Source organism: Sphingomonas flavida (assembly GCF_036663655.1).
Lineage (GTDB): Bacteria > Pseudomonadota > Alphaproteobacteria > Sphingomonadales > Sphingomonadaceae > Sphingomonas.
The window spans coordinates 1-220587 of sequence record NZ_JAXOJH010000006.1; the positions used below are offsets into that span (position 1 = coordinate 1).

General features: G+C 66.3%; 196 protein-coding genes, 2 tRNA genes, 6 pseudogenes and 1 riboswitch. Of the genes and pseudogenes, 110 read left to right on the forward strand and 94 right to left on the reverse strand.

Translation table 11 applies throughout. From position 1 onward, the window contains the following. Window positions 1–302: 302 nt before the first annotated feature. A tRNA-Ser gene (locus U1703_RS08415) sits at window positions 303–393 on the reverse strand. Between the two features lie 96 nt (window positions 394–489). Here U1703_RS08415 and U1703_RS08420 point away from each other — a divergent pair. Beyond that, window positions 490–1356 carry a peptidylprolyl isomerase gene (locus U1703_RS08420; protein WP_332785333.1) on the forward strand — a complete coding sequence of 289 codons (867 nt, stop codon included), beginning with the start codon at window positions 490–492 and terminating at the stop codon, window positions 1354–1356. Window positions 1357–1497: 141 nt separating this feature from the next. Here U1703_RS08420 and acs read toward each other — a convergent pair whose 3' ends face one another. Further along, entirely contained in the window at window positions 1498–3450 is a 1953-nt protein-coding gene (gene acs, locus U1703_RS08425) for an acetate--CoA ligase (RefSeq protein WP_332785334.1), read from the reverse strand. A 296-nt stretch (window positions 3451–3746) separates the two neighbouring features. Between acs and U1703_RS08430 the strand changes: the two genes are divergently transcribed. From U1703_RS08430 to U1703_RS08505, 16 genes are all read left to right on the forward strand, one after another. Next, window positions 3747–6272, forward strand: a complete 2526-nt coding sequence (locus U1703_RS08430) for a PAS domain-containing hybrid sensor histidine kinase/response regulator (protein WP_332785335.1) — start codon at window positions 3747–3749, stop codon at window positions 6270–6272. Between the two features lie 104 nt (window positions 6273–6376). Next, complete coding sequence (locus U1703_RS08435) at window positions 6377–8026, forward strand: MFS transporter (protein WP_332785336.1); 1650 nt, start codon at window positions 6377–6379, stop codon at window positions 8024–8026. Next, window positions 8023–9207: an HlyD family secretion protein gene (locus U1703_RS08440; protein WP_332785337.1), complete on the forward strand. Its 1185-nt coding sequence runs from the start codon at window positions 8023–8025 to the stop codon at window positions 9205–9207. Before U1703_RS08435 ends, U1703_RS08440 begins: the two co-directional genes overlap by 4 nt. Next, a complete protein-coding gene (locus tag U1703_RS08445; RefSeq protein ID WP_320453139.1) occupies window positions 9204–10592 on the forward strand; it encodes an efflux transporter outer membrane subunit in 1389 nt (462 codons plus the stop codon). Before U1703_RS08440 ends, U1703_RS08445 begins: the two co-directional genes overlap by 4 nt. Before the next feature lie 117 nt (window positions 10593–10709). Then, window positions 10710–11135 (forward strand): organic hydroperoxide resistance protein, encoded by a 426-nt coding sequence (locus U1703_RS08450; protein ID WP_320453138.1) that lies wholly within the window; start codon window positions 10710–10712, stop codon window positions 11133–11135. 76 nt (window positions 11136–11211) lie between these two features. Next, window positions 11212–11724, forward strand: a complete 513-nt coding sequence (gloA, locus tag U1703_RS08455) for a lactoylglutathione lyase (protein WP_332785338.1) — start codon at window positions 11212–11214, stop codon at window positions 11722–11724. 175 nt (window positions 11725–11899) lie between these two features. Next, entirely contained in the window at window positions 11900–13342 is a 1443-nt protein-coding gene (locus tag U1703_RS08460) for a methyl-accepting chemotaxis protein (RefSeq protein ID WP_320453136.1), read from the forward strand. Between the two features lie 85 nt (window positions 13343–13427). Next, on the forward strand, window positions 13428–13697 hold the full coding sequence (locus U1703_RS08465; protein ID WP_320453135.1) for an STAS domain-containing protein: 270 nt from the start codon (window positions 13428–13430) through the stop codon (window positions 13695–13697). A 13-nt stretch (window positions 13698–13710) separates the two neighbouring features. Beyond that, a complete protein-coding gene (locus U1703_RS08470) occupies window positions 13711–15912 on the forward strand; it encodes a chemotaxis protein CheA (protein ID WP_332785339.1) in 2202 nt (733 codons plus the stop codon). Further along, on the forward strand, window positions 15909–16790 hold the full coding sequence (locus tag U1703_RS08475; RefSeq protein WP_320453133.1) for a CheR family methyltransferase: 882 nt from the start codon (window positions 15909–15911) through the stop codon (window positions 16788–16790). Before U1703_RS08470 ends, U1703_RS08475 begins: the two co-directional genes overlap by 4 nt. Continuing rightward, window positions 16790–17806 (forward strand): protein-glutamate methylesterase/protein-glutamine glutaminase, encoded by a 1017-nt coding sequence (locus U1703_RS08480; RefSeq protein ID WP_332785340.1) that lies wholly within the window; start codon window positions 16790–16792, stop codon window positions 17804–17806. Before U1703_RS08475 ends, U1703_RS08480 begins: the two co-directional genes overlap by 1 nt. Further along, window positions 17803–18393 (forward strand): chemotaxis protein CheD, encoded by a 591-nt coding sequence (locus U1703_RS08485; RefSeq protein ID WP_320453189.1) that lies wholly within the window; start codon window positions 17803–17805, stop codon window positions 18391–18393. The genes U1703_RS08480 and U1703_RS08485 overlap by 4 nt, the downstream gene beginning before the upstream one ends. Window positions 18394–18422: 29 nt before the next feature. After that, window positions 18423–18800 carry a response regulator gene (locus U1703_RS08490; protein WP_320453131.1) on the forward strand — a complete coding sequence of 126 codons (378 nt, stop codon included), beginning with the start codon at window positions 18423–18425 and terminating at the stop codon, window positions 18798–18800. A 22-nt stretch (window positions 18801–18822) separates the two neighbouring features. Then, window positions 18823–19266: a chemotaxis protein CheW gene (locus U1703_RS08495; protein WP_320453130.1), complete on the forward strand. Its 444-nt coding sequence runs from the start codon at window positions 18823–18825 to the stop codon at window positions 19264–19266. Between the two features lie 80 nt (window positions 19267–19346). Then, window positions 19347–20360 (forward strand): chemotaxis protein CheB, encoded by a 1014-nt coding sequence (locus U1703_RS08500; RefSeq protein ID WP_320453129.1) that lies wholly within the window; start codon window positions 19347–19349, stop codon window positions 20358–20360. Next, window positions 20357–20662: a hypothetical protein gene (locus U1703_RS08505; RefSeq protein ID WP_320453128.1), complete on the forward strand. Its 306-nt coding sequence runs from the start codon at window positions 20357–20359 to the stop codon at window positions 20660–20662. The genes U1703_RS08500 and U1703_RS08505 overlap by 4 nt, the downstream gene beginning before the upstream one ends. Window positions 20663–20705: 43 nt before the next feature. On the opposite strand, the gene U1703_RS08510 is transcribed toward U1703_RS08505, so the two are convergent. The 4 genes from U1703_RS08510 to U1703_RS08525 all read right to left on the reverse strand — a co-directional run bounded on the left by U1703_RS08510 (window position 20706) and on the right by U1703_RS08525 (window position 27780). Continuing rightward, complete coding sequence (locus tag U1703_RS08510) at window positions 20706–21203, reverse strand: hypothetical protein (RefSeq protein WP_320453127.1); 498 nt, start codon at window positions 21201–21203, stop codon at window positions 20706–20708. A 264-nt stretch (window positions 21204–21467) separates the two neighbouring features. Beyond that, window positions 21468–24359, reverse strand: coding sequence for a TonB-dependent receptor (locus U1703_RS08515; protein ID WP_332785341.1), 2892 nt, complete (start codon window positions 24357–24359; stop codon window positions 21468–21470). A gap of 230 nt (window positions 24360–24589) precedes the next feature. Further along, entirely contained in the window at window positions 24590–25402 is an 813-nt protein-coding gene (locus tag U1703_RS08520) for a ferredoxin--NADP reductase (RefSeq protein WP_332785342.1), read from the reverse strand. Between the two features lie 86 nt (window positions 25403–25488). Then, entirely contained in the window at window positions 25489–27780 is a 2292-nt protein-coding gene (locus tag U1703_RS08525) for a TonB-dependent siderophore receptor (RefSeq protein WP_332785343.1), read from the reverse strand. A gap of 138 nt (window positions 27781–27918) precedes the next feature. On the opposite strand from U1703_RS08525, the gene U1703_RS08530 reads away from it, so the two are divergent. From U1703_RS08530 to U1703_RS08540, 3 genes are read left to right on the forward strand one after another with little or no spacing between them, the layout of a single operon-like run. Continuing rightward, entirely contained in the window at window positions 27919–28185 is a 267-nt protein-coding gene (locus tag U1703_RS08530) for a hypothetical protein (protein ID WP_332785344.1), read from the forward strand. After that, complete coding sequence (locus U1703_RS08535) at window positions 28182–29747, forward strand: PepSY-associated TM helix domain-containing protein (RefSeq protein WP_332785345.1); 1566 nt, start codon at window positions 28182–28184, stop codon at window positions 29745–29747. The genes U1703_RS08530 and U1703_RS08535 overlap by 4 nt, the downstream gene beginning before the upstream one ends. Next, on the forward strand, window positions 29740–30114 hold the full coding sequence (locus tag U1703_RS08540) for a DUF3325 family protein (protein ID WP_320453121.1): 375 nt from the start codon (window positions 29740–29742) through the stop codon (window positions 30112–30114). Before U1703_RS08535 ends, U1703_RS08540 begins: the two co-directional genes overlap by 8 nt. Here the strand turns inward: U1703_RS08540 and U1703_RS08545 are convergent. Further along, a complete protein-coding gene (locus U1703_RS08545; RefSeq protein WP_320453120.1) occupies window positions 30020–30955 on the reverse strand; it encodes a glutaminase in 936 nt (311 codons plus the stop codon). The two genes, U1703_RS08540 and U1703_RS08545, sit on opposite strands and share 95 nt — an antisense overlap. Window positions 30956–31069: 114 nt before the next feature. Here U1703_RS08545 and U1703_RS08550 point away from each other — a divergent pair, with 114 nt between their 5' ends. Continuing rightward, window positions 31070–32359: an MFS transporter gene (locus tag U1703_RS08550; RefSeq protein WP_332785346.1), complete on the forward strand. Its 1290-nt coding sequence runs from the start codon at window positions 31070–31072 to the stop codon at window positions 32357–32359. Here the strand turns inward: U1703_RS08550 and U1703_RS08555 are convergent. Then, the gene (locus U1703_RS08555; protein ID WP_320453118.1) at window positions 32317–33072 is read right to left on the reverse strand and encodes a DeoR/GlpR family DNA-binding transcription regulator; all 756 of its coding nucleotides are present in this window, start codon (window positions 33070–33072) and stop codon (window positions 32317–32319) included. The two genes, U1703_RS08550 and U1703_RS08555, sit on opposite strands and share 43 nt — an antisense overlap. Window positions 33073–33227: 155 nt before the next feature. After that, window positions 33228–36026, reverse strand: a complete 2799-nt coding sequence (locus tag U1703_RS08560) for a TonB-dependent receptor (protein WP_332785347.1) — start codon at window positions 36024–36026, stop codon at window positions 33228–33230. A 203-nt stretch (window positions 36027–36229) separates the two neighbouring features. Here U1703_RS08560 and U1703_RS08565 point away from each other — a divergent pair, with 203 nt between their 5' ends. Genes U1703_RS08565 through U1703_RS08575 form a run of 3 tightly spaced genes read left to right on the forward strand, consistent with a single transcriptional unit; the run spans window position 36230 to window position 39557 of the window. Further along, complete coding sequence (locus U1703_RS08565) at window positions 36230–37456, forward strand: histidine-type phosphatase (RefSeq protein ID WP_332785348.1); 1227 nt, start codon at window positions 36230–36232, stop codon at window positions 37454–37456. Between the two features lie 59 nt (window positions 37457–37515). Then, window positions 37516–38196 carry a response regulator transcription factor gene (locus tag U1703_RS08570; protein WP_332785349.1) on the forward strand — a complete coding sequence of 227 codons (681 nt, stop codon included), beginning with the start codon at window positions 37516–37518 and terminating at the stop codon, window positions 38194–38196. Next, window positions 38193–39557: a sensor histidine kinase gene (locus tag U1703_RS08575; RefSeq protein WP_332785350.1), complete on the forward strand. Its 1365-nt coding sequence runs from the start codon at window positions 38193–38195 to the stop codon at window positions 39555–39557. Before U1703_RS08570 ends, U1703_RS08575 begins: the two co-directional genes overlap by 4 nt. 94 nt (window positions 39558–39651) lie before the next feature. Here the strand turns inward: U1703_RS08575 and U1703_RS08580 are convergent, their stop codons facing one another. Together U1703_RS08580 and U1703_RS08585 are read right to left on the reverse strand one after the other, a co-directional pair. Continuing rightward, a complete protein-coding gene (locus tag U1703_RS08580) occupies window positions 39652–42072 on the reverse strand; it encodes a TonB-dependent receptor (RefSeq protein ID WP_332785351.1) in 2421 nt (806 codons plus the stop codon). A gap of 129 nt (window positions 42073–42201) precedes the next feature. Next, on the reverse strand, window positions 42202–44604 hold the full coding sequence (locus U1703_RS08585; RefSeq protein ID WP_332785352.1) for a DUF3772 domain-containing protein: 2403 nt from the start codon (window positions 44602–44604) through the stop codon (window positions 42202–42204). Window positions 44605–44848: 244 nt separating this feature from the next. Between U1703_RS08585 and U1703_RS08590 the strand changes: the two genes are divergently transcribed. The 7 genes from U1703_RS08590 to U1703_RS08620 all read left to right on the forward strand — a co-directional run bounded on the left by U1703_RS08590 (window position 44849) and on the right by U1703_RS08620 (window position 54549). Further along, on the forward strand, window positions 44849–46444 hold the full coding sequence (locus tag U1703_RS08590; protein WP_332785353.1) for a sensor histidine kinase: 1596 nt from the start codon (window positions 44849–44851) through the stop codon (window positions 46442–46444). Next, window positions 46441–46824, forward strand: a complete 384-nt coding sequence (locus tag U1703_RS08595; protein WP_320453111.1) for a response regulator — start codon at window positions 46441–46443, stop codon at window positions 46822–46824. The genes U1703_RS08590 and U1703_RS08595 overlap by 4 nt, the downstream gene beginning before the upstream one ends. After that, on the forward strand, window positions 46821–47567 hold the full coding sequence (locus U1703_RS08600; RefSeq protein ID WP_332785354.1) for a Crp/Fnr family transcriptional regulator: 747 nt from the start codon (window positions 46821–46823) through the stop codon (window positions 47565–47567). The genes U1703_RS08595 and U1703_RS08600 overlap by 4 nt, the downstream gene beginning before the upstream one ends. A gap of 218 nt (window positions 47568–47785) precedes the next feature. Then, on the forward strand, window positions 47786–50467 hold the full coding sequence (locus U1703_RS08605) for a TonB-dependent receptor (RefSeq protein WP_332785355.1): 2682 nt from the start codon (window positions 47786–47788) through the stop codon (window positions 50465–50467). After that, window positions 50467–51564, forward strand: a complete 1098-nt coding sequence (locus tag U1703_RS08610) for a phosphatidylinositol-specific phospholipase C1-like protein (RefSeq protein WP_332785356.1) — start codon at window positions 50467–50469, stop codon at window positions 51562–51564. The genes U1703_RS08605 and U1703_RS08610 overlap by 1 nt, the downstream gene beginning before the upstream one ends. A gap of 252 nt (window positions 51565–51816) precedes the next feature. Further along, the gene (locus U1703_RS08615) at window positions 51817–53328 is read left to right on the forward strand and encodes a DUF1800 domain-containing protein (RefSeq protein WP_332785357.1); all 1512 of its coding nucleotides are present in this window, start codon (window positions 51817–51819) and stop codon (window positions 53326–53328) included. A 9-nt stretch (window positions 53329–53337) separates the two neighbouring features. Next, window positions 53338–54549, forward strand: a complete 1212-nt coding sequence (locus tag U1703_RS08620; protein WP_332785358.1) for a DUF1501 domain-containing protein — start codon at window positions 53338–53340, stop codon at window positions 54547–54549. On the opposite strand, the gene U1703_RS08625 is transcribed toward U1703_RS08620, so the two are convergent. The 3 genes from U1703_RS08625 to U1703_RS08635 all read right to left on the reverse strand — a co-directional run bounded on the left by U1703_RS08625 (window position 54487) and on the right by U1703_RS08635 (window position 56730). Further along, window positions 54487–54990, reverse strand: a complete 504-nt coding sequence (locus U1703_RS08625; protein ID WP_332785359.1) for an Rrf2 family transcriptional regulator — start codon at window positions 54988–54990, stop codon at window positions 54487–54489. The two genes, U1703_RS08620 and U1703_RS08625, sit on opposite strands and share 63 nt — an antisense overlap. A gap of 391 nt (window positions 54991–55381) precedes the next feature. Beyond that, window positions 55382–56170, reverse strand: a complete 789-nt coding sequence (locus U1703_RS08630) for a glutaminyl-peptide cyclotransferase (protein ID WP_332785360.1) — start codon at window positions 56168–56170, stop codon at window positions 55382–55384. Continuing rightward, window positions 56167–56730, reverse strand: a complete 564-nt coding sequence (locus tag U1703_RS08635; protein WP_320453104.1) for a helix-turn-helix domain-containing protein — start codon at window positions 56728–56730, stop codon at window positions 56167–56169. Before U1703_RS08635 ends, U1703_RS08630 begins: the two co-directional genes overlap by 4 nt. 113 nt (window positions 56731–56843) lie before the next feature. On the opposite strand from U1703_RS08635, the gene dapF reads away from it, so the two are divergent. After that, window positions 56844–57779, forward strand: a complete 936-nt coding sequence (gene dapF / locus U1703_RS08640; RefSeq protein WP_332785361.1) for a diaminopimelate epimerase — start codon at window positions 56844–56846, stop codon at window positions 57777–57779. 108 nt (window positions 57780–57887) lie between these two features. Then, complete coding sequence (locus tag U1703_RS08645) at window positions 57888–58712, forward strand: oxygenase MpaB family protein (protein WP_332785362.1); 825 nt, start codon at window positions 57888–57890, stop codon at window positions 58710–58712. Window positions 58713–58787: 75 nt separating this feature from the next. On the opposite strand, the gene U1703_RS08650 is transcribed toward U1703_RS08645, so the two are convergent. The 6 genes from U1703_RS08650 to U1703_RS08675 all read right to left on the reverse strand — a co-directional run bounded on the left by U1703_RS08650 (window position 58788) and on the right by U1703_RS08675 (window position 63405). After that, a complete protein-coding gene (locus U1703_RS08650) occupies window positions 58788–59708 on the reverse strand; it encodes a winged helix DNA-binding protein (RefSeq protein ID WP_332785363.1) in 921 nt (306 codons plus the stop codon). Between the two features lie 142 nt (window positions 59709–59850). Then, window positions 59851–61365 (reverse strand): NAD(P)(+) transhydrogenase (Re/Si-specific) subunit beta, encoded by a 1515-nt coding sequence (locus U1703_RS08655; RefSeq protein WP_332785484.1) that lies wholly within the window; start codon window positions 61363–61365, stop codon window positions 59851–59853. An 8-nt stretch (window positions 61366–61373) separates the two neighbouring features. Further along, window positions 61374–61673 carry a proton-translocating transhydrogenase family protein gene (locus tag U1703_RS08660; protein ID WP_332785364.1) on the reverse strand — a complete coding sequence of 100 codons (300 nt, stop codon included), beginning with the start codon at window positions 61671–61673 and terminating at the stop codon, window positions 61374–61376. A gap of 1 nt (window position 61674) precedes the next feature. Beyond that, the gene (locus U1703_RS08665; protein ID WP_332785365.1) at window positions 61675–62130 is read right to left on the reverse strand and encodes an endonuclease domain-containing protein; all 456 of its coding nucleotides are present in this window, start codon (window positions 62128–62130) and stop codon (window positions 61675–61677) included. Next, entirely contained in the window at window positions 62127–63254 is a 1128-nt protein-coding gene (locus U1703_RS08670) for an NAD(P) transhydrogenase subunit alpha (RefSeq protein WP_332785366.1), read from the reverse strand. Before U1703_RS08670 ends, U1703_RS08665 begins: the two co-directional genes overlap by 4 nt. Window positions 63255–63258: 4 nt before the next feature. Further along, entirely contained in the window at window positions 63259–63405 is a 147-nt protein-coding gene (locus U1703_RS08675) for an aa3-type cytochrome c oxidase subunit IV (RefSeq protein ID WP_320453097.1), read from the reverse strand. A 244-nt stretch (window positions 63406–63649) separates the two neighbouring features. Between U1703_RS08675 and U1703_RS08680 the strand changes: the two genes are divergently transcribed. Continuing rightward, the gene (locus tag U1703_RS08680; protein WP_332785367.1) at window positions 63650–65071 is read left to right on the forward strand and encodes a sigma-54-dependent transcriptional regulator; all 1422 of its coding nucleotides are present in this window, start codon (window positions 63650–63652) and stop codon (window positions 65069–65071) included. A 134-nt stretch (window positions 65072–65205) separates the two neighbouring features. Here U1703_RS08680 and U1703_RS08685 read toward each other — a convergent pair whose 3' ends face one another. Continuing rightward, window positions 65206–66090, reverse strand: a complete 885-nt coding sequence (locus U1703_RS08685) for a bestrophin family protein (RefSeq protein WP_320453095.1) — start codon at window positions 66088–66090, stop codon at window positions 65206–65208. Between the two features lie 304 nt (window positions 66091–66394). Here U1703_RS08685 and thiD point away from each other — a divergent pair, with 304 nt between their 5' ends. The 8 genes from thiD to U1703_RS08725 all read left to right on the forward strand — a co-directional run bounded on the left by thiD (window position 66395) and on the right by U1703_RS08725 (window position 74536). Continuing rightward, on the forward strand, window positions 66395–67222 hold the full coding sequence (gene thiD / locus U1703_RS08690) for a bifunctional hydroxymethylpyrimidine kinase/phosphomethylpyrimidine kinase (RefSeq protein ID WP_332785368.1): 828 nt from the start codon (window positions 66395–66397) through the stop codon (window positions 67220–67222). Between the two features lie 72 nt (window positions 67223–67294). Continuing rightward, on the forward strand, window positions 67295–67891 hold the full coding sequence (gene rnhB, locus U1703_RS08695; RefSeq protein WP_332785369.1) for a ribonuclease HII: 597 nt from the start codon (window positions 67295–67297) through the stop codon (window positions 67889–67891). A gap of 397 nt (window positions 67892–68288) precedes the next feature. Then, the gene (locus U1703_RS08700) at window positions 68289–69443 is read left to right on the forward strand and encodes a site-specific DNA-methyltransferase (RefSeq protein ID WP_320453092.1); all 1155 of its coding nucleotides are present in this window, start codon (window positions 68289–68291) and stop codon (window positions 69441–69443) included. A 141-nt stretch (window positions 69444–69584) separates the two neighbouring features. Further along, window positions 69585–70640, forward strand: a complete 1056-nt coding sequence (gene folP / locus U1703_RS08705) for a dihydropteroate synthase (protein WP_332785370.1) — start codon at window positions 69585–69587, stop codon at window positions 70638–70640. Window positions 70641–70691: 51 nt separating this feature from the next. Continuing rightward, on the forward strand, window positions 70692–71453 hold the full coding sequence (locus U1703_RS08710) for an exonuclease domain-containing protein (protein WP_320453090.1): 762 nt from the start codon (window positions 70692–70694) through the stop codon (window positions 71451–71453). 78 nt (window positions 71454–71531) lie between these two features. After that, window positions 71532–73031, forward strand: a complete 1500-nt coding sequence (locus tag U1703_RS08715) for a sensor histidine kinase (protein ID WP_332785371.1) — start codon at window positions 71532–71534, stop codon at window positions 73029–73031. Further along, a complete protein-coding gene (locus U1703_RS08720) occupies window positions 73032–73475 on the forward strand; it encodes a response regulator (RefSeq protein ID WP_332785372.1) in 444 nt (147 codons plus the stop codon). Window positions 73476–73489: 14 nt separating this feature from the next. Further along, the gene (locus U1703_RS08725) at window positions 73490–74536 is read left to right on the forward strand and encodes a sensor histidine kinase (RefSeq protein WP_320453087.1); all 1047 of its coding nucleotides are present in this window, start codon (window positions 73490–73492) and stop codon (window positions 74534–74536) included. A gap of 255 nt (window positions 74537–74791) precedes the next feature. Here U1703_RS08725 and U1703_RS08730 read toward each other — a convergent pair whose 3' ends face one another. Both U1703_RS08730 and gyrB read right to left on the reverse strand, forming a co-directional pair. Beyond that, window positions 74792–75553, reverse strand: coding sequence for a class I SAM-dependent methyltransferase (locus tag U1703_RS08730; RefSeq protein ID WP_332785373.1), 762 nt, complete (start codon window positions 75551–75553; stop codon window positions 74792–74794). Between the two features lie 65 nt (window positions 75554–75618). Continuing rightward, window positions 75619–78111, reverse strand: a complete 2493-nt coding sequence (gyrB, locus tag U1703_RS08735) for a DNA topoisomerase (ATP-hydrolyzing) subunit B (protein WP_320453085.1) — start codon at window positions 78109–78111, stop codon at window positions 75619–75621. 184 nt (window positions 78112–78295) lie between these two features. Here gyrB and U1703_RS08740 point away from each other — a divergent pair, with 184 nt between their 5' ends. After that, complete coding sequence (locus U1703_RS08740; RefSeq protein ID WP_332785374.1) at window positions 78296–78676, forward strand: hypothetical protein; 381 nt, start codon at window positions 78296–78298, stop codon at window positions 78674–78676. A gap of 92 nt (window positions 78677–78768) precedes the next feature. On the opposite strand, the gene recF is transcribed toward U1703_RS08740, so the two are convergent. The 3 genes from recF to U1703_RS08755 form a co-directional block, all read right to left on the reverse strand. Further along, a complete protein-coding gene (recF, locus tag U1703_RS08745; protein WP_332785375.1) occupies window positions 78769–79812 on the reverse strand; it encodes a DNA replication/repair protein RecF in 1044 nt (347 codons plus the stop codon). A gap of 149 nt (window positions 79813–79961) precedes the next feature. Continuing rightward, window positions 79962–81077 (reverse strand): DNA polymerase III subunit beta, encoded by a 1116-nt coding sequence (gene dnaN, locus U1703_RS08750; protein ID WP_332785376.1) that lies wholly within the window; start codon window positions 81075–81077, stop codon window positions 79962–79964. Between the two features lie 150 nt (window positions 81078–81227). Beyond that, complete coding sequence (locus U1703_RS08755; protein ID WP_320453081.1) at window positions 81228–81836, reverse strand: outer membrane protein; 609 nt, start codon at window positions 81834–81836, stop codon at window positions 81228–81230. Between the two features lie 145 nt (window positions 81837–81981). Here U1703_RS08755 and U1703_RS08760 point away from each other — a divergent pair, with 145 nt between their 5' ends. The 4 genes from U1703_RS08760 (at window position 81982) to U1703_RS08775 (ending at window position 85449) form a co-directional block, all read left to right on the forward strand. Continuing rightward, complete coding sequence (locus U1703_RS08760; RefSeq protein ID WP_320453080.1) at window positions 81982–82638, forward strand: histidine phosphatase family protein; 657 nt, start codon at window positions 81982–81984, stop codon at window positions 82636–82638. Further along, a complete protein-coding gene (locus tag U1703_RS08765; RefSeq protein WP_320453079.1) occupies window positions 82635–83099 on the forward strand; it encodes a hypothetical protein in 465 nt (154 codons plus the stop codon). Before U1703_RS08760 ends, U1703_RS08765 begins: the two co-directional genes overlap by 4 nt. A 169-nt stretch (window positions 83100–83268) precedes the next feature. Further along, window positions 83269–84477, forward strand: a complete 1209-nt coding sequence (gene rlmN / locus U1703_RS08770; RefSeq protein WP_320453078.1) for a dual-specificity RNA methyltransferase RlmN — start codon at window positions 83269–83271, stop codon at window positions 84475–84477. Window positions 84478–84687: 210 nt separating this feature from the next. Continuing rightward, a complete protein-coding gene (locus U1703_RS08775; protein WP_332785377.1) occupies window positions 84688–85449 on the forward strand; it encodes a sulfite exporter TauE/SafE family protein in 762 nt (253 codons plus the stop codon). Here the strand turns inward: U1703_RS08775 and U1703_RS08780 are convergent. From U1703_RS08780 to U1703_RS08790, 3 genes are all read right to left on the reverse strand, one after another. Then, window positions 85437–85883 carry a hypothetical protein gene (locus U1703_RS08780; RefSeq protein ID WP_332785378.1) on the reverse strand — a complete coding sequence of 149 codons (447 nt, stop codon included), beginning with the start codon at window positions 85881–85883 and terminating at the stop codon, window positions 85437–85439. The two genes, U1703_RS08775 and U1703_RS08780, sit on opposite strands and share 13 nt — an antisense overlap. A gap of 415 nt (window positions 85884–86298) precedes the next feature. Then, entirely contained in the window at window positions 86299–86832 is a 534-nt protein-coding gene (locus tag U1703_RS08785; protein ID WP_332785379.1) for a DUF3617 domain-containing protein, read from the reverse strand. Between the two features lie 104 nt (window positions 86833–86936). Continuing rightward, window positions 86937–87557, reverse strand: a complete 621-nt coding sequence (locus tag U1703_RS08790; RefSeq protein WP_320453074.1) for a flavin reductase family protein — start codon at window positions 87555–87557, stop codon at window positions 86937–86939. Window positions 87558–87582: 25 nt separating this feature from the next. Between U1703_RS08790 and U1703_RS08795 the strand changes: the two genes are divergently transcribed. Genes U1703_RS08795 through U1703_RS08805 form a run of 3 tightly spaced genes read left to right on the forward strand, consistent with a single transcriptional unit; the run spans window position 87583 to window position 90332 of the window. After that, the gene (locus U1703_RS08795; RefSeq protein ID WP_332785380.1) at window positions 87583–88329 is read left to right on the forward strand and encodes a cytochrome b/b6 domain-containing protein; all 747 of its coding nucleotides are present in this window, start codon (window positions 87583–87585) and stop codon (window positions 88327–88329) included. Further along, entirely contained in the window at window positions 88326–89069 is a 744-nt protein-coding gene (locus tag U1703_RS08800; RefSeq protein WP_332785381.1) for a molybdopterin-dependent oxidoreductase, read from the forward strand. Before U1703_RS08795 ends, U1703_RS08800 begins: the two co-directional genes overlap by 4 nt. Before the next feature lie 18 nt (window positions 89070–89087). Further along, window positions 89088–90332 carry a class I SAM-dependent methyltransferase gene (locus U1703_RS08805; protein ID WP_332785382.1) on the forward strand — a complete coding sequence of 415 codons (1245 nt, stop codon included), beginning with the start codon at window positions 89088–89090 and terminating at the stop codon, window positions 90330–90332. A 126-nt stretch (window positions 90333–90458) separates the two neighbouring features. On the opposite strand, the gene U1703_RS08810 is transcribed toward U1703_RS08805, so the two are convergent. Continuing rightward, window positions 90459–90875: a hypothetical protein gene (locus tag U1703_RS08810; protein ID WP_332785383.1), complete on the reverse strand. Its 417-nt coding sequence runs from the start codon at window positions 90873–90875 to the stop codon at window positions 90459–90461. Further along, window positions 90872–91303, reverse strand: a complete 432-nt coding sequence (locus tag U1703_RS08815; RefSeq protein WP_320453069.1) for a protein tyrosine phosphatase family protein — start codon at window positions 91301–91303, stop codon at window positions 90872–90874. Before U1703_RS08815 ends, U1703_RS08810 begins: the two co-directional genes overlap by 4 nt. 157 nt (window positions 91304–91460) lie before the next feature. Between U1703_RS08815 and U1703_RS08820 the strand changes: the two genes are divergently transcribed. From U1703_RS08820 to U1703_RS08850, 7 genes are all read left to right on the forward strand, one after another. Beyond that, window positions 91461–92480: an NHL repeat-containing protein gene (locus tag U1703_RS08820; protein ID WP_332785384.1), complete on the forward strand. Its 1020-nt coding sequence runs from the start codon at window positions 91461–91463 to the stop codon at window positions 92478–92480. A 48-nt stretch (window positions 92481–92528) separates the two neighbouring features. Then, window positions 92529–93701, forward strand: coding sequence for a lycopene beta-cyclase CrtY (gene crtY / locus U1703_RS08825; RefSeq protein WP_332785385.1), 1173 nt, complete (start codon window positions 92529–92531; stop codon window positions 93699–93701). Continuing rightward, window positions 93698–95173: a phytoene desaturase gene (locus U1703_RS08830; RefSeq protein WP_332785386.1), complete on the forward strand. Its 1476-nt coding sequence runs from the start codon at window positions 93698–93700 to the stop codon at window positions 95171–95173. Before crtY ends, U1703_RS08830 begins: the two co-directional genes overlap by 4 nt. A 318-nt stretch (window positions 95174–95491) precedes the next feature. Then, complete coding sequence (locus U1703_RS08835) at window positions 95492–95788, forward strand: ArsR/SmtB family transcription factor (protein WP_332785387.1); 297 nt, start codon at window positions 95492–95494, stop codon at window positions 95786–95788. Beyond that, window positions 95770–96426 (forward strand): SdpI family protein, encoded by a 657-nt coding sequence (locus U1703_RS08840; RefSeq protein WP_332785388.1) that lies wholly within the window; start codon window positions 95770–95772, stop codon window positions 96424–96426. The genes U1703_RS08835 and U1703_RS08840 overlap by 19 nt, the downstream gene beginning before the upstream one ends. Window positions 96427–96449: 23 nt before the next feature. Continuing rightward, window positions 96450–97406 (forward strand): alpha/beta hydrolase, encoded by a 957-nt coding sequence (locus U1703_RS08845; RefSeq protein ID WP_332785389.1) that lies wholly within the window; start codon window positions 96450–96452, stop codon window positions 97404–97406. A gap of 74 nt (window positions 97407–97480) precedes the next feature. Continuing rightward, window positions 97481–98386: a hypothetical protein gene (locus U1703_RS08850; protein ID WP_332785390.1), complete on the forward strand. Its 906-nt coding sequence runs from the start codon at window positions 97481–97483 to the stop codon at window positions 98384–98386. Window positions 98387–98418: 32 nt separating this feature from the next. Here the strand turns inward: U1703_RS08850 and U1703_RS08855 are convergent, their stop codons facing one another. Then, on the reverse strand, window positions 98419–100245 hold the full coding sequence (locus U1703_RS08855) for an ABCB family ABC transporter ATP-binding protein/permease (RefSeq protein ID WP_332785391.1): 1827 nt from the start codon (window positions 100243–100245) through the stop codon (window positions 98419–98421). Window positions 100246–100388: 143 nt separating this feature from the next. On the opposite strand from U1703_RS08855, the gene U1703_RS08860 reads away from it, so the two are divergent. After that, window positions 100389–100619, forward strand: a complete 231-nt coding sequence (locus U1703_RS08860) for a hypothetical protein (RefSeq protein WP_332785392.1) — start codon at window positions 100389–100391, stop codon at window positions 100617–100619. A gap of 56 nt (window positions 100620–100675) precedes the next feature. Here the strand turns inward: U1703_RS08860 and U1703_RS08865 are convergent, their stop codons facing one another. The 4 genes from U1703_RS08865 to U1703_RS08880 all read right to left on the reverse strand — a co-directional run bounded on the left by U1703_RS08865 (window position 100676) and on the right by U1703_RS08880 (window position 103751). After that, window positions 100676–101626 carry a phytoene/squalene synthase family protein gene (locus U1703_RS08865; protein WP_332785393.1) on the reverse strand — a complete coding sequence of 317 codons (951 nt, stop codon included), beginning with the start codon at window positions 101624–101626 and terminating at the stop codon, window positions 100676–100678. Further along, window positions 101623–102204 carry an LOG family protein gene (locus U1703_RS08870; protein ID WP_332785394.1) on the reverse strand — a complete coding sequence of 194 codons (582 nt, stop codon included), beginning with the start codon at window positions 102202–102204 and terminating at the stop codon, window positions 101623–101625. Before U1703_RS08870 ends, U1703_RS08865 begins: the two co-directional genes overlap by 4 nt. 87 nt (window positions 102205–102291) lie before the next feature. Then, window positions 102292–103224: an alpha/beta hydrolase gene (locus tag U1703_RS08875; protein ID WP_332785395.1), complete on the reverse strand. Its 933-nt coding sequence runs from the start codon at window positions 103222–103224 to the stop codon at window positions 102292–102294. Window positions 103225–103466: 242 nt separating this feature from the next. Then, window positions 103467–103751, reverse strand: coding sequence for a CsbD family protein (locus tag U1703_RS08880; RefSeq protein WP_320453056.1), 285 nt, complete (start codon window positions 103749–103751; stop codon window positions 103467–103469). 183 nt (window positions 103752–103934) lie between these two features. Here U1703_RS08880 and recQ point away from each other — a divergent pair, with 183 nt between their 5' ends. The 5 genes from recQ to U1703_RS08905 all read left to right on the forward strand — a co-directional run bounded on the left by recQ (window position 103935) and on the right by U1703_RS08905 (window position 108665). Then, the gene (recQ, locus tag U1703_RS08885; RefSeq protein ID WP_332785396.1) at window positions 103935–105704 is read left to right on the forward strand and encodes a DNA helicase RecQ; all 1770 of its coding nucleotides are present in this window, start codon (window positions 103935–103937) and stop codon (window positions 105702–105704) included. Window positions 105705–105714: 10 nt separating this feature from the next. Beyond that, window positions 105715–106227: a GNAT family N-acetyltransferase gene (locus U1703_RS08890; RefSeq protein ID WP_332785397.1), complete on the forward strand. Its 513-nt coding sequence runs from the start codon at window positions 105715–105717 to the stop codon at window positions 106225–106227. Window positions 106228–106574: 347 nt separating this feature from the next. Next, complete coding sequence (locus U1703_RS08895; protein WP_443025785.1) at window positions 106575–107366, forward strand: sterol desaturase family protein; 792 nt, start codon at window positions 106575–106577, stop codon at window positions 107364–107366. Beyond that, on the forward strand, window positions 107281–107709 hold the full coding sequence (locus tag U1703_RS08900) for a DUF2141 domain-containing protein (RefSeq protein ID WP_443025783.1): 429 nt from the start codon (window positions 107281–107283) through the stop codon (window positions 107707–107709). The genes U1703_RS08895 and U1703_RS08900 overlap by 86 nt, the downstream gene beginning before the upstream one ends. A 71-nt stretch (window positions 107710–107780) precedes the next feature. Then, a complete protein-coding gene (locus tag U1703_RS08905) occupies window positions 107781–108665 on the forward strand; it encodes a MipA/OmpV family protein (RefSeq protein WP_320453052.1) in 885 nt (294 codons plus the stop codon). A gap of 210 nt (window positions 108666–108875) precedes the next feature. On the opposite strand, the gene U1703_RS08910 is transcribed toward U1703_RS08905, so the two are convergent. Next, the gene (locus U1703_RS08910; protein WP_320453051.1) at window positions 108876–109382 is read right to left on the reverse strand and encodes an Ivy family c-type lysozyme inhibitor; all 507 of its coding nucleotides are present in this window, start codon (window positions 109380–109382) and stop codon (window positions 108876–108878) included. Window positions 109383–109443: 61 nt separating this feature from the next. Between U1703_RS08910 and U1703_RS08915 the strand changes: the two genes are divergently transcribed. Continuing rightward, on the forward strand, window positions 109444–109926 hold the full coding sequence (locus tag U1703_RS08915; RefSeq protein WP_332785400.1) for a DUF1810 domain-containing protein: 483 nt from the start codon (window positions 109444–109446) through the stop codon (window positions 109924–109926). Here U1703_RS08915 and U1703_RS08920 read toward each other — a convergent pair. Next, a complete protein-coding gene (locus U1703_RS08920; protein ID WP_332785401.1) occupies window positions 109916–110296 on the reverse strand; it encodes a hypothetical protein in 381 nt (126 codons plus the stop codon). The two genes, U1703_RS08915 and U1703_RS08920, sit on opposite strands and share 11 nt — an antisense overlap. Window positions 110297–110407: 111 nt before the next feature. On the opposite strand from U1703_RS08920, the gene ung reads away from it, so the two are divergent. The 4 genes from ung (at window position 110408) to U1703_RS08940 (ending at window position 112044) form a co-directional block, all read left to right on the forward strand. Then, window positions 110408–111103, forward strand: coding sequence for a uracil-DNA glycosylase (ung, locus tag U1703_RS08925; RefSeq protein ID WP_332785402.1), 696 nt, complete (start codon window positions 110408–110410; stop codon window positions 111101–111103). A gap of 83 nt (window positions 111104–111186) precedes the next feature. Then, window positions 111187–111498, forward strand: coding sequence for a zinc ribbon domain-containing protein YjdM (locus U1703_RS08930; RefSeq protein ID WP_332785403.1), 312 nt, complete (start codon window positions 111187–111189; stop codon window positions 111496–111498). A gap of 37 nt (window positions 111499–111535) precedes the next feature. Continuing rightward, a complete protein-coding gene (locus U1703_RS08935; protein ID WP_320453046.1) occupies window positions 111536–111781 on the forward strand; it encodes a type II toxin-antitoxin system Phd/YefM family antitoxin in 246 nt (81 codons plus the stop codon). 2 nt (window positions 111782–111783) lie between these two features. Then, window positions 111784–112044, forward strand: a complete 261-nt coding sequence (locus tag U1703_RS08940; RefSeq protein ID WP_320453045.1) for a Txe/YoeB family addiction module toxin — start codon at window positions 111784–111786, stop codon at window positions 112042–112044. A 30-nt stretch (window positions 112045–112074) separates the two neighbouring features. On the opposite strand, the gene U1703_RS08945 is transcribed toward U1703_RS08940, so the two are convergent. Beyond that, complete coding sequence (locus U1703_RS08945; protein ID WP_332785404.1) at window positions 112075–112212, reverse strand: hypothetical protein; 138 nt, start codon at window positions 112210–112212, stop codon at window positions 112075–112077. 305 nt (window positions 112213–112517) lie between these two features. Between U1703_RS08945 and U1703_RS08950 the strand changes: the two genes are divergently transcribed. Continuing rightward, window positions 112518–112970 (forward strand): hypothetical protein, encoded by a 453-nt coding sequence (locus U1703_RS08950; protein WP_332785405.1) that lies wholly within the window; start codon window positions 112518–112520, stop codon window positions 112968–112970. A 10-nt stretch (window positions 112971–112980) separates the two neighbouring features. Here U1703_RS08950 and thiC read toward each other — a convergent pair whose 3' ends face one another. From thiC to gluQRS, 9 genes are all read right to left on the reverse strand, one after another. Beyond that, entirely contained in the window at window positions 112981–114828 is a 1848-nt protein-coding gene (thiC, locus tag U1703_RS08955; RefSeq protein ID WP_332785406.1) for a phosphomethylpyrimidine synthase ThiC, read from the reverse strand. 45 nt (window positions 114829–114873) lie between these two features. Further along, window positions 114874–114964: riboswitch (TPP riboswitch) on the reverse strand. Window positions 114965–115181: 217 nt separating this feature from the next. Then, complete coding sequence (locus U1703_RS08960; protein WP_332785407.1) at window positions 115182–116201, reverse strand: ferritin-like domain-containing protein; 1020 nt, start codon at window positions 116199–116201, stop codon at window positions 115182–115184. 35 nt (window positions 116202–116236) lie between these two features. Continuing rightward, window positions 116237–117193 (reverse strand): ferritin-like domain-containing protein, encoded by a 957-nt coding sequence (locus U1703_RS08965; RefSeq protein WP_320453184.1) that lies wholly within the window; start codon window positions 117191–117193, stop codon window positions 116237–116239. Further along, window positions 117186–117392 carry a hypothetical protein gene (locus U1703_RS08970; RefSeq protein ID WP_332785408.1) on the reverse strand — a complete coding sequence of 69 codons (207 nt, stop codon included), beginning with the start codon at window positions 117390–117392 and terminating at the stop codon, window positions 117186–117188. The genes U1703_RS08965 and U1703_RS08970 overlap by 8 nt, the downstream gene beginning before the upstream one ends. Next, entirely contained in the window at window positions 117389–118366 is a 978-nt protein-coding gene (egtD, locus tag U1703_RS08975) for an L-histidine N(alpha)-methyltransferase (RefSeq protein WP_332785409.1), read from the reverse strand. Before egtD ends, U1703_RS08970 begins: the two co-directional genes overlap by 4 nt. 2 nt (window positions 118367–118368) lie before the next feature. After that, window positions 118369–119640: an ergothioneine biosynthesis protein EgtB gene (egtB, locus tag U1703_RS08980; RefSeq protein ID WP_332785410.1), complete on the reverse strand. Its 1272-nt coding sequence runs from the start codon at window positions 119638–119640 to the stop codon at window positions 118369–118371. A gap of 39 nt (window positions 119641–119679) precedes the next feature. Next, the gene (locus U1703_RS08985) at window positions 119680–120243 is read right to left on the reverse strand and encodes a cob(I)yrinic acid a,c-diamide adenosyltransferase (protein ID WP_332785411.1); all 564 of its coding nucleotides are present in this window, start codon (window positions 120241–120243) and stop codon (window positions 119680–119682) included. Window positions 120244–120247: 4 nt separating this feature from the next. Continuing rightward, complete coding sequence (locus U1703_RS08990) at window positions 120248–120475, reverse strand: twin transmembrane helix small protein (protein ID WP_058733595.1); 228 nt, start codon at window positions 120473–120475, stop codon at window positions 120248–120250. Window positions 120476–120485: 10 nt separating this feature from the next. After that, entirely contained in the window at window positions 120486–121337 is an 852-nt protein-coding gene (gene gluQRS / locus U1703_RS08995; RefSeq protein ID WP_332785412.1) for a tRNA glutamyl-Q(34) synthetase GluQRS, read from the reverse strand. A gap of 110 nt (window positions 121338–121447) precedes the next feature. Between gluQRS and U1703_RS09000 the strand changes: the two genes are divergently transcribed. Both U1703_RS09000 and U1703_RS09005 read left to right on the forward strand, forming a co-directional pair. Continuing rightward, entirely contained in the window at window positions 121448–122014 is a 567-nt protein-coding gene (locus U1703_RS09000; protein WP_183952556.1) for an HNH endonuclease, read from the forward strand. Window positions 122015–122071: 57 nt separating this feature from the next. Beyond that, window positions 122072–122491 (forward strand): EF-hand domain-containing protein, encoded by a 420-nt coding sequence (locus U1703_RS09005; protein WP_320453037.1) that lies wholly within the window; start codon window positions 122072–122074, stop codon window positions 122489–122491. Between the two features lie 10 nt (window positions 122492–122501). On the opposite strand, the gene U1703_RS09010 is transcribed toward U1703_RS09005, so the two are convergent. Next, window positions 122502–123119 (reverse strand): DUF1826 domain-containing protein, encoded by a 618-nt coding sequence (locus tag U1703_RS09010; protein WP_332785413.1) that lies wholly within the window; start codon window positions 123117–123119, stop codon window positions 122502–122504. Between the two features lie 159 nt (window positions 123120–123278). Continuing rightward, window positions 123279–123743 carry a metal-independent carbonic anhydrase family protein gene (locus U1703_RS09015; RefSeq protein WP_332785414.1) on the reverse strand — a complete coding sequence of 155 codons (465 nt, stop codon included), beginning with the start codon at window positions 123741–123743 and terminating at the stop codon, window positions 123279–123281. A gap of 258 nt (window positions 123744–124001) precedes the next feature. Here U1703_RS09015 and ppc point away from each other — a divergent pair, with 258 nt between their 5' ends. Together ppc and U1703_RS09025 are read left to right on the forward strand one after the other, a co-directional pair. Further along, entirely contained in the window at window positions 124002–126677 is a 2676-nt protein-coding gene (gene ppc, locus U1703_RS09020) for a phosphoenolpyruvate carboxylase (RefSeq protein ID WP_332785415.1), read from the forward strand. 1 nt (window position 126678) lies between these two features. After that, window positions 126679–127086 (forward strand): OsmC family protein, encoded by a 408-nt coding sequence (locus U1703_RS09025; RefSeq protein WP_332785416.1) that lies wholly within the window; start codon window positions 126679–126681, stop codon window positions 127084–127086. A gap of 136 nt (window positions 127087–127222) precedes the next feature. On the opposite strand, the gene U1703_RS09030 is transcribed toward U1703_RS09025, so the two are convergent. The 7 genes from U1703_RS09030 to U1703_RS09060 all read right to left on the reverse strand — a co-directional run bounded on the left by U1703_RS09030 (window position 127223) and on the right by U1703_RS09060 (window position 133037). Further along, a complete protein-coding gene (locus U1703_RS09030; protein ID WP_332785417.1) occupies window positions 127223–127579 on the reverse strand; it encodes a chorismate mutase in 357 nt (118 codons plus the stop codon). A gap of 73 nt (window positions 127580–127652) precedes the next feature. Then, complete coding sequence (locus tag U1703_RS09035; protein ID WP_332785418.1) at window positions 127653–128300, reverse strand: FMN-binding negative transcriptional regulator; 648 nt, start codon at window positions 128298–128300, stop codon at window positions 127653–127655. Further along, entirely contained in the window at window positions 128297–128794 is a 498-nt protein-coding gene (locus U1703_RS09040; RefSeq protein WP_332785419.1) for a methylated-DNA--[protein]-cysteine S-methyltransferase, read from the reverse strand. The genes U1703_RS09035 and U1703_RS09040 overlap by 4 nt, the downstream gene beginning before the upstream one ends. A 49-nt stretch (window positions 128795–128843) precedes the next feature. Next, window positions 128844–129236 (reverse strand): acyl-CoA thioesterase, encoded by a 393-nt coding sequence (locus tag U1703_RS09045; protein WP_332785420.1) that lies wholly within the window; start codon window positions 129234–129236, stop codon window positions 128844–128846. Next, window positions 129233–129838, reverse strand: coding sequence for a DedA family protein (locus U1703_RS09050; protein WP_320453028.1), 606 nt, complete (start codon window positions 129836–129838; stop codon window positions 129233–129235). The genes U1703_RS09045 and U1703_RS09050 overlap by 4 nt, the downstream gene beginning before the upstream one ends. After that, the gene (locus tag U1703_RS09055; protein WP_332785421.1) at window positions 129814–131883 is read right to left on the reverse strand and encodes a S9 family peptidase; all 2070 of its coding nucleotides are present in this window, start codon (window positions 131881–131883) and stop codon (window positions 129814–129816) included. The genes U1703_RS09050 and U1703_RS09055 overlap by 25 nt, the downstream gene beginning before the upstream one ends. A gap of 50 nt (window positions 131884–131933) precedes the next feature. Beyond that, the gene (locus U1703_RS09060) at window positions 131934–133037 is read right to left on the reverse strand and encodes a glycoside hydrolase family 43 protein (RefSeq protein ID WP_332785422.1); all 1104 of its coding nucleotides are present in this window, start codon (window positions 133035–133037) and stop codon (window positions 131934–131936) included. 131 nt (window positions 133038–133168) lie between these two features. On the opposite strand from U1703_RS09060, the gene U1703_RS09065 reads away from it, so the two are divergent. Continuing rightward, window positions 133169–134959: an aminopeptidase P family protein gene (locus tag U1703_RS09065; protein ID WP_332785423.1), complete on the forward strand. Its 1791-nt coding sequence runs from the start codon at window positions 133169–133171 to the stop codon at window positions 134957–134959. Between the two features lie 320 nt (window positions 134960–135279). Here the strand turns inward: U1703_RS09065 and U1703_RS09070 are convergent, their stop codons facing one another. Continuing rightward, on the reverse strand, window positions 135280–139893 hold the full coding sequence (locus U1703_RS09070) for an NAD-glutamate dehydrogenase (protein WP_332785424.1): 4614 nt from the start codon (window positions 139891–139893) through the stop codon (window positions 135280–135282). 80 nt (window positions 139894–139973) lie between these two features. Beyond that, the gene (locus U1703_RS09075) at window positions 139974–140819 is read right to left on the reverse strand and encodes a PAS domain-containing protein (protein ID WP_332785425.1); all 846 of its coding nucleotides are present in this window, start codon (window positions 140817–140819) and stop codon (window positions 139974–139976) included. Window positions 140820–140942: 123 nt separating this feature from the next. On the opposite strand from U1703_RS09075, the gene U1703_RS09080 reads away from it, so the two are divergent. Continuing rightward, window positions 140943–141018: transfer RNA gene (locus tag U1703_RS09080), tRNA-Thr, on the forward strand. 150 nt (window positions 141019–141168) lie between these two features. Further along, window positions 141169–142386, forward strand: a complete 1218-nt coding sequence (locus tag U1703_RS09085; protein ID WP_332785485.1) for a tyrosine-type recombinase/integrase — start codon at window positions 141169–141171, stop codon at window positions 142384–142386. A gap of 31 nt (window positions 142387–142417) precedes the next feature. Here U1703_RS09085 and U1703_RS09090 read toward each other — a convergent pair whose 3' ends face one another. After that, complete coding sequence (locus U1703_RS09090; protein WP_332785426.1) at window positions 142418–142948, reverse strand: helix-turn-helix transcriptional regulator; 531 nt, start codon at window positions 142946–142948, stop codon at window positions 142418–142420. 201 nt (window positions 142949–143149) lie between these two features. Between U1703_RS09090 and U1703_RS09095 the strand changes: the two genes are divergently transcribed. Together U1703_RS09095 and U1703_RS09100 are read left to right on the forward strand one after the other, a co-directional pair. Continuing rightward, window positions 143150–143398: a helix-turn-helix domain-containing protein gene (locus tag U1703_RS09095; protein ID WP_042485091.1), complete on the forward strand. Its 249-nt coding sequence runs from the start codon at window positions 143150–143152 to the stop codon at window positions 143396–143398. 2 nt (window positions 143399–143400) lie between these two features. Further along, a complete protein-coding gene (locus U1703_RS09100) occupies window positions 143401–144732 on the forward strand; it encodes a type II toxin-antitoxin system HipA family toxin (protein WP_332785427.1) in 1332 nt (443 codons plus the stop codon). On the opposite strand, the gene U1703_RS09105 is transcribed toward U1703_RS09100, so the two are convergent. The 7 genes and pseudogenes from U1703_RS09105 to trbJ all read right to left on the reverse strand — a co-directional run bounded on the left by U1703_RS09105 (window position 144729) and on the right by trbJ (window position 150239). Continuing rightward, window positions 144729–144962: a DNA-binding protein gene (locus tag U1703_RS09105; protein WP_332785428.1), complete on the reverse strand. Its 234-nt coding sequence runs from the start codon at window positions 144960–144962 to the stop codon at window positions 144729–144731. The genes U1703_RS09100 and U1703_RS09105 overlap by 4 nt on opposite strands. After that, entirely contained in the window at window positions 144959–145189 is a 231-nt protein-coding gene (locus U1703_RS09110; protein WP_332785429.1) for a DUF2274 domain-containing protein, read from the reverse strand. The genes U1703_RS09105 and U1703_RS09110 overlap by 4 nt, the downstream gene beginning before the upstream one ends. Window position 145190: 1 nt before the next feature. Then, window positions 145191–146366 carry a TraB/TrbI/VirB10 family type IV secretion system protein gene (locus U1703_RS09115; protein WP_332785486.1) on the reverse strand — a complete coding sequence of 392 codons (1176 nt, stop codon included), beginning with the start codon at window positions 146364–146366 and terminating at the stop codon, window positions 145191–145193. A 47-nt stretch (window positions 146367–146413) separates the two neighbouring features. Further along, entirely contained in the window at window positions 146414–147250 is an 837-nt protein-coding gene (trbG, locus tag U1703_RS09120) for a P-type conjugative transfer protein TrbG (protein WP_332785430.1), read from the reverse strand. Then, window positions 147247–148065, reverse strand: coding sequence for a conjugal transfer protein TrbF (gene trbF / locus U1703_RS09125; RefSeq protein ID WP_332785431.1), 819 nt, complete (start codon window positions 148063–148065; stop codon window positions 147247–147249). The genes trbG and trbF overlap by 4 nt, the downstream gene beginning before the upstream one ends. A gap of 3 nt (window positions 148066–148068) precedes the next feature. Next, window positions 148069–149353 (reverse strand): annotated as a pseudogene (trbL, locus tag U1703_RS09130) (P-type conjugative transfer protein TrbL). Window positions 149354–149486: 133 nt separating this feature from the next. Further along, window positions 149487–150239: a P-type conjugative transfer protein TrbJ gene (gene trbJ / locus U1703_RS09135; protein WP_332785432.1), complete on the reverse strand. Its 753-nt coding sequence runs from the start codon at window positions 150237–150239 to the stop codon at window positions 149487–149489. Window positions 150240–150601: 362 nt separating this feature from the next. Between trbJ and U1703_RS09140 the strand changes: the two genes are divergently transcribed. Continuing rightward, a complete protein-coding gene (locus tag U1703_RS09140) occupies window positions 150602–151687 on the forward strand; it encodes a serine hydrolase domain-containing protein (RefSeq protein WP_332785433.1) in 1086 nt (361 codons plus the stop codon). 301 nt (window positions 151688–151988) lie between these two features. Here U1703_RS09140 and U1703_RS09145 read toward each other — a convergent pair whose 3' ends face one another. From U1703_RS09145 to U1703_RS09180, 8 genes and pseudogenes are all read right to left on the reverse strand, one after another. Further along, window positions 151989–153299 (reverse strand): type II toxin-antitoxin system HipA family toxin, encoded by a 1311-nt coding sequence (locus tag U1703_RS09145; RefSeq protein ID WP_332785434.1) that lies wholly within the window; start codon window positions 153297–153299, stop codon window positions 151989–151991. Then, window positions 153289–153627 (reverse strand): helix-turn-helix transcriptional regulator, encoded by a 339-nt coding sequence (locus U1703_RS09150; RefSeq protein ID WP_332785435.1) that lies wholly within the window; start codon window positions 153625–153627, stop codon window positions 153289–153291. Before U1703_RS09150 ends, U1703_RS09145 begins: the two co-directional genes overlap by 11 nt. A gap of 282 nt (window positions 153628–153909) precedes the next feature. Next, window positions 153910–156363 (reverse strand): annotated as a pseudogene (gene trbE, locus U1703_RS09155) (conjugal transfer protein TrbE). Between the two features lie 13 nt (window positions 156364–156376). Further along, window positions 156377–156658, reverse strand: coding sequence for a VirB3 family type IV secretion system protein (locus tag U1703_RS09160; protein ID WP_332785436.1), 282 nt, complete (start codon window positions 156656–156658; stop codon window positions 156377–156379). Next, window positions 156655–156996, reverse strand: coding sequence for a TrbC/VirB2 family type IV secretion system protein (locus U1703_RS09165; RefSeq protein ID WP_332785437.1), 342 nt, complete (start codon window positions 156994–156996; stop codon window positions 156655–156657). The genes U1703_RS09160 and U1703_RS09165 overlap by 4 nt, the downstream gene beginning before the upstream one ends. Beyond that, the gene (trbB, locus tag U1703_RS09170; RefSeq protein WP_332785438.1) at window positions 156993–157997 is read right to left on the reverse strand and encodes a P-type conjugative transfer ATPase TrbB; all 1005 of its coding nucleotides are present in this window, start codon (window positions 157995–157997) and stop codon (window positions 156993–156995) included. Before trbB ends, U1703_RS09165 begins: the two co-directional genes overlap by 4 nt. After that, window positions 157994–158437 (reverse strand): YlcI/YnfO family protein, encoded by a 444-nt coding sequence (locus U1703_RS09175; RefSeq protein WP_332785439.1) that lies wholly within the window; start codon window positions 158435–158437, stop codon window positions 157994–157996. Before U1703_RS09175 ends, trbB begins: the two co-directional genes overlap by 4 nt. A 3-nt stretch (window positions 158438–158440) precedes the next feature. Next, window positions 158441–160507, reverse strand: a pseudogene (locus U1703_RS09180) (conjugal transfer protein TraG). Between the two features lie 816 nt (window positions 160508–161323). Here U1703_RS09180 and U1703_RS09185 point away from each other — a divergent pair. The 4 genes from U1703_RS09185 (at window position 161324) to U1703_RS09200 (ending at window position 167576) form a co-directional block, all read left to right on the forward strand. Beyond that, complete coding sequence (locus U1703_RS09185) at window positions 161324–161878, forward strand: RNA polymerase sigma factor (protein ID WP_332785440.1); 555 nt, start codon at window positions 161324–161326, stop codon at window positions 161876–161878. Next, window positions 161871–162869 carry a FecR family protein gene (locus tag U1703_RS09190; RefSeq protein WP_332785441.1) on the forward strand — a complete coding sequence of 333 codons (999 nt, stop codon included), beginning with the start codon at window positions 161871–161873 and terminating at the stop codon, window positions 162867–162869. Before U1703_RS09185 ends, U1703_RS09190 begins: the two co-directional genes overlap by 8 nt. A gap of 58 nt (window positions 162870–162927) precedes the next feature. After that, window positions 162928–165471: a TonB-dependent receptor domain-containing protein gene (locus U1703_RS09195; RefSeq protein ID WP_332785442.1), complete on the forward strand. Its 2544-nt coding sequence runs from the start codon at window positions 162928–162930 to the stop codon at window positions 165469–165471. 68 nt (window positions 165472–165539) lie between these two features. Beyond that, a complete protein-coding gene (locus U1703_RS09200; RefSeq protein WP_332785443.1) occupies window positions 165540–167576 on the forward strand; it encodes an Atxe2 family lasso peptide isopeptidase in 2037 nt (678 codons plus the stop codon). Here the strand turns inward: U1703_RS09200 and U1703_RS09205 are convergent. The 3 genes from U1703_RS09205 to U1703_RS09215 all read right to left on the reverse strand — a co-directional run bounded on the left by U1703_RS09205 (window position 167565) and on the right by U1703_RS09215 (window position 170104). Next, entirely contained in the window at window positions 167565–169169 is a 1605-nt protein-coding gene (locus U1703_RS09205) for an asparagine synthase-related protein (protein ID WP_332785444.1), read from the reverse strand. The genes U1703_RS09200 and U1703_RS09205 overlap by 12 nt on opposite strands. 119 nt (window positions 169170–169288) lie before the next feature. Continuing rightward, window positions 169289–169909 carry a lasso peptide biosynthesis B2 protein gene (locus U1703_RS09210; RefSeq protein WP_332785445.1) on the reverse strand — a complete coding sequence of 207 codons (621 nt, stop codon included), beginning with the start codon at window positions 169907–169909 and terminating at the stop codon, window positions 169289–169291. Window positions 169910–169972: 63 nt separating this feature from the next. Further along, on the reverse strand, window positions 169973–170104 hold the full coding sequence (locus U1703_RS09215) for a benenodin family lasso peptide (RefSeq protein ID WP_332785446.1): 132 nt from the start codon (window positions 170102–170104) through the stop codon (window positions 169973–169975). A 105-nt stretch (window positions 170105–170209) separates the two neighbouring features. Here U1703_RS09215 and U1703_RS09220 point away from each other — a divergent pair, with 105 nt between their 5' ends. Next, the gene (locus U1703_RS09220; RefSeq protein ID WP_332785447.1) at window positions 170210–170533 is read left to right on the forward strand and encodes a hypothetical protein; all 324 of its coding nucleotides are present in this window, start codon (window positions 170210–170212) and stop codon (window positions 170531–170533) included. A gap of 561 nt (window positions 170534–171094) precedes the next feature. On the opposite strand, the gene U1703_RS09225 is transcribed toward U1703_RS09220, so the two are convergent. Continuing rightward, the gene (locus U1703_RS09225; protein ID WP_332785448.1) at window positions 171095–181423 is read right to left on the reverse strand and encodes a beta strand repeat-containing protein; all 10329 of its coding nucleotides are present in this window, start codon (window positions 181421–181423) and stop codon (window positions 171095–171097) included. 937 nt (window positions 181424–182360) lie between these two features. Between U1703_RS09225 and U1703_RS09230 the strand changes: the two genes are divergently transcribed. Further along, complete coding sequence (locus U1703_RS09230; RefSeq protein ID WP_332785487.1) at window positions 182361–182921, forward strand: phage tail protein; 561 nt, start codon at window positions 182361–182363, stop codon at window positions 182919–182921. A 52-nt stretch (window positions 182922–182973) separates the two neighbouring features. Here the strand turns inward: U1703_RS09230 and U1703_RS09235 are convergent, their stop codons facing one another. Then, the gene (locus U1703_RS09235) at window positions 182974–183267 is read right to left on the reverse strand and encodes a DUF6916 family protein (protein WP_183951951.1); all 294 of its coding nucleotides are present in this window, start codon (window positions 183265–183267) and stop codon (window positions 182974–182976) included. Between U1703_RS09235 and U1703_RS09240 the strand changes: the two genes are divergently transcribed. Next, window positions 183266–183811, forward strand: coding sequence for a GNAT family N-acetyltransferase (locus U1703_RS09240; RefSeq protein WP_332785449.1), 546 nt, complete (start codon window positions 183266–183268; stop codon window positions 183809–183811). The genes U1703_RS09235 and U1703_RS09240 overlap by 2 nt on opposite strands. 66 nt (window positions 183812–183877) lie before the next feature. On the opposite strand, the gene U1703_RS09245 is transcribed toward U1703_RS09240, so the two are convergent. Then, the gene (locus U1703_RS09245; RefSeq protein ID WP_332785450.1) at window positions 183878–184954 is read right to left on the reverse strand and encodes an NAD(P)/FAD-dependent oxidoreductase; all 1077 of its coding nucleotides are present in this window, start codon (window positions 184952–184954) and stop codon (window positions 183878–183880) included. Then, a complete protein-coding gene (locus U1703_RS09250; protein WP_332785451.1) occupies window positions 184951–187911 on the reverse strand; it encodes a LodA/GoxA family CTQ-dependent oxidase in 2961 nt (986 codons plus the stop codon). Before U1703_RS09250 ends, U1703_RS09245 begins: the two co-directional genes overlap by 4 nt. Before the next feature lie 266 nt (window positions 187912–188177). Here U1703_RS09250 and U1703_RS09255 point away from each other — a divergent pair, with 266 nt between their 5' ends. The 6 genes and pseudogenes from U1703_RS09255 (at window position 188178) to U1703_RS09280 (ending at window position 192263) form a co-directional block, all read left to right on the forward strand. Beyond that, entirely contained in the window at window positions 188178–189434 is a 1257-nt protein-coding gene (locus U1703_RS09255) for a cysteine dioxygenase (RefSeq protein ID WP_332785452.1), read from the forward strand. A 132-nt stretch (window positions 189435–189566) separates the two neighbouring features. Further along, complete coding sequence (locus tag U1703_RS09260; protein ID WP_332785453.1) at window positions 189567–190007, forward strand: helix-turn-helix domain-containing protein; 441 nt, start codon at window positions 189567–189569, stop codon at window positions 190005–190007. 52 nt (window positions 190008–190059) lie between these two features. Continuing rightward, window positions 190060–190404, forward strand: a complete 345-nt coding sequence (locus U1703_RS09265) for a hypothetical protein (RefSeq protein ID WP_332785454.1) — start codon at window positions 190060–190062, stop codon at window positions 190402–190404. Window positions 190405–190443: 39 nt separating this feature from the next. After that, window positions 190444–190890, forward strand: coding sequence for a hypothetical protein (locus U1703_RS09270; protein WP_332785455.1), 447 nt, complete (start codon window positions 190444–190446; stop codon window positions 190888–190890). 47 nt (window positions 190891–190937) lie between these two features. Then, a complete protein-coding gene (locus tag U1703_RS09275) occupies window positions 190938–191246 on the forward strand; it encodes a hypothetical protein (RefSeq protein WP_332785456.1) in 309 nt (102 codons plus the stop codon). A gap of 57 nt (window positions 191247–191303) precedes the next feature. Continuing rightward, window positions 191304–192263 (forward strand): annotated as a pseudogene (locus U1703_RS09280) (IS481 family transposase). On the opposite strand, the gene U1703_RS09285 reads toward U1703_RS09280, so the two are convergent. After that, window positions 192260–194383, reverse strand: coding sequence for a peptidase domain-containing ABC transporter (locus U1703_RS09285; RefSeq protein ID WP_332785457.1), 2124 nt, complete (start codon window positions 194381–194383; stop codon window positions 192260–192262). The pseudogene U1703_RS09280 and the gene U1703_RS09285 sit on opposite strands and share 4 nt — an antisense overlap. A 1-nt stretch (window position 194384) precedes the next feature. After that, window positions 194385–195446, reverse strand: coding sequence for an HlyD family secretion protein (locus U1703_RS09290; protein WP_332785458.1), 1062 nt, complete (start codon window positions 195444–195446; stop codon window positions 194385–194387). A 1117-nt stretch (window positions 195447–196563) separates the two neighbouring features. On the opposite strand from U1703_RS09290, the gene U1703_RS09295 reads away from it, so the two are divergent. The 6 genes from U1703_RS09295 to U1703_RS09320 all read left to right on the forward strand — a co-directional run bounded on the left by U1703_RS09295 (window position 196564) and on the right by U1703_RS09320 (window position 201828). Next, window positions 196564–196746 carry a hypothetical protein gene (locus U1703_RS09295; protein WP_332785459.1) on the forward strand — a complete coding sequence of 61 codons (183 nt, stop codon included), beginning with the start codon at window positions 196564–196566 and terminating at the stop codon, window positions 196744–196746. A gap of 56 nt (window positions 196747–196802) precedes the next feature. Next, window positions 196803–197963 carry an MvdC/MvdD family ATP grasp protein gene (locus U1703_RS09300; RefSeq protein ID WP_332785460.1) on the forward strand — a complete coding sequence of 387 codons (1161 nt, stop codon included), beginning with the start codon at window positions 196803–196805 and terminating at the stop codon, window positions 197961–197963. 108 nt (window positions 197964–198071) lie between these two features. Next, window positions 198072–199237, forward strand: a protein-coding gene (locus U1703_RS09305) for an IS3 family transposase (RefSeq protein WP_443025784.1) whose coding sequence is annotated in 2 segments (ribosomal slippage) — window positions 198072–198333 and window positions 198333–199237 — 1167 coding nt in all. Because the reading frame shifts where the segments join, the coding sequence is not laid out codon by codon here. Window positions 199238–199593: 356 nt separating this feature from the next. Continuing rightward, window positions 199594–199761, forward strand: a complete 168-nt coding sequence (locus U1703_RS09310) for a hypothetical protein (protein WP_332785462.1) — start codon at window positions 199594–199596, stop codon at window positions 199759–199761. A gap of 410 nt (window positions 199762–200171) precedes the next feature. Continuing rightward, window positions 200172–200891 (forward strand): HEAT repeat domain-containing protein, encoded by a 720-nt coding sequence (locus U1703_RS09315; protein WP_332785463.1) that lies wholly within the window; start codon window positions 200172–200174, stop codon window positions 200889–200891. Window positions 200892–200895: 4 nt separating this feature from the next. Beyond that, entirely contained in the window at window positions 200896–201828 is a 933-nt protein-coding gene (locus U1703_RS09320) for a hypothetical protein (RefSeq protein WP_332785464.1), read from the forward strand. A gap of 625 nt (window positions 201829–202453) precedes the next feature. Here U1703_RS09320 and U1703_RS09325 read toward each other — a convergent pair. The 9 genes and pseudogenes from U1703_RS09325 to U1703_RS09360 form a co-directional block, all read right to left on the reverse strand. Continuing rightward, window positions 202454–203011 (reverse strand): recombinase family protein, encoded by a 558-nt coding sequence (locus tag U1703_RS09325; protein ID WP_332785465.1) that lies wholly within the window; start codon window positions 203009–203011, stop codon window positions 202454–202456. Between the two features lie 272 nt (window positions 203012–203283). Beyond that, entirely contained in the window at window positions 203284–204180 is an 897-nt protein-coding gene (locus U1703_RS09330; RefSeq protein ID WP_332785466.1) for an aspartyl protease family protein, read from the reverse strand. Between the two features lie 48 nt (window positions 204181–204228). Then, on the reverse strand, window positions 204229–204450 hold the full coding sequence (locus U1703_RS09335) for a helix-turn-helix domain-containing protein (RefSeq protein WP_332785467.1): 222 nt from the start codon (window positions 204448–204450) through the stop codon (window positions 204229–204231). Then, window positions 204450–204953 (reverse strand): hypothetical protein, encoded by a 504-nt coding sequence (locus U1703_RS09340; RefSeq protein WP_332785468.1) that lies wholly within the window; start codon window positions 204951–204953, stop codon window positions 204450–204452. The genes U1703_RS09335 and U1703_RS09340 overlap by 1 nt, the downstream gene beginning before the upstream one ends. A gap of 237 nt (window positions 204954–205190) precedes the next feature. After that, window positions 205191–205538 carry a hypothetical protein gene (locus U1703_RS09345; protein ID WP_332785469.1) on the reverse strand — a complete coding sequence of 116 codons (348 nt, stop codon included), beginning with the start codon at window positions 205536–205538 and terminating at the stop codon, window positions 205191–205193. Window positions 205539–205602: 64 nt separating this feature from the next. After that, window positions 205603–205794: pseudogene (locus U1703_RS18975) on the reverse strand (GntR family transcriptional regulator); the annotation flags it as partial. Further along, on the reverse strand, window positions 205791–206681 hold the full coding sequence (locus U1703_RS09350; protein ID WP_332785470.1) for a phytanoyl-CoA dioxygenase family protein: 891 nt from the start codon (window positions 206679–206681) through the stop codon (window positions 205791–205793). The pseudogene U1703_RS18975 and the gene U1703_RS09350, both read right to left, overlap by 4 nt. Next, window positions 206678–207286, reverse strand: a complete 609-nt coding sequence (locus U1703_RS09355) for an acyl-homoserine-lactone synthase (RefSeq protein WP_332785471.1) — start codon at window positions 207284–207286, stop codon at window positions 206678–206680. The genes U1703_RS09350 and U1703_RS09355 overlap by 4 nt, the downstream gene beginning before the upstream one ends. A 54-nt stretch (window positions 207287–207340) precedes the next feature. Then, window positions 207341–208033 (reverse strand): LuxR family transcriptional regulator, encoded by a 693-nt coding sequence (locus U1703_RS09360; protein ID WP_332785472.1) that lies wholly within the window; start codon window positions 208031–208033, stop codon window positions 207341–207343. Between U1703_RS09360 and U1703_RS09365 the strand changes: the two genes are divergently transcribed. The 12 genes and pseudogenes from U1703_RS09365 to U1703_RS09415 all read left to right on the forward strand — a co-directional run bounded on the left by U1703_RS09365 (window position 207998) and on the right by U1703_RS09415 (window position 217517). After that, window positions 207998–208336, forward strand: coding sequence for a hypothetical protein (locus U1703_RS09365; RefSeq protein ID WP_332785473.1), 339 nt, complete (start codon window positions 207998–208000; stop codon window positions 208334–208336). The two genes, U1703_RS09360 and U1703_RS09365, sit on opposite strands and share 36 nt — an antisense overlap. 73 nt (window positions 208337–208409) lie before the next feature. Then, window positions 208410–208469, forward strand: a pseudogene (locus U1703_RS18980) (transcriptional regulator domain-containing protein); the annotation flags it as partial. Window positions 208470–208479: 10 nt separating this feature from the next. Continuing rightward, window positions 208480–209163 carry a DNA -binding domain-containing protein gene (locus U1703_RS09370; protein WP_332785474.1) on the forward strand — a complete coding sequence of 228 codons (684 nt, stop codon included), beginning with the start codon at window positions 208480–208482 and terminating at the stop codon, window positions 209161–209163. 55 nt (window positions 209164–209218) lie between these two features. Continuing rightward, complete coding sequence (locus U1703_RS09375; RefSeq protein ID WP_332785475.1) at window positions 209219–210118, forward strand: HEPN domain-containing protein; 900 nt, start codon at window positions 209219–209221, stop codon at window positions 210116–210118. A gap of 365 nt (window positions 210119–210483) precedes the next feature. Beyond that, complete coding sequence (locus U1703_RS09380) at window positions 210484–211440, forward strand: ArdC family protein (RefSeq protein ID WP_332785476.1); 957 nt, start codon at window positions 210484–210486, stop codon at window positions 211438–211440. Further along, window positions 211437–211841 (forward strand): DUF2958 domain-containing protein, encoded by a 405-nt coding sequence (locus U1703_RS09385; protein ID WP_332785477.1) that lies wholly within the window; start codon window positions 211437–211439, stop codon window positions 211839–211841. Before U1703_RS09380 ends, U1703_RS09385 begins: the two co-directional genes overlap by 4 nt. An 834-nt stretch (window positions 211842–212675) precedes the next feature. Further along, window positions 212676–212975: a DUF736 domain-containing protein gene (locus U1703_RS09390; RefSeq protein WP_219018253.1), complete on the forward strand. Its 300-nt coding sequence runs from the start codon at window positions 212676–212678 to the stop codon at window positions 212973–212975. 127 nt (window positions 212976–213102) lie between these two features. Then, window positions 213103–213333 carry a helix-turn-helix domain-containing protein gene (locus tag U1703_RS09395; RefSeq protein ID WP_332785478.1) on the forward strand — a complete coding sequence of 77 codons (231 nt, stop codon included), beginning with the start codon at window positions 213103–213105 and terminating at the stop codon, window positions 213331–213333. After that, a complete protein-coding gene (locus U1703_RS09400; protein WP_332785479.1) occupies window positions 213330–213911 on the forward strand; it encodes a S26 family signal peptidase in 582 nt (193 codons plus the stop codon). Before U1703_RS09395 ends, U1703_RS09400 begins: the two co-directional genes overlap by 4 nt. Then, complete coding sequence (locus tag U1703_RS09405) at window positions 213899–214510, forward strand: lytic transglycosylase domain-containing protein (RefSeq protein WP_332785480.1); 612 nt, start codon at window positions 213899–213901, stop codon at window positions 214508–214510. Before U1703_RS09400 ends, U1703_RS09405 begins: the two co-directional genes overlap by 13 nt. 573 nt (window positions 214511–215083) lie before the next feature. Continuing rightward, window positions 215084–217048 carry a relaxase/mobilization nuclease RlxS gene (rlxS, locus tag U1703_RS09410; RefSeq protein ID WP_332785481.1) on the forward strand — a complete coding sequence of 655 codons (1965 nt, stop codon included), beginning with the start codon at window positions 215084–215086 and terminating at the stop codon, window positions 217046–217048. Between the two features lie 202 nt (window positions 217049–217250). Continuing rightward, entirely contained in the window at window positions 217251–217517 is a 267-nt protein-coding gene (locus U1703_RS09415; RefSeq protein ID WP_332785482.1) for a hypothetical protein, read from the forward strand. A 268-nt stretch (window positions 217518–217785) separates the two neighbouring features. On the opposite strand, the gene U1703_RS09420 is transcribed toward U1703_RS09415, so the two are convergent. Continuing rightward, window positions 217786–220398: an AAA family ATPase gene (locus U1703_RS09420; protein ID WP_332785483.1), complete on the reverse strand. Its 2613-nt coding sequence runs from the start codon at window positions 220396–220398 to the stop codon at window positions 217786–217788. Window positions 220399–220587: the final 189 nt, after the last annotated feature.

Below are 220587 nucleotides of genomic sequence, written 5' to 3' on the forward strand. Positions count from 1 at the left end.
CCATCCATGGCCTATGGAACGCCATCGGCCGCATCCTCGACCTCTACTCACCACAGGAATGTGCCAACTACTTCGCCGCGTGCGGATATGATGCAGACTGATCGAAAACCGCTCTAGAAAACGGCCAAAAATATCTGCGGAGCCGAGCGCCCACTATCTGAGTAAGAGAGAAAACTAGGCGCAAAAAAGGGTGTTACCCTTCTGGCATCGGCCACCCGAACCACGACGTGGGTACGAATGTGGGGCCTGCCGCCGACGCTCAGACATTTTCTGAGCAAAAACAATAACTTACGGAGAATAAATGGCGGAGCGGGAGGGATTCGAACCCTCGATACGGTTTTGCCGTATACTCACTTTCCAGGCGAGCGCCTTCGACCACTCGGCCACCGCTCCGCATGAGTCCATGCCTGGAACACGCGCCCCTAATGCGCTTCGCGGCCTCGCGCAAGCGATTGCGTGGGACGCCGGGCTGGGGCAGTCTTGGCCCCCATGACGATCGCGCTTCTGCTGGCCGCGCTTCTTGCGCAGGCCTCGCCCGCCCCCGCTCCGCCTGTACAAGCTGGCGATCCCCTGCCCGGCGACTGGATCGCGGTGCCCGATGACGAGATCCTGGTCTTCACCCTGTCCAACGGACGGACGGTGACGATGCGGTTGGCGGCCGGGCAGGCCCCGGTGCATGTCGCCAACATCCGTGCGCTGGCGCGGGCGCATTGGTGGGATCAGGGGACCAGCGTGTACCGCGTGCAGGAGAATTACGTCGCGCAATGGGGCGATGCGACCGAGAAGAAGCCGCTGCCGACCGGCATCGTCGCCAATCCCCCGGCCGAATATGACCGCCCGGGCAGCAGCGCGGTCGCGCGGTTGAGCAAGCCCGACCCTTACGCGACCTGGGCGGGGTATAGCCGCGATGGCTGGCCACTGGCGGGCAACGGCACGCGCGAGTGGATGCCGCATTGCTACGGCATGGTCGGCGTCGCGCGCGACCTGGCGCCCAGCACCGGCACCGGGGCCGAACTTTACACGATCATCGGCCAGTCCCCGCGCGCGCTGGACCGCAATATCGCGGTGGCCGGGCGGATCGTCGACGGCATGGACGCGCTGTCCACCCTGCCGCGCGGCACCGGCGACCTGGGTTTCTACAAGGACGAAGGGCAGCGGCTGGCCATCGTCTCCGCACGGTTGGCGAGCGAAATCCCGGCCGGGCAGCGTCCGCGTTACCAGTATCGCGAGACGGTATCCCCGCGCTTTGCCGCGTGGATCAAGGCGCGGGAGAATCGCAGGAACGACTTCTTCACCGTGCCTGCGGGGGGCGTGGATATCTGTGCGGCCTTGCCGCCGGTCCGCAAGGCGCCTTGAGGGTTTAGCGTGGCCTTCGACTTCGCTCAGGCTGAACGGAGCGAGGGAGTAAGGCCCATCATACCAAGCTCCGTTCAGCCTGAGCGACGTCGAAGACCAAGGGAATAGGGGGCCGCCGGATAACCAGCGGCCCCGTCCCGGTTACGCCGCCTTTTTCCCCGGCTCGATCCGGTTGGCAACCAGGTGATCCACCACCGCCGGATCGGCCAGCGTCGAGGTATCCCCCAGCGCATCGACCTGATTCTCGGCGATCTTGCGCAGGATGCGACGCATGATCTTGCCCGAGCGGGTCTTGGGCAGGCCCGGCGCGAACTGCAACGCGTCGGGCGTGGCGATCGGTCCGATCTCGCGACGGACCCACTGGATCAGCTCGCTACGCAAGCCCTCGTCCTCCTCGACACCCGCGTTCGTCGTGACGAAGGCATAGATGCCCTGCCCCTTCACGTCATGCGGCATGCCGACCACGGCGGCCTCGGCGACCTTCGCATGGGCGACCAGCGCAGATTCGACCTCGGCGGTGCCCATCCGGTGGCCCGACACGTTGATGACGTCATCGACCCGGCCGGTGATCCAGTAATAGCCGTCCTCATCGCGGCGACATCCGTCGCCGGTGAAGTATTTCCCCGGATAGGTGGTGAAGTAGGTCTGGAAGAAGCGGTCATGATCGCCCCAGACGGTACGCATCTGCCCCGGCCAGCTATCGGCGATGACGAGGTTGCCCTCCACCGCGCCGTCCAGCACCTTGCCCTCGGCATCGACGATCTGCGGCAGCACGCCTGGCAGCGGCAACGTCGCCGAGCCGGGCTTCAGCGCCACCGCACCGGGAATCGGAGCGATCATGTGGCCGCCGGTTTCGGTCTGCCACCAGGTGTCGACGATCGGGCAGCGCCCCTCGCCCACCACCTTGTAATACCATTCCCAGGCTTCGGGATTGATCGGCTCACCGACCGAACCCAGCACGCGCAAGCTGGAACGGTCGGTCTTTTTCACCCATTCGTCGCCCTCGCGCATCAGCGCGCGCAGGGCCGTCGGCGCGGCATAGAAGGTCGCGACCTTGTACTTGTCGACGATCTGCCAGAAGCGGCTATGGTCCGGGTAATTCGGCACGCCCTCATACATCAGGGTCGTCGCGCCATTGGCCAGCGCGCCGTAGACGACATAGCTGTGCCCCGTGACCCAGCCCACATCCGCGGCACACCAGAAGATTTCACCCTCCCGGTAATCGAACACATGCTGATGGGTATAGGACGCCCAGAGCAGGTAACCGCCGCTGGTGTGCAGAACGCCCTTGGGCTTGCCGGTCGATCCGCTGGTATAGAGGATGAACAGTGGGTCCTCCGCCCCCATCAGCTCGGGCGCGCAGTCGGAGTCGGCGGCATCGACCAGATCGCCATACCATTGGTCGCGACCGTCCTTCATCGTCACGTCGACGCCGCTGTGGCGGACGACGACGACATGGTCGACCGCCACGCCGTCATGCTCCAGCGCGGCGTCGACATTGGCTTTCAGCGGCACCGCCTTGCCGCCGCGACAGCCGCCATCGGCGGTGATGACGATACGCGAATCGCAATCGACGATGCGGTTGGCCAGGCTCTCGGGTGAAAAGCCGCCGAACACGATCGAATGGATCGCGCCGATCCGCGCGCAGGCCAGCATGGCGAAGGCCGCCTCGGGGATCATCGGCAGATACAGGGTGACGCGGTCGCCCTTCGCGACGCCCAGCCCCTTCATCGCATTGGCCAGGCGACAAACCTGCTCGTGCAGTTCGCGATAGGTGATGCGGCGATCGGTGCCGGGCGCATCGCCTTCCCACAGGATCGCGACCTGGTCGCCGCGCGTTTCCAGATGCCGGTCGATGCAGTTCGCGGCGACGTTCAACTGGCCGTCGGCGAACCAGTTGATGCGGAAATCCGCCTCGTCGAAGCTGGTGTCCTTCACGGTGGTGAAGGGCGTGATCCAGTCGAGCCGCTGCGCCTCCTCGCGCCAGAATCCATCGGGGTCGGCCTTCGCCGCTTCATAGGCGCGTGCATAACCTTGCGCATCCATGGACGCGCTATCGGCCCATTCGGGAACGGGGTGAACATGGGCGCTCATGTCGATCTCTCTCCTGTCTTTTGCCTGATCCTTAGCAGTCCAACATGGCACCTGCCTATCGGCTCCATGACAAAGTGCTTCCCGGGTCGGGCGGGGCGTCAACCTGGCACGGCAAAATGTCACCGCGTTGACGACCGATATTCACAATGTCGGCGCGGCGGCATCAAGACGACGCGGGGGAGGCCCGACAATCTGATCCACCTGGGGCAAGATATGGATCACCCCCTCTATTCCTCGTGCCCAAGCAACGCTACAGCGGCTTATCGTCAGGTTTCGAAGGGGGGGACGGAACGAGCATGACCGCGACTGCCCACGGCCCGACCGACATACCAGCCGGTTTCGCCGCTGTTCTGGCGCGAAGCGGCGAGATGGGACGGTTGATCGCGGGTTTCGACTGGTCGGCCACCCCGCTCGGGCCGATTTCGGACTGGCCGCAGAGCCGTCTGACCGCGATCGGGATCGTCCTGGCATCCTCGATCCCGATGGCGACGATATGGGGGCCGGAGGGCATCCTGATCTACAATGCCGGTTACGCCGCCTTTTCGGGCGACCGGCACCCGGCGATCCTGGGCTGTCCGCTGGTCGAATGCTGGCCGGAGGTGGCGGCCTTCAACGCCGAGGTGATCGCCGCGGGCCTGGGCGGGCGCACGCTGGCGTTTCGCGACCAGGCGATGCTGCTGGGACAAGGGGGCGCGACCGAACAGCACTGGCTGGACCTGGACTATACGCCGATCGCCGACGAGCACGGCCACCCCTCGGGCATCATGGCAACGGTGATCGACAGCAGCGCGCGGATGCGCGACCGGCAGGATCGCGAAAACGCCCTGTCCGCCGCACGCGAGAGCGAGGCGCGGTTCCGCAACGTCGCCGACCATGCGCCGATCGTCATGTGGGTGACCGATACCGGGGGGCGCTGCACCTATATCAACCGCACTTGGACGTTGCAGACCGGGCAGCCTGTCGGCGAAGGGCTGCATTTCGGCTGGGCCGCGATGCTGCACGCCGACGACCGCGACATGGCCGAGCGGGCATTTCGCGATGCCATGGCCGACCAGCGCCCGTTCCAGATCGAGTATCGGCTGGCCCAGGTAGAGGGCGGCTATCATTGGGTGATGGTCACCGCCATTCCGCGCTTCGACGATGACGGCACCTTCCTGGGCATGATCGGATCGGTCGTCGACATCGACGAGCGCCGCCGCGCCGAGGCGGCGTTGCGCGACATCAACGCGGTGCTGGAGCGCCGGGTGATGGAGGCGCTGGCCGAGCGCAAGCTGTTCGCCGACATCATCGATTCGACCGGCACGCTGGTCCAGGTATTGGGATTCGACCACCGCTATCTGGCGATCAACCGCGCCGCCGCCGAGGATTTCGAACGGCTGTTCGGCATCCGTCCACAGATCGGCCAGCACAAGGTCGAGGCGATGGCCGGGCGGCCCGAAATCCTGTCGGTGATGCGCGATTACTGGACGCGCGCGCTGGCGGGCGAGGAGTTCGCGGTCATCCAGGCGCTCGACGATCCGGCGGGGGAGCGGCACCATTACGAGCTGCGCTTCAGCCCGCTGGTCTCGGCGGAGGGGACGCCGATCGGTGCGTACCAGTTCGCGACCGACGTCTCGGAGCGGCTTGCGCAGCAGGAACGGCTGCACGACATGGAAGCGCAGCTGCGTCAGAGCCAGAAGATGGAGGCGGTGGGCCAGCTGACCGGCGGCATCGCGCACGACTTCAACAATCTCCTCCAGGTGGTGGTCGGCAATCTGGAAATGCTCGACCGGCTGCTGCCCACCGACGAGCATCCGCGCGCCCGGCGGGCCGCGACCAATGCGATGACCGGGGCCAAGCGCGCCGCGACGCTGACCCAGCGGCTGCTCGCCTTTTCGCGGCGCCAGCCGCTGGCCCCGCAATCGGTCGATACGCAGCGGCTGGTCGACGGGCTGTCCGACCTGTTGACCCGGACGCTGGGCGAACAGGTCAACCTGACCGTCGCGAGCGCGCCCGGCCTGTGGATGGTCGAGGCCGATCCCAACCAGCTGGAAAGCGCGATCCTGAATCTGGCGGTCAATGCGCGCGATGCGATGCCGCATGGCGGCACGCTGGCGATCACGATGCGCAACGCCACGCTCGACGGACTGGCGACGATGGCGGCGGGGCCGGTGCCCTATCCCACCGATCCGGGCGATTATGTCGCGATCGACGTCAGCGACACCGGCACCGGCATGGACCGCGCGACGCTGGGCCGCGTGTTCGAGCCGTTCTTCACCACCAAGGAAGTGGGCAAGGGCACGGGCCTGGGCCTGTCGATGGTGTACGGCTTCGCCAAGCAGTCGGGCGGACAGGTTCAGATCGAATCCAAGCCCGGCGAGGGCACCTGCGTCACCCTGTTCCTGCCGCGCTTCGATGGCGTCGCCCCGCCGATCGAGACCGTCGCCCCGGTGTCGCGACCGACCCACGGGTCCGAGACGATCCTGGTGGTCGAGGACGATGCCGATGTCCGCGCCTATTCGACCGAGGCGCTGCGCGAACTGGGCTATGACGTGCTGGAGGCGGAGGACGGCGCGACCGCGCTCGCCCTGCTCGAGTCGCCGGGCGCCAGCGAAATCGCGCTGCTCTTCTCCGACGTGGTCCTGCCGGGCGGCATGACCGGCGCGGACCTGGCCTCGGCGGCGCGGGCGCTCCACCCCGAATTGAAGGTGCTGTTCACCACCGGCTATGCCCGCGACGTGATCGTGCATGGCGGACGGCTGGACGCGGGCGTGGCGCTGATCACCAAGCCGTTTGACTTCGCCGACCTGGCCGCGCGTATCCGGGCGATGCTCGACGGGTAAGGCTTTGCCGGGCGGGACGGGGGCGCTGCAACCGGGTGTCATGGATTATTCCACACCCGATTCATCCTCTTGCGCGTTTGGCGCGGGGGGACGAAAGGACGGGGATGGCATCGCGGTTTCGGCATTTCTGGAGCGAGGAGGAATGGTCCTTCGCTCCCCATGAGAAGCCGACCATTCCGGGATCGCCCGGCAATTTCGACCATCCCGGACGGCGGCGGCTGGCCTATGGCGTCATCGCGGTCCTGATCGGGCTGACCGGCGGGCTGGGCAATGCGCTGGTCCAGGTCAACACGATCCAGCTTCAGGGCGCATTGGGGCTCGACCCCACAGAGATCGCGTGGCTGCCGATCGCCTATGTGATGACCAACGCGTCGATCAACCTGCTGCTCATCAAGTTCCGCCAGCAATTCGGCCTGCGCCCCTTCGCGCTGGTGTTTTCGGGCCTCTATACGATCCTGGCCTTTGCCCATCTGTTCGTGCGCGACTTTTCGACGGCGATCGCGGTGCGCGCGGCCAGCGGCATGGCGGCGGCGGCGCTGTCGTCGCTGGGCATGTATTACATGATGCAGGCGCTGCCCGCGAAGTGGCGGCTGAAGGCGATCGTGCTGGGCATCGGGGTGCCGCAATGCGCGACACCGCTCGCCCGGCTGTTCTCGCCCGACCTGCTCGCCATGTCGCAGTGGCGAACACTCTATTTGTTCGAATTCGGGCTGGCGGCGATCAGCCTGGCCTCGATCATCGCGCTGCGCCTGCCGCCGACCCAGAGGCAGAAGGCGTTCGAGCCGCTCGATTTCCTGACCTTCGCGCTCTACGCACCCGCCATCGGGCTGTTCTGCGCGGTGCTGGGCCAGGGGCGGCTGGTCTGGTGGACGCAGGCCGCGTGGATCGGCTGGGCACTGGTCATTGCCATTCCGCTGCTCGCCGCCGCGCTGTGGATCGAGCATCACCGGGCCAATCCGCTGCTCAACACGCGCTGGCTGGGGTCGATGGATATCGTGCGCTTCGCGATCGTCACGATCATGGCGCGCATCGTCTTTTCCGAACAGAATTTCGGTGCCGTCGGCCTGCTCACCACGCTGGGCCAGAACAACGACCAGTTCGGGACGCTGTTCACCATCGCCTTCATCGCCTCGGTCGCCGGGGTCGTCGCCAGCGCGGTGACGCTGGACGTGACGCGGCTGACCCACCCGGTCATGTATGCGATCGGGCTGGTCGCCATCGCCGCCTATGCCGACAGCTTCTCGACCAACCTGACCCGCGCGCCCGAGCTGTATGCGACGCAAGCGGTGATCGCCTTTTCGACGACCTTCTTCCTGGGCCCGTCGCTGCTGTTCGGCATGACCCGCGCCCTGCAACAGGGGGCGGGCCACGTCATCAGCTTCATCGCGCTGTTCGGAATGCTCAATTCGGTGGGTAGCCTGGGCGGGACAGCCTTGCTCGGCACCTATCAGACGATCCGCGAAAAGGCGCATAGCGCCGCCATCGTGCAGAATATCGACCCCACCGACCCGCAGGTGACGCAACGGATCGCGGCGGGCGGTGCGCGGGTGTCGGGCGTGGTCGGCGACCCGACGCTTGCCCGCGCGGAGGGTGCCGCGCTCCTGTCGCAGACCGCCACGCGCGAGGCAAATATCCGGGCCTATAACGACGTATTCCGACTGGTCGCCGCCCTGGCGGCCGCCGTCACCCTGTTCCTCGCGCTGCTGACCTGGCGGCGCGCACGCCGCGCCCGTGCGGCCGAGGCCAAGCCATGACCGACACCCGTTCGCCCGTATCCCCCACCCCGATGACCGAGGCCGCCGCCGCCGAGGCGGGCGTTCCCCCGCCCGGCCCCGCAACCGGCCCGACCCCAGCGGCGCCGCCTGCCATAGCCTCGGGCTGGCGGCCGCCATCTGGTGGATGGCGATCACGCGCGTTGATCGCGCTGCTCGTGATCGGCGGCATCGCGGCGGTGCTGGCCGCCTGGCGGCTGCCGCCCTTTTCCAGCGCGATACAGTCGACCGACAACGCCTATGTTCGTGGCCGCACCACCGTGATCGCGCCGCAGGTCAGCGGCTATGTCACCGCCGTCACGGTGAAGGATTTCGAGACGGTCCGCGCCGGCCAGCCGCTGGTGAAGATCGACGACCGCATCTATCGCCAGCGGGTGGACCAGGCGACCGCGCAGGTCGAGGCGCAGGCCGCCACCCTCGCCAACAGCCGCCAGACCCAGGCGTCGCGCACCGCCAGCCTCGCCGCCCAGGATGCCGCCGTCGCCAATGCCGAGGCGCAGTTGATGCGCGCGCGCGCCGACATGGCGCGGGTCAACGACCTCGTCACCGACGGATCGGTATCCTTGCGCGAACGCGACCAGACGCTGGCCGCGCTACGCCAGGCGCAGGCGCAGTTGCGCCAGGCCCAGGCCGCGCGCGAGATCGCCCGACAGGATGTCCGCACCGTCCAGGTTGGGCGCGGCGGTCAGCAGGCCGGCGTGTCGGGGGCCGAGGCCGCGCAGAAACTGGCCCAGATCGACCTGGCCAACACCATCGTCCGCGCTCCGGAAAACGGCCGCCTGTCCGAAGTCGGCGTGCGGCTGGGCCAATATGTCACGGCGGGATCGCAACTGATGTTCCTGGTGCCGCCCGAAACCTGGGTCATCGCCAATTTCAAGGAGGCGCAGACCGCGCGCATGGCGGTGGGCCAGCCCGCCAGCTTCACCGTCGACGGCTTGAGCAATGCCCGGCTGAAGGGGCATGTCGAGCGGATCTCACCCGCCGCCGGGTCCGAGTTCGCGGTCTTGAAGTCGGACAACGCCACCGGCAACTTCACCAAGGTGCCGCAGCGCATCGCCGTGCGCATCCGCGTCGATGCGGGCCAGCCGCTCAGCCAGCGGCTGCGCCCCGGCATGTCGGTCCAGGCCAGCGTGGACACCTCGGGCGGGCCGACCGTGCGATGAAGGCGACGGCCCTGCCTCTTGCCGCCGCGCTGCTGCTGGCCGGGTGTATCGGCCCGCGTCCCGCCGCCCCGGCCGCCAGCGCCGTCGTGCCGCCGCCCGCCTGGCGCACCAGCCTGGGCCCCGGCAGCCCGATCGCGGCCGATTGGTGGCAGGCGTTCGGCGACCCGCAGCTGACCGCGCTCGTCACCCGCGCGCTGGCCGACAGCCCGGATCTGGGCAGTGCGGCGGCGCGTGTCGAGGAGGCGCGGGCCCAGGAACGGCTCGCCCGCGCGCAGCTGTCGCCCAATGTCTCGGCGGGCCTGCCGCTGTCCGAGGGGCGCAGCGTCACCGCCTTCGGCACCGGGTTGGACCAGCTGGGCGCGCAGCCGCTGGTCCAGGCCAGTTATGATTTCGACCTGTTCGGCCGCTTGCGCAACGCCCGCGAGGCCGCACGCGCGCAGTTGCTGGCAACCGAGGCCGCGCGCGATACCGTTCGGCTGGCGCTCGCGGCCGGGGTCGCCAGCGGCTATGTGACGCTGCGCGCGCTCGACCACCGGCTGCACATCGCCGAGGAGACGCTGGCCGCGCGTGACGATGCGCTGCGCATCGCGCGGCGCCGGGCCGAGACGGGTTATACCTCCAATCTGGAATTGCGGCAGGCGCAGGGTGAATATCGCGCCACCGAACAGCTCGTCGCCGCCGCACGGCTGGCCGTCACGCGACAGGAGAATGCGCTGAGCGTCCTGATCGGCGGCACGCCGGGGCCCATCCCGCGCGGCCTGGCCATCGACCGGCTGGTCCGCCCCGCCATTCCCGACGGTCTGCCCGCCGACCTGCTGCGCCGCCGCCCCGACCTGTTCCAGGCCGAACAGGCGCTGGTCGCCGCCGACCGCTCGCTCGACAGTGCGCGGGCGGCGATGCTGCCCAGCCTGGGGCTGACCGGCACGGCGGGCGTGGTGCTGTCCAGCGCGCTCCAGAATCCAATCACCGTCTTTTCGATCGGCGGCAGCGTGCTGGCCCCGATCTTCGATGCGGGCCGCCTGCGCGCACAGGCCGATGCCGGTGCGGCGCGGCGCGACCAGGCCGCCTATGCCTATCGCCGCACCGCGCTGACCGCGTTTCGCGAGGTGGACGACAGCCTGGCCTCGGTCCGGCGATCGGGCGAGCAGGCGGTGGCGCTGGCCGGGCAGCGCGCGGCGCAGGCGGATGGCCTGCGCATCGCCTCCAACCGCTACCGCGCGGGCTATTCGGGCTATATCGACCAGCTCGACGCGCAGCGCGGGCTGCTCAACGCCGAACTGGCGCTGGCCGAGGCGCAGGCCAATCAGCTGACCGCCTATATCACCCTGTATCAGGCGATGGGCGGCGGCTGGTCGGCGGACGCGATCCGCGCCACCGCGCGATAGGTCGCACGCCCGGGGACGATGGCCGCAATCGCTTTCAGTGAGCGATACGGGTCATGGAACGCCAGCGGCCTTGGCGCGCTGACCCCTGCGAACCGAATGAGCAATGGGAGAGCCGATATGGGCGTGAACGTAATCTACAAGACGAAGGCTACGGCAACCGGCGGTCGTGACGGTGCGGCGCGTAGCGAGGATGGCTCGGTCGACGTCAAGCTGGTCGTGCCGAAGGAAATGGGCGGTCCGGGCGGCGAAGGTGCCAACCCGGAAAAGCTGTTCGCCGCCGGTTACTCGGCCTGCTTCCTAGGCGCGATGAAGGCGGTTTCGGGCAAGGAAGGCGTGCGTGTGCCGCAGGACGCCACCGTCACCGCCGAAGTCGGCTTCGGCCCGCGTGAGGAAGGCGGTTATGGCATCACCGTCGACCTGCTGGTCGACCTGCCCGGCGTCGATCGTGCCGAGGGCGAGAAGCTGATGCACGCTGCGCATCAGGTCTGCCCCTATTCCAACGCGACCCGCGGCAATGTGGATGTCGGACTGACGCTCGCCTGAGCCCCGACGCCACCCTTTCCGAAGCCCTCCGCCCGCTCGCCCGGCGGAGGGCTTTGTCTTTCCAAAGGACCCGATGATGACCCGCCCGACCGGCACCGAAAGCTTTGCCCTCAACCAGACGATGCTGCGCATCCGCGATCCGAAGCCCTCGCTCGCCTTTTACCAGGACGTGCTGGGCATGACGCTGCTCCAAAAGCTGGATTTCGAGGAGATGCGCTTCTCGCTCTATTTCCTCGCCTATCTGGCGGATGGCGAATCGATCCCCGAGGATCCGGTCGAACGCGCGCATTTCATCTTCGACCGCGAGACGACGCTGGAGCTGACCCATAATTGGGGCACCGAGTCGGACCCCGATTTCCAGGGTTATCATGATGGCAATGCCGATCCGCGCGGCTTTGGCCATATCGGCATCAGCGTGGCCGATGTCGCCGAGGCGTGCGCACGATTCGATTTGCTGGGCGTAACCTTCAAGAAGCGGCCGCAGGACGGCAAGATGAAGGACATCGCCTTCATCATCGATCCCGACGGATACTGGATCGAAATCCTTTCCGCCTCGGGAATGACGCAAAGCCTGACCACCGCACGATAATTCAGAAACGACGCATAACTGCCCCTTCTCCGGGCGTGGTCCATATGGAAACCGGATATTTACTCGTCCTGTCCATAATGGTCACTCACACCGGAGGACGGGGCGAATCTCCCCCATCTTCCGTCCGCACCGAGCGCTCCCGCTCGCAAGCCGGTTGTTGGAGAGGTCCGCCGTTATGTTGTCCTGGTTTGCCAAGACGGCCCCCATTCGTCTGAAATTCGACGTTCTGACGATCGTCTACACCGGTCTCGCGGCCATCGGCCTGGGCGCGACCATGATGGCGAGCGGTGGCCTGGTCCTGACCCCGCCGGTCATCGCCGCCGCCGCCGTCCTGGTGCTGTCGTTCGTCATCATGCGCGTCAGTCGCAAGCTGATCTGCGATCCGTATGTCGGCAGCGTCGTGGCGATGGAGGCCCTGGCGGCGGGCGACGTCAGGCAGGACGTCCTCTACACCGATTATCGCGACTGTATCGGCCGCATGGCCAAGGCCATAAAGGTGTTCCAGAGCAACGCCGCCAAGGTCCAGGAAGCGGCAAAAGCGCAGGAGATCGTCGTCGAAGCGCTGGGCCGGGGCCTGAGCGAATTGGCGGACGGTAACCTGACCGAAACCATCCATGCGCCATTCCCGGCAAACTATGACAAGCTGCGCACCGACTTCAACCGCGCGACCGATTCGCTGGCCCGTGCCATGGGCTCGGTGACCGTCGCCACGCATGGCATCAACGCAGGTGCCAACGACATCCGCCAGGCGTCGGACGACCTGTCGCAGCGCACCGAGCAGCAGGCCGCCAGCCTGGAGGAAACCTCGGCCGCGATGGACGAGATCACCTCGACCGTCCGCCAGACCGCCGAGGGGGCCAACCGCGCCAACCGCGCCGTCGCCGATGCCCGGATCGAGGCGCAGCAGTCGGGCGAGGTCGTGCGCCGCGCCGTCACCGCCATGGCCGGAATCGAACGCGCCTCCAGCGAGATTTCCGAGATTATCAGCGTCATCGACGGCATCGCCTTCCAGACCAACCTCCTGGCACTGAACGCCGGTGTCGAGGCGGCACGCGCCGGGGACGCGGGCAAGGGCTTCGCGGTCGTCGCCTCCGAAGTGCGCGCCCTGGCGCAGCGCTCGGCCGACGCCGCCAAGGACGTCAAGTCGCGCATCCTCGCCAGCTCCGAACAGGTCGAATCGGGCGTCGGCCTGGTCAGCGAGACCGGCAAGGCGCTGGAGCGGATCATCGGCCAGATCACCGAGATCAGCACGCTGGTCGAAACCATCGCCAGCTCGGCCGAAAAGCAGGCGATCGGGCTTCAGGAGGTCAACACCGCAGTCTCCGCGATGGACGGCGTGACCCAGCAGAACGCCGCGATGGTCGAGCAGGCGACCGCCGCTGCCCGCTCGCTGGCGGTCGAGGCCGACGGCCTGGCGCGCGAGATCGCCCGCTTCCGCATCAACAACCAGCCGGAGGACCGCTTCGTGGCCCCCCAGCCTTCCGCCCAGCCCGTCCATCAGTTGCAGCAGCGCGCCGCCGCCGCCGGGCGCCGCATCGCCCAGACCGCGCGCGCCGTACCCTCGTCGTCGGGCAATACTGCCCTGGCGGTGAACGGCGACGACTGGACCGAATTCTGACCCACCGGGCGGGGTCTATCCCCGCCCCTTTCGACGCATCCGCCTTTCCGTTTCCCGTTCCCGCCAGCCCGTCCGGAGCCCGACCATGTCGACCCTGTCCCTCGCCCCCGTGCTCGACACCGCCGCCGCCGCGCCGCTGCGCCAGGCGCTGCTCGACCTGATCGCATCGGGCGATGCCGTGTCGGTCGACGGGTCGCAGGTGGCGCAGGCGGGCCAGGCCTGTCTCCAGGTGCTGGCCAGCGCGCAGGCCATGGCCGCGTCGGTCCGCGCCGATTTCGAACTGCACCACCCATCCGAGCCGCTGGCTTCGATGATCGCGCTGGCGGGGCTCGACAGCCTCGTCGCAGCCGCCTGAAGGGGCCGACCCGATGAACCTCGACGAAATCCAGCAGATTTTCTTCCAGGAGTGCGAGGAAGGTCTCGGCGCACTGGAAACCGCCTTTGACGACCTGCGGCGCGGGCGACAGGACGACGAGACGATCAACACCGTGTTCCGCGCGGTCCATTCGATCAAGGGCGGCGCCGGGGCGTTCGGGCATGAACGGCTCCAGCATTTCTCGCACCATTACGAAACCGTCCTCGACCTGATCCGCAACGGCACGCTGCCGCTGGGGCCCGCGCTGATCGACCTGATCGTCGCGGCCTATGACACGCTGTCCGACCATGTCGCCGCCGCGCGGGGCGAGGGCGCGCTGCCCGCCGACCAGCCGATGCTCGATCGGCTGGAGGCGGCCGCCAATGGCGATATCGGCTCGGGCCCTGCCGATCTGGACGATGACGCCGCCGAGCCGGTGGCCGATGCCGCCCCGGCACTCGACGATTTCGACTCGCTGTTCGCGATGCTCGAGGAGCCGGAGTTCGCCGCCCCGGCCGAACCGGTGATCGCCGAGTGGATCGTCACCATCCATCCCGGTCCGCGCGCCTTCGACCACGGGGCCGAGCCCATGCTGGCGCTGCGCGAACTGGTTCGCATGGGCGGCCGGACGCTGGGCGCCGACCTGTCCGCGCTGCCGCTGCTCGACGGGCTGGATGCCGAACGCTCCTATCTGGGCTTCACCATGGCGCTGCCCGGCACGACGGACGAAGAGGATATCCGGGCGGTCTTCGACTTTGCCGATCCGCATTGCCGCCTGACCGTCACCCGCGCCGACGCCACGCCGGTCGTACCGGTCGAGGCCGAGCCCGAGCCCGTCGTCATCGCCCCCGTGGTCGAAGCCGCGCCGGTCATCGTCGCCGCGCCCACGCCCGTCATCACACCCGCGCCCGCCCCCACACCTGCTGCACCGGTTCCGGTTCCGGTTCCGGCTCCGGCTGCGGCACCCGCCGCTGCCGCAGTGGCCGAAACCGCCGGTGGCCCGCGCGTCGCCGCCACCCAGACGATCCGCGTCGACCTCGACAAGCTGGATCGCCTGGTCAACCTGGTCGGCGAGCTGGTCATCACCCAGGCGATGCTGGCGCAGCGCCTGTCCGAAAACGAGATGGGCTCGATCCCCGAGCTGTCCGACCTCGACCACCTGACGCGCGAGCTGCAGGATTCGACCATGGCGATCCGCGCCCAGCCGATGAAGACAGTGTTCAGCCGCGTGCCGCGCATCATCCGCGAGCTGGAGGTCGAGACCGGCAAGCGCGTCCGCCTGGAAGTCGAGGGCGAGATGACCGAGGTCGACAAGACCGTGGTCGAGCGTATCGGCGAGCCGCTGACCCACCTGATCCGCAACGCTGTCGACCATGGCCTGGAAACCCCGGCCGATCGCAAGGCGGCGGGCAAGGACGGCGAAGGTGTCGTCACCCTCTCGGCCGCGCACCAGTCGGGCCGAATCGTCATCACCGTGGCGGATGACGGACGCGGCATCGACCGCGCGCGGGTCAAGGCCAAGGCGATCGAGCGCGGCATCATCGCGCCCGACGCGCCGCTGTCCGAGGAAGAGATCGACAATCTGATCTTCGCCCCCGGCTTCTCGACCGCCGCCGTCGTCTCCAACATCTCGGGCCGCGGCGTGGGCATGGACGTGGTGCGCAAGAACATCCAGGCGCTGGGCGGCCGCATCGGCATCCAGTCCGAACTGGGCAAGGGGTCGAGCTTCTCGCTGAGCCTGCCGCTGACGCTGGCCGTGCTCGACGGCATGATCGTGACCGTCGGCGACCAGACCTTCGTCATTCCGCTGACCCATATCGTCGAGAGCCTGCGCCCCGGCATCGACGAGGTGCATGTCGTCGGCGGCCAGTCGCCGCTGCTCGACGTGCGCGGCACCTATGTCCCCGTCCACCGCGTCGGCGAGCAGCTGGGCGTGACCGGTGCGATCGCCCAGCCCGAAAAGGCCGTGCTGATCGTGGTCGAAAGCGACCAGGGCCAGGCGGTGCTGATGGTCGATTCGATCCAGGACCAGCGCCAGGTCGTGGTGAAGAGCCTGGAGGCCAATTACCGCGCCATCCATGGCCTGGCCGGTGCGACCATCCTGGGTGACGGTCGGGTCGCGCTGATCCTCGATGTCGACGCGCTGATCGGCCGCTGGCGGCGTGACGGGCGTGGCTCGGGCGCGGCGGCCTTCCTCGAAAACCTCGCCGCATGAGCGCGCTTGCCGCCCTGACCGGTCGCGGTGGCGCGCCGACGCCCGACCGCGAGATGGAGTTCGCCTTCTCGGCGGCCGACCACCGCGCGATCGCCGACCTGATCTATGCCGAATCGGGCATCCTGCTGCCCGAGAGCAAGGCCAAGCTGATCTATGGGCGGCTGGCCCGGCGTCTGCGCGCCTGCGGGCTGAACGACTTTCCCACCTATCTGGCGCTGGTCGAAAGCGATGCCGAGGAACGCGCCCGCGCGGTTGACGCGCTGACCACCAACCACACCTCGTTCTTCCGTGAAAACCACCATTTCGAACATTTCCGCGACAGCCTGTGGCCGGAATTTCGCCAGCGGCTGGCCGGTGGCGGGCGGGTGCGGATCTGGTCCGCCGCCTGCTCCAGCGGTGAGGAACCCTATTCGCTGATGATGACGATCGCGGGCCAGGACCCGCGCGCCGCCGAAAAGCTGGCAAGCCAGGATTTCCGCCTGCTGGCGACCGACCTGTCGCCCAGCGTCATCGCGACCGCGCGTGCGGGACGCTATGCGCTGGACACGACGCGCGCGATGCCCGCGGCGATGCGCAGCGCCTGGTGCCGCCGTGTCGGCGAGCAGGAGGAACTGCATCCCGCGTTGCGCGCGCCGATCGCCTTTCGCGAGCTGAACCTGCTGCGCGGGTGGCCGATGAAGCGGCCGTTCGACGTCATCTTCTGCCGCAACGTCATGATCTATTTCGACGATGCCACCAAGGCACGGCTGATGGGCCGCTTCGCCGACCAGATGGTCGCGGGCGGTATCATCTATATCGGCCATGCCGAACGTATTCCGACCGAGGTCGCCGACCGGTTCCGCTGCATAGGCCGCACCGCTTTTCAGAAAGTCTCCTGATGGCCATTCGAACGCTGATCGTCGACGATTCCCCCACCATGCGGGCACTGATCGCGGGCATGTTGAGCCGCGATCCCGATATCGAGGTCGTCGGCGCCGCCAACGGCCCGCACCAGGCGCGCGAGATGATCAAGGCGCTGGACCCCGATGTCATCACGCTGGACGTCGAGATGCCCGACATGAACGGCCTCGACTTCCTGGAACGGGTGATGCGGTTGCGCCCGATGCCCGTCGTCATGCTGTCGACACTGACCCAGGCGGGGGCGGACACCACGATCCGCGCGCTGGAGCTGGGCGCGGTCGAATGTTGCGCCAAACCGGCGGCGGGATGCGTCGACCGCAACCTGGTCGCCAGCGTGAAGGCTGCGGCGGGCAGCCGTCGCATCCGCCTGAACGATGCCCCCGCCGCGGCACCGGTGCCCAGCGTGCATTTCGAGCCGCGCGCGAAATCGCTGATCGCGATCGGCGCATCCACCGGCGGGGTCGAGGCGCTGATCCAGGTGTTGAGCGGCTTTCCGGCCAATTGCCCGCCGACCGTCATCGTCCAGCACATGCCAGCGACCTTCACGACCAGCTTCGCCGCGCGGCTCGACCGGCTATCGCAGCCGACCGTGGCCGAGGCGCGGCACGGCCAGCCGCTGCTGCCCGGCCATGTCTATCTCGCGCCCGGCGGCACCCATCACCTGGAGATCGGCGGCAGCGAGGGCCAGTATCGCGCGCGCCTGATCCCCGACGATCCCACCAGCGGCCACCGCCCGTCGGTCGACCGCCTGTTCCAAAGCGTCGCCAAGGTCGCCGGTCCCCATGCCGTCGGCGCGATCCTGACCGGCATGGGCCGGGACGGTGCGCAGGGGCTGCTGGCCATGCGCGGCCAGGGCGGCTTCACCATCGGCCAGGACAAGGAGAGTTGCGTGGTCTACGGCATGCCGGGCGTCGCGCAGGAAATCGGCGCGGTCGCGCGCCAGTTGACGCTGACCCGCATCGGGCCCGCGCTGATCGACCGGTGCCGCGCATGATCGCGGTCCCGCCCCTCGCCACCGCGCGCCCGATCACGAACCTGGCGCAACGCGACGGCCTGCGCCGGGTCGCGGTGATCCAGGGAGAGACCCGCGTCAGCCAGGACAAGGAGATCGTCCTGACCACCGTCCTGGGCAGTTGCATCTCGGCCTGCCTCTACGATCCGATCGCGGGCGTCGGTGGACTGAATCACTTTTTGCTCGCCGAACCGGGCATGGGTGAAACGGATCCTAAATCCATGCAGCGCTATGGTGTGTATGCGATGGAAGTTCTGATCAACGCGATGATGGCGCTCGGCGCACAGCGGCACAGCCTGAAAGCCAGGCTGTTCGGCGGTGCGATGATGCGTGACGGGTTCCGCGACATCGGCACCGCCAATGCGCAATTCGCGCGCCGCTTCCTGGCGGACGAGCGAATCGCGCTGGTCGGTGAGGATGTCGGCGGGGTCAGTGCGCGCCGCGTCGAGTTCCGTCCGGCGCTGGGCCTTGCCCGGTGCCGCCATGTCACCGACGCGCTGGCCCCGCCGCCACGCGTCGCCCGCCCCACCCCGCCACCCGCCGCAACCGGCGACGTGGAGTTCTTCTAATGACCCAGATTCTGTCGAAAGGCCCCTTCGTGTCCCAGACCATCATGACCGTGGACGATTCGCCCAGCATGCGAATGCTTCTGCGCGCCGCGCTGACCGATATGGGGTATCAGGTGATCGAGGCCGAAGACGGCATCCATGCGCTCGATACGCTGGACGGCGTGACGCCCGCCACCGCCCCCGACCTGGTCATTACCGACATCAACATGCCGCGCATGGACGGGTTCGGCCTGATCGAGGCGTTGCGCCGCCAGCCGGGGCATCGCAACCTGCCGATCCTGGTGCTGACCACCGAAAGCTCCGACGAGAAGAAGGCGCGCGCGCGCGAGGCCGGGGCGACCGGCTGGATCGTGAAGCCCTTCAACCCGGAAAAGCTTGCCGCGGCCATTCGCCGCGTGCTGCACTGATCCCCACGCCCGAGGAACCGACATGTCCCGTCAGCTCATCACCTTCCAGCTCGGCGACCAGATACTGGGCGTCGACATCATGGCCATTCGCGAAATCCGCGCCTGGTCGCCCGCCACCCCGCTGCCCAACGTGCCCGCCTATGTGCGCGGCGTCGTGAACCTGCGCGGCGTGGTGCTGCCCGTCCTCGACCTGCGCCATCGGCTGGGTTGGGGCGTCACCGATCCCAGCGCGCGCCACGTCATCATCGTGGTGCGGATCGGCGACCAGCTCCAGGGCCTGATCGTCGATGCGGTCAACGACATCGTGACCATCCCGCCCGAATCGATGCAGCCGCTGCCCGACATGGGCGACGCGACCGCGGCCCATTATCTGGAAGGGCTGGCGACGATCGAACAGCGCCTGATCCTCATCCTGGCGCTCGACCGGCTGACCGACAGCGTGGGCGTGACGGCCGAGGCGGCCTGATCCCCTTCTCCCTCTTCTCTCCTGCCGCGAAGTCTCGCTCTGCGACGTGACGGCGTATCCGTCTTGGAAGGTAATGCGTAATGGCCGACGTAAAGGTTCTGGTGGTCGACGACTCGCTGACGATGCGGGTGCTCATCTCGGGTGCGCTGGAGCGGATCAAGGGCGTGACGGTGGTCGGCGCAGCGGACGGCGCGGCCGAGGCACGCCAGATGGTCGATAAATATCGGCCCGAAGTCATGACGCTGGACGTCGAGATGCCGGGCATGAGCGGCCTGGAATATCTGGCCGAGATCATGGAATCGCGGCCCATGCCGGTCATCATGTTCTCGACCCGCACGGCGGCGGGCGCGGCGGAATCGATCGAGGCCCTGCGGCTGGGCGCGATCGACTGTTTCCCCAAGCCCAAGGTGGCGGTGCAGGCGGAACTCGACGCGATCATCGGCAAGCTGGGCAAGCGCATCAAGTCGGCGCGCAACGCCGACCTGAAGCGGACCACGGCAAGCACGCTGCGCCATGCGAAATCGGCACCGCCGTCGCCGATGAACTGGAACGGTCGCGTCCTGGCGATCGGCGCGGACGCCGCCAACACCCCGGCGCTGTTCGAGCTGTTCCAGAGCTTCCCCGACAACTGCCCGCCGACGCTGGTCGTGCAGCAGATGACCGCCGGGCTGCTGACCCCGATGGTCGAGAAGCTGCGCGAGCAGGTCGCCCCCAAGGTCGTCGAGGCGACCGACGGCATGAAGGTCGAGCAGGGCACCATCTATTTCGCGCCGCAGGGCGAGACGCATATGGTCATCGACCGCTGGCCCGAGGGCACGATCCGGCTGCTCCCGCGCGAACCGGTATCGGGCGAGCGGCCGTCCATCTCGCTCCTGTTCGCCTCGGTCGCCAAGGCGGCTGGCAGCAACGCGCTGGGCGTGCTGGTCGCACTGGACGACGAGGACGGATCGGCGGGTCTGCGGGCGATGCTGGCGGGTGGTGCCTATGCCATCGGCCGTACCGGGACCGATTTCACCCTGTCCAAGGGCGCGGTGTCGCAGCCGGTGGCGCGCGACGCGATCGCCGCCAACGTCATGAAGCTGTGCAGCAAATGACCCCGGGCGCGGGCAATGATGCGCCGGAGACCGTCCTGGACGGCGCTCTGGCGCTGGCGCTGGCCGACGAGCTGGTCGAATTGACCCGCGCGCTGGCCGACATGGCCTTTGAACTGGGCAGCGATGCCGACACGCTGCGCCGCCATATGGTCAGCATCCAGTCGGTCGACCGGATCACCCAGACCCAGCTGGCGATCGCCGACATCCTGCGATCCGACGCGCCCGTCGCGCGGCGGATCGATGGGGTTACGCTGGAGACGCTGGCCCAGCGCCTGCGCCACCGCATCGCCCAGGCGGCCTGACCGCGCCCCTCTGCCCCCTACCGCCTGACCCTTTGTCAGGCACTCAGTCCGTCGGCCCCGTCATGTCGCGGGTCGTGATGCGTTCGATCATCGGGCGCATGGTGTTCAGCCATTGGCGGACATTGGCACGCGCCCCCTCGCTCAGGCTCAGCAGCGCCAGGCGACGATCGGTGGGATGCGGCGCGCTTTCGAACATACCATTGGCCACCAGCATGTTGATCCAGCGGACCGCGGTCGTGCGCGGCACCCCGGACGCGCGGTAGCAGGCACTGGTTTCCACCGTCCGCCCCGCTTCCTGTTCCAGGAACACGAACAGCAACATGTCGAAGGCCGGATCGGCGAACAGCTCGGCGTCGAAGAAGCCGCCTATGCCCTCGCGCGCCGTGCGAATGATCCGACCGATATCGGCGGCGGTGATCCGCGCCTCGGTCTCGTTGCGGACCATCGATTCCACCACGGCCAGTTCGTCACGGATTCGGCGAAGGCGATCGTCGATCCCCGACGGCCCATGCCCTCCCAGTGCATCGTCGCGGTTATTCATGATCTCCGCACTCCGGCCCATATATGTTGTTCCCCCCACAGGCAGAGATTTGAGATGCTTGTAGCGTTGCCGTTTCCTATTCCGATTTTGGCACGTCGTCGCAATTCATCCGTGAAGGCGATGGCATTAAAATTAGGCTAGGTTAACCAGAAACTTCTCCGGTTGCCCCTTTATGCGATCCCGGATCGGAGTAATCTTGCGGAAACCGGGCCTTGCAATTCGCGCGATATGCCGGGCCGCATATGGAACATGCGGCCCGACGCCTTAAAAGAACAGCTTGCGGACCGACAGCCGCACCGTCCGGCCCAGCGGATCCAGATAGCCCGGCTGATAGCCGATCGGCACGGTGCCAGTCGAATCGGTGACCCGCTGCCGCTGGTTGAAGACGTTGTCGACCACCAAGCTGACCCGCGTACCGCGCAGCCAGGGATGCTTCTTCAGAAGCTCGAGGCGCTGCCCCAGATCGGCGAACAGTCGGAAATCGACCGTCGCCAGGCTGCCAAATTCAAGCGGATTGGGATTGCCCGGCGTGCCGCCGTTCACCCGCGTCGCGCTGCGCCAGTTGCCCGACAGCCGCAGGCCGAGGCCGTTATTGGCATAGCCCGCCTGCGCCTCGACCTGATGGCGGGAGGTGCCGCCGCTCGACCCGATCGCATCGCCGCGCAGCAGGTCCAGGTCCGGCCCGCCATCGGCGACGATGACCCGGTCGGCAAAGGTCCAGGTGTGATAGAGCGCGAATTGCACCCGGCCGCCACCGCCGCCCCGGCCCCCGCCAAAGCCGCCGCCACCACCACGGAACCCGCCACCCGGACCACCGGGGCCACCTGCCCCCGGCCCGCCTGCGCCCGGACCACCGGGACCGCCCGGAGGCGGGGCGTCGCCGGGGCCGCCCTGTGCGTCGCGTCGCGGACCTTCGCCGCCGCCCGGACCACCTTCGCCTCCGCGCCGACCGGGGAAGTTCAACCCGGCAAAGGGATTGGGCCCGCTCCCGGCGCGAAACGCCTCGATCTCCTTCTGGATCTTCGACTTGATCGGCTTGGAGAAGTTCAGGCCCCAGCGCAGTTGCGACCGCTCGGTCCGTGCGAAGTTGATCGGGCGCGAATCCACGCGCAGCAAATTGCCGCCCGCATCGCGGGTGAAGCGATCGGGGAACGCCTCCTCGATCGCGGCGGTCGGCGTCGGGAAGGACGCGATCGGATCGTCGGTGTTGATGCGGTAGTAATTGGCGGTCAGGTTGATGTCGCGGGCTTTCCACGGCTTGACGTTCACGCCCAGCTTCATGACGTGGCGATTGTCGGCGACCAGCGCGGGGTTGCCGCCGGTCACCGCGGTGATCGTCGCGGTGGTGCCGCGCACATAGTCGAACAGGCGGACATTGGGCGTGGTGATCGTCGGATTGCCGAGCTGCTGCGCGGTGGGCGCATCCTCCTGATCGGCCCAGGAGGCCAGGAAGCGAACCCCCTCAAGCGGCGACCAGTTCGCGCCGTAACCGATCGTGGTCAGCGTGCCGAAGTCCGACAGGTGGTCGGCCCCGGCATTCACGTTGAGCGACAGATCGCCGATCGCGCCTAGCACCTGGCGGTCGCGATTGGCGATGGGGAAGTCCAGATTGACCTGGCCGTTGACGATGTCGCGCGACACCCCGCCCGTCTGGGTGATGCCGAACCGGGTCGACTGGCTGGAGAAATCGCTCGTCTCGCCGCCCAGCTTGACGCTGGCCTGCACGTCACCAGCGGGCAGCGCGAAGACCCGGCCGTTGAGCAGCGCATCCACCTCGCCGGTGGACGAGGTCGATCGGGCGAAGTTGCGCGCCGCCAGACCCAGCGCGTCGAGCGGGCCGTAAGGATTGGCGGTCGGATCGCCTGCGTTCAACCGCGCCTGGAGGCCCGTGATATCCAGCCCCGTATCGGTCGCCACGCGGCTTTCGGCACGGTCGTACGATCCGGTCAGCGACCAGCGCCACTTGCCGATATCGCCGTTGAACGCCGTGCCCAGATGCGCGGTCAGCCCGGTATTGTCCTGGACCAGCGGACCATAGGCATTGGTCAGGCGGCTGATCGTCGCCGTCGTGGCGAAGGGCGAGTAGGGATTGCCGACCGGCAGGACCAGATTGGCCGAGGGCAGGCCGTTCCAGCTGTTGCTTTGCGTCGTCTGCACCTCGGCATTGAACGAGGCGGACACCTTGTCGAAGATGTTGCGCGCATAGACGACATTGGCGTCCCATTGCCGCTGCGCCGATTGCAGCGTGCGATAGGGGGTGACGTCGGTCGCGGTCGCGGGACTGCCCGCCAGCTGTGCCAGCGTCGGCGCGGCGCTCAGCCCGCCGGGCACGCCGACGGTGCTGGGGTTGGTTCCGGTCAGCGCGGCGAGGCCGGGGTCGGCGGTGACGATGTTGCCGCCCAGCGAAGCGTTGGAGGACGGCGCGATGATGCCGCGTTCCGCCTCGGTCAGGCGCGAGGTTTCCGAATAGTCGGTGTGGATGCTCAGCCGCTTGTCCTTGCGGATCTGCAACCAGTCGAGCTTGCCCTGGCCGGTCGCCGAGCCCCCTTGCGTCGGCACCGTCCCGATCGCCTCGGCCGCCAGCGAGCGGAAGCGCGGGCGCAGGACGAAGTTCACCACCTTCTGATCGGCGCGGTAGCCGTATTTCAACGACACTTCTTCGGGCAGGATGTCGACGCGCAGGATCGCCTCGGTCGGCAGGTCGCGGATTTCCTGGAAGCCCGCGATACGGCGACCGTTGAGCAGGATCACCGGCGAGCCGCCACGCCCGCTGGTCGTCTGCGGCGCCAGTTCGGTCAGCAGGTCGGCGACGCTCGACACGCCGTAGGCGCGGACGTCGGCGGGGCTCAGCTGCTGTTCGGGCGGAATGTCGCCGGGCACCTTGCCGGGTTCGCGGCGCGCGGTGACAACGACGTCACCCTCCTCGGCGCCTTCGTCCTCCGCCTCGGGCTGTGCCTGCGCCTGAGAGCCGCTGCGCGCGGCCTGTGCTTGCGTGGCGGGGGTCGCGGTGGCCGAACCGGCCGCGTCCTGGGCCGTCGTCGCCGGACCTGGGGTGGCGGGCGGCGTGGTGGCCGGCTGGGCGGGGGGCGTCGCCATCTGCGCCTGCGCGATCGCGGGCATCGCGCTCGCCAGCATCAAACCCGCCCAAAACCGCATGTCCGTCCCTTTTCCCATTATGCCAGGGCTTGGGCGTTAGGACGCAAATGTCGCACAAATGTGCCGCCGAGAGGCACAAATGTCGCGAGAGGGCGGCGAACCGTGATTCCTCCCCCATAGGGGGAGGGGGACCATGCGAAGCATGGTGGAGGGGTGTCGACCTATCGAGAGCGGGACACCCCTCCGTCAGCGCTATGCGCTGCCACCTCCCCTTGCAGGGGAGGAAAAAGTTAGCCCGCGAACGCCTTTTCGATCACATAGGCGCCCGGCTGCGCGTTCGAGCCTTCGGGGAAGCCCATTTCCTCGAACTTGGCGCCCAGCGACTTGATCATCTCCATGCTGCCGCACATCATGATCCGGTCGGTTTCCGGGTTGAAGCCGTGCGCGCTGGGCAGCCCGGCGAACAGGCGGCCATCCTCGATCAGCGCGTCGATGCGGCCCGACGTGTGGAACGGTTCGCGCGTGACGGTGGGGACATAGTGGAACTTCTCCGCCGCGACGTCGCCGACCAGGGGATCGTCGGCCAGCTTGGCCGCCAGCTCGTCATGGAACGCCAGGTCGCTGACCCGGCGGACCGAATGGACGATCACCACCTCGTCGAACATGTCGTAGATGTCCGGATCGCGCGCCACCGACAGGAAGGGCGCAAGGCCCGTGCCGGTCGACAGCATGAACAGCCGCTTGCCCGGCAGCAGCGCATCGGCGACCAGCGTGCCGGTGGGCTTGCGGCCCAGATAGATATTGTCGCCCGGCTGGACCTTTTGCAGCTTGCTGGTCAGCGGGCCGTCCTCGACCTTGATCGACAGGAAATCGAGCTTCTCGTCATAGGACGGGCTGGCGACCGAATAGGCGCGCAGCAGCGGCTTGCCGTTGTCCCCCTGGAGCCCGATCATCACGAACTCGCCCGAGCGGAAACGGAAGCTGTCGGGGCGCGACACCGAGAAGGAGAACAGATGCTCGTTCCAGTGATGGACGCTCTGAACCGTCTCGACGCTCAGCGCCGCGGTCGGGGTCAGTTCGGGCAGGGCAGTATCGGTCGACAAACCTCAAAACTCCTTTGCGCCCCCACCCGCCGATCGTCCGGCGGGAGGGGCGAACATGGTCGTGTTCGAATGAATCGGATGCGCCCTTACCAAGAATAGCGCAGGCTGCCTACAAAGGTCCGCGATGCCCCGTAATAGCAGCCATTGTTGAAGAAACAGCTGGTGATGTGGCGCTTGTCGAACAGGTTGGCGATGTTGGCGGTCAGGTTCAGCCCCGCCATCGCCGGGCTGACCCGGCCGAGATCGTAACCCAGCATCAGGTCGGCCAGCCAGTAATCGGGCGAGGCGAACCGGCGGACGACCGTGCGGCCTGCCGATACCGTGGTCGCGGTGCCGTCCGATTCGCCGACATAACGCACGCCCGCCCCCAGGCTGAGGCCGCCCAGCGCTTGGCCGACGCCCGCCTTGCCCAGGTCGTAGGACAGGAAGCTCGACGCGCTCCATTGCGGCACGCCCAGCGGCCGGGTGCCGGTGACGCCGCTCAACTGGTCGCCGGTGCCAACCACGGGCGATCCTTGCGTCACGCGCGGGTCGTTATAGGTCGCGGCGACCACTACGTCGAAGCCGGGCGCGACCGTCCCGCGTCCGTCCAGTTCGATGCCCCGGATGGCGACCTCGCCGATCTGCACCTGCGCATTGGTGGGCACATTACCGGTGCCCGCGCGCGGATCGGCGACCGGCACGTTGCGGCGGCGCAGGTCGAAGGCGGACAGGGTGAACAGCGCGGTGGTGCCGCGCGGCTGGTATTTCAACCCGGCCTCATATTGACGACCGGTGACGGGGATGAAGTTGCTGCCATCGGCGGTCGCGCCCGCCTGCGGCTCGAAGCTCTCGGAATAGCTGACGAAGGGCGAGAGGCCGACCTTCGTCTCGTAGAGCGCGCCCAGCCGCGTGGTGAAGGCGGTCTGATTCAGCCGTGTCGCGCGGTTTGTGACCAGATTCCGTGTCGTCTGGTTGTACGTGTCCCAGCGCCCGCTGGCGATCAGTTGCAGCCCGCCGATCGCGATCTGGTCCTGCAGGTACACACCGACCTGATCGCGCTTGGTGTAGTTGTGCGTCTGGTCCATCGGGAAGGTCGGCAGCGGCACGCCGTAAACCGGTGCGAACAGGCTGAGGTTCGGGATGTTGAACACCGGGTTCGCATTCTGCCCGGTATAGAATGCCTGATAATTCTCGCCGCGATTATGCTGCCAGTCGACGCCGCCCAGGATGGTGTGACGGACGGGCCCGGTGTCGATCTTGCCGACCAGGTGATTGTCGATGGTGAAGGTCTGGAACGCCTCGTCCGACCCTCCCCCGCCGCGCTGGAGCGTCGAGAAGTCGCTGTTGGCGTTCGTCCCCGTCCCGCGCGTGACATAGCCCGAGCCGTAGATCTGCCGATAATGCAGCCCGATCGCCAGATAGCGCGCATTGGTCGTCCAGCTCAGCCGGTCGTTCAGGTCATGGCGGAACAGGATCGTCGCCGATTTCTGGGTCCGGTCGAACGCTTCGTACGAAGGCTCGGACGTGTTGAAATCGACCGGCAACACCCCGAACGGATTGGGCAGCGCCGAGCCATAGACCGGAACGCCGCTATAGGACCCCGATTCGGGATCGCGCTGATAATTGAGGATCAGGGTCACGCTGGTCGCCTTGTCGGGCGCGAAGGTCAGCATGGGCCGTGCATAATAGCGGCGATTGGCAGTGTTCTGGATGAAGCCGTCCGACTCCTCGGCACCCGCGATCATGCGGAACAGCCAGCGTTCGTCGGCGTCGAGCGGCTGGTTGACGTCGATGCTGGAGCGGAGCAGCGCGTAATTGCCCGCCGCCAGTTCGATCCGCCCGCCCGCGCCCGCATAGGGCAGCTTGCTGGTCAGGTTGATCAGGCCGCCCGGCGTGCCCGAGCCATAGGTGACGCCCGCCGGGCCCTTCACCACATCGACCGATTCGACCAGATGGAAGTCGACCTGCGGGCTGGCATAGACCCCGCCGAGCAGCCGCATCCCGTCCATGAAGATGCCGGGCGCGAAGCCGCGCAGGAACAGCTGGTCGTAGCGGGTGGCGACGTTGCCGCGCTGGTTCGGCGCGACACCCGCGACATAGCCCAGCGCCTGGTTGATCGACTGCGCGTTGCGACGGGTCAGTTCCTCCTGGTCGATGACCGCGATCGTCTGCGGCGTGGCGATCAGCGGGATGTCGGTCTTGGTGCCCGACGCCGCGCTGCGCTTCTCGCGTTCGCCCTCGACCACGATCTCCTCGTGGCGCAGCCGCTGCGGATCATCGTCGGCGGGGGCCGCCACGATCCGGTCGGGCAGGTCCCGGGCCTGGGCCGGAAGCGCATGGCCCAGCATCGCACCCGTGGCACAGGCCGCCAGCAACGATCCGCGAAAAGCTCGCATTAATTTTCTTCCGCTATTGATAGTGACTATCAACTGCTGCTAGGAGCATGTCATCAACATGACAAGGGGCAAACGTCGTTGCCATCGCGCCAAGCCATTGACGAACAAGCCGAACGCCACTGGCGGACGGGATTCGCCATGGCGTGGCGCTGGGTCACGGCGGTAGTCGGCGGTTATGGATTCGCCTGCACCGCCGCGATGCTGACCGCGCGTATCCTGCCCGCCACCGATCCGCTGGCGCGGGTCGAGGTGACGGGCTGGCCGATGATCCTGTCCTTCCTGGTCTATGCCGGAATCGGGCTCTGGTCGCTGCACGAGGCGCGGCTGGCACGGGTGAGCGCGGTCGTCTGGGGCGGCGCGCTGGTCATGGCGGCCCTGCTGAAACTGCTGGGCGTGCGGCCGTGAGCGAGGCGCATACGGGGCCGCAGCGGGCGCTGCGCCAGACCATGGCCTGGGCGCATGGCTGGCTGGGGCTGATCGCTGGGTGGATCCTGTTCACCATGTTCCTGACCGGCACGGCGGCCTATTTCCGCCCCGAAATCACCCAGTGGATGCAGCCCGAGATCCGCGCGACCGCGGCGACTCCGGCGCAGGCAGCCAGCTCGGCGGTGCGCTATCTGGCGCGAACCGGGGCGGACGACCTGCAATGGTATATCTACCTGCCCGACGCGCGCACGGTCGTGACCCGCGTCTTCCGCGTCCCCGCCAAGCCCGATCCCAGGGCGCGCGGCAGCGAGCTGGACCTCGATCCCGTCAGCGGTACGCCGCTGACCGCGCGCGATACGCGCGGCGGCGAGCATTTCTATCGCTTTCACTTTCAGCTCCAGCTGCCGCACCCCTGGGGCCGCTGGCTGGCGGGGATATGCGCGATGGCGATGCTGGGCGCGATCATCTCGGGCGTGATCACCCATAAGCGCATCTTCGCCGACTTCTTCACGCTGCGCTGGAACAAGGGGCAGCGCAGCTGGCTCGACGCGCACAATGTCTCGGCGGTGCTCGGCCTGCCCTATCATGCGATGATCACCTATACCGGGCTGATCACCCTGGTGACCATGTACATGCCGTGGCCCGTGATGGTGAACTACGCCAAGCCCGCGCAGTTCGCACAGGCGGCGTACGGCACGCCCGAAGACCTGCCCGCCACCGGCGTGCGCCGCCCGCTCGTCGCGATCGCACCGCTGGTCCGCGATGCCGAGCAGCGGCTGGGCGGCCCCGCCACCCGCGTCATCATTCAGAATCCGGGGGACAGCGCCGCGCGCGTCACAGTCGCGCTCACCACGCGCGGCGCGATCAGCGCGCGCACGCCGACCGTCACTTATGACGGTGCGACCGGCCGGTTCGTGGCGCGCAGCGGCGACCCCGCCTCCGCGATCCAGACCTCGGGCGTCATGCTGGGCCTGCATCTGGCGCAATATGCCTCGACGGGCCTGCGCTGGGCCTATTTCGTGCTGGGCCTGACCGGAGCGGCGATGGTGGGCACCGGCCTGCTGCTATGGACCGCCAAGCGGCGCAAGCCGGGCACGACGCCGTTCTTCGGACTGGTGCTGGCCGAACGGCTGAACATCGCGGTCATCGCCGCCTTTCCCAGTGGCATGGCCGCATTCCTGCTGGCCAACCGGCTGATCCCCGCCGAGATGGCCGGGCGCGCCGATGCGGAAGTGTCGGCGATGTTCTGGACCTGGGGGCTGCTGGCCCTCGCGCAGCTCGGCCTGCCGGCGCGGCGCGCCTGGACGCTGTTGTTCGGCCTTGCCGCCGCACTGTGGGCAGGAATCCCGGTCGTCAACGCGCTGACCACCCCGCGCTGGTTCCTGCCCTCGCTGCTCGACGGCGACCGGTTGTTCCTCGCCTTCGATCTCGCCTGCCTGGCCATCGGCATCGGCTTTGCCGCCGCCGCCCGGCTCAGTGCCCGCCCCGCCCCCAAAGCCCCCGGCCGGTCGCGCCGGTCCATGGAGCCCGCCCATGCTTGATACCATCGCCCTCTGCTTCGTCGGCTTCTGGCTGCTCGCCGCCGGTTCCTATCGCCATGCGCGCGAGGCGGGGACGTTGCACGATGCGCGGTTGCGCGGCGGGCTGAAGCTGCTCGGCGCGGCGGCGCTGCTGGTCGCGCTGTCGGCCTGCGGCACGGGGATCACCGGCGAACGGATCGTGCGGATGTTCGGAGCCGCCTCGATCGCGGGGGTCGCGCTGAACCTGCTGCTGTCGGTGCGCGCTGCGGCGGCGTTCGCGCCGCTTCGCGCGATCAACCGGCTTGCGGGTCGAACACGGACCAGCCCGTCCGCTGCACCAGCCGTTCGAGCGCCAGCGTACCAAGCTGTGAATTCCCGCGCGCGTTGAGCCCGGGCGACCAGACCGCGATCGAGGCACGGCCGGGCACGATCGCCAATATGCCGCCGCCCACCCCCGACTTGCCCGGCAGGCCGACGCGGAACGCGAACTCGCCCGAGCCGTCATAATGGCCGCAGCTCATCATCAGTGCGTTGATGCGCCGCGCGCGTTGCGGTGACACGACCGAGCGTCCCGTCCCCGGATTGACGCCCCGCGCCATCAGATAACGCCCGGCCAGCGCCAGTTGCCGACAGCTCATGGCCAGCGCGCAGAAGTGGAAATAGACGCCCAGCACCCGCTCGACCGGGTGATGCAGATTGCCGAAGGCGCGCATATAATGCGCCAGCGCCTGGTTGCGGTGGCCCGTCTCCATTTCGGCTTGGGCCACGGCGGCGTCGATGACGATGTCGTCCTCCCCCGCCAGCGCGCGGACGAAGCGCAGCATCTCGCCGATCGCCTCGCGCGGTTCGTGATTGCCTAGCAGCATGTCGGCGACGACGATCGCGCCCGCGTTGATGAACGGGTTGCGCGGGATGCCCTGCTCCGTCTCCAACTGCACGATCGAGTTGAACGCGGTCCCCGACGGCTCGCGCCCTACCCGCCGCCATAGCTGGTCGCCGACCGCGCCCAGCGCCAGGGTCAGCGCAAAGACCTTGGAAATGCTCTGGATCGAAAAGCTCTGCTCGGCATCGCCCGCCAGATGGCACTGGCCGTCCGCCTCGACGATGGCGATGCCGAAACGGTGCGGGTCGATATCTGCCAGCGCCGGGATGTAATCGGCGGGTTTGCCCCGATCGGGGGCCTCCGCCATCTCGGCTGCGATCTCGGCGACGATGGCGGACAGGTCCATGGCCCCGTGGTGCCGTGCGGGCGCGGCTTTGTCGAGCCGCCGCGAACCCGTCACAAACCCGCGCTAGGGCACGATCGCTTCCTCCCAAAGCACTGACGGACCGACAACAGCATCATGCGCGACAGGGACACGACCCCGCCCGCCCCCGGATTCTGGACGCTCGCCCGCGTCGAGGGGTGGGAGCGTTGTGCGATCCAGGGTGCGAAATCGCTGCTCACTCTGTTCCTCGTCACCGACCTGTTGGGGCGCGGCGGTCCGGTCATCGGGCTGGCCGCACTGCGCGCTGGTATCGAGGGGGTGACGGGCGCGCATGGCGACATCGCCTTCGCCTCGCAGCTTTACGGTCTGTACGGTGCGCTGACCTATCTGGTCCTGCCGATGGGCGGATGGATCGCCGACCGGAGCGGGCGGCGGCGGCCCGCCATGTATGCGGGCGCGGTACTGATGACGCTGGGGCTGCTGGCGCTCGCCAGCCGCACATGGGCGCTACCGGGGCTGGCGCTGCTGATCGGCGGCATCGGCTTGCTCAAGGGCAATCTCGCCGCCGAGGTGGGGGCGCTGCGCGGGCGAGCGGCGGGTGAGCGGCTTTACGCGGCCTATCTGGCGTTCCTGAACGGCGGCGCGCTGCTGGGACCGTTGATCGGCGGATGGTTGGCGCTGCGCTTCGGCTTCGCCGCCGCCTTTGCCGTGATGGCGGCCAGCATGATCGCGGCGATGCTGACGCTGCGCACCGCGCCGCCGGTCCGCCTGAGCGAGGCGCACGAGACGGACCGCCACCACACCGACTGGCCGCGCGTCATCCTGGCCATCACCGCCGTGACCCTGTGCTTCTGCGCCTATGAACAGCTGACCAACATGGTGCTGCTGTGGGCGGAGCAGCGGGTCGACCTGACGCTGGGCGGGCTGACCATCCCGCCGACCTGGCTGGCGGCGGCGGACGGATTGTTCACCATCGCACTGGCGCTGCTGGCCTATCGCCTCTGGCCCCGCCTCTCCCGAGAGCCGGGCGCGGCGCACAAACTGGCGGCCGGGGGGATCGCGATGGCGCTGGCCTATGGGCTGCTTGCAGGACTGTCGGGGGGTGCGCAGATCGGGCTTCCCGGTCCACTCTGCGCGGTGCTGCTGCTGTCGATCGGCGTCGTCCTGTCCTGGCCCTCCGCGCTGGCGATCGTCGCCGCCGCCGCGGCCCCGTCCCGGCGCGGGCTGATGACCGGGCTATTCTATCTCCACGGCTTCGTCGCGCATCTGGTGGTGGGGCAGTTGGGCACGCTCTATCCGCGCATGGACAAGCCGCATTTCTGGTTGATCCATGCCGGTTTCGGGATCGCGGGCACCGCCGTCGCGCTGCTGATCCCCCGGGCTCAGGCGACCACCACCTCCACCGCGGCCAGCGCTTCGGCATAAGCGGGCGACAAGGGCGCGTCGGTCACCAGCATCGCCACCGCGTCCAGCGCGGCGACCTGGATCGTGCCGGGCCGGTCGAACTTGCTCTGGTCGGCGGCGATCAGCGTGCGGCGCGACCGCGCGATCATCATCCGGCACACCGCCGCCTCACCCGCATGATAGTCGGCAAAGCCATGGTCGAGATTGACCGATTCCACCGACAATATGGCGAGCGCGGGCGTGAACATGCTCAGATACTCGCGCGCGGTGGCGTCGAAACAGGCGCGATATTCATAATCCATCTCGCCGCCCGCCAGCATGATGCGATTGTCGTTGCGCCCGCCCAGTTCGGCGGCGACGCCGACCGCATTGGTGATGACGGTCAGCCCCTGGTGATCGCGCAGCGCCCTGGCGACATAATGGCCCGTCGTGCTGGCATCGAGATAGACGGCCTGGCCGTCCGCGACGACTTCGGCGACGGCGGCGGCGATGCGCTGCTTGGCCTCGGCATGGCGTTGCAGGCGGGTGGCGAAGGAGCCCTCGTTCTCGACCTTGGCGATGCGCACCGCGCCATGCGCGCGCACGACCGTGCCCGATGCCTCCAGCACGCGCAGCTCGCGCCGCACCGTCTCCTCCGACACCGACAGCGCCTCGGCCAGTTCGCCGATGCCGTGGAACCCGCCTTCGGCAAGGTGCGCCACGATCTCATGCTGGCGGCGCTGGCGTTTCATCATGTCGGGCAGATCCTATCGTTCGGCTCATGCTAACGTGCGACCATGTGGTCAGGAACCCCGCACAAAACCGCCGACGACACACGGAGGTGCCGTCGGCGCAGGTGCGCTCCGGTGCCCACGGGGGGCGCGAACACCGGATCGGGGAGGGTATAAGTTCAGAAGGCGTAGGTCAGGTTGAGCATATAGATACGCCCCGTCTCGACATAGCCGCCCTTGCGGTCGTTCGAGAGGTACGCCTTGCGCTCGCTGGTCGTCGCCCAATAGCTGTGTTCGTTGAACAAATTCTGCACCGATACGCCGACCGTCAGGCCCGAGGGCAGGACATAGTTGACGATCAGGTTCGAAATGGTCGTCGGCTGGATATACGTGTCGGGACGGCTGGAGCGCAAGTCGTACAGGCGGTCGCCGGTATAGTTGTAGTTCCACTCCGCCGACAGCGGGCCATGGGCATAGAATAGCGCGGCATTGTACATGATCTTCGGCGCCTGGGTCATGCGCTGGTCGCGCATCTGGCCATTGACGAAGACCCGCGCATTGGCACGCTGCACCGTGACATTGGCCTGGAGACCCAGCCCGTCGAGTAGCCCCGGCAGACCTTTAAGCGAATAACGACCGAACAGCTCGACGCCGTAGATCTTGCCGGTGGCATTGGTGGTCAGGCTCGACACCTCGACCCCGCCCTGCTGTTCCGACTGGGGATTGCCCCAGATATTGTAGTCGCCGCTGGCGTTGGTGGTGCCGGTCGCGAACAGGACGTGGTTCAGATCCTTGTAGAAGGGGCTGATCGAGAAGAAGTCGGTGCCCTGCCCCTTATATTCGACCGAGGCGTCGTAGTTCCACGAGGTCTGCGCATCCAGGTTCGGGTTGGGAATGAACACCCCCGTCACCTCGCCCAGGTCGTTGCGCGAGACGCTGGTCGGGCCGAGCAGCAGGTCGAAGGCCGGGCGCGAATAGCTCTTCCGGATCGACGCGCGGATGACCATCGCGTCATTGGGCCGGTAATTGGCGATGATGCTGGGCAACCACTGGTCGTAATCGCGGCTCGAGGTCGCGAAACCGGCCGTGTTGCCCCGGTCCTGCCAATAGGTGCCCTTGAACCGGTTATATTCGTAGCGGACGCCCGGCACGACCTGAAGGTCGCCGAACTGCATCGTCGCCATGACATAACCCGACAGCCGGTTCTCACGCCCGTCGAGCCGGTTTTCCTTCAGCTTGACCGGGTCCAGCCCGGCAATCTTCGGGCTGGAAAGCTGGCGGACCTGGTTCTCGATGTAATTGGTGTCGATCAGGAAGATCGGCACCTGCGCGGCGTTGTTCATGAACCCGCCGAGCAGTTGGCCGGGCAGCGAGGTCAGGACCGGGCCAGTCGCGGCATAACGCGGCGAATTGCTGCCGTCCGCATTGGGGAAGGTATATTGCAGTGCGCCGTCATCACCCAGCGCGTTGGCGTAGCGCTTGGCATCCTCGACCTTGGCACCCGCCGAGATCGACACCAGCCCCTGGTCGGCATGATGCCAGGTGGTGTCGAACTGCCCCTCCAGGCGGCGTTCCCAGGTATTCTCGAACTGCTGGGTGACATACCACTGACGCAGCTTGGACAGGTCGGTCAGGTAGGCGCGCGCGGCGTCGGTCAGGACGACCTGCGGGAAGGTGCGCTGCCCGATCGAGGTGACCATCCGGTACGCCGCCGTGCCGGTATTGTCGGCGGTGCCGATATAGGGACGACCCGCAAAACCCGACTGGATGCGCAGCGGATAATCCTGCGACCCGCGCGAATAGGCACCGTGATAGTCGAAGGTGAAGTCGCCCGAGCGGGTCTGGCCGCCCAGCTTGGTCGTCACCAGTTCCTGCTTGCTGTGCTCGGTGCGGAAGTAATGCGTCGCGGTCAGGCCGTAATCGGCGCGGTATCCGGCGGCGTCGTACGAGCCGTTACTGGGGTTCGGGTTGATCTGGTCGGGGGCCAGGCTGGTCTGGCGCAGCGCGGTCTGGTCCATCCAGCTCTTGAGGTTGTACCGGCCATAGGTGGAGTGCAGGTACAGGTCGGTGCCTTCGCCTTTCCAGTCGAGGTTCAGCGTACCGCCCATCCGCTCGATACGGTTACGGAACGACTGCCACTGGGCACCGCGCGCGAACAGATTGTCGAGATTGTCGCGGATCATGCCGGGGATGTTGTTGTTATACTTCTCCCAGTCGTGCTGGACCGCGGTCGACTCGCCCAGCACATGCTTCAGGCCGTAATAGGCCGAGGCATAGATGCCGAAATCGCCGATACGCTGCGCCGTCTCGACCTGCGCGGTGCCACCCCAGGGATCCTGGTGACGCGCATCGGCGCGGCCCGCCAATTGGCCCTGGAGACGGATCTGGGTGCGATGATTGGGCAGGTCGAAGGCGGTGATCGGCACCATGTCGATGATGCCCGCGATCGCGTCGCCGTCATATTTGGCGGTCGGCGCCTTGTCGACGCGCACCGTCTGGAGCGAGAAGGGCGACAACAGGTTCATCGAGATGGCGCGGGTGCGCGCATCGGTCTGCGCCAGCCGCACGCCGTCGAACGAATAGGCGTTGTACGAGGTGTCGAGACCGCGGATCGAGACATATTGCGCCTCGCCCGTCGCCGCCGCGTTGCGCGACTGGTCGACCGACGAGCTGATGCCCGGCAGGCGGGTCAGCAGGTCGGCCAGGTTCTGCTGCGGCTGGAGGCGCAGTTCCTCGCCCGAGACGACGGTTGCCAGCGACTGGCTGCGCAGCTGTTCGTCCTGCGCATCGACGATGGCCTGGCGATGCCCCTTGACCACCACCTCTTCGCCGGTCTGCGGATCGGGTTCCGTCGTGACCGGCTCGGCGACGACGGGCGCGACGGGATCGGCGGCGAAGGCCGGTGCGGCGACAAGCAGCGTGGCGGCCGTGGTGCACAACAGGCGCACGACATGCGCCCGCTTGAACGAAGCGGTCATGGTATTTCCCCCTGGAACGATCATGCTGGCGGCGCCTCGGGGCGCCTTCGATGGCTCCGCTAGGGACCGCCTGTGACAGCGCGATGACTTATTGACCGAATTTTGATGACTTCGGAACTTTATGTCGGAAGCACGGCCTGCCTGTCATCACCTGCCCGGCAATGTCACAGTCCTGACCCGGAAATGCGCCAGGGACATGGGCGATGACCGTCCTTTCCTCCACCGCCCGTTCGGTGCGCTGCGCACTCGCCCTCCTCCTCCTCGGTGGCGCGGCCGCCGCCGATGCCCGGACCACGCCCCCCGCGCCGGCGGATATGACGCTGGACCGCGTCGTGATCCTGATGCGCCACGGCGTCCGGGCACCGCTGGACGGTGAAGTGCCCAAGGGCACCCGGACCGCCGCGCCATGGCCGCACTGGACGACTCCCGAAAGCCAGCTGACCCCGAACGGCGCCGCCGCGCTGGTCGTCGAGGCACGTGCCGACCGTGCCGACTGGGTCGCACGCGGCCTGCTCTCCGCCAGCGGCTGCCCGGCGATCCGCATCCGCACCAACAGTTCGTCGCGCACGATCGCGAGCGGTGAGGCCTATGCCAGGGGTTTCGCCCCCGACTGCGCCATCGCCGTCGCCCACAACCCGATGGACCAGGTCGACCCGCTGTTCGAACCGCTGCGCGCCCGCGCCACGCGCTTCGATGCGGCGGCGGCGGTGGCCGATATCGACCGCTTTACCGGCGGCATGGACGCGCTCGTCGCGCGCCACCGCGACGGGCTGCGCCTGCTGGAGCGGGTGCTGGGTTGCCGCGAGGCCAAGGGATGCGATCCGGCGGGACCCGCCCGGCTGACCCCCTCGGCCGACGGGCATGGCATCGACCTGACCGGGCCGATCCGCACCGCCTCGGGCACCGCGCAGGTCCTGCTGCTGCAATATGCCGAAGGAATGCCCCCCTCGGTCGGCGGCCTGCCGGTTGATGCGACGGTGCTGACTCGGTTGGGGGCGCTGCACGCCGCGCTGTTCGACGTCTATTCGCGTTCGCCCTATATGGCCGCGCACCAGTCGGCGGCGTTCGGGCGGCACATGATCGCCGCGCTGACCGCCCGCGACGATGCCAAGATCGACATGCTCGTCGGCCACGATACCAACGTCACCGCGCTGGCCGCGCTGCTCGGCTTCGATCTGGTTGCGCCGGGCTATGCGGCCAATGACGCGGCACCGGGCGGCGCGATCCTGCTCAACCGCTGGCAGGACCGTTCGGGCAAGTCCTTCGTCACCGTCACCTATCGCACCCAGTCGCCCGCGCAGATCCGCGCCCATGCCGGTGCCGTCACGGTGACGCCGGTGCAGGTGCGCGGCTGCCCGGTCGCGGCCCCCTGCCCGCTCGACCGCTTCGTCACGCTGTTCGGGGAGCGTCTGGCTCCTTTGGCGGGGTAAGGCTTGCCAGCGCGCATTTGCCCGGTAGGGCGGATGCAGTCACGCTTTGGAACATGCCCATGAGTCTGCACCTGCTGTTGGTCGAGGACGACACCGCCTATGCGCAGGGGCTGGCGGCCGAGCTGCGCGCGCTCGGCCACCGGATCGAGCATGTCGGCGACGGGCGGCTGGCGCTGGCCGCGATGGACCGCGAACAATATGACACGGTCATCCTCGACCGGATGATGCCGCGCCTCGACGGGCTGTCGGTGGTCGAGGCGCTGCGCGCACGCGGCATCACCGTGCCGGTCATCATGCTGACCGCGCTGTCCATGGCCTCGGACAAGGTCGACGGGCTGGAGGCGGGGGCGGACGATTACGTCGTCAAGCCGGTCGCCGCCGAAGAGCTGAACGCGCGCATCCATGCGGTGATGCGCGGCCGCCGCTGGACCACGAGCGAGAACGACACGATTCGGGCGGGCGACGTGGTGGTCAGCCCGGCCAGCTTTCGCGCCTGGCGCGGCGGCCAGCCGATCACGCTCGCCAATCTGGAACTGAAGCTGCTGGCCGAACTGGCCCGCCATGCGGGCGAGGTGCTGACCCGTGCCATGCTGATCGAACGGGTCTGGGGCTATGATTTCGAGCCGGAGACGAACATCGTCGACGTCTATATCCGCCGCCTGCGCATCAAGCTGACCGAAGGCGGCGGCGCCGACCCGATCGAGACGATACGCGGGATCGGTTATTCGCTGAAACCATGACCGCGCGCGCGATCCGGCGAATCTCGCTGCCCGGCCTGACCCTGGCCGTGCTGGCGCTGTTCCTGATCGCGACGGTCGCCACCGGCATTTCCGTCCTGGCGACCAATCGCATGACCGTGGCGCATCTGGTCGACCGCCGGGTCGATGCCATCGCCGACCTGGTGCTGGAACGCGATCCGGGCGAAGGCCTGCCCGGCACCGATATCCTGCTGGCGCGGATCGACGCGCTGTCGCGGCAGCGCGATACCGGCGATGTCGGCCTGGCGTTGACACGTGCCGACGGCCGGTGGCTGGGCGGCAATATCCGGCTGCGCCGCAGGCTGCCCTCGGGCCGGTCCGATCTGCGCACCGACGACGGCATCATCGGCCTGTCGCATGGCCGGGCGCTGGTGCGCGATGCGGGCGCGGGACGACGGCTGATCGTGGTGGCGGAAACCGAACCGTTCGACAGCTATCGGGAGATGCGCACCCGCAACTACCTGATCGGCTTCGGCTCGATCATCCTGGTCGTGCTGGGCGGGATGACCGCCTTTGCCCTGCTGGTGGCGCGCCGCATCGGCGATCAACGCGCCACGGTCGACGCGATCATCGCGGGCAATATCCGCCACCGTGTGCCGGTGACCGGATCGGCCGACGAGTTCGATCGCCAGGCCGCCGCCTTCAACCGGATGCTCGACCGTATCGCCGAGCTGATGGAGGCGATGCGCGGCCAGTCCAACGATATCGCCCATGACCTGCGCACCCCGCTGGCCCGATTGCGCGGGCAACTGTCCGCCATGGTGGCCGATGCGCGCGACGACGACCAGGCGACCCGCGCCGCCGCCGCGCTGGCGCAGTGCGACACGCTGCTCGCCATGTTCGCCGCGCTGCTGCGCATCGCCGAGATCGAGGGCGGTGAACGGCGTGCGGGCTTTGCCCCCTTCGACCTGTCGGCGCTGGTCGAGGAGACCGCGACGATGATGATCCCGGTCGCCGAGGATGCCGGGCACCGGTTGCGCGTGGCGGTGGACGTCGCGATGCCGGATTTCGTCGGCGACCGGCAATTGCTGACCCAGGCGCTGGTCAACCTGATCGGCAATGCGATCAAATATGGCGCGGCGGGCGGTGCGATCCGCGTGTCGCTGGACGCTAGCGAGGACGATGTCGCCCTGCGTATCGCCGATGACGGTCCCGGCATCCCGCCCGAGGATCGCGCCCGGGCGCTGCGCCGCTTCGGACGGCTCGATTCGTCGCGTGCGCAGGCGGGGCATGGCCTGGGCCTGCCGCTGGTCGCGGCGATCGCGCGGCTGCACGGCGGGCGACTGGTGCTGGACGATGCGAAGCCGGGACTGGTTGCTTCGCTGATCCTGCCGGGACGCTGACCTTCCTCCCTCTCCTGCAAGGGGAGGAAGGATCGACAAAAAAAGGGCCGCCCCGAAGGGCGGCCCGAAAGTCGGGAAGGGAACCCGATCAGGTTTAGAAGCGAACCGTACCCTCCAGGCCGATGGTGCGCGGCGGGTTGAAGTTCGCATAGTCGCCCAGCGTCGCGGCGTTGGCGGCCGAGCGGCGATAGATGAAGGTGTTGTTGAGCAGGTTGCGGCTCCACAGCGAGATGGTCATCTTCGTGCCGTTCTCGGTGAGCGGCAGGTCGGCCAGCGCGATGCGGCCGTTCATCACGAACGTCTTGTCGGTCCGCGTCGTCTCGTTCTGGAAGCTGTAGACCGGGTCGGCATAGTTGCCGTCCAGGTGGAAGCGGACCTTGGCCTCCGAACCCACCAGCGGCACTTCATAATCGACATAGGCCGAGGCGGCGTTGCGCGGCGTATAGACCACGAACACCTGGGTCAGCGCGCCGCCCAGGAAGGGGTTCGGCGTCGCCGGCACGTTGGTATAGGTATAGGCATAGGACGCGCCGACCGTCATGCCCTCGATCGGGTTGGTGGTCAGGTCGGCCTCGACACCGCGGATCTTGGAGGTGCCCGGCGCATTGCGGGTTTCCTCGGTGTGCAGGTTGTAGGTCGGGCTCGCCGGGTTGGTGTCGACATTGTCGAAGTCGATCTGCGTGCCCGTGCGGTCCATGATGTACCCGGCCAGGTTCAGGCGGACGCGCTTGTCGAACAGGTCCATCTTCGACCCGATCTCATAGGCCTTGACCGCTTCGGCACCGAACGCCGCGAAGGTCTGCGACCGGTCATTGGCACCGCCCGCGCGGTAGCCGGTCGAATATTTCGCATAGAGGTGGACGGTGTCGCTGGCGTCGAACGCCGCGGTCACCATCGGATCGAAGCGGCTGTTGTCGAAGGTGAACGGGAAGTTGGTCGACTTGCCCTGCACCAGGTACAGCGTACCGTTGCGCTTGTCCTTCGTGTAGCGGCCACCGACCGTCAGGTGGAAGGCGTCGAAGCTTTCCGGCGTATAGGTCGCCTGCGCGAAGGCGGCATAGCTATAGGCGCGGGCGAAGCTGCCGCGTTGCAGGAACAGCGAGCCCGGCGCCCAGCCCTGGTTGCCCGAGGTGACGGTGCCGGTCACGATCGGCGACAGGACGGTATAGCCGGTGCCGTCGGCATTCCACTGGTTGCTCGACGGGGTCGCCGCCGTCTCGCGCGCATTTTCGGTGAAGTAGAACAGGCCCGCGACGTAATCGAGCTGCGGCAGGCTGCCCACCGCCTGGAATTCCTGGCTGAACTGATGCTGCTGCATGAACGAAAGGCTGTAGCGGCTGAACTTGCTGTTCGGCAGGAACACGGTGCGGTGCGCGCCGCCCGAATTGTCCCACTGATCGGTCGAGACACCGCGCCATGCGGTGATCGAGCGCAGCTCCAGGCCCGGCGCCACGTCATAGTTCAGCTTGGCCGAGAAGCCGTGGGTGCGGTCCAGGCTGTACTGCTGCGGCACGCCGATATCGGCGGTCTTCATGCGGTTGTCGCCCGACACCACGACCAGCGGCGACAGCGGCGCGATGGTCCCTGCGGGCAGCTTGCCGCCATTGGCGTTGATCTGCGCCAGCGTCGCGACGGGCAGGCCGCGCGGGTTATAGTTGACGAGCTGGCTGTAGAAGGGCGTGTTCTCGTCCTTGGCCTGATCGTAGGACAGTTCGGCCGAGAAGCCGTCGACCGGCTTCCAGACGGCGGCGACATGGCCGCCGACGCGGTTAAACGCGCCCCAGCCCACGCTGCCCGGCAGCGGGTTCTTCACGAACGGGTTCTGGTGCTGGATCACGCCGTCCAGCTTGATCGAGATATTGTTGAACTCGGGCAGGTTGACGTGCGCGGCGGTGTTGTACGCGCCGTAATTGCCGAAGCCTGCGGTCAGCGAGCCGCCGAACTTGCCGGTCGGCTTGGCGGTGACGATCGACAGCGCGCCGCCCTCGGTATTGCGGCCGAACAGCGTGCCCTGCGGACCGCGCAGCACTTCGACGCGCTCGATGTCGAACAGCGCGGCGTTCAGGCCCTGTGAGCGGCCGACATAGACGCCGTCGAAATAGACGCCGACGCCGGTGTCGCGCGCGGTCTGGTTCTGGTCGAAGGGCACGATGCCGCGGATACCGACGGTCAGCGCCGACTGGCGCGCCTCGAAGGTGGCGACACGCAGCGACGGCACCGTGCCGTCGGCCAGGTCGAGCAGGCTCTGGACGTGGCGGTCCTTCAGGACGGTCGGATCAATGACCGAGATCGCGATCGGTGTCTTTTGCAGGCTGGTCTCGCGCTTGGTCGCGGTGACCACGATTTCCTTCAGCTGGCCGCCATCGGCGGGATCGGCGACCGTCGGATCGGCGGCGGGCGCGTTGGTCGCGGTCGGATCGGCCGGCTTGGCATCGGCGGCGAAAGCGGGTGTGCCCGCCACGGCCAGAAGCGCGGTGCCGCCCAGCAGCGCAGCGCGAATGAAGTTGCTGTTCATGGTCTTGTTGTTCCTATCCCCCGATCGACCTGCCGGTCGTCGCTAGCCGCGCGGATAGGAGGGCTCGAAGAAGCTGGTGTTACCTTTCTATGACCAATCCCAACTTGTTCATTTCATCTTGGTTTCATCTTACCCCGCCTGGGCCGGGCTGCCATGGGCGGCCGTCCCGCTATGGCGCACCAGCTCCATCTTCTGCGGCAGGGTGCCGATCTCGATGCCCTTGTCGCGCAGCGCGGCGAGGAGCGCGAACAGGACCGCGCTGCGCGTGCCATAGGCGGCGCGCGGGCTTTCGACATGCGCCAGGCAGTTGAAGTGGATGCGCCCGTCGATGATCGAGTCGATGAACGCCTTGGGCATCGGATCGGTCAGCACCGCGGCCTCGGCCGAGAAACAGTCGAGCACGATGCCACGCACCAGGTCGGCATCCGTCTCGATCGGCACCGAGAACTGAATCTGGATGCGCCCCAGCGGCCCGGCCAGCGTCTTGTTGAGGACCGACTTGGTGATCAGCTCGGAATTGGGGACGATCAGCGTCGAATGGTCCGCCAGCTCGATCTCGGTCGACCGTACGCTGATCCGCTTCACATCGCCCTCATCGGTGCCGACGCGGATCAGGTCGCCGATCTTGATCGGCCGCTCGGCCAGCAGGATCAGGCCGGAAACGAAATTCTGGGTGATCGCCTGAAGACCGAAACCGATGCCGACCGACAGGGCGGACAGCAGCAGGGCGATCCGCTCCACCCCGATGCCGAGCGAGGCGAGCGCCCAGATGACCGCCAGCGCGATGCCGATATAACGCGCGACCAGGCTGACCGAGTTGCGCCCCGATCCGTCCAGGTCGGTGGCGGGCAGGTAACGCTGCTCCAGCCAGCGCATGAACGCGCGCACCAGCCCCAGCCCGACGAGCAGCACCGCCAGCCCGCGCAGGATCGCGCCCGGCGAGATCCAGACATTGCCGACCTTGATCCCGTCGGCGACCGCCGCGAGCTGGTCGAAGATGGCGCCCGGATTGCCGCTCGCCCCGAACGGACGCAGGAACATGCCGAGGGCGAGCAGGACCAGCGCCAGCCGGACGATACCCGACAGGACCAGGCCGAACTGGTCGACCATCGCGCCGCGAATGCCCAGCGCACGGGTCAGGGTGACGCCGATCCGGCTGTCACGCACGAAGACGGTGGTCGCGATATCGTCGGCCGCGACCAGCATCAGGTATAGCGCCGAGCCGAGCAGCACGGTCCAGCCGATCATCAGCGCGACGAAATAGCTGAACCAGATATAGCCGATGACCAGCGCCAGCCCGGCGATCACCACCGCGACCCAGGCCAGCAACGCCGCGACGCTCAACCCCGCGCTGACGCCCGCACTGGTCGTGTCGTTCTGCGCGGCGCGGCGGGCGCGGATACGGCCCAGCACGACCAGCGTCGCGACGATCAGCAGCAGGTGGAACAGCGCCATCGTCGCCTGCGTCGCGACCGTGGCGCTGCGGCTGCTGCCGATCGCCAGTTCGAACGCGCCGATGACGGCGGTGGCGAAGGTCAGGACCGTCAGGCCCCAGGATAGCGGCCGCAAGCGCGCCGCGGTCTCGTCGTCGATCGGCGCGATCCGCCAGGACGGCTGGCTGCGCATCAGCACCGCACCGGTCACGGCGGCGGTGAACCCCGCGATCCCGGTGGCGAAGACGAATCCGTTGAGGAAACCGGTCCAGCGTTGCGGCAGCAACCCCGACCAGCGCAGTCCCTGGACCAGCACGAAGGCGGCGGCGAGCGGACACAGCGTGCCCACCGCCACCCGCCAGAAGGTATAGGCCGAACGGCGCACCCGGCTGGGCGGCGCCTCGGCGATCAGGCGGCGCTGCGCCAGCCGGTGCGCGGCCAGCCGGACCGGGCCGAGCAGCAGGATCGCCACCGCAAAGCCCAGCAGCGCGTGCCACGGCACGCCACCGCGCCATTGCCGCGAAATCTGCTCGTGCCCCTGTTGCAGGAACAGGCCGACCCGGCGCAGGTCGCGCGGCGCCTGGTCCAGCACGACGATCCAGAATCCCGGGCTGAGCGGCGACGGCGCCTTGGTCGACAGCTTTTCGCTGAACTGTTCGGCCTGGCTCTGGTCGATCTCGTCGACCAGCTGCCCCGCCTCCACCCCGGCCAGCCGCCCCCGCTTGATCGCGGCGTCCAGCGTGGTGCGCAGACTGCCCAGGCTCTTGCGCTGGGCACTCAGCTCGGGGGCCTCGATCTCGCCGGGGGTGACGGGACCCAGCCCGGTGATCCGCGCATTCACGAGCGCCAGCTGCTCGGACAGGTCGGAGACGGCCTGGGTCGTCACGTCCTTCGCCCCCTGCGCCCGGTCCCGCAGCGCGCGGCGATCCGCATCGTCGACCTGCTGGTCGAGCGCGTGGTCGACCGACCGCACCTCGATCTCCGCCTCGGCGATCTTGGCGGCCGAAGCGGTCGCCGGATTGGCCGGCGATTGCGCCTGCACCCGCCCCGCCACCGCCAGCACCGCCGCAAGCGCCAGCAGCAGCATGACGATCGGCAACAGAGTGCGCCGGAGACGGAAGGAAGACGGAAGCGATATGGACATGGACCGGCCCGGAATTGCGGAGCCCCGGCTCATAGCCCGGCGCGCCGCGACAGGCGAGAGGCAGCCGGTTTGCCCTTTCCGTATCCCGCGCTAGAGCCGTTTGTCCGGGCCCGTGCGATTGCCACCTGATCCGATTTCGGGTGTATCAAGGAGCCCGCACCCGTCGGGATCGTTGGGAGTGTTCGGGAATTTTTGGCGCATGACTGATCTCGCTTCGCTCCACGGGCACACGACCCTGACCATTCCGCCGACCGGACCGGGATCGCATGACGCGCATGTGCTGGCGGGCATCAATCGCATCCTCCAGGAAGCGCTGCGTGCCTCGACCGAGGAGGAACTGGGCCGATTGTGCCTGGAGGTCGCCGAGGACCTGACCGGCGCGGCGTTCAGCTTCTTCGGCGAACGGCGCGAGTCGCATGACCGGCTGGACCATATTGCGATCAGCGAGCGCGGCTGGGCGGCCTATGAAGGCGCGGACCCCGTACTCCGCCAGCGCCAGTTGCCCAACGGGCTGAACATCCACGGCATTTTCGGCCAAGTCATCCTTCAGGACCGCAGCCTGATCGTGAACGATCCGGCCAGCCACCCCAACCGGGTCGGCACGCCCGAGGGGCATCCGCCGCTGCACAATTTCCTGGGCGTACCGCTGCGCCGCGACGGCGAGACCTTTGCGATGTTCGCGCTCGGCAACCATCCGACCGGCTTTACCGAGCGTGAGCGGGCGATCGCCGAGGAACTGGCCCCTGCCATCGTCCAGGCGCTGTTGCGCAAGCGTGCCGAGGTCGCCTCGCGGGACAGCCAGCGCCGCCTGCTGACCCTGATCGAGGGGATCCCGCAACTCGTCTGGACGGCGACACGCGACGGGCAATGGACCTGGGTCAGCCCGCAATGGGTCGCGATGACCGACCTCAGCGTCGAGGAGAGCCTGGGCCATGGCTGGCTGGCGGCGGTCCATCCCGACGATCGCGACGCCGCGCGCCGCTATTGGGAAGGCGCTGGCGAACATGGCGATCTGGCGATGGAGGGGCGGCTGCGCCACGGCCAGACCGGACGGTATCGCTGGTTCAAGACGCGCGCGACGCCGGTGCGCGACGATCATGGCCGGATCGTCGAATGGTTCGGCACCTCGACCGATATCGACACGCTGCGCCGCCTGCGCGAACGGCAGGAAACGCTGGTCGCCGAGCTTCAGCACCGGGTGCGCAACATCCTGACCATCGTTCGGTCGATCTTCACCCGCACGGTCGAGAATGGCGGCCCCATCGACGAGATCGCCGACCATTTCCGCGGACGGCTCGATTCGCTCGCGCGGACGCAGGTGGTCGCGACCCAGACACGGTCGGGCCGGGTGGACCTGGAAAACCTGATCCGCGACGAGCTGCTGGGCGTCGGCGCGATCGAGGATGACCGGTTGTTGATCGAGGGCCCCGATGTCGCGCTGCCCGCCGATACGGCGGAATCCCTGGGGTTGGCGGTTCACGAACTGACCACGAACGCCCTGAAATACGGGGCGCTGCGCCATTCCGCCGGGCGGCTCACCGTCACATGGGATATTGAACCTAAATCAAATGGCGAATGCGAACTGATTGTAAAATGGGATGAAACGGGTGTACCAGCGATGCCGGTCCCGCCGGTACGCCAGGGATTCGGGACCGAACTGATCCGCGAAGCCTTGCCCTATGGGCTGGGTGCGCGGACCAGACTGGACTTTCGCGGTGGTGGCGTATCGTGCCTGATAACGCTACCATGGATAAGTGACGACGCCGACGCGTCGAACCGGAGCCTAGAGGGATGAACCGCCAATCGCCGCTGGCCGACAAACGGATTCTCGTCGTCGAGGACGAGTATTTCATTGCGCGCGATCTGGAGCGGGCCCTTCGCGCCGCCGATGCGATCGTGATCGGGCCGGTCGCGACACTGGAACAAGGCCTGACCCTGGCCGAGACCCAGCCGCTCGACGCCGCGGTGCTCGACGTCAATCTGGCAGGCGAGCGGGCGTTCGAGATCGCCGACAGGCTGTCGGCGCGCGATGTGCCCTGGACCTTCCTCACCGGCTATGACGAATGGGCCCTGCCCGCCGCCTATCGATCCGCCCCGATCGTTGCCAAGCCCTTTCAGGCCGATCGCGTCATCCGCGCGATCGGCGCGCTGATGCCCGACAAAGGACGCGCATGACCCGCCCCCTCTCGATCGGCATGACCGCCGCCAACACCTCCGACGACCTTTTCGCGCCCGGCCTGCGCCGGCTGTCCGCCCTTGCCACGCTGGAGGCGTCCGACCTGGCATTGTTGCGCACCGCGATGGAGACGCCGCGCACCTATCCCGTGCGCCATAGCTTCCTGACCGTAGGGCGGCCGGTCGCCGAGCCGCTGATCGTGCTTCAGGGCTGGGCCGCGCGGGTGCGCATCCTGCCCGATGGGCGGCGTCAGTTCATGAGCTTCTTCCTGCCCGGCGACGTGATCGGCGCGACATATCAGGCGATGCCGATCGCCACGGCCACCGTCGTCGCACTGACCGAGTGCACCGTCTGCACCGCGCCGCGTGCCCCCGCCGGATCGGGCCTGGCACAGGCCTATTCCGTCGCGCGGGCGCTCGACGAGGCTTACCTGCTGGGCCATGTCGTCCAGTTGGGCCGCCTGAACGCGCAGGAGCGGATCAGCGATTTCCTGCTGGAAATCTACGAGCGGCTGTCGCTGGCGGGGCTGACCGTGGGCGGCAGCTTCGAAATGCCGCTGACCCAGGAAATGCTGGCCGACGCACTGGGCCTGACCCCGGTGCACGTCAACCGCATGATCCAGCAGGCACGGCGCGACGGCGAGCTGATGTGGAAATCGGGCCGCGTCCTGCTGCGCGATCCCGAGCGCACCGCACGGACCATCGGGCGTCAGAGCCCGCAGGTCACCGGCGCAGGGCGCTGAGCCGAAACCACCTGCACCGCCGCATCCGGTCATGGCCCCGCCTCGCCCCTTTCGGCGCGGGAGGAACATCGTTTCATGGCCATTCACCACATAATGATGATTTGGTGCACGAACCGCACCAATTTCATACCAATGTCATCAATATTTCGCCAAGCTGACACCATCCAACCCTAACGCCCCCACAGAACCGGCAGAAGAGCCGATGGGGGACCACGATCATGCTTACGTTTCGCAGCCTGCTGAAGGCTTCGGTTTCGCTCATCCTGGCGACGGGCCCGCTCGCTGCGCAGGCGCAGGACACCAGCGCCACGGCCGCCGCCGCGCCGCAGGCCGCGGAGGCGGCCGATGGCCAGAATGACGAGATCGTCGTCAACGGCACCTATGCGCGCAGCCTGGCGGCGGGCATCGAGACGAAGCGCCGCGCTGCTTACGGCGTCGACTCGATCAGCTCGACCGATATCGGCAAGTTCCCGACCCAGAACGTGGCCGAAGCGCTGCAGCTCGTCCCCGGTGTCGCCATCACCCGCCCGCGCGGCGAAGGCCTGTATGTCAGCGTGCGCGGCCTGGGTCCGCAGTTCCAGAACACGCTGATGAACGGCCGCACCATCGCGCTGAACGACCTGATCGAGAATGGCGGTGCGGCCGGGCGTCAGTTCCGCTTCGAGATGCTGCCCGCCGAATTCACCTCCAGCATCGACGTGGTGAAGACCCCGACCGCCGACATGAGCGAAGGCGCGCTGGGCGGCAATATCGACGTCAAGACCTTCCGCCCGTTGGAAGTCGGCAACAAGACGACCGTCAACATCCGCGGCACCTATACGACCCAGACCAAGGACGTGCGCCCCAACGTCACCGTGCTGACCAGCGCGAAGAATGGCGACGGCACCTTCGGCATCCTGGCGGGCGCGCAATATTGGGGCAAGACGGTCCGCAACGACCGCTTCATGAATTTCGGCTGGCTGCTGAACCGCTATACCGATGCGGCGCGCGGCGGCGCGCCTGCGGGTCTCTATTCGCCGACCCGCACCCGCCCCACCGTCGAAACCGAGGACCGCAAGCGCATCTCGGGCATCGTCTCGGCCCAGTGGCAGCCGACGCCGGAATTGCAGACGACGCTGGACGTGGTCGCCACCCGCCTGGACGTCGCCTATGACGAGTTCGGCCTCGATATCTATCCGGACGACGTCAACGTCACGATCGGCGGTGTCAAGCAGCTGCCGACCGTGCTCCAGCCCGGCTATACCGTGGTCGGCGACACGATCACCAAGGCGACGATCGCCAATGCCCGCTTCATGGCGACGCGCGAGTACAGCCTGAACCGCCACGACCTGCTGACCATCGGCCTGAAGCAGGCTTGGAATCCCGATCGCTGGCATGTCACCGCCAACGTCAACTGGTCGGCCGCGCACAGCTATCACCCCGACTACCGCACCGGCACGGTGCGCAGCCGCGCCTATTTCATCGCGCCGCTGACCTATGACGCCAGCGCCGGCTATCAGAACATGCCGACCCTCTCGACGCCGGTCGACCTCACCAATCCGGCCAATTACAAGCTGTTCCAGTTCAACATCGCGCCCAAGGACAGCAAGGACTGGGATTTCTACTCGCGGCTGGATGTCGCCCGTGACTTTGACGGCTTCCTGTCCAAGTTGCAGGCGGGTGGCGAATATCACTGGCGCAAGCGCGACTATTTCCGCCGCGATTACCTGATCGACACCGGCACCAACCAGCCGCTGACCAATTACGGCGCGGGCGCGTATCAGCAGATGCCTTATGACGATTTCCTGAAGGGCGTCGACGGCAACGGCATCCGCAACTGGCTGGTGCCCGTCACCCAGGCCTATGTCGGCAATTTCTTCACCCCCGCGATCCAGGGCCAGGCGCTGTCGCTGGGCGACCGCCGTTCGTCCTTCGTCGTGTCGGAAAAGATCGCCGCCGCCTATGTCCGCGCCGATTACCAGTTCAATGCCGGCGCCGTGCCCGTCACCGGCAATGTCGGGGTCCGCTATGTCCATACCGATCAGGTGGCGAGCGGCACGCTGACCCTGGGCAGCGCCTTCACCCCGGTCAGCTATCCCAAGACGTTCAACAACGTCCTGCCCAGCTTCAACCTGCGCGCCGACCTGTCGCAGTCACTGGTCGGTCGCCTGGCCGCCAGCCGGGTGCTGACCCGCCCCAACGTCACCGACACCGCGCCGCGCATCACCGTGTCGACCGACGCACCGACCGCCAGCGGCGGCAACCCGCAGCTCGTGCCGTTCCTCGCCACCCAGTTCGACGGGTCGCTGGAATGGTATTTCGCGCCGTCGGGGATGCTGTCGGGTGCCGTCTTCTACAAGGCGATGGACAACTACATCACCCAGGACAATACCGAGATCACCATTCCGGGTCGCGGCATCGTCCGCCTGTCGACCTCGGTGAACGGCGGCAATGCCAAGGTGTATGGCGCGGAAGCCGCGTACAGCCAGGTCTTCACCTTCCTTCCCGCGCCGTTCGACGGCTTCGGCGTGCAGGGCTCCTATACCCATACCGAGGTGAATGCCGACTACACGGCGGGTTCGCGCAGCATCAAGGACCAGCTGATCGGCCTGTCGAAGAACAGCTTCAACCTGGTCGGCTTCTACGACAAGGGGCCGCTGTCGGCGCGGCTCTCCTATGTCTGGCGCGACAAATATCTGTCGAGCACGGGCAGCACGGTGCAGGCCCCCACCTATGTCGCCGCCTTTGGTTCGCTCGACGGCCAGCTGTCGGTGCGCGCCGCCGAAAACCTGACGCTCAGCCTGGAAGGCATCAACATCGCGGGTGCGCATCAGAACACCTATAACGACAGCGATCTGCGCTTCGGTGAGATCAACTATTACGGCCGGACGATCCTGTTCGGCGTGCGGGCGGAGTTCTGATGACCAAGGTCTTCCTCACTTTGGCGGCGGTCCTCGTGACCGCCGCCGCCCCGGCCCCGCAGAAACCCCTGCGGATGAACGACATCCAGGTCGTCGGCTCGCACAACAGCTACAAGAAGCGGATCGCGCCCGCGGTCTTCGCCGAGCTGGAGCGCCGCGACCCGAAACTCGCCGCCGCGCTGGATTATGACCACCTGACCCTGGCGCAGCAGCTCGACCGGGGCGTGCGCCAAGTGGAGATCGACATCTTCGCCGATCCCGAAGGGGGTCGCTTCGCGCATCCGATGGGCGAAAAGCTGGCCCGGGCGGCGGGCGAACAGACCGGCTTCGACGAAGCGGCGATGATGAAGCCGGGCTTCAAGGTCTTCCACATCCCGGAAGTCGACTATCGCTCCTGCGGCACCTTCAAGCAGTGCATCGGCCAGATCGACGCCTGGTCGCGCGCACATCCGCGCCACCTGCCGATCATGGTGACGATCAACGCCGCCGACCGGCCGATCAACAAGCCCGGCGTCACCGATCCGCTGCCGCTGACCGCGCCGCTGCTCGATGCATTGGATGCCGAAATCCGCGACGTGCTGACGCCGAACCGGATCATTACCCCCGACGACGTGCGTGGGAACGCGAAGAGCTTGCGTGAAGCCGTCACGACCAGGGGCTGGCCGACGCTGGAGAGCGCGCGCGGGAAAATCTACTTCGTGCTGGATACCCCATCGGATGTGTCCGATCGCTACCGCGCCGGGCACCCTTCGCTGAAGGGCCGTCCGATCTTCGGCTGGTACGACACCGACCAGCCCGAGGCCTCGGTCGAGATCGTCGGCGATCCGCGCACCGAGGGCGCCAGGATCAAGGCGTGGGTGAAACAGGGCTTCATCGTCCGCACCCGCACCGATGCCGACACGGTCGAGGCGCGCGCGAACGACCACACCCGCCAGCAGGCCGCGATCGACAGCGGTGCGCAGGCGGTGTCCACCGATTACTATCCCGGTGCGCCGACGCGGGCCTGGAACAAGGGATTCACCGTTACCCTGCCCGGCGGGGTGATGGAGCGGTGCAACCCGGTGACGCGGGCAACGGGCTGCAAGCTGCCGAAGTGATACCCCTTCCTCCCCTCGAAGGGGAGGTGGCAGGCGCAGCCTGACGGAGGGGTGTCCCGCTCTCGAGCGGGCGACACCCCTCCATCATCCTTCGGATGGTCCCCCTCCCCTTTCAGGGGAGGAAAAGGTGGAGGACCGCTGACGCCCTTTTCATCTCCGGGCAAGCCGGGGTTCAGCCTCTTTGCATCACATTAGTCTCCGACGAAGCCTGCGCCCATTCGATCGGTGCCGGGCAGGAACGGAGAGCGGTGCATGGTGCGAACCGCGAGCCTTTGGATGTTGGTCCCGGCGCTGGTGACAGCCATGCCCGCTTACGCCGCCGATCCGGCGCGCGACGCCGCCTGGGCGGAACGGCTGGGTTGGGGTCCGTCCGCCGCGCCCGTCACCGGCCCCGCGCCGGGTAGCGACGCCTGGCTGCGTGACCAGCTCGACGGCCGCATCGATCCCCTGCCTCCGGCGGTCCAGGCGCAGATCGACGCCATGCGCATCTCGCGCGAACGGGTGGCCGCGCTCGTCGTCGAGACCGACGCGATGCAGCGTGACCTGAAGGCGATCACCGACCCGGACCAGAAAAAGGCCGCGCGTGAAGCCTATCAGAAGGCGATGAACGGGCTCGCCGACGAGGCGCGGCAACGCTTCGTGCTGCGCGCGCTCTATTCGCCCGACCAGTTGCGCGAGCGGATGACCTGGTTCTGGTTCAACCATTTCAACGTGCAGGCGGGCAAGCGCGACATTCGCGCGATGGTCGGCGATTATGAAGAGACGATCCGCGCCCATGCGCTGGGCCGTTTCCGCGACCTGCTGGAGGCAACGCTGCGCCACCCGGCCATGCTGCGCTATCTGGACAATGACCAGAATGCGCGAGGAAAGATCAACGAGAATTATGCGCGCGAGATCATGGAGCTGCACTCCATGGGCGTCGGCTCGGGCTATAGCCAGCAGGACGTGCAGGAGCTGGCGCGCATCCTGACCGGGGTCGGCGTCGACCAGAAGCCCGATGCGCCCAAGCTGAAGCCGGAGCTTCAACCGCTCTACATCCGCGCCGGATTGTTCGAGTTCAATCCGGCGCGCCACGACTTCGGCACCAAGCATTTCCTGGGTCACACCATCCAGGGCTCCGGCTTCCACGAGGTCGAGCAGGCGCTGGACCTGATCGCGGAGAGCCCGGCGACGGCGCATCATGTCTCGCTGAAACTGGCGACCTATTTCATGGGCGACGATCCGCCGCCCGCCCTGGTCGACCGGATGGCGGCGACCTTCCGAAAGACCCATGGCGATATCGCCGAGGTGCTGAAGACCATGATCCGTTCGCGTGAGGTGTCGGGCTCGCTGGGCAGCGGGTTCAAGGATCCGGTCGGCTATACGCTGTCGGCGGTGCGGCTGGCCTATGGCGACCGGACGATCACCAATCCGCAGCCGGTGGTCGGCTGGATCCGCCAGATGGGCGAAGGGCTGTACGACCACGAGACGCCCGACGGCTATGACCTGTCGAGCGCCGCCTGGTCCGCGCCGGGGCAGATGGCGACGCGGTTCGATATCGCGCGACAACTCGGCAACGGCGCGGCGCGGCTGTTCCAGGCCCCTGACGCCGCGCCCGGAACCCCGCCGCCGCCCGCCACCGTGCCGGTGCTGAAGGATTCCCCCATCGTCGCCGCGCGGATGCCGATGCTGGGCAAGCCGACCCTGGCCGCGCTGGCCCAGGCGCGGTCGCCCGCCGAGTGGAACGCGCTGTATTTCTCCTCGCCCGAATTCATGCACCGATAGGAGGATGTCATGATGATCCCCCATTTGCACCGCCGCGACCTGTTGAAGGGTGCCGCCGCGCTCGCCCCCATGGTGATGGCGGGCCGCGCCTTTGCCGCGCCGCAGGCGGGCAGCCGATTGCTGGTCGTGTTCCTGCGCGGTGCCTATGACGCGGTGAACATCGTGGTGCCCAGCACCAGCGACTTCTACCGCCAGTCGCGCCCGACCATCGCATTGCCCAGGCCCGATCCGGCCAACCCCAATGCCCCCTTGCCGCTCGACGCCGATTGGGCACTGCACCCGGCGTTGAAGGACTCGATCCTGCCGTTATGGCAGGCGAAGCAGATCGCCTTCGTCCCCTTCGCGGGCACCGACGACATGAGCCGCAGCCATTTCGAAACGCAGGACACGATCGAGCTGGGCCAGCCGGTCGGTGGCCACCGCGATTACGGCTCGGGCTTCATGGCGCGGCTGGCGGGGATCCTGGGCACGGCCGAGAAGCCGATCGCCTTCACCGATCAGTTGCCTTTGTGCTTCCGGGGCGGCGATGACCCGATCCCCAACCTCGCGCTCGCCAATGTCGGCAAGCCGATCGACCAGCGCCAGGCCGCGCTGATCCAGAGCATGTATGCCGGGCACCCGGACCTTGCCCGTTCGGTCAGCGAAGGCTTCACCGTCCGCGACACCGTGTACAAGACGCTGGACCAGGAGATGAAGGCCGCCAGTCGCGGTGCCGTCTCGGCCAAGGGCTTTGCGCTATCGGCGCAGCGGATCGGCACGTTGATGCGCGACCAGTTCAACCTGGCCTTTGTCGATGTCGGCGGCTGGGACACGCATGTGAACCAGGGCGGCGCGACCGGCTATCTGGCCGATCGAATGGGAGACCTGGGCCGCGGCCTCGCCAGCTTTGCGCAGGCGATCGGCCCCGATGCGTGGCGCACCACCAATGTCGTCGTCGTGTCGGAGTTCGGTCGCACCTTCCGCGAGAATGGCGATCGCGGGACCGACCATGGCCATGGCAGCATCTATTGGGTGATGGGCGGCGGCGTGTCGGGCGGACGTATGGCAGGCGAGCAGGTCGCACTGTCCGCCGCCACGCTGAACCAGAATCGCGACCTGCCCGTGCTGACCGACTATCGCGCGCTTATCGGCGGGTTGGTGTCACGCCAGTTCGGCCTGTCAGCCGACCGCCTGGCGACGCTCTTTCCCGATGTGCGTCCGGCGGATCTGAATCTGGTCTGATCCACTCGCGCCCCCGTTCCCGGCCCGGCCGTGGATGTCGTCCAGCACGTCGTCCAGCGTCAGCCCGGCCAGCTTGTCCTCCAGCGCCTCGCGCACCGGGGTAAGCATCGACTCCAGGCTGGCGGTGATGTGCCGGTCGATCAGCCCCTCACCCTGTGGCGGCTGACGGTGGAAGGCGAAGAAATTCCGGTCTTCGACCGCCTGGTACACATCGACCAGACGGATATCGGCGGACGGCTTGGCGAGCATCGCACCACCGCGATTGCCGAGTTGCGAGCGCGTCAGCCCCGCCGCCGCCAGCCGCAGCAGCAAGGCACGCACCACCGCCGCGTTGGAATTGACGCTGACGGCGATATCTTCGGACCGCAGGGGTGTCTCGCCATGTTCGGCCATCAGGGCCAGCATATGGAGCGACACGACGAATCGGGTACTGGTCGGCAAGTAACGGCGCTCCTCAACAGACGCAATTCCGACTGGATTTCCCGAATGATCGGGCCCTGATCGCGATCGTCATGATTCATCATGACGACTGGCGAACCTATAATCCATGTTATTTTGTGCTGTTCCACGACGGTAACGTCCGAGGCGGCCCAGATATCCGCGCATTTTTTGAACAGGATGGCCGGGACGGTCGGTGGCGCCGTGATAGGAGACAGGTCGGAACATCGCTACCAACTTGGACCGGTGCGACTGCGGATGTTCGAATTACGCCTTAGGTCGGCCTGAAACGCGGTGCACGAACGGCGTCAGAGCCAAGTCCGCCGCGACAGAGCGGAAGCAGCCCCCTTCATTCCTTCCTTGCAAGGGGAGGTATAAAACCGAGCCCCCTGCCTCAGCGGCCCGGCAATCGGATCTCGAACAATTCGGGCCAGTTCTTGCCGGTCACGAAGATGCGATGCTTCACCCGATCATAGGCGATGCCGTTGGCGACCGAGTCGCGATCGGTCAGCCCGACCCGCGCGATCAGGTCGCCCAGGTCGACCACGCCGACCACCGCTCCGCTGCGCGGGTCGATCCGCACGATATAGCGGGTCATCCAGACATTGGCCCAGATCTCGCCGTCGATATATTCCAGCTCGTTCAGGTTGCGTAAGGGGCGCCCGTCGACCGTCACGTCCAGCGTGCGCGCGACCGCCATCGTGGCGGGGTCCAGGAAGCGCAGGCGCGGGCTGCCGTCCGACAGGATGATCTGCCGCCCGTCATCGGTCATGGCCCAGCCTTCGCCGTCATAGCGCCATTCGCCGGTCCGCTTGAGCGCCGGGCGGCTCCAGCGGAAACCGCGCCCGCCATGCCAGGTGACGCTGCGCAGCTCGCGGCCCCAGGCGACGATCCCTTCGCCGAACAGCCCGTCGGGCACCGTCGCGCTCTTCAGCGTCCGGCCGGTCGCCAGATCGACCTGGCGGATGACGCTTTGCCCCTCGCGCCCCGTGCTTTCGTACATCGCGCCGTCGGCGATCAGCAGCCCTTCGGTAAAGGCGGTGGTGTCGTGGGGATAGGCACGGACCAGCTCGGGCTTGACCACCGGGGGGGGTGTCGGTGTGGCGGGCGCGGTCTGGACCGCCTGTTGCGCGGCGGCGGGCAGGGCCAGCGCGAGCACCAGCGGGAGAAAGGCGCGGATCACAGCGTACGCACCAGCCGCGCGACCCGTGCGATCCAGGCGGGGGCGGGCACCGCCACGCCCGCCGCTCCCGGTTCCAGCGGCAACAGGTGCAACGCGTCCGGCAGCAAACCCGCCAGCCGGGCAAAGACATAGCCACCGGCGGGGCGGGGCACGAGGATATCGCGATTCATGGCGTCGGCGAACCTATCGGGGCCGAGCGGCTCGCACCAGAGCTCATCGCCCGCGCGATAATCGCCGACCGCCCCCGTGACCGTCACCGCCAGCATGCCCGGCGTCGCGCACGGAGGCGAGATGGCGCGGGCGCTGCGCGGTGCCACCGCCCCGCGCGGACCCAGCAGGGCGGCGACGGGCAGGGTCTCGCGCACCGGCATGGTGACCAGGTCGGCGGTGGTACAGCCCAGCGCCGCGGCGATCCGGTTGAGCCAGGGCAGCGAGACGGTTCGCGTTCCCATCTCCAGCCGACCGATCGTCTGCGGCGTGGTGGGCGGGCAACAGGCGCGCGCGACATCGTCCAGCGTCATGCCCTTGGCGCGGCGCACCTCGCGGATCGCGGTAATCATCGCCTCTTCCCCTCCATCGCCCCTTCCGCGCCCACCCGTCCCGCTTCTGCCCGTCTGGCGAAGCTGCGCCGGCTGGGCTAAGCGCCGAACCCTGTCCTGTCGGAGTTATCGCCATGCGGTTCGAGATCGTCAAATGCCACGGATCGGGCAATGATTTTCCGATGATCGACGCCCGCGCCCTGACGCTGAGCGATGCCGAATGGGCCGGCGTCGCACGCGCGCTGGCGGATCGGCGCGGGCCGGTGGGCGGCGACGGTCTGCTCCTGCTGGTGCCGGGCGACGAGCGTGCGGCGTTCGGCATGGTGATGCGCAACAGCGACGGCAGCGAGGCGGAAACCTGCCTCAACGGCGTGCGCTGCGTCGCGCGCGCGGGCTTCGAGGCGCTGGGGATGGAAGCGGCGACGGTGCGGCTGAAGACCTCGCACGCCGATGCCGTCCACGACGCCGATCTGGCACCCGGCGTCTATACGGTGCGCGAGACGGCCGGGCCCGCCGGGCTGTCCACCGCCGCCTGGCCGATCGTCGGTGCGCCCGACACGTTGATCGACGCGGTGCTGCCGATGCTCGATCCCGAACGGCGCTTCACCGCCGTCACCATGCCCAACCCGCATCTCGTCCATTTCACCGGGACGGTGAACGAGGCCGAACTGGTCCGGCTGGGCACGCTTTGTGAGGCCGCCCCCGACTGGCTGCCCAACCGGGCGAACGTGTCGTTCGTCGAGGTGCGCGGCGATGCGCTGTTCGTGCGCACCTTCGAGCGCGGGGTCGGGCTGACCGACAGCTGCGGCAGCGCGATGGCCGCGTCGACCTATGCGGCCTGCCTGACCGGACGGATCGCCTGGGACGTGCCGACCGTGGTGTTCAACCGCGGCGGCCTGGTGCGGGCCTTTGCGCGAGAAGACGGGATGGTCACCCTGTCGGGCAACGCGACCTATGAATGGACGGGCTCGGTGGAGGTCGACCTGGCCAGCGAGACGGCCAGCGACCTTATCGTCGACCAGCGCTTTCCCCATGAAATCGCCGCATGGGAGGCCGCCAAGCGCGGGTGACGCGCATTCTTTCCGCCATCCGCATCGATAGAGCCGGGCGTTAAAGACGGTTGGGAACAGCCCCACCCCGCTCACGCAACACCCCGCCCTCCGGCGCGTTCTTCACACATGCTCCCAGTGCGTCGCCAGATCGCCGACCAGATACGCGACGTCGTCGGGTCGCGCGAACTCGACCTGACGCGACCGTCGGGCGACGACGGGCTGTTCGGGCCGGGTTCGGCGACCTGGGTGGTACACGGCGACTTCACCGCGATGATGGCGGGCGGCATCGCCTCGCTGCTCGTCCAGATGCTGCACCCCGCCGCGCTGGCCGGGGTATGGGATCATAGCGGTTTCCGCCATGACATGGCCGGACGGTTGCGCCGCACGGCCGGGTTCATCACCGTCACCACTTACGGCGCGACCGACGCTGCGGAGCGAATGATCGCGCGGGTGCGGGCGGTGCATGACCGGGTCGGCGGCACCCTGCCCGACGGCACGCCCTATTCGGCCAACGATCCGCATCTGCTCACCTTCGTCCACGCCGCCGAAGTGGACAGCTTCCTGCGCGCGCATCGCACCTATCGCGATCCGGATTTCCCCGATGCCGAGGCGGACCGGTATCTCGCCGAGATGGCGTCGATCGCCCAGCGGCTGGGGGCTGAAAACGTGCCGGAGGACCGTCATCAACTGGCGAAGTTCCTGGACTCGATCCGGCCGGAACTGCGCGTCGATGCGCGGACACGGGCAGTGGCGCGCACGCTGCTGAACCAGCCCGCGCCCAGCCCCGCACTGGCCCCGGTCAGCGCCTGGCTGACCCAGGCGGGTATCGCGCTGCTGCCCGACTGGGCGGCGAGGCTGCACGGGCTGGACGGTTACGGCGCGGTCCGCCCGGCGATCCGGGCGGGTACGCGGCGGCTGGGCGGTGCGATCCGCTGGGCACTGGCGGGATAACAGGCGGCCGGGCCGATCGCCGGGGCAGGACCAGGCCTCCGGCGGTATCTGCCAAAGCGCGCACATCCGCCAGCGCTACAAGGCCCCCAACCGCCGCAATGCGACCAGATAGGCGCGCATCCCCTCCAGCGCGCGGTCCGTCAGCACCATGAAGGCGCGGCGGCGGTCGGCCGCGTCGGGTTGGCGGGCGAACAATCCCGCCTCGGTCATCCGGCCGATCCAGCGCAACGCAGTCGTCGGCGCCACGGCGGCGGCAATGCACAGGCTCGACACCGACACGCGATTATCCTCCAGATGCGCGGCATACAGGTCGAGCAGCATGTCCCATGCGGGCTCCTCGAACAGGCCGCTGCCGAACAGTCCGTCGCGCAGGCGGCGCACCCGGATCATCCGGCGGACCAGTTCGGCGTCGCCCGGCTGCGCCTTGGCGGGGGCGGCGTGAAAGCTCTGATGCCGGTCGCCGACACCGCCGCGCCGATCCTCATCCTCCTGCACCGATAGGCGGGCCAGCGCCTCGGCGATCCGCGCAACCTCGGCGTTCAGCCGCCGGAGCCGTTCGGTTTCCCCCTCGCGGAAATGCGCATGCACCATGGTCGCGCCGCCGTTGCTCGCGCCCGCAATCGCCAGCGCCGCGACCAGTTCGAGCTGGCTGGCATCGCACAAATGGGACACGCGCGGGCCGATCAGCGTCGCGGCGACCAGATCGATGTCCTTGGTTGCCAGGCTGACCACGACCGGCAGGTCGAGCGCGGTCGCCACCGCGTCGATCCGGGTGAGCGCGAAGTCCATGGCCGAAGCCTCCGCGCCATGCGTATCGACCAGCAGCAGCGGTCGCCCGGCCTGCTGCCCGATCTCGTCGGCCACGTCCGGCCAGGCGATGTGGCGCAGCACTCGCCCGCCCGCCTGACGCACGAGATCGCTCGTCGCGCCGGCCAGTGCGGACACGCCGATCGCCACGACCGCAAAGCCGCCGCCATATAGATCCTGTTCGTCCATGCCGCTCCCCCGCACGCCCGCAAGACGGGCGCGTCCTTGCTTCCCGTCGCGAAGATGGGACGGGCGCGCCGCATCGGCACGCCCCCCTTCCTCGCGACCGAAACCGACGTCCGGGAGTCGACGTCGGCTTCGAATCAGTCCCTCAACCGAGGGCCTTGACGATCTCTTCGACCATCTTCTTGGCGTCCGCCAGCAGCATCATGGTGTTGTCGCGATAAAAGAGTTCGTTATCGACCCCGGCATAGCCGACGCCGCCCATCGAACGCTTGATGAACAGCACCGTCTTGGCCTTTTCCACGTCGAGCACCGGCATGCCGTAGATGGGCGAGGATTTGTCGGTCTTGGCCGCCGGGTTGGTCACGTCGTTCGCGCCGATGACGAAGGCCACGTCGGTCTGCGCGAATTCGGCATTGATGTCCTCCAGCTCGAACACCTCGTCATAGGGCACGTTCGCCTCGGCCAGCAGGACGTTCATATGGCCGGGCATCCGCCCCGCGACCGGGTGGATGGCATATTTGACGCGCACGCCCTCCTTCTTGAGCAGGTCGCCCATCTCGCGCAGGACATGCTGCGCCTGGGCCACCGCCATGCCGTAACCGGGGACGATCACGACCTGTTCGGCCTGGGACATCAGGAAGGCCGCGTCCTCCGCGCTGCCGCGCTTCCACGGCCGGTCGATCGCCGCCGCAGCCCCGCCCCCCGCATCGCTCGCGCCGAAGCCGCCCGCGATCACGCTGACGAAGCTGCGGTTCATCGCCCGGCACATGATATAGGACAGGATCGCGCCCGAACTGCCGACCAGCGCGCCGGTCACGATCATTGCGGTATTGTGCAGGGTGAAGCCCATCGCGGCGGCGGCCCAGCCCGAATAGCTGTTCAGCATCGACACCACGACCGGCATGTCCGCGCCGCCGATGGGCACGATCAGCAGGAAGCCGATGACGAAGGACAGGAGCGTGATCGTCCAGAATATCCACGGCGCCTGGTCGCGCGTGAACATCGCCACGAGGAGGACGATCGCCCCCAGCAGCCCCGCGTTCAGCGCATGGCGGCCGGGCAGCAGGATCGGCTTCCCCCCCATATTGCCGTTGAGCTTGAGGAAGGCGATCACCGAGCCGGAAAAGGTGATCGCGCCGATCGCCACGCCCAGCGCCATTTCGACCCGGCTGACGACATGGATGCTGGCAAAGGGCTGGCCGATCATCGGGACGACCATGTCGGCGATGTCGAAGGCGACCGGGTTCAGGAAGGCGGCGCAGGCGACCGCGACGGCGGCGAGGCCGACGAGCGAGTGGAAGGCGGCGACCAGCTGCGGCATCGCGGTCATCGCGATGCGGCGCGCGGTGGTGATGCCGATCGCCGCACCCAGGCCGATGGCGGCGAGGATCTCGAAAGCGGCCGTCCAATCGATCAACAGATCATGCGGATTGCCCGGTGGCCAGGCTTCGGACCGCATCGGCACATGCGTCACCAGCGTCGTGACCACCGCGATGGTCATGCCGATCATGCCGAAGCGGTTACCCCGCTGGCTGGTCGTCGGGCTCGACAGCCCGCGCAGCGCCAGGATGAAGCACACCCCCGCCACCAGATAGGCGAGCGAAACCCAGGGGTTCGCGGCAACGGCCTCGACCGCAGGGGTGAGCGGCGCGGGCGGCACGGGGGCGATCACGAGCGCTTCTCCTTCTTGCGATACATGGCGAGCATCCGCTGCGTCACCGCAAAGCCGCCGAAGATGTTGATGCTGGCCAGCACCACGGCGCCCAGCCCCAGCCACTTGGCCACGCCTGATCCGGTCGCCCCGGAGGACGCGGCGGCGGCGATCAGCGCGCCGACGATGATCACCGAGGAAATCGCGTTGGTCACCGCCATCAACGGCGTATGCAGCGCGGGCGTCACTGACCAGACGACATAATAGCCGACGAAACACGCTAGCACGAAGATCGACAGGATTGAGATGAAGTCCATGCTATTCCTCCCCGGAACGGGGAGGGGGACCACTCGCCGACGGCGAGTGGTGGAGGGCGGCCGCCGCCAGCGAGACGATCGAGGCGGCAACCGCCTCGGCATCGCGCAGGATGTCGGCGGCTCCGATCCGCATGACCCTGTACCCGTTATCGTTCAAATATCGGTCGCGCCCCGTGTCGCGGACCAGGCGTTTTTCGACGCCGTGAATGGCACCGTCGACTTCGATGATCATGCGCGCTTTCGAACAATAGAAATCGGCGACGTAGCATCCCATCGGATGTTGTCGTCGGAAGCGCAGACCGCCGGGAGAACCGCGAAGCTGTTGCCAGAGCATGACCTCCGGCAACGTCATCACCCGCCGCAACTTGCGGGCCAGTGATACTTCGGGACGACGTATTGGCCGCACGCCCCCTCCACCGGCTTCGCCGGTCCCCCTCCCCGTTCCGGGGAGGATCATTGCGAGAGCCTCGGGTTCACCACTTGGCCACCCCTGGTCAGCCGGATCGCATCGCCGATCTCCGCGTCCAGCACGGGCCGTCCGGCATCCTTGTCCCAGAAGGCCGCCAGGAAATTGTGCAGGTTGCGCGCGAACAGAGCCGAGGCGTCCGCCGCCAGGCGACCGGCCATGTTGCGGTGGCCGACGATCGTCACGCCGTGGCGCTGGACGACCTCGCCCGGCACCGCGCCCTCGACATTGCCGCCCGCTTCCACCGCCAGGTCGATAATGACGCTGCCCGGCCGCATCGTCGCGACCTGCGCATCCGTCACCAGGCGCGGCGCGGGGCGGCCGGGGATCAGCGCGGTGGTGATGACGATGTCCTGCCTGGCGATATGCCCGGCGACCAGTTCCGCTTGCGCGCGGCGATATTCCTCGCTGGTCTCGCCAGCATAGCCGCCGGTGCCCTCGCCCTCGATGCCCGCGACACCCTCTACGAAGATCGGCTTGGCGCCCAGCGACTGGATCTGCTCGCGCGTGGCGGATCGCACGTCGGTCGCCGACACCTGCGCGCCCAGCCGCCGTGCGGTCGCGATCGCCTGGAGCCCCGCCACGCCGACGCCCATCACGAAGACCCGCGCCGCCGGGATCGTGCCCGCCGCCGTCATCATCATCGGGAAAGCGCGGCCATAGGCGCTCGCCGCCTCCAGCACCGCCTTGTAACCCGCCAGATTGGACTGGGACGACAATATGTCCATCGACTGGGCGCGGGTGATGCGCGGCATCCAATCCATCGCCAACGCCTCCAGCCCCGCCGCCGCATAGGCCGCCACCGTCTCCGTCCGACGAAACGGGTCGAACGCACCGACCACCCAGGCACCCGGTGGCAGGCCGCCCAGCGTCGCGGGATCGGGCGCCTGCACCGCCAGCACGATGTCCGCGCCCGCCAGCACCGCCGCCCGGTCGGCCAGCATCGCCCCCGCCTGCTCGTAATCACCATCGGCGATCCCGGCGGCGACCCCGGCGCCCCGCTCGACCGCCAGGGTCGCGCCGAGTGCGATCAGCTTCTTCACCGTCTCCGGCGTGGCGGCGACGCGGGTTTCGCCCGCTACGGTCTCATGAAGGACCGCGATCCGTAAGCCCACGGGATCAGGCGATCAGCCAGAGGACGATCGCCACCAGAATGGCGACCGCGACCGCGCCCCATTTCAGCATCCCGATCATCAGGCCGTAGGTGGCGACATGCGCCTTCATTTCGCCGGTGCCTCCCGGAATGCCGGTGTCGTTGCCCGCCATGATCCTCACCTCCGCTTGTCGTTCGTGCGAAACCGTTACCCGCCCGCCTGTCCTGTCCGAAGCTTATTCACCGCCCCGGACGGATCAACCCCGAAACGTGCCGATCCGCCCCCGCGCGGCCCGCACCGCGAAAAGAAAATGCCGCCGGCCCGGTCATGCGCCGCGAAAAGAGATTGTCCCGAATTAACGCAGATTTTAACAAAGTTGCGGTATACCGCCCTGAATTGGGACCACAGGACATATTATGACGCGCAACGGCCAACGTCTGCTGCTGCTGATCGATGACGAACCGGCCCAGCGTCGGCTGATCACCGCGCTGGCGCAGCGTGGCGGCTGGCGCACCCTGTTCGCCACCGATGCCGATATGGCCGCCTCCGTCCTGGAATCCGCCCAGGGGCGCGAACTCGATGCCGTCCTGATCGATCACTGGGCCCCCGGCACCGATGCGACGCAGATGATCGCCGATGTGCACGCGCTGCGCGCCGACCTGCCCATCCTGATGCTGACCGCCAACGACTCGGTGGCGCAGGCGGTGGCGGCGATGCGCGCGGGCGCGACCGACTTCCTGGTCAAGCCGCTGGCCCCCGAACGCCTGCTCGCCGCGCTGGAGGCCTGTGTCGCGGGCCAGACCAGCGGCGAGCTTCGCCCGCTGACCGAGAAGATCCCCGCGCTCCTCGCCTTTGACGAGATCGTCGGCGACACGCCGGAATTCCGCGCCGCACTCGGCGTCGCGGCCAAGGCGGCGCGCGCCCGGGTCGCCGTCCTGATCGAGGGCGAGGGCGGCGTCGGCAAGGAATCGCTGGCCGAGGCGATCCACGCCGCCTCCCCCCGTGCCGAACGGCCGATGATCCGCGTTAACTGCGCCGCGACCGCCGCCAACCTGCTCGACAGCATCATCTTCGGCCATGAGGAAGGTGCCTTTGCCGGGGCGTTCGAACGCCGCATCGGCAAGATGGTCGAGGCGGACGGATCGACCCTGTTCCTGGACGAGGTGTCGGGCATGCCGCTCGAAACCCAGGCGCGGCTGTTCGAAATGCTGCAATCCGCGACGATCGTGCCGCTGGGCGCGCGCCACGCCCGCGAGGTCGATGTGCGCATCATCGCGGCCACCGATGGTCGCCTGCTCGAGGCGGTCGAGGCCGGGCGGTTCCGCGAGGACCTGTATTACAAGCTGAACACCGTCCATGTCGCGGTGCCGCCCTTGCGCGACCGCGCCGCCGACGTCCCCGCGCTGACCCGCCACCTGCTCGGCCGGATCGCGCAGCAGCCGGGCCTGCGCCATCTCGACATCACCGACGACGCGCTCGACCTGCTGCGCCGTTACGACTGGCCCGGCAATGTCCGCCAGTTGCAGAACGCCCTCTTCCGCGCCGCCGTGCTGTGCGAGGGCGATGAACTGACGCCCGCCGACTTCCCGCAGATCGCCTCGCTCGGCGACCGCCCCTCGGTCAGCGCGAGCAGCGGCCAGGCAGCGCATAATGGCGGCATCAACCTGTTCCGCCCCGACGGCAATCTGCGCCCGCTCGAGGATATCGAAGCCGATGTCATCCGCCTGGCGATCGGCCATTATCGCGGCCGCATGACCGAGGTCGCCCGGCGGCTGGGGATCGGCCGTTCGACGCTTTATCGCAAGCTGGGCGAACTGGGCATCGACAACGCTGCGTAAAGATTATTCCTCCCCTGCAAGGGGAGGTGGCAGGCCGTCAGGCCTGACGGAGGGGTGTCACCCTCTCGATAGCGACACACCCCCTCCACCAGCTTCGCTGGTCCCCCTCCCCGTACCGGGGAGGATTTAACGGCTTACCACAGCACCCCGTCGACCGGCTTCATCGGCTCGGGTGCCGGATCGCCGATCGACTGGAGCAGGTCGATCTCGATCGTGCGGCACATCGCGCTCAGCGGCAGGTCGTGGACCGTGTCGCTGAACGGATCGACCAGGTCGTCGCCGATCTGAAGCGCGGCCAGGAACATCAGCCCCGCGATCGACGAGCCCACCGGCGTCGCAAAGCCCAGCGTCTCGACCAGGCCGATCGGCAGCAGCACACAGAACAGCCGGGTAAAGAAGGCCGGGATGAAGCGATACTGGTTGGGCAGCGGCGTGTTCTTCAACCGCTCCATGCCGCCTTGCGAGTTGGCGATGTCGACCAGCACCGATTCCATCTGCGTCTGCTGGATGGTGTCGAGCCAGCCGCGACGCTGCGCATCGGCAATGCGGCGGCCGGTGCCGTCGAGCAGGCCGTTGGCGGTGTTCGTCCGCTCGAGCGCGGGCTCGGCCTCGCCCTGCGACAGGAAACGCAGCACCTCGCCATCGACCGGCTGCTTGCGCAGCTGACAGCGTAGCGCATTCACATAGGCGATCTGACGCAGCACGATCGAACGCTTCAGGTCATGCGCCTCAGGCTCGGGAAGGAAGTTGCGCGCGCTACGGGCGATATTGCGCGACGCGTTGATCATCAGGCCCCAGAGCTGCCGTCCCTCCCACCAGCGCTGATAGGCCGAGTTGGTCCGGAAACCCAGGAACAGCGCAAGCGCGGTGCCGAACAGCGTCAGCGGCAGCGAGGGCGCCTTGAACGGCAGGACATAATAGGCAACCGTGACGATCACGTCCCAGATGAACAGCCCCAGCAGCGGCCGCCAGACTTCGGCGATGATGATGCGGGTACGTGGTACGGCGTCGACGATCAAATCCGGTCTCCCTTATGCAACCGTCCGGTCAGGCGTCCAATCAGGTCTAAGGTCGCAGCAACGCGACAAAGTCGGGTTGGATGCGTCATCGAAATAATACTGCACCGCAACATGGAAAGGTGCCGGGGGCACCGGAAACGAAACGTTACGAAAGTGCCAGCACCTGCAGCCCAGCCGTTGCGATGGGCCGCCGCATAAGTACTTCGCCTGGCTCGCTTTCCGCTGGAACGGCCGATCACCGCGCCTCGATGGGGCCGTTGCGCGACTTGCCCCTGGGGGTTCGAAAAGGCATGGCGAAATTCTTATGTCCGTGCCGTCCCCCGCCCGCATCCTGATCGTCGCCGGTTCCGATTCCGGGGGTGGGGCGGGCATACAGGCGGATATCAAGACGGTCGCGATGCTGGGCGGTCACCCCATGACCGCGATCACCGCGATCACCGCGCAGAACACGCTGGGCGTCCAGGCGGTGCACCCCGTCCCCACCGCCATGGTCATGGCGCAGATCGACAGCGTGCTGGCCGATATCGGCGCGGATGCGGTCAAGATCGGCATGATCGGATCGGCGGAAACCGCCCATGCGCTGGCCGACCGGCTGGAAACGCTGGCGCTGCCCGTGGTGTTCGATCCGGTCATGATCGCCACCAGCGGATCGGTGCTGGCGGATGCCGACGTGATCACCGCGTTCCGCCGCTTCCTGGGCCTCGCCGCGCTGACCACGCCCAACCTGCCCGAACTGGCCGCGCTGGGCGGCGAAGCCATGGTGCGGCACCAGACCGCCGCGCTGCTGGTCAAGGGCGGGCATGGCGAAGGCCCGGTGATCGAGGACCGGCTGGTCCAACCCGAGGGCGAGCAACGCTGGCAGCATCCCCGGCGCGAGACGACATCGACCCACGGCACCGGCTGTACGCTGGCCAGTGCGATCGCGACCGGACTGGGCCAGGGCCTGCCGCTGGCCGATGCGGTCGACCGCGCCGTCGCCTTCGTCCAGGCCGCGCTCGCCGCCGCGCCCGGGCTGGGCCAGGGTCACGGGCCGATGGGCCATGGGCTGGGCATGGTGCCCTTCTACCACCTGCTCGCCGCGATCAGCCGCGAAGGCTGGGACGCCGCCGCCTTCGCCGCGCGCTGGGGGTGATGATGCTTGCTCCCTGCGAGGGGAGGAATGGGCACCTTCCCATCCCTACCGCACGGCGATAGAGCCGCCGCCATGGTCGATCACAGTTTTCCCGCGCCCCTGTGCGGCGTGGACGAGGCGGGGCGTGGGCCGCTGGCGGGCCCGGTCGTCGCGGCCGCCGTCATCCTGCCCGCCAGGGATGTTCCCACCGGCATCAACGATTCCAAGAAGCTGACCGAAAAGACCCGCGCGCGCCTGTATGCCGAAATCCGCGCCTGCGCCGTGGTCGGCGTCGGGGTGGTCCACCCGGAAGAGATCGACCGGCTCAACATCTATTGGGCGACGATGAAGGCGATGACGCTGGCGGTCGATGCGGTGGTCGAGACGTTGGGATGCCACCCCGCGCATGTGCTGGTCGACGGCAACAAGCTGCCCAAATGGGATTACGCCGCCACCGCGATCGTCGGCGGGGATGCCAAGTCGCTGGCGATCGGTGCCGCGTCGATCGTCGCCAAGCATCTCCGGGACCAGATGATGATCGAAGCGGCGGCGGAGTGGCCCGCTTATGGCTGGCATTCCAACAAGGGTTACGGCTCGGCCGTGCATCTGGCGGCGTTGCGCGAACATGGGCCGACGCCGCTCCACCGCCGCAGCTTCGCGCCCGTGGCGCAATGTTACCTCGACCTCTAGGTGTTTTATCCAGCCAAGCTGAAGCACCACCCCGGCGGAGGCCGGGGTCCAGTTGGGGGTGCGGTTGTGACGATCCAGTGCGCTTCGTCGCCGAAGCCTTCGCAACTGGACCCCGGCCTTCGCCGGGGTGGTAGGGCAATGGTTCAGGGCAGGTGGATCAAACTCTAATTCCTCCCCATCGGACGAGGGGAAGGATTTTAAGGCCAAGGCGAGTCACCATCGCCACACCCCCACTCCCTTGGGGGCAAAGTTATCCACAGCCCCCATATCTGCCACACGCCCGCAGGATTTCCCCGAATCTGGCGGAATCCCGCGAGTCGCGCTTGCGAATCGCCTCTTGACGACCGACTCGTTCCGGGTGGATGCGAGGGTTCGAGGGTAGAAGGAACGGCAAACCATGGGGGTCATCCAGACGGTGGGACGACCAATTGGGGGACGACCGATCGCGGCACGGCCGATCGCGGCGGAGCGCGAGGATGTCTTGCCGCTCGACCAGATCCTGATGGGCGACTGTATCGCGGCACTCCGCTCGCTGCCCGACAAGTCGGTCGACATGGTCTTCGCCGACCCCCCCTATAACCTCCAGCTCGGCGGCGAGCTGTTCCGCCCCGATGGCAGCCATGTCGATGCCGTCACCGACGCCTGGGACAAGTTCGACACCTTCGCCGCCTATGACGCCTTCACCCGCGCCTGGCTCGCCGAATGCTACCGCGTCCTGAAGGACAATGGCTCGCTCTGGGTCATCGGCAGCTATCACAACATCTTCCGCGTCGGGACCGCGGTGCAGGATCTGGGCTTCTGGATCCTCAACGACATCATCTGGCGCAAGTCGAACCCCATGCCCAATTTCAAGGGCACCCGCTTCACCAACGCACATGAAACGCTGATCTGGGCGTCGAAGGGCGAGAAGGCGAAATACACCTTCAACTATCGTTCGATGAAGACGCTGAACGACGAGATCCAGATGCGCTCGGACTGGGAATTCCCGATCTGCGGCGGTCAGGAACGGTTGAAGAAGGACGGGCACAAGGTCCATCCGACCCAGAAGCCCGAGGCGTTGCTGTACCGCATCCTGCTCGCCTGCACCCGGCCGGGCGACGTGATCGCCGACCCCTTCTTCGGCACCGGCACGACCGGCGCGGTCGCCAAGCGGCTGGGCCGCCGCTGGATCGGGATCGAGCGCGAGCCGACCTATTGCGCCGCCGCCATCGAGCGGATCGAGGCGGCCCTGCCGCTGGACGAAAGCGCGCTGGCCACGATGCAGAGCCCCAAGGCACAGCCCAAGGTCGCCTTCGGCACGCTGGTCGAGAACGGCTATCTCCTGCCCGGCCTGCCGCTGATGGATGCCAAGCGCAAATGGCGCGCAACGGTGCGGGCCGACGGATCGCTGCTGTCCGAATGCGGCCAGGCGGGGTCGATCCACCGGCTGGGCTCGCTGCTCCAGAACCGGCCGACCTGCAATGGCTGGACCTTCTGGCATTTCGAGCGCGAGGGCGCGCTGAAGCCGATCGACGCCATGCGCCAGACCTGGCTGCTGGCGACGCAGCCCTGACCCCTATTCCTCCCCTGTAAGGGGAGGTGGCAGGGCGAAGCCCTGACGGAGGGGTGTCGCGTTATCGAGAGGGTGACACCCCTCCGACGCGCTGCGCGCGCCACCTCCCCTTCCAGGGGAGGAAATTATAGGAACAACCCCATGCATCTGCGCCCGGTCCAATTCGTCGACACCCCCATCGGGCTGGAGGATGGCAGCGTCGCCCGGCTGGCGGGCGGGATGCAGTGGTTCGCCGCCTATGAAGTCCGCGAGGGGGCCAGCCGCCGTATCGTTCCCGTCGCCCGCTTCGCGCAGGACCTCGGCGGCTCGCCCCGTGCCGAGGCGCTCCACGCCGCCTTCACCGCCCCCCGTGCCCCCTGGGTCGTTGGCGAGCGCACCCTGCGTTTCGACCAGCCGCAGGTCGCCGCGATCCTGAACGTCACCCCCGACAGCTTTTCCGATGGCGGCAAGCATGTCGGCGATCCGGCCGCGGCGGCGGACAGCGGCATGGCGATGGCGGCACAGGGCGCGGCGGTCATCGACCTGGGCGGCGAGTCCACCCGCCCCGGCGCGGCCCTTGTCTGGGAAGGCGACGAGGTCGCCCGCACCGCTCCGGTCATCGAGCGGCTGGCCAGGGGTGGCGCACTGGTGTCGATCGACACGCGCAAGGCCGCCGTCATGGAGGCGGCGCTGGCGGCCGGCGCGGGCATCGTCAACGACGTCTCGGCATTGCTGTGGGACGACCGCGCGCTGGAGGTGGTGGCCAGGGCGGGCTGCCCGGTCGTCCTGATGCACTCGCCCGACCCGGCCAAGGGGGGCCATGGCCGCGTCGGTTACGGCGATGTCCTGACCGAGGTGTTCGACTGGCTGGAGGCGCGCATCGCGGCGGTCGAGGCGGCGGGCATCCCCCGTTCGCGCGTGATGGTCGATCCCGGCATCGGCTTCGGCAAGTCGCTGGCCGACAATCTGGCGCTGATCAACGGGCTTGCCATCTTTCACGGGCTGGGATGCCCGATCATGCTCGGGGCCAGTCGCAAGCGGATGATCGGTGCGCTGTCGAATGAGGCACCCGTCGATGCCCGGCTCGGCGGATCGCTGGCGCTGGCGATCAAGGGCGCGGAGGCGGGCGTGCAGTTGATCCGCGTGCATGACGTAGCGGAAACCGTGCAGGCGCTGCACGTCTGGCGCGGACTGCGCGACCGTGCCCTGATGGGATAGTGGCGGGACAATCCCCTCGCTTTTCGGGGCCCAAACGCCCACATAGGCGCGATGCAACGTCCCCAGCCCCAGATTATCCGTGTCATCGACCTGGAGACGACCGGACAGGCACCCCCGACCCACGGCGTATGCGAGATCGGGTGGCAGGACGTGGCGCTGGGCAAGGATGGCCGCTGGGAACTGGAGGGCGAAGGGGGCAGCATCCTGGTCAATCCGGGCCGCCCCATCCCGCCCATCACCCAGGCGATCCACCATATCCTGGACGAACAGGTCGCCGATGCGCCCTGGTGGCACGACGTCGCGCGCCGCGTGCTCGATCCCTGGCCACGCCGCCTGGCATTGGCCGCGCACCGTGCCGATTTCGAGCAGCAATATTGCACCCCCGCCATGACCCAGTCCGCCGACTGGATCTGCACCTGGAAATGCGCGCTGCGCCTCTGGCCCGACAGCCCCAGCTTTTCCAACCAGGTGCTGCGATACTGGCGCAAGCCCGCCGGGCTGGTCCATGAGCGCGGCCTGCCCATCCACCGCGCCTTTCCCGACGCCTATGTCACCGCCCACCACCTGCGCGACCAGTTGAACGAGGCGAGCCTGGCGCAGCTTCTCGAATGGTCGCGCATCCCCGGCCTGTTGCCGCGCGTCCGCTACGGCCCCGATCGCGGCAAGGACTGGCGCGAGATCGACGAGGACTCGCTGATCGGCTTCCTGTCCGACCGCGACCCCGATGTCCGCTTCACCGCCGAGACCGAGATGGCGCGGCGGCGCGGCGGCGGTCATGTCGGGCGGCCGAGCCCCCAGGAACTCCTGCTGTAATCGCTGCGAGAATTGTAGTCGTAATGCTGACGTAACGGCTCTGGCTTCCTTGCCTGTCCTCCGATAAGGCATGGCGCCATGAAGGGGTCTTCTTCCGACGCATCGGCCGAAAATCCTATCGGTCGTATCCTGATCGCCGCCATGGCGATCGGTTTCCTGGCGCTGCTCGTGGCGGCGGGCGCGGCGGGCTATGTCGTGCGCCAGACGAACCGGCACAGCGACTGGGTCGTCCACACATACCGCGTCGAAAGCGTGCTGATCGAAGTCCGCCGCCTGGCCGAACAGCAGGAGACAGCCCGGCGAGGCTATATGCTGGCCGGAAGCCCCGCTTTCCTCGACAGTTTCGAACGCGCCCATGACGAACTGATCCCGCAGGTCGCCGAACTACGCCGCCTGACCGCCGACAATCCGCGCCAGCGCGTGCCGATGGCGATGGTCACGCGGCGTCTGGCCGAGATCGACGCGGCGCAGCGCCGGACCAACGCGCTGGTCCAGCAGGGGCGCGGCGCCGAGGCGCTCGCCCGGTTCCGCGCCGACAGCGGCCTTCAGCGGATGATGAAGCTGCGCGGCGTGTTCGACACCATGGCGGGCGAGGAACGCCGCCTGCTCGCGATCCGCGACGCCGAACAGATCGCCAGCCGCCAGACCTTCTCCACCGTGATGGCGATCGCCGCGCTGCTGTTCCTGGCCGTCGTGATCGTCACCTTCCTGACCATGCGCCGCTACACCCGCGACCTTCATCGATCGCGCAGCGCACTCGCCTCGCTCAACGCCACGCTGGAGGAGCAGGTCAAGGAACGCACCGCCGACCTGGCGCTGGCGAACGAGGAGATTCAGCGCTTCGCCTATATCGTCAGCCACGACCTGCGCTCGCCCCTGGTCAACGTCATGGGCTTCACCGCCGAACTGTCGGCGGCGACCCAGCCGCTGTCCGCGCTGATCGACCGCGCCGAGGTAGAGGCACCGCACATCGTGACCGAGGAGGCGCGGCTGGCCGCGCGCGAGGACCTGCCCGAGGCGATCGGCTTCATCCGCACCTCGACCGCCAAGATGGACCGGCTGATCAACGCCATCCTGAAGCTCAGCCGCGAAGGCCGCCGGGTGCTGGCGCCCGAGATGATCGCGCTCGACCAGCTGGTCGAACAGATCGGCGATTCGATCCGCCACGTCATCGACGATCGCGGCGTCACCCTGACCGTCGAGCGGCCGATGCCGGTCGTCGTCAGCGACCGGATCGCGCTGGAGCAGATTCTGTCCAACCTGATCGAGAATGCGACGAAATACCGCCACCCTGCCCGCGCCGCCGAGGTGCATGTCTCTGCACACGAGACGCCCGGCCGGGTGATCGTGGCGGTGCGCGACAATGGGCGCGGCATCGACCCGCGCGACCATCAGCGCATTTTCGACCTGTTTCGCCGATCGGGGCAGCAGGACCAGCCGGGCGAAGGCATCGGCCTGGCCCATGTCCGCGCGCTTGCCTATCGCCTGGGCGGCACGATTTCCGTCGAATCCCAACTGGGAGAAGGGGCGACCTTCTTCCTGTCGCTTCCCCCCTCCCTATCCATCGAAGGTGCCTGAATGAACGACCATCGCTCCGTGGGCATCGTCATGATCGAGGACGATGAGGGCCATGCCCGCCTGATCGAAAAGAATATCCGGCGCGCCGGAATCCTGAATGACATCCGCCACTTCACCGACGGCACCACCGCGCTGGAATATCTGTTCCACGCCCCCGACGGCCCGGCCAAGAGCGGCCCGGCGCTGGTCCTGCTCGACCTGAACCTGCCGGACATGAGCGGCACCGACATCCTGGCGAAAATCAAGGACGAGGGCAGTCCGCTCCGCCGCGCGCCCGTCGTCGTGCTGACCACCACCGACGACAAGGTCGAGATCCAGCGCTGCTACGACCTGGGCTGCAACGTCTATATCACCAAGCCGGTGAATTATGAGAATTTCGCCCAGGCGATCCGCCAGCTGGGCCTGTTCCTGTCGGTGATCCAGGTGCCGGGGGTGGAGGGCTGACGCCCGCCCCGCCCATGACGGATGGTCCGGCACCCCATATCCTCTACATCGACGACGACGACGCGCTGCGGCGGCTGGTGTCGCGGGCGCTGGGGCGGCTGGGATATGACGTGGCCTCCGCCGCCTCGGGCGAGGATGGCATCGCGATGGTGGCGGCGCAGGCGGCCAGCGGTGGCTTCGATCTGGTCGCGGTCGACCATTACATGCCCGGCATGGACGGGCTGGAAACGCTGGCCGCGATCACCGCGCTGCCCGATCCGCCCCCCGTCGTCTATGTCACCGGATCGGACGAGGGGCGCATCGCCGTCGCCGCGCTGAAGGCCGGAGCGGCCGATTATGTGGTGAAGACGGTCGGCGAGGATTTCTTCGACCTGCTGTCCGCCAGCTTCACCCAAGTGCTCGACCGCGCACGGCTGGAACGCGCCAAGGCCGCCGCCGAGACCGAACTGCGCGCGACCAACGCCCGACTGGAGGCGATGCTGAGCGAGGTGAATCACCGGGTGGCCAACTCGCTGCAGCTCGTCTCGGCGATGATCGGGTTGCAGAAGGGTGTGCTGGCCGACGACCGCGCGCGAGAGGCGCTGGAGGATACGCAACGCCGCATCCGCGCGATCGCGCAGGTCCACCGGCGGCTCTATACCGCCAACGACGTCGAGCAGGTCGACCTGCGCGACTATCTGGGCGCGCTGGTCGAGGAACTGGGCGAAAGCTGGTCGAGCGACATGCTGCCCCGCACGCTGACCCTGACCGCCGACCCGATCCGGGTGAAGACCGACCGCGCGGTGTCGATCGGGGTGATCGTCACCGAACTCGTCACCAATGCCTGCAAATATGCCTATCCGGACGGCACCGGCGAGGTCCGCATCCGCCTGACCCAGGGCGACGGCCATTGCCTGCTGGTGGTCGAGGACGACGGTTGCGGCATCGCGGAGGGACAGAAACCGCAAGGCACCGGCCTGGGCGCCAAGCTGATCCGTGCGATGGCGAAAAGCCTGCAGACCGAGCTGGAATATGATCCCGCGTATCGCGGCGTGCGGGCGATGTTGCGACTGCCGCTATAGGATTTGCGGTTTCGTGGGGGCTGGCCGCTCCCCTCCCGCAAGCGGGAGGGGCTGGGGGAGGGCATGGAGTCTCACCGAGCCAGCACTTGTGGCCCTTGCCCCTCCCCAACCCCTCCCCCTGCCGGGAGAGGGGCTTTTGAGTTTGGCATTACGCCCCTTCGACGGACTGGGGGACTTTTACGCCGGTCCAGCTCCCTTCCCGCAGGCGGGAGGGCAAGGGGTCTCACCGAGACCGGCCTCCCCGCCCTGCTGGCCTCAGGGCTTGCGGAACTTGTAGACGAACTGGTCGGTCCGCCCGCGAATGGCCGGGTCGAAGACGTTCTTGGAATGGTCGTCCGCCGGATTGCGCAGCACCTTGCTCTCCCCGACGAAGCGGAAGCCGACCGACTGGACCTGCCGCTTGACGTAATCGGGATCGATCCGGTGGGTGGTATTGGTGTTGGCCAGCCCCTTGCCCACCGCATCGGCGTGGTCGATGATGACATAGGTGCCGCCGGGCTTCAGCGCCTTGAACACTGCCTGGTCGAACGCACGCAGTACCGGTTCACCCGCATTCTTGTTGGCGACGTCGTGATAGTTCTGCACGGTCCAGAACAGGTCGACGGGCTGTTCGGCGGCGGGGAGGTTCACGCCCTGCACCTGCGCGGTGACGTTGGCGAGGTTACGGCCCTGGAGCGCGCCCAGCGTTCCTTCCGCATATTTCTGCGCAGCGGCGGGCCAATAGGCAAAGACGCGCCCCTTGGGCCCCACCACGCTTGAGAAGATGCCCGTCCAATAGCCCTTGCCCGGCAGGTAATCGATCACCGTGTCGCCCGGCTTCACGCCGGAAAAGGCGATGACCGCCGCCGCTTGGCGTCGCTCGTCGTCCCCCGCCTGGTCCGCACGCGCCGGAGCGGCGAGGGCGGCGGAGACATAGGCCGGAACGACGGCGGGCTTGGCCGGCGTGGCAGGCTTTTGCTGCGCCACTGCGACGGTCCCGCCCGCCACCAGCATCAGTCCCAGTGCGATCGCCTTCATGCCTGCTCTCTCCTTGACCTGTTCCACCCCGCCGCCCCGCCCGAACGGGGGGCGGGGCGTTTGGCTTACACGTCCAGGTTCGCCACGTTCAGCGCATTGTCCTGGATGAATTCGCGGCGCGGTTCGACCACTTCGCCCATCAAGCGGCTGAACACCTCGTCCGCCGCGGCGACATCGTCCGAGGTCACGCGCAGCATCGAGCGGACCGCCGGATCGAGCGTGGTTTCCCACAGCTGCTCGGCATTCATCTCGCCCAGACCCTTGTAGCGCTGGATCGCCAGGCCCTTGCGGCCTGCGGTCAGGATCGCCTCGAGCAACTGGCTCGGCCGCGCCACGCGGGTTTCGCCCCGCGCCAGCGTCGTGGCGTTGCCGTCCTCATCGGTCGGCACGACATCGGCCGACGGCTCGGCTGCGGCACTGCGCAGCGGGACCAGCTTGGCGGCGTGGGTGAAGCTCTCGGCCTGTTCGGCGGCCAGGCTGTGCAGCTTGCGCGCCTCGGCCGAGGCGATGAAGCTGGCCTCGACGATGTGGTGATCGGTCACGCCGCGCCACAGCCGCTCGAAATGGACGCCGCCATCCTCGGTCAGCCGCGCCGACCAGCGCGCCTCGTGATCGCCCGATTCCAGACGGCGCGTGGTTTCGACCACCGTCGCCATGCGTTGCTCGCGGGTCAGCACCGGATCGAGCGCACCCGCCAGCGCCAGCACCTCGATGATCGAGGCGTCATAGCGACGCGGCACATAGCGCATCAGCGTGCGCATCCGCCGCGCATGGTCGACCAGCGCCTTCAGGTCGTTGCCCGAACGTCCACCGCCCGGCCCTTCCAGCACCATCGTCGCGACGCCGCCCTCGACCAGATACTCGTCGAGCGCGGTATCGTCCTTGAGATAGACCTCCGACCGCCCCTTGGTCGCCTTATAGAGCGGCGGCTGGGCGATATAGAGGTGCCCGCGCGAGATCAGCTCTGGCATCTGGCGATAGAAGAAGGTCAGCAGCAGCGTGCGGATATGCGCGCCGTCGACGTCTGCGTCGGTCATGATGACGATCTTGTGGTAACGCAGCTTGTCCGCGTTGAAATCGTCGCGGCCGATGCCGGTGCCCATCGCCTGGATGAGCGTGCCGATTTCCTTGGACGAGATCATGCGGTCGAACCGCGCGCGCTCGGTGTTCAGGATCTTGCCGCGAAGGGGCAGGATCGCCTGGAAATGGCGGTTGCGCCCCTGCTTGGCCGAGCCACCGGCCGAGTCACCCTCGACCAGGAACAGTTCGGACTTGGCGGGATCGCGCTCCTGGCAGTCGGCCAGCTTGCCGGGCAGCGAGGCGATGTCCATCACGCCCTTGCGTCGGGTCAGCTCGCGGGCGCGCTTGGCGGCCTCGCGCGCGGCGGCGGCGTCGATCACCTTCATGATGATCGCCCGCGCGTTCTGCGGATTTTCCTCCAGCCAGTCGGCCAGCTTGTCGGCGATCAGCGATTCCAGCGGCTGGCGCACCTCGGACGAGACCAGCTTGTCCTTGGTCTGGCTGCTGAACTTCGGGTCGGGCAGCTTGACCGAGACGATCGCGGTAAGCCCCTCGCGCATATCGTCGCCGGTCAGCGTGACCTTCTCCTTCTTCAGGAGGCCCGACTTGTCGGCATAATTGTTGAGCGTGCGGGTCAGCGCGGCGCGGAAGGCCGCGATATGCGTGCCGCCGTCGCGCTGCGGGATGTTGTTGGTGAACGCCAGGACGTTCTCGTAATAGCTGTCGTTCCACTCCAGCGCGACGTCCATGCCGATCGCATCGCGCTGACCATGGATGGCGATGGGCTCGGGGAACAGCGGCGACTTGGAGCGGTCCAGCCACTTCACGAAGGCGGCGATCCCGCCCTCGTAATACAGCTCGATCGTCTTGGCCTCTTCATGCCGCGCATCGGTCAGGAACAGGCGAACGCCCGAGTTCAGGAACGCCAGCTCACGATAGCGATGCTCCAGCTTGGCGAAGTCGAACTCGGTGATCTTGAAGGTCGACGGGCTGGGCAGGAAGGTGACGCGGGTGCCCTTCTGCCCCGGCTCGGACTTGCCGACCACCTTCAGCGGCGCGACCGCGTCGCCGTGCGCGAAGCGCATGTAATGCTCCTCGCCGTCACGCCAGATGGTCAGGTCCAGGAACTCGGACAGCGCGTTGACCACCGACACGCCGACGCCGTGCAGGCCGCCCGACACCTTGTAGGCGTTGTCGTCGCTGGTGTTCTCGAACTTTCCGCCAGCGTGGAGCTGGGTCATGATGACCTCGGCCGCCGACACGCCCTCTTCGGGGTGGATGCCGGTCGGGATGCCGCGGCCATTGTCGGTCACGCTGACCGATCCGTCGGCGTTCAGCTGGATGTCGATGCGGTCGCAATGCCCCGCCAGCGCCTCGTCGATCGCATTGTCCGACACCTCGAACACCATGTGGTGGAGGCCCGAACCGTCGTCGGTGTCGCCGATATACATGCCCGGCCGCTTGCGCACCGCGTCGAGGCCCTTCAGCACCTTGATCGAGGAGGCGCCGTATTCGTTCGTCTGGGGGGTATCTGCCATAGCAAGTATATAGGAATTACCGCCCCCCAAAGAAAGCGAAATGGGAAGGCGGGCGGCCCTTTCACCGGGCGCGTTGCGACAGGTGACGGAGCTGGGTCGCTGACGGTGTTTTCATCGCGCGGAAAGGCGTGCACGAGGGGTGCGTGCCTATCGTTCGAGACCTGATCGGCATGGGAGATTCGTGATGACGTCCAAGGCCCTGACCCTCGCGATCCTGGCGGCGGCCTGCACCGCCGCGCCGCTCTGCGCCCAACTGCCCAAGCGCGATTATCCGAGCTGCAACCTGACCCAGCAGCGCCGCCTGCGCGCACCGACCGGCGGAGCGATCCACGACAGCCGCCAGGCGCATATCGCGATGCGCGCCAATATCCTGCAGGCCGATATCGGCAACGCCCGCAAGGCGCGTCGCCTGAACCAGCCACAGGCGCAGATGCTGTGGAAGGAGGTCGAGCGCATTCGCCGCGACGCGGATCGCTTCGTGACGAAACAGGGGTTTCTGAGTGGGGGCGAGACCGCGAGCTATGACCGGGCGCTGGATGCGGTGGCGATGAAGATGTGTCGGTAGGCATCGGGGCGGTCGCCCCGGTAACGCCCCCTCCCGCAGGCGGGAGGGGATGGGGGAGGGCCAGGTGCCTCGCAGAGCCTGAGGTTCGAATTTCAGAACTCCACCCGTGTCGCCACCCCCGGCACATCGGTGAACAATGCGGGCTCGGTCCCGGTCATCCACACCTGCCCCCGTCCCGCCAGCCGCGCGAACAAGGCGGCGCGCCGCGACGGGTCGAGATGCGCCGCCACCTCGTCCAGCAGCAATACCGGCGGCACCCCGCGCTGTTCGGTGACGAGGTCGGCATGGGCCAGCACGATACCCAGCAGCAGCGCCTTCTGCTCGCCGGTCGAGCACAGGGCCGCCGCCTGCCCCTTGGCGACATGGGTGACCAGCAGGTCGGCGCGGTGCGGGCCCACCAGGGTCCGGCCCGCCGCAGCGTCGCGTCGTCGCCCCATCGCCAGCGCATGGGCGAACACCGCCGGATCGACCGCCTCCCCTTCCAATGCGAGCGAGGCACGCGCGAACACACTGTCGGGCGCCGCGGCCAGCCGTTCGTCGAGCGCCGCCACCGCCTCGACCCGAGCGGCATCGATGGCCGCGCCATGCTCCACCATCCGCGCCTCCAGCGCGGTCAGCCAGTCGGGATCGACCGCCCCCTCCCCCGCCAACAGCCGGTTGCGTTCACGCATCGCCGCGTCATAGCGGGTCGCGTGCATCCCATGCGCCGGCTCCAGCGCCATGACCAGCCGGTCCAAAAAGCGCCGCCGCTCCGACGCGGGCTCGACGAACAGCCGGTCCATCGCCGGGGTCAACCACAGGACCGACAGCCACTCGGCCAGCGCATTGGCGCTCGTACCCGCGCCCTGCACCCGCACCACCCGCCGCTCGGGGGAAGAGGCCAGCGCGCCGGTCGCCAGCTCGACATCGCCCTCCAGCGTCGCGGCAACGCCGAAGCCACCCTTGCCCCCCTGCCGCGCCATCGCCGACAGTGCTGCGCGGCGCAGCCCCCGACCGGGCGCGAGCAGCGACACCGCTTCCAGCACATTGGTTTTCCCCGCGCCATTCTCGCCGGTCAGCACGACGAACCCCGCACTCGGAAAGAGTGCGAGGTCGGCATGATTGCGGAAATCGGTCAGGACGAGGCGGGTGAGCATTGTCACCGCCTTAGAACATCCTCCCCAGCATGGGGAGGTGGCAGGCCGCAGGCCTGACGGAGGGGGGCATCCTCACAGGTCGCCCGTTGCGGCGATCCCCCTCCACCACCCTTCGGGTGGTCCCCCTCCCCGTGCCGGGGAGGATGACATCACACCCGCATCGGCATCAGCACGTAGAGCGCAGGCGCCTTGTCATTCTCGCGGATCAGGGTCGGCGCGGCGGCGTCGGCCAGGTGGACCTCGACCAGGTCGCTGTCGATCTGCGCCAGGATGTCGAGCAGATAGCGGCTGTTGAAGCCGATCTCGAAGCCCAGCGCGGTATATTCGCCGGGCACTTCCTCGGACGCGGTGCCGTTTTCGGGGCTGGTCACCGACAGGGTGATCCGGTCGCGGTCCAGCGCCATCTTCACCGCGCGGGTCTTCTCGGTTGCGATGGTGGACACGCGGTCAACGCCCTGCATGAACGCCTTGGGGTCCAGCTTCAGGATCTTGTCGTTCGCGGTCGGGATGACGCGGCTGTAATCGGGGAAGGTGCCGTCGATCAGCTTGGAGGTCAGGATCGCCTGGCCCAGGTCGAAACGGATCTTCGTGCCCGACAGCGACACGCCGACCGAACCGTCCACCTCGTCGAGCAGCTTGCGCAGCTCAGCCACGCACTTACGCGGCACGATCACGTCGGGCATCTCTTCGGCGCCGCTCGGACGATCGATGGTGACGCGCGCCAGACGGTGGCCGTCGGTGGCGGCGGCCTTCAGTACGGGCGCGCCGTTATCCTCGGCGACGTGCAGGAAGATGCCGTTCAGATAATAGCGCGTCTCTTCGGTCGAGATGGCGAAGCGCGTCTTGTCGATGATCTGCTTGAGCAGTTCGACCGGCAGTTCGAACTGGGTCGGCAGCTCGCCCTCGGCGATCACCGGGAAGTCGTCGCGCGGCAGGGTGCCGAGCGAGAAGCGCGCGCGCCCCGCGACGATGGTCATGCGGCCCTCGGCGGCGGTCAGCTGGACCTGCGCGCCCTCGGGCAGCTTGCGCGCGATGTCGAACAGCGTGTGCGCCGACACGGTGGTCGAACCCGGCTGGTCGACCGCGGCCGCCACGCTGTCGTTGATCTGCAGGTCCAGATCGGTCGCCATCATGCGCAGCTGGCCCTCGGCCGTCGCCTCCAGCAGCACGTTGGAGAGGATCGGAATCGTGTTCCGCCGCTCCACCACCGACTGGACATGGCTCAAACCCTTGAGCAGCGTTGCGCGTTCGATCGTCGCCTTCATCTCGAAATCCCCCGCCGGAACGACCGCATGGTCCGATACCGATAGTGATAAATGGCCTTGGTTCCTACCCGCGAAGAAGGGGCCGGAGCAAGGCTCCGACCCCTCCAACATTGGGGTAAAACCACCGTTAATGTGGAAAACCCATCTTCGTCAGAAGCGCAGGCCCAGACCGGCCATCAACTGGTGGCGGTTCGGGTTGATGCCGACGCCGTCCAGTTCGTCATAATGCGAGTAGCGATACTCGCCCTTCACGAAGGTGTTGGGACTGATCGCATATTCCAGGCCGGCACCCAGGCGATAGCCCCCGACTTCCTGCGAATTGACGGTGGTGACGCCCGCCGTCGTGTAGCGCGCATCGAACTTGGCGTTGGTGTAACCGGCCTTCACATAGCCCATCGCGACCGGCGAGATGACATAGCCGACGCGCGCACCGGCATAGAGGTCACGGCCCGCACCCAGGCGGAACTCGTCACCGGGAACGCGGATGCCGTTGCTGCGCGTGTCCGAGCTGCTGCCCGAAATCTCGCCCTCGGCGCCCAGCACCACGGGACCTGCCGGAAGGTCGTAGCCGATCGCCGCGCCATAGAGCACGCCGTCGCTCGAACTCTTGTCCTGACCCTGACGATCGTTGAGGCTGTCATAGCCGATCAGGCCCTCGACGCGCAGGCCGGTGAAGGGCTGTGCGGTCTGCGCGGCGGCGGGGGCCGCCGCAGCGACGGCCGCCGAGGTCGCCAGGGCGGCGAGCATGAGCTTACGCATACACTATACTCCATTACTGTACCGGCCGCCGTTACATTCGGCGGTCGCTGCACCAATGGCGGGAAAGCGCCGACGTTGCATGAACCTCAGCTAAACAGGAAAAAGCGTTGCATGACGGCAACAGCCGGGACAGGTACGACGGGCCATGACCACCCGCCCCGCCCCGCCCGCACGCCCGACAGCCCGCAGGGGCCGCGACTATATCGCCCGGCATGGCGAGACGGTGTTCAACCGGATCGGACGCATCCAGGGCGACCGGGTCGAACTTCACACGCCGCTGACCCGCAAGGGATTCGCGCAAGGAGAGGTGATCGGCAAAGTCCTGCACGACCGGCTGGGCGATGCGCCTGCGCTGACCTTATGGTCCTCGCCCGCGGGCCGCGCGCTTCAGACGCTGGCGGTGATCGCCGAGCATCTGACGCTCGACTGGCACGATACCATCCATGACGTCCGGCTGATCGAGCTGGGCTTCGGCAGCTGGGGCGGACAGCGTTTCGCCGATCTGGTCGCGACCCATGGCCCCATCGTCCATCAGCACGGCATGGCGGTGGCAGCACCGGACGGCGAAAGCTATGCGGCGATGGCGGCGCGGCTGTCCGACTGGCTGGCGGACACCGCCGAACATGACGGCGACCGGCTGATCCTGATGCACGGCCTGTCCAGCCGGGTGCTGCGCGGGCTGATGCTGGGGCTGCCCGACGATTCGCTGTGCGGCGTGCCGGTGGCCGAGCGCCTGCCGCAGGGGTCGATCGTGATGATCGAGGGCGGCGTGGAGATGGTGATCCACCGGGCCGCACCATGAAGCGGCTGGCGCTGTGCCTGGCACTGGTCGCCGCACCCGTCTTCGCGCGCCAGACGATCGGCATCTACAAGGGCTGGGGCGCGTTTCGCGATCCCGATCGCTGCTATGCCATTGCCAAGCCGGTGCTGGCGAATGGCCGGCCCGACGGATTCGCCAGTGTCGGCACTTGGCCCGCCAGGCGGTTGCGCGAATCCTTCCACGCCCATCTGAGCAGCCCGCGCGACCGCGCCGCGAGCGTGACGCTGGCGATCGGCGAGCGGCGCTTTCCACTGGTCGGCTCGGAGCGCGACGTCTGGGCCCCCGACGCCGCCACCGACCATGCGCTGGTCACCGCGATGCGCTCGGGCCGCAGCATGAGCGTCTCGGCGGTCGACCCACGCCGCCGCCCCTTCGCCGACACCTATGCGCTGGCGGGCGCGGCGGCGGCGATCGATGCGGCGACACTGGCGTGCGTGGGGTGAACTTCAATCCTCCCCGGCACGGGGAGGGGGACCATGCGCAGCATGATGGAGGGGGGATCGCCCCACGGGACACCCTGTGTGGAAGGCCCCCTCCGTCAGCGCTCCGCGCTGCCACCTGCCCTTGCAGGGGAGGATGGAAATCGCCGCGATTTTGCGCTATGGCTGCGAGATGCAGACAGTTTCGGCCGCCCTCATGCCCATTCCGGGGCACATCGATCCCGTGCCCGTCCCGCGCGGCGTGCAACCGCGTCCCGATGGTCGCGTCGACCTGATCGGCCTGACCAAGGACCAGTTGCGCGAGGCGTTGCTGTCGGGCGGCATGGAGTTGAAGCAGGCCAAGCTGCGCTCGAAGCAGATCTGGCACTGGCTCTATAATCGCGGGGCGGTCCGCTTCGCCGACATGACCGACATCGCCAAGGCGCAGCATCCCTGGCTGGAGGAACGCTTCGTCATCGGCCGTCCCGAGGTGGTCGAGGCGCAGGTGTCGAACGACGGCACGCGCAAGTGGCTGCTCCGCTCCGCCGACGGGCAGGATTACGAGATGGTGTTCATCCCCGACGCCGATCGGGGAACGCTGTGCGTGTCGAGCCAGGTCGGCTGCACGCTGAACTGCCGCTTCTGCCACACCGGCACGATGCGGCTGGTGCGCAACCTGACCGCGGGCGAGATCGTCGGCCAGGTCATGCTGGCACGCGACTCGCTTGGCGAATGGCCCAGCCAGCCCGAGGGGCGGATGCTGACCAACATCGTCATGATGGGCATGGGCGAGCCGCTGTACAATTTCGATGCGGTGCGCGATGCGCTGAAGCTGGTGATGGACGGCGATGGCCTGGCGCTGTCCAAGCGTCGCATCACCCTGTCGACCAGCGGCGTCGTCCCGATGATGGCGCGTGCAGGCGCGGAGATCGGCGTGAACCTCGCCGTGTCGCTGCACGCCGTGACCAAGGATGTGCGCGACGAGCTGGTGCCGCTGAACAAGAAATACGGCATCGAGGAACTGTTGCAGGCGTGCGCCGACTATCCGGGCGCCAACAATGCCCGGCGCATCACCTTCGAATATGTGATGCTGAAGGACAAGAACGACTCGGACGCCGATGCGCACGAGCTGGTCCGTCTGCTGCGCCATTACGACCTGCCCGCCAAGGTGAACCTGATCCCGTTCAACCCCTGGCCCGGCGCCGATTACGAATGTTCGACGCCCGAGCGTATCCGTCGCTTCTCGGACATCGTGTTCGAGGGCGGCATCTCCGCACCGGTGCGCACTCCGCGCGGGCGTGACATCGATGCGGCGTGCGGCCAGCTCAAGACCGCCGCCGAGAAGAAGAGCCGCGCGCAGCTCGACCGCGAAGCGGAAGAGAAGTTCGCCGCACTGGGTTAGGCGTTTTCCTCCCCGGTAAGGGGAGAGGGTCCAGCGAGGCTGGTGGAGGGGTGTCGCTATTGGCGAGGAAACGGCCCCTCACGACCGGTGCCCCCCTTCGTCAGGCCTTCGGCCTGCCACCTCCCCTTAAAGGGGAGGAATGTCTTCATGCGCTTGAACCGTGGCCAGCCATAAGGCATTGCTGCCCAGCACCATGCGACACGCCCTCCTATGATCGACTGGACCTTTTTCGCGCTCGCCGCCGCCGGGGGCTTTGTCGGCGGCGCGATGAACGCGCTGGCGGGGGGCGGGAGCTTCTCGACCATGCCGACGCTGATCGCGCTCGGCCTGCCCTCCACCATCGCCAACGCCACCTCCAACGTCGCGCTGCAACCCGCCGCGATGGCCAGCGTCTGGGCCTATCGCCAGGGACTGGAGCCGGTCATGGGGGTGACCATGCGCCGGATGGCGGCGCTGACCTTCGTCTTTGCCTTGCTCGGCAGCATCCTGTTGTTCCTGACGCCGCCGCGCGCGTTCGACCTGATCGTGCCCTGGCTGCTGCTGACCGCCACGCTGGCGATCGCGGGCGGGCGACATGCCTCGGACTGGCTGGCACGGGTCGCCAGGCCGGGCCCACGCGCGCTGATGGGCGCGCAGGCGGTGCTGGGCGTCTATGGCGGCTATTTCGGGGGCGGCATCGGCATGATGCTGACCGCCGCCTGGGGGTTGTTGTCGGGGCGCAACCCGGCGCAGCTGGCCGCGCCGCGCACGCTGATGCTGGCGACGGCCAACGCGGCGGCGACACACGTCTTCGTCCTGACCGGCATGGTGGCCTGGGGCCCGTGCCTGCCGATGCTGGCGGGCGGCATCGTCGGCGGCTGGAGCGGCGCGCTGATCGGGCGCAAGCTGCCCGCCGGGCTGATCCGTGGCTGGACGCTGTTGCTGACCACGGTGACCACGGCGGTGTTCTTCTACCGAGGCTATATCGCCTGACGAATGGGGGGCAGCACCCGGGCCAGCGGTGCGTCCCGTTCGGCGGCCAGCGCGCGGATCGCGATCTCTTCGGTGCGCAGCCGTGGCCGGATCATCTTGCCCAACTCGGCGGCACTCTGACGATAGCCGGACCAGTCGCGGATGATCGCATCGTTCGGCCAACGCGACACGAAGGCCGATATCTGCTGGCGATAGGCGGGCGTCGTCGCCTGCACCGCCAGCCATGCCGCGCCGCCGGAGGTATGGGCCAGCCGCTCGGCGGTCGGGTTGACGACATTCAGCATCCATGCCGTCCGCTCACGGCTGATCCTGGAAATCTGCCAGCGGACCTGGCTGATCGCGACCGGATCGGCCTCGATCGCGCCGCACAAAGCACGGTGATCGTCCATGGCGCGGGTGAGAGCATTGTGCAGTTCAAGCCATTGGTGGAGCATGGACAAGGCCTTGGACAGTGGGAACCGGGTCCGGCCATCGGCGGGACAGGCGGTCCGTTTACAATGGCGGTGGAATCGGCCCACTCCCGGCCGTTCAACCTCGTCATCACGCCCCCGGAGCCCCCCTCGGCAACGGCGTGCGGCATTCTGCTATCCGATCATCGATTGCCTCCTGAGTTCATCGGTCGGTCTGACCGATGAACCTCAAGCAACCTTTAACGGCGGAAGATCGCTTAGACCTTTCGTATCCTTAAGCCGCGTCGCGTGGATTATACGCTGAGCCCCGCCAGGTCGGACCGGCATTCGGATGCCTCCAGCGCCGTGATGAGTCATAGGCCGGCGCAGCGGTGAAGCGGTCGTTAGCGGCGGCGATTGGCCGGGGTCGGAACGGCGGTCCCGACCCCGGCGCAGCAGCTTATCGCGCCGCGTCGCACTCGCCGATGCGGCGGCCTTCGGTGTGCACCTTCTGCGACATCGCATGGGCGCCCGACATCTCCATCTCCTGATCGGTGGTGAAGCTAGTTTCGGTGAAGGTGCCCTTGGTCTTGCTGTGCATCGTCATGTCGCCGGGCATCTTGCAGGTCAGCTCGCTCTCCACCTTGCCGCCCGCAAAGGTCGAGCTGGTGACGGTGCAGTCCGACTGCGCACCTTTCAGCAGTTCGGCGGGGCCCTTGGCGGCCTGTTCGGCGGTCAGGCAGATATTGTTGGTCTGCGCCGGGGGCGTCGAGCTGACGCCCTTGGGCATGTCCTTCATCTTCAGGTCGCTGACCTGGGTCTTGACCTCCCACTTGCCGGGCTGGAGCTTGGCCACGGCCGAGCCCGCGCCGGTTTCGGTCTGCTTGACCTCGCCGGTCGCGGCGTTCGACGTGACCGTGGTCGAACCGGTCTTCTGGTCGCACGCCGCCAGCGTCAGGGCCGCGGTCGCCATCAGGGGAATGAACAATTTCATGCGCGTCTCTCCTCCATCGCCGGGCCCTATGCGTCATCGCGTACCCGACAGATGGAGAAGGATCGTCCTGGCGGGGAATTCGTTCCATCCCCGCATCGTATCGCTCAATCGGGTCGTCGCATCTCGAACCGGGCCGCCTCGGTCACCTCGAAATAATCGGCCGGGCCGCCACCGCGCAGGATCGGGCGCGCCCGTGCCGTCTGATAGACGCCATTGTCGATCAGGTCGGCCGCGATGTGGATGCCCACCGCCTCGCCGATCACCAGCCACTGGTCGAGTTCACGCCCCTCCTTCGTCTCCAGCCGGATCAGCTGGGTCAGGCGACATTCGAAGGAGACCGGGCTTTCCGCGACACGGGGTGCCGCCACCAGCTGCCCGTCCACGGCCGTCACGCCCGCCAGGCCGAACTCGTCCACCTGCGCATCGACCGCCGCCGCGCTGGCGTTCATCGCGTCGGCTAGCGTCATGGTGGCGAGGTTCCAAGTGAACATCCGGGTTTCGGCGATATTGGCGACCGAATCCTTCCACCCCTGCGACGAAAAGCCGATCAGCGGCGGGCGATAGTTGAAGACGTTGAAAAAGCTGTAAGGTGCCAGATTGTTGACGCCCGCGCCCGACCGGCTGCCGATCCAGCCGATCGGGCGCGGCGCGACAATCGCGTTCAAGGGATCATGCGCCAGCCCATGACCGTTGACGGGTTCGTAGAAATGCCAGTTGTCGATCATGGATGGTCACCGAAAGGGAGTTGGAATGGAAGCGGGAACGCCGACCGAGCCGGAAAGGGCCCCGCCAGGCTCACCGGAAACGCCGGGCACGGTCATCCGTCGCCATGGATGGGGGACACGAATCTGGCACTGGGTCAATGCGGTGGCGGTGCTGATCCTGCTGGGCTCGGGGTTGGGCATCTCCAACGCGCATCCCAGGCTCTATTGGGGGCGGTACGGTGCCAATTTCGATCCGGCCTGGCTGACGCTGCCGCATTTTCCGGCCTGGCTGACCATCCCGGCGCGGTACAATCTGGCGATCTCGCGGCGCTGGCACCTGTTCTTCGCGCTGGTGCTGGGCTTCGGCCTGCTCGCCTATATGATCGGCGGCCTCATCAGCCGGCATTTCCAGCGCGACCTGCGCATCCGGGGCCACGAGCTGCGCCCGGCGGCGATCTGGGCGGATTTTCGGCGACATCTGGCCTTTCGCTTCCACGATCCACGGGATCCGCGCGCCTATAACCTGTTCCAGAAGCTGAGCTATGCCGGGGTCCTGTTCGTCGCTCTGCCGCTGGCCATCCTGACCGGCATCGCGCTGTCGCCGGGCATGAACGCGGCCTGGCCCTGGGTGCTGGACGTGCTGGGCGGGCGGCAGTCGGCGCGCTCGATCCACTTCATCACCGCGACCGCGCTGGCGCTGTTCCTGATCGTCCACCTCGTCCTCGTCATCCTGGCGGGGCCGCTCAACGAATTGCGTTCCATGATAACCGGCCGCTGGAGGGTGCCCGAATGATCCGGCGTCGTACGATTCTCACCGGCGGAGCGGGGCTGCTCCTGGCGGGCTGTGACAAGATCATCGAGCAGCCGACCGCGCGCAAGATCCTGTTCGCGGGCGAGGACATGCACAAGGGCCTGCAACGCGCGCTGATGGATCGTGGCGCGCTGGCCCCCGAATATCGCCGCGACCAGATGTCGCCCTATTTCCGCACCAACGGCACCCGCAATCCCGGCACGCCGCAATATGCCGCCATGCTCGCCAACCGGTTCGAGGATTGGCGGCTGGCGGTCGGCGGGCTGGTCGGCAAGCCGCTGTCCCTGTCGCTGAAACAGATCGGCGAGTTTCCCGCGCGTCGCCAGATCACCCGCCATGACTGCGTCGAGGGGTGGAGCGCGATCGGCGAATGGATGGGGCCGATGCTGGGCAATATCCTGAAGGCCGCCGATATCAGCACCCGCGCACGCTATATCGTGTTCACCTGCGCCGACCTGTATGGCGGACAGCCCTATTACGAATCGCTCGACCTGATCGATGCCTTCCATCCCCAGACGATCCTGGCCTGGGGGATGAACGGACGGATGCTGGACGTCGGCCACGGCGCGCCGCTTCGCCTGCGGGTCGAGCGGCAGCTGGGGTACAAGCACGCCAAATACCTGATGCGGATCGATGCGGTCGAGAGTCTGACCAACATAGGTTTGGGCAAGGGCGGCTATTGGGAAGACCATGTCGATTATGACTGGTATGCGGGGATTTAAGACACTAGTCGGTGCCATATGGCGCTGATCGATCTCTTTCTGTCGCGCGCGGTCCGCAAGGGCCGCCTGTCCCTCACCCATCATGACGGCACCGTCCGCGAGTTCGGCACGCCCGAACCGGGCTATCCCGATGTCGCGATCCGATTTACCGACCGCCAAGTCGCCGGGCAGATCGTGCGCAACCCGGCACTGGCGGCGGGCGAATCCTTCATGGACGGCCGCCTGGTCGTCGAGAAGGGCGATGTCCGCGACCTCGTCGAACTGCTGACCGCCAACGACAAATGGGAGGCGGGCCGCGCGAACCTGAATCCCTCGCGGTTCGTCCGGGCGGCGGGCGCGATCAAGCACCGGATCGACCGGATCAACATGGAGCGGCGGTCGAAGAAGAACGTCGCGCACCATTACGACCTGTCGGCCACGCTCTACGAACTCTTCCTCGACACCGACAAGCAATATAGCTGCGCCTACTTCACCGATCCGCAGAACGATCTGGAGCGGGCGCAACGCGACAAGAAGGCGCATATCGCCGCCAAGCTGGCGATCGCGCCGGGGATGCGGGTGCTCGACATCGGTTGTGGCTGGGGCGGCATGGCGCTGTACCTGCACCAGAAATGCGGTGCCGAGGTGCTGGGCGTCACCCTGTCCGAGGAACAGCTGAAGGTCGCGCGGGCGCGGGCCGAGGCACTGGGCGTGGCGGACAAGGTGAAGTTCGAGCTGATCGACTATCGCCGCGTCACCCCCGAGGCGTTCGGCGGGCGATTCGACCGCATCGTGTCGGTCGGCATGTTCGAGCATGTCGGGCCGCCGCAATATCGCACCTTCTTCCGCAAGTGCCGCGACCTCCTCACCGAGGACGGCGTCATGCTGCTCCACACGATCGGGCGGCTGAACGGGCCGGGCGTCACCGACGACTGGACGACCAAGTATATCTTCCCCGGCGGCTACAACCCGGCCCTGTCCGAGATCGTCCGTGCGCAAGAGGGCCTGCGCATGTTCCTGACCGATGTCGAGGTGCTGCGCTGCCATTATGGCTGGACGCTCGACATCTGGTACGACCGGACGGTGGCGGCCAGGGACCGCATCATCGAGCTGTACGACGAGCGCTTCTATCGCATGTGGCTGTTCTATCTGGCGGGCGCGGGCGCGGCGTTCCGCAATGGCGGGCTGTGCAACTATCAGGTGCAGCTGACGCGTGGGCGCCTGTCGGTGCCGGTCACGCGCGATTACATGTACGAGGGCGAACGCGCGCTGCGGGACGGCTGATCCTATTCCTCCCCGTAAGGGGAGGGGGACCAGCGAAGCTGGTGGAGGGGTATCCCGCAATCTAGAGGGGGGACACCCCTCCGTCAGGCTGACGCCTGCCACCTCCCCTGCCAGGGGAGGAAAGATTTAGCGCGGTGCCAGTCGCCTTATATCCAGCACATCCACCCCGGCCAGCGTCACCGGGCCCAGGCGACCGCCCGTCTCGGCGATGATGCCCTCGGCGGTCGCGCGGACGCGGGTCCAGGGCAGTTCCTGCACCACCAGCCGCCGTCCGTGCAGCTTGACCGCCGCGACGCGCCCGTCCTGCGCCACCGCCAGCGCACCCTGCCCGTCCGCGCCGACCACGGCACCGGTCACGGCAAAGCCCGCCAGCGCAGCCTCGGCCGCCGCCGCCACATCCTCGGGCGAGCCGACGCGCCGGTCGCGACCACGGCGGAACAGCCACATGATGCCGCCCCCGCAAAGGACGACACCGGCGCCCAGCCCGGCCAGTGCCCAGCCCGCCGTGGCGCCCGACAACAAGCCGCCGAGGGGCAGGGTCATCCGGCCGCGTCCGCCAGCGTTTCCAGCGTGGGGCGCAGGCCGGACAGGTCGTATCCCGCCGCTTCGGCCTGCATGACGATCAGCGTCGGGTTGCGCCCGGCCTTCGCTGCCGCCAGCGCCCACAGGTTGCAGCTGCGCGTGCCCGACCGACAATAGGCGAGCACCGGCCCCTTGGCCTCGACCAGCGCCTGGGTCATCTGGTCGACCATCTCGTGGCTGAACCCGCCCGGCGTCACCGGGATCGCGGTATAGGCCAGGCCATGGTCCTCGGCGGCGGCGCGAATCGCATCGCCGGTCGGCTGGCCCGGCTCTTCGCCATCGGGACGGTTGTTGACGATCGCGGTATATCCCGCCGCCTTGATCGCGGCGACATCCTCGGGGAGGATTTGGGGAGCGACGGCGACGCTTTCGTTGAGTGGGCGGATCATGCAGCTCACCTATTCAATGGGCCGTTTCACCGCAACGGGTGGCGCAACCGGTTCTTCACAAAAGACGCATCAACCCGCGCATGGCTCCACCCCCGCACGGAACATCCGGGCCCTCCCCTCGTCTGGCTTGCGAAGCATCGTTCAAAGGAGCCGCCCCATGTCGCTGATCGACCGCCGTCAGGGTCTTTGGGGCCTGGCCGTCCTCGGGCTTGCCTCGACACTGCCGCTTGCCTGGCGGCGTGCACAGGCCGCGACACCCGCCCGCGAACTGGCCGTGGTGGAAAAGGGGGCGGGGCGCGTCGCCTTCTACAGCGTGCCCGACGGGCGTCTGCTCGGCAGTGTTACGCTGGGGTCGCAGCCGCACGAGATGGTCGCCGACTCGGCTGGCCGCTTCGCCTATGTCGGCGGCTATGGGGTCAAGGGCTGGCAGTTCGGCGGCGATGGCGGGCATCAGCTCTGGGTCATCGACCTGGCGACGCGCAAGCTGGCACGCACCATCGACCTGTCGCCGCATCGCCGCTGGCACGGGATGCGACTGGACGCGAAGGGCCGCCTGTATGCGCTGTCCGAGAGCGACAGCCGCCTCGCCCGCTTCGACACCCCCGCCACCGCCGAGGGGCCGGACCGGATGATCCCGGTCGGCGGCGCACGCAGCCATTATTTCGTGGTGAAGGCGGACGGCAGTCGCGCCTTCGTCGCCGACACGATGAGCGGCCTGGTCATCATGATCGATCCCGACGACGCCAGCTTCGCCCCCGTCAAGCAGCATATCGGCACCGCGCCCGAAGGGCTGGCGCTGAGCCCCGACGAGCGCACCCTGTATGTCATCGACCGCCCGGCGGGGGTGCTCCACGCGCTCGACGCAGCGACACTGCGCCCCCGCGCGCGCACCACGCTGCGCGGCGAAGCGGTGCGGGTGGTGGTGCAGGCCGATGGTCGCCTGATCGTGTCCAACACCGCCGACAAAAGCCTGACCCGCCATTCGCCGACCACCCTGGCCGAGGAAGCACGCCTGCCGCTGCCCGCCGCCGCACCGGGGCTGAACCTACCCGCCGGAGGGTCGATCCTCTATGCCGCGCTGGAGACCAACCGGATCGCCATCATCGACCTGGCGGCGTGGAAGGTCACCGGCGGTTTCGCGACGGGCGACGCGCCCGACACCGCGGTCCTTCTGTAATGGCACCAGGCCTTTGCCTTGGCCCCGCTTTCCGGTAGCGGTGGACCGATGGCTGCCAAAATCTCCTGCGACGTCGCGATCATTGGCGCGGGCCTTGCCGGTGGCCTGATCGCGCTTGCGCTGAAGGCGCGTCACCCCTCGCTCGACGTGCGTCTGGTCGATGGGGCCGAGACGATCGGCGGCAACCACCTCTGGTCCTTTTTCGGCAGCGACGTCGCCAAGCGTGATCGCTGGATCGTCGAGCGGCTGGTCGCCCATGCCTGGCGCGACTACGACGTCGCCTTCCCGGCGCATTCGCGCACGCTGAACCAGACCTATTACTCGATCGAGAGCCATCGCCTCGACACCGAGGTCCGGCGCGCCCTGCCCCCGGAGGCGCTGATCCTGGGTCGCAAGGTGCTGGCCGTGTCGGCGACCGCCGCCGTCTTCGCCGATGGCGACCGGGTCGAGGCGACCGGCGTGATCGACGCGCGCGGGGCTGGCGATCTGTCCTTCCTGTCGTGCGGCTGGCAGAAGTTCGTCGGGCAGGAACTGCGCCTCGAACGGCCGCACGGCACGCCGCGCCCGGTGGTGATGGACGCCACCGTCAAGCAGCTGGACGGCTATCGCTTCGTCTATACCCTGCCCTTCACCGATGACCGGATCTTCGTCGAGGATACCTATTACTCGACGTCCGCCGAGCTGAATCGCCGCGCCATCGTCCAGCGGATCGAGCGTTATGCCGACAGCCGCGGCTGGACCACCGCCGAGGTGCTGCGCGAGGAAGCGGGCGTCCTGCCGGTCGCGATGGGCGGCGATTTCGACGGTTACTGGCGGAGCGGAGGCGCGCGGACACCCAAGGCCGGGATGCGCGCGGGGCTGTTCCATCCGACCACCGGCTATTCGCTGCCCGATGCGATCCGGATGGCCGCGATGCTGGCCGAGCGGCGCGATTTCGCAGGCGTCGACCTGCATGACGCGACCTATCGCATGGCGCGCGACGCCTGGGACGCACGCGGCTTTTACCGTATGCTCGACACGATGTTGTTCAAGGCGGCAGAGCCCGATGAGCGATACCGCGTTCTCGAGCGTTTCTATCGTCTGTCGCCCGACCTGATCGGGCGTTTCTATGCGGGGCAATCGACCATGGCCGACAAGGCACGAGTTTTGACCGGACGGCCACCGGTGCCGATCCTTCGCGCCATCGCGGCGCTGCGAAGCCAGTCGGGAGGCCGTGCATGAAGAGCGCGGTCGTCATCGGATCGGGTTTCGGCGGACTCGCGCTGGCCATCCGCCTGCAATCGGCGGGCGTGCAGACGACCATCGTCGAGGCGCGGGACAAGCCGGGCGGGCGCGCCTATTATTGGGAACGCGACGGTTTCACCTTCGATGCTGGACCCACCGTCATCACCGATCCGGCCTGCCTGGAGGAACTCTGGGCGCTGACCGGCCGGTCGATGTCGGAGGATGTGCAGCTCGATCCGGTCCACCCCTTCTACCGGTTGAACTGGGTCGACGGCACCAATTTCGACTATAGCAACGACGACACCCAGCTGCGCGCCGAGATCGCCAAGCTGAACCCCGACGATATCGCCGGGTACGGCAAGTTCCTGGACTATGCCGAGGGCGTGTACCGCGAAGGCTATGAGAAGCTGGGCCATGTCGCGTTTCTCGACTTCGCCTCGATGATCAAGGCGGCGCCGGCGCTGGCGAAATACCAGGCGTGGAATTCGGTCTACGCCATGGTGTCGAAATTCGTGAAGTCGGAGAAGCTGCGCGAGGCGCTGTCCTTCCACACGCTGCTCGTCGGCGGCAATCCGATGACGACCAGCGCGATCTACGCCCTGATCCACAAGCTGGAGCGTGACGGCGGCGTCTGGTTCGCGCGCGGCGGCACCAACCGCCTGGTGGCGGGGCTCGTCGCGCAGTTCGAGCGGATCGGCGGCGTGATCCGCCTGGGCGATCCGGTGACGCGCATCGAAACGCTGGGCGACCGTGCGACCGGCGTCGTCACCAAGAGCGGCCTGACCATCCAGGCGGATGCGGTCGCGACCAATGCCGACATCATGCACAGTTACCGCGACCTGCTGTCCGACAACCGATCGGCCCGGCGAACGGTCAACCGGCTGGAGCGCAAGCGTTACTCGCCGTCGCTGTTCGTCGTGCACTTCGGCATCAAGGGCGCATGGCCGGGCATCCCGCACCACATGATCCTGTTCGGCCCGCGCTATAAGGGTCTGTTGAGCGACATCTACGACACCGGCGTGCTGTCGGAGGACTTCTCGCTCTATCTCCACCACCCGACCGTCACCGATCCGAGCCTTGCGCCCGAGGGACACTCGACCTTCTATGCGCTGGCCCCGGTGCCGCACATGGGCAAGTTCCCGATGAACTGGGACGAGGTCGGCCCGATCCTGGAAAAGCGTATCCTGGACGAGGTGGGTCGTCGCCTGATCCCGGATATCCACGAGCGGATCGTGACCAAGTTCCATTACGCGCCGTCGGACTTCGCGACGGACCTGAACGCACATATGGGCTCGGCCTTCTCGCTGGAGCCGATCCTGACCCAGAGCGCCTATTTCCGGGTCCACAACCGCGACGATTCGATCCCGAACCTGTATTTCGTCGGGGCGGGCACGCATCCCGGCGCGGGTATTCCGGGCGTGGTCGGTAGCGCCAAGGCGACCGCCGGGTTGATGCTGGAGCGGCGTTAAGGCCAAGGGTGTCGTGTTTTGCGAGGGTGGATTGTCCTCGCGAACGGGGACGCCCTTCCGTCAGGCCTGCGGCCTGCCACCTCCCCTTACAGGGGAGGAATAACCGACCCTTTGGTTCACGGCATCGAGCGGACCAATACTCCCACCATCCGTTCCGCCTGAGCGAAGTCGAAGGCCAAGGCATGACCTCTCCTCACACCTAGTCGTGATCGGGGGGCGTGGCCTTCGACTTCGCTCAGGCTGAACGGAAGGTGGGACGAGTGTAACCAGCGCCAATTTAGCCTTCCCACTAATTAGCCATCATGCTAAATACCGGTCATGGACCCGGTGTTCGAAGCCCTCGCCCACCCCACGCGCCGTGCCATTCTGGAGATGTTGCGCGGCGGGGGCCTGTCGGCGGGGGCCATTGCGGATGCCTTCGACGTGTCGCGCCCGACCATGTCCGCGCATTTCGCCAAGCTGAAGGCCGCCGGGCTGATCCAGGCCGAGCCGCAGGGCACGACGATCATCTACACGCTCAACCTGTCGATGCTCGAACAGGTGGTCATGGGATTCATGACCCGGCTCGGCGTCGGCGAGGAGAAGGAGGGCATGTCATGTCGTTCCGTCCGCTGATCGTCGCCTCCGCCCTGGTGTCGGGCGGCATGGCGCTGGTCTCCGCCATCGCGCTCGGCAAGCTGCCGCCGGGGGCGATGCTGCCGATTCATTGGAACGCCGCCGGTCAGGCCGATCGGTTCGGCGAAGCGGGCTATGCGCTGTTCCTTCCCGTCGCCCTGACCATCGGCGTCTCCGCGATCCTGGCGGCGACACCCCGGATCGAGCCGTTGCAGGAAAATCTGGCAGGCAGTGCGCCGTTGCTGCGTACCGTCTGGGCCGGGTGCCTGGCGCTGTTCGTCGGGGTGGAGGCGATGGTCGCGGGGCCCGCCCTGGGCTGGACGCCCTCCGCCACCCTGATTCCGGTCGCGATGGGGCTGTTCCTGATCGCGATCGGCAATACGCTTCCCAAGTCGCGACCGGGCTTCTTCATCGGCATCCGCACGCCCTGGGCGATCATGGATACAGACAACTGGATCGCGACGCATCGGCTGGGCGGATGGCTGTTCGTCGGCGCGGGGCTCGTCGTCATCCTCGGCACGCTGCTGCCCATCGGCGACGATGCGAAGACCGGCATGGTGCTGTCCGCGATCCTGACGGCGGCGGTCGTGCCGTTCCTGTTTTCCTACATGCACTGGCGGGCCAGGCATCCGCGCTGAGTCGGGTTCGAAGGGGGATTTCCATGCCGTTGATGACGCTGTTCGCCGCCCTGCTCGCCGCCGCCACGCCGATGGCCGACCGCGATATATCCGCGCCCGGCCCCCAGGGCCTGCTGAAGGGCAGTTGGACCGGACCGGAGGGCGCACAGGTGCCGGTCGTGCTGATGATCCCCGGATCCGGCCCGACCGACCGCGACGGCAACAATCCGCGCGGCCTGAAGGCGGCCACGCTCCGGTTGCTGGCCGAGGGACTGGCCGCCAGGGGCATCGCCAGCGTGCGGATCGACAAGCGCGGCATGTTCGCCAGCGCCGGGGCGGTGCCCGATCCCAACAAGGTGACGATCGACGATTATGCCGCCGATGCGCGCAGCTGGATCACCGCGATCCGCGCCAAGACCGGCGCGCGCTGCGTGTGGTTGCTGGGCCATAGCGAGGGCGGGACGGTCGCGCTGACCACCGCCGCCGCCAGCGCCGATGGGTTGTGCGGCGTCATCACCGTCTCCGCCCCCGGCCGGCCGTTGGGCGAGGTGATCCGCGCGCAGCTCCACGCCAATCCCGCCAATGCGCCGCTGCTGGCCGAGGCCGACCGCGCGATCGACTCGCTGGAGGCCGGGCGCACCTTTCCGGGCACCGGGCTGACCCCGCCGCTGCCGATGCTGTTCGCCGATCCGGTCCAGCCCTTCCTCATCAACGCCTTTGCCAAGAACCCGGCTAGGCTGGCCGCCGCCGTCACCAAGCCGATGCTGATCGTGCAGGGCGAGGCCGACCTGCAGGTGACGGTCGAGGACGCCCAGAAACTGAAGGCCGGTCAGCCCAGGGCGACGCTCGTCCTGCTGCCCGGGGTCAGCCATGTGCTGAAGGTCGTGGAGGGTGACAGCCGGGGTGCCAATCTGGCGACCTATGCCGACCCCAACCTGCCGATCGCACCGGGCGTCGTCAGCGCGGTGGCGGAATTCATCGAGAAACATCCGAATCGGTAATAGACCGGATCGGTCATGATCCCGACATGATTGCCGATGATTGTTACCCGGTCGTCACGACACCGGGAGAGATCATGATGCGCCGTTCCTTCGCCTGCCTGTTGCTGGCCACGCTCACGGCCGCGACGACGCCCCCGGCCGAGCGGGAGATCGCGCCGGACGGCAAGGCGACGCTGTCGATCAACGGCACCGCGCGCACGGTTCGGATCGATCCGGCCGCGCCGGGGATTCCTATCATCACCAACAGTTTTGCCGAGGCGGCGGGCATGAAGCCGGGCATGATCGAGGTCGAGTTCAGGGTCGGCCCCACCCGGATCGACGGCAAGACGGCCGTGGCGCAGATCCAGGCAGGCACCGGCGCACCCTATAAGCGGCGCATCGCCTTTGCCGACCGTCCCTTCGCGCCGGGTTTCGACGGTGTCTTCGGCCCGGCCAGCCTTCCCGATCCGGTCGTTCGCTTCTACCTGCGCGATCCCCAGCCGGGCGAGCGCATCACCACCCTGCCAATGGTCGGCGGCGGCGGCCTGTTCGGCGACTGGGGTTCACGCTATGTCGTCGTTCCGATCGAGGGCGAGCCCATGCGCGTGATGCTCGATCCCCATGACGCGCAGAGCAGCACCAATGCGGGCGGCGCGGTACGGCTGGCGCGCGCCTATCGCGGCCAGTTGACCGGCGCGACGACCCAGCAGGAGGTGGCCTTCGGCATCGCGCGCCCGCTGCGCAAACTGGTGTTGCAGACGCCGGTCGCGATCGGTCCGTTCGTGATGACCGAACTCAACGTGCGCACCGTCGACTTCGGCAGCACCGCGACCATCGCCGATGCCGACGCGCCGGGCGACCCGGACGAGGTGGTGGTGACCGGCAAGGGCAAGCATGATCCGAAGAAGGACTGGCTGTCGATCGGCGCGGACCAGCTTCGCCGCTGCTCGTCGATCACCTTCGACAAGCCCGCCAGGCAGGTGCGGTTGAGCTGCCTGTAACGGCGTTCCTCCCCTCCCAGGGGAGGAGCGCATCACGCCAGCACCGCATCCTCGTCCGCGGCTTCGACCTCGGCGGCCTGGCGCGCCCACATCTCGGCGTACAGGCCGCCCCTCGCCAGCAATTCGCCATGCGTGCCGCGCTCGGCCACCTGTCCGTCGTCGAGCACCACGATCTGGTCGGCATGGACGATCGTCGACAAGCGGTGCGCGATGACCAGCGTGGTGCGGCCCCGCTCGATCGCCTGCAACGTCGCCAGGATATCCGCCTCGGTCCGGCTGTCGAGCGCGCTGGTCGCTTCGTCCAGGATCAGGATCGGCGGATTCTTCAGCAGGGTGCGGGCGATCGCCACCCGCTGCTTCTCGCCACCCGACAGCTTCAACCCGCGCTCGCCGACCCGCGTCGCATAACCCTGCGGCTGGCGTTCGATGAAATCGGCGATCGCCGCGCCCTTCGCGGCCCGCTCGACATCGCTCTGGTCGGCGCCCTCGCGACCATAGGCGATGTTGTAGCCGATCGTCTCGTTGAACAGCACCGTGTCCTGCGGCACGATACCGATCGCCGCGCGCAAGCTGTCCTGGGTGACGGCCGCGATCGGCTGTCCGTCGATGGTGATCGCGCCCTCCTTCGCCTCGTAGAAGCGATAGAGCAGCCGCGCGAGCGTGGACTTGCCCGCCCCCGAGGACCCCACCACCGCGCAGGTCGTGCCCGCCGGAATGTCGAGGCTCAGCCCCTTCAGGATGGTCCGATCGGGGTCGTAGCCGAACACGACATGGTCGAACCGGACATTCCCGCCGGTCACGCGCAAAGCTGGCGCGCCGGGGGCGTCGACGACCTCGGCGGGCGTGTCGATCAGATCGAACATCGCCCCCATGTCGATCACCCCCTGACGGATGGTGCGGTACACCATGCCGAGCAGGTCGAGCGGCCGGAACAACTGCGACAACAGCGTCGACACCAGTACCACGTCACCCGCCGATGCCGCACCCTTGCTCCATTCGCGCACGACCCAGGCCATGGCGAAACCCAGCATCAGGCTGGTGATCAGCGCCTGCCCGACGTTCAGCCAGGCGAGCGAGTTTTCCGACTTGGTGGCGGCCCGCGCATAGGCGGCGACGCCGTTTTCGTAGCGCCGGGCCTCACGCTCCTCGGCGTTGAAATATTTCACCGTCTCGAAATTCAGCAGCGAGTCGACCGCATGGGCGACCGCGCCGGTATCCAGGTCGTTCATCTGCGTGCGCAGCGCATTGCGCCAGTCGGTCACCTTGCGGGTGAAGCCGATGTACAGGACGACCATCACCATCGTCGTGACGACCAGGACGGGCCCGAAACTGCGCCCGAAGATGGTCAGCACCAGCGCCAGTTCCAGCACCGTCGGCGCGATGTTGAACAGGAGGAAATACAGCATCGTGTCGATGCTCTTGGTCCCGCGCTCGACCACCTTGGTGACCGCGCCCGTCCGCCGCTCGAGATGGAAGCGCAGCGACAGGCGGTGCAGGTGGCGGAACACGTCCGCCGACAGCCGCCGGGTCGCGTCCTGCCCGACCATCTCGAACACCGCGTTGCGCAGGTTGTCGAACAGCGTCGTCGCGAACCGCGCGCCTGCATAACCGACGACCAGCAGTATCACGAGGGTCAGCGCGCCCCGGTCGCCCCCCGCCATCCGGTCGACCGCATATTTGAACGTATAGGCCGCACCCAGCACTTGGACGAGCTTCGACAGGACGACCAGCGCCATCGCGCCGACGATCCGCACCCGCAGCGCGGGCTCCCCGGCGGGCCAGAGATAGGGAAGAAAGCGCCGGAGCGTCGGGATCAGCGGCCGATCGGGCGAACCGGCGGTGGGGTCGATAGGGGGCATGTGTCCCCCATGTCGGACGAAGCGCGGTCAACTTCAATGGGAACTTGACCAACGCAAAAGGCAAGAGGCCCTGCGGACGGCCATCCGAAGCCCGGAACAACCTGGCGCATGGCCACGTTTCACCTTCAACTGGAGGCGGTTAGATGGAACCGATTTTCTACGTGATGGCGATCTTGGGCTGCGGCGACGGCAGCATCGATTGCACCGAGACGCGCATGGTCCCCGCCCGTTACCAGACGATGGCACAATGCCGCGCCGACCTTGCCAACCGCATCGCCGCGAACACCGACGTGCCCTATCCGGTAATCGGTGCCGACTGCCGCCGGATGGGCGCGCAGATGGCCAAGGCAGAGCGCAAGCCGCTCAAGGGTTGAGGGGCAATCTTCGGGTGTGCACTTCGACTTCGCTCAGGCTGGACAGAGGCCCGAGCTTACCGCGGCCGGGTCCATAGCGTCGGATCACGCGGTTCGATCCGCATCTTCCCCCGCCGCGCCGCCTGGATGCTCGCCCGCGTCATGAAGCCCAGTTTTTCCAGCTTGCCGGTCCCCGCCCGCACGTCCCAGGCCCCTCGCCCGCGCCGTGCGACCTTGCGCCCAATCGCGCCGTAGATCGCCGCCGCCGACAGCACCGCCCAGGCCGATCGATAGGACAGAGCGGGCGTCCCCATCCGCGCGCTCGCCTCGAACATCGCCGCGCGGTCGGTTAACCGCCGCGCCAGCGCGCTCAGCCCCGGCCGGTGCGAGGGCGCCATGATCGCATCGGGCGCGATGCTCTTATAGGCCAGCCACTGGCGCGGCAGATAATGCCGCCCCGCGCCCGCATCCTCGGCGATGTCGCGGGCGATATTGGCCAGCTGAAACGCCATGCCCAGGTCACAGGCGCGGTCGAGCGTGGCCTCGTCATCGGGTGACACGCCCATCGTCACCGCCATCATGCAGCCGACGACACCCGCGACATGATAGCAATAGCGATAGAGATCCTCCTCGGTCTCCGGCCGCCAGTCCTCGGTATCCAGCGCGAAGCCCGCGATCAGGTCGCGGGGCCAGCGATGCGGCATCCCGGTCTCCGCCACCACGACGCGCAGCGCATCGAAGGCCGGATCGCCGACCACCTGCCCAGCCAGCGCCTTCTCGGTCTTTTCGGTCAGCTCGATCAGCCGCGCGGGCGCATCGGCCACCCGCGTCATGCCATGGCCATGATCCTGGCCATCGGCGATATCATCGCAGCGACGGCACCAGGCATAGAGCAGCCAGGCGCGCGCGCGCGTCTCGGGATCGAACAACAGGCTGGCCGCCGCAAAGCTCTTCGAGCCCTTGGCGATCGAGGCCCGCGCCGCCGCCACCAGCACATCGCGCTCGGTCGGGACGGCGGTGTCGCTCACAGGTCGTCCGCGTTCATGCGCACGATCGGCTGGGTCGGCACATGCGCGCCCATCCGGTCGAGCAGGCCGTCGAGCGTGCTATCGACGATCAGCAGCTCACGGTGCTGCGGCCGCAGGAAACCGACCTCGCCCATCTTGTCCCAGAAGGCGACGAGATGATCGTAATAGCCGCCGGTGTTGAGCAGCCCGACCGGATCGGCATGATAGCCCAGCTGCGCCCAGCTCAACGCCTCCCACAGCTCGTCCATGGTGCCGGTGCCGCCCGCGATGGTGATGAACCCGTCGGACAGGTCGGTGAACGCCTTTTTGCGTTCGTGCATGCCCGGCACGACATGCAGTTCGGTCAGGCCGCGGTGCGCGACCTCGGCATCGACCAGCGCCTGCGGGATGATGCCGATCACCTCGCCACCGGCCTCCAGCGCCGCATCCGCCACCGCGCCCATCAGGCCCAGCCGCCCGCCGCCATAGACGACGCCGATTCCCCGCTCCGCCAGCCCGCGCCCGACGGCACGCGCAGTCTCGATATATTGGGGGTCGGAGGGGGTCGCCGACCCGCAGTAAATGGCCAATCGCTTCATGCGGCAAGCGCTAGGCCATGGGGCCGGGTGGGGCAAGCGGGGTTGCGGCCTGTCGAACGACACCCCGCGTCGCGCCGTGACCTTTGCCTATAGCATCCCGGTATCGCGCAGCCACTGCACGGCCTGCCCCGGCCATTCCCGCGTGACCGGAGCATTGTTCGGCCGCATTCCGAACGCATGGCCTCCCTTGGCATAAAGGCGCATGTCGACCGGCACCCCCGCATCGTTCAACGCCAGCGCATAGGCCATGGGCTGGCGGATATTGTCGGTGGGGTCGTTCATCGCATGGATGATAAGCGTCGGCGGCGCCTTGGGGCTGATCTTCACCCAGGGCCTCAACTCCAGGCTGTTCCGCCCCTTGCTGTCGTCCAGCATCCGCGCGGTATAGGCGACGATCGCGAAGTCGGGGCGCGGCGACAGCCGGTCGGCAGCGTCCCGCAGCGGATAGGTGCGCGCATCCGTGTTGCTCATGTTCGCGACGAGATAGGCTCCGGCCGAAAAACCGATCGCGCCGATCCGGTGCGGATCGATACCATAAGCGGAGGCGCGTTCGCGCAGCAATCCCATGGCGCGCTGGGCATCTTCCAGGCCGAGCAATATCCCGGGCCGCTGCTGCCGCCCATCGACCCTCGGCCAGACTTGCGGCGTCCGGTACTTCAGCATGGCGCAGGTCATCCCCTGACGAACCACCCAGTCGCAGATTTCGGTGCCTTCCAGATCGGTTGCCACGGCATAGAAGCCCCCTCCCGGTATGACGAGCATCGCCGTCCCGGTGTTTCGCCCGCGAGGACGATAAAGGGTCATCGTCGGACGCGTGACGTAACTTGCCCAATGCCACTTCCGGCCACCGACCAAGGGGGAACCGTTGCCCGTTGCCTCGGGATGATCGCCGCTGTCGGGCTTGGCCAGCGGCACATCGGCGGCCCAGAGCGGTATCTGCGTGCCGCCGTCGGTCGGCTGCCACACGCCCTCGCGCTCCACCTTGGGCACCGCGACCGGCTTTTCGACCTGACCGGGCATGTTCCCGGCGAAACCGATCATGAGAAAAGGGGCGATCCATCCAAACCGCGTCACTTCCGTATCTCCCGCGCCGTGATACGGCCCCTCCGGCCGCATCGCCGGAGGCTTTGCTATCGGCCGGTGACGACATCGACAAATCATGCGTTATCGGGGCAGATCGGAATTTATCTCATGGCGTCGCCCATGGAAAAAGGGCGGCGCGGACCCGCCGCACCGCCCCTTTCGGACGCTGGTAGCCCGGCTTACTTGCCGCGCAGCGTGTTCAGGATCGCGAGGCCCAGTACACCACCCAGCGCCGCCGAGGCGAAGGGGCGATCCTTCACGAACTGACGCGCCTGGTCCAGCAGCGGACGAACCGACTGGTCGACGCTGGTCTTGGCATCGCCGAACGCCTTTTGCGCCTTGCCGCCCAGCTGCTCGCCCTTGCCCTCGGCTTCCATGGTCTTGTCGCCCAGCATCGCGCCCATGCCCTGCTTCACCTTGCCGCCGAAGTCGGTGGCCGCACCATTCATCGTGTCGGTGTTCATGGAACATCTCCTCTTTCGGTTTCGGAATACGGAGGTTCAGAACCCCCGGAGAGGGCGGATGTTTCCAGGTATCGTCATACTATCGACGCCCGGCGCTTCCTGCCCGGTCGGCCGCGTCTTCAAACGCTCGAAAACCGCCCCCCGCCCTTTCCCCGCCCCGACACCCTCGCTACATGCACGCCGATGGTCGTCGACCCCCTTGCCAAGCTCCACGAAGTTTTCGGGTACAACCAGTTCCGGGGTGTGCAGGAACAGGTGGTCGACCGCGTGCTGAACCGCCAGCGGACGCTGGCGGTGATGCCGACCGGTGCAGGCAAGTCGCTCTGCTATCAGCTGCCCTCGGTGATGATGGAGGGGTGCTGCGTCGTGGTCAGCCCGCTGATCGCGCTGATGCACGACCAGTTGCGCGCGGCCGAGGCGGTGGGCATCCGCGCCGCCACGCTGACCAGTGTCGACCAGAACCGGGCCGAGACGATCGCCCGCTTCCGCGACGGCCAGCTCGACCTGTTGTACGTCGCGCCCGAGCGCGCTTCGTCCGGGCATTTCCGCGAACTGCTCGGCTCCGCGCCGCTCAGCCTGTTCGCGATCGACGAGGCGCACTGCGTCAGCGAGTGGGGCCACGACTTCCGCCCCGACTATCGCCTGCTCGAGCCGTTGATGGATGCCTTTCCGGAGGTGCCCCGGCTTGCGCTGACCGCGACCGCCGACGCGCATACCCGCGCCGACATCGCCAAGCAGCTGGGCATCCCGGTCGAGGGGATGATCGTCTCGGGCTTCGACCGGCCCAATATCCGCTATGCGATCAGCCCCAAGGCCAATGTGAACCAGCAGATCGCGCGGGTGGTCGCCGACACGCCCGGCCCCGGCATCGTCTATGCCCAGACGCGCGCCGCGACCGAGAAGCTGGCCGAGGCGCTGGCGCGGACCGGCCGCCCGGTGCGGGCCTATCATGCCGGGCTGGACCCCGCCGTGCGCGCGAAGAACCAGGCGGATTTCGTGGCGTCCGAGGATATGGTGATCTGTGCCACGGTCGCCTTCGGCATGGGCATCGACAAGCCGGACGTCCGCTTCGTCGCCCATGCGGGCCTGCCGAAATCGATCGAGGCCTATTATCAGGAAACGGGGCGTGCGGGGCGCGACGGCGATCCGTCGGTGGCCCATCTGTTCTGGGGCGCCGACGACTTCGCCCGCGCAAGGCAGCGCATGGCCGAGGTCGAACCCGAGCGGCAGGCGGGCGAGCGCACCCGGTTGGCCGCGCTGGGGGCGCTGGTCGAGACGGGCGGGTGCCGCAGGCGTATCCTGCTGCGCCATTTCGGCGAGGACCTGCCCGAGGATTGCGGCAACTGCGACAACTGCCTCGGGTCGCCCGACGCGGTCGATGCGACGACCACCGCGCAGAAATTCCTCTCCGCCGTGTTTCGGACCGGCCAGATGTTCGGCGCGGGGTATATCGAGCAGGTGCTGACCGGCCAGTCGAACGAGCGCAGCCTGATGAACGGGCATGAGGCGCTGTCGGTGTGGAATATCGTGTCGGGCGACGAGGTCGCGCTGTTGAAGCCCGTCCACCGTGCGCTGCTGCTGCGCGATGCCCTGCGCACCAATCCTCATGGCGGGCTGGAATTCGGCCCCGCCGCGCGCGCGCTGATCAAGGGCGAGGCGCGGTTGTCGCTGGTCGTGCCCCCCAAGCGCGAGAAGAAGGGTCGCCGCGCCGCACCGGTTGCCGCCAATCCGGCCGACAATCCGCTGTTCGAGGCGTTGCGCGCGAAGCGGCGCGAGCTGGCGCAGGAAGCCGGGGTGCCGCCTTACGTCATCTTCCACGATTCGGTGCTGCGCGACATGGCGGCCCAGCGGCCCACCGGCCGCGCGGCGCTGTCGCTGCTGTCGGGCATCGGCGCGCGCAAGCTGGATGCGTATGGCGAGGCGTTTCTGGCGGTGATCCGCGACGCGAGCTAAGCTGCGGCGCATGAGCGCCCCGACCCTGACCACCGAGCGGCTGACCTTGCGCGGCCATCACCCCGACGATCTCGACGCGCTGGCCGCGATGTGGGCCGACCCGGCGGTGTACGGGATGATCGGCGGCAAGCCGCGTGCGCGCGAGGATGTGTGGATTCGCCTGTTGCGGTCGGTCGGCTGCTGGACGGTGTTCGGATATGGCGCCTGGGTGGTATGCGATCGTACGACGGGGCAGGTGGTGGGCGACATCGGCCTGCTCGAGTCGCGGCGTGCGATCGCGCCCGAGCTGACCGTGCCCGAGGCGGGGTGGACGCTGGTCCCGGCGGCGCAGGGCAAGGGCTATGCGGGCGAGGCCATGAGCACGGTGCTCGGCTGGGCGGAGGCGCAGGGGATCGGGCGGACCTGCTGCATCATCGATCCGGGGAATATGGCTTCGATCCGGCTGGCGGAGAAGCTGGGTTACGGCGCGCCGGTCGAGGGGGTCTATCACGACCGGACGATCCTGATTTTCCACCGGGGGTGATCCTCCCCTTGCCCAACCTCCGTTCGCACTGAGCGAAGTCGAAGTGCACGGGATGCGCTCGCCGATAGGGTGAGGCGTAGGCTTCGACTTCGCTCAGCCTGAACGGAGGTGGAGGTCGTGTTCGCGTGGAGACGCGGAGGGGAAGCCCCCGACCGACAGGCCATCCCATCATCGACGGTGCGGCACAGGCGAACGCCCAATGGACGCCCAAGGCCGCCGCCCTTCCGAACCTCTCCGCGCCCCCGCGCGAACAAAAGGCCGCGCATCCGAGGTTCACGGTTCAAGCCCCGCCTCCGATAGGGTACAAGGCCCCCGTGACGCTTGCCCTGATCCTGTCCGCCATCGCCATGACGCTGATCGTCGGTGTCCGCTATCTGCTGGCATCGGGGGCGTTTGCGCTGGCGACGCGGGCGCGGCATCCGAACCTGTATGCCGGGCTCGATCCGCAGATCCGACGCGAGATCTGGTGGAGCCTGGCCTCCGCCGCGATCTACGGCGTGCCCGCCGGGATCGTCGCCTGGGGCTGGCAGAATCGCGGGTGGACCCAAATCTATGCCGACCTCCACAGCTATCCGCTCTGGTACTGGCCGGTGTCGGTGCTGCTGTATCTCTTTGCGCACGACACCTGGTTCTACTGGACGCATCGCTGGATGCACCGCCCGGCCGTCTTCAAGGCCGCGCATGCCGTCCACCATGCCAGCCGCCCGCCGACCGCCTGGGCCGCGATGGCGTTTCATCCGATCGAGGCGGTGACCGGCGCTGTGGTAATTCCGCTACTCGTCTTTCTGATTCCGATTCACATCGGCGCGCTCGGCTTGGTCCTGACGATCATGACCGTTATGGGCGTGACCAACCATATGGGATGGGAAATCTTTCCCCGTTTCATGTGGCAGGGGCACCTGGGGGGGTGGCTCATCACCGCCAGCCACCACCAACGGCATCATGAGCAATATGGGTGCAATTATGGACTCTATTTCCGTTTCTGGGACCGAGTATGTGGAACGGACCGGGGCCTTGGCGACTTCGCGCGTGCCCATGCGCAGGCCGCGCGGCGTGGCGCTGCTGCTGGCCGCCCTGCCCCTGACCGCCTTCCCGCTGATCGGCGCGGCACCGGTCAGCCGGCTGGACATCGGGATTGACCAGCTTCGCTCGACCAAGGGGCTGATCCGCCTCTGCCTGACCGCCGATCCGGACAATTTCCCCGCCTGTGTCGACGATGCCCGCGCCCTGACCCGTTCGGTGCCCGCCGGGCAGCGCGGCCTGCACCTCGACGGGTTGCCGCATGGCAATTATGCCGCAGCGGTCATCCATGACGAGAACAGCAACGCCAAGCTCGACACGCTGGCCGGCATCCCCCGCGAAGGTTTCGGTTTTTCGCGCAATCCGGTGATCCGCTTCGGCCCGCCGCGCTTTGCCGCAGCGCGCTTCACGCTCGATTCTGTGGCCGAAACACAACAGATCAAAATGCGTTATATCTTCTAGGCTTCGGCGCCGGAGCGAAATCGTTACCGTGGCGTTGCATTTCGGATAATCCATTCAGGGAGTTTTCCGTCTTGCGCCTTTTCCCGCGCGTTTACGCCCCGCTGATCGCCATGGGCGCGCTTTCCCTGTCGGTGCCTGCCATGGCGCAGGACACATCCGTCCCCACCAGCCCCGCCGCTGCCGAAATGACAGGCCAGCTGGGCAAGAACACCATTACCGTCGGTCTGGCGGCGGCCTATCTGCCGGATTACGAAGGGTCGAACGACTATCAGTTCACCCCCGCCCCCGCCGCGCTCGCCTATATCGACGGGCATACCATCACCTATATCGGCAACCGCCTGTCGGTCGACCTGATCGGCGACAAGGCGAATCGCGACTGGGATATCCAGGCGGGACCGATCGGCGTCGTGAACCTGGACCGCACTGCCCCCTCGCAGATCGACGACAGCCGCGTTCGCGCGCTGGGCAAGATCGGCGCGGCGGTCGAGCTGGGCGGCTATGTCGGCATCGGCAAGATCGGCGTCGTCACCAGCCCCTATGACCGCCTGTCCGTCTCGCTCAGCTATCGCCACGACGTGACCGGCGTGCATGACAGCGGCATCTGGCAGCCATCGGTCAATTATTTCACGCCGCTGTCGACCAAGGCGGCGGTCGGGCTGTTCGCCACCGCCGAGCGGGTCGGGCGTGGTTATGCCCGTCGTTATTACTCGATCACCCCCGATCAGAGCGCGGCGAGCGGCCTGCCCGTCTATAATGCGCGCGGAGGGTGGAAGGACTGGTCAATCGGCGGCCTGGCCACCTATTCGATCACCGGCAACCTGCTGAAGGGTTGGAAGGTCGTCGGCGGCCTGACCTATGGCCGGGTGGTTGGCGATTTCGGCGACAGCCCGATCGTGTCGCAGGCCGGATCGCGCAGCCAGTGGCTGAGCGCCCTGGGCTTGGCCTATACGTTCTAAGTATCCGGAAAGGCTCCGGCAGAGCGGTATATCCACCGCTTCGTATTCTCCCCTCCCGCAAGCGGGAGGGGTTGGGGGAGGGCATGGGGTCTCACCGAGCCTTTCGCCTGTGGCTTTCCCTCCCCCATCCCCTCCCGCCTGCGGGAGGGGCGTGCTTGAGTTGAGGCGCTGCCCCCCTTCCAACCTGTCGCAGTCGGAGAAACCGTAAGCCTACGGGCATTCCCCCGGCTGGGTCACCGGCGCGCCGCCCATATACCATTGGCTGTGGTCGCCCATCGTCTCGCGGTCGTGATAGCAGACCCGCGCCTTGGACGATTTCAGATTGATCTCGACCATCCAGTTGTTGTCCGAACAGTCATGCGGGGTGCAGCCATGCGCGCCGATCGCCTCTTCGCCGCGGCGGAAGATTGGCACCGTCACCGCGCCGCGCGACATGATCCGCTTCACCAGTTGCTGATCACCCACCGCGTCGTGCAGCGCGCTTGCCACTTCGGTACGGTCGAAGAAGGTCACGCCGTCCACCGCGTCGCCGGGATAATGGCCGATATAGGCGGTCAGCGGGTTGACCTGCGCCACGCCGGGCATCGGTGTCGGCCGTGCAGTGCCGGGCGGGGTGAAGTTGCCGGGCGCGACATCCGAATCGGAATCCCCGCCACCGCCGCCACACGCCGACAGCGCGAGGAGAGCCAAGGGGGCAAGGAAGGCGAAACGGCGCATTGCACTCTCCTGGGACAGTCTTGTCACGGAACGCTTCGACGTCATGGCCGGTTGCCAGCTCATGACCCGTCCGCCCGATCATGATGCCGCGCTCGCCCGCTTTGTCGAGGCGCAAACGTCCACTTATTCCAACGCGATCGCCGAATTGCGACGCGGACGGAAGCAGAGCCACTGGATGTGGTTCCTGTTCCCGCAGATCGCCGGGCTGGGCCGCAGCCCGACCGCGCAATTCTACGCGATCCGCGATGCGGCAGAGGCGCGCGCCTATCTGGCGCATCCGCTGCTTGGCCCGCGCCTGCACGATGCATTGGACGCGGCCATGGCGGCACCGGGGTCGGCGGAGGCGATCTTCGGCGCGATCGACGCGATGAAGCTGCGCTCCTCGCTGACCCTGTTCGCCGCCGTGGCCGCCGATCCGGCGCCGTTCCGCGCCGGGCTCGACCGGTTCTTTGACGGACAGGCCGACGATGCCACGCTGGCCAGGCTCGACCGGCCGGGCGGCGACGCCCCGCACGGTCGAGCTCCTGGCGCGGTTACTTCTTGATCGTGACCGGGCCCGGGCCGGTGACGCTGGCCGACTGGTCGGCGGTCAACACGATCGACCACTGGGTCGTATCGTCGCAGACGGCGTTCCAAGTCGGGTTGCCGTTGGTCGGTGCCGCCTCCTGCATGGCGGTGATCGACTGGCAGCTCGCCCCCGACGGCCCGGCATCGCGGATCGCGCGGAACAGGGTGCCACGACGCTGGCCCTCGGGCAGGGCGCGGATCTTGGCGCCCAGCGTGTCGGCGCTCATTTCGGTGCCGTTGGCCGTCGCGGTCGCCGCGACATTGGTGGCGGGTTCGCTCGACGAGCCGCATGCCGCCAGCGGCAGGGCCGCGGCCAAGACGGCCAGGGCGATCGTGGAACGCTGCATGATCCTGTTCCTCCAGATAGGCGGCCGCCGGAATGGCGACCATATCGGTTGCATAACGATTATGACCGACGCCGGTTGCGCCAGTCGACCACCAACGGCAAGACAATCCGCATGAGTGATATCCGCTTGCACGAAAGCTGGCTCGAGCCCCTGCGGTCCGAGTTCGACGAGCCCTATATGCAGGCGCTCAAGACCTTCCTGGCCGAGGAACGCGCCAGCGGCCAGCGCGTCTTTCCCCGCCCCACCGAGTGGTTTCGCGCGCTGGACCTGACCCCGCTGGACCAGGTGCGCGTCGTGATCCTGGGGCAGGACCCCTATCATGGCGAGGGTCAGGCGCATGGCCTGGCCTTTTCGGTGCAGCCCGGTGTGCGGCCGCCGCCCAGCCTGGTCAACATCTACAAGGAAATGGCGACCGACCTGGGGCTGACCCCGCCCGCCCACGGGCTGCTCGACCATTGGGCGCGGCAGGGGGTGCTGCTGCTCAACTCGGTGCTAACCGTGCGCATGGGGCAGGCCGCGTCGCATCAGGGGCGCGGGTGGGAGCGCTTCACCGACGCCGTGATCCGCGCCGTCGCCGCCAGGCCCGAACCGGTCGTCTTCATCCTGTGGGGCGCCTATGCCCAGAAGAAGGCGGGGTTCGTGCGCGAGATGGGCGCGGGGCGGCACTGCGTCCTGACCTCCGTCCACCCCTCGCCCCTGTCGGCGCGGGGCGGCTTCTTCGGATCAAAACCCTTTTCCAAGGCCAACGCCTTTCTGGTCGAGCATGGCCGCGAACCGATCGACTGGGCGTTGCGGCCGCTGTCCTGAATTGCATCTGTAATCACACTGGCATCATTTCGACCGAGCGCGCATAGCGCCGCCATTCCCCTATCGGACAAGGAAGACGCGCAATGGCCGACGACGAATATGTGTATGACGAAGCGACCGGCGAATGGATCAGCGCCGCCGACGCCGCCGCAAAGGGCGGGACGGCCAGCGATGACGATGCGATCGTGGTGCGGGACTCGGTCGGCAACGTCCTGAGCGACGGGGATCAGGTGACGCTGATCAAGGACCTGACCGTCAAGGGCGCAGGCCAGACGTTGAAGCGCGGCACCCTGATCAAGTCCATCCGCCTGACCGGCGACGCGCAGGAAATCGACTGCAAGTTCGACGGGATCAAGGGGTTGGTGCTGAGGGCGGAGTTCGTGCGGAAGCGGTGAGGTTGACGTTCGGCATAGCGTAGGAGAGCATGGCCCCATGCAGGCAGTCTCCTATGACGAAGCGGCCGAAAATCTGGAGGCGATGATCGACAAGGTCGTCGCCGACCGCGCGCCCATGGCGATCACCCGCCAGCGGGGTGAAGGCGCCGTGCTGATCTCGGCCAGCGAATGGGCGTCGATCGAAGAGACGCTGTACCTGCTGCAATCGCCCAAGAACGCCGAACGCCTGCTGGACGCGGTGCGCGGGTTCGAGGCGGGCGACGAAGGCGTGCCCTTTCCGTGAGAGTGGCCTTCTGGCCAACGGCGTGGGACGATTATCGCCATTGGCAGGACCATGACGCCAAGCTCTGCGACAAGCTCAATGCCCTGATCGAGGAATGCCGTCGTCACCCGTTCAAGGGGACCGGCAAGCCCGAACCGCTGGGCGGCAACCTGTCAGGCTGGTGGTCGCGCCGGATCAGCCATGAACATCGGCTGGTGTACCGGGTCGCGGGCAGCGGTGACGAGCAGGTGCTGCAAGTGGCGCAGTGTCGGTATCATTATTGAGCCGACGTCTTACGACGTCGGCTCAATATTTTACCTGTTGTCGTTATCGTTCACCGGGATGCGGAATGCTTGCCCGTTGGGCTTGCAAATCCGCTTCCCGTTCCGAAGCGTGATGCACTGACGGAAGATATACATCTTGCCGTCGTCACGCATTGCCTGATCGGCCATGGAACGTCTCCGTGATTGGATTGGGGTTGACCCAAGCGTCGGAGCATGCGATTCTCAATATGCTACTACAGAGGTTTCGCGTCGCATCGACGTTGAGCCAACGGGAAGGCCGGCCGAAAGGTCGGCCATCTTCGCTTCTCCGGCATTGCCGGGCTTCCATGTTGAGCTTCTGGGCACTCCTTAAGATTCTGATAACCCGACTCATACATACATCACGCAGCACTCACGTCAACACTCTTTCGAGTCCAAATCTTGTAAAGTGTGACTATTAGCCCTTATTAGGCATTGGCTGCGAGGAAATGAGCATGGACGAGCTTCTGCGCCAAGCATATGAACGCCGAGAGAGACTTCGTCAGGAACTCAAACTGGTGGAAAATCTCATTGCGGATTATCTGCGACTCGAGGCTCACACTCTAAATCGCACAGACCACGCGAATTACGAGCTATCCCTAGAAGCACCTGAGTCTGCGCGTCACCGCTTGACAGGCGCAGAGCTCAAAAACGTGATGGATGCGGCCGAAGCGGTTATCGCCGAGGCGGGTAAGCCGCTATCGCGCCGTGAGCTGATGGATCGGCTCGAAAGCCGGGGATTTCATTTTCCAGGCACCGACAAAACCAAGGTTTTTGGCACAAACCTTTGGCGCTCAAAGCGCTTCTTGAATTTGAAGGGAATAGGATATTGGCCGAAAGGAGTTCCCCTTCCGGCCAAATATCAATCCTTCGAGAAGCGGCATTCAATGTTGTCTGATTCAGACTGATTAAACAGCCTCATTCCGCCGGCAGGTAAACCTCCCCGCCCTTCTCGCGGAACCGTTCGCTCATTTCCTGCTTCCCCGCCTCGGCGTCCTCGGCCGCGACGAAGGTTTCGACCGGCGCGTTCTGCTTGGCCGCGAATTCCCGAACCTCTTGGGTAATCTTCATCGAGCAGAATTTCGGGCCGCACATCGAACAGAAATGCGCGGTCTTGGCGCCCTCCGCCGGGAGCGTCTGGTCGTGGTAGGATTCCGCCGTGTCGGGGTCGAGCGACAGGTTGAACTGGTCGCGCCAGCGGAACTCGAAGCGGGCGCGGCTCAGCGCGTCGTCGCGCATCTTGGCCGCCGGGTGTCCCTTGGCCAGGTCGGCGGCGTGGGCGGCCAGCTTGTAGGTCACCACGCCGACCTTCACATCGTCGCGGTCGGGCAGGCCCAGATGCTCCTTGGGCGTGACGTAGCAGAGCATCGCCGTGCCGTACCAGCCGATCATCGCGGCGCCGATGCCGCTGGTGATATGATCATAGCCCGGCGCAATGTCGGTGGTCAGCGGCCCGAGCGTGTAGAAGGGCGCCTCGCCGCACGCCTCTAGCTGCTTTTCCATATTCTGCTTGATCTTGTGCATCGGCACATGGCCCGGCCCCTCGATCATGACCTGCACGTCCTGCGCCCAGGCGCGCTTGGTCAGCTCGCCCAGCGTGTAGAGTTCGGCGAACTGTGCCTCGTCATTGGCGTCGGCGATCGCGCCGGGGCGCAGGCCGTCGCCCAGCGAATAGGCGATGTCATAGGCCTTCATGATCTCGGTGATCTCGTCGAAGCGTTCGTAGAGGAACGACTCCTTGTGATGCGCCAGGCACCATTTCGCCATGATCGAGCCGCCGCGCGACACGATGCCGGTGACGCGCTTGGCGGTCAGCGGGATATAGGGCAGGCGCACGCCCGCATGGATGGTGAAATAGTCGACGCCCTGCTCGGCCTGTTCGATCAGCGTGTCACGGAAGATCTCCCAGGTCAGTTCCTCGGCGATGCCGCCGACCTTTTCCAGCGCCTGATAGATGGGGACGGTGCCGATCGGCACGGGCGAGTTGCGGATGATCCATTCGCGCGTGTCGTGGATGTTGCGCCCCGTCGACAGGTCCATGACCGTGTCCGCGCCCCAGCGGATCGACCAGACCAGCTTGTCGACCTCGGACGCCACATTGCTGGCGACCGCCGAGTTGCCAATATTGGCGTTGATCTTGACCAGGAAGTTGCGGCCGATCGCCATCGGCTCGGATTCGGGGTGGTTGATGTTGTTGGGAATGATCGCCCGGCCGCGCGCCACTTCGTCGCGGACGAATTCGGGCGTCACGTAGTCGGGGATTTCCGCGCCGAAGCTCTCGCCGTCGCGGACATATTCGCGGAGCATCTCGCGGCCCAGATTCTCGCGGGTCGCGACATATTCCATCTCGGGCGTGATGATGCCTCGGCGGGCATAGTGCATCTGGCTGACGTTCATGCCCGCACGCGCGCGCAGTGGCCGGTTGAGCCCGGTGCGCGGGAATTGCGGCACGCCGCCCGACCGGTCGGGGCCGAGCTGGCCATTGTCCTCGGGACGGAGTTCGCGGCCGTCATAGGCCTCGACATCGCCGCGCCCCTCGATCCAGTCGCGGCGGATCTGCGGCAGGCCCGCCATGATGTCGATACGCGCGGTCGGATCGGTATAGGGACCGCTGGTGTCGTACACGCGCAGCGGCGGCTCGCCGGATGACGGGTCGAGATGGATTTCACGCATCGCGACGCCCAAGGGGCCGACGTGAATCTTCTTGGAACCACGAATGGGGCCGGTGGTCACGCCAATCTCGGCCTTTGCGGGGATATCTGCCATAGTCCACTCCATGCGGAGGAAACGGACCATGAGAGACGGGGCCGCTCCCTCCCTACGCCGGTGTCAGCCGGATCAGGTTCAGCGGGTCAGGGGCTCTTGCCCCCCTCTCAAGCGCAGGCCAGCGCTCCCCCGGGGATGCCACCGTCATAATCGACTTCGCGGCGGATAAGAAGGGGTTTTGCGGTCATCCTGTCCGCTCCGCCCCGGACAAGAAGAACCCCGACCGGCCAGGGGACTGGAAACCGATCGGGGCAAGGAACCCTTGGGAGGGATAGGCATCGGGTCGGTGGGCTTGCCCTTCCCTCTTGGGAAAAGGAAAAGCCCACCGCCCGTGTCGCCCCATGTCGCCCGTATCAGCCGCTGGCGGCGCTGGTGCGCACGTTGCCGTTCAGGCCGTTGGGGAAGAAGCCGCCGCCGGTCACCGCCGCCTTGTTCAGATACACGACGTTCAGCACCTGCTGCGGCGTGCGGACAAAGGCGATCGCGTTGGAATCGGCGGGGACGATGTTGGCCGTCTGGGTACCGTTCACCGTCGCCACGATGCCCTGGTCGAGATCGGTCGACCCGTCCAGGCTGTCGCGCGCGTCGGAGATCTGCCCCGCCGCGGTGATCAGCGCCGCGTTGCTCAGCCCCTTGCGATACAGGACCGAGCGGACCAGGCCCGCATGATAGGCCTCGGCCGCATGGATGCCCGCCGCCGCCTCGATAAAGGTCTTGTTGGTCAGCAGGGCAACACCGCCCATATAGGCGGTCACCCCGACGTCCTCGAAGATATACGCCGCGAGCAGGAAGTTCTCGTCCGAGGCGTAAGGGTCGAAGGTGCCGGTCGACGACACGACACCGGCCGCGCGGGCCGCCGCCGTGAAGGCGCCGTTGGCATCGCCCGACAGGTTGAGCGCGGGCTGCGCCACCGCCGACGATCCCAGCGCGCTGCGCAGGAAGTTGACGTGCGCAATCTCGTCATAGGCGATCTCACGCGCATATTGCGCGACGATCGGATCCTGAAACGCGACCTGGCGCGGCTGTCCGCTGGTGCTGGTCACGACGGTGCCCTGCGTGCCGACACCGCTCTGCAGCGCGCTGTTGATACCCGTGCCGAAGGCGGCATAGCTGTAGAACTGCGCTTCGAGATATTCGAGCTGAAGCGCGAAGTTCAGCACGTCGGCATCGGTGACCGATCCGGTCGCGGCGGCAGTCGGCGTCGGGGTCGGCACGACGATGACATTGTCGTCGTCATTGTTACAGGCACCCAGCATGGCCAGGCCACCCACGGCCCCCGCACCGGCGGCCATGCGCATGAAACGGCGGCGATCGGACCGGCGCTTGGCCGAGGCCTCTTCGATCACATCGAGGATGAAGCGTTCTTCGCTCATGATGAAAATCCTCTCCAGAGGAGGAAAAAAAGGGATCAGTTCGCCGCGCTGGCGCGCACGTTGCCGTTGACACCGGCGGGGAAGAACCCACCCAGCGTGACGGACGCACGGTTCAGATAGACGATGTTGAGGACCTGGCCCGGCGTGCGGCTGTACGCGATGCCATTGGTATCGAGCGGAACGATGTTGGACACCAGCTGGCCGTTGATCGTCTGGGCGGCGATGCCCTGATCGAGGTCGCTCGTGCCGTCCAGGCTGTCGCGCGCGTCGGAAATCTGCCCGGCGGCGGTGATCAGCGCAGGCGTCTGCATTCCCTTGGCATAGAGCGCACCGCGCACCATCGCGGCATGATATGCCTCGACCGCCAGAATACCGGCGGCGGCCTGGAGGAAGGTCTTGTTGCTGATCAGCGGCGAGGCGCCCTTATAGGCGGTCACGCCGACATCCTCGAAGATATAGGCGCCGAGAAGGAAATTCTCGTCCGAGGCATAAGGGTCGAAGGTGCCGGTGGACGACACGACCCCGGCCGCACGCGCCGCCGCCGTGAAGGCGCCATCGGCATCGCCGGAGATGTTGATCGCGGGCTGCGCGACCGCCGCCGTGCCGAGCGCGGTGCGCAGGAAGGCGACATGCGCCGCCTCGTCCGCTGCGATCTCCTGGGCGTACCGGGCGACGACCGGGTCGGTGAAGTTCACCTTGCGACCGCCGGTCACCGCGCCTTGCGTACCCGTACCGGTCAGCTGGCTGGAGGCGAGCCCCGTGCCGTTGGCCGCGAAGGCATAGAATTGCGCTTCGAGATATTCGAGGTTCAGCGCGAAGTTCAGGACATCGGCGTCGGTTACGGTCGATTGGGCCCCGGCCTTGCTGGCCAGGGTAAAGGCGGTGACGCCTGCCGCCGCCGCTCCCATCGCTGTCTTGAAGAAATCCCGCCGCTGGTTGCGGCGCTCAACTCGCGCATCCAAGGCGTCGAGCAGCTGTTCGCTTTCAGTCATCATGCTCCTCCCGGTCAGGAACCATGAAGAGTTTTCCGTCGTTTCGTAACCGACTTACAAACTCTTCACAGGGCGAAGCACAAGGTCTTTTTTTTGAAGCCTTGGCCCAGCCAGCTTCTCGAACGTCCAAAATTTCAAAAAGACGCCTTAATTTAATCAAAATTACTTTTGGTTTATTCCTGTAAGCCAGAACGGTCATGGCGCGGGACGAACCGATTGCGCTTCGGCCAGATAGACCGAGAACAGCTGATCCGGGTCCGTCCAGTCCATGATCGGGGTCCAGCCCCCGGCGCGCAGCAGGATCTTGGCGTCGCGCGGGCCATATTTGTGGCTGTTCTCCGTATGGATCGTCTCGCCGGTGGACATGGCGAAGGGGCGCCCCTCGATCGTGAAGGCGACATCCTCCTCGGCGGCCAGATGCATCTCGATCCGCGAGCGATCATCATTCCACACCGCCTTGTGGCGGAACGCCTCGACCGGGATGGTGCCGTCGAGCTCGCGATTGATCCGGTCGAGCAGGTTGCGGTTGAACGCCGCCGTCACCCCTTGCGCATCGTCATAAGCCGGGACCAGCACGTCACTCGGCTTGGTCCGGTCCATGCCGATCAGCAGCATCGCCCCCTCGCCCAGCGAGCCGCGCATGGCGCGCAACAGATCGGTCGCCATGGCGGGCGTCATGTTGCCGATGGTCGAGCCGGGGAAAAAGCCCAGCTTGGGCGCATCGGCGACCATCGCGGGCAGCGCGAGCGGGCGCATGAAGTCGCCTTCCAGCGGGTGGATCGGCAGGTCCGGGAACGCCTGTTGCAGGTTGCGCGAGGATTCCCGCAGGAAGTCGCCCGAAATGTCGATCGGCACATAGGCCGACGGCTCGACACAGCGCAGCAGGACCGGCGTCTTGGTCGACGATCCCGAACCGAACTCGACGACCGCACGGCCGGTGCCGACATGCGCGATCAGGTCGGGGCACATGGTCTTCAGGATCGCCGTCTCGGTCCGGGTCGGATAATATTCCGGCAGGTCGGTGATCGCCTCGAACAGCTCCGACCCCTTGCGGTCGTAGAACCAGCGCGCGGGGATGGCACGCGGACGACGCTCCAGCCCGGCAAGGACGTCGGCGCGGAAGGCGGGGTCGGCCAGCGACATCTGGCCGTCCTCGATCTCGGGCTTCAGCATGATTACAGGTCCTTTGCCAGGCGAACGCCGGTGAATTGCCAGCGCTGATGGGGATAGAAGAAGTTGCGGTAAGAGGCGCGGGCATGGCCGCGCGGCGTGGCGCAGCTGCCGCCGCGCAGCACGAACTGCCCGTTCATGAACTTGCCGTTGTACTCGCCGACCGCGCCCTCGACGGGGCGGAAGCAGGGATAGGGGCGGTACGCGCTGCCGGTCCATTCCCAGACATCGCCGAAAAAGGCCGGACCGCCGGGTGACGGACGCGGCTCGATCGCACCCGCACCGTCGAGCTGGTTGCCACCCGCCGCGTCATGCGCGGCCGCCGCAGCTTCCCACTCGGATTCGGTCGGCAGGCGCGCGCCAGCCCAGGCGGCATAGGCATCCGCCTCGTAGAAGCTGACATGGGTGACCGGCGCGGCGGGGTCGACCGCGCGGCGTCCATCCAGCCCGAAGCGGGTCCAGCCGCCGTCACGCTCCTCCCAATAGAGCGGCGCAGTGATCCCCTCCGCCTTGACCCAGGCCCAGCCATCCGACAGCCACAGGCGCGGATCGCGATAGCCGCCATCCTCGATGAACCGGATCCATTCGGCATTGGTGACGGTACGATCTGCGATGGCGTGCGGGTGGAGCAGCGCCTGGTGACGCGGCCCCTCGCAATCGAAGGCGAAGCCTTTGCCGGCATGGCCGACCTCGACGATCCCGGACCGCCCCTCGATCCAGCCGATCGGGCCCGGCATCGCCACCGGCGTCTTCGCCTCGGGGCTGAAGAGCGCGGGCTCGAGCGGATTTTCGGAAAACAGGTGCAGGATGTCGGTGACGAACAGTTCCTGATGCTGCTCCTCGTGATGGCATCCCAGCGCTACCAGCTCGCGTGCTTCGTGCGGCAGGTCGGGCAACGCCGCCAGCATCGCCGCATCGACATGGGCGCGATAGGCACGCACCTCGTCCAGCGTCGGGCGAGTGATCATGCCGCGACGGTGGCGCGCATGGCGCTTGCCCTCCGCCTCGTAATAGCTGTTGAACAGGAACGGAAAACGCGGATCGTGCAGCGCATAACCGGCGACATGGTCGCGCAGCACGAAGGTTTCGAAGAACCAGGTGGTGTGCGCCATATGCCACTTGGCGGGCGAGGCATCCGGCATCGACTGGATGGTGGCATCCGCGTCGGACAGTGGCGCGGCCAGGGCGAGGGTCAGCCCGCGCACCGCCTGATAGCGGGATGACAGAGAATCAGAAGGTATCGGGATCGCCGCAGAGGACGGAAAAAGGGTCGGCATTGGGCGCTCCCCGGAATAATGGGGAGCCCGGTCGGCCCTTTACCGTACCACGCGCGCCCCTCCTGGAACCCAAAGAACGTCCGATGCGCCGCTTTGGTTCATCGCACGCGCCGCGACAAACAACCAATCTGACAAACGGTTCAGATAGCCGAGCGCGGGCAGGTTGATCGGCTCCTGCTCCGCCAGGCCGACGGCGGCGCGTTCGGCGCGGCGTGCAATGGCACGCGCCAGGTGCAGATGCGCCGAGGCCGCGCTGCCGCCCGGCAGGATGAAGCTGGTCAGCGGCGACAGCACGGCATTCATCGCGTCGATCTCCGCCTCCAGCCGCGCGACCTGTTCGGGGATGATGCGAAGCGCACCCTCGATCTCGCCGGGTGTCGCCAAGTCGGCACCGAGGTCGAACAGGTCGTTCTGGATCATGGTCAGTTGCGCGGCCAGCGGCCCTTCCACCGACAGCAGCGCGACGCCGATCGCGCTGTTCGCCTCGTCCACCTCGCCGATCGCGACCATGCGGGGCTCGGCCTTGGACCGGCGCGATCCGTCGACCAGCCCGGTCGTGCCCTCGTCCCCGGTGCGGGTGTAGATCTTCGTCAGCTTGACCACGGGATCAGGTCCGCCCGGCCATGAACAGCAACAGCACGACGACGGTGATCGCCAGCGCCTGGAAGAAGATGCGCTGCTGCATCATCCGGTTGGATTTCAGCTGCGACGCGGTCGGTCCCTCCCCTTTCGCCTCGGCCGTCGCCTCCTGCAGGAACGAGATGATGCCGCGCACCAGCGCGACCAGGGTGGCGAGCATCGCCGCGATCAGCAGGATCACGAGAAAAGTGGTCATGCGCCTGAGCTTACGCCTCCCCCAGCCGAAATCCAGCAGGAAGCATATTGCGCCGCAGCGCGTCGGCCAGCGCGCGACCGTCCTGCCCGCCCTCCCGCATCGCCGCCAGCGCGGGCGCTCCGTGCCGCTTGGCCAGACGCTGGCCGTCCGCGCCGACGATCAGCGGATGATGGTGGTAAAGCGGCGTCGGCAGGCCCAGCAGCGCCTGGAGCAGGCGGTGGACATGCGTCGCCTCGAACAGGTCGACGCCGCGCACCACGTCGGTCACCCCTTGCGCCGCGTCGTCGACCGTCACCGCCAGGTGATAGCTGGCGGGCGCGTCCTTGCGTGCCAGGATCACGTCGCCATGCGAGAGCGGATCGGCGACCACCTGCCCCACGCGTTCGTCAGCCCAGCCCAGCGGCCCGGCGCGGTCGACCGCGCGGGCCATGTCGAGCCGCCAGCCATGCGGCTCGCCCATCCGCGCGGCGCGGGCCTCGGGCGAGAGGCGGCGGCACGTCCCCGGATAGAGCGGCGTCGGCCCGTGCGGCGCGGACAGGCTGGCCGCAATCTCGGCGCGGGTGCAGAAACAGGGATAGAGAAGGTCGGCCAGCCGCTCTTGCCCCGCCGCATAGAGGCCCAGCCGTTCGGACTGGAAGGACAGGTCGTCCCATGCCAGCCCCAGCCATTCCAGGTCGCGCAGGATCGCCTCGACATGCTCGGGCCGGCTGCGCGTGCCGTCGATATCCTCGATCCGCAGCAGGAAGCGCCCGCCCTCGGCGCGCGCCAGATCATGCGCGCGCACGGCGGACAGCGCATGGCCCAGATGCAGCCGCCCCGTGGGGCTGGGCGCGAAACGGGTTGTGCACGGCGCTCCACTCATCGCCCGCCCTCTTGACCGCGATTCACATCCCATGTTCTCATAGCGTCCAGTGTCATAGCCATGTCACGCGCCTGCGCGAATAGCGTCGGCGTACCACGAAGGGAGGAGCTGTGTTTCATCCCGACCTGATCCGACACCCGGACAGTTGTCCGGCTCTCGTGCTGAACGCCGATTACACGCCGCTGTCCTATTATCCGCTGTCGGTCTGGCCCTGGCAGACCGCGGTGAAGGCGGTGTTCCTCGACCGGGTGGATATCGTCGCGCATTATGAACGCGAGGTGCGCAGCCCGACCGCGAAGGTCAAGCTGCCCTCGGTCATCGCGCTCAAGCAGTTCGTGAAGCCGTCGCAATTCCCGGCCTTCACCCGATTCAACCTGTTCCTGCGCGACCGGTTTTCCTGCCAATATTGCGGATCGCACCGCGACCTGACCTTCGACCATGTGATCCCGCGCGCACAGGGCGGGCGCACGACCTGGGAAAATGTCGTCACCGCCTGTTCGCCGTGCAACCTGAAAAAGGGCGGCCGCACGCCCCGCCAGGCCGCGATGCCGCTGCATGTCGAGCCGATCCGCCCGACGAACTGGCATTTACAGGAACATGGCCGCAGCTTCCCGCCCAATTATCTGCATGAAACATGGCACGACTGGTTGTACTGGGACGTTGAGCTGGAAGCGTAACGAAGCCGGGAGTGTCGAATGCGTGGATGGGCCAGGGGCCTTGGAGTCGCCGGGGCGATGGCCGTGATGGCCTCGACCGCCGCCTGCGGCAAGAAAGAGGAAAAGCGGGCCGAGGCCGATCAGGCGGCGGCCAAGGCGGGTTTCGTGCCGCCATCGGTCACCAGCCGCATCGACTTTGGCAGCATGATGGCGCGCCGCTTCCGCGAACTGGACCGTGACGGCAACGACGTGATCACCGTCGAGGAAATGCCCAGGGCCAATTCGCGCCTGTGGGAGCTGGACCGCAACAAGGACGGCGAGATCACCGAGAGCGAGTTCTTCGAGGGGATGCTGGCCCGCTTCGACCGCATGGACCTGAATCGCGACGGCACGGTGACCTCGGAGGAACGCGAAGCCTCGCGCACCGAACGCCCCGCCACGCCGAACAACCCGGTCGGGACGGGGGCAGGCACGGCCGCGCCGGGGAATGCGAGCTGAGGCAGGCGGCTCACCAGCGATCGGCCTTGGGCAAGGCGGGTTTCGATCGGTCGGCATCATCGCGACGCGCCGGTTCGATCGCCAGCACCAGGCGGGGCTCGCCGATCGCTGGTGAACGATGGAGAATCACCGGCGGGTCGAGCAGGGCCCGCCCCTTGAACACGCCCACCGCCCCGGTCGGCACTTCACAGATCGCATCCGGTCCGTCGACGCAGCACCACTGAATTCCGGGCCCGACATAGGTGCATGTCAGCCCGAATGTCGTTCGTTCGGCTTGAAATACCGAAGGCACGTCGCCTTCGACCACCGCGAGCCGGACCCGCAGGCGGTCTTCGCCGGTCACGGCGGCGTGACGCCGGACGAGACGGTCCATATCGGCGCAGAGCAAGGCATGCGCAGCCCCCCGATATCCGGCGGCCTGCAGGGGAGCCTTCAACGATCCGTGCAGATCGACCTCTACTGCCAGGTCGTCGAGGCCGCGCAGATCGAGACGGGCCAGTGCCGTCCGAAACGGCTCGGGCATCCGGCGCCACCAGATGGCCAGGGCGGCATCGGGCCGGGCGATATGGTCGAGCAGGGTGCTATCGCAACCCATGGCGATCCGTCGCTCCATTCCGATGGCCGTCATCCGATGCATCGACCGGATGGCAAAGGGCGGCGGTATCCGGCCGAGCCTGCAAAAGGAAGATCGCGCGACATCTGAAACCTGTCGTCCGTGTTGGGCCGGGATGGTGGCCTGCGGCAGCGAGGGAGGGCAAACCACCCGCTGGCCGCCGCAGGCCGGAGATCAGGGCTGATAGGGCAGCGACGATTGGTGCAGGACGATCCGCAGTGCCCCATCATCGCATTGCTTGAACACGAAGCTCTTGTTCACGAAGATATGGCTGTCGTCGTCACCGATGAAGTGGACGTTGCACTGCACGATCGCCAGGTCGCCGTGCAGGATATAGTCCAGCTTGCTGTACCAGACCTTCACCCAGGGCTTCAGCTTGAACCCCTTGTCGTCGGGAAACTTCTCGTTCCCGCCGACGAAATAGGACAGGGCACCCTCCTTCGTTGGCCGGAAGGTATTCGCGCCGAAGGTCAGGGTCGGTTTGAACAGGACCTTGCCATGATCGTAATCATAATTGTCGCTGAGAATCCGCGACGCGAAAGCGCGCACATCGCCACCCTCGGCATGAACCTTTCCGACCGCGACCACATTGTCGCACCAGGTCTGTAGTGCCTTATGTACCATTTCGTCGGTGAACATCGTGCCGTCCTTTTGTGAATAGCCATGATGCCGTTACGGCGCTGAAGCGCCCCTCCCCCCTCGGGGGCGGCATACGGAAATCCGATATGCCAGTAATGATATTACATTACATATATGTCGTGTAAGAAATTTTTGCTGTTGCATGCCGCTGGCTAAGGCCCACGCAATTTACGATTGTCCGAAGCCGGTAATGTTATACCAAAATTGCCTTCCGCAATCGGTTGACGCGCGACCTATTGCGTTGCAGCAATAGCGCCCATGACGACGCTACCTCCCATCGCCAACAATGCCGATATCCGCTTCCTGGGCGCACAGCTCGGCGATGTGATCCGCCGTTATGGGGGCGACGCGCTGTTCGAGGCGACCGAGGCCATTCGCCGCGCTTCCGTCGATCGCTATCGCGGACTGGGCGACGACGCGGCGGTCGACCTGCAACTGGAAAAGCTGGCGCTCGACGAGACCCTGGATTTCGTGCGCGGCTTCATGCTGTTCTCGATGCTCGCCAACCTGGCCGAGGATCGCCAGGGCATCGCGCGCGAGCCCGCCGCCGACATCGCCGATGTGCTGGAGACACTGGCGGGACAGGGCATCGACCGCGACGCCGCGATGGAGCTGTTATCCCACGCGCTGGTCGTCCCCGTGCTGACCGCCCACCCGACCGAGGTGCGGCGCAAGAGCATGATCGACCACCGCAACCGCATCGCCGAGCTGCTGGCGATGCGCGACGCGGGCCGAACCGTGACGCCCGATGGCGACGATGTGGAGGCGGCGATCGGCCGCCAGATCGCGCTGCTGTGGCAGACGCGCGTGCTGCGGCGCGAGCGGCTGTACGTCACCGACGAGGTGGAGACGGCGCTCTCCTACCTGCGCGACGTGTTCCTGCCGGTGCTGCCCGCCCTCTACCAGCGTTGGGACAAGGCGTTCGGCGCGCGTGTGCCCGCCTTTCTGCGCCCTGGTTCGTGGATCGGCGGCGACCGCGACGGCAATCCCTTCGTCACCGCCGACTCGTTGACCACCGCGCTCGCCCAGGCCGCCGATGCGGTCCTGACCCATTATTGCCAGGCGATCCATGCGCTGGGTGCGGAACTGTCCATCTCGACCGAACATGCCGAGGTCGACGAAGCGGTCCGCGCGCTGGCGGACGCGAGCGGCGACGAGGCGCTGAGCCGCGCCGACGAACCCTATCGCCGCGCGCTGTCGGGCATCTATGCGCGCCTCGCCGCGACGCATGAAAAGCTGACCGGCAAGGCCGCGCTTCGCCCCGGCAAGCTGACCGGCGAGCCCTATCCGGATCCCAAGGCCCTGCGCTCCGATCTGGTCGCGATCGCGCGCGGGCTGGCGGCGCGCGGCGACGGCGCGCTGGCGAGCGGCGGCGCGCTGGGGCGGCTGATCCGCGCGGTCGAGACGTTCGGCTTCCACCTCGCCACGCTCGACCTGCGGCAGAATTCGGCGGTGCATGAGCGCGTCGTCGCCGAACTGCTGAAGGTGGCGGGTGTCGAGGCGGACTATCTGGCACTGGACGAGGACGCGCGCGTCGCGCTGCTTCGCCGCGAACTCGCCAATGCCCGGCCGCTGTTCAGCCATTATGCCGATTATTCGGACGAGACCCGCTCCGAACTGGCGATCGTCCAGGCCGCCGCCGATGCCCATGCCAAATATGGGCCCAAGTGCATCACCAACTACATCGTCTCCATGGGCAAGTCGGTGTCCGACCTGCTCGAAATCAACCTGATGCTGAAGGAATTCGGCCTTTATCGCCCCGGCGAGCCCGCCACCGCTGCGATCATGGCGGTGCCCCTGTTCGAGACGATCGAGGATCTGGAAGCCGGCCCCGAGATCATGCGCGCCTATTTCGGCTTGCCCGAAATCGCTGCGATCGTCCGCGCGCGGGGCCATCAGGAGGTGATGATCGGCTATTCGGACTCGAACAAGGATGGCGGCTACCTGACCTCCACTTGGTCGCTGTCCAAGGCGTCAAGCGCGTTCCGCCCGGTCTTCGACGATGCGGGCGTGCGGATGCAGCTGTTCCACGGGCGCGGCGGCGCGGTGGGGCGCGGCGGCGGCAGCGCCTTCGCCGCCATCCGCGCGCAGCCGCATGGCACGGTGCAGGGCCGCATCCGCATCACCGAACAGGGCGAGGTGATCGCGGGCAAGTACGGCACGCGCGACTCGGCGCTCGGCAATCTGGAGGCGATGGCGTCGGCCACATTGCTCGCCAGCCTGGAGCCGGACCGGCTGTCGGAGGCCGACAATGCGCGCTTCACCACCGCGATGGAGCAACTGTCGGCCACCGCCTTCACCACCTATCGCGGCCTCGTCTATGGCACCGAGGGCTTTCGTACCTTCTTCCGCCAGATGACCCCGATCGCCGAGATTGCGGGCCTGAAGATCGGCAGCCGCCCGGCCAGCCGCAAGAAGTCCGACGCGATCGAAGACCTGCGCGCCATCCCCTGGGTGTTCAGCTGGGCACAGGCGCGCGTCATGCTGCCGGGCTGGTTCGGTGTCGGCGCGGCGATCGCGCAATTCGAGGACAAGGCGCTGCTCGCCGAGATGGCGAAGGAGTGGCCCTTCTTTGCCGCGACGCTGGCGAATATGGAGATGGTGCTGGCCAAGTCGGATATCGGCATCGCGCGCCGCTATGCCGGGCTGGTCGAGGATGAAGGCCTGCGCGAGGCGATCTTCGGACGCATCCATGACGGCTGGCACCGCGCGCGCGACGGGCTGCTGACCGTGACCGGGCAGACGCGGCTGCTGTCCGACAATCCGGCGCTGGAGGAGTCGATCCGCCTGCGCCTGCCCTATATCGAGCCGCTCAACCTGCTCCAGATCGAACTGATGAAGCGCCACCGCGCGGGCGAGGACGATCCGCGCATCGGCGAGGGCATATTGCTGTCGATCAACGGCATCGCGACGGCGCTGCGGAACAGCGGGTAACATGGCCGATTTCGTCGTTCAATACGAAGGCGGGCTGCGCTGCCAAGTGACGCATCCCGGCAATGGCGCGGTGCTGGTCATGGACGCCTCGCAGGAATTGGGCGGCCGGGGCGAACATTTCTCGGCCAGCGACCTGTTGTCGGTGTCGCTGGGCGGCTGCGTGCTGAGCATCATGGCCATGGCCGGACGCGTCGCCGGACTGGAACTGGCGGGCGCGACCGCGACCGTTACCAAGGAAATGGGCAACGCCCCGCGCCGGATCACGATGCTGAGCGTGACGGTCCGAGTGCCGGGGCGATATGATGCGGGCCAGCGCAAACGGCTGGAAGCGGCGGCCGCCGCCTGTCCGGTGCACGCGGTGCTGGGGATCGACTCGCCGATCGAGATCGTCTGGGACGACATGAGCTGAGATCCTCCCCGGTACGGGGAGGTGGCAGGCCGCAGGCCTGACGGAGGGGGGCTTGCCGCAAGGGGAGTACATCTCGGCAAGCCCCCTCCACCATACTGCGCATGGTCCCCCTCCCCGGTACGGGGAGGATTGGGTCTTACCGCCTTACCTGCCGCGATTCTTCTGTCGTAAACCCCTCGACCATCGCGCGGAAGGTCGCCTCCGCCACGTCCGGCTCCACCCCTTCGCGTGCCGCCTTTTCCCGAATGCGGGTCAGGATCTGATGGATTCGCGCTTCGTCCCGGACGCTCGCGGCCGAAGTCTTGAACCGTCCGGCCTGCGCGACATAGCGGGAGCGCTCGGCCATCAAGTGCAGGATCTGGTCGTCAATCCGGTCGATGTTCGTCCGCACCTCGCCCAGGGTACGGCAACATGAGGTGGCTTGCCCCTGCGCAGAAACAGGCACGGGCAGCAGCGCGGCGAGAAGCAGGGCGCAAGACGGCAACAGGCGCATCCGGTATCTCCGGCAGGAGCTATTCGGGACCGATACGGCCGCATTTCCGCCTCGGCCAGTGACATCGCCGTCACTATCGCGCGCGGTCGCGCTCCGCCTGGTCCATCATCGCCGCCATCGCCCGGTCGCCCGGCATTTCCGACGCCGCGAGGCCATCGATCACGCCGCGCCGGTTCGGCTCGGGATGGTGCTGGGCGATCTTCCACACCCCCTCCAACCGGGCGACATGCAGGGTCAGGCCGACGATGCCGCGTTGCAGGCCCTGGATGAAGTCGGCCGGTGCGTCATCCATCGACCAGGGGCTGGCCTGTCCGGCTTCCTTCGCCTGTGTCAGTCGCGCCAGATGGGCCGCCAGCCAGTCGGGATCATGCGTGACCGACAGCGCGCCCTGCGCCTGCACCACAACGTAATTCCAGGTCGGCACGACCTTTCCATGATCGCGCTTGGTCGGATACCAGCCGGGATGGACATAGGCATGCGGTCCCTGAAAGATCGCCAGCGCCGCCGTGCCGCCCTCGGCCAGCCGCCATAGCGGATTGGCCCGCGCGACATGCCCCTCCAGCACCAGCGCCTCGCCCTCGCGCGTCGCGATCATCGGCAGCGACACCGCCTCGGGCATCCCATTCCGCACCACGACCAGCGAGGCGAGGCCGATCTCCGCCACCGCCGCCAGCAACACATGCTCGCGTGTCTCGCGGAAAGCGCGCGGCGGATAGCTCATGCCAGCGCCAAGGCGGGCTCGCCGCGTTCGTGCGCGAGCAGCCATTGCTTCACCGCCAGCCCGCCCGCAAAGCCGGTCAGCGTCCCGTTCGCACCGATGACCCGGTGGCAGGGCGTGACGATCGACAGCGGATTGCGGCCGTTCGCCGCGCCCACCGCGCGCGATGCCCCCGGCCGCCCGATCGCGGTGGCAAGCGCGGCGTAGCTGCGCGTCTCGCCGTAAGGAATGGCGTTCAGGCCGGTCCACACGCTCCTCTGAAAGTCCGTGCCGACGGGGTCGAGCTGCAGGTCAAAGTCCCGCCGCCGCCCCTCGAAATACTCGGTCAGTTGGCGCACCGCCGTCGCCAGGATCGCGTTCGCGGGATCATCCCGCCGTTCGGGCAAAGGCACCCGCCCTACCCGCTCCTCCGCCCACAGGATGGCGCGCAATCCCGCATCGCTTGCCACGAGGGTCAGTTCGCCCACCGGCGAGGCCATGGTGCATTCGCTCAACATCCGGCGAACATAGCGCAGGCCTGCACGGGATGCGTCCCGCTTCTTGCGGTCAAAGCTGAAAGGGTGCGGCGATGTCGGGCGTGACGCGCATCAACCGGCCGGTGGCGCGATCGATCAGTGCCCAGGTCGTCACCGCCTCGACCTTCACCTGTCCCTGTGCGTCCAGGAAGCGGACATGCCGGTCGAAGCGCGCGCCCTTTGGCGGGCTGGGGACCCAAGTTTCCGCCGTCACCGTCTCGCCCGCCACGACATTGCCGCGATAGTCGATCTCGTGCCGGGTCACGACCCAGACATGGGCGGCGACATGCTCGGGCGGGGCGACCGCCTCCCAATGGGCGGTGGCGATCGCCTGAATCCACTGGACCCAGACGGCGTTGTTCACATGGCCCAGCTCGTCGATATGGTCGGGCGCGGCGGTGAAGGTCAGTGTGAAACGGCTCATGCCTGTTCGTTCGACTCCTTGTGACGCAGCCATAGCGCGCGCACGCCCCAGCCGATGGCGGCGGCCACCATCACCAGCGCGGCCGCCATCAGGATGTGCGACAGGCTGGGCCGGTAGCGTGCGGCGAGTTCGTGAAACGCCTCGCCGAATAGATAGCCGATACCGGTGAAGATCGCAGCCCAGCACACGGCGGATGCCGCATTGACCGCGACGAACAGCCGGGTCGACACCTTGCTGGTGCCCAGCGCCACCGGGCTGATCGTGCGCAGGCCATAGAGAAAGCGAAAGGCGAAGATGAAGCCGATCGGATAACGCTCCATCAGCCTGGTCACGCGGGCATAAACGCGCCGCTTCTGCAACTTGCCCACCCAGCGCCCGCCCCGCGCGCGACGCCCGATGGTGAAGAAGACCTGGTCGGCCAGGAACGACCCGATCGCGGCGGCGAGAAAGGCGGCGGGCCAGGCGATCAGCCCCTGGTGCGACAGGATGCCGCCGGTCACCACCGCCGTCTCGCCCTCTACCCCCGCACCCAGCGCGATGGCCGCGACGCCGTAGCGTGCGACGATCGCCTCGATGCTCAGGATTCGACTCCCATCTGCCACAGGATGAACGCGTGCTCTTCCGCGCCCTCGCGAAGGCTCTCGAACCGCCCCGACTTGCCGCCATGGCCCGCGCCCATATTGGTCTTGAGCAGCAGCAGATTGTCGTCGGTCTTGGTCGCGCGAAGCCTGGCGGCCCATTTCGCGGGCTCCCAATAGGTCACGCGCGGATCGTTCAGCCCGCCCGAAATGAACATCGGCGGATAGGCCTGCGCCCGGACATTGTCATAGGGGCTGTAGCTGCGGATCAGCTCGAACGCCGCCTTGTCCTCGATCGGATTGCCCCATTCGGGCCATTCGCCCGGCGTCAGCGGCAATTCGGCATCCATCATCGTGTTGAGCACGTCGACGAACGGCACGTCCGCGATCACTGCGCCCCAGAGTTCGGGGTCGGAATTGACCACCGCGCCCATCAGCTCGCCACCCGCCGAACGCCCTGCGATCGCGATCCGGCCCTTGGCTGTCCAACCGCCGTCGATCAGCCCCTTCGCCACGTCGACGAAGTCGTGGAAGGTGTTGGTGCGCTTTTCCAGCTTGCCGTCCAGATACCATTGCTGGCCCAGATCGTCGCCGCCGCGAATATGCGCGATGGCATAGGCGAAGCCGCGATCGAGCAGGCTCATCCGGCCCGTCGAGAAGCCCGGCGGAATGGCATAGCCATAGGCGCCGTACGCATAGAGGAACAGCTTGCCCGACCCGTCGCGCGGGAAATCCTTTGGGTAGACGATCGACACCGGCACGATCGTCCCGTCGCGGCCCGCGATCTTCAGTCGCTCGGTCCGGTACTTGTCGGCGTCATAGCCCGACGGGATTTCCTGCACCTTCAGCACGGTGAGGCCGCCGGTCGCCACGTCATAGTCATAGACCGTACCCGGCGTGACCATCGATTCATATCCGAGGCGCAGGGTCGACACGTCATACTCGGGATTGTCGCCCAGGCCCGCCGTATAGCTCGCCTCGGGAAAGTCGATCCGCTGCGCCGTGGTCGGCGTGTCGTAGCGATGGATGGCGATGCGGTCCAAACCATCCTCGCGCCCCTCGACCACGAAGAAGTCCTTATAACACTCCACCCCGGTCATGTAGAAATTCGGGTTGGGCCCGATCAGCTCCTGCCACTCGCCCGGATTGTCGATCGAGGCGGCGCAGAGGCGGAATTGCGGGTCCACGTCGTTGGTGTGGATGAACAGCGTGCCGTCATGCTCGTCCACATCATATTCGCGACCCTCCTTGCGGGGGGCGACCAGGATCGGTTCGGCGAAGATATTGTCGGAGGGCAGCAGCCGCACCTCGCTGGTGACATGGTCGCCGGTCGCGATCACGATCCAGTTGCGCGCGGAGGTCTCGGCCACTGCGACGCGGTAACCCTCGTCCGCCTCGTGGAACAGCTCGACATCGTCGGCGACCGACGTGCCCAGCCGGTGGAAGCGGGCATTGTCGGTCCGCCACTGCGCGTTCGCCACGCCGTAGAGAAAGCCGCTATCGTCCGCGACCCAGACGATCTCCGACAACATGCCGGGGATCACGTCGGGCAGGTGCTCGCCGGTGGTCAGGTCCTTGACCCGTACCTCGAACCGCTCCGAGCCATTGTCGTCGATCGCATAGGCCAGGTAACGGTCATTGTTGCTGATCGAGAAGGCGCCCAGCCGGAAATATTCCTTGCCCTCGGCCAGGGCCGGTTCGTCGAGCAGCAGCTCGTCCGGGCCGCCCGCGACGGGCTTCCTCCACCATTTGCGATACTGGCCGCCGGTCTCGAACGCGGTCCAGTAGATCCAGTCGCCGTCCTTCTGGGGGACGGAGGATTCGTCCTCCTTGATCCGTCCCTTCATCTCTTCGTACAGCCGGTCGACCAGCGGCTGGCGCGGGGCCATAGCTGCCTCGAAATAGCCATTCTCCGCCTCGAGATAGGCGAGCACGTCCTTGTCATCGACGTCCGGGTAAGCCGGGTCCTTCAGCCAGGCATAGGGGTCGGAGATGGTGATCCCGTGCGCGGTGAAGCTGTGGGGGCGGGTCTCGGCGACGGGCGGGGTCAGCGCGGGGCTATCGGTCATCGCCCGGATGTAGCTAGGCTTGGCCCCCGCCGGAAGGGGTGGACGTCATGCTATTTGCCGCGCCACCCGTCCGCCAGCGTCCAGCGATCCCGCCAGCGCAGCACCGGCGTCTCGCCCTCCCACTCCACCGGCAGCCAGACATAGCGTCCGTCGATCGCATTTTCCGGCCGCCACCGGTCCGCCATGAAGATGAAGCGCGGTTCGCCCCCCGGCCGTTCGGGCGGCAAGGGCAGGACGAAGGTGGACTGCGAATGGAAGGTCGTCTTGGCGTCCTGCTCGCTCCCGCGCACGGGATTGCCCAGCGAGCGCCACGGCCCCGTCACCCGGTCCGCAACATAGACCCGCCCCGGATTGGGCCGCCAGCCGGTCAGGCCCGAGGCGAACATATAGTAGCGCCCCTTGGCCTTGAAGATCGCAGGCGCCTCGTTTCCGCCATCCGGCAGCGCACGGACATAATAGCCGTCATGGGTCGTCCAGTCGGGCGCCAACCGCGCGATCTGGAGCGTGGCATTCTCCTCGGAGGCATAGACGTGCCACGCGGTGTCGCCATCGACGAAGACGGTCATGTCGCGCGCCATCTGCCCGCCGGGAAAATCGCGGGCAAGCGTGGTGCCGGTTGCCTTGTCCTCTGCGGTCGCATTGGCGGGCCAGATGCCCGGATTGACGCGGCCCGCGCGCAGGAAGCGGAACGGCCCCTGCGGCCGGTCGGCGACCGCGACGCCCGCCTGCGCCGCGCCGTAACCACGCCCCTTCAACTCCAGGTGGAACCACATCACGAATTGGCGGGTGCGGGGATTATAGACGACCTTGGGCCGCTCCAGGATGCAGCCGCGCGCGATCGGGCTCGCCGGATCGTCCGATACCGGCAGCGCGATGCCTTCGTCCCGCCAGTCGATCAGATCGGTCGAGCTATAGGCGTGGACGCCGACCAGCGCGGTATTGCCCCCCTCGCCCGCCGTCTTGTGCTCGCCATGCCACCACCAGCGTCCGCCATGGCGCAGCAAACCGCCGCCATGCGCGTTGATCGCCACGCCGCTGGTATCGTTCCACACCTCGCCGGGGCGAAACGCGCCGGGCTCGGCGGCCCGCGCCATGCCGCTGGCCAGCGCCACCGCGCCCGCTCCCACCAAGATGCTCCGCCGATCGATGGTCACGCAACCTCCTCTCACATCACTCCCTCAGGATCGTATATCGTCTGACAAATGGATCAAGCCCCCGACAGGCTCGACGCTGTGCGGAGGGAGGGCTAGACCGATCATGTTTCCCATTGCTGTCAGGCCGTTCCATGTCCCAATCCGCCCGCCTTTCCGCCCTTCGCAACCAGTTGGCCGCCCAGGGCCTCGACGGTTTCGTCGTGCCGCTGACCGACGAGCATATGAGCGAATATGTCGGCGACTATGCGCAGCGCCTTGGCTGGCTGACCGGTTTCGGCGGGTCGGCGGGCTCGGCGGTGGTGCTGGCGGACAAGGCCGCGATCTTCACCGACGGGCGCTACACCTTGCAGGTGCGCGAACAGGTGTCGGGCGACGACTATGCCTATATCCCCGTGCCGCAGGGCAGCATCGCGGGCTGGCTGGGCCGCGAGACGGTCGCGGGACAGCGGATCGGCTATGACCCGTGGCTGCACACCCGCCAGCAGGTCGCCGACATGGCGGCGGCGCTGGCCGACCGCGAGGCCGAACTGGTGGCGGTGACGGCCAATCCGATCGACGCGGTCTGGACCGACCGCCCCGCCCCCTCCCCCGCCGTGCTGAGCGTGCAGGACGATGCGGTGGCGGGCGAAGGCTCGGCCGCCAAGCGGGCGCGGATCGGCGAGTGGCTGGCCGAACAGCGTGCCGATGCGGTGGTGCTGTCGGCGCTGGACTCGATCGCCTGGACGCTCAACGTGCGCGGCACGGACGTCACGCACACGCCCGTCGCCCTGTCCTATGCGATCGTCCATGCGGACGGGGAGACCGACCTGTTCGTCTCCCCCGAGAAGATCACCCCGGAGGTGCGCGCGCATCTGGGCAATGCGGTGCGGCTGCACGACCGCGCGGCGTTCGAGGACTATCTGCACGGCTTTGCAGGCAAGCGCGTGGTGGCCGATCCCGAGCGTGCGGTCGCCGCCATCGCGCAAGGACTGGAGGCGGGCGGAGCCAAGGTGCTCGCGCTTCGCGACCCGGTGGTGCTGACCAAGGCGATCAAGAACCCCGCCGAAATCGCCGGGCACCGCGCCGCCTCGGTCCGCGACGGCGCGGCGATGGTGCGCTTCCTGCGCTGGGTGGAGAGCGAATGTCCCAAGGGCGGGCAGACCGAACTCTCCGCCGCCGCGCGGCTGCTGGCGTGCCGCGAGGCGACGGGGCTGCTCAAGGACACCAGCTTCTCGACCATCTCGGCGACCGGCGCGCATGGCGCGAGCCCGCATTATCACGTGACCGAGGAATCGAACGCCGCGATCGAGCCGGGCCAGCTGTTCCTGATCGACTCGGGCGGGCAGTATCAGGACGGCACCACCGACATCACCCGCGTCATGCCGATCGGCGCGCCGACGGACGAGATGCGCGACCGCTTCACCCGCGTGCTGAAGGGGCATATCGGCCTTGCTACCGCCGTCTTCCCGGACGGGACCTTGGGCGGGCATCTGGACTCGCTCGCGCGGCGGCCGCTCTGGGAGGTCGGGCTGGATTATGCGCATGGTACCGGCCACGGCATCGGCGCCTATCTTTCGGTGCACGAGGGGCCGCAGCGTATTGCCGCCCCCAACTATCCCGGCGGCGCCGCGATGGAGCCGCTCCGCGCGGGCATGATGCTGTCCAACGAACCGGGTTATTACAAGGCGGGCGAATACGGCATCCGCATCGAGAATCTGGTGCTGGTCGAACCGCGTGACATTCCGGGCGCGGACCGTGACATGCTGGGCTTCGAAACGCTGACCCTGTGCCCGATCGAGCGCACGCTGATCGTGGCGGAGTTGCTGACCGAGGGTGAGCGGGACTGGCTCAACGCCTATCATGCGCGGGTGGCGGAGGTTCTGGCGCCGGAATTGGAGGGCGCGGATCGCGCATGGTTGCTGGAGAAGTGCGCGGCGATCTGATTTTCGCACGAAGCCGCGAGGACGCGAAGAAGAAGGTCGGTTCGCGCGGAGGCGCGGAGGTGTCTTGCCCGCCGCGCCAGCGGCCCTCTTATCTCGGGCGCCGACGAACAAGAGGGCGCTGCGCGCGGCCTGACCTCTCTGCGTCCTCCGCGCCTCTGCGCGAACTCATCTTCTTCTCCGCGCCTCCGCGCCTCCGCGCGAACAAGAAAAACGCCACGCGGGAGAGGCCTCCCGCGTGGCGTCTTGCGCGCCTCCGGCGGCACGGCAGCTGGCCCCCGGCCTTCGCCGGGGAATAGGAAGAGGGATTGCTCCCCTCCCTTTTACCGCCCCAGCAGCACCCGCGCTTGCCCTGCGATCTGGGCCAGCATCGCGGCATTCGGTTGCGCCGCCAGTCGGGCCCGATCGATCACCGCCTTGAACTGGCCGACGCGCGAGGCATTGCGTTCCAGCCACGCCTCGACCGCCGCTTCGGGATCGGTCGCGCCCGCACGGCCCAGGAAATCGAGCCGCTGTTGCTGGAAATCGCGCGCCAGCCCCGCGATCAGCAGGCGTTCCCACGGATCGCTCGGGTTGATCCGCGCCGCCTGGCCCTGCGCCCAGTCCAGGCCCAGCGCCTGACCCAGACGGGTAAAGGCATGGGTCAGCCGCGTCTCGTCGAGCGACAGGCGCTGGCCCAGATCGGCCAGCCCGACCGCGCCGTCCAGCTCGGACACCCGCACCACCCGCGCCGCCAGTTCGGCAGGCGCGCCCGCCTCCTCCAGCGCGGCGACGACGCGCGCACTCTGTGCCTTGGCCTCGTCGCGCAGCAGCGCGGGCGTTTCCGCCGCCAGCCGTTCGATCCCCGGCTGCAACCGCTCCAGCGCCGCACCGGGGGCCGTGCCCGCGGGCATGGCGCGCAACAGGTCGGCGATCTGCGACCGGGTGGCGCGCGCCACCTCGTCGAACAGCGCGATGCGGGCGGCCTCGGGCGTCGCCGCCGTCTCGATCGCGGTCCACAAGGACGGCAGGTCGAACAGCCGCTCGACCACGACGAACATCGCCGCGATATCGGCCATCGCCGCGCCTTCTTCCTCCGCCAGCTCGAACGGATGGAGGATGCCCATCCGGTTGACGATCCGATTGGCGAGCTTGGTCGCGACGATTTCGCCGCGCAGGCGATGCTGATCGATCGCCTCGCCAAAGTCCTTTTGCATGGCGGGCGGGAAGGCCGCGTGCAGATCGGGCAGCAGTTCGTCGTCCAGCGCCAGCGGGCTGGTTTCGATCGCGTCCTGCAGCGTCAGCTTCGCCGTCGCCAGCAGCACCGCCAATTCGGGCCGGGTCAGCGCCAGCCCGTCCTGCCCGCGCCGCAACAGCACGTCGTTGCTGCCCAGCCCCTCGACCACGCGGTCGAGCCGTCCGGCGCTCTCGAAGATCTCGATCACCCGGACATAGCTGGGCATCGCACCCGCGCCGTCCGCCTCGGCGATCGACAGGCCCAGCGTCTGGAGGCGGTTGTCCTCCAGCACCAGATGCGCGACGTCGTCGGTCATCGACGCGAGCAGCGTGTTGCGGTCATCCTCCGCCAGGCGACCCTCGATCATCTCGCGGTTGAGCGCGATCTTGATGTTGACCTCGTTGTCCGAGCAGTCGACGCCCGCCGAATTGTCGATGAAGTCGGTGTTGATCCGCCCGCCACGCTCGGCAAAGGCGATACGCGCGGCCTGGGTCACGCCCAGATTGGCGCCCTCGCCGATCGCGATGACGCGCAGGTCCTCGGCATCAACGCGCAGGCGGTCGTTCGCCGGATCGCCGACCTGGACGTTATTCTCCGCCGCCGCCTTGATATAGGTCCCGATGCCGCCGAACCAGAGCAGGTCGGCCGGGGCCTTCAGGATCGCCGAGATCAGCGCCGCCGGTTCCAGCGAGGTGGCGGTGATGCCCAGTGCCTCGCGGAGTTCATCCGACAGCGGGATCGTCTTGGCCGAACGCGGGAAGACGCCGCCGCCGGGCGAGATCAGGCTGGTGTCGTAATCCGCCCAGCTCGACCGGGGGAGCGCGAACATGCGCGCCCGCTCGTCCCAGCTCGTGGCGGGATCGGGGTTCGGATCGAGGAAGATGTGGCGATGGTCGAACGCGGCGACCAGCGTGATCGCCTTGGACAGCAGCATCCCGTTGCCGAACACGTCGCCCGACATGTCGCCGCAGCCGACGACGCGGATCGGCTGGCTCTGAACGTCCACGCCCCGTTCGGCAAAGTGGCGCTGCACCGAGACCCACGCGCCCTTGGCGGTGATCCCCATCGCCTTGTGGTCATAACCCTGGCTGCCCCCGGAAGCGAAGGCGTCGCCCAGCCAGAAGCCCCGCTCCAGCGCCAGCGCATTGGCCACGTCGGAGAAGGTCGCGGTGCCCTTGTCGGCGGCGACCACGAAATAGGGGTCCTCGCCGTCCAGCACGCGCACGCCGTCCGGATGCACCACCGCGCCCTCGACGATATTGTCGGTGATCGACAGCAGCGCGCGGATGAACACGCGGTAGCTTTCCTTGCCCTCGGCCGCCCATCCGTCACGGTCGGTGACGGGCGACGGCAGCTGCTTGGGATAGAAGCCGCCCTTCGCGCCGGTCGGCACGATGACCGCGTTCTTCACCCGCTGCGCCTTCATCAGGCCCAGGATCTCGGTGCGGAAGTCGTCGCGGCGATCCGACCAGCGCAAGCCGCCACGCGCCACCGGTCCGGCGCGCAGGTGGATGCCCTCGACACGCGGTGAATAGACCCAGATCTCGCGCCACGGCAGCGGAGCCGGAAGGCCCGGAATCCTGTGGCTGTCCAGCTTGAAGGCCAGCGCTTCCTTGCCCGCCTCGGCAAAGGCGTTGGTGCGCAGGGTCGCCGCGATCATGTCGCGGAAGCTGCGCAGGATACGGTCGTCGTCGATTGCCGATACCGCATCCAGCCCGGTCGCGATGGCGGCATCGGCGGCGGCAAGATCGCCGGTCGCCTTCGGATCATGCGCGGCGGTGAACCGCTCGATCAGCGCGGTGGCGAGCTTGGGCGCGCGGCGCAACGCATCGACCACCGTGGTCAGGCCATAGGGCAGACCCGCCTGGCGCAGATAGCGGAACCAGGCGCGGAACAGCACCACCGCCTGCGGGCTGAGCCCGACATCGACGATCAGGCGGTTGAACGCGTCATTCTCCGCCGCACCTTCCAACACCGCCGCGATCGCGCCCTCCAGCACCGCCGCGCCCTTGGGCTCGGTCGTCGCCTCGGTTTCCACGATGAAGTCGTGGACGAACGGGTCGGCATCGTCGCGCAGCCGCGTCGGCAGCTCGCCAATCACGCGGAAGCCGAAATTCTCCAGCACCGGCACCGCGTCCGACAAGGGCAGCGCGCCGTTCAGCTTGTAGATCTTGAGCTGGCGATCCTGCCCCGGCTGGACCGGGAACAGTCGCACCGAACGGCCATTCTCATTCTCCAGTGCGGCCAGACGCAGAATGTCGGCGGCGGCTTCGGTCGCGTCGCTGACATTGCGGTAATTGGTCGGGAAGCCATTGGCCCAGCGCAGCGCCAGGCGCGCCGCACGGGGTGCGGGCACCTGCTCGGCCAGCGCCGCCTCGACATCGGGCATCCAGCCGCGCACCATCTTGCGCAGCCGTTCGGACAACGCCGCCGTATCGGGCAGGCGACCGTCCTGGCGCAGGTCGATCGTATAGCGGATCAGCGCGACGACGCCGTCCTCCAACGCGATCGACCAGTTGAGCAGCGATCCGTTCGCCGCCTCGCCCAGCATGTCGCCGATTGCGACACGCCGCGCGGTCGTCAGCTCGTCACGCGGCAGCCAGACAAAGGCGAACAGATGCCGCTGCAACACCGATCGGATCAGCACCAGTTCGGGCCGCGGCCGATCGGCCAGCGACATGGCGGTCAGCGCCAGCTGCTCCAGTGCCTCGGCCGGGAACGCCGTCACCAGGTCATGCGGCAGCGCGGTCAACGCATGGGTCAGCGCCTTGCCGGTATGGCCGCGCGGATCGAAGCCGAACTTGGCCTGGAGCGCGGCCAGCCGCGTGCGCAGCACCGGCACCTCGTGCGGCGGGCTGGCCAGCGCGGCGCTGGTCCACAGGCCCGCATGGATCGACAGGCCGACGGCGCGGCCGTCCTCCATGATCGGCACCAGCACCAGGTCGAGCGGGACCGAACGGTGAACGGTCGAGATCGCATTGGACTTCAGCAGCAGCGGTGCCGCGCCGCCATCAAGGAAATAGTCCAGCGCGCGCTGCCGCGACGTGTCGGCGAGCAGCGGCACCTTGTGCGGCGTCCGCGCGACCCCGAGTGCGGGGGCGTCGCGGCCATCCTGATACCATTTCTCATGGCCCAGCAGCGTCAGCTTGCCGTTCAGGAACCACAGGAGAAGTGCCGCACCCTCGCCATTCTTCTCGCCCAGCGTGGTCGCATCGGCGGCCAGCGAATCCTGCAATCCCGACCAGTCGGTGACGGCGGCGCGGACATCGGCCAGCACGGCGCGCAGATCGTCGACCAGCCCGCGCCGGTCGCGCGCATCGGCACGTTCCATTTCCAGATAGATGAAGGATTCGGACCGGCCACCCGCGCCGATCCCCTGCAACACGCCGTCCGCGTCGCGCGTGACGGACAGGACGGGGTGAATCACGCGGTCGATGGCGATGCCGTCCGCGCCGACCATCGCCGCGATCGAATCGACCAGGAAGGGCATGTCGTCATTGACGATGGCCAGCCGCATCCGGCGGTGCGTGTCGTCGCCCGATATCGGCTCCAGCGCGATCGAGGGCTCACCGGGGGAGCGCCGCTCGGCCACCCCCGCGACGAAGGCCGCCGCGGCAGCCACCTCCGCGGGGCCGAACCCCTGCAACTCCGCCGGAAGGGCGCCCTGGGTCAGCCGCGCGGCAATCGCGTCGGCCATCGGATGCGACATATTCAGTGCCATGGCCGCTAGTCCTAGGCTCGGCTTTCGCGCCGCTCAACCCTTTGGCAATGGAGAAAAGATGTTGCGCCGCAGCGCAACTTTCATTGCGAAGCGCGCAATACCCGGTCGGCCAGGCGTTCGTCGCCGACGACCGATCCGGTCACCGCGACGGTGCCGTCATCCGCCACATGCCCCGCCAGGACCACCGGGGTGCCGGGCTCCGCCCCCGTCATCAGCGGCACATGCGCCAGGATGGTGGCGAGGCCGCTCGGGCGACGCGGCACATCGTCCTCCTCCCACAAACCCGCGCCGCCGCTCGCCGGCACGGGCGTGTCCGGCCTCACGACCGAATCCAGCAGAGCCGAGTCGAGCGATGCCTGCAACAGGGGGTCGGCGACCTCCTTCCAACTGACGACGCCGTGGACGAAATCGATCATCAGCCCGTCGGAGGAATAGGGGAGCAGGATGCCGCGATACAGGATGGTATGCCCGCGTTCGTTGACGAACTCCGCCTCGAATCCGGCCGGGGCCTGTTCGGCCAGGATCTGGTCGCAATGCGCGGTCAGCCGTGCGAGCAGCGAATGCGCCGGAATATCGGCGATCCGCCCAGGCAGTTCTCCGTCGATGCCGCATTCCTCCCGCAGCGCCGTACCGATATGGGCGATCACGGCGTCCGCGCGATTGCCCCGGAAATCGAGCAGCACCGAATTGCCCGCGAAATCGCCAGCCGCGCCGGTATCGAACGCGTGGATCGTCGGGAAGCGCGCCTCGCCCAACAGCGACGCCCAATGATGATAGGCACGCGCATGCAGCCGCCGCTCCTGCCCCGCCATGCGCGCCAGCGCATCCTCGGTGCCAAACGCCAGCGCATTGGCACCCTCCCCCCCTGCCCCAGGGGCCAAGGCGGCGATATCCGACGGATGGTTCGTAACGGTCTTCCTGGCCATGCTCCGCTCATGCTCCCGCCGTGGTTAACCCGACGTAAAGACCAAAGGCGCTTGCCAGCTCCCCACCAACCTGTTAAGCGCCGCCACCTCGACCGGATACCAGCCGCGTCGACCGAAGATTGGGCCGCTTTAGCTCAGCTGGTAGAGCATCGCATTCGTAATGCGGGGGTCACAGGTTCGAGTCCTGTAAGCGGCACCATCACGTCCCCGGAACAAACCTGGAAAACCGCAGAAATCTGCGGTAAACTGCCTCTCGGCGGTCCCGTGAAATCTCATTATGTTCCGCCGTGGCCCACTCAAAAGGGGCCACGAATCATGGGGCCACGAACGTTGCAGGAGGCGTGGCCCCATGCTTACGGTTGTGCAGATCCGGGCGCTGAAACCGGCAGAGCGTCCCTACAAGGTGGCTGATTCGGACGGCCTGTATCTACTGGTGCAGCCATCCGGCGCCCTGCTCTGGCGCTTTCGCTACCGGTGCTGCGGCATCGAGCGCAAATTGTCGCTGGGCAGTTTCCCCGATGTCTCCCTGGTCCAGGCGCGCCGGAAGCGTGACGAGGCCAAGGCCGAACTCGATGACGGGATCGATCCCGTCGAGGAAAAGCGTCAGCGACGGCTAAAGGCTGAACTGGCGGCGCAGACGACGTTCGCGCTCGTCGCCGGGGAATATATTGAGAAGATGGAGCGCGAGGGACGTTCCCCCGCCACCATCAAGAAGGCGCGCTGGTTCCTGGAACTCCTCGACGGCATCGCCAAGCGCCCGATCGCCTCGATCACCCCGCATGAGCTTCTCGACGTGCTGAAGCGGGTCGAGCGTCGCGGGCATCATGAGACGGCGCTTCGGCTACGCTCCTTTGCCGGCCGTGTCTTTCGCTATGGTTTCGCGACCCTGCGCACCGAGCGCAACCCAGCTGACATCCTGCGCGGCGCCCTTACTGTTCCACGGGTCAAGCATCATGCCGCGATCGTCGAGCCCAAAAAGGTTGGCGACCTGCTGCGCGCGATCGACGGGTACACTGGCCGGCCCGAGACCCTGCATGCACTCAGGATCGCGCCGCATGTCTTCTTGCGCCCGGGTGAGTTGCGGCAGGCGAGGTGGAGCGAGATCGACTTCGCCGAAAAGGTCTGGCGCGTGCCGGCCGAGCGCATGAAGATGAAGCAGGCGCATGCCGTACCCTTGTCGCGGCAGGTACTGTTCCTGTTGCAGGATCTGCGGTCGCTGGCGCGGGACAGCGAATTCCTCTTCCCGGCGCTTCATACCACAAAACGCTGCATCTCCGACAATACGCTGAACGTCGCGCTGCGCCGCCTAGGGTTCGAGAACGACGAGATGACCAGCCACGGCTTCCGCGCCATGGCCAGCACGCTCCTCAACGAGTCAGGGCTGTGGCATCCCGATGCCATCGAGCGCGCGCTGGCCCATGGCGAGAAGGACAAGGTGCGCGCCGCCTATCATCGCGGCGCGCACTGGGCGGAACGGGTGCGCATGGCGCAGTGGTGGTCGGATTATCTCGACCAACTCCGGATCGGCGGTGCCGTCATCAAGGGCAAGTTTCGCAAGCGAGCGTAGGACTTGCCACGCCTGCCATATGATGATGGCGTCATTTCGCAGGATCGTAGGAAGCGGGATTGCGCATCCACTCGTCGATGGCCGATGCACGCCAACCTATGCAGCGGGTGCTGAGCTGAGTGCTCCTTGGAAAGGTGCCGTCGGCCATCTTGCGATATAGAGTGGAACGGCAAAGTCCTGTCTGCGCTAGGACGGCGTTCAGACGGAGGAAGCGGTCAGGGTTAGCGGACATGGACGTCACCTTTTGGTTGTTGCGGTTGGGAAGCCGATAAGGTCTTGCTTTCGCTTGAAGGGAAGTAGAGCCTCCCTGAGGTCCCGGCGGTGCTGTGAAGGGACATTCGCAACCGTCTCTCGCGATGCTGCAGGAACGGCATCGACGCCGCTGGCGTGGTGCCAAGCTGCTCCGTCTGGGTTCATTCTGTTTTGCAACCCGAGGCAAAGAGCGCGAATGTCGCAATGCTTGGTGGATATCGACGGCGCCCCACCCAAATCTGCGCAAGGGCGTGAAGGCAAGGCTGGCAAACGTTGGAATCGCGCGCGTTACATGTCGTCGTCCAGCCATGCTGACGAGAATAGCTCCTCCCCGCCTCTGGCCGCTACCCTCGCGGACGCCCGATATAGCCCAGAGTCCTTAACGTTGATAATACCCTACAGGGTATAAATTGCATTTACTCCCTGTAGGGTATAAATATACAATATGCCCTTCAAGGTATATCGCTAGTTTATCCCTTATAGGGTATGCCGTCACTGAAAGGCGTCTCCCGTGGCCCACATTGCTCGCTCTCCCAAACAGCTCGGTGCGCTCATCCATAACGCGCGGACCAAGCGCAACCTCACTCAGCAGGCTCTGGCGGCCTTGGTTGGCACCGGGCAGAAGACGATCTCCCGCATCGAAAGTGGGCAGACGGGTACGAAGCTCGACACCCTGTTCGGTATCCTGGCAGCGCTCGACCTCGACATGCAGATCGCACCGCGCAGCAAGGGCAGCGCTGACCTGAGCGAAATCTTCTGACAATGGCGCGCCGCAAGACCCACGTTCCCCTGAACGTGCTGATCAATAATCGCCTCGTCGGCCGCCTCGAGAAGGAAACGAGTGGCGCCGTATCGTTCCGCTATGACCTGAGCTGGCTCGAGTGGGACCACGCCTTCGCGGCCTCGCTGTCACTGCCGCTTCGCGCAACCACCTATCGCGGCGCACCGGTACTCGCCGTTTTCGACAACCTGCTTCCCGACAGCGCCGATATCCGACGCCGCGTGGCGGAGCGCACAGGTGCCGAAGGTACCGATCCATACAGCCTCTTGACCCGCATCGGCCGGGATTGCGTGGGCGCGATGCAGTTTCTGCCCGACGGTGAAGCCATCGACGCCACAGGCGATATACGGGGCGAAGCTTTGGGCGACGAGGATATCGAACACCTCCTCGACAATCTCAAAGGTGCGCCGCTCGGGATCGATCCTGGCCAAAAATTCCGAATCTCGATTGCGGGTGCGCAGGAGAAGACCGCGCTGCTGCGCCACGACGGCCAGTGGCTGCGTCCAATCGGAACGACTCCGACAACGCATATCCTGAAGCCTCAGCTCGGCGAGATTCCGACCTCGACCGGCACGGTCGACATGACCGCCAGTGTCGACAACGAGCATTACTGTCTGGCGCTGCTGAGCGCCTTCGGCTTGCCGGTCGCGAAAACCGAGATCGTCACCTTCGGGGCGCGGCGCGCGCTGGTCGTAGAGCGGTTCGATCGCCGATGGCTCGCCGATGGCCGACTGCTGCGCGTTCCACAGGAAGACTGCTGCCAGGCACTCGGCGTGCCATCCTCCCAGAAATACCAAAGCGAAGGTGGTCCCGCCGCGGCGGACATCATAAGACTGCTCGGCGGTAGCGACGATCCGACCGAGGATCAGGCGACATTCCTGTCGAGCCAGATCATCTTCTGGCTCATCGGCGCGACCGACGGACATGCGAAAAACTTCAGCCTCTTCCTGCGTCCGGGCGGCGGCTTCAAGCTGACGCCCTTCTACGATGTCCTGAGCGTCCAGGATCCTGTCGATCGCGGACAGTTGGCACAGAAGAGTTTCCGGTTGGCAATGTCGGCGGGCACCAGCCGCCATTACCGGATCGAGGAAGTCCTGGGCCGGCACTTCGTCCAGACCGCGAGAGCCGCGGGTATCGGCCCGACCATTATCGACAAGGTCATCACCGACATTCGCAAAAAAGCCGCCACGGCCGCGGACGTCGCGCGAGAAGCAATGCCGGACGACTTCGCCGACGACGTCCATGCCAGCGTAAGCCGAGCGATCGCCGACCGTCTGGCCCGTCTCGACACGGCGTTTACGGAGCTAAGCTAGTCGCGTTGCAAAACATGTCCGGCATGCCCCTCTCCGCCACCCTCATTGTCGGTCAACCGCTTGAGGCTGCGATACTGGACCAGCGTGGCACGGCCGACCTTCGTCGTCTCCAAGTCGCCCGACTGGATGATCTCGTAGATCCGCGAGCGGCTGAGGCCGATGATCCGGACCGCCGTCGCGACGCGGACCGTCAGCGGCTCGATCTTCCTTTCCCATGCCCGCTCGATCATTTCTGCCCCCGTGCTCGCGCGTCGCGCCCGCGCACGAACGCCCGATCGCTCTCCAGAAAGGCCGACAACATCGCGGGGATCAATTCGATGACCGGCTCCTCGATGCCGTAGGTCGAGGCATAGGCCGCAGCATAGGCCTGCAACGACGACTGGAGGTCCGGCGTGATGGTGATGGCCAGCTTGACCGGCGTGCGGTCGGGCAGCTTGCCGAGCTTGAGATCAGCCATGTCAGCTTGTCCTTCTCGGATAAGGGGCGAGGATGAGATCATGGGTCACCAGCAAGCGGACCGGCGCGCCGGGACGGATCGTGACCGTCGGCTGGACGTCGAGGTTGCGCTGGGTGATCTGGTCGCCGGCCCGCGCGACGTTCATCTGGGCGGACTGGCGGATCGCCTGCACGAGGTCGCTTCCGCCGGAGATCGACAGCTCGGAACCGACGCCGAGCATGGTCGCGATCGCGACACCCTTGAGCAGCGTCCATGTGTGGAAATCGACCCGGTCGGCAAGCCCGGCATAGCCTTCCGGGTCGGTGGCAGGCATGTTGTCGAGCCGCACCGAGCTGCCGTCGGGCAGGATCAGCCTTTGCCAGATCACCAGCGCTCGGCGCTGCCCGAACGCGACGACGCTGTCATACTTGCCGATCAGCCGGGCACCCTGTGGTACGAGCAGGATCGTCCCCGTGACGGTATCGAACACATTCTGGGTGACCTGCGCGGTGACCATGCCGGGCAAGTCGGAACTCAAGCCGGTGATGAGGCTTGCCGCGATCACGCTGCCCGCCAGCAGGCTGTTGGGCGAAGCAGGAGTGACGAGGGCGCCGACGTTGAGATCGCCGTCCGTGTCTCTGGCCGCGGCGAACTGCTCCTTGCGCGTCCCCGTCGCCGTCGCAGGGATGGCATCAGGGACTTCGGGGCCGACGGAGGAAGCAGGGGTGACCACGCAATGGCCGGTCGTGACCTGCGCCATCAGGCCCGATTCTCGCGCCGCCTTGAGGTCGGCCATCCGCTGCTGCCGTGCTGCCGCGACCGTATCGACGGACGGAGAGGCAACAGTCGCTTCGGCCCGTTCCTGTGCGCGAAGGATTGGCCGGCCAAGGTCGCCGGGAAGCGGTGGGCCGAGCCTGGGCGCATCGCCATAGCTGGCCGGGAGGCCAGAGAGTGCGTCGGCGGCGGGCTTTGCCATCGGCTGAGACAATTCGCTGTCCTGTGCGACGTGCCGGAAGACCTGCGGCTTCAACGCCATCCAGGCGATACCCATCAGGCTGGCCGAGCCCAGTGCGGCGAGGCCGATGATCGCACCCTTGCGGAAGCGGATCGCGCGTGCCGGACGGGAACGGATGGCCAATGTCTCCAGGTCGACCTTCGGCAGCTGGGCGGGCGCCTCGGGTGCGGGCGCGTCGAGCATGGCTTCGGCGGGCGAAGGTGCGTCTGACGAAGGTTCGGCAATCTCGGTCATGCCCCCCTCCGCTGAGCGGATGGCCCGATCCTGTCGATGCGGACGACCTGCTGCTTCTTCAAGCCGAGCCGGAGTTCGGCCGCGTCGAAGATCCCGTCGACGACGTAGAAGCGATCACGCAGCCGGTAATTGACCAGTTCCACCTTCCCATCTGGGCCGACGACGAACAGGGGCGGTGCATCACCATTGGCCAGCGAAGCCGCAAACTCGACATAGGTCCTTGTCCCGTCGTCGAACACGCGCAGCGGCCGCCACGGCGGGCGGTCGCCGCTGATCGCGTAGTTGAAATGCAGCTGCTCGATCGCCAGCCCCGTCGCCACCGGCGCTGCAGCCTGCGCGGCTTCCGCCTTGCGTCGCACGGCCAGCAGCTCGTCCTGCGGATACGTCCAGCGCAGCGAGGACAGCGCCGTTGCCGGGGTGCTGGCGAGCCTGAGATGATAGGCGCGCCGGTCGGTCGTGATGACTAGATTGGTGAGCAGGCCTGCCGAGACCGGCTTGACCAGCACATGCGTCTGCTTGCCGTCGCCCGAACCGCTCGTCGTGTCGCCGATCACCCAGCGGGCGGTATCGCCGCTCGCGACCGCCACGAGGGTCTCGCCGGGCTGGAGCGCAATGTCCGTTACCAGCCCCGGCGCGGTATAGACTTGATAGATCGTGCCGTTGCTGAACGGATAGACCTGCGCGCCGCTGACGAACCCGGTCGCTGCCGGCTCGATCGTGGCGTTCCGTGTCGCGGACCGCACCGCCTTGAGCGGTGCCGCGGCGCGATCCTGCGCCCACGCGGGGCCGGCCAGGACCATGGTGGCCATGGCCGGCAAGATGACGGACTTCATGGGTTCTTCTCCTGCAAATTGGACAGGTCCGCCGCCCCGGATCGGGCGCCGAGGGAAGGATCGAGCGGCGATCCGAGCGGCAGGGTCGCGGGCGATTGGGCGGCGGGGCGTGTGGGTGGCGACGATGGCGCGGTGTCCAGTTCGCGGCTCCAGTCGATCGCGTCGACATAGATGCCGAGCGGGTTCTTGCGCAGCACCTCGGCCGATGTCGGCGGGCGCGTGACGATGGTGAGGATCGCCGTCCAGCGCTGGACGCCGGCCTGGCTGCCGCGCTCAAACATGGTCTCGGTCCATTTGACCTGGAACGACGTGTCGGACGCGCGCACGACGCTGGTAACCTGCACCGACACCGTCCGGTCGCCGACCTGGGCAAAGGGCGCTGCCGACCGGGCATATTCCCCCAGGAACTGGGCGCCGCGCTGGGTCGCGAAGTCATAGGCCTCGAGCCAGTCACGGCGCATCAGCACCGGGTCGAGCGACACCGAGCGGATGTTAGTGATGAACCGCGATAGGTGCCACGCCACCTGCGGATCGGTCGGCCGGTATGCGACGTCGGCCGGCCGTACCGCACGCGGCTCGCCGAGCTTGTCGACCTCGACGACATAGGGCGTGACGCGGCTCTGCGTCGACTGCCAGGCAAGGGCTGCCGACGTGCCCGCGGTCAGGGCCAGGCAGCCGAATGCCATCAGCCGCCAGTTGCGCGCCTGCACGCGCGCCGAGCCGAGCCGCTCGTCCCACAGCTGCCCGGCACGCTGGTAGGGCGTCTCGGGCAGCGGCGTTCGCCCGTAGCGCTCCACGCTTCGCTTGAAGACCATGGTTCAGTCGTTCCTTTCCTTGATGTCGGGAATGGCGGAGCCGCCGCCACGATCGCTCTGGCTGAGCGCGTGGATCGCGACCTGGCGGCGATGACGGCTCGTCTGCTGGTCGCGCATCACCCGCGCCCATGCGGGGGTGCCGCCCTCGGCGTCGCTCGCGCCCGGCGACGCACCGGGGGTTCGATGGAGCGCCGACCAGGCGGCGTTGCGACCTCGCTCCACGGCAGCGCCGAGCCCGAAGGTGCGTTCGATCTTCTGGGCCGCCGCCCCCTTGGCAGCGGCGGCCATGCCGCCGACCGCCGAGCCGCCTGTCTCGCGACCGAGCTGTGCGGAGGCCGAGGCAGCCGATCCCATCGCGGTGCCGGCACGGACCGCCCCCAGCGCGGCGCCGGCTAAGGCGCGCGCCGCCTACTGCCGCGCCACCCGCCAGCATCGCGATGCCGCCGGCGCCGACCGCGGTGCCGAGCGCCGCGCCGGCGCCGAGCTGCGGCGCACCCGACACCAGCCCCGAGGCGATCGACGGCCCGAAGATGCCGAGGCCAAACAGCGACAGGCTGGCAAGGACCAGGCTCATCGCCTGGCCGATGTCGGGCTCACGGCCCTGCAGCGCTTGCGTGAACTCGGCGAAGAAGTTGGAGCCGATCCCGACAATGACGGCGAGCACCATCACCTTCACGCCGGACGAGACGACATTGCCCAGCACGCGCTCGGCCAGGAAGCTGGTGCGGTTCCATAGCGCGAACGGCACGAGGATGAAGCCCGCCAGGCTCGTCAGCTTGAACTCGAGGATGCAGACGAACATCTGCACCGCGAGGATGAAGAAGGCGACGATCACCAGCGCCCAGGCGAACAGCAGGATCATGATCGTCAGGAAATTGTCGAAGAAGGTCGTGAACCCGACCATCTCGCTCGCCTGGTCGAGCAGCGGCCACGCTGCCGAGAAGCCGGTGCCGGCGAGCCGCCCGGGTTTCAGCAGGTCGTCCGCGGACAGCGTGCCGCCACCTGCGGTGAGCCCGGCTTGCGCGAACGAGCGGAAGATGATGTCGGCGAGGCGAGAGAAGCTATTCAGGATGAAGGCGAAGGCGCCGACATAGAGGATCTTCCGCAGGAAGCGTCCGATGACATTGTCCTCGCCGCCCATCGCCCAGAACAGGCCGGCAAGCGTGATGTCGATGCCGATCAGCGTCGCGGTCAGGAAGCCGACGTCAGGACCGAGCAGCCCGAAGCCGCTGTCGATGTAGGTGATGAACGCAGCCAAGAAGCGGTCGATGACATTGAGGTCGTTCATGGGGTCCTCTTCCTGGCAACGTGGCGAGAATGTCGCGGGGCGCGGTGGGGAGCGGGACCGCGCCACGCGACGGCGACCGATGATCGGGGCATCACCGGCCGCTGGCCGGATCGAGCCTGTCTACGCCGTGGGGCTATTGGGACGTGTAGGCTGATCCGGAGCCAAGGAACTTCCTGGTCGCCGCGCGTGCCGCTTGCGCCTGCGTCGCGCGCCGTGCCTGCTCGATCGCCTCGCTACGGAACTGCGCGGCCATCATCTGCTGGAGCTGCAACTGCTGCTTGGCGGTCAGGGCAAGGAGCTGGTTGGTGGCTTGCTGTGCCTGGAGCGAACCTTCCGCGCCTTGGCTGCGGGCGACGATGTCGGCGAGCGCCTGGGCGTCCGACCGGACATTCTCGACGACCTGCGCCTGCACCGTCATCGTCTGGCGAAACGCGCCCATGCTGGCATCAAGCCGCGCGCGGGCATCACGCACGCGGGTGTCGGTGGGGAGCGTCGCGGAGAAGTCGGCGGGAAACAGCGATTGGAACTGGCCGTCGAGCTGGCCGGCCCGGAAGTCGATCGCCTGCGCCCGGCCCATCAGCCGGTCGATTTCGGCAAGCTTCTGCTTGAGGATGTCGAGCTGCGGGAAGTCGATCCGGCTCAGGTTCTTGCCCATGGCGACCAGCATCTGCGCCTCGTTCTGAAGCTGCCGGATCTGCTGGTTGACGCTTTGCAGCGTACGCGCGGCAGTAAGGATGTTCTGCGCATAATTTCGCGGATCGAACACGATCCCGCCGAACTGCGCATGGGCAGGCGTCGCCGCCGACATGATGCCCATGATAAGACTGCCATTGGCAGCGGCGATGAGGAGCGCGGCGATGACGCGGCGGCGGTCGAGGAACGGCATGACGATCTCCAGTGCTTTGGCCCCGCACCCGCATCGATCGCGGTCGGGTTCGGCATGGAGTGTCGGCTTCTTGGCGCGGCGGCGTCAGATGCCGGCTGGGGTCAGCACGGCCCTTTGTGGGGACAGCCACGAAACCTCCCCACAAAATCCGCGAAGCGGCTTGCACGTAGAGCAAGGTAGGCTTTGGACGGGCGGCATTGGACATCCCATTTGGCTCACGCGTGGAGATGTCCTGCCAAACGGAGGGGGCATTCTCCTTGGAATGATATTTGGAGAAGCTCCGTAGCGGTCCTCGCGCTCGTCACGTCGATCGAAATACGCGTCGGGTTGCGGCCAAACATCAACACCGCTACGTGTTGCACATGGGCAATACAGCAGATTGTTCGAGATGGACGGTGATCGGGGCTTTGATCGCGCTGCTGGCTTGCACCTCGATGGCGGACGCCAGCGCCAAAGCATCTCTGCCGGATATGACCACAACCCTTCACGAACAGCGCGTGGAGAGTGCTTCAGTCGCCGTGATCCGCAATGGACGGATCGTCTCGACTGGGGCCTGGGGCACGGCGGGGCCGAACCGGACGGCGACCGTCGCCACGCCCTACAATCTCGCCTCGCTGACGAAGCCGCTCACGGCGGAGGTTATCCTGCGACTGGTATCGGCCGGCAAGCTGTCGCTCGATGAGCCGATGGATCGCTACTGGAGCGACCCTGACCTGTCGCAAGACTCCCGGCGGATCAAGCTGACGGTCCGCATGGCGCTGAGTCATCGCACCGGGCTGCCAAACTGGCGCGATGCAAAGGGGCTGGCCTTCGACCACGATCCCGGCACGACCACTGGCTATTCGGGCGAGGGGTATCAATATGCCGCGCGCTACGCCGAGCGTCGCACCGGGCAGTCGTTCGAGGCGCTGGCTGGGCGCTGGCTGTTCGCCCCGGCCCATATGCGCGCGTCGGGCTATGTGTCGGCGCAAGGCGGGAAGGTACCGATCGCGGTACCCTATGACGACGCCGGCAAGCCGCTGCCCGTTAAGCGGGTGACGCGATACAACGCTGCCGATCTGGCTCACGCGACGGCGGAAGATTATGCGCGCTTCCTCATTGATGCCCGCAACGACCGGGGCCTGGTCGCCTCCATCGCGGCGGAGCGCGGCAAATCACAGGCTGACCTGACATTTGAGATATGCGCCGGAACGAAAGCGACTAGCTGTCCGCCCTGGACCGGCTTCGGCCTAGGTTGGCAGCTTCTTGGCTTTCCCGACGGTACGACGATGCTGCACACCGGCAAGGATGCTGGAGCTTTCACCTTCGCCGCGATCAACCGCGCGAGCGGCGACGGGATCGTCATTTTGACCAACAGCGACAACGGATGGCGGGTCATCCTGCCTATCCTCGAACGTATCGGCAGCGACCCGAAGCTGATCGCTTTCCTCCGCGGCCAGATGAGCTGACGGGACCATGAGTACGATGACTGCCATCGCCGTTGCCGCAGCCCTTCTCGCGACGCCCGCGCCGTCTCCGGCCGATCCGCTGACGATCGCGAAGCCAAGCAGCCCTGCGCGCGACGGCTCCGTGACGTCGAAGCACAGAATCACCGCATAGGTGCTGGCGATTGCCCGGACCTTGAAATCGCCCTGCTCGACAACCTCGCTGCGCATCATGTCACCGGTGTCGTCGCTACCTCGTCTTCACGTCCTTCTCGTCTTCGTTGCAGTTTAGGCGAGCGGCAGCAGGCGTCCAAGCGCGATCGGCTCAGACTTGGCCGCGGATCGTGGCGGCGCGCTCCGCGAGTACAACCGCCGGCCCTTCAAGCTCGTAGAAGGCAAAGGGATTGAGGAATTGCCGTCCCCAGAACAGCGCCCTATCCACCGGCCCCAGGTCCGCCTCGTCGCACAGCGCGAGCCAGTGCACGCCAATGGTCTCGATCTGCCTGAACACGATCGCGATGGCCTGGTCGGACGTCATATGGAATTCGCCGGCGGCGGCCAGGCAGGTGGCGATCTGGCTCGAGCGGTGCCGGCCCACAATCAGCATCGCTTGGCTGGCTTCCTGGCCGGCTCGCGCCTGTGGGCAAATGTCGTAGGCGGGCGTGAGGGCGAGCTGCGCCCCATCCCAGAACGCGGCGTGGTTGCGCGCATGATCATCGACATTGCCGACCAGGATGTTGAACGTCAGCCGCGCGAACAGCTCGTGCAGGGTCGCGGTCGGATCGATGAAGCGGAAGCGTATCTTCTCGGCAAGATCCTGATAGCTCGCATAGCGCGCCTGCATCTCGTCGAGCTCGAGGATGGTGAGCGCCGATACCATCGCCCGGCGGTGCCAATCATTCCCGGTCGACACGCGATCGAACCGCTCGACCAGAAGCACATCCTTGCCCGCAGCATGGATCAGCCGGACCGGCGCGACCGACAGCCCAGCGAGCGCGGCTAGGCGCATCGCGATATATTCACCCTTCACGACCGAATAGGTGTCGCCGCTGCTGGAGAATTTGGCGACATATTTCTGCGCCCCATCCGTGAGCAGCGCCTTGGGACGGGCACCGCCAATCGAACTGCCATGATGGAGGGCCTGGTCGAGCTCCAGCGTGAGCGGCAGGTTCTTCTCGACCTTCTCCGCAGACGCGAGCAGTTCCTCGACGGTCGCGTGCCTGCCGCCGCGTGGAGCATATGCTGTTGCAGACGTCTGGAAATCCAGGGCGCCGATCCGGTCCGAGCCGGATTCGAGCAGGAAGACCAGCTCGTCCAGCTCGATCCCGTCAAGGTCGTCGCCCTTGACCCCGAAGGTCCTGTTGAGGATGACACGCCGTCCCCAGGCGTCAGGGGCACCGTCGCGGATCGCGCTCGCCATCGCGAGTGTGCCGAGGGGCGCGATGGGTTCGCCCACGAGCGGGAGTTCCGGCAGGTAAAGCGGGATGGCGTCGGTCCGCTCGCGATACGAACGGCCATAAATGAACTGAATACGCTCGTCGTCGGATACCAGCCGGCCAGCAACGACCGGCTTCGTGGCTCCGGGCAGCCAGGTCCAGACAAAGGCCTCGCGCGGATGGGGCAGCCTAGAAGTCATCGCTGATGCTCAATGGCTTCGGCCGCACGCGGCGAGGAAGCAGTGCGAGGCGCTTGCCCGCTTCGTCGAGCCGCATCGACACCCCCTGTGCATCCTCTTCGAACAGCGGGATGCCGAGGATGGCACAAGCCTCGAAGGCAAGTCCCAGTTCGACCTTCGGATCACCCTTTTCGAGCCGTTGCAAGGTGCTGCGGTCGACACCGAGCCGGTCCGCCATGTCTTGCGCGGTCATCCTGCGCGACTTGCGCTCGAGCTGCACCAGCGTGCCGAGGAGCTCTACCGCAGCCATCGTATAGCGCGCATAACTGCGCTTCTTTGAAGCAGGCATCTGTAGCACCCATCCAGCATCAAGCGGCTTTACGCATGATGTATCCGGCAAATGCATTCTCAAACGTCCATTGTCAATTCTTATGCTGCATGCATCCATCAGTGATACGTTTAATGATGGACGCATCCATCAATCGAGTCCTATCGCTAACGGACCGCCGTTACCGGCAGGAAGGCCCAAGGCCATCGAGTTTTGCAATTATCGCGCATCTCAGGTGCACGATAATTTCGGACCGCGGCAGCTTGGCTGTGACTGCAGCAGGCATCGCGTGATTCTGCGTCACTAGAGTGATGTTCCGCCTGGTTCCGGCTGCGGGGCATTGGCCATGAGGTCCGCCGCCCAGTCGAGGCCAGCGTCGCGAAGGAAGGCACTGGCGAAGCCATCGCGGCCATGTTCGGCGAGCACAGCATTGATCCGCTTCTGCGTCGCCGGGTTCGACGCACCGCAAAGCGCTAGCGCAACGGGACCAAGCCCCAGTTCGAACAGCCGGTTCCCGCGCGCCGACTGGAGGTAATAATGGCGCCTGGGGGTCGCCCGGGCGATCGGCTCGACCTGTCGGTCGTTGAGGCCGAAGCGCGCGTAGATGTCATGGCCCTGCGGTTCGACCGCCCGATCGTTGGGCAGCAGGATCCGCTGCGGGCAGCTTTCGATGATCGCGGGCGCGATCGCCGAGCCCGCAATATCGGCGAGGCTCTGCGTTGCGAAGACGACCGCGACGTTCTTCTTGCGCAGGACCTTCAGCCATTCGCGAATACGTGCGGCGAACAGCGGATGGTCGAGGAAGATCCACGCCTCGTCGAGGATCAACAGCGTCGGACGACCGTCGTACCGCGCCTCCAGCCGATGGAAGAGATAGGTCAGCACCGGCGCGACCGCGCCGGCCTGTCCCATCAACGCGTCGGTCTCGAAGCATTGGACATCGGCAAGGTCGAGCTGCTGCTCGGCCGCGTCGAGCAATCGGCCGTGCGGTCCCTCGAGCGTGTAGGGCTGGAGCGCGAGGCGCAGCGCTCTGGACTGGAGCAGCAGCGCGAGGCCGGTCATGGTTCGCTCATCGCGCGGCGCGGAGGCGAGGCTGCCGAGCGCGCTCCAGATCGCGTCCTTTACGTCAGGGGTGACCGGCACGCCCTCGTGCACCAGCAGCGCCGCAATCCATTCGGCGGCCCAGCCCCGCTCGCCCGCACCGTCGATATCGGCGAGCGGCTGGAAGGCAAGCGTCGTGCCGTCCGCCTCTGCCGCCCCCAGCGCATGGTGCGCCCCGCCCATGGCCAGCACCGACGCACGCGCGCTGTTGCCCTTGTCGAAGATATAGACCTGCGCTTGTCGGTAACGGCGGAACTGGAGCGCGATCAGGTTCAGCAGCACCGACTTGCCGGCGCCGGTCGGACCGACAATCATCATGTGCCCGACATCGCCGACATGGGTCGACAGCCGGAACGGCGTAGATCCAGCGGTCTTGGCGACGAGCAGCGGCGGGGCTTCCTTGCCCAGATGGTCGTTCCGCGCTGGCCCGGCCCAGACCGACGACAGCGGCATCAGGTGCGCGAGGTTGAGCGTATGCACCAGTGGCTGCCGGACATTGGCATAGGCCTGGCCGGGCAGGGACGACAACCAGGCCTCGACCGCATTCACGGTCTCGCGCTTGGCGGTGAAGCCGAGGCCGTTGATGATCCGCTAGACCGCGCGAACCTTGTCCTCCACCACCGCGCGGCTGCGGTCGCTGACCGTGATCGTCGTCGTCAGATAGCCGAAGGCGACATGGTCGCCGCCAAGCACCTGCAGCGCCTGGTCGGCATCGGCAACCTTGTTGTCGGCATCGCTGTCGAGCAGTTGCGCCGGGGAATTGTACATGACCTCGCGCAGCAGCGCGGTGATCGACTTGCGCTTGTTGAACCACTGCCGCCGGAGCGAAGTGAGCGTCCTCGTCGCTTGAGTCTTGTCGAGCGCGATGAAGCGCGTGACCCAGCGATAGCCGAAATCCTGGTGGTTCAGCGCGTCGAGGATGCCGGGGCGACTGAGGTTCGGAAAGCCGAGCACCGTCAGCGTGCGCACATGCATTTTCCCGAGCCTGGGCTCCAGCCCGCCGATGAGCGGCGTGTCGGCGAGGAGGCCGTCGAGATACATCGGCGTCTCAGGGACCGCGACGGGATGGCGCCGGTCGGAGACGGTGCCATGCAGGAAGGTCAGCGTCTCGCGGTCGTCGAGCGGACGCACCGACGCCATGACGCCCGACAACAGGTCGAGCACGCGATCGGTCTCGGCGACGAAAGAAGCGAGCGTACCCCGCCAGTCGCGCTCCCGGTCGCTCTCGGGGCGCTCGACTAGGCTCCGCCCGGCACGGTCCGCCGTGTCTGCCGGTGGCAGCCAGGTCAGTGTCAGGTGATACCGGCTCTCGAAATGCGTGCCCGCGGCCTCGAACGCCGCCCGGCGCTCGCGATCGACGAGCCAGCTCGCGGCATCGGGAAAGTCGCTGTCGGGATAGGCCAGGGCCTCGCGCCGCTCGGCGTCGAAGAACAAGGCCCAGCCGCTGCCCAGCCGCTTGAGCGCGTTATTCGCCCGTGCGCACGCGCCGACCAACTCGGCCTCGGTGGCGGATTCGAGATCGGGGCCGCGAAAGGCGAGCACCCGCAGGAAGCTGCCGTCCTTGTTGAGCACCACACCCGGGGCGACCAGCGCCGCCCAAGGCAAGTGATCGGCGAGCCGCTCGGCGCGGTCGCGATATTCGCTCAGGTACATCATGCGCCCTGCCTCATCATGCGAGATATCCCTTCTGGCGGATATGACGGAGGAGGACCGGCGCGAAGTCGGGATCGCGGCGCGCGGCCATGACCGCGACGCTGTGGCCGATGGCCCAGAGCAGTACCCCGGCCACCCATTGCTGGAGGCCGAGCCCGACCGCGGCGGCCAGCGTCCCGTTGATGATCGCGAACCCGCGGGGCGTGCCGCCGAGCAGCAACGGCGCGCCGAGCGAATGGTGGATCGGCACCTCGAACCCATCGAGGTGCCGACCGGCATCGGTCGTCGGACCAGTCATGCGACCAGCGCCCCGCCGCCGAAGCTGAAGAAGGACAGGAAGAAGCTCGACGCGGCGAACGCGATCGAAAGGCCGAAGACGATCTGGATAAGGCGCCGGAACCCGCCCGCAGTCTCACCGAACGCCAGCGTCAGACCCGTCGTGATGATGATGATCACCGCAACGATCTTGGCGACCGGCCCCTGCACGGATTCGAGCACCTGTTGCAGCGGCTCCTCCCACGGCATGCCCGAGCCGGCCGCCTGGACCTCGGTCGCAAAGGTCAGCGACAGGCCGATCGCGACGCCGGCAAGCAGAGGCCGAGCGGCGGTCGGACGCGTGATGGAAAGACAGGTCATGGTCGGGTCTCCTTTGGGTTGAACGGGGGAAGGTCGGCGAGTGTGTAGGCGCCGGTATCGGGATCGAGCCCGGCGACGCGCGCGATGGTCGAGACGCGGCGATCGAAACCGCGCCCGGCGATGAAAACGACGAGGTCGATCGCCTCGGCGATGAGCTGGCGCGGCACGGTGACGACCGCTTCCTGGCAGAGCTGCTCGATCCGATAGAGCGCGGCTTGTCCGCTGTTGGCGTGGACCGTCGCGATCCCGCCGGGATGCCCGGTGTTCCAGGCCTTGAGCATGTCGAGCGCTTCGGGGCCGCGGACTTCGCCGACGATGATCCGGTCGGGGCGGAGCCGCATGGTCGAGCGCACCAGCTGGGTCATCGACACGTGCGGCGGGCGCGTGCGCAACGCCACCGTGTCGGGCAGCGGGCATTGCAATTCACGGGTGTCCTCGATCAGAATGACGCGGGCATCCTGCCCCGAGCGATCCTCGGCCATCTCGGCGAGAAGCGCGTTAGCGAGCGTCGTCTTGCCCGAGCTGGTGCCGCCCGCGACAAGGATGTTGTCGCGGCGCGCGACCGCGCCACGCAGTGCCTCGGCTTGGATCGCGGACATCAGTCCATCGGCGATATAGTCGTCGAGCGTGTGGAGCTTGGTGGCGGGCTTGCGGATCGCGAAGCAGGGCGCCGGCGCCACCGGCGGCAGCACGCCCTCGAACCGCTCGCCGGCATGGCCTTCGACATGCGGCGGCAGTTCGGCCGAGATGATCGGGTGCTCGGCATGGACCTCGGCGCGGGCGTGCGAGGCGACCAGCCGGACGATGCGCTCGACCTGGTCGGGCGCCATCCGCACCCCGGTGTTGCTCCGGCCCTCGCCGAGGCGGTCGAGCCGCAGCGCACCGTCGGGATTGACCATGATCTCGACGACCAGCGGGTCGCGCATCGCGGCAGCGATGTCGGCGCCGAGCGCCGTGATCAGCATCCGGCGGCGACGCTCCGCAGACAGCGAGGCGCTCATCGGTCGCCTCCCCGCGTGGAAGGAATCGTATTGGCGTCCTGCGTCGATCCGCCGAGCGAGCGTCGCCCGGTCGAGACCCGTCGCCCGACCTGGGTCACGAAGGCCTCGAAGCGCTTGGCACCGAGCGCGCGACCGGCGGCATCATTCTCGGCCAGCGGGGTCTGGATCGAGAGCTCGAACCGGATGAACAGCGCCAGCGTCTCGAGGATGACGTAGGTGTCCCGGTCGACCCGCCCGATCGCATGGGTCAGCCGGTCGAGCCGGATCGCGAACCGGTCCTCCAGCTCGGAGGCGCCGCGCCGGTTGAGCCAGGCGGTCACCGCATCGACGAGGATCGCCGACTTGGTCGCGCCGGGCCTGGCCGCGAGTGCCTCCAGCCGGTCGGACAGCGGTCTCGGGAGAAAGAGTTGATGGCGCACCTTGTCGCTCGTCTTGTCCATCGCTCAAATCCCCAGCTGCAGGTCGTCGGGGCGGCCCGAGGCGGCGTCGAGGCCATAGACCGTGCGAGCGGTGCCGACCTGCTGGGCACGGTCCATCGCGCGTCGCTCGGCCGCCTGATCGCCATCGTCATCGCCGAGGCCGAGTGGGTCGGCGATCTCCGGCTCGACCATGATGGCCGGCTCGATCTCGTGGGCAGGATGCCGGGCCTGCTCGAGACCGGCGTCCTCCGTGTCTTTGCTAGCGTCGGTGCTAACCGCGAGCCGCAGGTCGGCCCCGCATACCCGGCCGGCCCAGTCGTCGGGGCGGGCGGCGGGCACGTCGCGATATCCGCCTGCATCGAGCGTCGGCGGCGGAAGCACGCGCGCAGTGTAGCGCCGGTCCTCATAGTAGCGCAGCTTCCTGGCCCGGATCGGCAGATGACCCGAGATCAGCAGGAGCTCGTCGGTCGGCGCGAGCTGCATCACCTCGCCGGGCGTCAGCAGGGCACGTGCGGTCTCCTGCCGGCTGACCATGACATGGGCCAGCCAAGGCGCGAGCCGGTGACCCGCATAGTTGCGCATCGCGCGTTGTTCGGTCGCGGTGCCGAGCGCATCCGATATCCGCTTCGCCGTCCGTTCGTCATTCGTCGCGAAGGCGATGCGGACATGGCAATTGTCGAGGATGGCGTTGTGCTCGCCGTAAGCCTTCTCGATCTGGTTGAGGCTCTGTGCGATCAGGAAGGCGCGCACGCCATAGCCTGCCAGGAAGGCGAGGCTCGTCTCGAAGAAATCGAGTCGCCCGAGCGCCGGGAATTCATCGAGCATCATCAAGAGAGGCCGTCTGCTTTCGGGGCGGCTTCCGGAACCGGCGGCACCGGTTTCGCCGTCTTTGCCAAGGCCATGGAGTTCCTCGGTCAGTCGGCGGCCGATCTGGTTGAGGATTAGCCGCACGAGCGGCTTGGTGCGGCTGATGTCGGACGGCGGTACGACGAGGTAGAGGGAAACGGGATGCGCCGCCTCCACGAGGTCGACGATCCGCCAGTCCGACGCGGCTGTGACGGCCGCGACTGTTGGATCGCGATAGAGGCTGAGAAAGAACATCGCCGTCGACAGCACGCCCGAGCGTTCGCTATCGCTCTTGTTGAGCAGTTCGCGGGCAGCCGAGGCGACGACGGGATGGACGCTGGGCGCATCATCGGTGCCGAGATGGTTGGTCTCCATCATATGGCGCAGCGTCTCAGCGAAGCTGCGCTGCGGATCGGACAGGACGGTCGCGACGCGGGCGAGCGTCTTCTCTCCCTCGGCATAGAGGACGTGCAAGATCGCGCCGACCAGCAGCGCATGGCTGGTCTTTTCCCAATGGTTGCGCCGCTCCAGCGCACCTTCCGGGTCGACGAGGATATCGGCGATATTCTGGACATCGCGGACCTCGTTCACGCCGCGCCGCACCTCGAGCAGCGGATTGTAGCGCGCCGAGCGGGCATCGGTCGGATTGAACAGCAGGCAGTGCGAGAAGCGTGCGCGCCAGCCGGCGGTCAGTTGCCAGTTCTCGCCCTTGATGTCGTGGACGATCGTCGAGCCGGTCCAGCTGAGCAGCGTCGGCACGACCAGGCCCACCCCCTTGCCAGAACGGGTCGGTGCGAACGCCAAGACATGCTCGGGGCCGTCGTGGCGAAGATCGTCACCGTCGAACCGGCCGAGGACGACGCCGCGATCACCGAGCAGTCGGGCCGCCGCGACGTCCTTGCGGGTCGCCCAGCGAGCCGAGCCATAGGTGGTGAGGTTGCTAGACTGCCGCGCCCGCCAGATCGATCCAAAGACCGCGGCGCCGCACCCCAGGAAGCCGCCGGCCGCAGCGATCGCGCCTGCCTCGTCGAAGATGACCGGCGCATAGGCATCGAACGAGAACTACCATGGAAAGATCGACCACGGATGGTAGATCGGACGATCGAATGCGATGAACCAGGGCGGGCCGAGCTGCGGCTGGTAGGCGAGCCGAGCCGCGGCCCATTGGGTTGCGGTCCAGATACTCGCAACGACGATCGCGAGCACCACGAGGACCTGTCCGATAAGCAATTTGGTCGGTGTCACGAGCGCCTCCAGCCCGGGACTGGACATCCTGTCCTTCGGGCTAGCTCTACGATCTCATCATCGCCGCCCCACGATCAGCCCCTCGCTGGGGCCAGCCCGGACGTGTCGGAGGACATTGACTCGGCGTCCACCGTATCCAGTCAGTGAATCAGCGGGGTCGCTCACGCAAAGTCTAAGCATGGGGCAACGGGCCCGATGGAAGCGATCAAGGCATCGAAGGACCAGCACGAGACCGTCGCCGATGGTGGTCACATCGGTCCTTGAAAATCCGGCACCCCTTCTTGAATGCCCGCATCCGATGCTGCCGGGCAGTGATACGCTATTTGTTGAGGCCGACGGTGCATCGAACACTTGGTCGACATCGCAAATATGCGTAAAATGCTCGCAGCCCATGCCGAACAGGGCATCGACCGGGTCGCTGGCGCGTATGTCCAGGCCTCGCGGCTAAAGGCGCCGGCGCATGTTCAAGCATGCCTCAGGGCCCGGTTCGGCGGCACAGCCTTGCCGTCGGCGGAGCATGTCACCGTCCGCCCGCCTTGCATTGGACAACGCGCGCGATAAGCTAGTGGGGTGCGGGCCCCGGTCCGCATCGAGGCTTGAGGACCTTGCCTGGGATATTTCGGCCGGAGCGAACGATCGTTCCGGGCTGCTGGCGTAGATGTCCAGGCCGCTCTCGTCGGCTAAAAACGCCCGCCACGTCCCTTGCGCGAGTGACCCGATCGCCGGCCCGGCCGGCTCGCCTCGGCGCTGGAGGCGTCCCATGTCTTCCGCAGACGCTGTCGCGCGCGCCGCGCCGGCGCGTGTCCGCTGCTCGCCATGAGCAGTGGATCGGCACTCCCTCGCGCACGTCGCGCCAAGGACGACGAAGCGCTCGTCGAGACGCTGTACGCGGTCGAGGCGCCTCGCCTGGCGCGATCGCGTGCAAGGCGCTCCGATCGCCACGATGCCTTCGACCTCGTTCATGACGCGTTCGTGCGACTGCTCGGACTGGGGCCGGAGCGATTACGATCCCTGGCGCAGGAGAAACCGGTGGCGTATCTCTGGAGGATCGCAACATCGGTTGGACTGGACCAGGCCAAGCGCGACGTTCGCCGCGCCTCGGACATGCACGTCCCGCTCGACGGCGTCGAACTGGTCGCCCCCGATGTCGAGCGGCAACTCGAGGCGCGCGACGAACTGCGGCGCATCGAACGCGCCGTCCAGGCCATGCGGCCTCGCACCCGTGCCATTTTTCTCGCGCACCGCGTCGACGGCATGAGCTATGCCGAGATCGCGCAGGCCTGCGGGATTGGCGTGAAAGGGGTCGAGAAGCAGATGAGCCGGGCGATCGCCATTCTCGCCCATGAACTGGACCATGCCGACGATGGCTGACGATCGACGGCTGCAGCGCGAGGCGGCGGCATGGCTCGCGCGTCTCGAGGCGCCCGATGGCGAACGCGATCGGGCCCGCTTCGAGGCATGGCGCAACGCGGACCCCGCGCATGACGCCGCCTTCGCCCGGGTCGAACGGCACTGGCAGGACAGCACCATCATGGCGCGAAGCAGCCTGCGCTATGGCGCACAGCTGACAAGTCCCTGGTGGCATATCGGTGCGTTCACGCCCGGCCGCCTCGCCTTCGGCAGCGCCGCCGCGATGGCCCTTGTCGTCGCGGCATGGAGCGTTTCGCATTCGCCGCGCGTCGCCGAGTCGGAGCGCGTCGCCAGCGCCGTCGGCCAGCTTCGTACCATCCCCCTTCCCGATGGCTCACGAGTCACGCTCGACACCGACAGCAGGCTGGCGATCCATTACTCGCCGAAGGTACGACAACTCGTACTCGAGCAGGGCCGCGCGCGGTTTACTGTGGCCCATGATCCGCGTCGCCCGTTCATCGTGAAGGCAGGTGCGATGACCGTCGTTGCACATGGCACGGTCTTCGATGTCGACACGCGACCGAGCGGGGCGGGCGTGACGCTGATCCAGGGCATCGTCGAGGTCATCGCTCGATCGGCAAAGTCGCCGGAGCAACGCATCCGGCTGACGGCGGGCAAGCAGGTCGCCGCCACGGCGGATATGACGCATTTCTCCGCGCCCAGGACGGTGCCAACAGGCACGACGGCCTGGACGAGCGGGATGCTCGGCTTCGATTCTGCGCCGCTCGATCGTGTCCTGGCCGAAGCGAACAGCTATACGGCGACCAAGCTGGTCCTCGCCGATCCGATGCTCGCCCGGCTGCGGGTCACCGGGGCATTCCCCGCCGACAAGCCCGAGGACCTGGCGGCCAGCCTTGCCCGCATGTTCACCCTGCGCGTCGAGACGCGAGCGGATGGTGCCATCCTGCTCCTGCCGGCCGCCGGCACCTCGCGTGCGCCGCAAGGGGGGTAGATCGATCGCGTGTCGTTGAACCCCGTGGAGCGGCGATCATGCCGCAGGGGGAACGACGATGAATCGCTTCTATCTCGGGGGTGCCGGCCTTGCCTGCCTGGCCGTTGTCGCACCGGCCCATGGCCAGGCACGCGACGAACACGCCTATGACCTGCCCGCCCAGCCGCTGGGATCGGCGCTCATGGCGATCGCCCGGACGACCGGGCAGGCCGTCATGGTCGATGCGGCCCTCGTCGCCGGACGCCGCGCGCCGCCGCTCAAGGGGCGCTTCGATGCTGCGGGCGCGCTGGCACGCGTGCTCGCCGGGTCGGGCCTGCGGGCCGAGCCGATCAACCAGGGATTCGTGGTTCGGCCGCAAGTCCGGGCCGAGGCGGAGCGGTCCACGGATACGGAGATCGTGGTCACCGGAAGCCGCATTCGCGGCGCACCGGTCGCCTCGACGCTGATCGTCCGCACCGCCGATACGATCCGCAGCGAAGGCCAGGCGACGCTGGCCGAGGTCATCCGGACCATCCCGCAGAATTTCGGCGGTGGCCAGAACCCCGGCATCGGTACCAATGTGCCGGCGAGGAGCGGGGTCAATGTGGGGAGCGGATCGTCGCTCAACCTGCGCGGCCTGGGCAGCGACGCGACGCTCACGCTACTCAATGGCCGGCGGCTAGCTTACAGCGCCTCGCGGCAAAGCGTCGATGTTTCCGCGATCCCGGTGAACGCGGTCGAGCGGATCGAGATCGTCGCGGACGGCGCCTCCGCGCTGTACGGATCGGATGCGATCGCCGGCGTGGCCAACATCCGACTCCGGCGCGACGCCCAGGGGCTGACCACGAGCGCGCGCTTGGGCGCCTCGACCGACGGCGGCAATGCCGAGCAGGTCTACGGCGTCGTGGCGGGAAAGCGATGGTCGGGCGGCGGCATGCTGCTCGCCTATGAGTTCGGGCACAGCACCGCCATCCGCGCCGTCGACCGCGACTATGCCCGCGAACGGGTCGGGCTCGATCTCTACCCAGCGCTCCGGCGGCACAGCGTAGTACTGTCCGGCCATCAGGGTCTCGCCGACACTGTCGAGCTTTCGCTCGACCTGCTCTACAACAATCGCCGCAGCTTCTCCCAGTTTCCGTTGAGCGCCGCCGGGGTGACGCCGTTTCGACACGCCGAGCAGCCCTTCGACAGCGACTCGGCCGCGATCGCGCCGGCGCTGCGCTGGTCTCCCGGCGCGTGGCGCTTCGAACTCGCGGGCAGCGCAGGCCGGGACCGGGTCCATTATGCTACCAACCAGTTCACCGGCACCCAGCTGACCAGCCGGACCTTCGGCTGCTATTGCAACGATGCCCATAGCGTCGAGCTCGCGGCCGACGGCCCGCTCTTCGCCTTGCCCGGCGGTCCCGCCAAGATCGCGCTAGGCGTCGGCTATCGTGATAACCGGCTCGTCAGCCAGCGCGGCGACAACATTGCGCAGGACGTCGATGCGCACCAGGACAGCCGCTACGCCTATGCCGAGGCCAGCCTGCCGCTCGTCGGCCCCGCCCAGGCGATCCCGGCCGTCCATCGCCTCGATGCCAGCCTGGCCCTTCGCCATGAAGATTATCCCGGCATCGATGCGGTCACCACGCCCAAGCTCGGCCTGGTCTACGCACCGACGCCCGATGTCGCGGTAAAGGCGAGCTGGGGCCGGTCCTTCCGTGCGCCGACCCTCCTCCAGCGCTACCAGCCGCTGGTGGTCGCCGCCCTTCCAGCCACCGTGTTCGGCGGGACCGGCCTGGCGCCCGGGGCCACCGCCCTGCTCTTGTCCGGGGGACGCGATACCCTGCAGCCCGAGCGTGCCCGCAGCTGGTCGACGACGCTGGCCCTCCATCCCCGCGCGATCGACGGGCTGAGCGTCGAGATCAGCTATTTCGAGACACTCTATCGGGATCGCATCGTGGCACCGGTCACCTTCATCGCCCGTGCGCTCGCCGATCCCGCCTATGCCGACCAAGTGCTGCGCTCCCCCAGCCTTGCGACCCTCGAAACCCTGCGTCTCGGGGCGGGGCAGTTCCTTAACGCTACTGGCGGCGCCTATGACCCCGCGAGGGTCGTCGCCGTCATCGACAACGCCAACCGCAATGCCGGGCGGCAGCGTGTACGGGGCCTCGACATGCTGGCCCGCCTCGATCGCAGCCTCGGCGCCGGGCAGATCAGCGCCACCCTTTCCGGCGCCTATCTGCACAGCGACCAGCAGCTGACGGCGGCACAACCCATCGTCGACCTGGCTGGCACGATCTTCAATCCTCCCCATTTTCGCGGACGAGCCACCCTCGGCTGGACCCAGGGCGGCTTGACGATCACCGGCGTGGTGAGCCGGATCGGCGGGGTCGAGGACCGACGGACCACGCCGGCGCGCCGTGTCGGCGGCATGACGCAGGGCGACCTGACGCTTCGCTATCGCACCGGCCCAGGACCGACATGGTGGCACGGTGTCGACCTTGCCGTGACCGCCCAGAACATCCTGGATGCCAAGCCCAGTCCGATCGTGACGACGCTGCCGTACGACACGCCCTACGACTCGACCAATTATTCGCCCTTTGGGCGTGTCCTCGCGATTTCGGCGGCCAAGTCGTGGTGAGCGCGCTGTTGTTAACCGCTGGCCTCGCTCTTGCCGGTATCGATGCCGCACCACCGCCATGCCCCGGGATGGTGCCGACGGCTGCCCCGGCCGCCGCAGCGGCACGGCCGGTCTCGCTCGACGATCTCCTGGCCTTGCGCGACATCGGCCAGCCCGACCCCTCGGTCGGCGGACCGAGCCCGCTCGCCGTCTCGCCCGATGGTGGCCGGATCGCATTCGTCATCTCGCGCGCCGACCCCGTGGCCAATCGCGTCTGCCAGGCCTTGGTCGTGCTCGGCCTCGAACCGCGGGCTCGGCCACGGATCGTCGATGAAGGCGGCGAGGTGATACGCGCGGAAAATGTCGTGCGCGGGTCGCGGACCGGCAGCGGCCTGCCTGCGACCATTGTCCCGGCATGGTCGCCCGACGGACGCTACCTGGCCTATCTCAAGGGTGTCGGCGGCCGGACGCAGGCCTGGCGCGTCTCGGTCGACGACGGCACCGCCGTGCGGATCACCGACGCGCCTGTCGATGTCGAGGCCATCGCGTGGAGCGAGGATGGGTCAAGGCTTGTCTTTGCGACGCGGCCCGGACGAACGACCTTTGCCGACGCGGTGCATGCCGAAGGCCGCACCGGGTTCCTGTTCGACCATCGCGTCATCCCGCCCAACGGCTTTGCGCCGCAGTTGCCGGGCGATCTCGAGAGAGCGATTTGGTCCGTACCCAGGAATGGTGGACCGGCTGCGCGCGCCGGTCGCCAGGACATCGTACGCCTGGGTGGCGAACCGGTATTGAGCGAGCCCTCGCCCCTGAATGCCGTGACATTGGACGGGCGCAGGGCGGGCGCCGAGGTGGACGGTCCATCCCCCTTTGCCGGCCGCCGGATCTGGGCCGACGGGAGCGGCGGCCGGCGCCTGGCCTGTACCGTCGCCGAATGCCATGGCTCGATCCGCGGGATGTGGTGGGGCCCCGATGGCCGTAGCCTTTTCTTCCTCCGCTATGAGGGCCCGAACAACGAGCGCACGTCGCTCTTTCGCTGGACGCCGGGCGATGCTGGGGTCCGTCGCCTGCTGGCCACCGAGGATGCCCTCGTCGGCTGCACCATGGCGCCCCCGGAGCTGCTGTGCCTGCGCGAAGCATCGCTGACACCACGTAGAATCGTGGGAATCGACCTGGCCAGCGGTACCGCACGAACCGTCCTCGACCTGAACCCAGAGTTCGCGTCACGAGCCAAGCCCCATGTCGAGCGCCTGCGCTGGACGAACCCTGCCGGCCTTCCCGCCTGGGGCGATCTTGTCCTGCCCCCAGGCCGTCCACCCGCCAGCGGCTGGCCGCTCGTCATCGTCCAGTACACCAGCCGCGGCTTCCTGCGCGGCGGCACGGGCGACGAATATCCGATCCTGCCACTGGCCGCGAACGGGATCGCGGTGCTGAGCTTCCAGCGTCCACCGCTTGTCGTGCAGGCCCAGCCCAACCTCTCGAGCGCCCAGGCGGTCGCCGCGGTCTTGCGCAACTGGGACGAGCGACGCAGCACCCATGCGTCGCTCGAAGCTGGATTGGCCAAGCTTGCCGCGCGCGGCGACATCGACCGCGACCGGATGGGCATCACCGGGCTGAGCGACGGATCGACCACGGCGCGCTATGCCCTGGTCGCCGGCATGCCGTTCCGCGCCGCGTCGCTTAGCACCTGCTGCCGCTACCTGCGAAGCGACCTCATTTACGGAGGCACCGTCCTCGCCGACGAGATGCGTGCCATGGGCTTCCCCAAGGTGACCGACGACAATCCCGCCTTCTGGGCGCCGCTATCCTTGCCCCAGGCGGCCGACCGGCTGCGCACGCCGATCCTCTTCCAACTGGCCGACGAGGAAGGCCTGTTCGCGCTCGAGACATTCGCGGCCCTGCGCGAGAGCGACGTGCCCGTCGAGCTGCGCATCTTCCCGGACGAGCATCATTTCAAGTGGCAGCCGGCGCACCGGGCCGCGGTCTATGCCCGTAATCTCGACTGGTTCCGGTTCTGGCTCCGGGGCGAGGAGGATCCCGATCCCGCCAAGCGTGAGCAGTATCGGCGGTGGCGGGACTGGCGTGACCATTCGGCCCTGACCCGGCCCCCGGCATCAGCTCCATGACCGCGCCCAGGCCTCGGCGTCGGCGAGTTGCAACAGCCGGGCAAAGCGCAAGTCGCGGGCCGGTCCCGGCGCCAGCGCGGCCTCCACCGCCGCCCGGTCGATGACGCCATAGACGGCTAGGCATCCGTCGAGCAGGAAAGGCCGCAACAGGTCGGCCTCCCGCTCGACCAGTCGCGCCAGGAAGCCGGTCGGCGTGCCCTTGGAGCGCCGCCCCACCACCGCCGCGGGCAGGCGGGCGGCATAGGCTTGTCGGACGAGCACGCGATTGCGTCCGTCCTCGAACCACATCCAGCTCGGCACTCGTAGCGCAGCCTCGGCAATCGGCTGCGAGACGAGAGGCGACAGGAGCGACGGGTGTCGGTCCGGATCGAGGCCATCCGCGACCGCCATGGCGGCAAGGAGAAGACCGACCTGCGCTGCCTTGCCCGGCGGTGTGCCGCGCGGCACGTCGAGCCATGGATGGGAAGGATCAAGGCCATCGACTATCCCGGGGTCGAGGAGACTGTAATCGATCGGCCAGCGATAGGCAGCGCGACGCGTCATCACGCGCACGCCGGTGCGGGCCAAGACAGCAGCAAGGCTGACCTGGGCCATCCGTGCGATCGAGGCCGCCGTTGCGAGGGGGCGTGAATCCCTACCCATTCCGAACAGGGCATCGACCACCGGGACGACGCTTTGCAGCGAGCAGAACATGTTATCGCCGCCACCGCCATCGATGACCAGCGCCGAACCGGTTTCCCTTGCCAGGTCGTCCGCGGCAGCAAAAGTGGCCTGGCGGAACTGGGCGCCGGTCGGTCGTGGCAAGCCACGCGCGAGGGGATGGGTGAGATTCACTTGCCGAGGATCGCGCACGACCTCGACCAGCGGGACGTCCAGATGGCGCGCAACGGCCTGGGCATGATCGCGTTCGTCCCCCTGCGCGTCCGCGACCGCCATTGTCAGGCAGGTGAAGCGGCGTCCGCTGGACGCCAGCGCCGCCGCCACGACCGACGAATCTAGCCCGCCGGACAGGAATAGGATCGCCGGCACGTCGACGGGGAGGCGTGACACGACCGCAGCATCGATCGCCCCGGCCAATGCTACCGCCGCCGCATCGCGAGTGTGGAATGCCAGCGCCCGGTCGGCCCATGACCAAGGAGACCAGTACCGCTCCAGGCAAATGCCGCGGTCGGAAACCTGGATTGCCTGGCCGCCGCCAAGTTCCTCGACGCCGCGCAGGCAGGTGCGCCCATTGCGCAGGTCGGTGGCGGCGAAGAAATGACCCAGGGCATGCCAGTCGACAGCTGGAGCGGTGCAACCGAATGCGCCCAACAGCCGGACCGAAGAGGCCAGGACGACATGATCGTGCGCATCATGCCAGTAGCATGGCAGGCTGCCGAACGGCGCGCGCAAGGCGTAGCGGCCGTCGCGCGAAGTGCCGAAGGCAACATAATCGCCCCAATGGTCGCGCGTCAGTTCACTTGCCGCGCTTACAGTCCCGGACGAGGCGCGAAGTGTCGCTTCCGTCAGCGGCGTGGCCTCTCCGCGTCGGAACAGCGAGCCGATAATCCAGCTTCCCGGCGTTGGAATCGCATGCGACGCTGCGATCATCATCCGATCGTCGATGTGGCATAACCCAAGGCCCGCCCGGCTGGCTGCCTCAGAAAAGAGGGCTTGCTCCCCTGCGCCGAAGGGCTTGGACCTGGCCAACCAAGCAGCGAACGCCGGCCGGATCATATCACGAGGATCGGCGTGAACGCGTGCACGACATGCAACTCGTCGTTAAGCACTTCGGTGTCGCGCTGGACCCAGGCGTGGGCCGCGAACGGGTTCAACTGCACGCCGAAGACAAGCCGTGCTTCGGCAGACGCACACCGCCGGGCCAGCGCCAGCGACAGAGGAAGACAATTCCCCGCGGGGCTGACCAGCAGGCGCAGTCGCGCAAAGGCACCCGCATGGCGATCGACATGACAGGCAGTTCCGCTCCACCGCTCTCGCCGACGCTGAAGTTGTGCGAGTTCACATCCTAGGCCGCGCCTGCGTATGCGCCAGATGCTCGCCGCGAAGCACAGTCCGGCAATCATCGTCGATGCCCCGGGCGTGGTGTCGATTACCTCGAGGCGACTAGTCCGCGCGCGCGGGAGCTCGCAAGGCGCAAGAGGCTCTCCCTTGGCGCTGTCGAGCAGTCCGGCCCGGACAAGTGCGAGGAGCGGTGCCGCCTCATCACCCGCAAGTTCTGCCCCGGCGCACTGTCCGTTAAGGGCTTGGCTCATTGCGACGGGAAGCATCCAGTAGCGATCCGAGCGGGCATCGAGGAAGATCACGCTATCGCCGATTGAGCAGAAGCCGACCAACGGGGGTAGGAAGAACCTCATCGCGAAACGACGGGGTGTTCCGGGGAACACCCCGCCACCCTTTCAGTCGTCGGCCAAGCCGGCGCCGAGGAACCCCTGGACCTCGTCGATCGGGGTACCGGCCGGCCCCTGGGTCAGGGCACGGGCATCGCCCAGGTCGACCAGCGTACGTGCGTTGTCATTATCGCGTTCCATGACGTTCTCCTTGATATGCCGCGATCATTCGCGACCTTCGGAGAATGTGCGGGTCAGTCGGATATATGAACTTTATACGAGGTTTATACTCCGAATGTCAGCGACTTGACCGCTCCCGATCAGCACTACTTCGAGAGGTTAATTTGTAACAGGCTCCTGGGAGCACATCCGCCGAGCGCGTATGGTCTGCCCGTCCGTCCAGCGAACCGGTTAAAAACTGATTGCCTGATGGCTGGCAGGCTCAACGTCGATGGTTGTCATGAGATTCTTTCCGCCTTTGGCATGTTTGATGCGAAGTCCATAGAAGAAGGCGAGAGCAGCCACGGACTACAGGGCGTGTCGGTACGGGACCTTTTAGGATCGCCACTCGAAGATCAAGCCGACAAGATTGCCGAACCAAGGCTGACCGGATGGGCCAAGCTCGGCTGACGGATGGGACGTTGGGCCAGTGCGAAAGCTGTCGGCGACGACCGCTAGCAAAAGGCTGTCTTGCCTTCCTTAAAGACCGTGCAGCAGACTTTGACAACGGCGCCATTCCCACTGGGTGACGCAGGACTGACGGTCAGTTTTATTGAATGGATCGGGAGTTATTAAATTTATATTTTAGATACAGGTACCTACACAATGATCATACTTCGTCGTTGCTAACCCGCAAGACGTTAAGCGCTGCACCGCCACCGATATTCAAGCCGCTTTTCAGCCCAAATCCTCAACCGATGCGATGCCATTCGAGGATGCACCCAGCGGAGACATACCGACGCAAAACTCCGAATATTTTTCGTCTAAACCCAAATACAGACGATCAGCGGTCTCATGCCCTACGATCACACGCCAAGATCGGATCAACCGAACCAGATCAGTTTACCATCCACGACCCACCAGATGCCGAGTGTAGACATCAAGATGCAGACGTTCATCGTCGTCCAACCCGCCATGACTGGCGACCGAGCGCTCATACTCCAGGACACGCGACGTAAACTCTATTAACAATTAAAATTGTTTACGGATTGTGAACTTTTCAGTTGCGTAGCGACTGCCTTGGCCAAGCACGCCACCCAGCTCGAAGCCGATACGCCAGCCATTATCAAAGACATAGTCGGTGCCCAGATCCATTGAATAATTGTCGCGGACCCAGCCATCACCGCGAATGGCATAGGTAAATCCGCCGAGATCGGCGTAATCGAGCGCCTGGATACCACCATTCTTAAACTCGTGCCGCCATTCGGCGCGCACGCGGGGCACGAAGCGGCCGGTGACGAACGATCCGCGCAGCCCCAGCACACTTGACAGCGAGGCCAGCCGGCGCGCGTCGAACAGCAGATTGGCATTGCCCGCCCCGGTCTCGGTATAGCGGTCCAGATCAGCCGACAGATAGTCGATCCGGCCATAGGCGGACAGGGCATGGGTGCCGCTGGTCCGATCGAACCCGCCGGTCAGCGAGCCGAACAGCATCGATCCGCCGCGATGGCCACGCGCGACCGCATCGCTACCGGTCACATTACGGATCGTGTCGAAGGATAGCCGTCCCGCGCCCGCGACACCGTCGAGGAACAGCCCGTCCGCCGGTGCGACGCTGCCATAGACCGCACCCATCCAGCTGTTGCTGTCAACCCGCCCCTTATCCTGGCCGACCTTAGCCCGCTCGCCGCCATAACCACCACCGATACCGACGGTCAGCGTCTCGGACAGCTTCACGTCCACGCCGCTGCTGAGCCCGCCGGTGGAGACGGTCAGCTTGCCACGTCCGCGCGTCGCATCCTCGGTCCCCAACGCGATCGCGCCACCTGACCAAATCGCGGTTGATCCGACCGGCCGGCCGGTGCCCTCGATCGCTTCGGGTTCTCCATTTTGGGCGCGCGCGGCCGCAACACCCGGTATCGCCTGACCCATTGCCCGGTCGCTGCGCGCACCCGCCAGCCCCGTCACCGGCAAGGCCCGGCCGTCGCGGTCATAGGTCATCAGCCCCGCCGCCCGCTCGCGACCCATGACTTCGGTCGCATGATCCGACTTCAGCATCGCCAGATCGGTCGCCGCCATCCCGGCATTGGGATCACTCGCGCCATAGCTGTTGCCGCCCGCGATACTGATCCCCATCGGCCGGCCGACGCTCCCTGCACCGCCATTATGCAACTGCTCGTTGCGGCGCTGGAAATTGTCGAGCTGGGCCTGGGCGAAGCGGCGCGTCGCCTCGGCCTGCGCGGCCGAAATGCCGGTGACGGTCGCGTCTTGCGACGGGTCGGCGCGCTGCACCACGCTGACGCTGACCGCAGCCGGCGCCGAGGTGCCATAAGCGTTGGTCAGCGTGTAGCGGACGGTCGCGGTGCCGCTGAACCGACCGTGCGGGGTGATGCGTAGCTGATAGCGGCGATCGCCGGTGCTGCCGCTTTCCACGAGCGTCGCCCCCACCCCGTCCGCTGGCGTCACCGAGGCGATGGTCGCATCCAGGAACGGCCCGCCGATCGCGCCATCGGTCAGGTCCACGATCTGGGTCTGGCCGTTGGTGACGCTGGCCTTGATCGCCGGAGCGACGGGCGCGCTGCCCTTGACCGTGATCGCGACCCGGGCCTCATTCGAGGTGCCGCCATCGCCGATTGCGACATAGCCAAAGCTGTCCTCACCGATATAGCCCGGCTCGGGCGTATAGGTAGCGCTGATCCGCTGGTTCGTCTCGGTCACGGCCTGCTGGCGTGCGTCGATCGACACCGTGCCGTGCTGCGGCTGTGCGGTGATACGGATTTGGCGATAATCGCCGGTGACCAGCGCCGACAGGTCGATCGCCACCGCGCCGTTCTGCGTCGTTGTCGTGGTATTCGTTGCGGCCGAACCGGGGCGCGCGACCGGCGGGGCCGGCAGCGCGATGTCCAGCGTATAGGCATTCGCCGCCGTGAAGGGGCCATTGCCCGAAGAGCTGTCGGTCGCGGTGACGGTCACGGTATAGCGCCCGCTTTCCTGCGGCGTGCCCGCCAGCAACCCGCCCGGCGAGAGCGTCACTCCGGCCGGCAGTCGCCCGGCGGTGACCGCGTAAGAATAGGGCGCGGTCCCGCCGCTGGTGCTCAGCTGCTGGCTATAGGCGACATCCTCCTGACCCGCGGGCAGCGTCGCCGGGGTGAGCGCCAGGCTCGGCTGCGCGACGGTGATGCTGACCGTCGCGGGGGCCGAGACGCCGCCCGCATTGGACGCGGTATAGGTGAAGCTGTCGGCCCCGGCATAACCGGCCGCCGGCGTGTAGCTGATCGCGGTGCCGTTGACCGTTGCGGTGCCGTGCGCGGGGGCGGTGGCGATGGCGACACTGGTCGCCACACCGCCGCTCACCTTCAGCGGAACCGCCGTGGCCGCCGCGCCATAACCGACCGCCAGGCTGACATTGGCCGCGACCGGCACGTCGGGTGCCGCGATGACCAGGCTATAGGCCTTGGCCCCGCCATATGGCCCCGCCCCCGTCGAACTGTCAGTCGCGGTCACGGTGAAGGCGAAGCCCCCGAACGCGCTCGGCGTGCCGCTCAACTTGCCATCGGCCGCCAGCGTCACGCCCGCCGGCAATGCGCCGTCGGTGACCGCATAGCGATAGGGCGCGGTGCCCCCCGATGCGGAGAGCCTCTGCGTATAGGCCACATCATAACGCCCATCGGGCAGGCTGGCCGGCCCGACCGCCACACTCGCGGCCGAGACGACCAGCGTATAGCTGCGCGCGGCGGTATAAGGCCCGCCATTGGCGGTCACGGTCGCGTCGGTCGCGGTCACGGTGAAGCCATAGCTGCCACCGGCGGTCGGCGTACCGCTTAACGTGCCGTTGGTGCCAAGCGTGACGCCCGCCGGCAACGCACCAGCGGTGACGGCATAGCTGTAGGGCGCCGTCCCACCGGTCGCGATGAGCGCCTGGCTATAGGCCGCGCCCACCGTCGCATTGGCCAGCGTCGCCGGATCGAGCGCCAGCGCCGGTGCCGCGATGCTGAGCGTGTAGCTCCGTGTCGCACTGTACGGACCCGAACCGGTCGAACTATCGGTCGCGGTGATGCTGAAGGTGAAGCTCCCCGACTGCGTCGATGTGCCCGCCAGCGTGCCATTGCTCGCCAAGGTCACACCCGCCGGCAAGGCCCCCGCCGTCACGGCATAGCTGTAAGGCGCGGTGCCGCCGGTCGCCGACAGCGTCTCGCTAAAGACCGTGCCCGACTCGCCCGCCGGCAGGCTCGCCTGACTGAACGCCACGGTCGCAGTCGCGACGCTCAGCGTATAGCTGCGGCTCGCGGTGTAAGGGCCGCCATTGGTCGTGGCAGTCGCATCGGTGACGGTGACGGTGAAGCTGTAACTGCCACCGGCCGTTGGCGTCCCGCTCAACGTACCGTTGGTGCCAAGCGTCACCCCCGCCGGCACCGCGCCTGCGGTCACGGCATAGCTGTACGGCGCCGTGCCCCCACTCGCGCTCAGCGCTTGGCTATACGCCCCACCCACCGTCGCATTGGCCAGTGTCGGCGGGGCCAGCGTCAGCGCTGGCACCGCGATCACCAGCGTGTAGCTGCGCGTGGCGCTATAGGGACCCGAGCCAGTCGAACTGTCGGTCGCGGTGATGCTGAACGTGAAGCTACCCGACTGTGTCGGAGTCCCGGCCAGCGTACCATTGCTCGCCAAGGTGACGCCCGCTGGCAGCGCGCCAGCGATGACCACATAGCTGTAGGGCGCCGTGCCACCGGTGGCTGACAGTGTTTCGCTATACGCCGTGCCAGACGTTCCCGCTGGCAGGTTCGCCGGCGACAGCGCCACCGTCGCAGTCGCGACCGTCAGGGTATAGCTGCGTGCAGCGGTATAAGGCCCACCATTGGCGCTCGTGGTCGCATCCGTCACGGTGACGGTGAAACTGTAGCTGCCACCGGCCGTCGGCGTCCCGCTCAGCGTACCGTTGGTGCCGAGCGTCACACCCGCCGGTAGCGCACCCGTCGTGACGGCATAGCTATACGGCGCGGTCCCGCCACTCGCGGTCAGTGCCTGGCTATACGCCGCTCCTACCGTCGCATTGCCCAGTGTCGTCGGGGCCAGCGTCAGGGCCGGCGCGGCGATCACCAGCGTATAGCTGCGCGTCGCGCTATAGGGACCAGAGCCGGTCGAACTGTCGGTCGCGGTGACACTGAAGGTGAAGCTGCCCGACTGCGTCGGCGTCCCCGCCAGCGTACCATTGCTCGCCAAGGTGACGCCCGCCGGCAGTGCGCCAGCGATGACCACATAGCTGTAGGGCGCCGTGCCACCGGTGGCTGACAGTGTTTCGCTATACGCCGTGCCAGACGTTCCCGCTGGCAGGTTCGCCGGCGACAGCGCCACCGTCGCAGTCGCGACCGTCAGGGTATAGCTGCGTGCAGCGGTATAAGGCCCACCATTGGCGCTGGTGGTCGCATCCGTTGCGGTAACCGTGAAGTTGTAGCTGCCACCAGCCGTCGGCGTACCGCTCAGCGTACCATTGGTGCCGAGCGTCACGCCTGCCGGAAGCGCGCCTGCGGTGACGACATAGCTGTAAGGTGCCGTCCCGCCGCTGGCGGTCAGTGTCTGACTATACGCCGCACCCACCGTCGCATTGGCCAGCGTTGCCGGGGCAAGCGTCAGCGCCGGTGCACCGATCACCAGCGTATAGCTGCGCGTCGCGCTATACGGACCAGAGCCGGTCGAACTGTCGGTCGCGGTGACACTGAAGGTGAAGCTGCCCGATTGCGTCGGTGTCCCGGCCAGGGTTCCGCTGCTCGACAGGGTCACACCCGCGGGCAATGCGCCGGCGGTGACTGCATAGCTATAGGGCGCCGTACCACCGGTCGCCGACAGCGTTTCGCTATACGCCGCGCCTGACGTTCCCGCCGGCAGATTGGTCGGGCTCAGCGCCACTGTCGCCGTCGCGACAGTCAACGTGTAGCTGCGCGCAGCCGTGTAAGGACCGCCATTGCCGGTCGACGTCGCGTCCGTTGCTGTGACCGTGAAGCTGTAGCTGCCGCCAGCCGTCGGCGTACCACTCAGCGTGCCATTCGTACCGAGCGTCACGCCTGTCGGCAAAGCACCAGCTGTGACGGCATAAATGTACGGTGCAGTCCCACCGCTCGCGGTCAGTGCCTGACTATAGCCTGCCCCCACCGTCGCATCGGCCAAGGTCGCCGGGGCCAGCGTCAGCGCCGGTGCACCGATCACCAGCGTATAGCTGCGCGTCGCACTGTACGGCCCCGAGCCGGTCGAACTGTCGGTCGCGGTGATGCTGAAGGTGAAGCTGCCCGACTGCGTCGGCGTCCCGGCCAGGGTCCCGCTGCTCGACAGGGTCACACCCGCCGGCAAGGCCCCTGCCATCACGGCGTAAGCATAGGGCGCGGTGCCACCGGTCGCCGACAGTACCTCACTATACGCCACGCCCGACGTTCCCGCTGGCAGGTTCGCCGGCGACAGCGCCACCGTCGCGGTCGCGACCGTCAGGGTATAGCTGCGTGCAGCGGTATAAGGCCCACCATTGGCTGTCGTGGTTGCATCCGTCGCGGTAACCGTGAAACTGTAGCTGCCCCCCGCCGTCGGCGTACCGCTCAGCGTACCATTGGTGCCGAGCGTCACCCCCGTCGGCAGCGCACCTGCGGTCACGGCATAGCTATACGGCGCCGTGCCACCGCTCGCGGTCAGTTTCTGACTATACGCCGTACCCACCATCGCATTGGCCAGCGTCGACGGGGCCAGAGTCAGCGCCGGCGCGCCGATCACCAGCGTGTAGCTTCGCGTCGCGCTGTACGGGCCCGAACCGGTCGAACTGTCGGTCGCCGTGACGCTGAAGGTGAAGCTACCCGACTTGGTTGCCGTGCCCGCCAACACACCGCTGCTCGAGAGGGTCACGCCCGCCGGCAACGCACCGGCGGTAACCGCATAGCTGTAGGGCGCTATCCCCCCCGAGGCTGACAGCGTGGCGCTATAGGCCACGCCCGACGTCCCCGTCGGCAAGCTCGCGGGCGACAATGCCAGTGTGGGGGCGACGACGCTCAGCGTATAGGCGCGCGCGCCCGTAAAGCCCGCCGCGTTCGTTGCGGTGAGCGTGAAGGAGAAGCTGCCGCCCGCCCCCGGCGTACCGGTCAAGCGGCCGTCGCTCGCCAGCGTGACGCTGGGGGGCAGCGCGCCCGCCGTCACCGCATAGCTGTAGCTGGTTCCCGCACCGCTGGCGGTGACGGTCTGGTCATAGGGCTGGCCGACGGTCGCGGACGGCAGGGTCGCCGGGGTGACGACGATGGCCGGTGCGGCGACGGTGATAGCGTAGAGCCCCTCGACGCCGAACGGCGTGGTCGCGCTGTCGGTCGCGCGGAGACGGAAGGTGAACGTCCCCGCTGCGCTCGGCGTGCCTGCGATCACCCCGCCGCTCGCCAGCGTCAGCCCGGGCGGCAGGGCCCCGCCGACGACGCTGTAACTGTACGGTGCGATGCCGCCGCTGGTGGTGATGGTCTGGCTATACGCCGTACCGCCGGTCGCGGCGGGCAGCGCGGTCGCGGTGGCCGTGTTCGCGGCGGGCGACAGCGTCAGCACCGGCGGCTGGACGGTGGTCGTATAGCTGGCCTGGCCGACAAAGGGCGCGCCGCTGCCGCTCGCGCTGTCGGTCGCGGCGATCGTATAGGTGAAGCTCCCGGCCGCGCTCGGCGTGCCCGACAGCGTGCCGTCGCTCGCCAGCGTCAGCCCGGTGGGCAGCGCGCCGGCCGTCACCGCGAAGCCATAGGGCGCGGTGCCGCCGCCGGCAGTGAAGCGCTGGCTATAGGCGATGCCGACCTGCGGCGTGGGCAGTGTGGCGGGGCTGAGCGCGATAGTCGGCGCGCCGATGGCGATGCTCTGCTGCACCGGGGCGGCGGGGTCGAAGCTCGTGTCGCCCGCCTGGCTGGCGGTGACGACGCAGGTGCCGACTTGGTCGAAGCGCACGCTGTTGCCCGTGATCGAGCAGATGGCGCGCGAGCCGGCATCGATGGCGAAGACCGGGGTCAGCCCCGAGCTAGCGGTCGCGGCGACCAGATAGGTGCCGCCGACGATCGCGCCGGCCGGCGGGGTCGAGGTGAAGCGTATGGTCTGCGCGCCCCGCCCGATCGTGATGGTGAAGGCCTGCGACTGGCGCACCGGTGGATTGCCGCCGGTCGAGTCCTCGGCGGTAACGGTGAAGGCAAACGCCCCCGCGCTCGTCGGCGTGCCCGACAGCGTGCCGCCGGTCGCCAGCGTCAGTCCGGTGGGCAGAGCGCCCGCCGTCACCGCATAGCTATAGGGCGCAGTGCCACCGGTCGTCGTCAGCGTGGCGGTATAGGCCGTGCCCACCGTCCCGCTCGCGGGCGGCGCGGTGATGGTCAACGCCGGGTCACCGATCGTCACGGTCACCGTCGCGGGCGCGGAGGTGCTCACCCCATTGCTGGCGGTGTAGGTGAAGCTATCGGTGCCGCGCGCGCCAGCGGCCGGCGTATAGGTCAGGTTCGGCGCGGTACCGCTGAGCGTGCCGCGCGCCGGCGCGGCGGTTATCGCATAGCTTAGCGCGCGCGCGGGCGTATTGGGATCGCTGCCCGCCAGGGTGATGCTGCGCGCGGTCTGGAACGCGGTCGACACGGTCTGCGCGCTCGCGGTCGGTGCGCCGACATAGGTGAAGCTGCCGGTCGTGGTGCCGGCGCCGGCGGCATTGGTGACCTGCACCGCCGCGGGGCCGGCGGTGCCCGCCGGGGTGACGGCGGTCAGGCTGGTCGCGCTGGCGATCGTCACGCCGGTGGCGGGCGTACCGCCGACCGTGACCGTGCTGCCGCTGGTGAAGTTGGTGCCGGTGACGGTGATCGTCGTCCCGCCCGCCGTGCCGCCCTCGGCCGGGGTCACGCCGCTGACCGTGGGAAGCGCGACGATGGTGAAGCTGTTGGTCGCGTTCGGCGAGACATTGCCCGCCGCGTCGGTCGCGGTAATCGACACCGTGTTGGACCCCAGCGGCAGATCGGCCGCTGGCGCATAGCTGTACGTGCCACCCGCCGTCGCGGAGGTCGTGCCGGCCGCCGCCCCGTTGATCCGGATCGCGATGCTGGCATTGCTCTCCGCCGTGCCGGTGATCGTCGGCCGCCGACTGGCCAGCGTCGCGCCATTGGCGGGCGCGGTGATCACCGGCGCGGCGGGCGCGACCGTGTCGATGGCGAAGGCATTGGTGTTCGAGGCCGGCGACGCCACCCCCGAGGTCGAGGCAACCGCATAAACGCTGTGCGTTCCCTGGCCTAGCGCGCTCGCCACGGTGTAGGTGAAATTGCCGCCCGATACAGTCGCGTTACCGTTGAGCGTACCGTCGATGAAGATCTGGACCGTCGTGCCGCTTGCGGTGACGCCGGTCACGACCGGTGTCGCCGTATTGAGCGTCGATCCGTTGGCCGGGCTGGTCAGCACAGGCGCGGCCGGCGCGGGTGGCCCCGCCACGGCGATCGTCACCGTGCCCGCGCTGGAGGTCGCGAGGCCGTTGGAGACGGTGAAGGTGAAGCTGTCCGCCCCGATATAATTGGCGGACGGCGTATAGGTGAGGTTGGGCAAGGTACCGCTCAGCGTGCCATGCGTCGGCGGGGTGCCGATAGAATAGGTCAGCGTCCGGGCCGGCGTGTTCGGGTCGCTGCCCGTCAGCGTCACGGCAGTCGCGGTGTTGAAGGTGGCGGTCACGCTCTGCGCGTTGGCGGTCGGCGCCTGGATGACGGTCAGGGTCGCGGCGCTGCTCGTCGCGCTGCCCTGGCTGTTGGTGAAGACCGCGCGGTACTGGCGGCCATTGTCGCCCGCTATCGTCGCGGGGGTGGTATAGGTGGCGGCGGTCGCGCCGGCGATGTTGGTGAAGCTCGCACCACTGTCGCTCGATACCTGCCACTGGACGCTGGGCGACGGACTGCCCGATGCGCCGGCGGTGAAGCTGGCGGTCGCGCCGACCGCGACCGTCTGGCCAGCCGGCTGCGTGGTCACGGCGGGCGGGTTGAGCACGACATAGCTATAGCCGTTCGCCAGCGTGGCAGTGCCGCCCGGCGTGGTGACCGCGATGGCGGCCGCGCCCGCGCTGCCCGCCGGGGTCGTCGCCGTGATCTGGGTGTCGCCGGTGACCACGAAGCTGGTCGCCGCATTGCCGCCGAAGGTCACCGCGCTCGCCCCCGTCAGCGCGGTGCCGGTGATCGTCACGCTGGTGCCGCCGGCGGTTGACCCCGAACCCGGCGTCGCATCGGTGATGGTGGGCGCCGCGATATAGCTATATTGCGCGCCCGGGCCGGCCGCGCTCGTCACGCTGCCGGTGGTGACCTGCACGTCATAGGTGCCCGCCGCCTTGGCCGGCAGCGTCGCGCTGAGCTGGTTCGAATTGGTGTAGGTGACGCCCGTCGCGACGGTGCCGCCGATCGCCACGGTCGCGGCCGGGGTGAAATTGGTGCCGGTGATCACCACGCTGCGTGAGGTATTGGCCGGGCCGGAGGTCACGCTCAGCGCGGTCACGGTCGGCACGGCGAAGCTGTAGCTGACGCTGCCCGTGCTCGCCTGGCCGTTGGTGGCGTCGGTCACGCCGACCGCCACGGTGCCCGACCCCGCCGGCGTGGTCGTCGTCAGCGTCGTGGCGCTGGCATAGGTCGCCGGGACCGTCGTCGCGCCGAAGCTGGCGCTATAGCTGTTGCCGCTGACGAAGTCGGTGCCGGTGATCGTCACCGGCGTGCCGCCCCCGCTCGACCCGCCGGCCGGCGAGATCGCGCTGATCGTCGGTGCGGCGACATAGCGATACTGGTTGCCCGCCCCGGTCGCCGAGGTGCCGCCAGGGGTCGTGACCGTAACATTGACGGTGCCCGACCCGGCGGGCGCGGTCGCGGTGATCTGCGTCGCGCTGTTGACGGCGTAGCTCGACGCCGGGCTGCCGCCGAAGCTGACGGCGGTCGCGTTCGTAAAGCCGGTGCCGGTCAGGGTCACGTTGTTGCCGCCCCCCGCCCCGCCCGAAGCGGGCGCGACCGCCGTCACGGCCGGTGCGGCGATATAGGTATAGCCGGTGAAGGTCGCCGAGGCGGTTCCGTTCTTCACGACGGCGATGCCGACCGTGCCCGCCGCATGCGCAGGCGCGGTAGTGACGATCTGCGTGTCCGATGCCGGCGTGACCGAGACAAGGGTGGTGTCGAACCGTACCTGATCGACGCCGGTGAAGTTGCTGCCGTTGATGGTGACCGAGGTTCCGCCGGCCGCCGGCCCGGAGGTCGGTGCGATGCCCGAGATCGCGGGGGGCGGCGTGCCGACACAGGTGGCGGATACGGTGAAGGCGCCGAGATCGTTGGTGCCCGCGCGTCCGATCCGGGCAAGCACCGCATTGCTCGTGGCCGTGGTGGTCACGGTTAGCGTCGCTGTGCCAACCGCATTGATGTTGGCGGACTGGTTCGTAAAAGCGCCCGTATTTGCGTTCGACACATACAGATATGCCGTAAAACCATTCGTCGATGCCAGCTGCGTCGGAGCATCTGTCCGCACGGTCATCCGAATGACCTCGCCCTCGTCGAAATCGTATAGCGTCGGACTGAAGCCGTTATAGCTGGCGGGAAAGGCGCCCCCCGCTGCCGTATAAGCAGACGACCGGATTCCCGAGGCCGTGGCGGAAACGCCTCTGGCGCGCCCCGAAGGACTGGGCGCAGCCGTCGAACTGAAATTGGCGGAGTAATTCAGTTCGCCGTTATTGATGGCCGTGCAAGCCGCGCTCTCGGCAGCCGCCGCGCAGGGCATCGCCGCGAGCCCAAGCGCCGACAGTGCGATCGCCGGTCGCACGATACGACGCGAAGAGCGCGACGCCACATCCGCCTTAACCGACGCAAATTGGTCCGACGATAAAGCGACTCCCGGCGCCGTATCGACAGTGACGCCGGTCTTCACGACACGGCCGAGCGCACGAATAAACGCGCCAAACATGGTCTATAGCCCCCCGGCTCGCCCCCGAAATCATCCCCGATCGGTGACGAACGCTTCATCGGACGACAGAATCAAGGATGAGTCAAGATTTTAAAACTACGGTTCCATTAATGAGACAGATCATCGTCCTCCAACCGGATAACATTGATATATATTATGGTAAGCAAGCTTTACGCTTTTCGTTACGGACACGTTATTTCCAATGTGAACAGAATAAGTGTTCATTTTGGACATTCTCTATATTTGCAATACAACCATTATGGATTTGTTTTCCGATTTCGCCCGGGCAACAATGAACGCGGCGCGCCGCGATATTGCGAATTGGCGCGCCCTCAAGGGAGCGGACATGGAAGCATATCTCGGATACGTGATGTTTACGGCAGGCAGCTTTGCCCCGCGCGGTTGGTCGTTATGCCAGGGACAGCTGTTGAGCATTGCCCAAAGCACCGCGCTCTACTCGCTGCTCGGCACCACCTATGGCGGTAACGGCCAGCAGACCTTCGGCCTGCCGCATCTGGGCGGTCGCGTGCCCGTCGGTACCGGCCAGGCGCCCGGTGTCAGCCATAATTATCAGGCGGGCGAAGCGGCCGGCACCGAGCAGACCACCATCCTCACCACGCAAATGCCCGCGCATGTCCATGCATTCCCCGCACAGCCGGGCATGGCCATCGTCACCGACAATACGGCCGATGACAGCACCGCATCGGCCTCGGCTGGCGCGCGTCTGGGCAATTTGATCGATCCCAATGCCAGCGGCGCGGCGATCTACGTACCGGCGGGATCAGGCAACGCGACGGTGAATCTGGCCGGTACACCGGCGGGCAATACCGGTCTGGCCGGCGGCAGCCAGCCCATGTCCCTGATGCAGCCCTATCTGGCGATGAACGCGGTCATCTGCATCGAGGGCTATTACCCCTCACGTCCCGACTGACGGACCGGCCGGCACCATGCCCGCTCGGCACAGGGTGCCGGCCACCTCGCAATCAGTTGAACACCGCCTGATAAACGCGGCGATCGCGGAGCGGCGGGCACTGGCTGATGAAGATGCTGTGCGGCCCGCCGCGCCCGCAATCGAACTCGTAGGCCAGGTCGAGCAGCACGACGCTAAGCGGCGCTTCGAAGAACAGCGAAAAGGGCTGCCGGAAATCGAGCCCATCGGGCAGGCGCGGCGACGTCTCGACACGATCCAGCCGCACCTCGACCGCCTCCGGCAGCGTGTTCACCTTCACCGTCTTGCCCACCCAGGGCAGGAAATCTTCCGGGGTCATCAAGCGCATGCACGATCCTTCCTCGCCCGCCACCATTCCCGATCGGGACGGCGCCGACAAGATGGCGGACCCCGGCATGGCACCTGATCGGATCATGTTCCGCCCCGAAACCCCGGACGATGTGGCCATCATCGCCCGCGCCCATGCCGGTCATTGGCGCGCACCGCCGGGCTTTGCCCTCCCCGCCCCGATGCTCGCCACCCTGCTTGCTCAGCAGCATGCGCTGCAGGAACGTCACATCGCCGCCACTCATCCCAGTGCCGAGCGGCAGATGATCGTCGCTAACGGCGTGACGGTCGGGCGCATATGCCTGAGCCGGAATTCTACGCCTTGGAAAATTGTCGACTTTGCGCTGATAGACAGCGCACGGGGTGTCGGGATTGGGCGTGCCGTTTTAGGCGCGATAAGAGACGAAGCCGCCCGTGCCGCTGTCTCCATTGTGCTGGACGTCGCCCAAAACAATGTGCGGGCACTAGCCTTCTATCGACGGGCGGGGTTCAAGCTCTTGAGCGCTAACAGTGCCCCCCTTGTCCAACTGGGGTGGAATCCGTGATGAGTAACGGTCAACGCCTTTACGATCAGACGCTCATGCGAGTGCCAACGGTCCAGTGCGAATCGCTTAAGCTGATCCGATGCGACGCGCCCAGAATGGCGCGTCGCGCCAACGTCGTTCCATACCATAATAGAGGGCGTGATGATGGCAGTAGGCCTGCCAGATACGGCTCATCCGTGTAGCGTACCGTTCGGTGGCTCTGGTGTCACCGTTCAGAAGGGTAAGCGTGGCCTCCCCGGCTTCAAGACCCGTCGATAGGGCATTGAACAAGCCCTGGGATGACAGAGGGTCCAGGGCGATCGCGCTGTCGCCGGCGGCAAGCCAACCCTCACCCGCCGCGCTGCGAGCCACGCTGTTAGCCGCGCACAGCATCGATGGCGTCGCCCGAGACGGGTCGACGGTGCCGATCGCATCCTTCAGCCCTGGCAATGAGCGGGCTGCCATCAATGGCCCTGTCGGCAGGACATCACGCATGGCCGCCCCGCCCGCATCGCCGTGGAACGCGACGATACGATCCTCATCCGGCAGCATGGCGGTGTACCACCATCCCTCCGCGCACGCTTGGGTATAGGTGGTGGTGTCGGAATCCTGAGGCTGCGGCACGCGCTGATAGGCGCAGGCCAGCCGGTCCATCACCATGCGCCGCTGCCCATGTTTGCGCATCAGCGAGGTTCGCCGACCGCTCGCATCGATCAGGCGCCGGGCAAACACCGACATGCCGTCGTCGAGCGTGACATGCCATCCGTCCTTAAGGCGACGTATGTCCCCGACACAGGCGAAGACGAACGCAGCCCCCCGCGCTGCGGCATCCGCGCGCAGATCGGCTTCAAAACGGGCGCGGTCGATCCGCCAGCCCATGCCGTCGGGATCGCACATTGCGTCCAGTTCGACCGGATCGTCCGAGCCCCAGCGGCTGACCTTGAGCGGGGCGATGCCGTGCCCCGCCGCCGCAAAGCGCTCGAACGCACCGATCGCCGTCAGCACGCGCCGTGCCGCGCCCGGCAGCGTTTCGCCGATCCGCCAGACCGGCGTCGCTACCCGGTCGATCAGGGTGACGCTGGCGTAGGGCGCCAGCGTGCAGGCGGCCGCCGCCCCCGCCGCCCCGGCACCGATGATGGCGACGTCGACGATAGGCTCGCTCATCGCTGCTGCGGTGGCAGTCCGTTGGGAAAGCGATTGACCAGCGCGATGCCGGACAGATCGACCTCGGTCGCTGATCGCGTGCCGCGCCGCTCAACGGGGCCGGGCCTTGCCGCCGGGGCGACCCGCATCGGCGGTGCCGCCCCCAGAAGGCGCGGCCCGGTCAGCTTCTCCTGCTCGGGCGTGATCAGCCGGGCATAATCCTCGACTTCGATCGTCGCGGGGAATTCCGGATCGCCAGGGCCTTCGCGAACCTCGACCACGCCGAGAAAATCGAAATGATGGATCATGTTGTTGATCTGATGAGTGTAGCCGTCCGCACCCAGCGGCTCGATCCAGGCCTCGCGATTGGCGAACGCCTTGCGCCGCTCTTCCAAGGGGCGGGACTTGTCCATGACGATGTCATAATTCTCCTTGGTCAGCACCTCATTGGGCACGCGTGCCGGCCAGAAGGTGGGGACGTACGGATCATAGGCGGGCGTGTAGCCCGACCGGCAGCTGCTGGTGTCGGTCTGCCACGGCACCGCCATCCACCGCGTGATGCCGCCCGGCATCTGACCGCAAAGCGGACCGTTGGGAATGGTGACGTCGTCGGGGGTCAGCACTTCGCTGGGGCGCGGCGCTATCCAGCCTTCAGGCGCGTGCTGGAAGCGGAACGGCGCCACGTACATCGTGGCTATGCGCACCGGCCATGTCATCTCGCAACCGGGGTGGAACGCATCGGCCAGACAGAACTCCAGCGCCGCACGGGTCAGCATATCGCCTCGTTCGGCGACCGGCAGATCGTCGATCTCGGCCGGGGGGCGCTTTTTGGGATCGTAATCGGGATCGAAATTCCCCTCCGCCCATTGCCACAACATCGCCGTCTGGCAATCGCTCAGCACCGCATTCTGGCGCGGACTGGCGACCGGCGGAATGTTCATCGCGTCGCCGTACAGCCACGGCCAGGGCACCGGCGAATTGGCGTCGGTGTCGAAGTTGCGGAAGTTATTGTAAATGACCCGGCGCTGCTCGCGATAGGCCGGACTGGTGCTGCCCAGACGCGCCAGCGCGGTGTCGCTCGTCAGGTCGAACACCCCGTCCCAGCCGAACCCGGCGGCAAAGCCGGCATTGACCCATTGCAGCCCCTCCATCCGCTGGAAGATGGGCAGGATGTCGCGCGCGAAGGATGGCCGCGTCGGCGCGGGCAGCTTGCCCGCCTTGATCGCGACGTCGCGCATCAGGTCCCACATGGTGCGGACCGATTTGCGCTGCGGCCCGTAATTGGGCGGCGCGACGACGACCCAGGCGGGGATCACCTGGATCTCCTCACCGTCGAGCGTGACCCGGGCGGTCACCGGCCCATCGGAGACATCGTCATACCAGCCTTCGTTATTGGCGAAGGTAATGGCCGCGCTGCCGTCGACGCTGGCCGAGACACCCTTGCCGCCGAGCACCGTCAGCCGCTGCTCGCCATCGGTCATCGCTTCGCCCAGATAGACGGGGATGTCCATGAATGTGCCCTCGAACGTCTTGGCCTTGACGCTGGCGCCCTTCAGCACCCGCTTCTTGCCCTCGATCGCTAGCGTCGCGCGATCCGCGACGCCCGGATTGCGTAGCGTGGTCGGCGGGGCGTAATTGGCCTCGGGAATGTCGAGCGCGAGCTGGAAGCCGTACCAGGCGGCCTTGTGGTTGGCGAGTTGCACCTGCCATTCGATCGTCGCGCCGCCTTCCTTGCCGGTCAGTTCGCGGACGATCTCGCCGCGTGCGTTGACGCCGTAGACGCGGAAGCGCGCGGCCTGTCGCTTCAGCCTTTTGTGCGCGTCGCGGTAGCTGCCGGCGGGTAACGGTTTCGGATCGGTGACTTCGGGGCCGTAGAAATATTCGTCGCTGGTCCCCACCCGCGCGATGCCGATCGCAGGATGGATCACCGCCTGGACGATGCAATTGTCATGCTCGATGGCCGGAGGCGCGGCCGCCGCGACGCGCGGGGTCAGCGGGTCGCTGGTCAACTGGCCATTGGCATGCTGTCGCATCGCCGTGCCTGCCGCATAGACGCCGCGCCGGACGACCGCGATCGACGACCCGTCGCTGGGCCGGTTCGCCTGCGGCACGCGCCAGATATTGAAGGACAGGTTCTGGCCATAGTCGGCCTGCCCCGGCGCATCGACCCGCTGGCGGGGGATGACCAAGGTCGCGACGGGGACATAAGGGCTTTCATGTTCCGGCCAGACGACATTGGCAGCGTCGAGCGGCATGGTCTTTTCGCTGGTCCGCCGCTGCACCAACAAAGTGAAGCGATAGTCGCGCTCGGCCAGCCGGTTGACCAGGTCAGCCTTCAGATAGTCGTTGCCGTCGTCGGGCACGTCCTCGGCCGGGGTTTCCGGGTCCAGACGATATTTGACCAGATCGTCGCCCAGATGGAAGGGCAGGATCGCCCAGTAGCGGTTGGTCAGGCACGATCCGCGCGCTGCGTTCATGTCGTTCAGCACCGCGTTAATCGCGGGATGCTTCGCCAGATAGGCGTCGTAATCATGCTGGACGACGCCGGCATAGGTGAATTCGACCATCGTCCTGGCGGTATCGAGAAAGAACCGGTCGATATTCTGCATGATGAGGTCGGCGGTCGCCCCTTCCTCGCCCAGCGCGTTCGGGCCGTTGACGCCGAACAGCTTCAACCCGATCCCGCACATGCTGCCCAGATCGGGATCGGTCGGGCCGGTATCGCTGGAAAAGCGCATCCAAGCCTCCAGCCGTTCATGCGCGAAGATGCCGACCCGCCACGCCTCGGGCATGTCGGCGTGACGCTCCAGCCAGCCATGCGCGACGCCGTGCAGCTTGCGAAAGACCGCGCGCTGGGCGGGGGGCGGGTTCAGCCGAGTATCGCGCGCCTGTCCGATATCGACGAACATTTCGGTCAGCCGTTCGGTGGCCTGATCCAGCTTGTCGAAACATTTCAGAGTCGGAAGTTCCTTATACATGTTCGATTTCCCCACCCTGCTGCCTTGCCGGATAGACTGACCGCGAATGATATTCCGGGCAATAGCGGCTGGCATTAAATCTTTCTCATGCGATCGTTTTACATCCAAAGTGGACGCTATATTTACGAAAGCATAATCCATCCGAAATATTGAACATATATATCCGACATCGGATGTGATCTATTATTGTATTGACCCGGCGCAACGTCGCGCTGATCCTGAGACATGCGAAGGATGATCGGTCATCCACCCGGGGGAGCGCCACGTTGAGCCATGCGGAAGAAAATTTCCTGAGCGTACCCGCTCATCTGGTGCTGACCCCCGAGGATCAGGACGGGAAGTTCGAGGATTTCATCCGCCTGCCCGTATTGGGTCAGGGGACGGTCGGCTTCATGATCGCCGAGAAGGCGCCGTTCAGCGTCAGCATCCAGAACAAATGCTGGGGGCGGCCCGCACTGCGCTGGGACGTCGATTTCAACGGGGTCACGCTCCACGAGCGGATCGACGGCGAATGGCATCAGCGGCCGGTCACGCCGCAGGTCGAGCTGGAGCCCGACCTGACCCTCGGGCTCGATCCCGATCCGCGCTGCCCCTATTGGTTCAGCTTCGACCATAACAATCGCCGGCTGCGCTACGGCAAGGGGGAGATGCGGCTCGGCTGCATGATCGTCGAGTATCAGCTGGCGGGCAAGCCGTCTGACGATGGCGACGACCCCTATGCCTGGCTGCGCGAGGCGCGCCGGGTCGAGGTGACGGCGTCGATCCGCGATTCCGTCGACATCTGGCGCGACCCCGTGGTCGCCGACGTGCCGATGAAAGTCGTCGTCCATGACCGCATGACGATGGACATGATGGCGCAAGGCCAGGCCACCGTGCCGGGCAATCTGACGCCGACCTGCCGCCAGCTCTACGACAACGTCGCCGGCGAGATGTTCCGGCTCGACACGCCCGACTTCCCCGAATTCGCACAGGCGATCAAGGAGAGCATCGCCGATCCGAATGGCTGGTGCCATGAGACGCTGGCGCGCAAGGCGGAGGAGTTCGGTGCGCCCGATCCCGACAAGACCTATCTGCGCATCACGCTCGGGCAGAATCAGGGCGATTCACCCGGCGTGCCCTTCGTCATGGAAATCTGGCCGGTCGGCCATTACTCGCCCATCCACAATCATGGCGGCGCGGAGGCGGTGATCAAGGTGCTGCACGGCGAGATCAACGTCGATCTCTACCGCATGTTGTCACCCTATCATCAGGACCCCTTCGCGACCGCCGTCTTCGAAAAGGACGATGTCGCATGGATTTCGTCGCGTCTGAATCAGGTTCACAAGCTGATCAATCGCGCGGCGGAGGAGCCCTGCATCACGATCCAGTGCTATCTTTATGCCGATACCAACGAGGTCCACTGGCCCTATTTCGATTACCTCGCCAAAGCCAAGATCGCCAATTTCAATCCCAATTCCGATGACGACTATGTTTCGTTCAAGGCGCGCATGAGATTGGAATGGAACCGACGTCATCCAGGATGAGGTGCGAGTGCCTTTGCTCGACCTGAAGCATTGGCCTCATGCGGCAGGGCTTGGCCTGCTGCATATTTCTTCATTCGCGGCAGACCGCTAGCAACGTTTGTCCCGATCCATTCTGGCGCTAATATCGCTCATATGGGCCACGACAGATTCGATCTACTGACGGATGGGCAGAAGGAGTGCCTGCGCCTCCTTCACGCACGTTGGTCAGTAAAGGACATTGCACGGCATATCGAGCGGAGCCCGGTTACCGTGCATCAGCGCCTGACGGCCGCACGCCAACATCTTGGCGTCAGCCGCAGCCTGGAAGCCGCGCGCCTGCTCTTCGAATACGAAGGCGGCGTATATGATCCGGTCATATATGCTCCTGTGATAGTGGGCGAAGTACAGCCAAGCGAGGCATCACCCGTGGACCGAACGGCGGGTTTCCCCCTGCCGTTCCCGACCCCGGGGAGACCGCTCAATGACCTGACGCTTGCTGGTAAGCTCCTATACTCGCTCGTGCTGTCTGCGCTCATCGCCCTGATATTTGGCGGTTCGATCGCAGCCTTGAGCGGCCTTTCCGAACTATTCTGACCGGCCTGATCGGCTGGTTCATTCGTAGCGCTATCGGCGCCCCGGAGACATCATGCCGAACATCGTCCAAGAAGCCGCCCGTACCGTCGTGTCCGATCTCGCCCCCTTTGAAACCGCCGTCGACGTGGCGATCGCCCGCGCCGGCCGCTTCCTCGCCGCGCTGGCGGAAGGCACGATCGAGGCCCAGGTCGGCCCCCTGCCTACCCATTCCGCGATGATGAACACCTTCGCCACCGTGGCGGCGCTGGCCGAGGTCCGCAACAGTATGGCGGCCACACGCCGCGAACTCGTTCAGACGCGCGCCAAGCTCGGCCTTCAGGAGACCGCGATCGGCAGCCTGCCGGGTTGCCCGCCCGCGCAGGCTGTGCAGGCCGAAACCCTCACGATGGTCGGCTAAGATGATTGGCACGACGGCGATCTGGCCCCTATCTGCTGCATGCTTGCCGTCGTGCTGACCTTCGTCCCCCTCCTCTACCTCTGCATTCTTACCGCATCTCTGATCTATATCGGCATAAGAGGCGAACGTGCGGAACGCGCATGCATCATCGCCATCACCATCGGTTCGCTCGCCACCGGACTCGCGGCAAACCGAGGACCTGCATGGTATGAAGCAGAGGTAGGAATCTTCGTGGTCGATGTCGCCACTCTGGTCGCGTTCATCGCCATCATGGCAAAAAGCACGAGATTTTGGCCTTTATGGATTACAGCCCTTCAGAACATCGCCGTGATGACCCACCTAGCGCGCTTCTTAAAGCCACAAACCATTCCCATGGCCTACGCCGTGGCGGAACAGCTTTGGGTCTATATAATGCTTCTGATCCTGATCGTATCGGTGCGGCAGCAGCGATCACGAAGCGCATCGATGAGCTCAGCGAGCTCGTAAGGGATTATCTCGAACTTCCACCATGCACGGCCAAAAGGCTTCGCGCTGTGGAGGCAGAAATCGAGGCGAGAGCCAAACGACGCAATTACCTTCGACCCGATTTGTTCGTCGAGCCGCGCTGGGACATGCTGCTTGATCTATATGTCGCGCGGCTCAAGGACCTTAAGGTTTCGGTATCGTCCCTCTGCGTCGCGGCAAATATCCCGCCCACGACCGCGCTTCGACACATTGCCGAGCTTGTCCAGCACGGCGAAATTAAGCGTACGCCTGATCCAGCGGATCAGCGGCGGGCTTTTCTTGATTTATCAGAGCAAACCTTTGCCCGGATGAATGACTGGATCGACCACTGTCTCTAGGTGTTTGATCCCACGGTTTGATGGTGCGATCCTTTCGTTGGAATGGAAGGAAGCCGTATGGGACAGGTACGTCATGGGTGCGCCACGACCACGCACGCCGTCCGAGCAGCAATACAGTGATCGCAGGCTTCGCTCGCGACGCTGAGCCGTGAGCTGGGGATCAACCCGAAGACGGTGGCGAAGTGGCGTAAGAGGGCGACGGTCGAGGATTTGAAGACCGGGCCGAAGGCCCCTCATTCCACCACTCTGTCCGAAGCGGAGGAGGCAATGGTTGTGGCGTTCCGGCGGCACACATTGCTGCCGCTCGATGACTGCCTCTACGCCCTGCAACCATCGATCCCGCACCTAACCCGGTCAGCGCTGCACCGCTGCCTGCAGCGGCACGGCATCTCCCGGCTGCCAGATGTCGAAGGCGACAAGCCAAAGCGTCAGCGCTTCAAGCGCTACCCGATCGGCTTCTTTCACATCGATATCGCTGAGGTGCAGACCGCCGAAGGCAAGCTATACCTGTTCGTCGGCATCGATCGCACCAGCAAGTTCGCGGTCACCCAGCTGGTCGACAAGGCTGATCGACGGACAGCATGGGAGTTCCTCGAACACTTGCTGAAAGCCGTGCCCTACCGCATCCACACCATCCTGACGGACAATGGCATTCAGTTCGCCGAGCAGCCGCGTAACCGAAACACCGCATGGTCGCGCCAGATGCGCTTCGACATGATCTGCGAGGCAAACGACATCGAGCACCGGCTCACCAAACCGAACCATCCGTGGACGAACGGCCAGGTTGAGCGGATGAACCGGACGATCAAAGAGGCGACCGTCAAACGCTTCCACTACGAGAGCCACGACCAGCTTCGGACGCACCTCGCCGACTTCATGGCGGCCTACAACTTCGCCCGCCGGCTCAAGACGCTCAGTGGGCTCACACCCTACGAATACATCGCCAAGATCTGGACGTCAGAGCCAGACCGGTTCATCGTCGACCCGATCCACCAGATGCCGGGACTGAACACCTAATGGTGCGGAAGCGTCGCGCTTTTGAGAATGCCCTTCTCCAATACAACAACAGTCTCTGCTGACTCGACCGTCTCCTTTCGATGAGCAATAACAATCCGAGTAATACCAATGCTGGCGATAGCGTTGTTGACGTGCCTCTCCGTATCTGTGTCAAGATGGGCTGTGCCTTCGTCTAAAAGGAGAAGCTTTGGCTCGCGATATAGCGCTCGCGCGAGCAGAACTCGCGCTTTCTGCCCGCCGGATAGTGCAGAGCCCATGTCGCCGACAAGTGTCTCGTATTTCATCGGCATTGCCATTATTTCATGATGTATAGATGATAGCGATGCTGAGCGCACAATCTTGTTCATATCGGCTTGCTCATCAAACAATGCTATATTATCTGCTATTGACCCTGCAAATAAGCTGTCATCCTGAAGTACGGCTGCAATTTGTGAACGATAACTTCGATAGCCGAATCGATGCAGAGGAACGCCATCAATTAGAACCTCACCAGCTTCCGGCTCGACCAGTCCTAGAATGATCTTCGCCAATGTGGATTTTCCTCCACCGGATGGTCCCGTGATTGCAACGTGAGATCCTGCCGGAACGTCAAAATCAACTTCGTTAAGGATCAAAGGATCGGTGGGCGAATAGCGGTAAACGATCCCCCTGAGTTTTATGTGTCCGGCGAAGGGCGCCTCATGGCCAGCGCCAGCGCCAGCGCCAAACCCCCGATCCTCATCCTCAAGGGCTATATCGCCCAGTCGTTCCAAATGGAGGCCTAACATTCGGAAAGTGACGGCCTGATCGATAAGTGATGCCGCACGCGTCAGGAATTGCTGCTTGTAAGCAAGGTACGCCACGACCATGCCTACTGAAAAGCCGCCAGACACCACGAGCTTTATTGCCAGCCAGATCGTGACGACATTCTCCAAGCCGAATGTCAGCGTGTTTGCGGACTGCTGCCAAAGGCCGATCCGCGCTACCTCGATCTGCGCGTTTGTCGCGTCTGCCAGCCTGTTTTGCCACATGACATGCCGTTCGGCTTCACGTCCGAAAAGGCGCAAAGTGACGATGCCCCGCACCGTCTCAATCAGTGTGGACTGCTCCTTGCCCAGAGTAACAATTCCGGCCTCACGGGCATCGCGCTCAAACCTGAATGAGATCAGGCGCACGATCGCGTAGAATAAGAAAGCTGCCAAGGCTATCAACGCCAGCCCGGCATTATACCAAATCATTAGTGCGAGCGTGAGTATCGCCAGAGCGCCGTCAACCAACGAACCAACCAATCCTTGCGTCAAGGCATCTTGGATAGGTTGCACTGACTGGAACCGAGACAAAACGTCGCCAACGTGACGCCGCTCAAACCATTCAACTGGCAGACGGAACAGGCGTCGAGCAAGGTTTGTTGCCAGCCCATAACCCATAGTTGTTCCCACCGACAGCAGCACCAGCCCACGCAGAAGCGATGCACCTGCGTTGAACAATGTGAATAGTCCGAAGCCAAATGCAAGAACTGCCAGTAAGTTGCTGTCGAGCGCTGGCACTACGCTATCAAGCGCAAGTTGGATGTAGTATGGAGATGCGAGTGTGAAAGCCTGTAGGACAAGCGTCAGGGCCAGAACTTGCGCGACCGCCCGTTTCCATCCACTCATGCGCCCCCAAAGCTGTCGCATATGTAGCCGCTGGCGTTCAGTAGCGGGTTCAAAGCCGTCAGTAGGCCTCAACTCCATAGCTATACCAGTAAAATGCTTTGACACCTCTGATATTGGCATCCGCCGTGACGCACCTGCGGCCGGATCAAGGATCAAAGCACGCCCGCGTTCGATACTCTCGAGCACGACGTAGTGATTCAAGTCCCAGTGCAGGATTGCCGGCATGTGAAGGTCGGCGAGTGCTTGTAAGGGGAGTTTCACTGGCCTTGACGCAAAGCCAAGCTGATCAGCCACCGCGATTAAACTTTTGAGCGAAGCTCCGCGCAATGAAGGTGAGTGGCGCCGGCGAAGGGTATTTAGGTCAATATGTAGCCCGTGGAAACTTGCGATCATTGCAATGCATGCCAGCCCGCATTCCGCTACCTCGGTCTGGCGGATGTGCCGAGCAGTTTGGCGGCTGATTGGACCTAGATTCAGTTGACCCATGTCAGCGCCTCCGCACCGCGAGGATTGGTTCAAACAGCCATTCCGCGAGAGAGCGCTTTTCAGTGATAATGCGTGCGGTCAGCGTCATGTCGGGCTGAAGGGGATGGAAGCGGCCGAATGCATAGATTCTCGGTTCCCGGATTGTCGCGGCCACCAAATAAGTCGGCTCAGATTGCCCTTCCCGTACTGTTCGTCTGATGGCGGCGGAACTAATCCGGCTTATTCTTGCTGGAACCGAACCAAAACGTGAGTACGGAAAGGCATCGACCTGTAAACGCACCTCTTGGCCGACCGACAGGAAGCCCGCTGCCTGGGTGGGCACGTAAAGCTGCGCTTCTAGCGCGGCCCCTGCCGGTACGATTGTCATCAGAGGCGAGCCGGCTTGCGCGGGCTGTCCAACTCGTGCCGTCACCGCGGTAACGACGCCGGCTATTGGCGCTGTCAGCGTATAGCCCCGAGACGCTTCAACATCGAAACGTCGCTGCGCGACCGAGGCTCGGTCACCAGCAATGCCAGCGGCGGTAGCCTGGGCACTACGTTGAGCCTCTTCAATAGCGCGTGATGCCTCGATCAGGCTCGCCTGCTTTTCGGCCCGGGCTTGGCCGAGGCTGGCGAGCTGTTGCTGACGGCCGAGTGCGGTCTCCTCCCGCGTCTGAAGATCACGCTTGCTCAAGAAACCCTTGATTGCGATCGCCTGCGACCGCTCATAATCGCCCCGAGCTGCCTCGACGAGACGGCGTTGCGCCCCGATCTGCTGATCTAGTGCAGCGATCTCTGCACGAAGTCCCTCTAACTGCGCGGTGATGCGTTCACGGGTCGCGGCTGCGCCCGCCAACGTTGAGCGCTCCTGCGCAGCCAGTTGGGCGTCCTGTTCGCCCAATGCACTCAGAACCTGTATAGGGCCAGTTCCGCCGGTTTGCGCCATCTCCTCAACTTGGACTGAGACGAGCGGTGCCGCACGATGCACCCTTTCGCCTTCCTTCGCGCTGATGTCGGTGATGATGCCTGAGCGAGACGGCACAATTTGCGCGGCACCTAAGTCAGGCTCGATCTGACCTGTCACAGTCTCTACTCTGGCGTAGGCTCCGAGGAATAGAAACCCTACTGTCGTGATCAGCATCGTTAACATACCGTAGCCGATGATGTGCCAAGAAATTGGCACCGCAAGTGATACGTCGCCATGCAGCCGGTTCTGTTGCGCTATCTGAGCCTCTTGCCGAAACATTCGCTACCTGCCGAGTCATGAAAAGGAAGTTATACCCACATGACTAATGCCGATGTGGACAGATTTTACAAATCATGTTATATAGTGCCATCTTAGATGACGCCAAACATTTTACATCAACATGATTTTTCATTTCATATAGCGCACAATGCAATGATTTACAAAACAATTAAGGTAGGAATCCCGATAACACCTATTGACATGGGCATGTAGCAAGCGAAATAGGTAAACCAATGTTAAAAAGCGACTTGTGGAATATGGAAGGATAACAGATTGCTTGTATCTTTGCTCGCAGCTCTTGCTTTGCATGTGTCGTATCCATGCCAGTATAGCCCTTCCCTATTGAGCCTTACCGAGGAGCGATTTGATCAGGATCCGAACGGAGGGTGGCGTAAGCTTTATGATCTCGGATGCGCGAAAGAGGCGGCAGACGCCATCCTCGCCTACCGAAAGGTTAGGCGCAGGAGGCGACCAGATCTGCTTGCCTGGCACGAGGGGCAACTACGTGCCGAACTCGGCCAATATCAAGCGGCGATCGGGCTTTTTCAGCAAAGTTATCGCCCTTCCTCTAAAAAAAATGCGCCATGGAACCTCTACGTTGATGGCTCTTTAGCGTTCCTAAGTAGAAACCGTACCGCATTGCTTACGGCAAGAAACGCGCTGGCAAAACTACCGCGCCCCACACGGCTTCCTGAGGTTCGGATTGGGGATCAAGTTGTAACCATAGCATGGCCCCCCAATCTAGGCGTCCTAGATGGCTTAATAAAATGCTTCGATATGCCATATAAAGAGGCGTACGCCTGCGCGCCTGTCAACCGGATTTCTATGAAAAAAAATTAACAACCAATATGGATATATATTGATATTAGCACTTGCAGAAATCAAAAAAGAACTAGTACGTTTCAATTGCTATTAAAGAATAGCAAAACTCAAGTCTTTCTTTGGGAGAAGAAGAATGAGTAAGAATAGCATGGACGTGCCTGCCTCTGCGAGCGCTCGCCCGATGGGGCGAGCAGTAGCACGAGTTCTGACAGAAGAAGAGTGTGAACTGACGGCTGGTGGACTTTCTGCCTTGGCAAAGGGATCGTTCACCAAGGTCCATCGGTCGATCGACGTGGACTACGAAGACACGGATTGAGCCATGCAGAGGGGTGCCGGAGGGATGTCCGGCACCCCTATTTTTACGTGTCTGCTATGAAATTTTTCACGAGCGATCAAAGACGGATGTCCAAAAGGGTAATAACGATCACGGGCTATGGCGATATACACGCCTTGGTCATCGACAAGGCGATTCACGTTCTCGGAGGCCGGCATGAGATATGGAACATATCAGATTTTCCGCGAGAGCAATCAATAACATGCCGTTTGTCGCGGTCGCCGGATGCGGATTGGGCGGTCGGCACTTCAGGTTTGAGTACTGACGCCTTAGATGACGTCGGCATCATCTGGAACCGTCGCCCAGCAAAAGGAAATCTTTACCACATTGGGATGAATACTACAGATCAATCATTCGTCCGTAAAGAAGTCATCCTTTTTCTGCGCTCTCTCTGGCTGACGGTGGGCAGGAACGCCTTGTGGATTAATGATCCGATCAGTCGCCATTGCGCGGATGCCAAGATGCTTCAACTTAGTTCGGCGCGCCGCGCGGGCCTGACGGTTCCCCAGACAATGATGACGAATGATCCTGATCAATTGAGGTCTTTTGTCGAGGAATGCTCAGGTAAGGTTATATACAAGTCATTTCACGGTCAGAGTTGGGAGGAAATCGATGAAGCAGGAAAATCGATTTGGTTCGCTAACTTCACCGCTCCTCTTGAAATCGATAAGGCTGACTTAGCCAGTATCACTATGGCTCCCGGCATCTATCAAGAGCACTTGGAAAAGGCGTTTGAACTAAGAATATTAATTTGTGGTGCAACACTCTTTGCAGTTCGCATAGATTCGCAAACTCGAGGATCCACTTCCCTAGATTTTAGAAGCGGACAAGCTGACCTTCCACTGTCAGAATACATTCTGCCAGATGAGGTCAGGTGTAAGATCCTGGCATTCTCTCGAGACATGAACGTCGTATTTGGAAGCATCGACGTCATCGTGACTACTTCCGGAGAATTCATTTTCTTGGAGTTAAACGAGCAGGGGCAATTTCTTTGGATGGAATTCAACAATCCAGCTTTGCCTATCCTCCAATTAACAGCAGATTTTTTCATGAGCGGCTCGCCTGATTTTGTTTGGCAACGCCCCGCCCGCCCGCTTCGTCTCGAAGAAATTGAGACCGAGGAGTTTTTTGAAGATTTTGTTGATATGGCAAAGTCTAGCCGATATAAAGAAATCCACTCGGAGTATGGAGCCCTCTGACCTCGTATCAGCCGCCTCATTTTTGAGCTACGCTGTGCGCGTTTGACGTGCCCCCCCGTTTCTTCATCCACTTGGAACTAGAGACCGGCCCTTGAAGGGACGGACGGAATGAAGCGGAAGCAATTCTCGGAAGAGCAGATCATCGGCATCCTGAAGGAGGCCGAGGCGGGCGCAGTGGTGACAGAGTTGTGCCGCAAGCACGGGATGTCGAGCGCGACCTATTACGCGTGGAAGGCGAAGTTCGGCGGCCTGGAGGTGTCCGACGCGAAGCGCCTGCGGTTGCTCGAGGAGGAGAACGCCCGGCTCAAGCGGCTGCTCGCGGATACGATGCTCGACAACGCGGGGTTGAAAGACCTGCTGTCAAAAAAGTGGTGACGCCCGCCGCGAAGCGGCAAGCGGTCGCGCATCTTCAGGCGACCCTGGGGATGAGCGAGCGGCGGGCATGCGCGGTTGTCGGAGCGGATCGCACGAGCATGCGGTATCGCTCGTGCCGGGCAGATGATGCCGACCTGCGGTTGCGGCTGTGCGAGTTGGCACAGCAGCGTCGGCGGTTCGGCTATCGACGGTTGCACATCCTGCTGCGCCGGGACGGCATCACGATCAACCGCAAGAAGACCCAGCGGCTCTACCGGGAGGAAGGTCTGACGGTCAGGCGCCGGAAAGGACGAAGGCGCGCCGTGGGCGCGCGGGCACCTTCACCGGTGCTGGCGCTCCCCAACCACCGCTGGCGCCTCGACTTCGTCCACGACCAGCTTGTCACCGGGCGGCGGTTCCGTGTGCTCAACATCGTCGACGACGTGACGCGCGAATGCCTCCGGGCGGTAGTCGACACGTCAATTTCGGGCCGGCGGGTCGTGCGCGAACTGGCCGATCTGATCGCCGAGCGTGGCAGGCCGAAGATGATCGTCAGCGACAACGGGACCGAAATGACCTCCAATGTGGTGCTCGCCTGGTCCGCCGATGCCAACATCGAGTGGCATTACATCGCGCCAGGCAAACCGACGCAGAACGGGTTCGTCGAGAGCTTCAACGGTCGCATGCGCGACGAGCTGCTCAACGAGACGCTGTTCTTCACTATTGGCCAAGCCCGCTCGATCCTGGCCCGCTGGGTTGACGACTACAACACCGAGCGGCCGCACTCGTCGCTCGGCTACGCTACCCCGGCCGCATTCGCTGCCGGGCTCGAACAGCAACGGGCGGGGTTAACCCCGCCCGTTGCTTCACCTGCGCTCATGCGCGACAACACCGGTCGGTCTCTGGTCGCAGCTGGATGAAAGACTGGGGTCACGTCACTCAGCGGGCTAGCTCCACCTCACTATAGCAGTGATGGGTATGTCGGGATGCTGCGGGAATCCGCTCCGGCATGTCGCGCCGACATTCCCCAAAAGTGAACTTACGTTGTGCTATCTCCGGCACGCGATGCAAAGTAATTCACGCTATATCTGACAAAAAATTAATGGAGAGGACCTCTAGGTCTTCAAAAATGAAGACATCATGAAATAAAAGATATGTTCAAATCCGATGTTTGTTAAAGATTTATAGCACTTTAGACTCACGTTGTATAAAAATACGTGCCAGATATCGGTACGCCGCATTTAGGTGGCTAGTTAACAATCGAAGGAATTCTGTGATGTCCGACATGATGGGTAGCAATAAGGGTGCCGTTCAAGGTAACTCGATGGATATTGAAGACCTGACTCTTGAAGAAGCAGAAATCGTTGCGGCGGGCCTCAGTGGGGCGGAGAAACTCGTCATTGGCGGAATCATCGTCTTTGGCGCAGCGATCGTAATACTATAACCTAATGCAAGGGCATGGAAAGCACTCCGGCTAAGAAGTTTCCATGCCCTTCGCTACATGTGGGCGAGCGACGCATTCAGACGATCAAGCCTTCCATGCCAATCGAAAGCGAACCGCGCCTTATCTAAGCCTGAATCGCGATGGACATGCCTTGCTCGCTTGTCCTTCGAGAAACTTCGGCATTCGGAGGTTTTGTGAATTACAAGTGTCATACCAGTTCGACAAATTCCTCCCAAAAAAACAAAGGTTTTCGTGATAGATTTGAACGTCTTGAGCGAGACATGAGTGAATGCCCAAAATTAGAAAATCTGGTGTCTTTGCTTGAGGCGTCTCCAGGAGGCCTCGATGCGGTAGACGGTGTCGATCGCGCTTTCGATGATCTTCGAGCTAGCCAAGAGATATCTATACTAATGAAGCGTGAATTCGAGCGCGTCATGTTCGAAATGGTGCCCCCTCCCCCGGATAATAGCTTAATCCTGTATCAGGGTGACCGCTTCACGTTGTCCTGTGATCACTACAGCGATCTCCTGCCGAGGAAGTTCCTGACGACAGTTCCGTGCACCGCAAGGTTAAGAGTCTTGCAACTCAACGGGAGGGCGGAGTTCTATTGCTACCGCCTTCCTGCCAGCGTTGAGATGTCAGTACTTCAAGTCGAAGCCAAGCCAGAATTAGTTGAGATGATTGACCTGTCTGACAAAAACGCCAGGGCGAGTTTCGCGGCCAATGATATTATTGAGTTAAGAGGAGCAGGCTCAATGGTGATGCTCACGCTGCGCGAGAACTCCATGTCACCTTTCACGTGGGCGTTCGATTCTGCTAGCCTTACCCCGCTCTTTATAACCGTTTCTGATCAATCCTATAATCGCTGGAAAATGCTCATTGAGTTAGTCGTTAAGTTTCATGGTACAGCCTATGCTTCGATCTACTCCAGTGACTTACTCATGCAGCTGGGCGATCACGAGCTTCACTATCTGAGATGGAGTGCCTGCCAAGCGCTGGCCAAGATAGATTTAGCGACCGCGGGTCAGCTTGTCGGCAGATTAATTACGGACTCCCATTCACACGTGAGGCGCGCCGCAGCGAAGGCGATGGAGCGAATTGATGCACTAAAGGCAAATGTACAGGAGTAATGCAATGGCGATAACTTTGAAATCCGGCTTATCTGATGCAATGGAACTTGAAGATTTCATGGAGGTGGTTAGTAGCATTCTGAATCCTTATGATGTCTCTTCGATTGAGTATTGTAGCAAATATCTTTACGCGCTTTCGCTGAATAAAAACATATTTGATTCTATTATACTAGATGCTTTGAAAAGGCATGCATCATCTCGGGGTCTTCAAGAGGCGTTCAACGGATATCGAGAGATGACATTCCTTCTCGACCGCTGTAGGCATGGGAATTTTTTCGTGCGAGCAAACGTCTGGAAACCCCCACGGGCTGTTGCGGGCAATCTTGATTTGCAAAACGACATATATTCTTACAACCTGGCGCATGATCACAATTTTGATTTTTTGACTGTTGGCTACTTTGGCCCGGGATACAAAACGAGCATTTACGAGTACGATCACACAAAAGTGCAGGGCCGAATCGGTGAGCATGTTGAGCTGAAGCATCTTGAGGACACCACCTTGCCTGTCGGTAAGGTGATGATGTATCGCAAATCTGTCGATGTTCACACCCAGCTTCCGCCTGGTGATACATCTATCTCAATCAACCTCATGGTGCAGCCACCCCGGCCGGAGTATCGGGAGCAATATTGCTTTGACGTCGCGCAAAGCAAAATAGCTGGTTATGTCGATGGACCTGTTAGTTACCAATGCTCCCTGCTTTCCATGGCTGCGTGCTTAGGAGCTGAAGACCTCATAGAGCCACTTTTTGCTATAGCAAAAAAATCGATATCTGGTCGGACGCGAGCCAGAGCAATCACCGCAATACTTAATATTTCACCTCATCTGAGCAATAAGGTGCTTAGCGCATGCGGTACGGATAAAAATCCTTTTGTGATCTCATGCCTCGAGAAGGATATTTACTCCAGCGCGAGTGGCTCTGAAGCGTTGTCAGTATGACCTTCATTGGTTCGTCAGCCGTTACTTACCTACTCAGCGCGTCGATAATACTACTTTTAGGCGCCAAAGTAGCGTCATCGCTTGTTCTTATAAAAATTGGCAGAAAATCTTGGTTTTTGAATAGAAAGAGTGCATGCCTTTGGTGGGTTACAAAGATAACTCCCGGTTTCGTGGCGATATCGTTCGTCGCACTTGGGTACAACATACATGACCCAAGTTTCGTGACAGCAGGTTTTATACTTATGGGCTTTGTAGTGATCGTAGTTCCTATTAAAATTAAGCGGTCGTATGGTAATTGTGTAAGAACGACGCGTTACAAGACTGGCGGTAGCTCGAAGCCATAAAGGAAACTGGCGTTTTGCAAGGGGCACATCTTTATCGTGAGGTATGGTAACACAGAATTAAATTGACCAAGATCCAGTTGGGTCAGTCTCTCAATCCATGTGTTCAACCCGTAGTGGATAACACCCGCTCGGTCCCCGCTGTCGAAGAGGCTGGCCGCCAGATTACGAGCAAGATCAACGACATGCGAGATAGCTTGCTAATGCGAGCAATTCGGGCGGCCAGCGAGATTGGGACCGACCACGGATGCGTGCTATCTGTGCGATCGCTGTTGTGATTGGCATTATGTTACGTGAGCGATAACTGGCAGAAATCGATAGACTGTCCCGCGCGATATGCCGAGTTCGCGGGCGATATGCGCCAGCCGCATGCCCCTAGCGGCCAACTGGCGGACCGCCTCTGGATCGATCCGCGGTTTGCCGCCTTTATAGACGCCGCGCGCCTTTGCCGCCGCGATGCCTTTCGCCTGGCACTCCTTGCGTAGGTTCGCGTCGAACTCCGCGAACACCCCCAGCATGTCGAGAAAGGCCTTGCCGGCCGCGGTCGTCGTATCGATCGGCTGCTCGGTGGCCTTGAGCGCGACGCCCCTCCCCTTCAGTTCATGAACGATGTCCTGAAGGTCCTTCATCGATCGCGCCAGCCGGTCGATACGGGTGACGACCAGGGTGTCGCCTTCGCGCAGGAAGTCGAGCAGGATCTGCAGCTCGGTCCGCCCGCCGCGATCCGTGCCCAACTTTTTCTCCGATCGGATCGTCTGGCATCCGGCTGCGCGCAGCGCCGCTTCCTGAATGCTCAGGTCCTGATCGAGCGTCGACACGCGCGCATAGCCGAAAAGTGTCATGAAGGCCCTTTCTGTTCGATCAGCTTCCAGACCCTCGGCGGCATCTGTTCAATATAGCTGCAAATGACCCTGATCGGACGCTGCCGGTGTTTCATTTGAGGTGTATCATCACGGTATGCCTGCCCTGACGAAAAGAGAGCCGGTTTTCTCACAAAGATCGGACAAGGGACGAGGTGAGGCTCAGCAGTCCCGAAGCTTGCATCACACCCGAATGAGAAACTGGGGACCATAAGTGATCATTTGGCTTACGTACAACGGGGCGTCCGCTTCGCTCACGCAGGTGCCTTGCAGCGGGAGCGATCGAACCAGAAGCGCCTAGCGCGATGATCGTAGACCAGCCGCTGTCCCATCATCGCGTTGATACCCAGGATCATTGCCGGTCCCTCGCCAAGTCCAAAGCTCTTGAACACGGGGAGGTCGGCAACGCGAACGGTCAGGCCGTTCAGGTGACGACCGGCAAACGCCACGTACCCAACCTTGCCTTCGCGGGTTCCCATCGCCTCCGACGCCGCACCATACAACGTTTCACCTTTGCCAAAGGCAGAGCCATCAATGTCGAGGCGGGCAGCGCGCGCAAACGCACGATTGATCTGCGTCCCGCGCGATCCGGTATCAAGCACGGCCACCCCGGTGACGCCGTTCAACTTGACCGGCAGCGTCAACTGCGTTCCGTTCCTGACCACCCCTCCCTGGATCATGACCGCCTCCCTCGTGAGGACGCGGCGAATCGATACGGGCTTGGGCATCAGCGTGACCGTGCGGCACGGAAAGTCGAAGACCGCGATCGCACCGTCCATCATGTCGTTGCCCGTCACCCCGGCTGCGATCTCGCCGTCCCTGCGGTCGGGCAAGCCGGTGACGTCGACGTCGCGGATCGCGCGACCATCGACGGTGAGGCTGTCGAGCCGGTAGGTCGGCATTATCGCTGCCCCGGTCATGCCCTCCACGCTGATCGGCACGCCCGGCTTCAAGCCCTGCTGCCTCGCGAACCATGCATAGACGTGGGAGCCGTCCGCCCCGGTGTCGAGGATGAACGGAACGGTTCCCTTGCCGTTAACGGAGGCGGGTACGACCAGATGACCGTTGCCCGCCGGCGTCAGCGGCACGGATGATCCGGCCTGGGTGCCGAGCAGCAGGCATGACGCGGCAATCGCCGGAATCGGACGCATCGGATTCTCCCTCATCGCAGGTGGGCGTGCGGGCCAGCCGCCACGCATTCAGCTATTGGGCGGGGTATCGGGATCGTATTCGAGAAGGTCGCCCGGCTGGCATTCCAAGTGCCGACAAATCGCTTCCAGCGTTTCGAAACGGAGTCCTTTGACCTTGCCCGATTTGAACAGTGACAAGTTCGCCTCGGTTGCTCCGATCGCGCGCGCCAGGTCCTTGGACCGCATCTTCCGCTTCGCAAGCATGACATCGAGCCGGATGACGATCGGCATCAGAAGAACCCGGCGCGATCGCGCTCGATCTCCGCCCCGAAGGCGACGACGTTGACGAAGGCGAACAGGAGAATGCCGAGAACCGCGGCATCGAGTTGGCGCAGCTCAAGCTTTACCGCGACGGGGCTCATGCCGGCAATGTAAAGCGTGGCATGAGTGACCAGCGGAACGACAGCATAGGCGATGAGCGTCCATGCAATCCGACGGATAAGCACTTCGTTGCCGGCCGTGAAGATCGCGCGTCCGGCATAAAGGCGAAAAAGGCCGATCAGGCTGGACAGGATCACTAGCCCGGGGATCAACCGCAATGTCAGCAGCCCTGCCGCCAGGGTGGATTGCCAGAGCGCATAAGCCGAGATCGCCATGAAGCCGGCCGGCAGCTGGCTCGGATGGTCTTGCGTGACGATGAAGGCAAACCCGCCGTCCATCATGCCGGCATAGTTCCCAACACGGAACAGCAGCAGCAGGATTTCCAGCGCCGCCGTCGCGGCCATCAGCGCCATCACTGCGCACGCCATGACAAAGAGAAACCGCGCCCGTCGCGCTAGCACCTCGCTCGGACCAGTGTCGCGCTACTGCTGCCGTCGCGTCGAATCATGATGCCTCCACCCGGCAAGTCATGCAACATTGATTATCTTAGGACAATAATTAATTTAGCATATGACAGCAACTCCGGTTGCTGCCTTTGTATCGGTAGATGGCGACCGGTAGACGAAGGAGTTGCTGGACCAGCACGGCGGCTAATCCCGCAGGAGCGCGCGGACGATCTCGGGAGCGAGCCGCTGGCGGCGCCGGTGATAGCGACGCCAGCCGGTGCGCAGCGCGGCGACATCGCCGCGGTCGGCCGCCGCCGAAAGCCGCGCGAGCTCGTCGCCGGTATCCGCCAGCAGGTCGGCCTCGACCAAGCGGACCGCATGCAGGCGTGCGTTGATGTCGTGCATGGCCCGCAGATGCTCCTCGTTGTCTGACGCGCGGGCAAGTCGCTCCGCGAACGCGGCCGTCGCGCCCGCGATATCGCCGGCATGCTCCTGCTCGCGCGCGTTGACGGCAAGCACGCGCCCCGCCGATCGCAGGATGATACCGAGCACCTCCTCGTTCCAGCGATATGAGGTCGGCGAGCGCAGGCGCGTCGATCATAGGGACGTGGAAGCCGCCGCCGGGGCGGGCATCGACCAACCCTGCGCCACATAGCTGGTTCAACGCCTCGCGCACCGGCGTTGCGCTGGTAGCAAGGCCATCCGCCAGCACGGCCGGGTCGAGCCGCGCGCCGGGTCGCAGGCCTCGCGTCAGGATCATTCGCCGGACCGCGTCATGGACCCGCTCGGTCGTCGCGCCAGCGTTCATCCGCTCGGCCGTTGCCCGGCGACGAAGGCCGCGACCATCTCGGCCTGGTCGGGCCGGAGCGCGTCGACCGCGCCGATTGCCGCGTCGATGTCGTCGCCCAGCAGGATCGACGGGCATTGGCCCTCATAATTGCCAAGGTTGGGACGGTGCTGGCGATAGCCGACCAGCGCCGCCAAGTCGGGCGTGAAGCTCCGCGCCACCGCCGGTGGATAGGCGAGCCACTGGTTCTCATAGGGCTTCAGCCATCCCAGCGCATAGCCGACCACCACGCCCCGCCGTATTGTGTCGCTAAGGTTCGGCCCCGCGCCGTGCAGCGTCGAGCCCAGGAACAGGAGCGCCGAGCCGGGTGCCATCACCGCCTCGCACGGCGTCATATCAGGATCATGGCTCACCGCGTGCCGGCCATGGCTGCGCGGCCAAACCAGCGTTGCGCCGTTGTCGGCTTCGAACGGCGTCAGCGGCCAGATCACGTTGACGAGATACTCCATCGCGCCCGGCTCGACCCGCCACATGTCCTGGTCGCGATGCGGGACCTGCTGCGGCGCGCCGGGATGCACGGCGATCGCCTGTGCGACATTGAGCTGGAGCGTGTCGCACCACGGCGCAAGCAGGCCCTCCACCACCTCGCGCACCAGCGGATGCATGACCAGCGCCTCGGCATGCCGCGACCGGGCCAGCAGGCGACCGAACCGCTTGGTCGTCTCGCCGTAAAAGCCGCCTCGGCCGAATGGCGTCGCCGCGAAGGCAGGCGCAAGATCCTCGTCGAACTGGGCCAACGTCTCGCCCGGCACCAGACCCGGGATGATGCAATAGCCGTCGCGCAGTAGTTGCGCGCGCCAGGCCTCGGCATCCTTGTCGGGCAGGGCCGCCACCGCGAGCCCGCTCATGCCGCGACCGCCATGGATGACACGGTGTCGATGATCCCAGCTGCGGCGAGCCTGACCCGCGTGTCCGCCTCGATGGCGATCTCGAGCGCCATGACCTCTTCGCCCCCGATAGCCTGCACGGGCCCAAGCGGGCGGCAGCGCCACCCGAAAGCGAGGATCTGCCGTGACCAACCAAGACCGGCGATCGCGGTGTAGCGCGTGATCCCATGGGCCAGGGCATGGTCGACCAGCGCAACCACCAGCGCGTCGCGTGCCGTACGGCGGGCGCGGGCACCGAGCAACCGGTCGAGGCAGAAGCGCGTGATCTCGAATATCGCCGGCCCTGTCGGCGGCAGGTCGGTGCACAAGCCGGGAAAAAGCGTATCCAATAGGTGCGGTCGGGTCGTCGGCAGCAGCCGCGCCGAGGCGCGATGCGCCCCCGCCGCATCGGTCGCGACGAGGTAGCGCGCCGCACCGTCGTCGAACTGGTCCAGCTCGAAGCGGCCGTCGATCACCGGCATGTCCCATCCGAGCAGGTCGACGAACACGGCCTTGCGCGCCGCGAACATGTGCCGGAGCATCGGATGCTCCAGCGGTCGTGGGACGTTGCGGACCAATTCTATCATGGCGGCTCCCCTTGCTGTGCCGTCACGATGATCGGTGGCAGGGTTGCTACTCGCCTATCCCGGAAAAGGGGGATGGCCGGGCCGAAGCACGTCCCGGAAGCTGATCGTACCGTCGAACAACGTCCGGATGACCAGCGATGTCCGCTTGTTCACCTCATATCGCTCGCAGGCCTGCCGGACATGGCAGGTGATCGTCTCCTCGCTCACCCCAAGGATCCGGCTCGTCTCCCAGTCGGTCTTGCCCCGCGCGATCCACAGCACGCAGTCGCGCTGCCGATCGGTCAGGCTGGGCGCAGGGTCGGTTCGCGCGCCGCGTGCCATCCACAGCCGCCGCGCCGCCTCGAACGCAAACGCGCCCGCCAGCTGGGCGAGCGGCAACGCTTCAGGTGCCATGGCATGACCGGTGCCGAGCGCGAACGAACAGGACCCATGCGCTTCGCCGGGGACGTTCGCCGGCACGGTGAAGCCATCGCCGATCCCTTGTTCGCGCCCCAGCGCCAGCGTCCGGCGATCGGCCGCAGTCAGCGGGATCATCGCCGGGATGCGCGACCACTGGAAGCCCACGCTGGTCACGTGACTGGCGCGGTGGACCGGGTCCGAGACGCCCAGCCGGTTCGCCTCGTAATAGTCGACCCACGCCGCCGGGTAGTCGTGCAGGAGGATCGCCTCGCCGCGGGCCGCGCGGAGGTCGACATGATGCGCCAGCGCATAATGGTCGAAACCGAGATGGCGGGTGATCCGCATCATCGCAGCGGCAAGATCATCGGCGTCGCGCGCCGCATCTACCAAGTCCATCAGCTCGAACGCCATCGCACGCATCTGCATCGCGCGGCACCCCGGCCCAGGGCGGCGTTTCAAGCCACCGGCGATCCCCCGGCCGTCCTTTTCTTCATCGTAGCGCGCCTCTCCGGCTTCTCACCCCGGCTGCGCGGCTGCTGCATGAGCCCGGAAGGCTATCATATTCATAACTTTGAAGAAACGACATATCTGGCCCGCACGGCAGCGACGAGCCATCGGGCGGATATTCTCGCCCGGCAATGGCGTGATTGAATGCCCGCATCCGGTCGACTGGCGCGATCCCGCGCCTTACCGGCAGCTTGCCCGCACCGATCGCGCCGGCCTGATGTGGGAATGGCTGCGCCGCGATCCCGCCTATGTCGCCTGGTATACCCAAGCCAGTGCCGCCACCCGCGGTGCGGTGCCACCCTCCCCTGGCCTGCATCGCTGGGGGGTGCACTTTCGCCGAGGACCCGGGGATCGGCGCGCCCGCCGCACGGATCCTGTGGCACGAGGCGCTCGATCCCGGCACGCTGTCCGTCACCGTCATGCCGGCCTCCGGCCCAGGTCCCGACGCGGTCGACCTCGACCGGCTGGCGCCGTGGCTCACCGTCGTCAAGGGCCGCGACGCGCGCGAGCATGCCGTCCTGTCCGATGGATGGCGCCGCATCCGCGTCGATGTCGAGGCCGGCACCCTCCGGGCCGGCGGCACCGTTATCCTAGCGTACCGGTTGCGCGGGCTATGCTCCACCGAGTCCCGGCTGCTGCCGCTCAGGCGGCTCGTCACCCTGTGCCGCGTCGGCTGCTTCGCCGCGACGCTCTTTCCGCCCGACCGGCGCATGCCGCGCTGGATCGAATTCCTGCGGGTCGCCGACGCCCGGGCGAGCGGGGCCAGCTACCAGGACATCGCCGCCGTCCTGTTCGGCGAGGCGCGCACCCGGCGCGACTGGCATGCGCCCGGCCGGTCGCTCCACTCGCAGGTCCGCCGGCTCGTCGCCGGTGCCCGCGCCATGGCCGCCGGGGGCTATCGCGACCTGCTGCGCCGGCGTGGCGGAGGCCGGCGGTCGAACGGATGCGACATCCGCAGGCCGGAAGACTGAGCCGGCCGGGCGGCTTGGTTCCCATTTCCGCCTGCGCGGGCTAGATTGGCACGCGATGCGAAGCGACCTCGAACACCTGCCGGACAAGAAGCGCCGCGATCTCGACCGGATCGTCGAAGTGCTGTTCGCCGAGTTCGAGCAGGCGACGTCGCTGTCGACGCAGAAATGGCGTCGGCAGGGCCGCATTCTCAAGGTGATCCTCTACGGATCGTACGCGCGCGGCGACTGGGTCGACGATCCGATCGGCGGCTACCAGTCCGACTATGACATCCTCGTCGTGGTCAGCGACGAGCGGCTGACCGAGCCGGGCGAGTTCTGGGCCAAGGCCGACGACCAGTTCGTGCGCGAGGTGACGATCTCCAGGCGCATCTCGGCACCGGTCACCTTCATCGTCCATAGTCTTGCCGACGTGAACAACCAGCTGACCCAAGGCCGGCCATTCTTCATCGACGCGATCGAGCAGGGCATCGCGCTCTACGAGGTCGAGGACTATCCCTTCGTCACGCCCCAGCCGCTCGAGCCCAAGGCTGCTTTGGCGGAGGCACGCAAGCATTTCGACCAGTGGTTTCCAAGCGCATCTGAATTTCTCGAACTCGGGAAAATCGCGGCTGAAAACGGCATGCTGAATAAAGGTGCGTTCCTGTTTCATCAGGCTGCCGAGCAGTTTTACCACTCCGTTTTGCTTACCCTGACGCTGTACAGTCCCAAGTCACACAAGCTGAACTTCTTGCGCAGCCAGGCCGAGCCGCTGGTCCACGAGCTCATCGCCGTCTGGCCGCGCGATACGCGCTTTGCCCAGCGGTGTTTCGAGCTGCTCCGCCAGGCCTATGTCAACGCGCGCTATTCGCCCCACTACAAGGTGACGCCCGCCGAGCTCGAATGGCTCGCCGAGCGCGTGGCTTTGCTCCAGCAGCTGGTAAAGGATGCCTGCGAGGCACGGCTCGCCTCGGGCTGATCTGTTGATCTCCAAGTAATATTAGCAGTCAGCGCCCCGGGCGCTGGCGCACCCGGTCGTGCTCTCGCGGCACGCCGCCGAGCCGCGGCTGCGTCTCGGCCATTCGGCTTCGATCACTGGCGCAGAGGTGCGGTCGCCGCTGGCGCGGCGGCGTCGTGGGTCGGGGCCTCCCCGGTCAGCGGGAGTGGCCGGCGCGCCCTCCTAGGCCCGGCTCGGCCGGTGGCAACCCGCAAGGCTTGCGGGTGCTCCAGTGCCTTTCGCCCTGCGGTGCCGCCGCCCGCTCGAACCGGGCCTTCCGGTCGCTCGTCGCCGCCCACCCCCCGCTGTCCGGGGAGCCATGCTGGGCGGGGAAAGGAGATCGGGACATGCACAGGAACACCAACGAGCGTCGTGTTTCGGGAGAGCGCGGGAAGGCGCGCGCGGATCGCGCATCGCTCTATGACGAGGTGACGGGACGGATCATCACCGACCTGGAGGCGGGGCATGTGCCCTGGGTCCAGCCATGGGGGACCGACGGATCGAGTGTCGGTCCCGGCCTGCCGCGCAATGCGCTGACCGGCCGGCCCTATTCGGGGATCAACATCCTCATCCTGTGGGGCGAGGTCATCGCCAGGGGCTATCCGTCGCAGGGTTGGCTGACCTTCCGCCAGGCGCTCGCGGCGGGTGGCCATGTCCGCAAGGGCGAGGTTGGAACGACCGTCGTCTATGCCGACCGCTTCGTGCCCGAGGCGGAAAAGGAACGTGCGATCGCCGAGGGTGGCGATGCCCGCGCGGTTCCCTTCCTCAAGCGCTTCACCGTCTTCAACGCCGCGCAATGCGAGGGGCTGCCCCCCGATCTCGCCGCGGATCCGGCGCCCTTGCCCAAGCGCGAGATCGTGCCGGTCGCCGAGGAGGTCATCGCTGCCTCCGGCGTCGCGTTCCGGGTCGGGGGCGACAAGGCCTATTACGCGCCGTCGCCGGACGTCATCGTCGTGCCGCCGCAGCCGGCCTTCTTCGACCAGGTCAATTACTACCGGACCTGCCTCCACGAACTGACCCATGCGACCGGCCACGCCGCGCGCCTGGGCCGTGACCTGTCCAGCGCCTTCGGGACGCCCGGCTATGCCCGCGAGGAACTGGTCGCCGAGATGGGGTCGGCCTTCCTCTGCGCCGCGCTTGGCATCGTGCCGACCGTCCGCCATGCCGACTATATCGCCGCGTGGCTCGCCGTCCTGCGCGAGGACAACCGCGCGATCTTCCGTGCGGCCGGGGCCGCGTCGCGCGCTGCCGACTGGTTGCTTACCCGGCATGCCGAGGCGCAAGCCCGGAGGGTGGCGGCATGACCCTCCTGACCCCCGACCTGCGCTTCGCCCTGCGCACCAACGACCTGGCCCGCCGCGCGGCCGGGCGCACTGGTGAGGCGGAACCGGACCCCATGCCGGTGGTGAAGCTGTTCAATCCGCTGGGTGCCGGAACATGGCTGGCGACCGAGCTCTGGGAGGATGGCGACACGCTGTTCGGCCTCGCCGATCTCGGCTTCGGCTGTCCCGAGCTCGGCGCCTTCTCGCTGCGCGAACTCGCCGCGCTCCGCTTGCCCTATGGACTCCAAATCGAGCGCGACATCGGCTTCGAAGGTCTCGTCCCGCTCTCGGTCTGGGCGGCGACCGCGCGGAGTGCCGGGTCGATCATCTGGGCGGAGGCGCTGCTGCGGCGCCAACCGCCCACCGAACCGGATGGCGGATAACGCGGGCGAAGGGGAGCCGGTCGCCGTCGCACCGGCTCCTCGATACGGCGCTAGGCGAGGGATTGGCTCGCGACGCGCTGGCGCGACCAAGGCGGCAGGGCCTGACAAAAAATCGCGCGCCGCCGCCCCGCTGCGGGGGCGACGGCGCGCTGTCGAAAAGGAAAGAATCGCCCGTGGTCGCGATACCCGCCATCGACAAAATGACAGCTTATCAACGCGGACGAGGGCGTGCTGCCTCGCGAGCGTCGATGTCTGCGGCGAGTATCAACGGGGGCATCGCCACGACAATCACCTCGACCGGCTCGGCGTACATGGCGACGGCGGGTGGTGGCAGGGTGGCAACGGACCATGCCACCCAGCGCTGACGTATCTGAGCGGCATTCCCCCGCCCGTCGGGATATCACCACTCGGGAGGATCACGGCTCACGCGGGTCGATCAGGCCAATTGGGCGGTCGCTCTCCTCACGGCCTATGGCCTGTCATTTCCAGCCATCGAACCGCTGCACGACATGGGGTGGCCGGGCTTGGTAATCGGTCTATCGGCGGGAGGATCCAGGCCCGGTATCACGCCAATGGGGAACTGGCCGGCTGGCGAATCCGGCATCGGTCATCACGGGGCTCCCGATCTGTTCGGTGTCCAAGTCTCCCAAGCAAGAGCCGCCCTCCCACGGCCTCGCCGACGGCGGGTCTGGCAGGCCCACTCCTGTTCCCGCGCAACGGCTGCGCCGTCCTCCACGTCCGTTTCGGCCTTCGGTGCGCGTCGTCGCGCGCCTGCCGGTCGACCGCCTGTCGAGGCCGCAAGAGGGCGGCTCTCGCGAGCAAGGATACAGTGACATGGCACAGATCGGCAGCTTCGTCCGCGATGACAACGGCGTCTTCGCAGGCACCATCCGCACCCTGACGCTCAACACCAAGGCGACGATCCGCCCCTGCGAACGCGACAACGACCGCGCCCCCGACCACCGCATCCACGCCGGTGCGATCGAGATCGGCGCGGCCTGGACCAAGGCCGCGCGCGAGAGCGGCACCGAGTATCTCAGCCTCAAGATCGACGATCCCTCGCTGCCCGCACCCATCTACGCGCAGCTGGTGCAGGGCGACGGTGCGGAGTGGAAGCTCATCTGGTCCCGCTGACCGGCCCAGGGAGTGTCCAAGACCGCCGATGCGGTTTCCGACACTCCCGCCTCAAGGCCGGTTCCCGCAGTCCTGGGGTCCCAGGCGACCGATCCCGGGTCGCCGATTTGCGAAGGACACCGCAAGCATGGACCTCGACGACGAGATCACCCGCGCGAACCGCGCCAAACGCGGCTCACCCTTCCTCAACACCGACCAGGCCGCCGCCTATCTCAAGCTGTCGGGCCGGCAGTTGAAGCGCCTGCGCCGCACTGGCAAGGGGCCGCTCTATCGCCGCCACAGCCGCTTCGTCCAATATCATATCGACGATCTCGACGGCTGGAGCCGCGAGCATGCCGGGCGGGATTTCGAACGATGAGCACGCGTCGACCCGGCATCGCCGGCACGCCGCTGCTCGACTGGGGCGACACGCTGCGCGCCGACAAGGCAAGGCATCGGCGGCGCGTCCGGCGGATCGCCATCGGCGCGGTCGGCATCGCTGTCGTGCTGTCGACCGTCGCGCTGCCGCCCGCGCCCCGCCTCGTCTGGAACGCGAGCGCCAGCGCGCCCATCGGCCTCTATGCGGTCTCCCCCGGCACCGCGGCACGGCCCGGCGACATGGTGGTCGCGCAATTGCCCGAGCCCTATCGGCGGCTCGCCGCCACGCGCCGCTATCTCCCCCTGAACGTGCCGCTGGTGAAGCGGGTTGCGGCTACGGCCGGTGACGAGGTCTGTGCGCTGGGGCGCCGGGTCTTCGTCAACGGCCGGCCGGTCGCCGAGCGCCTGGACGTCGATCGCGCGGGGCGGCCAATGCCGCATTGGTCGGGATGCCGGCGGCTGCGCGGGGACCAGCGCTTCCTCCTGATGGACGCGCCCGCATCGTTCGACGGACGCTATTTCGGGGTGACCGAGGGCGTCGATATCGTCGGCAAGGCGCGGCTGCTATGGGCATGGTGAGGCTCTGGATCGCCGCCGTGTCGGCGCTCTATGCCGGGCCAGTGCATGCGGAAACGGTCGCCGACTTGCGTCCCTATATCGTCGAGGCCTCGAGCCGTTTCGGCGTGCCGACGGCGTGGATCGAGCGCGTCATGCGGGCCGAGAGCGATGGGCGGACGATGCTCGACGGGCGCCCGATCCGCTCCTCGGCGGGTGCTATCGGTCTGATGCAATTGATGCCCGGCACATGGGTCGACATGCGCGCCCGGCTCGGCCTCGGCGACAATCCCGACGACCCGCGCGACAACATCCTCGCCGGCACGCTCTACCTGCGGCTGATGTACGATCGGTTCGGGTATCCCGGCCTGTTCGCCGCGTACAATGCCGGCCCGGGGCGCTATGCCGACTATCTCGCGGGACACGCTCGCCTGCCGGCCGAGACGGCGGCCTATCTCGCCAGGGTCGCACCGCCGACATCCGGACGGATGCCGGTGCGGATACCGGCAGCCCAGCCGCCATCGCTGTTCGCGGTGCGCAGGGATGTGCGAGTGGTCTATCCAGGCAGTGAAGAAACGGCTCTCGGATCGTCGATTTTCGTCGCACTCTCGAAGGCGGATTGAGCGCGATGAGCCTCGCATATGCGCTCCGCGGCGCGCTACTTCTTCGCCGTCCTTATAGCTGCTCGGCCACCCTCCCGACACCGTTCCCGATGGTGAGGACGACCACGCGGAAGGTCGTGATGGGCATGGTCGAGGACACAGGTGCGGCGTCGGACCGCGAGATGAACGCATTGAGCGCCTGGGTGGAATGGCCGTCCGGACGCGGTGCCGGAGGGGCATTGGCGCACCGGTTTGCGGCGGCCGGGGAAGCGGCATTGCGCTGGAATACATGCGGCAAGGAACGCCGGACCGGGCGTTCGATACCACGCTCGAAGCGCACGCATCGCGAGCTTTCTTGCCGTGATAGACGGCGGTGGCCCGGCATCGGTTCTCCCCCATTTTCTAACCTTGGGGATGCGGAGGAAGGAAGGAAGGAGAAACAAGATAAAGGCAGTGTCTCGCGACACCGCATAAGCACCTGTCTGCACATCCTTTTTTCAGGAGACAGCAGCCTGCGGCTGCGAGACTGTCGCACAAGAAGTGGCGGAAATTCGTTAGGCTCGGCTCGAAATCGCGAGACTTCGGGGCATTTCGATGCCTGACGACGACTTCAAGCCGAAGCTGGGCAGGAGCCGGAGCAAGGACGGCAAGCGCGCGCCGACATATGGCGGGCGCATCCTCGCCGCGGCGCGACTCGCCGGCACCAAGACCGGCGTGACGGCGCGCCGCTTCGACGGCAGCCGGATCGGGCGCGGCGCGAGCGTCGGCCGGCTGCTCTCTAGTCGCGATCGATTCAGAGGCATGCGCGCGCGGCGGGCGGTGGTGAAGGCGAGCCTCATCCGGCTTCGCGGGAAAGGCGGCCAGGCCGCCCGCGCCCACATGCGCTACATCCAGCGCGACGGCGTCACTCGGGAAGGGTTGCCGGGCGAGCTCTATGGTCCGGATACCGATCGCGCCGACGGCGACGATTTTCTCAGGCGCACTGCCGGCGATCGGCACCAGTTCCGCTTCATCGTATCGGCCGAGGATGGCGCCGAATATCCCGACCTCAAGCCCTATGTCCGCCGCCTTATGACGCAGGCCGAGCAGGACCTCGGCACGAAGCTCGACTGGGTCGCGGTCGACCACTTCAACACCGAGCGCCCGCACACCCATATCGTGCTGCGCGGCGTCGATGATCGTGGCGACAATCTCATCATCGCCCGCGAGTATATTTCGCATGGTCTGCGCGAGCGCGCGTCGGAGCTGGTGACGCTCGACCTCGGGCCGCGCACCGACCGCGAGATCGAGGATCGTCTCCGCCACGATGTCGACCAGGAGCGGCTGACCGCGATCGACCGGCGATTGTTACGGCGGATGGATGCCGATCGCACCGTGGCGGCGACGGACAATGATCCCTTCCAGCAGTCGATCGCGGCGGGTCGGTTGCGCAAGCTCAGGGCGATGGACCTGGCCGAAGATCTGGGTGGCGGCCGCTACCGGCTGGCGGAAGGGCTTGAGGACACGCTGCGTCGCATGGTCGAGCGCGGTGACATCGTCCGGCTCATGCAGCGCGAACTGACCGGGCGCCGGCTCGACCGCGCCGGGGTCGAGCAGGTGATCACCGTGGAGCTACGCGAACCGCTCGTCGGACGCGTGATCCACCGTGGCTTTTCGGATGAGCATCGTGATCGCCATTACATGATCATCGATGGCATCGATGGTCGCGTCCATTATGTCGATATCGGGCGCGGCGACGCGACGCCATCGGTGCCCGAGGGGGCCACGGTGCGGATCGAGCCGACCAAGGCCGCAGCGAGCCAGGCGGATCGTACGGTCGATGTCGTCGCCCGTGCCAACGGCGGTCGCTACTCGGTCGACCTGCACCTGCGCCACGATCCTAGTGCCAGCGAGGCGTTCGCAACCAGCCATGTGCGGCGGCTCGAAGCGATGCGCCGCGCGGGCGCCGGACCAGATCGTTTGGCGGACGGCAGCTGGATCATCCCCGGCGATCATCTCGCCCGCGCCGAAGCCTTCGCGCAGCGGCAGCAGCGCGATCGTCCGGTTACGCTGTCGATATTGTCGTCACGGCAAGTCGGCGACCTCTCGACGGTCCAAGCGCCGACGTGGCTCGATAGCGAGCTAGCGACCGGCATCGGCGCCCCAGTGCGCGATGCGGGCTTCGGGCGAGAGGTACGGACAGCGATGGCCGCGCGGAGGCAGTGGCTGATCGAGCAGCAATTGGCGACGGGCGAAGGCCGGGAATTCCAGCTGCGCAATGGCGCGCTGGATGAGCTTGGCCGGCGTGAGATGCGGGATGCCGGCGGCCGGCTCGCCCAGCAGTTCGGCAAGCCGTTCGAACCGGCGCAAAACGGGGACCGCATCGAGGGCGTGATCGCGCGTCGCGTTGACCTGGAAAGCGGAAGCTACGCCGTCGTCGAACGGTCGCGGGATTTTACACTCGTACCATGGCGCGATGTGCTGGAGCGCAACATCGGCAAGGCCACCTCGGGGATCATGCGAGCGGACGGCATCAGTTGGCAGTTCGGGCGAGGACGATCAGGTCCGACGATCAGCTGAATTTGGATCTGTGCCGTGCAGGATGCGCGCCCATGAAGGCCCGACTAGTTCCTAGCCCGCGCGCAATCCCGACGAGCTCGCCATCGGCTACTGCTCGCGAGACAGTCAGAGGATGGACGCACGCGTTGCGTAATTCGAGCGCGCAAACGATCTGTCGCTTGAGCAGGTCTATCAAAAGCTGGCGCTGGGTCGATGCCGTAATGTGTTACATATCCTGGGTGAAAAATGCGGAGACCCCCAGGATATGTATCATTGGGGGCTGCCGGCACTGAAGCGAAATCCGGACGGCACCTGCACCATTCCTGGTGATCATCTCGCCCGTGTGAAGCGTATCGTCAGTCCCACGTACCTGAAGACATTGCGACGCGCCGGTGACGTCGACGATTATCGCGATTATCCGGTGCGCTTTGCCGTGTTTGATGGTGCGCCGGAATTGACCAGGGTGTTGCCCATCGTTCTTAGCGTCTGATCTCGACAGTCGTTGTCGCTTGCCATGATCACGGCCCGCGGTCGGAATATGCCAAATGGACGACCGTGTGCGCTGCCTTCAATTTTTGGGCCGCCAACAGGGAGGTCGGAACTCTGGTGGGGAGCGGAACGGCCGCTTCCGAGCGCTTAGACGGCGTAAGCGGACGGTTGTTCATGAAGCTAGTGACGGCATCTACGCGCCCTATTTTCGGTCGTTAGCGAGGCAGGACATGCAGCTCGAAGCGGTGATGCGCTCGTAGGATAGCCTATTAAACGACTTTCGCTTTCGGTGGTTGCTCCAAATCCTTGCGGCGTTCGCTTGCGGCTTGGCCCTTCTTTTTGTGTGTCGCGATAAATCCTTTGAGTTCAATCAGGTCCGATTCCATCTGCTTCTTGTCGGGAGCATCGATCTGTTTTGCATTTGCTTGATCGTGTCCGGAGCGTTCCGAAGCACGCTTCATGGCGAAGAAGATCGTCCGGTAATCGTTGTCGTCGATATCGACCATCTTCAGGCTTTGGGTCTTCACATCAGATCCAAACCGCTCGACCACGCCGCCTAAAACCACCTCCTCTACCGCGCGCTCCCACGTTTCGCGGAGATCGGTGTAGAACTGTTTGACGTGGCGGCGCAGCTCTTCGCTATCTGCGGCGAGCCCATCCGGGATGGACTTTAGCTGCTCTTCCAATGCCCGCTCTCGTTCGCGCACTTTCTTGGCGATCCAAGGCTGGTCATTAATGGACACGAGACCAAATCCGTCCGTCGAGTGCTGAATAAGACATGGCAGCGCCGGAACTTGCCGATCGCGATCGGCACAGGCGCGAAGCACTTCCTGATAGAACAGCAAATTATGAGTGAAGATGATCACTTGTCGGCCGCGCGCCGCCTCATCCACGAAGCGGTTGGCCACGCGGCGGATACGCTGATGATCGAGGCTGGTTACAGGATCATCGACGATGATGGCGCCCTTGCTCTCGCTGACATGCACATCTGCCAAGAAGCAGGCAATGGCGAGCGCCCGCTGCTCGCCTTCGCTTAAGACCGCCGACTTTTTCGCGCGGCCGACGCTCGCGAGCGCCATTTCGAAGAAGCTCTTCCCGGACGCACTCTGCTCGGTAAATCGCAGCGGGACGTGCTCTATGCCGAGGCCTGTAATCTCGCGCTCGATCCGGCCGCGTAATTCGGGGGTGACGAGCTCGCCCCTCAAGGACGACGCGAGGATCGAAATCGGGCGCGTGCCCAACGCGGCCACGCAGGCCAGGTAGCGCTGGCGGTCGGCAAGACCGTCGCGTCGGTTGATCATCATCTCGATACAGCCGGCCAATGTCTCGCGGTCGCGTAACTCTTGCTCCAGCGCGGTCGCCGCCGGATCGACACCACCTTCCTGCTCGAGCGTCGCGGCGCGGGCGAGAAGATCATCTGCGGCGCGAGAGAGCGTGACGATCGCCGCGATTTCTGGGCGGTCGCCGACGGCTGATCTCCCTTCCAGGTAATCAACCAGGCGTTGCCGATGCTCATTCAACGCCCCCATCGCTTCCGCAGCACGTTCGACAATTGCGCGCAGCGCCTCGTCACTGGCGCGATGCTCGGCGAGGGTCTGCAGGACCTGTTCGGCAGCAACGAGATCCAGGGCGCGAAGCGCCGCTAGGCGTGTCGCGATGGCGTCGTTAGCAGCACCCACCGCTGCGGCCGCCTCCGCCTCGATATAGGCGTCGAATGCGGCAAATCGGTCTCGCGCTTCCGCGTCCAATGGCCGCTGACAGAGCATGCAGGGGTCGCCTGTCTCGAACGCGCCATCTTCAGGCACGAGCCCGGCTTCCGCGGCGAACCGCCGTGCGAGAAGAAACAACTGGCGCCATGTATCACTGCCGGTTGCCGCAATCGGGAAGCGGCCGACTTGTTCGGCCGCGAACGCATCGGCAGCGACGCGCGCGTCGGCGCGCTTGCGCACGAGCTCCGCATCCTGATCGATCTGCGCCTGCCCGAGTGAGGGGATCGCGGCGATACCCTTGTCGGCGATCAGCTTGGCGGCGTCGCCCAATCGGCGGAGCGTTCTGGCCTGGGCGGCCGGGCCTTGAGCAAGTTGTAATCGCACATCGGCAAGCTGGGCGGCGGCGTTGTCGTCCCAGATTGCCGCAGCCCGAAGCGCGTCGGCCGACGGTAGATCGGTGAGCGCTGTTACTGTCGATAGCTTAGTGACGAGCGCTCCGGCCGTCGTAGTCGGTGAGAATTGCCTACCGACGGCGCCGCTATGGGCGGTGGTCAACGCGTCGGATGCTGTCTGACATTGCTGCGCGGCCATCCCATAGAGCTGACCCAAAGTGGTCAGGCAGCGGACTTCCGGCGGGAGGAACAGGATCTCGGTCTTGTCTTCGACATAGGTGCGCGCGTTGGCGGTATCGAGGAAGGTCATGTGCGCACATGCGCCGGGGAGAGCCGTACCCTCGACCCATTGATATGCGACCGCATCGGCGTCCCCGGTCTTGACGGTAAATCCTACCGTGGGCGCCGCCTCATTCTCTTTGTAGACATTCCCCTGCAGCGTGAACGGAACGCGCGACGTGCAGAGGCGGCGTGCCGCGCGGGCGTAGCCGCTCTTGCCCGAGCCATTTTCGCCGAAGATGATCGTCAGCCCGTCGAGCGCGAATTTGAGCTCCTGACCTGGAACCAGTCGATCGACATGGTCGAGCGGGCCGATCGAGCATATGAGAGCGTGGGCAGCAGCAGTGCCATTCGGGACGAGGCAAGCCTCGTCGAAGGCCATGCATTTTAACTGCCCCTCGACGGATATCCCGTGCGCCGCCTGGACCCGGATTGCGATGGCTTCCGCATCTTCCGCAGTCGGGCCATCGGCCAGTGCTGCTCGCTGCAGCGCATCGCTCACCCAAGCGCTTTGGCCTGCTATCCAGTCCCCCAGCTTCCCCACTTGATCCTCCTCAGCCGACCTCTTTCACCGCTAGAGCGGTTTTCGATCAGTCTGCATCATATCCGCACGCGGCGAAGTAGTTGGCACATTCCTGTGGTGAGTAGAGGTCGAGGATGCGGCCGATGGCGTTCCATAGGCCATGGATGG

Excerpts from the sequence above, each read along its gene's own strand:
- U1703_RS08530 (WP_332785344.1), top strand. The coding sequence starts at position 27,919 with ATGGCGTGGCGCTGGGTCACGGCGGTAGTCGGCGGTTATGGATTCGCC.
- egtD (WP_332785409.1), bottom strand. The coding sequence starts at position 118,366 with ATGCTGAAGCCCGAGATCGAGGACGGCCAGATGTCGCTGGCCGACCCC.
- U1703_RS08515 (WP_332785341.1), bottom strand. The coding sequence starts at position 24,359 with ATGCGGTTTTGGGCGGGTTTGATGCTGGCGAGCGCGATGCCCGCGATC.
- U1703_RS09185 (WP_332785440.1), top strand. The coding sequence starts at position 161,324 with ATGAGCAGTGGATCGGCACTCCCTCGCGCACGTCGCGCCAAGGACGAC.
- U1703_RS08950 (WP_332785405.1), top strand. The coding sequence starts at position 112,518 with ATGGACGAGCTTCTGCGCCAAGCATATGAACGCCGAGAGAGACTTCGT.
- U1703_RS09030 (WP_332785417.1), bottom strand. The coding sequence starts at position 127,579 with ATGCGCCTGTTGCCGTCTTGCGCCCTGCTTCTCGCCGCGCTGCTGCCC.
- U1703_RS08580 (WP_332785351.1), bottom strand. The coding sequence starts at position 42,072 with ATGAACAGCAACTTCATTCGCGCTGCGCTGCTGGGCGGCACCGCGCTT.
- recQ (WP_332785396.1), top strand. The coding sequence starts at position 103,935 with ATGGTCGTCGACCCCCTTGCCAAGCTCCACGAAGTTTTCGGGTACAAC.
- U1703_RS08960 (WP_332785407.1), bottom strand. The coding sequence starts at position 116,201 with ATGAGCGAAGAACGCTTCATCCTCGATGTGATCGAAGAGGCCTCGGCC.
- U1703_RS08880 (WP_320453056.1), bottom strand. The coding sequence starts at position 103,751 with ATGAACACCGACACGATGAATGGTGCGGCCACCGACTTCGGCGGCAAG.
- U1703_RS08870 (WP_332785394.1), bottom strand. The coding sequence starts at position 102,204 with ATGAAGCGATTGGCCATTTACTGCGGGTCGGCGACCCCCTCCGACCCC.
- trbG (WP_332785430.1), bottom strand. The coding sequence starts at position 147,250 with ATGAAGTCCGTCATCTTGCCGGCCATGGCCACCATGGTCCTGGCCGGC.
- U1703_RS09260 (WP_332785453.1), top strand. The coding sequence starts at position 189,567 with ATGGGCCACGACAGATTCGATCTACTGACGGATGGGCAGAAGGAGTGC.
- U1703_RS08525 (WP_332785343.1), bottom strand. The coding sequence starts at position 27,780 with ATGCGAGCTTTTCGCGGATCGTTGCTGGCGGCCTGTGCCACGGGTGCG.
- U1703_RS09380 (WP_332785476.1), top strand. The coding sequence starts at position 210,484 with ATGCACAGGAACACCAACGAGCGTCGTGTTTCGGGAGAGCGCGGGAAG.
- ppc (WP_332785415.1), top strand. The coding sequence starts at position 124,002 with ATGACGACGCTACCTCCCATCGCCAACAATGCCGATATCCGCTTCCTG.
- U1703_RS09110 (WP_332785429.1), bottom strand. The coding sequence starts at position 145,189 with ATGGCTGATCTCAAGCTCGGCAAGCTGCCCGACCGCACGCCGGTCAAG.
- U1703_RS09015 (WP_332785414.1), bottom strand. The coding sequence starts at position 123,743 with ATGTTCACCGACGAAATGGTACATAAGGCACTACAGACCTGGTGCGAC.
- U1703_RS09055 (WP_332785421.1), bottom strand. The coding sequence starts at position 131,883 with ATGACCGATAGCCCCGCGCTGACCCCGCCCGTCGCCGAGACCCGCCCC.
- U1703_RS08765 (WP_320453079.1), top strand. The coding sequence starts at position 82,635 with ATGAAGCGGCTGGCGCTGTGCCTGGCACTGGTCGCCGCACCCGTCTTC.
- U1703_RS09270 (WP_332785455.1), top strand. The coding sequence starts at position 190,444 with ATGCTTGCCGTCGTGCTGACCTTCGTCCCCCTCCTCTACCTCTGCATT.
- U1703_RS09150 (WP_332785435.1), bottom strand. The coding sequence starts at position 153,627 with ATGCCTGCTTCAAAGAAGCGCAGTTATGCGCGCTATACGATGGCTGCG.
- U1703_RS08720 (WP_332785372.1), top strand. The coding sequence starts at position 73,032 with ATGAACGACCATCGCTCCGTGGGCATCGTCATGATCGAGGACGATGAG.
- U1703_RS09330 (WP_332785466.1), bottom strand. The coding sequence starts at position 204,180 with ATGCGTCCGATTCCGGCGATTGCCGCGTCATGCCTGCTGCTCGGCACC.
- U1703_RS08970 (WP_332785408.1), bottom strand. The coding sequence starts at position 117,392 with ATGACCGTTCTGGCTTACAGGAATAAACCAAAAGTAATTTTGATTAAA.
- U1703_RS09320 (WP_332785464.1), top strand. The coding sequence starts at position 200,896 with ATGGCGATAACTTTGAAATCCGGCTTATCTGATGCAATGGAACTTGAA.
- U1703_RS08910 (WP_320453051.1), bottom strand. The coding sequence starts at position 109,382 with ATGCGCCGTTTCGCCTTCCTTGCCCCCTTGGCTCTCCTCGCGCTGTCG.
- U1703_RS08480 (WP_332785340.1), top strand. The coding sequence starts at position 16,790 with ATGGCCATTCGAACGCTGATCGTCGACGATTCCCCCACCATGCGGGCA.
- U1703_RS08610 (WP_332785356.1), top strand. The coding sequence starts at position 50,467 with ATGACCAAGGTCTTCCTCACTTTGGCGGCGGTCCTCGTGACCGCCGCC.
- U1703_RS08660 (WP_332785364.1), bottom strand. The coding sequence starts at position 61,673 with ATGGACTTCATCTCAATCCTGTCGATCTTCGTGCTAGCGTGTTTCGTC.
- U1703_RS08555 (WP_320453118.1), bottom strand. The coding sequence starts at position 33,072 with ATGATGAAACGCCAGCGCCGCCAGCATGAGATCGTGGCGCACCTTGCC.
- U1703_RS08545 (WP_320453120.1), bottom strand. The coding sequence starts at position 30,955 with ATGGACCTGTCCGCCATCGTCGCCGAGATCGCAGCCGAGATGGCGGAG.
- U1703_RS08465 (WP_320453135.1), top strand. The coding sequence starts at position 13,428 with ATGTCGACCCTGTCCCTCGCCCCCGTGCTCGACACCGCCGCCGCCGCG.
- U1703_RS08800 (WP_332785381.1), top strand. The coding sequence starts at position 88,326 with ATGATCCGGCGTCGTACGATTCTCACCGGCGGAGCGGGGCTGCTCCTG.
- U1703_RS08890 (WP_332785397.1), top strand. The coding sequence starts at position 105,715 with ATGAGCGCCCCGACCCTGACCACCGAGCGGCTGACCTTGCGCGGCCAT.
- U1703_RS08675 (WP_320453097.1), bottom strand. The coding sequence starts at position 63,405 with ATGGCGGGCAACGACACCGGCATTCCGGGAGGCACCGGCGAAATGAAG.
- U1703_RS08830 (WP_332785386.1), top strand. The coding sequence starts at position 93,698 with ATGAAGAGCGCGGTCGTCATCGGATCGGGTTTCGGCGGACTCGCGCTG.
- U1703_RS08540 (WP_320453121.1), top strand. The coding sequence starts at position 29,740 with ATGCTTGATACCATCGCCCTCTGCTTCGTCGGCTTCTGGCTGCTCGCC.
- U1703_RS08590 (WP_332785353.1), top strand. The coding sequence starts at position 44,849 with ATGACTGATCTCGCTTCGCTCCACGGGCACACGACCCTGACCATTCCG.
- U1703_RS09385 (WP_332785477.1), top strand. The coding sequence starts at position 211,437 with ATGACCCTCCTGACCCCCGACCTGCGCTTCGCCCTGCGCACCAACGAC.
- ung (WP_332785402.1), top strand. The coding sequence starts at position 110,408 with ATGAGTGATATCCGCTTGCACGAAAGCTGGCTCGAGCCCCTGCGGTCC.
- U1703_RS09010 (WP_332785413.1), bottom strand. The coding sequence starts at position 123,119 with ATGACGGCCATCGGAATGGAGCGACGGATCGCCATGGGTTGCGATAGC.
- U1703_RS08435 (WP_332785336.1), top strand. The coding sequence starts at position 6,377 with ATGGCATCGCGGTTTCGGCATTTCTGGAGCGAGGAGGAATGGTCCTTC.
- U1703_RS09190 (WP_332785441.1), top strand. The coding sequence starts at position 161,871 with ATGGCTGACGATCGACGGCTGCAGCGCGAGGCGGCGGCATGGCTCGCG.
- U1703_RS09105 (WP_332785428.1), bottom strand. The coding sequence starts at position 144,962 with ATGATCGAGCGGGCATGGGAAAGGAAGATCGAGCCGCTGACGGTCCGC.
- U1703_RS08935 (WP_320453046.1), top strand. The coding sequence starts at position 111,536 with ATGCAGGCAGTCTCCTATGACGAAGCGGCCGAAAATCTGGAGGCGATG.
- U1703_RS09240 (WP_332785449.1), top strand. The coding sequence starts at position 183,266 with ATGCACGATCCTTCCTCGCCCGCCACCATTCCCGATCGGGACGGCGCC.
- U1703_RS08760 (WP_320453080.1), top strand. The coding sequence starts at position 81,982 with ATGACCACCCGCCCCGCCCCGCCCGCACGCCCGACAGCCCGCAGGGGC.
- U1703_RS08575 (WP_332785350.1), top strand. The coding sequence starts at position 38,193 with ATGACCGCGCGCGCGATCCGGCGAATCTCGCTGCCCGGCCTGACCCTG.
- U1703_RS09365 (WP_332785473.1), top strand. The coding sequence starts at position 207,998 with ATGGTCGAAACCGAGATGGCGGGTGATCCGCATCATCGCAGCGGCAAG.
- U1703_RS08595 (WP_320453111.1), top strand. The coding sequence starts at position 46,441 with ATGAACCGCCAATCGCCGCTGGCCGACAAACGGATTCTCGTCGTCGAG.
- U1703_RS08755 (WP_320453081.1), bottom strand. The coding sequence starts at position 81,836 with ATGCGTAAGCTCATGCTCGCCGCCCTGGCGACCTCGGCGGCCGTCGCT.
- U1703_RS08895 (WP_443025785.1), top strand. The coding sequence starts at position 106,575 with ATGACGCTGATCGTCGGTGTCCGCTATCTGCTGGCATCGGGGGCGTTT.
- U1703_RS09285 (WP_332785457.1), bottom strand. The coding sequence starts at position 194,383 with ATGGGTCAACTGAATCTAGGTCCAATCAGCCGCCAAACTGCTCGGCAC.
- crtY (WP_332785385.1), top strand. The coding sequence starts at position 92,529 with ATGGCTGCCAAAATCTCCTGCGACGTCGCGATCATTGGCGCGGGCCTT.
- rlxS (WP_332785481.1), top strand. The coding sequence starts at position 215,084 with ATGCCTGACGACGACTTCAAGCCGAAGCTGGGCAGGAGCCGGAGCAAG.
- U1703_RS08495 (WP_320453130.1), top strand. The coding sequence starts at position 18,823 with ATGTCCCGTCAGCTCATCACCTTCCAGCTCGGCGACCAGATACTGGGC.
- U1703_RS09390 (WP_219018253.1), top strand. The coding sequence starts at position 212,676 with ATGGCACAGATCGGCAGCTTCGTCCGCGATGACAACGGCGTCTTCGCA.
- gyrB (WP_320453085.1), bottom strand. The coding sequence starts at position 78,111 with ATGGCAGATACCCCCCAGACGAACGAATACGGCGCCTCCTCGATCAAG.
- U1703_RS08615 (WP_332785357.1), top strand. The coding sequence starts at position 51,817 with ATGGTGCGAACCGCGAGCCTTTGGATGTTGGTCCCGGCGCTGGTGACA.
- U1703_RS08645 (WP_332785362.1), top strand. The coding sequence starts at position 57,888 with ATGCTCCCAGTGCGTCGCCAGATCGCCGACCAGATACGCGACGTCGTC.
- U1703_RS09310 (WP_332785462.1), top strand. The coding sequence starts at position 199,594 with ATGTCCGACATGATGGGTAGCAATAAGGGTGCCGTTCAAGGTAACTCG.
- U1703_RS08785 (WP_332785379.1), bottom strand. The coding sequence starts at position 86,832 with ATGAAATTGTTCATTCCCCTGATGGCGACCGCGGCCCTGACGCTGGCG.
- U1703_RS08450 (WP_320453138.1), top strand. The coding sequence starts at position 10,710 with ATGGGCGTGAACGTAATCTACAAGACGAAGGCTACGGCAACCGGCGGT.
- thiC (WP_332785406.1), bottom strand. The coding sequence starts at position 114,828 with ATGGCAGATATCCCCGCAAAGGCCGAGATTGGCGTGACCACCGGCCCC.
- U1703_RS08725 (WP_320453087.1), top strand. The coding sequence starts at position 73,490 with ATGACGGATGGTCCGGCACCCCATATCCTCTACATCGACGACGACGAC.
- U1703_RS09335 (WP_332785467.1), bottom strand. The coding sequence starts at position 204,450 with ATGCCGATCGTCATCCGGCTCGATGTCATGCTTGCGAAGCGGAAGATG.
- U1703_RS09250 (WP_332785451.1), bottom strand. The coding sequence starts at position 187,911 with ATGTATAAGGAACTTCCGACTCTGAAATGTTTCGACAAGCTGGATCAG.
- U1703_RS09040 (WP_332785419.1), bottom strand. The coding sequence starts at position 128,794 with ATGTTGAGCGAATGCACCATGGCCTCGCCGGTGGGCGAACTGACCCTC.
- U1703_RS09160 (WP_332785436.1), bottom strand. The coding sequence starts at position 156,658 with ATGACTGGTCCGACGACCGATGCCGGTCGGCACCTCGATGGGTTCGAG.
- U1703_RS09140 (WP_332785433.1), top strand. The coding sequence starts at position 150,602 with ATGGGCAATACAGCAGATTGTTCGAGATGGACGGTGATCGGGGCTTTG.
- U1703_RS08565 (WP_332785348.1), top strand. The coding sequence starts at position 36,230 with ATGACCGTCCTTTCCTCCACCGCCCGTTCGGTGCGCTGCGCACTCGCC.
- U1703_RS08875 (WP_332785395.1), bottom strand. The coding sequence starts at position 103,224 with ATGCCCGGTCAGGTCGAAAAGCCGGTCGCGGTGCCCAAGGTGGAGCGC.
- U1703_RS09035 (WP_332785418.1), bottom strand. The coding sequence starts at position 128,300 with ATGAGCTATCCGCCGCGCGCTTTCCGCGAGACACGCGAGCATGTGTTG.
- U1703_RS08840 (WP_332785388.1), top strand. The coding sequence starts at position 95,770 with ATGTCGTTCCGTCCGCTGATCGTCGCCTCCGCCCTGGTGTCGGGCGGC.
- U1703_RS09325 (WP_332785465.1), bottom strand. The coding sequence starts at position 203,011 with ATGACACTTTTCGGCTATGCGCGCGTGTCGACGCTCGATCAGGACCTG.
- U1703_RS08505 (WP_320453128.1), top strand. The coding sequence starts at position 20,357 with ATGACCCCGGGCGCGGGCAATGATGCGCCGGAGACCGTCCTGGACGGC.
- U1703_RS09200 (WP_332785443.1), top strand. The coding sequence starts at position 165,540 with ATGGTGCCGACGGCTGCCCCGGCCGCCGCAGCGGCACGGCCGGTCTCG.
- U1703_RS08860 (WP_332785392.1), top strand. The coding sequence starts at position 100,389 with ATGGAACCGATTTTCTACGTGATGGCGATCTTGGGCTGCGGCGACGGC.
- U1703_RS08560 (WP_332785347.1), bottom strand. The coding sequence starts at position 36,026 with ATGACCGCTTCGTTCAAGCGGGCGCATGTCGTGCGCCTGTTGTGCACC.
- acs (WP_332785334.1), bottom strand. The coding sequence starts at position 3,450 with ATGAGCGCCCATGTTCACCCCGTTCCCGAATGGGCCGATAGCGCGTCC.
- U1703_RS09090 (WP_332785426.1), bottom strand. The coding sequence starts at position 142,948 with ATGGCTGGACGACGACATGTAACGCGCGCGATTCCAACGTTTGCCAGC.
- U1703_RS08850 (WP_332785390.1), top strand. The coding sequence starts at position 97,481 with ATGATGCGCCGTTCCTTCGCCTGCCTGTTGCTGGCCACGCTCACGGCC.
- U1703_RS08795 (WP_332785380.1), top strand. The coding sequence starts at position 87,583 with ATGGAAGCGGGAACGCCGACCGAGCCGGAAAGGGCCCCGCCAGGCTCA.
- U1703_RS09145 (WP_332785434.1), bottom strand. The coding sequence starts at position 153,299 with ATGACTTCTAGGCTGCCCCATCCGCGCGAGGCCTTTGTCTGGACCTGG.
- U1703_RS09230 (WP_332785487.1), top strand. The coding sequence starts at position 182,361 with ATGTTTACGGCAGGCAGCTTTGCCCCGCGCGGTTGGTCGTTATGCCAG.
- U1703_RS09400 (WP_332785479.1), top strand. The coding sequence starts at position 213,330 with ATGAGCACGCGTCGACCCGGCATCGCCGGCACGCCGCTGCTCGACTGG.
- recF (WP_332785375.1), bottom strand. The coding sequence starts at position 79,812 with ATGCTCACCCGCCTCGTCCTGACCGATTTCCGCAATCATGCCGACCTC.
- U1703_RS08440 (WP_332785337.1), top strand. The coding sequence starts at position 8,023 with ATGACCGACACCCGTTCGCCCGTATCCCCCACCCCGATGACCGAGGCC.
- U1703_RS09175 (WP_332785439.1), bottom strand. The coding sequence starts at position 158,437 with ATGGACAAGACGAGCGACAAGGTGCGCCATCAACTCTTTCTCCCGAGA.
- U1703_RS09235 (WP_183951951.1), bottom strand. The coding sequence starts at position 183,267 with ATGCGCTTGATGACCCCGGAAGATTTCCTGCCCTGGGTGGGCAAGACG.
- U1703_RS09165 (WP_332785437.1), bottom strand. The coding sequence starts at position 156,996 with ATGACCTGTCTTTCCATCACGCGTCCGACCGCCGCTCGGCCTCTGCTT.
- dapF (WP_332785361.1), top strand. The coding sequence starts at position 56,844 with ATGCGGTTCGAGATCGTCAAATGCCACGGATCGGGCAATGATTTTCCG.
- U1703_RS09265 (WP_332785454.1), top strand. The coding sequence starts at position 190,060 with ATGCCGAACATCGTCCAAGAAGCCGCCCGTACCGTCGTGTCCGATCTC.
- U1703_RS08780 (WP_332785378.1), bottom strand. The coding sequence starts at position 85,883 with ATGCTCCACCAATGGCTTGAACTGCACAATGCTCTCACCCGCGCCATG.
- U1703_RS08820 (WP_332785384.1), top strand. The coding sequence starts at position 91,461 with ATGTCGCTGATCGACCGCCGTCAGGGTCTTTGGGGCCTGGCCGTCCTC.
- U1703_RS09315 (WP_332785463.1), top strand. The coding sequence starts at position 200,172 with ATGAAGCGTGAATTCGAGCGCGTCATGTTCGAAATGGTGCCCCCTCCC.
- rnhB (WP_332785369.1), top strand. The coding sequence starts at position 67,295 with ATGGTCGATCACAGTTTTCCCGCGCCCCTGTGCGGCGTGGACGAGGCG.
- U1703_RS08730 (WP_332785373.1), bottom strand. The coding sequence starts at position 75,553 with ATGAAGGCGATCGCACTGGGACTGATGCTGGTGGCGGGCGGGACCGTC.
- U1703_RS09075 (WP_332785425.1), bottom strand. The coding sequence starts at position 140,819 with ATGGCCAGGAAGACCGTTACGAACCATCCGTCGGATATCGCCGCCTTG.
- U1703_RS09375 (WP_332785475.1), top strand. The coding sequence starts at position 209,219 with ATGCGAAGCGACCTCGAACACCTGCCGGACAAGAAGCGCCGCGATCTC.
- U1703_RS09065 (WP_332785423.1), top strand. The coding sequence starts at position 133,169 with ATGTCCCAATCCGCCCGCCTTTCCGCCCTTCGCAACCAGTTGGCCGCC.
- gloA (WP_332785338.1), top strand. The coding sequence starts at position 11,212 with ATGACCCGCCCGACCGGCACCGAAAGCTTTGCCCTCAACCAGACGATG.
- U1703_RS09115 (WP_332785486.1), bottom strand. The coding sequence starts at position 146,366 with ATGCTCGACGCGCCCGCACCCGAGGCGCCCGCCCAGCTGCCGAAGGTC.
- U1703_RS09395 (WP_332785478.1), top strand. The coding sequence starts at position 213,103 with ATGGACCTCGACGACGAGATCACCCGCGCGAACCGCGCCAAACGCGGC.
- U1703_RS09360 (WP_332785472.1), bottom strand. The coding sequence starts at position 208,033 with ATGATGCGGATCACCCGCCATCTCGGTTTCGACCATTATGCGCTGGCG.
- U1703_RS09215 (WP_332785446.1), bottom strand. The coding sequence starts at position 170,104 with ATGGAACGCGATAATGACAACGCACGTACGCTGGTCGACCTGGGCGAT.
- U1703_RS08635 (WP_320453104.1), bottom strand. The coding sequence starts at position 56,730 with ATGATTACCGCGATCCGCGAGGTGCGCCGCGCCAAGGGCATGACGCTG.
- U1703_RS08915 (WP_332785400.1), top strand. The coding sequence starts at position 109,444 with ATGACCCGTCCGCCCGATCATGATGCCGCGCTCGCCCGCTTTGTCGAG.
- U1703_RS08475 (WP_320453133.1), top strand. The coding sequence starts at position 15,909 with ATGAGCGCGCTTGCCGCCCTGACCGGTCGCGGTGGCGCGCCGACGCCC.
- U1703_RS08790 (WP_320453074.1), bottom strand. The coding sequence starts at position 87,557 with ATGATCGACAACTGGCATTTCTACGAACCCGTCAACGGTCATGGGCTG.
- U1703_RS08500 (WP_320453129.1), top strand. The coding sequence starts at position 19,347 with ATGGCCGACGTAAAGGTTCTGGTGGTCGACGACTCGCTGACGATGCGG.
- egtB (WP_332785410.1), bottom strand. The coding sequence starts at position 119,640 with ATGCCGACCCTTTTTCCGTCCTCTGCGGCGATCCCGATACCTTCTGAT.
- thiD (WP_332785368.1), top strand. The coding sequence starts at position 66,395 with ATGTCCGTGCCGTCCCCCGCCCGCATCCTGATCGTCGCCGGTTCCGAT.
- U1703_RS09025 (WP_332785416.1), top strand. The coding sequence starts at position 126,679 with ATGGCCGATTTCGTCGTTCAATACGAAGGCGGGCTGCGCTGCCAAGTG.
- U1703_RS08680 (WP_332785367.1), top strand. The coding sequence starts at position 63,650 with ATGACGCGCAACGGCCAACGTCTGCTGCTGCTGATCGATGACGAACCG.
- U1703_RS08570 (WP_332785349.1), top strand. The coding sequence starts at position 37,516 with ATGAGTCTGCACCTGCTGTTGGTCGAGGACGACACCGCCTATGCGCAG.
- U1703_RS09245 (WP_332785450.1), bottom strand. The coding sequence starts at position 184,954 with ATGAGCGAGCCTATCGTCGACGTCGCCATCATCGGTGCCGGGGCGGCG.
- U1703_RS08845 (WP_332785389.1), top strand. The coding sequence starts at position 96,450 with ATGCCGTTGATGACGCTGTTCGCCGCCCTGCTCGCCGCCGCCACGCCG.
- U1703_RS08470 (WP_332785339.1), top strand. The coding sequence starts at position 13,711 with ATGAACCTCGACGAAATCCAGCAGATTTTCTTCCAGGAGTGCGAGGAA.
- U1703_RS09405 (WP_332785480.1), top strand. The coding sequence starts at position 213,899 with ATGGGCATGGTGAGGCTCTGGATCGCCGCCGTGTCGGCGCTCTATGCC.
- U1703_RS09070 (WP_332785424.1), bottom strand. The coding sequence starts at position 139,893 with ATGGCACTGAATATGTCGCATCCGATGGCCGACGCGATTGCCGCGCGG.
- U1703_RS08445 (WP_320453139.1), top strand. The coding sequence starts at position 9,204 with ATGAAGGCGACGGCCCTGCCTCTTGCCGCCGCGCTGCTGCTGGCCGGG.
- dnaN (WP_332785376.1), bottom strand. The coding sequence starts at position 81,077 with ATGAAGGCGACGATCGAACGCGCAACGCTGCTCAAGGGTTTGAGCCAT.
- U1703_RS08930 (WP_332785403.1), top strand. The coding sequence starts at position 111,187 with ATGGCCGACGACGAATATGTGTATGACGAAGCGACCGGCGAATGGATC.
- U1703_RS09005 (WP_320453037.1), top strand. The coding sequence starts at position 122,072 with ATGGCCGTGATGGCCTCGACCGCCGCCTGCGGCAAGAAAGAGGAAAAG.
- U1703_RS08855 (WP_332785391.1), bottom strand. The coding sequence starts at position 100,245 with ATGCCCCCTATCGACCCCACCGCCGGTTCGCCCGATCGGCCGCTGATC.
- gluQRS (WP_332785412.1), bottom strand. The coding sequence starts at position 121,337 with ATGAGTGGAGCGCCGTGCACAACCCGTTTCGCGCCCAGCCCCACGGGG.
- U1703_RS08620 (WP_332785358.1), top strand. The coding sequence starts at position 53,338 with ATGATGATCCCCCATTTGCACCGCCGCGACCTGTTGAAGGGTGCCGCC.
- trbF (WP_332785431.1), bottom strand. The coding sequence starts at position 148,065 with ATGGTCTTCAAGCGAAGCGTGGAGCGCTACGGGCGAACGCCGCTGCCC.
- U1703_RS08835 (WP_332785387.1), top strand. The coding sequence starts at position 95,492 with ATGGACCCGGTGTTCGAAGCCCTCGCCCACCCCACGCGCCGTGCCATT.
- U1703_RS09205 (WP_332785444.1), bottom strand. The coding sequence starts at position 169,169 with ATGATGATCGCAGCGTCGCATGCGATTCCAACGCCGGGAAGCTGGATT.
- trbJ (WP_332785432.1), bottom strand. The coding sequence starts at position 150,239 with ATGCCGTTCCTCGACCGCCGCCGCGTCATCGCCGCGCTCCTCATCGCC.
- U1703_RS08605 (WP_332785355.1), top strand. The coding sequence starts at position 47,786 with ATGCTTACGTTTCGCAGCCTGCTGAAGGCTTCGGTTTCGCTCATCCTG.
- U1703_RS08485 (WP_320453189.1), top strand. The coding sequence starts at position 17,803 with ATGATCGCGGTCCCGCCCCTCGCCACCGCGCGCCCGATCACGAACCTG.
- U1703_RS08710 (WP_320453090.1), top strand. The coding sequence starts at position 70,692 with ATGCAACGTCCCCAGCCCCAGATTATCCGTGTCATCGACCTGGAGACG.
- folP (WP_332785370.1), top strand. The coding sequence starts at position 69,585 with ATGCATCTGCGCCCGGTCCAATTCGTCGACACCCCCATCGGGCTGGAG.
- U1703_RS08700 (WP_320453092.1), top strand. The coding sequence starts at position 68,289 with ATGGGGGTCATCCAGACGGTGGGACGACCAATTGGGGGACGACCGATC.
- U1703_RS08650 (WP_332785363.1), bottom strand. The coding sequence starts at position 59,708 with ATGGACGAACAGGATCTATATGGCGGCGGCTTTGCGGTCGTGGCGATC.
- U1703_RS08715 (WP_332785371.1), top strand. The coding sequence starts at position 71,532 with ATGAAGGGGTCTTCTTCCGACGCATCGGCCGAAAATCCTATCGGTCGT.
- U1703_RS08775 (WP_332785377.1), top strand. The coding sequence starts at position 84,688 with ATGATCGACTGGACCTTTTTCGCGCTCGCCGCCGCCGGGGGCTTTGTC.
- U1703_RS09085 (WP_332785485.1), top strand. The coding sequence starts at position 141,169 with ATGCTTACGGTTGTGCAGATCCGGGCGCTGAAACCGGCAGAGCGTCCC.
- U1703_RS08420 (WP_332785333.1), top strand. The coding sequence starts at position 490 with ATGACGATCGCGCTTCTGCTGGCCGCGCTTCTTGCGCAGGCCTCGCCC.
- U1703_RS08460 (WP_320453136.1), top strand. The coding sequence starts at position 11,900 with ATGTTGTCCTGGTTTGCCAAGACGGCCCCCATTCGTCTGAAATTCGAC.
- U1703_RS08810 (WP_332785383.1), bottom strand. The coding sequence starts at position 90,875 with ATGACCCTGCCCCTCGGCGGCTTGTTGTCGGGCGCCACGGCGGGCTGG.
- U1703_RS08600 (WP_332785354.1), top strand. The coding sequence starts at position 46,821 with ATGACCCGCCCCCTCTCGATCGGCATGACCGCCGCCAACACCTCCGAC.
- U1703_RS09045 (WP_332785420.1), bottom strand. The coding sequence starts at position 129,236 with ATGAGCCGTTTCACACTGACCTTCACCGCCGCGCCCGACCATATCGAC.
- U1703_RS09195 (WP_332785442.1), top strand. The coding sequence starts at position 162,928 with ATGAATCGCTTCTATCTCGGGGGTGCCGGCCTTGCCTGCCTGGCCGTT.
- rlmN (WP_320453078.1), top strand. The coding sequence starts at position 83,269 with ATGCAGACAGTTTCGGCCGCCCTCATGCCCATTCCGGGGCACATCGAT.
- trbB (WP_332785438.1), bottom strand. The coding sequence starts at position 157,997 with ATGAGCGCCTCGCTGTCTGCGGAGCGTCGCCGCCGGATGCTGATCACG.
- U1703_RS08920 (WP_332785401.1), bottom strand. The coding sequence starts at position 110,296 with ATGCAGCGTTCCACGATCGCCCTGGCCGTCTTGGCCGCGGCCCTGCCG.
- U1703_RS08945 (WP_332785404.1), bottom strand. The coding sequence starts at position 112,212 with ATGGCCGATCAGGCAATGCGTGACGACGGCAAGATGTATATCTTCCGT.
- U1703_RS09355 (WP_332785471.1), bottom strand. The coding sequence starts at position 207,286 with ATGATAGAATTGGTCCGCAACGTCCCACGACCGCTGGAGCATCCGATG.
- U1703_RS08550 (WP_332785346.1), top strand. The coding sequence starts at position 31,070 with ATGCGCGACAGGGACACGACCCCGCCCGCCCCCGGATTCTGGACGCTC.
- U1703_RS08805 (WP_332785382.1), top strand. The coding sequence starts at position 89,088 with ATGGCGCTGATCGATCTCTTTCTGTCGCGCGCGGTCCGCAAGGGCCGC.
- U1703_RS09350 (WP_332785470.1), bottom strand. The coding sequence starts at position 206,681 with ATGAGCGGGCTCGCGGTGGCGGCCCTGCCCGACAAGGATGCCGAGGCC.
- U1703_RS09295 (WP_332785459.1), top strand. The coding sequence starts at position 196,564 with ATGAGTAAGAATAGCATGGACGTGCCTGCCTCTGCGAGCGCTCGCCCG.
- U1703_RS08510 (WP_320453127.1), bottom strand. The coding sequence starts at position 21,203 with ATGAATAACCGCGACGATGCACTGGGAGGGCATGGGCCGTCGGGGATC.
- U1703_RS09300 (WP_332785460.1), top strand. The coding sequence starts at position 196,803 with ATGAAATTTTTCACGAGCGATCAAAGACGGATGTCCAAAAGGGTAATA.
- U1703_RS08740 (WP_332785374.1), top strand. The coding sequence starts at position 78,296 with ATGACGTCCAAGGCCCTGACCCTCGCGATCCTGGCGGCGGCCTGCACC.
- U1703_RS08815 (WP_320453069.1), bottom strand. The coding sequence starts at position 91,303 with ATGATCCGCCCACTCAACGAAAGCGTCGCCGTCGCTCCCCAAATCCTC.
- U1703_RS09100 (WP_332785427.1), top strand. The coding sequence starts at position 143,401 with ATGGCGCGCCGCAAGACCCACGTTCCCCTGAACGTGCTGATCAATAAT.
- U1703_RS08430 (WP_332785335.1), top strand. The coding sequence starts at position 3,747 with ATGACCGCGACTGCCCACGGCCCGACCGACATACCAGCCGGTTTCGCC.
- U1703_RS08990 (WP_058733595.1), bottom strand. The coding sequence starts at position 120,475 with ATGACCACTTTTCTCGTGATCCTGCTGATCGCGGCGATGCTCGCCACC.
- U1703_RS08965 (WP_320453184.1), bottom strand. The coding sequence starts at position 117,193 with ATGACTGAAAGCGAACAGCTGCTCGACGCCTTGGATGCGCGAGTTGAG.
- U1703_RS09340 (WP_332785468.1), bottom strand. The coding sequence starts at position 204,953 with ATGGCGCTGATGGCCGCGACGGCGGCGCTGGAAATCCTGCTGCTGCTG.
- U1703_RS08665 (WP_332785365.1), bottom strand. The coding sequence starts at position 62,130 with ATGATCCTCCCCGGAACGGGGAGGGGGACCGGCGAAGCCGGTGGAGGG.